Here is a 221,162-nt window from a genome sequence, read left to right as displayed (position 1 = left end):
CGTCCTGCTCCTCCGGCGCGACCAGCTCGCGGTCCAGGAGGCGCTGGCGACGTGGGAGTGGTGGGCGGCGGACCCGCCCGGCACGCTCCGGCCGTGGCGGCGCGGCGAGCTGCTGCCGCCCGGCGTCGACGACATCTGGTGCCGCCCGTCGGCGTCGGCGCCGTGGCGGATCCAGGTCATGCTCGACGAGACCGAAGGCGACTCGTGGGTCTCTCGCCGGGACCCGGCCGTGCGGCGGGCCGTCACCGAGCTGGGCGCGGTCACGGCGGACGGAATCCCCTACCTGGCAACGGAAGTCCAGCTCTTCGTCAAGGCCCGGCACCCCCGCCCCAAGGACGAGCTGGACTTCTTGGCGGCGCTGCCGGTGCTGAACCCCGCGCAACGGCAGTGGCTGGCGGATGCCCTCCGGCAGACGTTCGGCGAGCACCCCTGGCTGGATCGCCTCTAGACCGTGGCGTGCTCGACCAGGGTGTCGATGAACGCCGTGGTCAGCGGGTCCGGAGCGGCCCGCGTGTAAGCCGCCAACGTCCGGCGCACCGGCACACTCGGCCGCAAAACCCGGCCGTCGAACCGGGACGGCAGGACGTTCGCCGGGACCAGCGCCGGGCCGAGGCCCGCCGCCGCCAGGATCGGGCCGCCGCCGTCTGCTCGGTGCGGACGGCCGCGCGCGGGCGGAACCCGGCCGCCGCGCAGGCCGCGTCGACCAGCTCCGCCAGGCCGTTGCCCGGCGCGTAGTGCACCCACGCGCAGTCGGCGAGGGTCGCGAGGTCGACGACACCCGTGGGGGAAGCCTCCGAAGCGCCGTCCGCCGGGAGCACCACCACGAACTCCTCCACGCCCAGCTCGCGCACCGGCCCGGTCCAGACCGGCGGCAGCGGTCCGAGCGCGACGTCGGCCTCGCCCGCGGCCATCGCGTCGCGCAGCTCGTCGGCGTGGCGGAACTCGATCAGCCGGACGTCGACGCCGGGCCGGTCGCGCCGCCACACGCGCAGCGCCGGCGGCAGCACGCCGAGGCTCATCGAGTAGACCGTCGCGACCTGCAGCTCCCCCGCCGTCGTGCCGGACGCGAGCCGGGCCGCGCAGCGCGCTCGTTCGGCGTCGGCCAGCGCCGCCCGCGCGTGCGGCAGCATCGCCCGGCCCATCGGCGTGAGCCGGACGGTCCGGGGCAGCCGTTCGAGCAGCGGCCCGCCGAGGCCCTGTTCGAGGGCCCGCATCTGGTGCGACAACGCGGGCTGCGTCACGTGCAGCTGCTCGGCCGCGCGCGTGAACGAGCCGGTGTCGACCACCGTGACCAGGTACTCGAGCTGCCGCAGGCTTACCATGAGCAGAGTTTATCGCCATGGTGAAAACCAAGCCTTGGACTTATCACGAGCGCGTGACCAGGCTGGAGGACATGGAACGCAAGACAGCCCTGGTCGCCGGGGCGAACGGGATCATCGGCCGGAACCTCGTCGAGCACCTGCGGGCGGACGGGCGCTGGGACGTCATCGGGCTTTCCCGCCGCGGTGGTCTCGCCGTCGACCTGCTCGACGCCGCCGACACGCGGGCGAAGGTCGGCGCGCTGAGCGGCGTCACGCACCTCTTCTACGCGGCGTACCAGGATCGGCCGACGTGGGCCGAACTGGTCCCGCCGAACCTGGCGATGCTGACGAACCTCGTCGGCGCCCTGGACCCGGCCGCGCTCGAGCACGTCAGCCTGATGCAGGGCTACAAGGTCTACGGCGCGCACCTCGGCCCGTTCAAGACGCCGGCGCGCGAGACCGACGCCGGGCACATGCCACCGGAGTTCAACGTCGACCAGCAGCAGTTCCTCGAGCGGTGGGGAGGTTCCTGGTCGGCGATCCGGCCGTCGGTGGTCGGCGGCACGGCGCTGGGCAACCCGATGAACCTGGCGCTGGTGATCGCGGTGTACGCGTCGATCTCGAAGGAGCTCGGCCTGCCGCTGCGGTTCCCGGGCAAGCCCGGCGCGTACGACAGCCTGCTGGAGATGACGGACGCGGGCCTGCTGGCTTCGGCCACGGTGTGGGCGACGGGCCAGGAGGGAGCGTTCAACATCGCGAACGGCGACCTGTTCCGGTGGAGCGAGCTGTGGCCGAAGCTGGCGGCGTACTTCGGCCTCGAAGCCGCGCCCCCGCTGCGAATGTCCCTTGTGGACGTGATGACCGACAAGGATCCACTGTGGACTTCACTCGCCGCGGAACACGGCCTCACGGCGTCCTACGCGGACGTCTCGTCGTCCTGGGCCTTCGGCGACTTCGTGTTCGGCTGGGACTACGACATGTTCGCGGACACCTCGAAGTCCCGCCGCGCGGGCTTCCACGAGTACGTCGAGACGGAGCAGATGTTCTACCGGCTGTTCGACGAGTTCCGGAAGGCGCGGGTGATCCCCTAGCCGCGGCCGATGAACGGCATGGTCGTCGCGGTGACGGTGAGGAACTGGACGTTCGCGTCCAGCGGCAGCGAAGCCATGTACCGCACCGCGTCGGCCACGTGGCGGACGTCGAACGTCGGCTCGGCGATCACCCGGCCGTCGGCCTGGGGGATGCCGGCCGCCATCCGCTCGGTCATCTCGGTGGCCGCGTTGCCGATGTCGATCTGGCCGCAGGCGACGTTCCACGCGCGGCCGTCCAGCGAGATCGACCTCGTCAGCCCGGTGACGGCGTGCTTGGTCGCGGTGTAGGCGACGGTCGCGGGGCGCGGGACGTGCGCCGAGATCGAGCCGTTGTTGATGATCCGGCCGCCGCGGGGATCCTGGTCCTTCATCAGCCTGACGGCCTGCTGCGCGCAGAGGAACATCCCGGTGAGGTTGACGTCGACCGTCCGCTTCCAGTCCTCGACGGACAGGTCGGCCACGGTCCCCGCCGCGCCGATCCCGGCGTTGTTGACCAGCAGGTCGAGCCGCCCCCACTGCTCGCGGACGGCGGCGAACAACGCGGCGACGGACTGTTCGCCGGAGACGTCGGTGGGCACGACGAGCGCACCGTCGAAGCCCGCGGCGGTTTCCTCGAGAGCGGAAGCGCGCCGCCCGGCCAGCGCGACGGACCAGCCGTCCGACAGGAGGGCCCGCGCCACCGCCCGCCCGATGCCCGAACCGGCTCCGGTCACCACCGCCGTCTTCGCCATCACGCCTCCTAGACTGTCCGCATGGGACTTCGCGAGCGCTTCCAGGCCGGGCTGGCCCGGCAACTCGGCCACCCTAGCGGCCTGCGCGGACGGCTGGTCGGGTCGGCGCTCAACCGCCGGAACCGGGAGGCGGTCGTGAAGGCGGTGGCGGCACTGGAGCTGTCGGGCCGCGAAACGGCGCTGGACATCGGCTTCGGCGGCGGCCTGGGTCTTTCCCTGCTCCTGGCGAAAGCCGGCAAAGTACACGGCGTCGAGGTGTCGGCGACGATGCTCGAGCGCGCCCGCGCGACGTTCCGCGAGGAGCTCACCACGGGCCGGCTGGTGCTGAGCGAAGGACCGATGACGGCGTTGCCCCTCGACGACGGCTCGGCCGACGCGATCGTCACGACGAACACGGTCTACTTCGTCGACGACCTCGGCGCCGCTTTCGCCGAGGTCGCCCGGGTGCTGGCCCCGGGTGGGCGCTTCGTGCTGGGCGTCGGCGACCCGGACCTGATGGGCCGCGCCCGGATGCTGACCGAGAACGGCTTCCGCATCCGCCCGATCCCCGCGCTCGAAGCCGAACTGGCCGGCGCCGGGCTGACGGTGCTCCGGCACGAGAAGTTCGCCCACAGCGGGCTCGGCTTCCACCTGCTGGTCACCGGGAAATGACCCAGCGGGGCCCGGCTCACCACCGGACCCCGCTGCGAACCTACTTGGGCTGGACGCCCAGCGCGGCGAGCGCCGGGCCGGCCATGATCACGCCGTTGCCCGTCACCGTGTCGAACCCGGGCGTGCCCAGGTCGATCGCCGACGACACCAGCGCGCCGCGGATCTCGGCGGGGGTCGCCGTCGGCTTGCCCGACAGCAGCAGCGCCGCGATCGCCGCCGCGTGCGGGGCCGCCGCCGAGGTCCCGTAGAACGGCTGGAAGCCCGTCACCGACGTCGCCACGCCGTCGGCCGCCGTGATGTCCGGCTTGCTGCGGGTGGTGCCACCCGTCGAAGACACGTTGCCCGGCGTGATCGCCGTGCCGTCCGCGTTGTAGAACAGGTGACGCTTGCCGTCGGAGGAGAAGCGCTCCCACTTGCTCGACGCGCTGAACAGGCCCGGGTACGGGCCCGCCGGGTTGGCCGGGTCACCGGTCTCCAGCGGCCGCGTGAACGCACCCGCCGCCGGGGCCGCCGCCACGCTGAACGCGCTCGCCGCCGACGAGTGGCCGTTCGTGACACCGTTGGTGCTGAACACCTTCAGCGAACCCGACGCCACGAACCGACCGCGGATCACGTTGAGCGCGATGAACCGGTCGGCGCCGCTGTACTTGACCACCGCGACCTTGTAGCCGGAGCCGGTGGTGGGCACGCTCGCGATCTCGTACGGGTTCTGCGAGCCGGACTGGCCGTTCTCGCTCGAGGCGACGACGCTGCCCGCCGAGTTCAGGATGAACAGGTCGTAGTCGTTGGCGGACTTGCCCCACGGGTCGGACCAGAACAGCGTCACGGGCTTGCCGAGCGAGCCGGCCGAAAGCGCGTCGAAGTTCTGCGTCGTGGTGCTCGGGTCGAAGTCGTGCGGGGTGCCGGTGACGCCGCTGATCTTCGACGACGACGCGCGGAAGTCGCCTTCGTAGTAGCCGCTGGTGCCGTCGGTCGCGTTGCCCGAGTTGCCGGCCGAGGAGAAGTACAGGACGCCGGCCGCGGTGACCTCGTTGACCGCCTGCGCGACCTGCGTGTCCTGGAACGGCGACTCGTCGAAGTAGGCGACGTCGTCGACGATGATCGTGCAGTGGCCGGTGGTGCGCAGCGCGCGGATGTTCGCGGCGAAACTGGCCTCACTGGTGAACGCGGTCGCGAAGCCGAGGGCGGCGTTCGGCGCGAGGTCGTGGACGATCTCGAGCATCGCGGTGCCCTCGTCGCCGCTGCCCTTCTGTCCGGACAGGACGTCGACGGTGGGCAGTTCACCGGCGCTCTGCGACTTCGCGAGCGAGTCGACGCCGTCGGAGAGCACGCAGACCTTCACGCCGGAACCGCTGACGCCGTAGGTGGTGCGGGCGGCGTCGGCACCGTGCGCCTTGTCGCCTTCGGACACCTGGGTCGCGGCGGCTTGTGCGGCCGCGACCCGGAAGTCCCGGTTGCCCTCCTCGCGCCAGGTCGTGGCCTGCGCGGCCGGCTTGACCTCGGCGACATCGGCGCGGCCCGCGATGGCGTCGACGGCGGACAGCGGGAGGTCGGCACGAACGCCGCCGGGCGAGGCGAAGCGGACGGTGCCCCCGGCCGCCTCGACGGCGTTCGCGACGGCCTGGTCACGGGTGGCGGTGATCTCGACCGAGACGGTGCCGGAGGCGCTGACGCCGACGCCCGAGCGGTAGTCGGGCAGCTTCGCGGCGAGGGTCCGATCGCCCCGCAACCGCTTCTCGACGACGAGCTGGCTCGATTGCTTGCGCTCGGCCGGGGTGAGGCTCTTCTTGATGCTCTGGAGCGCGCTGATGCCGGCTTCGGTGCGCGCGGCGGCCGCGTCCACCGTGGACGGCTGCGCCACCGAAACCCCCGTGGTCAGCAGCAACGCACCGACCGTCAGCGGAACCGCGTGCGCGGCGACCCGGCTGAATCTCACCATCGATTTCTCCCTGCGCTACTCGGTCACTCGACCGAATGACACCCGACCGGGTGTAATGGGGAGAATCTAAGGAGTGACCGCACGCCGGACCAGCGACCAAAGTCGGGAACGTAGCGCCGCCCACATGCTGGAACGCCCCTGGGGAACATGAGAAAGATTCGTCCCCCGCCGCGCGAGCGGTCCAACCCAGGGGCAGTCGCCCATACCCCGACCGCCCCGATACGAAGCCGCAGTCCGTGGTGACAATCAAGCTTCGGGGCGAAGCCGCCGCGATCACATATTGATCATGTGTCCGGTCCCGATTGCGCGGCGGGCCGAAGCGGCGTCACCGAGAACGACATGCGCAGGCTGACGCGACGCGGCCGCTAGGGTCGACGGATGATTGACTTCTCCAAGAACACGGTCTTCAAGCTCGCCCCGTGCAATCCCCAGGACATCGCGCCGACGGTGCAGCCGATCATCATCCACGGCGAACAGGTGATGGCCTGTTTCAAAGCCGTTCGCGACTTCGTGGTGTTCACCGACAAGCGCCTGATCGCGGTGAACGTCCAAGGCGTCACGGGCAAGAAGAAGGACTTCACTTCGCTGCCCTACAGCAAGATCCAAGCGTTCTCGATCGAAACGGCGGGCACCTTCGACCTGGACGCCGAGCTCGATCTCTGGTTCAGCGGCCTCGGCAAGGTCCGCTTGGAGTTCAAGGGCAGCGCGGACATCCGCCAACTGGGCCACCTGATCGCATCCCACGTGCTCTGACAACCTGCCCTGACCGGCGAACCCGCCGGCCAGGGCCGATCAATCACATATTGATCATGTGCCCGGCCAGCCCGTGCAGAGCTTCCTTGACCGCCTCACCCAGCGTCGGATGCGCGTGCACGTTCCGAGCCGCCTCGTGCACGGTCAAATCCCACTGCTGAGCCAAAGTGAGCTCCGGCAGCAACTCGGTGACGTCCGGCCCGATGAGATGCCCCCCGATCAGCTCCCCGTGCGTGCGATCACTGATCAGCTTGACGAACCCCCCGGCATCCCCCAGCCCCTGAGCCTTCCCGTTGGCCGTGAACGGGAACTTCGCCACCTGAACGTCGAACCCCTTCTCCCGAGCCTGTTCCTCGGTCCACCCGAAGCTCGCGATCTGGGGCTGGCAGTAAGTAGCCCGCGGGATCATCGGAAAATCGAGCTCCATGGTCTCCGCACCGGCGATCGTCTCCGCCGCGACGACACCCATGGACTCGGAAGCATGAGCCAGCATCAACTTCGCCGTCACATCGCCGATCGCGAAGATGTGCGGAACGTTGGTCCGCCCCCGCCCGTCGATGGCGATAGCGCCACGCTCGGTCAACGCGACACCCGTCTTCTCCAGCCCGTAGCCCTCGACCCGGGGCTGGAACCCGATGGCCTGCAACACCTTGTCGGCGGAAAGAACCTGCTGCCCGTTCTTCTCCGAGGACACAGTCACCTGCACGGAAGAACCGGAGTCGTCGATCGACTCGACGCGCGTCGAGGTCAGCACCTTGATGCCCAGCTTGCGGTAACGCCGGAAGAGCTCGGCCGAAACCTCGGCGTCCTCCAGCGGAACCATCCGGTCGAGGAACTCGACGATCGTGACGTCGACGCCGTAGTTGTGCAGCACGTAAGCGAACTCGACACCGATGGCGCCCGCACCGGCGATCACGATGCTCGACGGCAGCTCGCTCGAGAGGATCTGCTCCTCGTAGGTGACCACCCGAGAACTCCGAGAGGTCCCCGGCAGCAGCCGCGTCGTCGCACCGGTGGCGATGATGCAGTGGTCGAAGGTCACCTGCGAACCGTTCACCTCGAGGGTGTGGTCGTCGACGAACGTGCCGTGCCCGTCGAACTCGGTGATCTTGTTCTTCTTCATCAGGAAGTGCACGCCCTTGACGCGCCCGTCGGCGACTTTCCGGCTCCGCTCGTAGGCGGCCGTGTAGTCGACCCGGATCGGGCTGTCGGACGAAATGCCGAACGCCGCGGCCTCCTGCGTCACGACGTGCGCCAGTTCGGCGTTGCGCAGCAGCGCCTTCGACGGGATGCACCCGACGTTCAGGCAGACCCCGCCCCAGTACTTCTCCTCGACCACCGCGGCGCTCAGCCCCAGCTGGGACGCGCGGATCGCCGCGACGTAACCGCCGACTCCGGCCCCCAGCACGACGACATCAAAGTGTTGTGCACTCATACGCCCGAAACTACCCCTTTCGGCAGGTCCGGGCGGGGTGACGCGGGCCTCAAGCGGCGACCGGCGGCCGCTCCCCGCGAAGCTCGACCAGCAGCTCGGTGATCGCGGCCATGATGCGGGCCGTGGCCTCTTCCAGCACCGCGCGGGTCAGCTCGCGGCCGACCAGGTCCGAGAGGTCGACCGGCGGCCCGGCCAGCAGGTCGACCGTCTTGCGCGGGATCCCGCGGGGGAACCACGCCGTCGACGGCAGCAGGTGGTGGGTGCCCCAGTTGGCCACCGGGATCACCGGCGCGCCGGTCTCCAGGGCCGCGCGCACGATGCCGGTCTTGCCGCGCATCGGCCAGCCGGCCGGGTCGTTCGAGAACGTGCCTTCGGGGAAGACCGCGACGCACTCGCCGTCCCGCACCGAAGCGACCAGGTCGCGGTAGGCCTCGGCCGCCGTCGCCGCGCCGCGGTACACCGGGATGTGGCGCCCCGAGCGCATCACGCGGCCCAGGACCGGCAGCTTCCACAGCGAGGCCTTCGCCAGGTACCGCGGCACGCGGCCGGCGGCCAGGCAGAACGCCGTCAGCGTCGCCGGGTCGGCGAAGGACAGGTGGTTGGACGCCACCAGCACGCCCCCGGACTTCGGGATGTGGTGCGAGCCGCGCACCCGGAACCGGGTCGTCTGGACGAGGAACTGCCAGACGACCTCGATCGCGAAGCTGTACCAGGCGCCCCGGCCGGCGCGGGCGAAGCGCCGGCCGTAGGCGATCATCCGGCGTCGGGTGAGCAGCTCACCCTCGGTGTCCAGGGCGGTCCAGCGGTCCATGACTGTCATTCGTAGCCGACGACCGGCCGGATCGGCCCTCGCGCGCGCGGAACGCGGCGCAGATCACAGTCGCTCGAGAACCACCACAGGAATCTCGCGGTCCGTCTTCTTCGCGTAGTTGTCGTAGTCCGGCCAGACGGCGGCGAGCTTCTCCCACAGCTTCGCGCGCTCCTCGCCCTCGGCCGTGCGGGCGGTGGCCTTGAACTTGTCCGCCTTCACCTGCACGCCGACCTCGGGGGTCTCGAGGAGGTTGAAGTACCAGCCGGGGTGGTTCGGGGCGCCGCCCTTGGAGGCCACGATCACCGGGTTTCCGTCGACTTCCTGGTAGATCAGGGCGAACTTGCGCTCCTGCCCGGTCTTGCGGCCCTTGGTGGTCAGCACCAGCGTCGGGACGCCTTCCTTCCACTCGTGACCGACCTCGCCGTCGGTCTCCTCGTAGCGGCGGACGTGCTCGTCACCGAACAGCATGCGTGGTTCCTTTCGCGATGGGCAAAGCAGTGGCGTACTCACTGCTTGAAGGTTCTCCTTGTTTGCAACGCACACGCCACCGCCGATCTTCCCCGCGTAATTCACTCGAACGGGTCAGGTCCCCCGGCCAGCGGCTTCTCGCGGCCCACCCCCCTCCCAGTAGATTGCACCGACCGAGCACGCGGAGACACCGAAACCGATCTTGGAGGAGCCAGCCATGAAGGCCCGGCCGCACGTGACACTGGAAGACGTGGCACGCAGCGCCAACGTCTCGCTCGCGACCGCGTCGCGGGTGCTCAACGGCACCGCGTCCGTCCGCGCCGACCTGCGGGAGCGGGTTTCCGCCGCCGCGGCCGAGCTGGCCTACGCCCCGAACGCGCACGCGCAGGCACTCGCCGGCGGCACGCACCGCACGGTCGGCGTGATCTGCCACGACGTCAGCGACCCGTACTTCGCCGCGATCGCCGGCGGGGTGATGCGGGTGGCCACCGACAACGGGCTGCTCGTGATGCTGGCCGGCACCTTCCGCGACCCGGACCGCGAGGTCGCCTACGTCTCGACGCTGCGCGCGCAGCGGGCCGCGGCGATCCTGCTGATCGGCTCGGCGTTCGAAGACCGCGCGTGGGAACGCGCGATGGCGGCCGAGCTGGAGCCGTACCGCCGCGGCGGCGGGCAGGTCGCGGCGGTCAGCCGCCACCGCGGGCTCAAGATCGACACCGTCCAGCCGGACAACAAGGGCGGCGCCGCGGCGCTGGCGAAGGAACTGGTCGGGCTCGGCCACAAGCGGTTCGCCGTGCTCGCCGGGCCGCGCAAGCTGAGCACGGTCGTCGACCGGCTGGCCGGGTTCACCGACGCGCTCGCCGAACACGGCATCAGCCTGCACGAAGACGACGTCGTCGAGGCCGCCTTCACCCGTGACGGCGGCTACGAAGCGACGAAACGGCTGCTCGCCGGCCGCAAGCGCAAGCTCCCGACCTGCGTCTTCGCCGTCACCGACGTGATGGCGATCGGCGCGCTGACGGCGTTGCGCGAGGAGGGCCTGTCCGTGCCCGGGGACATTTCGGTCGCCGGCTTCGACGACATCCCGGTCGTCCGCGACCTCGCCCCGGCGCTGACCACGGTCCGGCTGCCGCTGGAGGAGCTGGGCGAACGGGCGATGGACCTGGCCATAAAGGGGGCCGGCGGCACCCGGCCGCGCACCGTCCGGCTCTCCGGCGAGGTCGTCCTGCGGGAGAGCACCTCGCGCCCCAAGCGCTGACCCGCGGCGCACCCGGTCGGGCCTTGTCGCACTCCGGCACAGGCCCTACCGTGGAACTGAGAAAGCGCTTTCTGACTTGCGGAGGTCGTCCGATGCTCCTGCTCCCGGTTCCCGGCGGCGGGCTCGTGAACTGGTCACCGTCCGGTCCGGCGCTCCCCGGGCCACCGGGCACGCCGCCGTCGTCGCGGATCGCCTACGCCGCGGTGCACGTCGTCGCGGACGCGCTCGCCGACGAGCCCGGTGCCGTCGACTGGGACACCACCCTGGCCTTCCGCGAGCACCTCTGGGCGTGCGGGCTCGGCGTCGCCGAAGCCATGGACACCGCGCAACGCGGGATGGGCCTCGACTGGGCCACGACGAAGGAGCTGGTCACCCGCACCGGCGCGATCGCGGCCGGCCGCCGGTGGTGCGCCGGCGTCGGCACCGACCAGCTGCCCGCCGGTCCGGCCACTCCGGCGTCCATTGTGGACGCCTGGCGCGAGCAGCTGGACCTGGTCGGCGGCGCGGGCGCGGTCCCGGTCGTCATGGCGAGCCGGGCGCTGGCCGCGGCGGCGCAGGGCCCGGACGACTACCACGCGGCCTACGGGAAGCTGCTGTCCGAGGCGAGCGGGCCGGTCCTGCTGCACTGGCTCGGCGAGCAGTTCGACCCCGCGCTGGCCGGGTACTGGGGCCACCACGACGTCCGCGCCGCGGCCCACGAGCTGGCGGCCCTGTGCGCCGAGCACGCGGGCACCATCGCCGGGGTGAAGGTGTCGGTGCTCGACGCCGACGTCGAGACCGACTTCCGACGCGCCTTGCCCGCGGGCGTCGCCTGCTACACCGGCGACGACTTCCACTACCCCCAGCTCATCGCCGGCGACGACCAGGGCCACAGTGAAGCCCTGCTCGGCATCTTCGACCCGATCGCGCCGGTCGCCGCGGCGGGGCTGCGCCGTCTGGACGACGGCGACCGCGCCGGGTTCCACGCCCTGCTCGACCCGACCGTGCCGCTGGCGCGCGAGATCTTCCGCGCCCCGACCCGGCACTACAAGACCGGCGTCGTCTTCCTGGCCTACTTGAACGGCCATCAAGAGCACTTCCGGATGCTGGCCGGGAACGAGTCCGCGCGCACGATCACCCACCTCGCGACGCTGCTGCGGCTGGCCGACGAAGCCGGCGTGCTCGCCGACCCCGAGCGGGCGGTCGCCCGGATGCGGCCGCTGCTGCAGGTCGCGGGGGTCGCGTGATGGACCCGCGGTTCAGCCTCAACCAGATCACCACCAAGGCGTGGTCGCTGCCCGAGGCGGTGGCGGGGTGCGCCGAGGCCGGCGTCGGCTGGATCGGGCTGTGGCGGGACAAAGTGGCCGAAACCGGCGTCGACGAAGCCGCGCGCCTGCTCGAGGCGCACGGTGTCCGGGTTTCGTCGTTGTGCCGCGGTGGGTTCTTCACCGGCGTGACCCCGGACGGGTCCCCTGTGGACGGTGTGGCGCAGACCCGGGAGGCCGTCGACGAAGCCGCCGCGCTCGGCGCCGGCGTGCTCGTGCTCGTCGTGGGCGGGATCGCGGGCAACGACCTCGCCGCGTCGCGGCAGCGGGTCGCGGACGCCGTGGGCGAGCTGGCGCCGTACGCCGGGGAACGCGGTGTCCGGCTCGGCCTGGAGCCGCTGCACCCGATGCAGTGCGCGGACCGGTCCGTCCTGTCCACTGTGGATCAAGCGCTGGCGATCGCGGCCGAGCACCCGGCGGCGCAGGTCGGGGTGATCGTCGACGAGTTCCACGTCTGGTGGGACCCGCGGATCGAGGAGTCGATCGCCGCGGCCGCCGGCCGGATCGCCGGGTTCCACGTGTGCGACGTCCTCGTGCCGCTGCCCGACCCGCTGCTGGGCCGCGCGCTGCCGGGCGACGGCCCGATCGACCACCGCCACCTGCGGGCGGCCGTCGAGGCGGCCGGGTACACCGGCCCGATCGAGGTCGAGGTGTTCAACGCCGGGCTGTGGGCCCGGCCGGGGGCGGAGGTGCTCGCCGAGACCGTCGCGGCGTTCGAGCGTCACGTGGCCTGACCCGCCGGTACGCTGGGGTCAAGCGGACGGGGGTCGCTCGGTGATGGCGGAAGACGACGGAGCGGTCCGGAGCGTGCTGCGCGCCTTCGACCTGCTGGCCCTCTTCACCGAACGCCGCCGGACGTGGGCGGTCAAGGACCTCACCGCCGCGAGCGGCCTCGCGAAGACGACGGTGCTGCGGCTGGTCGCCACCTGCGAACAGCGCGGCCTGCTCTGGACGCGTCCCGACGGCCGGGTCACCGTGGGCCCGGGGATGCTGCGCTGGGCCCAGCTGGCGAACGCCGCGTGGCAGCTGCCCGAGCCGGTCCGCCAGGTCCTGCGCGAGCTCGCCCGGGACTGCGGCGAAACGGTCAACCTGTACGTCCGCAGCACCGAAGTGCTCGTCTGCGTGGCCCAGCAGGAAGGCTCGCGGACCGTCCGGCACGTCGGCCGCACCGGCGACGAGCTGCCGCTCGGGTGCGGGGCCGCCGGGCAGGTGCTCGCCGGCGCCGGGGGCACCGCGGTCAGCCACGGCGAGCCGGAGCCGGGCGCGTCGAGCGTCGCCGGCCCGGTGTTCGACGCCGACGGGCGGCTGCTGGCCGCACTGGCGGTCACCGGCCCGACCACGCGCTTCACCACCGAGGCGGTGGCACGGTTCGGAGCGGACGTGACGGACGCCTCACGACGCATTTCGCGGATCGGTTTCGGTGCGCGGCCGGAGTAGAACGTAGGCTCCCCGCATGCCGAACCTGCTGGTGGTGGAAGACGACGCCGCGATCGGCAGCGTGCTCGAATCGACCCTGCGACTGCACGGTTACCAGGTGTGCTGGCGCCGCGACGGCCGCACCGCCCTGGAGGCCGCCGGCACCGGCGACTTCGACCTCGTGCTGCTCGACCTCGGCCTGCCGGACCTGGACGGCGTCGAGGTCTGCCGCCGCCTGCGGTCCGCGCTGCCCGCGGCCGTGCTCGTCATCCTCACCGCCCGGCAGGAGGAGATGGACGTCGTCGTCGGCCTCGACGCCGGCGCCGACGACTACCTCACCAAGCCGATCCGGCTGGGCGAGCTGCTGGCCCGGGTGCGCGCGCACCTGCGCCGCGGCGCGCCGGCCGCGGCCCGGCCCCCGGTGACCGTCGGCGGGCTGACCGTCGACATCGCCGGGCGCCGCGCCACCCTGGACGGACGCGAGGTCGTGCTGCGGGCCAAGGAGTTCGACCTGCTGGCGCGGCTGGCCGAGCAGCCGGGGGTCGCCGTCAGCCGCGAGACGCTGATGTCCGAGGTCTGGGACGCGCACTGGTACGGCTCGACGAAGACCCTGGACGTGCACATCGCGGCGGTGCGCCGCAAGCTCTCGTCGGCGGCCGGGCCCGACGCCGAGGTACCCCGGATCGCCACCCTGCGCGGCCACGGGTACCGGCTGGAGGACCCCGCCCGGACCGTCGCCGAAGGCTGACCGTGCGCCGCCGGATCATCTCGCTGACGGTGCTGGCCGCCCTGGTCGCGACCGTGCTCTTCGCGCTGCCGCTGGGCATCGCGGTGCTGAAGTACTACCACGACGACGCCACCGCCGACCTGGAGCGGGCCGCCGACGCCGCCGCGCTCGCGGTGTCGGACGCGCTCGCCACCGGGCGGACGCCGATCGTGCCGCCGCCCGAGGACGACGACGAAGCCGAGGGCGTGGTCGGGGTCTACGCCCCGGACGGTCGGCTGCTCGCGGGGCACGGGCCCGCGACCGGCGGCGCGCTCGAGCGGCAGGCGGCGAGCGCCACGCTGGACGTCGTCACCGGGCACGAAGGCGACGACCGGGTGCTGGCCGTCCCGGTGATCAGCGGGTCCCGCGTGACCGGGGTCGTCCGCGCCGCGCTGCCCGAGTCCGCGCTGACCCTGCGGATCGCGCTCACCTGGCACGGCATGGCCGGGCTGGCGATCGTGGCGATCGGCGCGAGCTGGCTGATGGCCCGGCGGTTCACTACGCGGCTGGTCCGGCCCCTGGAGGAGCTGGCCACGGCCGCCGGGCGGCTCGGCGATGGCGACTTCACCGTCCGCGGCCCGCGCGCCGGGATCGCCGAGATCGACCGGGTCGGCGAGGCGCTGGACACCACCGCGGCCCGGATCGGCTCGACGCTGGAGCGCGAGCGCGCGTTCTCCGCGGAGGCGTCCCACCAGCTGCGGACCCCGCTGACCGGGCTGCGCCTGCAGCTGGAGGCCGCGCTCGAGACCCCGGGCGCGGACCCCCTGGCGGCGATCCGCGCCGGGATCGCGTCCGCCGACCGGCTGGAACGCACCATCGAGGACCTCCTCGCGCTGGGCCGCGAACGCCGGGCGCCGCGGGCCGAGCTGGATCTCGACGCCCTCCTCGAGGAGGTCCGGGAGGCTGGCGAGGCGCTGCTTTCGCCGCACGGGCGCACGCTGCGGATCATCCGCCAGGAGCCGCCGCCGGCGCGGGTGGCGGCCGCGGCGGTCCGCCAGGTGCTCGGGGTGCTGCTGGACAACGCGGCGACGCACGGGCGCGGCACGGTGACGCTGGTCGCCCGCGACGCCGGCGACACGCTGGCCATCGACGTCGCCGACGAGGGCCCGGACCTGGGCGAAACGAACCCGTTCGCGACGGCGGCGTCCGGGCACGGCATCGGCCTGCGGCTGGCCCGCAGCCTCGCCGAGGCCGAAGGCGGCCGACTCCGCCTGAGCCGTCCCGACCCGCCGACGTTCACGCTCCTGCTCCCGGCCACCGAGGTGTGACGAACCGGGCATCACGCGTGTCCGGAGAGGCATCACGCGTGTCTGGAGGGGCATCGCGGCTGATGCCCCTCTGATCACGCGTGATGCCCCGCTGGACACGCGTGATGCCCCTCACCGCACACGGAACGATTCGCCAGGATTCGTGCGGCTTGTGCAATGAATCACCTGTGATTCATCTGTACGCGCAATGTTCTCCTGTTTTGTCCGCCGGAGACGGCCGATACCGTCGTCGGCATGACTTTGCGGGCCGCGACGGTGCGGCGGAAACCGGTCGCCGATCTGGTCGCCGAAAGTGATCATGGCACGTTGAAGCGATCGCTCGGGCTCGGGCAGCTGACGATGCTGAGCATCGGCGCGACGCTGGGCAGCGGGATCTTCGTCGTCCTCGGCGAAGCCGTCCCGGTGGCCGGGCCGGCCGTGGTCCTGTCGTTCGTGCTGGCCGGGGTCACCGCGCTCTTCTCCGCCCTCTCCTACGCCGAGCTGGCCGGCATGATCCCGCTGTCCGGTTCGTCGTACTCCTACGCCTACGCGACGCTCGGCGAACTGGTCGCCTGGGTCTGCGGCTGGTGCCTGGTCCTCGAATACGGCGTCTCGGTGGCATCGGTCGCCGTCGGCTGGGGGCAGTACCTCAACGAACTGCTGCGGCTCGCGTTCGGCTTCGCCATCCCGGACGCGCTCAGCCAGCCGCCCGGGTCCGGCGGGATCGTCAACGTTCCCGCGATCGTCGTCGTGGTCCTCGCGATGCTCCTGCTGCTTTCCGGCGCGAAGGAGAGCGCGCGGGCCAACGCCGTCATGGTCGCGGTGAAGATCGTGACCCTGGTGCTGTTCTGCGCGATCGCCTTCACCGCGGTCAAGGCGCGGAACTTCACGCCGTTCCTGCCGCTCGGGCTGGCCGGGATGAGTGCCGGCGCCGCGAAGCTGTTCTTCTCCTACATCGGGTTCGACGCCGCGTCGACCGCCGGCGAGGAGGCGAAGAACCCGCAGCGCGACCTGCCGCGCGCGATCCTGCTCTCGCTCGGGATCGTCACCGTGCTGTACTGCCTGGTCGCCGTGGCCGCCGTCGGCGCGCTGCCGTGGCAGGAGTTCGACGGCCAAGAGGCGGCGCTGTCGCACGTGCTGAGCGTCGTGTCGGGCAACCCGTTCTGGGCCGGCCTGCTCGCCGTCGGCGCGATCGTGGCCATCTCCAGCGTCGTGCTGACCGTCCTCTACGGACAGACGCGCATCCTGTTCGCGATGTCCCGCGACGGCCTGGTGCCTCCCGCGTTGTCCAAAGTGGATGAGAAGTCGGGCTCGCCGCGGATCAACACGCTGGTGGTCTCGGGCTTCGTCGCCGTGCTGGCCGCGTTCATCCCGCTCGGCAAGCTCGCCGACGCCACCAGCATCGGGACACTGTTCGCGTTCCTGCTGGTCAACATCGCCGTCCTGCTGCTGCGGCGGCGCCAGCCCGAGCGGCCACGCACGTTCCGCGTCCCGCTCTCGCCGGTGACGCCGCTCCTGGGCGTGCTGTGCTGCGGCTACATGATGTTCAGCCTCGACGGCGCCACCTGGGTCGTCTTCGGCGCCTGGATGGCGCTGGGCCTGCTGATCTACTTCGGGTACGGGATCCGGCGGTCGAGGCTCGCATGAGGGTCGCGATCCACCAAGGTCCGTTCGACGCGCTGCCGGACGCGGTCCGGGCGTCCGGCGCCGACCTCGTCGTCACGGCGGAGATGAGCACGACCGGCTACCACATCGGCGCCCGGACGCACGAACTCGCCGAACCGGCCGACGGCCCGACCGCGGCACGGATGTCCGCGCTGGCCAGGGAAACCGGCGTCGCGCTGGCGTACGGCTACCCGGAGGCGGACGCTGGGACCGTCCACAACAGCGTCCAGCTCGTCGACGCGGCCGGGCGGCGCCGGGCGAACTACCGCAAGACGCACCTGTTCGGCGACCTCGACAAGGCGTGGTTCACCCCGGGTGACGAGCCGGTCGTGCAGGCCGACGTCGCCGGGATCCGGGTCGGGCTGCTGATCTGCTACGACGTCGAGTTCCCCGAGCTGGTCCGGGCGCACGCGCTGGCCGGCACGGAACTGCTGGTCGTGCCGACGGCCTTGATGAGCCCGTACGAGCTGGTCGCCGACACGCTGGTGCCGGCGCGGGCCTACGAGAGCCAGCTGTTCGTTGCCTACGCCAACCGTTGTGACGTCGAACAGGAGCTGACCTACTGCGGACGCTCCTGCGTGGTCGCCCCGACCGGCGAGGTACTGGCCCGCGCCGGAGCGGGACCCGCGCTGATCACCGCTGAAGTCACCCGGGACGCGCTCGCCGCGTCCCGGCTGGAGAACACCCACCTGGCCGACCGGCGGCCCGAACTGTACCGAGGAACCACCGCATGACCTCCGCTGTCCCGACCGCGATCCATCACGACGAACCCGCGGGCCGCCCGATCACGATGTTCGGCCCCGACTTCCCGTTCGCCTACGACGACTACCTCGCCCACCCCGCCGGGCTGGGCTCGGTGCCCGCTCACCGGCACGGCACCGAGGTGGCGGTGATCGGCGGCGGCCTCTCCGGCATCGTCACCGCGTACGAGCTGATGAAGCTCGGCTTGCGGCCGGTGGTGTACGAGATCGCCGAAATCGGCGGACGGCTGCGCACCGTGCGGTTCCCCGGCTGCCCGGACGACGTCGTCGCCGAGATGGGCGCGATGCGCTTCCCGCCCGCGTCGACCGCGTTGTTCCACTACATCGACAAGGTCGGGCTCGAGACGGCGCCGTTCCCGAACCCGCTGGCCCCGGAGACGCCGAGCACGGTCGTCGACCTCAAGGGACAGAGCCACTACGCGCGGACGCCGGCCGAGCTGCCCGCGGTGTTCGCCGACGTCGCCGCCGCGTGGGACCGGACCCTGGCCGAGCACGCGTCGTTCGCCGAGATGCAGACGGCGATCCGCGACCGCGACGCGAAGACGATCAAGCGGCTGTGGAACGAGCTCGTCCCGAAGCTGGACAACCAGACGTTCTACGGGTTCCTGTGCGACTCCCCCGCGTTCGCCTCCTTCCGCCACCGCGAGATCTTCGGGCAGGTCGGCTTCGGCACCGGTGGCTGGGACACCGACTTCCCCAACTCCATCCTCGAAATCCTGCGCGTGGTCTACACCGGAGCCGACGACGAGCACCGCAGCATCGTCGGCGGCAGCCGCCAGCTCCCGCTGCGGCTGTGGGAGCACGCGCCGTCGGACGTCGCTTTCTGGCCCGCCGGAACGTCGCTGGCTTCGCTGCACGAGGGCGGACCGCGTCCGGGCGTCACGCGGCTGCACCGCACGGCGCCGAACAACATCACGGTGACCGACGCGTCCGGGCACATCCGGACGTACCCGGCGGCGGTGTTCACCGCGCAGAGCTGGATGCTGCTGTCCAAGATCGAATGCGACGAAGCGCTGTTCCCGATCGACCACTGGACGGCGATCGAGCGCACGCACTACATGGAGTCGTCGAAGGTGTTCGTCCCCGTCGACCGCCCGTTCTGGCTCGACCCCGACCCGGCGACCGGCCGCGACACGATGAGCATGACGCTGACCGACCGGATGCCGCGCGGCACGTACCTGCTGGGGTCCACTCCCGACTCGCCCGCGGTGATCTGCCTGTCGTACACGTGGGCCGACGACTCGCTGAAGTGGCTGCCGCTGTCGGTGACCGAGCGCGTCGAAGTGATGCTGCAATCGTTGCGCGAGATCTACCCGGGCGTCGACGTCCGGCGGCACATCATCGGCGACCCGGTGACGGTCTCGTGGGAGGCGGAGCCGCACTTCATGGGCGCGTTCAAGGCGAACCTGCCCGGGCACTACCGCTACCAGCACCGGCTGTTCACGCATTTCATGCAGGACGTCTTGGCGGAGCGTCACCGAGGCTTGTTCCTGGCGGGTGACGACGTCTCGTGGACGGCGGGCTGGGCGGAGGGCGCGGTGCAGACGGCGCTGAACGCGGTTTGGGGCGTGCTGCACCACTTCGGTGGTGAGACGGACCCCGCGAACCCGGGTCCCGGGGACTGTTTCGAGGACCTCGCGCCGATCACGCTCCCGGACTGAGCGTGACCCGATCGTGGTACCCGGCAGACTGAGCTGCCCTGCTCAGCGGGCCATGCGACGATGGGACCATGAACACCGAGCCGGCGCCGAGATGGCGAAGACTGGAACCGGACGAACGGAAGGAACAGATCTTCGCTTGCGCGGCGCGGCTGTTCGGTGAACGTCCCTACTCCGAAGTGTCCACTTCGGACATCGCCGCGGCGGCCGGTGTCGCGCGGGGGTTGATCAACCACTACTTCGGCACCAAACGCGAGCTGTACCTGGAAATCATCCGCCGCGCGCTGACCGTGCCGCGCCTCGCTGTCGAAATCCTGCCGGAGGGGCCGCTCGATCTGCGGGCCGACGTCGCCATCGAGTGGTTCCTCGACATGGTCACCAGCCAGGAACGGATGTGGCTGGCCGCGATCGCGCCGGAGGGCATCGGGCGCGATCTCGAGGTCGAGCGCATTCTCGAAGAGGCCGACCGCGAGTCCGCCGATCGCGTGCTCGAAGCCGTCGGGCTGTCCAGCGAAAGCGAACACGGCCCCGAACTGAACGCGCTCGTGCGCGCGTTCGGCGGGATGGTGAAGTCCGCCGGCCGGGAATGGCTCGTGCGCGGGTCGCTGACCCGCGCCCAGGTGCACCTGCTGCTGTCCAAGTCGCTCGTCACGCTGGTCGGCGAGATCTTCCCGGCGATCCAGGCGGAACCGGGCGATCCCGCGTAGACCGAAGCCCCCGGCGCCACGAGGGGGAGGAGGGCGCCAGGGGCTCCGGGTCAGCGGACGAACCGCCGACGCACGCTCACGGTACGCCGGAGCGCTGTCAAGTCGCTGTCAACCCTTCGCCGCCCGATTCGCGAAGTTCTTCCAGCCGGTGGGCGAGCCCGTCGAGACAGCGCCGGACCGCGTAGTCGTACACCTGGGCGTAGTATCCGGCGGCGAGGTCGGGATCGCCCATCAGGTCGTGCATCGCGGCACCCAGCTCGGCCATCCCCGGCAGGTCCGCCCGCTCGCGGTAGGTGGCGTACTCCTCGGTGTTGTCGATCCGGATCGCGAGCGCGCCGTCGCGGTCGTCCTCCATCGCGACGAACTGGCACGCGGTCATCAGCAGCAGGTTGTAGGCCATCGGGCTCTCGCGGCCGAAGCCGGCCTTCAGCAAAACCCCGATGCCGGCGTCGATGCTGCGCGTGGCCGCCTTGACGGACGGGCCGAACAGCGCGAGCCGTCTCGCACAGCCCGGGTAGGACCGCAGGACCGCGCGCAGGCTCGCCAGCAGCTCGGTGAACCAGTCCTGCCACGGCAGTTCCGGGTCGGGCAGCTCCAGCAGGCCGACCACCCGGTCGACGACGGCGTTCACCACCGCGTCCCGGTCACCGACGTGGTGGTAGATCACCGCCGGATAGGCCTCGACCGCGCGGGCGAGCTCCCGCAGCGTCCAGTTGTCGAGGCCGCGTTCGCCGGTCAGCGTCGTCGCCGCGGTGATGATCCGGTCGGCCGTGAGCGCCGGCAGTCCCGCCGCGGCTCGCGACCGGGGGCGCTGTCCGGTACCCGAGGATGAGGTCGGCATGGGGCGTAACGGTAACCGCACGGGTGGGACCGGTGCCAGCGCCGCACGGGTACGGCAGGATCGGGACATGGCACGCGCACAGGCCGGCGATATCGAGCTCGAGTACGACACCTTCGGCGATCCGGACGGTCCGCCGCTGGTCCTGGTGATGGGCCTCGGTGCCCAGATGATCACCTGGGAGGACGGGTTCTGCGAGCTGCTCGCCGGCCGCGGGTTCTTCGTCGTGCGCTACGACAACCGGGACGTCGGGCTCTCCACCTGGCTCGACGAGCTGCCCGCGCCGGACCTCGCCGCGCTGGCCGCCGGCGACCTGACGACGGCGCCGTACCGCCTTTCGGACCTGGCCGACGACGCGATCGGGCTGTTCGACGCGCTCGGCATCGTACGCGCGCACGTCGTCGGCGCGTCGATGGGCGGGATGATCGTGCAGCAGCTGGCCATCGACCACCCGGACCGGTTGCTGTCGGTCACGTCGATCATGTCGACCACCGGGGACCCGTCGGTCGGGCGGGCCGAGCCGTGGGCGCTGGCGCTGCTGGCCCGGCCACCGGCGTCGACCCGCGAGCAGGCGCTGGCCGACAGCGTCGACGGCTACCGGCGGCTCGGCTCCCCCGGCTACCCGGACGACGAGGCGTTCCTGCTGGCCAAGGCGACGCTGCACTACGACCGCGCCCGCCACCCGGTGGGCACGCTGCGCCACGCGGCGGCGGTGCTGGCGTCCGGTGATCGGACGTCGGGCCTGCGGTCCGTGCGGCTGCCGGCCCTGGTCGTGCACGGCGACGCCGACCCGCTGATCGACGTCAGCGGCGGCAAGGCGACGGCGGAGGCGATCCCGGGCGCGGAACTGCTGGTGATCCCGGGCATGGGCCACAACCTGCCGCGCGCGGTGTGGCCGGTGGTCGTCGACGCGATCGGCCGCGTGACGGGTCAATAACGCGTCAAGATCCCGGGGCCGGGGCGTAGGGAATGTGTCCTGGCTCATGCTCCTGGCGCTCTCGCGGCGTTTCCTGGACGGCATGAGTGGTGGCTTCGGGTTCCCGTTCGGCTGTGTGTCTGCGGTGGGCGCGGTGCTGGTGGCGGAGCTGTGCGGGGCGACGGGTCATCCGTGGTACGCGCTGGTCACGCTGGGCGCGGTGGTGCTGCTGACCGCGTTCTGGAGTTCGGTTGCCGCCGCGATCGGGGTCGCGGCGGTGGCGTGGGCGCTGGACTCGGGGTTCGTGCTCGGCCGGGCCGGCGAACTCACCTTTTCCGCGCCCGCCGGTCTCGCCGCCCTGGCCTTCGCCGCGCTCGTCGCCTTCGGCTCCTTCGCGCGGCTCGCGTCCCGCTCTTCCGCGCCCCGCATCCCGGCCCCGCGCGACCCCGTGTCGACGCCCCAATCACGCGAGATCGCTGTTCAATCACGCGAGTTCCGCCTTCAATCACGCGAGTCCCGCGCCTGATCAAGCGAACCGACCGTCCAGGTACGCGGACTCGCGTGATTGGGCGCGTCATTCGCGTGATTGGAGGGGCATCTCGCGTGATTGGAGGGGCAACACGTGTGATTGGAGGGGCAACACGTGTGATTGGGGGGTCGACGCGTCAGCGCGGGAGTGAGGCTCGGCGGGCCGCCAGGGCCGCGATGATGCGCGGGAGGCCGGCCGGGTGGAGCGGGTCGATGTCCGTCAGGTCGCGGACGCGGCGCAGGCGGTAGTCGACCGTGTTGGGGTGGACGTGCAAGCGGGCCGCCGTGCGGCGGCGGTTCGTGTCCAGCTCCAGGTACGTCGAGAGCGTCTCGACCAGCTCCGGGTGCGCGTCCAGCGGCGCGAGCACCGCCGCGAGCCGGTCGCGGGCCTCGCCCGGACGGGTCAGCTGGTACTCCACCAGGACGTCGTCGAGGCGGTACAGCCCCGGCGGGCGGCCGAACCACCGCAGCACGTCCAGCACCTCGCCGGTCCGCCCGGCCACCTCGCGGACCTCCGACGGCGCCGCCGTGTCGGCCGCGGCCAGGACGTCCACGCCCGCCGCGCGCCCGGCCGTGCCCAGCAGGGAACCCCACTCCGGGACCGCCGACAGCCGCCCGGCCAGCGGCAGCAGCACCAGCCCGCCCGGGCCGTCCAAGGAGGCGAGCACGCCATCACCGCAGGAATGTTCGAACGCCGCCAGGAACCGCCGCAGCTTCCGGCGGATCGCGATGTCGGCGTCGATGCCCGGGGTGGCCTCGTCGGCGTGCGGGCCGAGCTCGACGCTCAGGACCAGGTACCGCGCCGGCAGCGCGATGCCGGCGCTGCGGGCGACGGCATCGACGGGACCGCCGTCGGCCAGCACCGATAGCAGCGTCCGGCGGGCGGTGTGCTCCTGCCCGATCTTCGTGCGCAGCTCCTCCAGGTAGCCGCGCGTGACGGCGCCGGTGACGGTGCCGACGAACGCGAGCGTCCGGTCCGCGACCTCCAGCAGATCGGCGACGTCCGCACTGCCCGCGTCGGCCGAGCCGACGGCGAAGATCTCTCGCGTGCCGACGTGGTACGCGGCCAGCACCGCCTCCAGTGGGAAGCCCTCTTCGGCCCGGCGCACCGCGGACGCGCCGATCTGCCGCAGCTCGGCGGCGTTGAGGTCGCGGTCCTCGCGCAGGCACCGGGCGAAGGCCCGCACGGTCTGCTGGGTGATCCGCGCGATGTCGCCGGCCAGCTCCTCGACGGGGAGCCGCCGGTAGTCCGCGACCTCGGCTTGGATCCGCGCCAGCACCCGGGCGACCAGGTCGGGCTCCTCCCGCGTGAGCCGCTCGTGGACGCGCTGCCCGCCGAGGGTCAGGTCGCCACCCGGCTTGTGCTCCGTCACAACCGATCCCCTCGTTCTCTGCCCGGATTCCCAATCAATCCGGGCACCCTCGGTGCCGATGGTGTCACGGAGACCAACCATCGGCACAACGTCAAGGAGGACGGCGTGCGAGTGAGGACAACGGCGTTCATCACGATCTTGGTCGCGGCTCTGGCGACGACCGCGGGCACGGCCGAAGCGAGCGTCGCCGGCGAGTACGTGGCGCTCGGCGACTCGGCCGCGGCCGGCCCGCTGATCCTGCCCCCGGACCTCTCGTCCCCGGGCTGCCTCCGGTCGCTCGCGGACTACCCGCACGTCGCCGCGAAGCAGCTCGGCGTCCCGCTCGTGGACGTCACGTGCTCCGGGGCGACGACCGCGGACATGTACGCACCGCAGTCGACGGAGACCGGCGCGGTCCCGCCGCAGCTGGACGCGCTCGGCGCGACCACGAAGACGGTCACGCTGACCATCGGCGGCAACGACGTCGGCCTGGTCGGCGCGGCGACCAGCTGCATCAACCTGCTGCCCGGCATCAACCCGGACTGCGTCGACCGCTACACCGCCGGTGGCCACGACCAGCTGGCCGAGAAGATCGCCGCGTTCGAGCCGACGTGGGGAGCGCTGCTGGACGCGATCCACGCGAAGGCGCCGAACGCTGCCGTGTTCGTGGCCGGTTACGGCACTTACCTGCCGCGCAACGGGTGCTGGCCGATCGCGCCACTGACTCCCCGCGACGCGAACTACATCCAGGGCAGCGTCGACAAGACGAACGCCGCCCTGGCCCGGCAGGCCGCGGGGCACAACGCGCGGTACGTGGACGTCCGCACGGCCTCGATCGGGCACGACGTCTGCAAGCTGCCGGGAGTCAAGTGGTTCGAGAGCGTGATCCCGACCTCGGTCGCGGCGCCGCTGCACCCGAACGCCACCGGTATGCGCCACATCGGGGCGCTGGTGGCCGCGGCGATCAGCGGCTGAAGTCCCAGCGGCTCGCGCCGTGCGGCTCGGCACCGGCGACGCCGATCGCCCGGGTGAGCCGGAGCCGGTACAGGAACCACGGCGCGGGTCCGGCGCTCGGCGCCATGAACGGCGCGGTGAACCCGCCGCTTTCCACCGTCGCGGGCCAGCCGCCCTCGCGGTAGACGGCGGCGACCCGGTCGAGGGTGGCGGGATCGGCGACGTGCTCGGCCTCGCCCTCCAAGGTGAGGTCGAGTCCGTTCAGGCGTACCGAGACGCTGCACGCCGGGTTCGCCGCGAGGTTGCGGGCCCGGCGCGTGCCGGGCCCGCTCACGAAGTACAGCGCGTCGTCGACCCAGATCGCGCCGACACCGGCGGCGTGCGGCCGGCCGTCGGGACGGACGGTCCCGACGAAGAAGGTCAGGTTCTCCTTCGGGGTCTGGGTCGCGAGGAGGTCGCGCGCCCGGCTCCACGGCAGTGCCGGAAGCCCGTTCCGGTCGAGGTTCTTGGTCTTCGTCGGCTCGTTCATGCCTACGCGTCGAACGGGACGACCGCGGATCGACACGCGGCGAGAGTTTTCGCGCCGCCGGGGTCGTCGTCGCCGGTGGCGGGCACGATCGCCAGCTCGTCGATCCCGGCTTCCGCGTACTCCCGCGCCTTCGCGGCGACGTCCTCGCGCGAACCCAGCAGACCCACCGTCGCGATCGCCTCGACCGGCACCGCGGCCAGCAGCTCACGCGGGTGCGGACGGGTGCGCGCGAAGTCCACAAGGCCTCCGAACCCGGCCTCGCGGAACATTTCGCCGTATCCGGGCGCCGCCAGGTACCCGACGACACCTCGGCGCAGCTGCTCGATCTCCGCCGGACCCGGATCCACCGCGCCGACCACCCACGCAGCGACCGCCGGCGGCGCGACCTCCGCCCGCGCGGCCGCGTCCCGCAGCCCCCGCACCAGAGAAGCCGCGGCGGCGGGACTGACCAGGTTGACCACCATCCGGTCGGCGTGGCGCGCGGCGACGTCGAGGGCGCGCGGCCCGAACGCGGCGATCGTCACCGGCGACTTCGGGGCGGCCAGCCGCAACCGGTAGCCCCGGGAGCCCACCACCGAGCCGTCCACAGTGGACTTCTCGCCGGAGAGCAGCTGCCGCACGGCGATCGCCGACTCCTCCAGCGCCGTGGCGGCGCGGGCCCGGGACCGCCCGTGCCAGCCGCGCACCACGACGTCGCTGGACGTGCCGAGCGCGACGCCGGTCGGACGTCCGGTCAGCGCGGCGACCGACGCGACGCCCATCGCGATCGTCGCCGGATCCCGGACCGTCACCGCCAGCGGTCCGAACGTCAGCGACAGCGAAGACGTCGCCGCGCCGATCGCGGTCCCCAAAGCGAACGCGTCCCACGTCGCCATCTCGCCGATCCACAGCTCCCGGTAACCCGCGGCCTCGGCGGCGCGCGCGGTTTCCAGCGCCTCCTCCGGCGGGCGGTCCTGCCAGAGCCCCAGCGACACCGAAAGCCTCATGCGGTGACCACCATCGTGACGACCGTGGTGAAGGAGCCGCCGACGTTGAGCGTCAACGCCGTGCGCGCGCCCTCCACCTGCGTCTCGCCCGCCGTCCCGGTCACCTGCCGGGCGACGTCGTGCAGCATCCGGACGCCGGTCGCGCCGACCGGGTGGCCGAGCCCGAGGAGGCCGCCGCCGGGGTTGATCCCGGCTGTGTCGAGGCCGCCGTCGGCGATGAACTCGCCGCCGTCGCCGGGCGGTGCGGCGCCGAGGTGCTCCAGCGCGACGAGCCCGGTGATCGTGAAGCAGTCGTGCAGCTCGACGACGTCGAGAGCGTCCGGCCCGGCCACGCCCGCGCGCTCGTACGCGTCGACCACCGCGCCGCGCAGGTGCGGGAAGAGGTACTCGCCGTCGGACGCGAGCTTCTCCGCGAGGCCGATGTGGGAGGTGCGGTGCCCGAAGCCCGCGATGCGCGGGAAGCCGCCGCCGAGCCGCTGCGCGAACGCGGGCGAAGCCAGCAGGACCGCCGCGGCACCGTCGGTGATCCGGCCGCAGTCCTGCTTGCGCAGGCGGCCTTCGATCAGCGGGTTCAGCTCGTCGTCGGGTCCGAACGCCCCGGCCGGGAACCGCCAGTCGCGGGCCTGGGCGAGGGGATTCCTGGCCGCGCGGTCGAAAGCGTGCGACGCGAACTGCCCGAGGTGCTCGGGGTCGAGTCCGTACCTCTCGTCGTACGCGGAAGCGACGTCGGCGAAGAGCGCGGGCCACGGGAACTTCGCGGCGACGGCTTCGTGCCCGGCCCACGCGGCGGAGCCGAGGTGCTCGGCGGCCCGCTGCCCGTCGACGTTGCGCATCAGCTCGACCCCGACGACCAGCGCCAGGTCGTAGCGACCCGCTTCGATGTCCGCGCACGCGGCGAGGACCGCGGTGCTGCCGGACGCGCACGCGGCTTCGTGCCGGGTCGACGGCACCCCGTCCAGCTCCGGCACCGCCGCGACGAGCAGCCCGCCGAGCTGGGCCTGGCCGGTGAACAGCTCCGCGGCGAGGTTGCCGACGTGCGCGACCTCGACGTCCTCGGCCGAAACCCCGGCGTCCGCGAGGGCGGCGGGCACGACCTCGGCGAACAGCTCGAGGATCCCGCGCCCCTCCTTCGCGTAGTTGCGCGCGAAGTCGGTCTGCGCCCCGCCCAGCACGAACACGGTCATGGCCTCACTCCAGACTTTCCCGCAGCTGCCGCTTCAGGATCTTCCCCACGGGGTTCCGGGGCAAGGCGTCGGCGTACTCGAGCCGTTCCGGCAGCTTGAACGCAGCCACCTTCTTCTCGCGCAGGTACGCGACCAGCTCGTCGAGCGACGGCTTCCGCGCGCCCGGCACGACGACCGCGCACACCCGCTCGCCCATGACCTCGTCGACCACGCCGACCACGCCGACGTCGGCGACGTCCGGGTGCCCGGCCAGCAGGCCCTCGACCTCGGCGGGCGAGATGTTCATGCCGCCGCGGATGACCAGGTCCTTCATCCGGTCGACGTACTTCAGGAACTCCCCGCGTTCGCCGGCGATCTCGAAGACGTCACCGGTGCGGAAGTGCCCGTCCTCGTCGAACGACGAAGTGTCCAGGGGTTCCCCCATCGACGTCAGGTAGCCGGCGAACACCGTCGGCCCGGCGATGTGCAGCTCGCCGGGGCGCCCCGGTTCGGTCACGTGCTCGCCGGTGACCGGGTCGTGCAGCCGCACCGACGTCCAGCCGGCGACGGGCGTCGACCAGGTGACCGCGGAGGCGTAGTTCGGGAAGTAGCTCGCGCGCTGGTCCGGGTCCGGGATGTCGGCCGGGCCGGACAGCAGCGCGGTGCCTTCGTTGGAGCCGAAGAAGTTGATGATGTCGATGCCGTACCGCTCGGCCCAGGTGCGCACGAGCCACGGCGAGAGCGGCGCCGAGCCGGACCCGATCTTCCGCAGGGCGGAGATGTCCACTCCGGACAGGATCTTTTCGTTGTGCAGCAGCATGGTCAGCAACGCCGGTGGCGCGAGCGTGTACGTCACGCGTTCGGCCGCCAGCTGCCCCAGGAACACCGGCAGGTCGAACGGGTGGTGCGGGACGAACACCGCGCCGGTCAGCAGCCACGGCAGGAACATCCCGCCGATGCCGGCCATGTTCGTCATGGGGAACGGCGAGAGCAGGACGTCGGCGCGGGTCATCCCCGCGGCCTGGGCGCAGCCGCCCGCCGTGGCGAGCCAGTCACCGTGGCAGCGCGGGACCGCCTTCGGCTCGGCTTCGGTGCCGGACGTCCAGCAGATCGTCACGCAGTCATTGACGTCGGTGTCGAGTTCGGACAGATAGGCGTCCAGAGTGGTTCGCTCCGCAGTGGACAGTGGATCTTCGGGCCAGGCCAGGGCGCCGGCCGGTTCGTCGTCCCCCCGGGCGACGACGAACCGGACCGACGGCGCCGAAGCGCCGGATAGCCCAAGGGCCGCCCCGGCGAGCTCGTGCTCGCCGTATCTGGATGCGGTCACCACCGCGACAGCCCCGGTGCGCCGGCACATCGGACCCATCTCGTGCTCCCGGTAGGACACCGGGAACGGGGTGACCACGGCACCGATCCGGACGATCGCGAGGAACGCCTGCACCAGGGCCGAGCAGTTCGGCAGCTGCACGGCCACGACGTCACCTGCTCGCACCCCTCTGGCGAGCAGGAACGCGGCCAGGACGTCGACGCGTTCGTCGAGCCGGTTCCAGGTCCACCGCACCGGGTCGCGTCCGACCAGTGCGGTGGTGTTCGGTGGATCGACCAGCGCGAGACCCTCCGGGTCGGCACTGACCCGCTCCTTCACGAGCCGGTCGATCGTCTCCGCACTCCACCATCCCCGCGCCCGGAAGTCCCGGGCGCGACCCTCTCGATGGCTTTTCATGAACGGAGGTTTTCCAGCTGGTCCGCCCGGACCCAGGTCGCGTGAAAACCGAGCGGGACCCGCTGGGGCAACAGGACCCTGGCCACGGGTCCGGCAGCGAGATCGGCGGCGTCGAAGATGTCCAGTTCCGAGCGTCCCTCACGCTCGTCCTGCACGAACGTCACCAGGTAACCGTCCGCCGAATCGACGGATGCGCCATCGCGGGGTGCGAAGGGCGCCTCACTGCCCCACCGACCGGGACCGAACCGGTATTCGGTCTTGGAGCCGGCAAGATTGTCGTAGCGCACGAGCCCGTCGAACTTCAGCGTCGACTCGGGCGAGATGTGCACCGCGTAGGAGAACCGGTTCGCACGACCGACGCCTCGGGAGTCGACGGTCGGGAACTCGGTGTTGGCGTCGTCGAGGGGCGCCTCGTGGCACGCGCCGGTCCGCAGGTTGAAGCGGTAACGGTGGAGCTGGGCGTCGAGCCGCAGGTAGGAGAGCATCTTCGCGAGCGGCGTGTGCGCGTCCGGCCGGGGAGCCGGCTTCTGCACGCGGCAGACGTCGAGGATGACTTCGTCGCCCTCTTCCCAGGCGTTGACGACGTGGTAGATGTAGCACGGGCTCGCTTCGAACCACTTGATCTGGCTACCGTCTCCGTAGCGTGGCATTACGCCGAAGCGGCTCGGCATCGAGCGGTCGAAGTGCAGCTTGTGGCGGCCCTGCTTCGCCGCCTGCAGGTCCTGGACCAGCGGCAGGTCCATCAGCACCGCGTAGCGATCGGTGATGGCCATGTCGTGCGGCAGGCGCGGGCCCGGCAGCTCGATCTCGGTGGTGGTGACGACCCGGCCGTCCGCGCTGATGACGCCGTAGCGCAGGTAGGGCGGGCGCGGGCCGTAGTCGAACCAGAACAGCTCGCCCGTGGCCTCGTCGACCTTGGGGTGGGCCATCATGTCGCCGACCAGCGTGCCGAGGAAGTCTTCGGCGCCGAGCGTCTCGAGCGAGAGCGGGTCGACGCTGTACGGCGAGCCGCACAGGTACCAGGTCGCGAGGACGCGGCCGCGGTGGAAGATGACGTCGGTGTTGGCGTTGTCCTTGAGCCCGAGGCCGTGGTGGTTGCCGAACGGGTTGTCCGCCGGGTTCTCCATGACGCCGGTCCAGAGGCCCTTGCCGGCCGCGGACTCGGCCTCGAAGGCCTTCGTGCGGACCCAGCGGTTGCGGTAGCGCGCCTTGCCGTTCTCCAGGTGGACGGCGTGGATCATGCCGTCGCCGTCGAACCAGTGGTAGCGGCCTTCCGGGGCGAACCGCGGGTTGGGGCCGTTGCGCAGGTAGACGCCGTTGAGGTCCGTCGGGATTTCGCCGATGACCTGCAGGTCTTCCGCGTCGATCTCTTCTCCGACGGGGGCGTACACGCCGAGCAGGTAGGGGTTGGCCTCGCCGGTGTCCGCCGTCCGGGCCACCATCAGCGGCTGTTCGGAGGTGCTGGTCATCGGGCTTCTCCCTGGCTGTCGGGCTCACCGCGCTGGCTGATGGGGATGAGACTATGATTTGTGTAGTCAGGTGTCAATAGGCTTCTTTAGGTGTAGTCAGGTGCTACTCTGAGGCCGCTAGTAACAAGGGGGATGGTTTGGTCGAGGCGACTGCACAGCGCGTCCGGCCGGCGGGGGATCCGCTCCGCCGGGCGCTCGAGCTGGTCGGCGACCAGTGGACGTTGCTGATCCTGCAGAGCCTGTTCCTGCGCTTCCGGCGGTACGAAGAGCTGCGGCTGCGGCTGGGCATCTCGCCGACGGCGTTGTCCGGGCGCCTGCGGGACATGGTGGACGCGGGCATGCTCACGCGCGTGCCGTACCGCGACGCGCGCCGCACGCGGCACGAGTACCGGCTCACCGAGCGCGGCCTGGAGCTGTGGCCGCTGCTGATCTCGATCTGGGCGTGGGAGCGCGAGTGGGTCGAAGGCCGCCGGGAGGTGCTGCCGACGCTGATCCACCTCGACTGCGAGCTGGCTACATCAGCGCCCCTCGGGTGCGGGGCGTGCGGGCGTCGCGTCGACGCGCGGGACGTGCGGGCGTCGCGGCTGGACAGCACCGGTGTCGCGGCCGCGACGGCGTCCAAGCGCTTCCGCCGCAAGGACGCGGAGTCCCTGGCCAACGACCCGATGATGTTCTTCCCCGACACGATGGAGCTGCTGGGCGACCGCTGGTCGACCGGGCTCCTGGTGTCGGCGCTGCTCGGCTGCCGGCACTTCTCGGAGTTCGAGCGCGAGCTGGGGATCGGGCCGAGCGTGCTGTCGGCCCGGCTGAGCAAGCTGGTGGAGGTCGGCGTCCTGCGCACGGGCACGGCGGCCACGCGCACGGACGCGCGCGACTACCGGATGACGGCGAAGGGGCTGGCGTTCTTCCCGGCGCTGGCGTTCATCGCGGAGTGGTCGCGCGGCTTCGAGGTGGCGGGCCAGGAGCCGGACATCACGCTCCACCACGTCGAATGCGGCAACCGGCTGCGGCCGATCCTGCTGTGCGACCACTGCGGCCGCCCGCTGACCCGCAAGTCGGTGCAGTTCGGCGGGGTGCCGTCCCCCAAACGCTGATGACGTGACGTAATCGACTCGCCAAGTGGTTTGTCTGATGCCAGGCTGGAGCGGTCACACGTCGTCAGTTCCGGAGGTAAGCATGAGTGAACCGAATCCGTCGCCCAGCGGCGAGGAGGACGACGTCAAGCGCAAGTTCCGGGAAGCGCTGGAGCGCAAGCAGGCCCACGCCCGCTCGGGCGCGTCCCACGAGAACGGCGGCGGCAAGAACCAGCACGCCCACGGGCCCGCGGCCAACAAGCGGACTTTCCGCCGCAAGAGCGGCTGAGATCTGTTGTCGGCGAAGGCCCCCACTGCTCGCGGTGGGGGCCTTCGGCGTTCCGGGGGCCGGACAGCTCCCCCGCCCTTCCCTTGGGGGGCGTCCCCGGTCCCAGTCTATCGGCGGTCAACGACGAAACCGCCCGGCGAGCCGCCGGGCGGTTTCGTTGTCCACAACGCAGTGGGGCTGTGGACAAGCCGCTATGGCACAAATGAACCCAGGTGGTCCAGCACCACGAACTCGCTCCCCGGCGAAGCCGCCGCCACCACCTTCCGCAGTACCTCCAACCCCCCGTTGGGGTCCTGGGCCTGGCCCAGCGGCAGATCGAAGTCGTCCCAGTGGGTCGCTGCCACCATCCGCGGGTTGCCCAGCGTGCGCAGCAGCCTCGGCACGTACTGCGTCACCTTCGCTCCGCCCACCGGCAGGAGCACCACGTCCGGGCGCAAACCGGCCAGCTCGGACTCGACGTAGTTCGAGCCGCCGAAGTTCACCACGCTCGCTCCGCCGCCGGTGACGCAGTACGCCAGCGTGCCGCCTTCGAGCAGGTCCGAGATCACCCGGGGACGGTCCCGGCGGGACAGCGGCCGCGAGCCCGGGAACGGCACCTGGGCTCGCGCGCCCACCGCCGAGTGCAAGGACCGCAAGATCCGGATCGAGTAGCCGTCGAACGTCAGGTCCTCGCCGCCGGACGCGATCGCCAGCTGGTCCTCCGGTGCGCCCAGCGCCGCCATGAGACTCAAATGGGTCTCGGTGCCGATCACCGTCGCTCCCGTGCGTTGGGCCAGGTAGGGAACGTCGGTGAGGTGGTCGTAGTGGCCGTGGGTCACCAAGATGTGGTCGGCGTGGAGGAAGCCGCGGTCCAGGTAGCCGTCGATCAGCTCCTTGTTCACCGACAGCGGCGTGCGCGGGTCGGCGCCCGCGGGGGTGTACGTGCCCGTCTTGAACCTCGTCAACCACGGGTCGATGAGGATCGTCTTCGTCCCGACGCGGATCTCCCAGCCGTTGTTCCCCCACCACCGCAGCGTCATCTGCGACGTCCCCCGTGGCGCCGCCGACGCCGAAGCCGCCGGCACCCCGGCGAGGATCGTGGCCGCCGCCGCGCCCGCGCCGAACAGCCCGCGTCTGCTGAATCCTTCGCTCATGACGGGCACTCGACCACGAGCACGGCCGCGCTGTCCAAGATCGAGACGTCGGCATGTCGATATGCGGACGGGTATCGTCGCAGCGTGGACCACCTCCGCTCGCTGCGCTACTTCCTCGTCGTCGCCGAGGAACTGCACTTCGGCCACGCCGCCGACCGGCTCGGCATCGCCCAGCCGCCGTTGAGCCAGCGCGTGAAACGGCTCGAAGCCGAGCTGGGCGCGAAGCTGTTCGACCGCGGCCGCCGCGTCACGCTCACCGAGGCCGGCGAAGTGCTCCGCGCCGAAGCCCGTGACCTCCTGAGCCGCTGGGACCGCATGACGGCGCTCGTCGCGAAAGCCGACCGCGGCGAGATGGACGCCCTGCGCGCGGGCGTGCCGCCGGAGCTGCCGGGACGGGTGCTCGCCGCGATCCTCACGGAGTTCGCGGCGCAGCACCCCGCCGTCCGGCTCGACCTGCAGGAGCTGACCACCGCCGAGCAGACCCGGCTGCTCGCCGACCGGTCGCTGGACGCCGGGCTCCTCCAGCTGCCGGTCGACGTCGTCGGGCTCGACCTCGGGCCCGCGATCGACACGCCGCTCGGCGTGCTCCTCCCCCGCGACTCGCCGCTGGCCCGCCACGCCGTCCTGACCTTGGCCGACCTCGCGGGCGAAGGCCTGGTGCACGCCCCGCGCGCGGCGGCGCCCGGCAGCTACGACGCCCTGCTGCGCACCTGCTGGGAGCACGGCTTCCGGCCGGCGGCCGTCCGGCACGCGCGCAACCCGGAGTTCGCGCTCGGCCTGGTCCTGGCCGGCCACGGCGTCGCGTTCGAGCCCGCGGCCCGCAAGGAACCGCGGGTGGTCTGGCGGCCGCTCGACGGCGAGGTCCTGCGCGCGCGGATGGCGTTCGCCTGGCCGTCGTCGAGCCCGCACCCGCAGGCGGCGAAGCTGGCGGAGATCGCGGCGGGCGTGCTGCGGGACGACGGCGTCTCGCGGCTGGTGCCGCCGGACCCGGGCGGCGCGCGGCCGTGGGACGTGTTCTACGAGCGCAGCTGAGGTGGTGGGGGCATCACGCGTGACGGGACAGGCATCAAGCGTGATCAGAGGGGCATCACGCGTGTTCGGACGGGCATCACGAGCGCAGCTGATCTACCGCCGCGCGGGCCGCGTCGCCGATCGCACGGTCGATGTCCGGGCGGCGCAACGTCTCCGCGCCGCCCACCGTGAACACCGCCACCGCGTACGCCGTCCCGTCCGGGTACGTCACGACGCCGATCTCGTTGCGGATGCCCGGCATCGTCCCCGTCTTGGCCGCCACCGTCACCTCCGGGGGAAACCCCGCGGTCAGCCGGTGCCAGCTGACCTGGGCCGACATCCACGCCAAGACCTGCGCACCCGGCCCGGGATCGCTCCACAGAGCCGAAAGCAGAGCCGTCATCTCACGCGGCGTCGAAGCCGAGGTCCGCAAGGGATCCAAGGCACGCAACGGAAGCCCGGCCGCGGTGTCGTCGATGATCGTGCGCAGCAGATCCCGGGGCGCGCCGATGACGGAAGTCCGCGTCAGCCCCAGCTCCGCCAGCAGAGACCGGACGTTCGCCACGCCCACGCGGTCGAACAGCAGGTCCGCGGCCGTGTTGTCCGACACCGACAACGCCAGCAGCGCCGCGTCCCGCAGGCTGTACGAGACGTCGTCCGCGAAGCCCGCCGAGCCGCTACCGCCGAGCCGGTCGGCCGCGGTCGCGTGCACGCGGTCCGTCGGGTCGAGCTGGCCCGCCGCCACCTGACGGGCGAATTCGTACGCCAGCGCCACCTTCACCACGGACGCCAGCACGACCGGCGAGTCCGCGTCGACATCGACGGATACCGGAGAACCGAGACTGCGGGCGTGCAGGAACCCCCGCACGCCCGCAGCTTCGAAGATGTCCGAAAGGGTCACCCGGTCATGATGGACCGCAGCCGCCCGACCTCCGCCATCCGGCGCTCCGCGAGCCGGTCGGCCGCCGTCGCCGGGGGGACGCCATCGGCGTCGGCCAGCGCGAACACGGCCTTCGTCGTGTCGTAGATCGCCGTCGTCTTGCGCTTGGCGCGCTCGAAGGTGAAGCCGTGCCGCTCGTCGTCCACCTGGATCACGCCACCGGCGTTGACCAGGTAGTCAGGCGCGTACAGGACTCCGCGGTCGGCCAGCTGCTTGTCGATGCCGGCGTGCGCGAGCTGGTTGTTCGCCGCTCCGCACACGATGCGAGCGCCTAGCACCGGCACCGACGCGTCGTTCAGCACCCCACCCAAGGCACACGGGGCGAAGACGTCCAGCTCGGCCCGCAGCAGGGTGTCCACATCGGACACGACCTGCACGCTCGGGTAGATCTCGAGCGTGCGCGAAATCGCCGGCGCGTAGACGTCGGTGATCGTCACCTGCGCGCCGGCGTCGACGAGGTGCCCGACGAGGATGTGCCCGACCTTGCCGACGCCGGCCACGCCGACGCGCTTGCCGGCCAGGTCCGGGCTGCCCCAGAGGTGCTCGGCCGAGGCGCGCATGCCCTGGAACACGCCGAACGCCGTCAGCACGGACGAGTCGCCGGCGCCGCCGTCCTCGGGTGAGCGGCCGGTGACGAAGTCGGATTCGCGGGCGACGACGTCCATGTCCTGCACGTACGTGCCGACATCGCACGCCGTGATGTAGCGGCCGCCCAGGGACTGCACGAAGCGCCCGAACGCGCGCAGCAGCGCTTCGGACTTGAGCGTCTTCGGGTCGCCGAGGATGACGGCCTTGCCGCCGCCGAGGTCGAGCCCGGCCAGCGCGTTCTTGTACGCCATGCCCTTGGACAGCGCGAGCACGTCGTCGAGCGCGTCCGCTTCGGTGGCGTAGGGGTGGAAGCGCGTCCCGCCCAAAGCGGGTCCGAGCGCCGTGGAGTAGATGCCGATGATGGCCTTGAGGCCACTGGCCTGGTCGTGGCAGTACACGACCTGTTCGTGCCCGGTGCCCCGGGCGAACACTCCTTCGGTCACGGTGGTGACTCCTTTGTCTCCCGCGCCCGGTTCGTGGCCGGGACGCGCTTCACGTGGTCGGTGGGAGCCCGGCGCGCGGAGGTCGTCCGCCCGCGGGGTGCCCGGCACCAACCTAGATCCCCCTTGATCGCCGGACCAGTGGCGGTCCCGCGATACGGACCGGTAATCAGCCGCGGGCCACCTTGCCGAGAGCGTTCATCGCCGTCTCGAGCTGGGTGTCGGAGAGGTACGGCGCGGGACCGAAGCGCAGGTACGGGCCCCGGCTGTCGGTGCGGACGCCCTGGGCGGCCAGTGCCGCCTGGAGCCCGGCCGCGTCGGCGCAGCGCAGCGAGAGGAACCCGCCGAGCCGGTCGAGCGGCGTCTCGCGGTCCCGCGTCACGACGTCGCCGGGCAAGCCGAGCGAGTCGAACACCGACGCGAGCAGGCCCACCTGGTGCTGCGACACCTCGCGCAGGAACTCCGGCGTCAGGCCCTGCTCGGCGAAGAACCGCTGGACCCGGGCGCCGCGGTAGTGGCTGGCCGGGTCGTAGGTGGCGCCGGCGAACCGGTCGCCACCGGTGGCGTAGGCGACCTGGCCCGGGTTGCGCTCGTCGGCAAGCGCGCCGAACTCGGCGTACCAGCCGGTGATCACCGGGCGCAGCTCCTGGGCGTGCGCGGGCAGCCGCAGGAAGCAGTTGCCCTCGCCGAGCTGCAGGTACTTGTAGCCGCCGCCGAGCACCCAGGCGTTGGTGAGCCCGAGGTCGTGCAGCGGGAACGGGACGACGCCGAGCGCGTGGTAGGCGTCGACGACCAGCTCGATCGACCGGTCACGGCACGAGTCGGCCAGGTGCGCGAGCCCCGGGACCAGCCGCGACGTCTCGAACAGCACGGCCGAGACGAGCACCGCGGCGGTGTTGTCGTCCACTTCGGCGGCGACGCGCTCGGCGAGCGTCGTCACCGGCTCCAGGGGCACCCGGACGACTTCGACGCCCTCCTCCTCGAGGCGGGCGAGCTGACGGCGCAGGGTGTGGAACTCGCCGTCCGTGGTGACCAGGCGCGGTCTTCGCGGCAGCTCCATCGCCGAGAGGAACCGCAGCACCAGGTCGTGCGTGCTCGCGCCGAGCGCGTACTCGCCGTGCGGGTCGCCGAGCAGCAGGCGGAACCCCGCGCGCAGCTCGTCGGCCTTCGCGAACGCGCGCCCCCACTTCTCGTCGACGTCGCGGGCGGCGTCCGCGAAGGACTCCCGCAGGCCCTCCTCCGCGACGTCCGGCCACGCCTGGTGCGAGTGCCCGGACAGCAGCAGGCGCTCGGCGACGCCGAAGCGGGAGTAGTGCGGGGCGAGCGCGTTGTGGTCCGCGCGCAGGTCGTCCAAAGTGGTCACAGTCGGCTCCGTACGGCCCAGAGATCCGGGAACATCGGCTGGAAGAGCGTGGTACGCAGGTAGGTCGCGCCGGAAGATCCCCCCGTCCCGGTCTTGTCGCCGATGGTGCGTTCGACCATCTTCACGTGCCGGTAGCGCCACTCCTGCATCCCTTCATCGAGATCCACCAGACATTCCGCGACGACCGACGGGCCGCCGTCGTCGCTGTACACGTCCAGCAATATCGCCTGCAGGGCCGGGGACGGCTCCACCGGTCGAGTGACGTCTCGGTCACACTCGACCGCGTATCCAGAAACCTTGAGATACGTGAGAAAAGAGTCGAACAACGACGGCCGCGCCATCGCCTCGGCGATGCCTTTCCGCTGCTCGCCGCCTTCGGGGTAGTGGGCGAACACGCGCTCGTCGCGCCGCCCGAGCACGGCTTCCAGCTCCCGGAACTGGGCCGACTGGAAGCCGCTCGAAGCGTCCAAACGGGCGCGGAAGCTCGTGAACTGGCTGGGGGTCATGGTTTCCAGGACGTCGATCTGCGCGACGGCGACCTTGAGGATCGTCAGGATCCGGCGCAGGACCCGGATCGAGTGCGCGGTGTTCCCCTTTTCGAGGTTGCGCTGGAGGAACTCCGCCTCGTGGAGGATCTGCTTGAACCACAGCTCGTACACCTGGTGGATCACGATGAACAGCAGCTCGTCGTGCTCGTCGGACCGCGGGCGCTGGGCGTTCAGCACGTCGTCCAACGCCAGGTACGAGGTGTAGCTCAGGGCTTCCTGGGTCGCTTGGCTGGTTTCGGTCATCCCTTGGTCACCTCGTCGAAATGGCGCTGAGCGGCCGGAGCCAGCGCGGTGTACAGATCGTGGAACAACTCGACCGCCGCCGCTCGCCGATCCGGTGCGGGCACCAGGTCGGCGGGCAGTTCGGGGTCGAGCGACGGGAACGCCCGGAACGTGTGCACCAGGCGCGTGTGGACGGCGAAGGCTTCGACGTCCGGGGGATCGGCCCCGGCGTAGCCGCCGAACTGCTCGACGAACGCCGTGTAGCGGGCGGTGAGGTCGTCGAGGTCCCAGGCCCGGCCGGCGAAGCGGCGGACGTCGAGCGCGGCCGACGGCCGCCCGAGCAGCAGCCCGGCGTGCTCGGTGACGTCCAGCTCGCCGAGCAGGGCGACGACCTCGGCCTCGCGGTCGTGCGGGGCGATCCAGGTGCCGTCCTGATAGGGGCCGAACCCGAGGAACCGCAACCGCCGCACCAGGCGTTCGCGGGCCTGGCGGCGGCTCTCCGGGATGCTCTGCCAGAGTACGGTCCACTCGCCGGCGGCGCGCTCGCGGCGGCCGAGGGAGAAGATCCGGTGGTCGCCGTCGGCGAGCAGGGCGATGGTGCGGCGGGTCAGCGAGTAGTGCACGGTGCGGCCCTCGCGGTGGCGCTGGAGGAGGCCGCGGCGCACCACGCGGGTGAGCGCGATCCGGGCCGCGCCGTCGGAGAAGCCCAGCTCGGCGAGCGCCGCGACCAGGCCGCCCGACCACACCCGGCGGGTTTCGCGCGGGTGCACGTAGCTGCCCAGCAACGTCACGACCAGCTCCTGCGGGCTGGCGTCGAAGGCATCTCCGGGCATGCGGCAACTCTATACACCTCAGGCCGCTGCGGTGTAGCTTGATTTGCGTGACGTACTTCGCGGACCTCAGCTCGCGGCAGGTCGCCTCGTTGCCGGACGACGGCCGCGTGCCGGTGCTGCTGCTCCCGCTGGGCGCGATCGAGCCGCACGGGCCGCACGCGCCGCTGGGCACCGACCCGCTGATCTCGCGCGGGATGTGCGAGCGCGCGGCTTCGCGCCTGGCCGCCGACGAGGACGTCCACGTGCTGGTGCTGCCCGAGGTGCCCTACGGCGTGACGCGGTTCGCGGCCGGGTTCGCCGGGGGCGTCCACATCGGCGAGGAGACGCTGCACTCGCTGCTCGTCGACATCGGGTCCGCGCTGATCGGGCAGCGGTTCAAGCGGATCCTGCTGGTCAACAACCACTTCGAGCCCGCGCACCTGGTCACGCTGCGGCGCGCGGTGGAGACGTTGAACTTCGCCTACGAAGGCCGCGTCGCGCTGCTCGACCTGGTCCGGCGGCGGCACGCGCAGCGGCTGACCGACGAGTTCCGCTCCGGCGAGTGCCACGCGGGCCGCTACGAGACCTCGCTCGTGCTGGCCGACCGGCCCGAACTGGTCGACCAGCCGCTGATGCGGACGTTGCCGCACGTGCCCGTGAGCCTGGCCGCCGCGCCGGAAGACGGCGGCTTCGCCGAGATGGGGATGACCGAGGCGTACTGCGGTTCGCCGGCCGAGGCGACCGCCTCCGAAGGCGAAGAGACCTTCTCGACGTTGACCGACCTGCTGGTGGAAGCGATCCGGGAGCTGGCCCGTGAGTGAGCCGTTCAACCTCGCCACGCACTTCCTCGACCGGCACGTCGCCGCGGGCCGGGGCTCGCGGACCGCGCTGGTCGTCGGCGACCGGTCGGTGAGCTACGACGAGCTGGCGCGGCTGGCCGACCGGGTCGGGAACGTGCTGCTCGACGCCGGTGTCCGAAGAGGACAGCGGGTGCTGCTCGCGCTGAGCGACGGCGACGAGTTCGTCGCGACCTGGTACGGCGCGCAGAAGATCGGCGCGGTGACCGCCGAGGTCTACCCGTTCCTGCAGCCCAAGGACTACGCGTACTACCTCGGCTACACCGAGGCCGTCGCGGTGATCGCCGACGCCGTCACGCTGCCGGCCCTGCGCGAAGCGGGCGCCACCGGGCTTCTGGTCACCGGGGTGCCCGAAGACGAGCTGCTGCCGGGCGAGCGGCCGTTCCGGTCCCTGGTGGACGCGGCGCCGGATGTCCTGGAAGCCGCACCGACCACTGTGGACGACATCGGGATCTGGAAGTTCACCACCGGCAGCACCGGCGCGCCCAAGGCGTGCGTACATCCCTTGCGCAGTGCGAAAGAGAGCTTCGAGCGGTACGCCGTCCAGGTGCTCGGGCTGCGCGAGGACGACCGCGTGCTCGCCGTGCCCAAGCTGTTCTTCGGCTACGCGCGCGACCTGGTGGCGCTGTTCCCGTTCGGCGTCGGCGCGGCCGGGATCGCGTTCCCCGAGCGCAGCACGGCGGACCTGGTGTTCGAGCTGATCGCGCGGCACCGTCCGACGGTGCTGGTCAACGTCCCGACGATGATGAGCGCGATGGTCGCGCACCCGGACGCGGCGTCGCAGGACCTGAGCTGCCTGCGGATGACGACGTCCGCCGGCGAGGCATTGCCCCCGGAGCTGCACCGGAAGTGGGACGCGATGTTCGGGGTGCCGGTGGTGGACGGGATCGGCTCGTCCGAGGCCTACCACATCTACCTGTCGAACCGGCCGGGCTCGGCCCGGCTCGGCACCCTCGGGACGCCTGTTCCCGGGTACACGGCCGAAGTCGTCGACGAACTCGGAAACCTGTTGCCGGACGGGGAAATCGGGCCGCTGCGGGTCACCGGGCCGACGATCGCGCTGGAGTACCACGGCGATGCCGAGAAGTCCGCGCGGACGTTCGACGGCGACACGCTGACGTCCGGCGACCTCTTCAGCCGGTCCGACGGGTTCTTCCGCCACCACGGGCGGGCCGACGCGCTGCTCAAGGTCGGCGGGGTGTTCGTCGCGCCCGGCGAGATCGAAGACTGCCTGCTCGGGCACCCTTCGGTGGTGGACTGCGCGGTGGTCGGCCAGGAGGTCGACGGCCTGGTCCTACCGCGCGCCTACGTCGTGACGCGGGCCTCGGTGACCGCCGACGAGCTGAAGGACCACGTGAAAGCCCGGCTGGCCAAGCACAAGTACCCCCGCGAAGTGGTGTTCATGACCGAACTTCCCCGCACGGCCAACGGAAAGCTCGACCGGCGCGCACTGGCGGGCCGCTCGTGAGCCGCCTGGTCGTGGTCACCGGCGGCACCCGCGGCATCGGCGCCGCGATCGCCGCGCGGTTCTCTTCCCTCGGTGACACCGTGCTCGCGCCGGGGCGCGCCGAATGCGACGTCACGGACGAGGACGCCGTCGCCGCCTACTTCGCGGCGGCCGGGCCGGTGGACGTGCTGGTGAACAACGCCGGGATCTCCGCCAGCGCGCCCCTGGCGAAGACTTCGCTCGACGACTGGCGGTCGCAGCTCGAGGTCAACGCGACCGGCGCGTTCCTGTGCACGCGCGCGGTGCTGCCGGGGATGCGCTCCCGGGACAGCGGCCGCATCGTGACGGTGGCGTCGACCGCGTCGCACGTCGGCTACCGCTACACGGCCGGGTACACGGCGTCGAAGCACGCGGCGGCCGGCCTGATGCGGGCGGTCGCGGCGGAGCTGGCCGGCACCGGCGTCACGGCGAACGCGGTCTGCCCGGCCTTCGTCCGCACCGACATGACGGCGACCTCGGTGGCCCGGATCCAGGAGCGCACGGGGCGCTCCGTGGATGACGCCGAGTCAGCGCTGGCGGCGGCGTCCCCACTCGGCAGGCTGCTGGAACCGGACGAGGTGGCGTTCGCCGTCGCCTTCCTGGCGGCGCCCGAAGCCGCCGCGATCAACGGTCAGACCCTGGTACTCGACGGCGGAGGAATCCAGTCATGAGCCCGTTCCGCGCGACCGCACCGCTGACGAAGGAGTGGGAGCACTTCGAGTTCACGGTGGACGACGGCGTCGCGACCGTGACGTTCACCCGGCCGGAGAAGCTGAACGCCTTGACGTTCGACGTCTACGCCGACCTGCGGGACCTGGTCGTCGAGCTGCCGCAGCACGAAGACGTGCGGGTGCTGGTGATCACCGGGCAGGGCCGCGGGTTCTGCTCCGGCGGCGACGTCGAGGAGATCATCGGCGAGCTGCAGAAGTTCGAGACGGCGGAGCTGCTGGAGTTCACGCGCATGACGGGCGCGGTGGTCAAGGCGCTGCGCGAGTGCCCGCTCCCGGTGATCGCGGCGGTCAACGGCGTGGCGGCGGGCGCGGGTTCGGTGATCGCGCTGGCGAGCGACTTCCGGCTGCTGGCGGAGTCGGCGAAGTTCGCGTTCCTGTTCACGAAGGTGGGCTTGGCGGGGGCGGACATGGGTTCGGCGTATCTGCTGCCGAGGCTGGTGGGCCTGGGCCGCGCGACCGAACTGCTGATCCTGGGCGACAAGGTGTCCGCGTCCCGGGCTTCGGAGATCGGGCTGGCCACTCAGGTGGTGCCGGACGCCGACCTGGCGTCGACGGCGTCGGCGCTGGCTCGCCGGCTCGCGGACGGGCCCGCTTTGGCGTACGCGACGACGAAGGTGCTGCTGACCCGCGAGCTGGACATGGACCTGGGGAGCGCGATCGAGCTGGAGGCGATGACCCAGGCGCTGCTGATGACGGCGAAGGACCACAAGGAGTTCTACGCGGCGTGGACCGCGGGACGCGAACCCCGGTGGACCGGCCGCTAGGGCACGATCTGGCCGAGCCCGATCAGGTTGCCTTCGCTGTCGCGGAACCACGCCGCGCGCTCACCGCTGCCCTTGCTCGGGTAGTTCCCCCGGACCTCGACGATGCCGTCGTCCCCGTAGTCCTCGAAGACCACCCCGCGCTCACGCAGGCCCGCGACGGTCGCTTCGAGGTCGTCGACGTAGAACCCGGCTTGGGTGAAGGACCCGTCGGACACCCCGGCCGAGGCGTACAGGCAGAAGACTCCTGACGGGCTTTCGTAGCGAAGCCCGCCTTCGCGCTCTTCGGACGGTTCGAGACCCAGCTTTTCGCGGTACCAGCGCCGGGCGCGGTCGAGGTCCTGGGTCGGGAGACGCGCTTCGAACCGGAGGTTGGTCAGCATCACCCGAGGGTAGCCGCCGTCACCGCGATCGCGTCCTCCTCCAGCGACCCGAAGTACAGCTTCCCCCGCCACTCGCGCACGCCCACCAGCATGTGGAACCCCGGGATCTCGCCGCGGAACTCCCGTTCCACCTTGCCGTCCTCCGCGACGCCGATGACTCCGACCTCGCGACCGGGGCTGGGCTGCAGCGACGTCGGCAACGCCCGGACCCCCGCCCGCAGGAACGACGGCAGGCGGCGGACCACGTCCAGCGCCGGCACGCGCGGGGACGCCTGGGTGATCCAGATCAGCCCGTCCGAGCCCGTCGAGATGTTGTCCGGGAAGCCCCACAGGTCCTCGATCAGCGCGTCCCGGTGACCGTCCGAGAGCCGGACGCGGGACACGCTGAACGCGCCCGTCTCCGCCACCGCCACGAACGACTCGTCCGGGGCCAGCGCCACGCCGTTCGCGAACTGCAAGCCGTCGAGCAGCAGGTCGATCGAACCGTCCGGGGACCTGCGCAGCAGCCGGCCGCCGGCCGTCTGCTCGATCAGGTCGTCGCGCCAGTTGTCGATGCCGAAGCGGCGCGACGAGTCCGTGAAGTAGATCGTCCCGTCGGCCGCCACCGCCGCGTTGTTGCAGAACACGAAGTCCAAGCCCAACGCCGAAGTGGCCAAGGTCGACACCGCGCCGCCGGCCAGCGGCACCACCAGCAGACCTGCCCGCGCGTCGCAGATCAGCAGCTCGTCGTCGCCGTACAGCTCCAGCCCCAGCGGCCGCCCGCCCGTGTCGGCGATGACGTCGACGCGCCGGCCGTCCGGGGACACGCGCAGGATGCGCCCGTCGTCGACGCCGGCGTAGATCCGGCCTTCGCCGTCCACCACGACGTCCTCCGGACCGTGCCCGTTCACCGGGATGACCGTGACCTCGCCGAACCGCATCGAACGTCTCCTACCGGTAGGTGAGCAGCGAAGCCGCGTCGGCCTCGAAGTGCGGGTGTTCGTTGAAGGACAGCATCGTGACGCCGCCGCGGCCGGACACCAGCTTCGTGATCCCGCCGTTGACCGTGACGCGGTTGAGCTTGAGCAGTCCCACCTCGGGCGTCCCGAGCAGCAGCCCGCAGATCGTCGCGATCACGCCGCCGGAGGTGAACACGACCGCGTGCTCGCCCTTGCCGAGCGCCGCCACCAGGTCCGCCAGCGCGCCGCGGCAGCGTTCGAGGAACGCCGGCCACGTCTCCGCGCACGGCCCGTCGGCGCCCGCCGTGGTCCACGCCGTCAGCGCCGCGTCCAGGACCCCTTGGTATGCACGGGAATCCTCCTGCGGCGCGCCTCCGGCGTGGTGCCGCGCGATGTCGACGTGGTCGTACTCGTTCCAGCGCGGGTCCTCGACGACCGGGACGTCGGAGCCGAGCACCTTCAGCGCCGTCGCCGCCGTGTCCCGCTGCCGCGCGAGCGTTCCCGACCGAACCTGGCCGAAGGAGACGGTGCGCCGCAGCAGTTCCGCACCGACCACAGTGGACTGCTCGAACCCGCGCGGCGACAGCGCGTCGTAGTCCTCGGCGCCGAACGACGCCTGTCCGTGCCGGACCAGGTAGATCGCGCCCACTCAGACACTCCCCTTCGCGATGATCTCGCGGCAGCGCCAGTCGAGGTACCCGACGAACTGCCAGAAGTCCTTGAACGCCGGGTTGCGGGTGGCGCCGTCGTGGTAGCGGCGGTACAGCTGCTGCAGCACCGCGGCGAGCCGGAACAGGCCGTAGACCTCGTAGAACCGCCAGTCGCCGATGGCCAGCCCGGTCTTCTCCTCGTACCGCGCGACGAACTCCTCGCGCGTGAACGTCCCGGGCAGGTGCGTCGGCTGGCGGCGGCTGGCCTGCATGACGTCGTCGTCGCCGGCCTGGACCCAGTAGGCGAGCATGCTGCCCAGCTCCATCAGCGGGTCGCCGAGCGTGGCCATCTCCCAGTCGAGGACGCCGGTGATGTTCAGCGTCGACGGGCCGTCGAGGACCAGGTTGTCGAGCCGGTAGTCGTTGTGGATCAGGCAGATCTTGACCTCGGCGGGCTGGTTCGAAGCCAGCCACTCGCGCACCTCCGCGAAGTCGCCGACGTTGTCCGTGCGCGCCGCGGTGTAGCGGTCCGACCAGCCGCGGATCTGCCGCTCGACGTACCCGGCGCCCTTGCCGAGGTCGGCCAGCCCGGCCTTCTCGACGTCGACGGCGTGCAGGTCCACCAGCCGGTCGACGACCTTGCCGGACAGCTCGCGCGCCTGCTCCGGCGTCAGCGTCATGCCCTCGGGCAGGTCGCCGCGCAGGATCAGGCCGTCCAGCTTCTCCATGACGTAGAAGTCGCCGCCGAGCACGGCGGGGTCGTCGCCGAACGCCAGCATCCGCGGCACGTACGGGAACACCGGCCGCAGCGCGTGCTGCACGCGGTATTCGCGCCGCATGTCGTGCGCCGACGCCGCCTTGTGCCCGGCGGGCGGGCGGCGCAGGATCAGCTCGCGGTCCGGGTAGGTCAGCAGGTACGTCAGGTTCGACGCGCCGCCGGGGAACTGCCGGACGCCCGGCGGCTCGTCGCCGAGGCCCTCGACCCGCGCGGCCAGCCAGGCGTGCACCGCGGCCGCGTCGAAGGCGTCTTCCTCGCGCACCTCGACGGTGGTCACGCGAACCTCCGCAGGACCGCGGCCGGCGCCAGGCGCATCACGAGGCTCATCGGCACCCAGGGCCACGCCGGGACGTAAGCCCGCGCCCGCTCGGCCTCGACCGCCTTGACCAGCGCCCGCGCGCCGCTCTCGGCCCTGGTCAGCAACGGGTTCCGGCCGATCCGGTCGTTCATCTCCGACTCGATGTAGCCCGGCCGGATGTCGGTGACCGTGATGCCCTTCGGCTTGAGCTCCAGGCGCGTGCCGTCGACGAACGCCGAGATCCCCGCCTTCGAAGCGGCGTACGCGGTGAGGTTGCGCGGCAGGCCGCGGATCGCGCTGAACGACGAGACGACGGCGAGGTGCCCGGCGCCCTGCTCGCGGAAGATCCCGGCGGCGGCCTCGATCTGGGCGGCGGCCGCGACGAAGTTGACCTCGAGGGTCTGCCGGTTGGCGTCGAACCGCCCCTTCCCGACCGGCTGCCCCTTCCCGAGCCCGGCGTTCACGATCACCCGGTCGAGGGACCCCAGCTCGGCGCGGAACTCCTCGAAGACGGTGAAGACGCTGTCGTGGTCGGTGACGTCGAGCTTGCGCGTGACGACCTTGATCCCGGGGTGGGCCGCGGTCAGCTCGGCGGCCAGTTTTTCGAGCCGGTCGGTGCGTCGCGCGCAGAGGGCGAGATTGCGGCCCTTGGCCGCGAACTGCCGGGCCATGCCTTCGCCCAAACCGCTGCTCGCGCCGGTGATCAGGATGTTCTTGCGGACGGCCATGCGGGGGATGCTACCCGGAAGTAATAAGACCGGTGGCCCGGCGCTGGGGGCGTCGCCGGGCCACCGGTCATCGCGCGGCTGCCCGGCCGGTCGCACAACGCGGCCGGGTGAGCCGGAGCCGTTGTCCACGGCCGTCGCCCGCACCCGGGTGGGCCGTGAGGGGGAGGCGGAGCCACCGGCGCGGGCAAGTCATACAAGCGCGTCCGCCCAGGCCGGGGCAATGGTTCACAGTTGCCAGTACTAGCCCGTTCGCCTGAGCGGACGTCGTGGGCCACCCCGGCGAGGGGGTCGCGGCTCCTGTCGCGGCGCCGTCCGGCAGCGGCGACGGCGGAAACCGGCGCCCGGGGGCAAATCGGTCGCGGACCGTGTCCGCTCACCTCCGGTCGGATTGGTAACGTGCACCGTGTCGGGGATCGTCGGGGGACGTTACGGGGCGGGTCGGCACATGGCGGGCAGCACGGCGGGCGGTCAGCAGGGTGAGCGCACCGCGTTCGCCACCCACCTGCGCGCGGCCATCGCCACCAGCGGGCTCTCCCTCGACCGGATCCAGGCGCGGCTGCGTGCCCGCGGCGTCGTCGTCAGCGTCACCGCCCTCAGCTATTGGCAGTCCGGCAAGCGCCAGCCGGAGCGGCAGAGCTCGCTCTCCGCGGTGCGCACGCTGGAAGAGATCCTCGACGTCCCCGCCGGCTCGCTGCTCGGGCTGCTGCCGCCGCCGAGGCCCCGTGGCGGCGCCGGGAAGCGCCATGTGGGCGGCGAGCCCATGACGTTTCCCCGCGAGACGCTCCAGCCGTTGCTGGACAAGGTCGGCGCGCCGGACGCGCTCGAGCGCCAGCACCCGCTGAAGCTGGTCGGGCTGCACGACCTGTGCGAGATCGCCGCGGACGGCGGCCAGCGCGCGGTCACCGCGCGGGCGGTGTTCCAGGCGGGCGCGGACGGGCAGGACCGCTGGCTGCTCGTCTACACCCAGGACGACCCGGCCGCCGGCGCGCCGGAGCTGCACGCGGTGCGCAACTGCCGGGTCGGCCGCGCCGAGACCGACGAGGCCCACGGCCTGATCGTCGCCGAGCTGATCTTCGACCAGCCGATCGACCGCGGCGAGACGCACCTCATCGAGTACACGCTGACCAACGGCGGGCCGCCGTACCCGGAGTGCCGCAACACCTACTACCGCGAGTTCCGGCGCCCGGTCCGGGAGTACCTGCTGGAGGTCCGGTTCGCCTTGGGCACGGCACCCGAGCGTTGCTGGCAGTACGCCCGCAACGGCGCGGGCGGCACGGGGACCCGGCGCCCGCTCAAGCTCGACGGCGGCGACGGCGTCCACGCGGTGGCCCTGGACTTCGGCCCGGGAGTGTTCGGCATCGACTGGGACTGACGTACCCGTACTCCGAAGGTACGTCACTCGCGGTGGGCGGCCGCCGCGGTGGCCAGCTCCGTGCGGTTCGCGATGCCCAGCTTGGCGTAGACGTGGGCGAGGTGCGTCTTCACCGTGCCGCGGCTCATGAACAGCCGGGCCCCGATCTCCGGGTTCGTGCAGCCCTCGGCCGCGAGCTTCACCACCTCCCGCTCGGTCGGCGTCAGGCTCCCCCAGCCACTCGACGGGCGGCCGCGCGCACCCCGGGTCCGGCGGACGAACGCGACCACGTCGTCGAGGCTCATCGGCGGTTCGTCCGTCGCCAGTCCGAGCGCGTCCAGCGACTCCTGCTCCGCCGGGCGACGCGGAAAGCCCAGGTCGGCGCGGACGCGGGAAGCCGAGACGAGCACCCGGGCGGCGTCGGCGTCGCGTCCGGTGCGGGCGAAGAGCGTCGTCAGCGCGTCCAGGCTGCCCAGGACGCCCAGGCGGAGGCCGTGGTCGAGGCGCAGCGCCAGCGCCTCGTGGTGCAGCTCGGCGGCCTGCTCCGGCCCGGCGAGGTACCCCTGCTGGTCCAGTGCGTCGGCCAGCGCCGACCGCAGGCCCCAGCGCCGGGTCAGCTCGACGGCGGTGGCCAGCACCTCCGCCGCCTCGTCGGTCCGGCCGAGCGCGCGCAGCAAGGCGCCGCGTTCGGCGAGCCCCTGCGACGCCATGTACGTCCCGGGAACGGCTTCGCGCTCGAACCAGCGCGCCGCCTCGTCGAACTCGCCGCGACGCCGGTGCAGCTCGCCCATCACCCCGGCCATGCCGGGCACGAAGACGTCCCCCGCGGTTTCGAGGAGCCGCAAGAACGGTTCCATCACACGGAACCCGGCATCGACGTCACCGGCCAGGCAGTGCACCATCGCCAGCCGGCACAGCGTCGTGTTGACGCGGTGGAAGTCCCCGAGCGGCGCGGCGACCTCGACCGCGCGCTCGGCGAGTTCACGCGCCCGCGGCAGGTCCGCGGACGCGAGCGCGATCGCCGACCGCGTACTGAGGACGGTCGACGCGAGTCCGCGGTCGCCTCGGCGAAGGAGTCCTTCGGCCGCTTCGGCGAGCAGTGGGTCGGCTTCGTCGTGACGGTCGCGGGCGTGCGCCACGATTCCGCGCAGCATCAACGCACTGTCGCGCGCGAAGCCGTCGGTTCCCGCGGCCTTCTCGGCTTCGAGCGCGACGTCCCAGGCGGCGTCGAAGTCCGTGTAGAGGTGCCCGAGGGCGGTCAGCGAGAGGCACCGCGCGCGCAGTCCCGCTTCGCCGGCTTCGGTGGCGATTTCGAGGCCCAGGCGGGCGGCTTCGACGTCGAACGGCGCCGTCGTGTCCGCGACGAGCCCCATCCCGGTGAGCAGCCGGGCCTGCAGCGGCGAGCGCTCGTCCGGGCAGCGGGCCACCGCGCGCTTCAGGTACGCCAGGCCCTCGTGACCGCGGCCGCGCAGGTTCCACAGCCACGCGACGGCGGCCGCGAGCCGACGGCCCCGGGTGGGATCTTCCCGCGCCAGCCCCCATTCCAGGGCCGCGCGGAAGTTGTCGCACTCCGGTTCGACCCGCGCGCGCCAGGCGTCCTTGTCCCGGTCGAGGTCCGGTTCGGCGGCTTCGGCGAGAGCGAGGAAGTGGTCGAGGTGGCGGTCGCGGACGGCGTCGGTCTCGCCCGCCTCGGCCAGCCGGGCCGCCGCGTACTCGCGCAGGGTCTCCAAAAGCCGGTAGCGGCCGTTTTCCGCCAGCACCAAGGACTTGTCGACCAGCCGGCCCAGCGCGGCCGGGCCGCCCGCCGCGTCGAGCGTGAACCCACCGGCGAACACCGAAAGCCGGCGGAAGACCACGCGGTCTTCGTCGTCGAGCTGGTCGTGGCTCCACGCGATCGACGCGGCCAGGGTCCGCTGCCGCGCCGGCACGCCGCGCGGGCCGCGGGTGAGCAGGGCGAACCGGTCGTCGAGGCCGGCGTCGATCTGGTGCGGGGTAAGGGTTCCGAGCCACGCGGCGGCGAGCTCGACGGCCAGCGGGATGCCGTCGAGCCGGGTGCAGACCGACCGGACGGCGACCGCGCTCGAGGTGTCCAAAGTGAACAGTGGCCGGACCGCGCCCGCGCGTTCGACGAACAGCGCGACAGCCTCCTCGACGGCCAGCGGCGGCACCCGCCACACCGTCTCCCCCGGCACGCCGAGGGGTTCCCGGCTGGTCGTCAGCAGCGCGACCTCGGGGCAGGACCGCAGCAGTTCGACGGCGAGGTCCGCGACGCCGTCGAGGACCTGTTCGCAGTTGTCGAGGCAGAGCAGGACGCGGCGGTCGCGCAGGGCCGTCGCGACCGAGCGCGCGGCGCCCGCGTGGGGCTCCACCGGCACGCCGAGCACCGCGGCGACCAGCTCGCCGACCTCGGCGCGGCCGGTGACGGCGTCGAGTTCGACCCACCAGACGCCATCGGGCCACCGCCCGGCCGCGGCGGCCGCGACCTGGGCGGCCAGCCGGGTCTTGCCGCTGCCGCCGGGCCCGGCGAGCGTGACGAGCCTGCCGCCGGCAAGCCGTCCCCCGACCGCGGCGGCCTCGGTCTCGCGGCCGACGAACCCGGTGAGCTGCACCGGCAGGTTGTTCGGGACGGCGTCGAGCGACCGGAGCGGAGCGGGGGTCCCGCCGAGCTGGAAGATCCGCTCCGGCGCGGTGAGGTCGGGCAGCCGGTGGACGCCGAGGTCGTGCAGCGTGAGGCCGGTGAGGGCCGCGGCCGGTGCCCGGCTGTGGTGCGGCAGCGGCCCGGTCGGGGTGGTCGCGGTGTAGGTCGGCGAGCCGCCGGTGGCCGAAGGCGAGACCAACGCATCCCCCGCGCCCAGCCCCGCCGGTGCCCGGCCGTGGTCCAACAGCGGCCCGGTCGGGCCGCTCTCGGTGTAGGCCGGCGCCGAGACCAGCGCATCGCCCAGCGCTGCGGCGGCGGACGCCGAGACGAGTGTCCGGCCGTCGGTGGCCAGCTCTCGCAGCCACGCGCAGCGCCGGACGGCGGGTCCGGTGGGCGTGCCGTCGTCGCGGACCAGCGCTTCGCCGGTGTGGAGGGCGGCCGGACCGCCGGTCAGGGTCGCGAGCGCGTCTTCCGGCGTCGCGAAGACGGCTGGGGGCGCATCCCCGGCGCACAGGATCGTGACCGTGCCGGCGGGGCGGAGGTTCGTCTCGGTCATGGCCCGGCCAGTCTGCCAGCGGATCTCGGCCAGGTGGCAGATGTCCCGGCGCGCGGCGGCTGCGACCTTCGACGGTGTGGAGACGTTCGAGGAGCTGCTGACCCGCTGGCGGGACGCCGAGTCCCGCGGCGCCGGCACCGCGGCCTTCCTGGCCGGTGACTTCCGCGGCGACGGCCCGGACGGGCGCGTGCTCGACCGGGACGCCTGGCCCGGCCGGGCCCCCGCGGGCGCGTTCCGGTGGACGGACCTGCGGGTGACGCCGTCGGTCGGCGTCGCCACGGGTCACCGCGACGGGGCCGGCTGCACGGTGGTGGCCGCGCGGCGCGGCGGACGCTGGCAGATCGTCAACGTCCAGCGCGGCTCATGACTCGCTTTTCGGGGGGTCCGGGTGGCGAAGCCCCCGGCCCGAGGCGAAGCCTCGGTTGTCACTGCAACTTGGTCCGGAGCACCTTCCCGGTCGCGTTGCGGGGCAGCTCGTCCAGGAACTCGACGTCGCGGGGCACCTTGTAGCGCGCCAGGTTCGCCTTGACGTAGTCGCGGACGCCCTCGACGTCGAGCTTCGCGCCGTCGGCCAGCACGACGAACGCCTTGAGGCGCTGGCCGAACTCCGGATCCTCGACGCCGATCACCGCCGCTTCCAGCACGTCCTCCCGCTCGACCAGGAGATTCTCCACCTCGATCGGGAACACGTTCTCGCCGCCGGAGACGATCATCTCGTCGTCGCGGCCGTCGATGAAGAGCAAGCCGTCTTCGTCGAAGTGGCCGACGTCGCCGCTGGAGAGGAGGCCGTCGATGATCTCCTTGTGGCGGCCGTCGGTGTAGCCGCCGAAGCTGAGGCCGCTGCCGACGAACACCCGGCCGGTCACGTGCGGCTCGGTGATGCGACCGCCGTTCGCGTCGTAGAGCGCCACCTTGCAGCCGACCGGCGCGCGGCCGACCGTGCCCGGCGCCTTCGCCCAGTCTTCCGGCGTCGCGACCGTCGCCACGGCGACCTCGGTCGAGCCGTAGAGGTTGTGCACGACCGGGCCGAACGCCTCGTTCGCGCGGTTGCCGAGGTCCGGCGACAGCGCCGAGCCGGCGACGAAGATGATCCGCAGCGCCGACGTGTCGTACTTCTCGCGGACGTCCTTCGGCAGGTCGACGATGCGCTGCAGCATGGTCGGCACCAGCACGAGCGCGGTGCACTTGTGCTCGGCGACGCCGCGCAGCGCTTCCTCCGGCGTGAACTTGCGGCGCATCACGACCTTCGAGCCGAGCGCGAAGGAGAGGATGAACTGCGAGAGCCCGGTGCCGTGGAACAGCGGCGCGCCCATGTAGGTGGCTTCGTTGGACCGCAACGGGATCCGGTCGAGGAACTGCGCCGACGCCAGCGCCGACGTGTGCGGCCGCGGCGCGCCCTTCGGCGTTCCGGTGGTGCCGCTGGTCAGCAGCACGAACCCGCCCGGCTTGGCGGGCGCGGGCCACGGCCGGTCGTCGGTGCTGGCGATGATCTCGGCCAGCACCGGCACGTCCCGGTCGCTCAGGTCGCTGTCCGGGTCGACCCAGGCCAGGTAGCGCTCGACGCCGTCGGGGATCGCGTCGAGCAGGCCGGTGAACTCCTGGTCGTACACGATCGCGGTGACGCCCTCTCGCTTGGCGACGTCGGCCAGCTGCGGCTTGGCGAAGCCGGTGTTCATGAGCAGCAGGCGGACGCCGAGCTTGCCGGCCGCGGCCATCGTGATGACCAGGCCGCGGTGGTCGCGGCACAGCGCGGCGACGACCTGGCCCGGCTTGATCCCCCGCTCCGACCAGGCCCTGGCCAGCGCGTTCGACTGGTCGTCCAGCTGCTTGTAGGTCAGCGGCCCGAGCTCGTCGACGATGCCGACGGCGGTCGGGTCGCGGCGCGCGGAGATGTGGTTCGCGCCGGCGAACGGGCCGAACTTGCGCAGCGCGACCAGCGACCGGACCCCTTCGTCGAGCCGGGGGAAGGGGACGAGACCGGCCCGGCGCATCACGTCCACGCTGCGCGCTGTCTCCGCCACCTTGTCCGCCACCTGCGTGGCGAGCTCGACCAGGCTCATCCGGGCACCTCCGTTGCTGCGGGGAAGAGAGTCCACGCCGACGGCGGGCGTACCGGCGGTATGGGAGCTACTGGAGAGTAAACCAACCGTACGCCGAGCGCACCAGCCCGCGACCGCGCGAAAACTGTCGGTGGTGGGCGTCATGATGTCTTCGTGCAGGTGATCGCCGGGCGGGAGGAGGACGGGAGCTTCACCGTGCAGTCACCGTCGTCGACGGCGAACGGCCTGGACGACGCGGGTTTCGCGGCGCTGGCCCGGGAGCTGGAGGCGTCGCTGCGGCCGCGCTGGGTGTTCCCGTCGGTGGAGCTGCTGTACCCGGTGCTCGTCGCGGCCGGGGTGCGGGTCGAACGCTGCTACGACCTCGCGCTGGCCGAGGGGCTGCTGCTGGCGCACGAGGGTCAGGAGGGGCAGTCGCGGAGCCTGCGCGCGGCCTGGGCCAGGGCGAACGGCGAGGAAGCGCCACCCGACTCCGCGGACGTCGAGCTGGCGCAGCCGACGCTGTTCGAGACCAGGGTGCCGACGCTGCCCGAGGGCGTGACGGTCGTCACGGCGGTCCGGCGCGTGCTCGCGGAGCAGGAGCGGCGGGTCGCCGCGGCTGAGCACCCGGACCGGATGCGGCTGCTGCTCGCGGCGGAGTCGGCGAGCGCGCTGGCCGCCGCGGAGATGTCGGCCGACGGCCTGCCGTGGCGCGCCGACCTGCACGAGGAGCTGCTGGTGTCCCGGCTCGGCCCGCGGGTGCGCGCCGGGGAGCGGCCGAAGGTGCTGGTGGAGCTGGCGGCGAAGATCAGCGAGGCGTTCGGCGGGCGGCCGGTCAACCCGGACTCGCCGCCGAGTGTGGTCAAGGCGCTGGCCTGGGCCGGGATCGAGGTGCCGGCCGCGCGGAAGTACCTGCTGAAGGGGATCGACCATCCCGCCGTCGGGCCGTTGCTGGAGTACAAGGAGCTGTCCCGGCTCTACGCGGCGAACGGCTGGGCGTGGCTCGAGGAGTGGGTCGCCGACGGCCGGTTCCGGCCGCACTACGTCGTCGGCGGGGTGGTGTCCGGGCGCTGGGCCAGCCGCGGCGGCGGGGCGCTGCAGATCCCGAAGGTGCTGCGCACGTGCGTGCGCGCGGACCCGGGCTGGAAGCTGGTGGTGGCCGACGCGGCCCAGCTCGAACCACGGGTGCTGACGGCGTTGTCGGGCGACCGCCGGCTGGCCGACGTCGCGGCGGCGACGGACCTGTACGCGCGGCTGGGCGAGGCGCTGTTTTCGGGCGCCCGCTGGGTCCCGGCCGCGGGCGACGACCGCGACGACCGGGCGCGCGCGAAGATCGCGATGCTCTCGGCGATGTACGGCGGCACGTCCGGCGAAGCGGGACCGCTGCTGGCCTTGCTGCGCCAGCGTTTCCCGGACGCGGTGTCCTATGTGGAGCACGCCGCGCAGGCGGGCGAGCGCGGCGAGCGCGTCCGCTCCCGGCTGGGCCGGACGTCTCCCGCGCCGTCGGCGGCTTGGCGGGCGCTGACCGGCGGTCTGGCTTCGGACGAGGCCGGGGAGCTGAAGGCCCGCCGGGCTTCACGCGGCTGGGGCCGGTTCACGCGCAACTTCGTCGTCCAGGCCAGCGCGGCCGACATGACGGCGGTGATGCTGGCAACGCTCCGCCAACGCCTCCCGGCCCCGGCCCACCTGGTGTTCTTCCAGCACGACGAAGTCATCGTCCACACCCCGGCCGAGCTGGCGGAGGAGGTGTCTTCCGCGATCACGGACTCGATCGCGGAGGCGGCCCGCATGCTGTTCGGCCCGGCCTGCCCGGTCCGTTTCCCGATGCAGGTCGCGGTGGTCGACACCTACGCCGACGCGAAGTAGCCGTACCCGGACGGACGACACGCGCACGCAGGCGGACGACACGCGTACCCAGCTGGACGACACGGCCGCTCAGTCGTGTCGTCCGGCCAGGTACGCGAGTCGTCCGGCCAGGTACGCGTGTCGTCCGGCCAGGTACGCGTGTCGTCCGGCCGGGTACGTGTCAGCCGAACATCGAGAGCGTCTGCGTGCCGACGTCCTGGTTCGGCAGGGTCTTGCCCGGGTTGCCGCGGAAGTCGGTCCAGACCGGGTGCAGGCGGAAGTCGGTGCCGACCGCCGCCGCGGTGTAGTCGCCGATGAACACGCCCTGCAGCTCCTTGCCGGTCTCCGCGCCCGTCGACACGAACTGGACCTGCGGGTTCGCCGTCTGCGTCGTGATCCGGCGGATCGGGGACGAACGGTCGCCCCAGCCGGTGGCGTAGGCGTAGTCGAGGCCGATGCCGTGCGGGTCGTACGCCCGGGTGTAGAACGTGACCGCGACCCGTCCGGCCAGCGCCGCGACCGCCGGGAACACCTCGTCGGCGCCCGTGCCGATCTTCACGGGCTTCGACCAGCCGTGGCGGCCGTCGGACCCGCTCAGGAACGCGTCGCCGTTCGTCTTGACCGACTCGCCGTCGCGGTAGCCGCCGTTGCGGTCGTCGGCCCAGGTCACCCACAGGTGATCGGTCACGCGGTCGTAGGTCAGCTGCGGGAAGCTGTTGACGCGGAAGTTCTCCCCGGTCAGCGCGTTGTTGGCGACGTCTTCGTCGACCGGGAAGTCGAAGTCGAGCGCCACCTCCGTGTTCCGGAACGTGCGTCCGCCGTCCCGCGAGGTCGCCACGACGACGGCGTCGTGATCGGCCGGCTGGTCGCACGCCGCGGTCGCGCACACCGACGTCTCGTAGGCGATCTGGAGCGTCTTGTCACGGGTGACGACCGGGTTCGAGCCGCTGCCGTAGGGCGTGATCCCCCCGTGGAAACCGGACAGTGACGGCGAAACCCGGCGCATCGGCGACCACGTCCGGCCGAAGTCGGCCGACTTCGACAGCACGATCGGCGACTCGGTGAACCCGCCGTCGGCGTCGTAGGTGAACTGCGTCCAGGTCACGTAGACGTCGCCGGACACGGGGTCGGCGGCGATCCACTCCTTGTCGTTGAAGATGTTCGTGGGGGTCGGCGTGCCGGCCGGCGTGAGGCCGTCGAGGTGCAGGATCGCCGGGTCGCCGAAGCTGCGCCCGCCGTCGTGGGACACCGACACGGCGATGCCGCTGGCGAGCTGCTGGTCGTCGGGGACCGCCGCCCGGCTGAACAGGAGCGTGGCGTAGTAGACGGTGTTGTGCGGCCCGAACGCGACCGCCGGGTCACCCGCGGCGTCCATGTAGGACAGTGGAGCCGGCGCCCCGGTCGGGAAGTTCAGGTGCGGCAGCTGGACGTTCGCCCAGGTCCGGCCGCCGTCGAACGACGTGTAGGCGAAGCCGCCGGAGTCGTTGCGCGCCTCGCGGGTGTTGTAGAGCCGGTAGTCGTTCGAACCGGCGACGATGTTGCGCGGGTTCTCGGGGTTGACGGCGACGGTCGTCTCGTTCTGGGCGGTGCTGCAGCCGGTCTGGCTGCCGGTGGGCACGATCGTGTCGCCCGCGATGACGTCGTTGTTGGGGGCGAGCGGCCGGTAGGGGTTCGGCTTGCCGATGTAGGTCTGGCAGAGCGCGGACAGCGCCGGGTCGTCGCCGTCTTCCTCTTCCTCCTCGGCGAACTGCTCCTTCAGCAGCGGGTTCGGCACATCGTGCCGAGCCTCCGCCGCGATCTTGTGCTTGCTGTGCAGCGGATCCACCGGCAGCGGCGAACCCCCGCCCTCGGCGGCGTGCGCGGCCGGCGCGAGGACGACGGCGAGCGGCAGGACGAGCGCGGTGAGCGTGGCGAAGATTCTGCGCTTGGCGGACGAAACACCTGAGGACATCGGAAGATCCTTTCCCAGGAGGTCTTCAGCCGTCCCAGGCTTGACGCCCATCCGCGCGCGGTCAACCGACGGAAGTTGCGAGCCCGACATTCCACCCAGGAGCCCACCGGGCACCACACGGACCAGCAGTGACACCACCGACGGTGACGGCGCTCAGGCCAGCGCGTCGTCGATGGCCTTCGTGATCCGTTTCAGCGACACCGGATGAGCCGTCCCCAACGTCTGCGCGAAGAACGAAACCCGCAGCTCCTCGATCATCCACCGCACCTCGTCCAGCGCCGGTGACGAAGTCCCCGGTGGCAGTGAAGCCAGCGCGTCGCGGTACTCCGCGGTGATCCACGCGATGTCCGCCGTGCGCTGCAGGTCGCGGGTCGGCTCCGCAGCCAGCTTCTCCAGCCGCCGCAGGATTCCCTGCAGGTAGCGGACCACGTTGCGCAGCCGCGAAGCGCCCGTCGCCGTCACGAAACCCGGGTACACCAGGCCCGACAGCTGGGCCCGGATGTCGGCCAGCGACTCCGCCGGACCTCGCGCCGACGGCAGCGCCACCTCGACGTCGTTCGCCGCGCGGAGGATCTTCTCCACGTCCGTCAGCACGTCCAGCACCACCGGGTGCAGGCCCGCGCGGACCTTCTCCAGCAGCACCTTGAAGCCGGTCTCGTCGAACACCGGGCCGCCGCCCGCCGTCATCAGCGCGTCCACCGCGCAGTCGACGCAGTCCTCCAACAGCGCCGCCACGCTTCCGTGCGGGTTCCGGTTCAGCACCAGCTTCGACGAGTTCGACAGCGACCTCGTGATGAACTTCATCGGCGAGTTCAGGTTCAGCCGCAGCATCCGCCGCGTGCCCGCCCACATCGCGTGCCGCTGCTCGGCCGGCGTGTCCAGCAGCCGCACCGCCACCGACGCGCCCTCGTCCACCAACGCCGGGTACGCCTTGACGTCGTGGCCGCGCTGCGTCGACTCGAACACCTTCGGCAGCGAGCCGAACGCCGGCTTGGTCAGCCCGGCCTTTTCGAGCGTGTTGGCCGCCTTCGAGATCGTCTCCCGGACCTTCGGCGCCAGCTTCCGTTGCAGCGCCTCGATGTCCTTGCCTTCGGCGACGCGCTTGCCGCGCTCGTCGACCACCCGGAACGTCATCTTCAGGTGCTCCGGCACCGACGAAAGGTCCCAGTCCGCGTAGGGCACCAGCACCCCGCGCAACGCACGCAGCTCGCGGCCGAGCACCTCCAGCAGCGGACCGTCCGAAGGGGACACTCGCGAAAGGACGTCCCGGGCCGTGTCCGGCGCCGGGACGAAGTTGCGCCGCAACGCCTTCGGCAAGGACTTGATCAGCTGGGTGACCAGCTCCGAGCGGAGGCCCGGCACCTGCCAGTCGAACCCGTCCGGCGTCACCTGGTTCAGCACCGGCAGCGGGATGTGCACGGTGACGCCGTCCGCGTCCGCGCCCGGCTCGAACTGGTAGGTCAGCGCGAAGACCTGCGTGCCCTGCGTCCACGAGTCCGGGTAGTCACCCTCGCGGACGCCACCCGCGGTTTCGTTGATGAGCATGGACTTCTCGAACGAGAGCAGGTCCGGCTGCTCGTGGCGCGTCTTCTTCCACCAGGTGTCGAAGTGGCGCACCGAGACGACGTCCGCCGGGACGCGGGCGTCGTAGAACTCGTAGAGCGTCTGGTCGTCGACCAGGATGTCGCGCCGGCGGGCCCGGTTCTCGAGGTCCTCGACCTCGTCCAGCAGCGCCCGGTTCTCGGCGAAGAAGTGGTGGCGCGTCTGCCAGTCGCCCTCGACGAGCGCGTGCCGGATGAACAGCGCCCGCGACATCTCCGGGTCGATCCGGCCGTAGTTGACGCGGCGGTCGGCGACCAGCGGGACGCCGTACAGCGTCACCCGTTCCGTTGCCATCACCGCGCCCTGCTTGCGTTCCCAGTGCGGCTCGGAGTAGGTGCGCTTGACGACGTGCCCGGCCAGCGGCTCGACCCACTCGGGCTCGATCCGGGCGTTCACCCGCGCCCACAGCCGCGACGTCTCGACCAGCTCGGCCGACATCACGAGCCGCGGCTGCTTCTTGAACAGCGCCGACCCCGGGAAGATGCCGAAGCGGGCACCGCGCGCGCCCAGGTAGTCGCCCTTGGCCGGGTCCTTCAGCCCGATGTGCGAGAGCAGCCCGGCGATCAGCGACGTGTGCACGCGCTGCGGGTCGACCGGGGTCGTGTTCGTGTTCAGCGAGATGCCGAGCGGCTTCGCCAGCTGCCGCAGCTGGCTGAAGATGTCCTGCCACTCGCGCAGGCGCAGGTAGTTCAGGTACTCGGTGCGGCACATGCGGCGGAACTGGTTGCCGGACAACGCCTTCTGCTGCTCGGCGACGTACTCCCACAGGTTGAGGTAGGCGAGGAAGTCCGACGTCGGGTCGGCGAACCGCGCGTGCTGCTGGTCGGCCGCCTGCTGCTTCTCCGCCGGCCGCTCCCGCGGGTCCTGGATGGACAGTGCCGCGGCGATGATCATGACCTCGCGGACGCAGCCGTTCTTCGCCGCCTCCAGCACCATCCGGCCCATCCGCGGGTCGACCGGCAGCTGCGCGAGCTTGCGGCCGATGTCGGTGAGCCGCCGGTCGCTGTTCCCGGCGGCCGCGCTGTCGAACGCGCCCAGCTCCTGCAGCAGCCCGACACCGTCGGTGACCTGGCGGCGGTCCGGCGGCTCGACGAACGGGAACGCCGCGATGTCGCCGAGCCCCAGCGACGTCATCTGCAGGATGACCGACGCGAGGTTGGTCCGCAGGATCTCCGGGTCGGTGAACTCGGGCCGCGCCTCGAAGTCGTCCTCGGAGTAGAGCCGGATGCAGATGCCGTCCGACGTCCGGCCGCACCGGCCCTTGCGCTGGTTCGCCGACGCCTGCGACACCGGTTCGATCGGCAGCCGCTGCACCTTGGTGCGGTGGCTGTAGCGCGAGATGCGCGCGGTGCCCGGGTCGACGACGTACTTGATGCCCGGCACGGTCAGCGACGTCTCGGCGACGTTCGTCGCGAGCACCACCCGGCGTCCGGTGTGCTGCTGGAACACGCGGTGCTGGTCGGCCGCCGAGAGCCGCGCGTACAGCGGGAGGACCTCGGTGTTGCGGAGGTCCGCCCGGTTGAGCACGTCCGCGGTGTCGCGGATCTCGCGCTCGCCGGAAAGGAAGACCAGGACGTCGCCCGGGCCTTCGGCGCACAGCTCCTCGACGGCTTCGAGGATGCCCTGGGTCTGGTCGCGCTCGTCGTCGCCTTCGGGGTCGTCCGGGTCGACCAGCGGGCGGTAGCGCACCTCGACCGGGTACGTCCGGCCGGAGACCTCGACGATCGGCGCGTTGTCGAAGTGCTTCGAGAACCGCTCCGGGTCGATCGTCGCCGAGGTGATGATCACCTTGAGGTCGGGACGCCGCGGCAGCAGCTGCTTGAGGTAGCCGAGGATGAAGTCGATGTTGAGGCTGCGCTCGTGGGCCTCGTCGATGATCAGCGTGTCGTACTGGCGCAGCGAGCGGTCGGTCTGGATCTCGGCGAGCAGGATGCCGTCGGTCATCAGCTTGACCAGCGTGTCCTGCCCGGACTGGTCGGTGAACCGGACCTTGTAGCCGACGGTGTCGCCCAGCTCGGTCTTCAGCTCGCTGGCGATCCGGTCGGCGACCGTGCGGGCGGCCAGCCGCCGCGGCTGGGTGTGGCCGATCTGGCCGCGGATGCCGCGGCCGAGCTCGAGGCAGATCTTCGGCAGCTGGGTGGTCTTGCCCGAACCGGTCTCCCCCGCGACGATCACGACCTGGTGCTTCGCGATCGCCGCGCCGATCTCGTCCTTGAGCTTGCTGACCGGCAGCTCTTCGGGGTACTCGATCTTGGGCACGCTCTCGCGGCGCGACGCGATGCGGAGCTCGGCCCGGTCGATGTCGGCGGAGATCTGCGCGAGGGCGGCGTCGCGGTCACGGGCTTTGCGGGCACCGTCGAGCCGCCGGCGCAGCCGCTGCTCGTCGCGCGGCATCAGCTCGGGCAGGCGCGCACGCAGCGCTTCGAAGGGGGATGACGTGGACATGCTTGGACCGAGGATAGCCGTGCGTGACGAGACCGGCCTCCCAATATCCCCGCCGCGTGACCGGGCGCACGCGAAAGGCCTCCGCACCGGGAGGTGCGGAGGCCTTCGGAGCCGGACTCAGCCCTGCTGGCCGGGCTGCTGCGGGTACTGCTGCTGGGGCTGCGGCTGGCCCTGGAACTGCTGGGGCTGACCCTGGTACGGCTGCTGCTGACCCGGGAACTGGCCCGGCGCCGGCGGCTGCTGGGCGAACTGCTGCTGCGGCTGCGGCGCGGACTTGGCGCGGTTCATCGCCACCGAACCGCCGATCAGCGCGACGCCGACCAGGCCGAGCACGATGCCGAAGCCGGGCTGCATGTCGGTGGCCCAGGACAGCAGCCGGAACTCGTAGTCGAACTGCTCCAGCACGAGCGAGCCGAAGCCGAGGACGGCGAACAGGATGCCGATCCGCATCATGATCGAAGACATGGAAAACCCCCAACAGGAAAGGAAAACTTGAGCCGGCCGCCCCGACGGCCCGCAATGGGACTCGAACAGTAGCCGCCGCTTCCCGAGCTGTCCCCGGTTTTCCCGTTTTGTTATCTCACGTCCGCCGGAGCGAGTCCGGGCCCAGGTCGGCGAGGGTGCGGTGGCCGGAAAGTCCCATGGTCAGGTCGAAGTCGGCCAGCAGGCTCCGCAGCACGTGGCGGACGCCGTCCTCGCCCGCGTGCGCCAGCCCGTACACCCACGGCCGGCCCACCAGCACCGCCCGCGCGCCCAGCGCGATCGCCTTCAGCACGTCCGCGCCGGTGCGGACGCCCGAGTCGAAGAGCACCTCCATGCGGTCGCCGACCGCCGCGACGATCCCGGGCAGCGCTTCCAGCGCCCCGATCGCGCCGTCGACCTGGCGGCCCCCGTGGTTCGAGACGACGATGCCGTCCATCCCGGCCTCGGCCGCGCGGCGCGCGTCGGCGACGTGCTGGATGCCCTTCAGCACGATCGGGCCGTCCCAGTGCTCGCGCAGGAACGGCAGCTGGTCCCACGTCCGGTCGGTGCCGGTGATCATGCCGATCCAGGTCAGGATGGCCGTGCCGCGGTCCTCCTCCGGCGTCTTCTCCAGCCGGGACAGGAACACGGGGTCGGTGAACGGGACCGCGAGCCCCTCACCCTGCAGGAACGGCAGGTAGGACTGGTCCAGGTCGGACGGCCGCCAGGCCAGCGTCCACGTGTCGAGCGTGACGACCAGCGCCGTGTAGCCGGCCGCCTTCGCCCGGGCCAGCAGGCTCGCGCAGACGTCCGGGTCGCCGGGCCAGTACAGCTGGAACCAGCGCGGGCCGTCGCCGTTGGCCGCGGCGACGTCCTCGATACCGGTCGACGACGCCGTGGACAGGATGAACGGGAGGCCGGTCGAGGCGGCGGCGCGGGCGGTCGCGGACTCGGCGTCCGGGTGGACGATCGACTGGACGCCGACGGGCGCGACGGCCACCGGCGCGGCCAGCCGGGTGCCGAGCACCGTGGTCGAGAGGTCGCGGTCGGTGGCGCCGGTCAGCATCCGCGGCACGACGCGCCAGCGGTCGAACGCCTCACGGTTGGCGCGCGCGGTCGCGCCGGAGCCGGCCGAGCCGGCGACGTAGGAGAACGGGCCGGGCGCCATGACCTCACGGGCCGACGCTTCGAGCTTCGTCGCGTCGGTCGAGCACGGCGGCAGCACCCCACCGAGTCCCTGCAGGTAGAGCTCGTTCTGGTAGCTGCCGAAGCGTTCGGTCACGGTTTCCTCCTCGCGTTCGAACGCGCACTGTACTCGCCGGTAACGGCTCAGGCCGGAGGACGCCGCATCGGCTGCATCGGCGGTCCGCCGGGTGGCCGGAACGCGGGCCCGTGGTCGCGGAAGCCGAGCCGCCGGTAGAGCCGCGTGCTGTCCGGCGAGCTGGCCTCCAGGTAGGTGGGCACGCCCTCGGCGTCCGCGCGGTCGAGGCCGTGGCGCAGCAGCCGCCCGCCGATGCCCCGGCCCTGGTGTCCGGGCCGGACGCCGACGAACTGCGCGTGCCAGAGCGGTCCGGCCGGCTCGACGGCCGCCATCAGCCCGAGCAGGACGCCGAGCCGATCCGCTTCGGCCGCGTCGAGCCCCTCGATCGGCTCGTCGTCCCCGCCCGCGGGCAGCCAGATCACCGCGGCCGTGTGGTCGCCGGTCACGTCGACGTGGCCGGCCGCGAACCCGGCTTCGAGGAGCGCGCCGAAGAACGCCGGGTGCGAGACGGCACGGCGGCGTCCGGCGTCCGGGAAAACCCAGCGGCTCATCGGGTCGTCCTGGAACGCCTCGACGAGGACCTCGACCACGGTGTCCACTTCGGACGGATCCGCGGCGCGGACGTCGCTCACCGCGTCTCCGCGAGTTCGTCTTCGCGCAGCGGACCGCCGATCCCCGCGTAGACGTCCGGACGCCGGGTGCGCAGCGCCTCGGCCCGCAGGAAGCCGGCCAGGCCGGCCAGCGCCAGCAGCCCCGGCAGGCCCCAGCGCAGCGACGGGATCGAGCCCGCCGGACCGAGCAGGACGTCGAAGTGGACGATGATCAGCACGAGGATCGCGGTCAGCGTCACCGCCGCGATCGCGGGCGCGCCCGCGCGCCGCCACCACGTCTCGCTGCCCGGGCGACGGCGGAAGAACCCGATGACCGACAGCGAAACGGCGATCATGATGATCGTGACACCCGTCGAGGCGGTGACGCCGGTCCAGGTGAACAGGTCGGTGAACGGGTCGCGCCCGGCCAGCGCGAAGACCGAGACGACGACGATCCCGATCGAGGTCTGGACCAGCGAGCCGCCGATCGGCGCGCCGGTGCGCTTGCTGGTGCGGCTGAAGCCCTCCGGCAGGAGCCCTTCCCGGCCCAGCGCGAAGAAGTAGCGCGCCACGGCGTTGTGGAGGCTCAGCAGCGCGGCGCACTGGCTGGTCAGGAAGAGCAGGTACGCGGTGTCGGCGAAGGCCGTGCCGACGTACTGCCCGCCGAGCCCGAACAGCAGGCCCGGCCCCTCCGCGGTGGCGCGCTCGACGATGTGGTCCGGCCCGGTCGCGACCGCCATCCCGAGCGAAGTGACGATGTAGAGGACCGCGGTCAGGCCGATCGCGATGAAGGTCGCGCGGCCCACCGTCCGGCGCGGGTCGCGGCACTCCTCGCCGTAGGTGGCGGCCCCTTCGAAACCGACGAAAACCGCGATGGAGAAAGCGAAAACCGCGCCGACGCCCGCCGTGAAAAGACTCGACGGCTCCAGGGGGACGACCGAAACGGACCCGCCGGCCGGGTGGCCGAACATGGCGACGTTCAGCACGACGAGCACCGCGACCTCGAGGCCCAGCGCCACGCCGAGCACCTTCGCGTTGAGGTCGATCCGCAGCACGCCGGCGGCGCCGACGGCGAGCACCGTCAGCAGCGCGATCGGCCACCACGGCAGGTTCCAGCCGAACGTCGTGTTCAGCCAGGTGGAGACGGAAAGGCCGAACAGGCCGAAGACGCCGGTCTGGATGGAGCTGTAGGCGAGCACCGTCACGTAGGCGACGGCGGTGCCCGCGGAGCGCCCGATCCCGTGCGCCACATAGGGGTAGAACGCGCCGGCGTTCGTGATGTACCGGCTCATCGCGGCGTACCCGACGCCGAACAGCGCGAGCACCGGGGCGAGCAGGACGAACGACAGCGGCACGCCGACGCTGCCGGTCACCGCGTAGGTCGCCGAGACCCCGCCGGCGATCGCGTACAGCGGACCGGCCGCCGCGACGACGAAGAAGACGATCTGGGCGGCGCCGAGCCGCCTCCGCCCGAGGCCGGGCCCCGGTGATTGGGTACGCATGAACCTTCCCCCGCGCCGTAGGTGATCTTGGGCGCGGCGCCCCAGAGTAGGGGGTCCGCACCGGAGGGCGGTACGTCCGTTCGGGGTAAACCGTGATGGCGCCGAAACCGCGCGAAGCCGGACCGCTATCTTCGGCATCCTCACCGCGACCGCCCAGGGGGCCTTTTTCCGTCATGCGCCGGCTCACCTTGGTCGATTCCTTCTTCTTCCTCGGACACGACGAGTTCACCGGCCGCCCGACGCTCAGCCGGACGTCGCTGGGCATCGGCCTCGCCGGCGCGGCGTTGTGCGACCTGCTCTTCACCGACCGGATCACGGTCGAGAACCGGAAGGTCCGCGCGATCGCGGGACGGCCGCCGGGTATTCCGACGGCCGATCACGTGTTTTCCGAAATCGTTTCGGAAACGGGGACGCACAGCGTGCGCGAGTGGGTGGACCACCTGCGCGGGGAACTGCCGTCGATCGCGGCGGACAACCTGGTCGCGCTCGGCCTCGTCCGGCGGACGCCCGAGCGGGTGTTCCTCCGCCGCCACCGCTACCCACCGGCGGACTTGCTGGTGTCGACGGCGGCCCGCAGCAAGGCCCGGGCGGCGGTGTTCGGCGTCGACCGGCCCGACCCGCACGCGGCGTGCTTGGCGCTGCTGGCGTGGACGGCGGGGGTGGACGACCTGTGCGAGCCGGAACTCGGGCGGGCGCAGGTCCGGGGGTGGATGGAGGACACGCATCAGGGGCTGCCACGGCGGATCGCGGATGTGGTCGCCGGGGTGGCCGCGGTCGCGGCGGCGGTGGTTTACACCGGGGACCGGAAGTGACCGGCGGGGTGGTGGGAAGTGTCTTGCGGTCGCGGCGGCCCGGAGTTCCCGGTCACGGCTGCCGACTCCAGCGGCCGTTGGCAACCTGCGGGGGCAGCGGTCAACCGGGCGGGAGCGCGACCGGCCGCTGGGTCAGCGACCCGAAGTGACCCGCGGGTAACCTGAGCGCGTCCGCCGTCGACGTCCCCTGGAGGAGACATGCGCGCGTACGACGTGGTCCTGTTCGGCGCCACCGGGTTCACCGGGGGCCTCACCGCCGAATACCTGGCGCGCCACGCGCCCGCGGATCTGCGGTGGGCTCTGGCCGGGCGCAACCTCGGCAAGCTCGAAGCCGTCCGGGCGCGGCTCGCCGGGATCGACGACCGCTTCGGTTCGCTCGACCTGCTCGTCGCCGACTCCGGCGATCCCGCGTCGCTCGCGGCCGTCGCCGGGGCCGCCAAGGTCGTCATCACCACCGTCGGCCCCTACCTCACCCAGGGCGAGCCGCTGGTGGCCGCGTGCGCCGCGGCCGGGACCGACTACGTCGACCTGACCGGCGAGCCCGAGTTCGTCGACCGGATGTACCTGGCGCACGACCGCCGGGCCCGCGAGACCGGCGCGCGGCTGGTGCACGCCTGCGGCTTCGACTCGATCCCGCACGACCTCGGCGCGTACTTCACCGTCAAGCAGCTGCCCGCAGGCGTACCGCTGAAGATCGACGGTTACGTCCGGGCCAGCGGGATGCCCTCGGGCGGCACGTTCCTCAGCGCGCTGACCATCATGTCCCGGCTGCCGGCCGGGGCGCGGATCGCGAAAGAACGCGCGGCCGCCGAGCCGCGGCCGGCCGGGCGGTTCACCCACGCGCCGCTCGGACGGCCGCACCGCGTCGCCGATCCCGGCTGGTGGGCCGTGCCGCTGCCGACGATCGATCCCGAGGTCGTCCGCCGGTCGGCCGCCGCGTCCGAGCGCTACGGGCCGGACTTCACCTACCGGCACTTCGCCGCGGTCAAGCACCTGCCGGTGCTGGCGGGCGGCGCGCTCGGGGTCGGCGCACTGTTCGCCGCCGCCCAGGTGCCGCCCGCGCGGCGCGGACTCTCGCGCCTGCTGGCCCCCGGAAACGGTCCGAGCCCCGAACGCCGGGCCCGGTCGTGGTTTTCCGTGCGGTTCATCGGCGAAGGCGGCGGCGAGAGGGTCGTCACGGAGGTCTCCGGCGGCGATCCCGGCTACGACGAAACGGCGAAGATGCTCGCGGAATCGGCGTTGTGCCTCGCAACCGACGACCTCCCGGAAACGGCGGGCCAGGTGACCACGGCGACCGCGATGGGCGACGCGCTGATCGACCGGCTCACCAAAGCGGGGATGCGATTCGCGACGTTGTGACGCTTTCCCGGCGCCGAGCGTGAAACGCCCCGGACCTCACTCGCCGGATGCCGCGTGGACCCGCCCGATCTCGTAGTCCGCCTCGTCGAACGAGCCCACCGCCGACCGCAGCCGGCCCGTCGAAAACGGCCAGCTGAAACTGTTGCGCCCGTTGACATCCGTGTAGTAGCTCGAACAACCGCCCGACTGGTACACCGTTCCCGGCAGCGCCGCCTGGACCTCCGCGTTGAACGCGTCCTGGACCGACGGCCGCACCGACAGCGACGTCCAGCCCGAGCTCAGCGTCCGGGTCACCGCCGCCACCGTGTGGCGCAGCTGGGCCTCCATGATCATGAACGCCGACGAATGCCCGGTCCCCAGGCTCGGCCCCAGCAGCAGGTACAGGTTCGGGAACCCGGCCACCGTCGTCCCCGCGTACGCCTGTGGGCTGCCCTTCCAGTGGTCGTCGAGACTGCGGCCGTCGGCGTCGAAGAGCCGCGACGACACCGGCATGTCGAGGATGTGGAAGCCCGTGCCGAAGATGATCGCGTCGACCTCGGCCGACGATCCGTCCGCACCCAGGACGCGGTCGCCGACGACCGAACGCACCGCCGTCGGGTGAACGTCCACATGGGACAGTGTCAGTGCACGATAGTACGTGTTCGACATCAGGAGCCGCTTGCAACCGAGCGTGTAGTCCGGCGTCAACGCCTTGCGCAGCACCGGATCCCGCACCGACAGCCGCAGGTGGGCGAGCCCGATCTTCTGCACCTGCCGCAGCAGCCACGGGTGCCGGAACCCGAAGCCGAGCGTCTCCATCGCCGCGTACTCGGCGCTGCGCAACGCCCGCCGCAGCGCCGGGAACCGCCGCAGCAGGAACCGCTCGACGCCCGGGACGTGGTGGTCCGGCTTCGGCAGCACCCACTGCGCCGTGCGCTGGAACAGGTGCAGCCGGCCGACCTCCCCCGCGATGCGCGGGACGAACTGGACCGCCGACGCGCCGGTGCCGATCACCGCGACCCGCTTGCCCGCCAGGTCGTAACCGTGGTTCCAGCGCGCGGAGTGGAAGACCTCGCCCGGGAAGTCCGCGAGCCCCGGCAGGTCCGGGATCAGCGGCTCGTGCCACGGCCCGGTGCCCGCCACCAGGATCCGCGCGGTGTACGGACCCCGGGACGTCTCCAGTTCCCAGAGGGAGCCGGTCCACTGCGCGCGCGTCACCTCGACGCCGTAGCGGATCTTGTCCGTGACCCCGAACCGCGACGCGGTGTCCGCCAGGTACGCCCGGATCTCGGCCTGCCCGGCGAACGCCCGCGTCCACCCCGGGTTGGGCGCGAACGAGTAGGAGTACAGCGCGGACGGGACGTCGCAGGCGCAGCCGGGATAAGTGTTGTCGCGCCAGGTCCCGCCGAGCGAACCGGCCTTCTCCAGCACGGCGAGGTCGTCGACGCCGGCCTGGCCGAGCCGGATGGCCGCCCCCAGCCCGGACGCCCCGGCACCGACGACGAGGACAGCGAAGTGGCGTTGGTCCATTTTCGGAGACTAGCAGTATTCGAATACTGATGGTACCCCGATTCCCGGGCTGGCTAGAGTGGACGCATGGCCCGACTCACCCGCGCGGAAAGCCAGGCACGCACCCGCGAGCAGCTGATCGAGACCGCCAAGCTGCTCTTCCTGCGCGACGGGTACTCCGTGACGTCGCTGGAGAAGGTCGCGGACGAGGCCGGGTACTCGAAGGGCGCGGTGTACTCGAACTTCCGCAACAAGGACGAGCTGTGCCTCGCGGTGCTCGACCGGATCCACGACGAGCAGGTCACCCTGGTCGCCGAGGCGCTGGTCGGCGCCGACGGCGTGGACGGGCTGCTCGCCGCGTTCCAGACCTGGGCCGAGCGCAGCATCGGCGACGAGGCGTGGACCGCCCTCGAGGTCGAGTTCGCCACGAACGCCCGGCGCAACCCGCACGTGCGTGCCGAGCTGGCCGCGCGGGACAAGGCCATCCGCGACACCATCGCGGACCTGCTCGCCGGCTACGCCGAGCGGTTCGGGATCACGCTCCCGATGCCGGCCGCCGACGCCGCGACGGCGTTGCTCAGCCTCGGCATCGGCCTCGGCGTCCAGCGGGCGATCGACCCGACGATCCCGGTGAACGTGCTGCCGGACGTCATCCGCCTCTTCGCCGGCGCGCGCTGATGCCGCCGAAATAGCCTCTTTTCCGTTCGCGGATTTACCTATTTGCCGAATCCGAGTCCACTGAGGACGGAAACGCGCTGTTCAGGAACGTGAACATCTTCCGCCTCTTGTGAAGCCGTTCACCCTTCGCTACCGTGGCGCTACGCCGCAGCACCACCCGATGCCCCGAAGGCGACGGCTACGCAGGCCGCCGAATTCCGGGCTTCGTCCGCCATGCCCGAAAAAGCCGTGCTCCCCCACGGCAAGTTCCGCGGAAAGGGTTTTCCCCATGAGCAAGAAGTTGCGGCCGGTCTTCATCGGCGCGCTCGGCGCGGCCTCCGTCGCCGCCCTCGTGATCACCACCCCCGCCCTCTCCACGGCGGCCCCCGCCCCACTGGCCGCGACCAGCGCGACCGCCCTCGCCACCGGCGACCTCTCCGCGCCGGCGAAGAAGGAGATCGCGATGAAGCTGGTCTCCAGCGCGGAAAACTCCTCGCTGGACTGGAAGGCGCAGTACAAGTACATCGAGGACATCGGTGACGGCCGCGGCTACACCGCGGGCATCATCGGGTTCTGCTCCGGCACCGGCGACATGCTCGAGCTCGTCGAGGCCTACACGGACGCCGTCCCGAACAACCCGCTCGCCAAGTACCTCCCCGCGCTGCGGAAGGTGAACGGCACCGACTCGCACAGCGGGCTCGGCTCGGCGTTCGAGAGCGCGTGGAAGCAGGCCGCGGCCACCACCGCGTTCCAGGACGCGCAGAACAGCGAACGCGACCGCGTGTACTTCAACCCGGCGGTGAGCCAGGGCAAGTCGGACGGCCTCAGCAACCTCGGCCAGTTCGCCTACTACGACGCCATCGTCATGCACGGCCCCGGCGACAGCTCCGACAGCTTCGGCGGCATCCGCAAGACCGCGATGAAGAAGGCGAAGACGCCGGCCCAGGGCGGCAACGAGACGACCTACCTCAAGGCCTTCTTCGACGCCCGCAAGGTCATCATGAAGCAGGAAGAAGCGCACGCCGACACCTCCCGCGTCGACACCGAGCAGCTGGTGTTCCTCAACGCGGGCAACTTCGACCTGCACACCCCGCTGAAGTGGAAGGTCTACGGGGACAGCTACACCATCAACTGACACCCGGCGCGGCCGGCGTGGCACCGGTACCCTCTCCCGCATGCGCAGGAGATCCCTCGGTGCCACGCTGGCCGCGGCCGCGCTGCTGACCGGTGCCGCCACACCCGCGACCGCCGCCGCGCCGCCCGCGGACGCGGGCCAGCTCATCACTGTCCGAGCCCGCTCGGCGGGCGACGCCACCGCCGTCCTCACGGCGTGGCAGCGCACCGGCGGCGAGTGGACTAAGGCGTACGGCCCGATCCCCGCCCACGTCGGGAAGAACGGCGTCGGGCAGGCGAGCGAGTCGACCTCCCACACCCCCGCCGGCGTCTGGCCGCTCACCGAAGCATTCGGCATCGAACCGGCGCGGACCCGGCTGCCCTACCGCGAGGTCACCACCTCGGACTGGTGGGTTTCCGACGTGGCTTCCCCTTACTACAACACGCATTTCACGTGCGCCCCCGGCAGCTGCCCCTTCGACGAGGCTGCCGGCGAGAACCTCGGAGAGGCCGGCCCGGTCTACGCCCAGGCCGTCGTCATCGACTACAACCGAGCGCCGGTCGTGCCCGGCGCGGGCTCGGCGTTCTTCCTGCACGTCACCGACGGGAAGCCGACCGCGGGCTGCGTCGCGATCCCCAAGCCCGACCTCGAAGCCCTCCTGCGCTGGCTCGATCCGGCGAAGCACCCCGTCATCGAGATCAGCTGAGCAGGTCCGCCGCCGTCCGGGTGTTGATGATCCGCTCCGGCCCGATGCCCACCTGGATCGCACGCTCGCAGCCGTAGCCCAGCCAGTCGAGCTGGCCCGGCGCGTGCGCGTCGCTGTCGATGGCGAACTCGCAGCCGATCTCGGCGGCCAGGCGCAGCAGCTTCATCGGCGGGTCGAGGCGTTCCGGGCGCGAGTTGATCTCCACCGCGACGCCGTTCTCGCGGCACGCGGTGAACACCGCCTTCGCGTCGAACTCCGACTCCGGACGCCCGCGGCCGGCGACCAGCCGTCCGGTGCAGTGCCCCAGCACCCGGGTGTGCGGGTTCCGGACCGCGGCGAGCATCCGCCGCGTCATGTCCTTCGCCGGCATCCGCAGCTTCGAGTGCACGCTCGCGACGACGAAGTCCAGCTGCCCCAGCAGATCCTCTTCCTGGTCGAGGGCGCCGTCGTCGAGGATGTCGACCTCGATGCCGTGCAGCAGCCGGAACGGCGCCATCAGCTCGTTGGCCTTCGCGACGATCTGCATCTGCGTCCGCAGCCGGTCCGGCGAGAGCCCGTTCGCGACGGTCAGCCGCGGCGAGTGGTCGGTCAGCACCATCCACTCGTGGCCCAGGTCCCGGCCCGCGACGGCCATCTCGCCGATCGAGCTGCCGCCGTCCGACCAGTCGGAGTGCGTGTGGCAGTCACCGCGCAACGCCGAGCGCAGCGGCTCGCCGTCCGGCAGCTTCTTCTCGACGATCTTCTCCCGGTAGGCCGGGTCGCGGCCGGCCAGCGCGTCCTCGATGACGCCGGCGGTGGCCTTGCCGATGCCGGGCAGCGAGGTGAGCGTGCCGTTCCCGGCCATCTGAGCCAGCTGCTCGGCGCCGATCTTGTCGGCGGTCGCGGCCGCGCTCCGGAACGCGCGGACGCGGTAGGTCGGTTCTCCCGCGCGTTCGAGCTGGAACGCGATCTCCCGCAACGCCCATGCCGGATCCATGGGACCTGTCTACCCTTTCCGGGGCAGTTCGTGCAGCTCGACGTCCGTCAGGGTGCCGCGCTCGATGCGGCAGGTCTGGTAGGTGCAGAACGGCTGACGGCGGCGATCCGTCGGTGAACCGGGGTTGAGCAGCCGCAGGCCCGCCGGGGTCGTCGTGTCCCAGGGGATGTGGCTGTGCCCGAAGACCAACACGTCGGTGTCCGGGAACTGCGCGTCGCACCGCTGCTCGCGGCCCTGCTTCGCGCCGGTCTCGTGGATCACGGCCAGGCGCACGCCGCCGAGGTCCGCCCGCGCGATCTCCGGGAGCCGCGCCCGCAGGCCGGCGCCGTCGTTGTTGCCGTAGACACCGATCAGGCGCTTGCTGCGGGCTTCCAGCTCGTCGAGCAGGTCCGCCTCGACCCAGTCGCCGGCGTGCACGACGACGTCGGCCGCCGTCACCTCGGCCCACACCTGCTCCGGCAGGGGGCGGGCGTGGGTGTCCGAGATGAGCAGCAGCTTCATCCGATGGCCTTGAGGACCCGTTCGAGGAAGCCGCCGATGTGGTCCTTGAGGAGCGCCGCGGCCCCTTCGGCGTCACCCTTCTTGGCCGCGGCGAGGACCGCCTTGTGCTCGGTCCACTCCTTCTTCCAGCTCGGGTTGGCTTCCCAGCCGACGACGCTGATCAGGGCCGCGCGGTCCTTGAGGTCGTCGAGGATCGAGACCAGCAGCGGGTTGCCGCAGCCGCGGTAGAGGGCGCGGTGGAAGCGGCGGTTGAGCAGGCTCAGCGCGGCCTGGTCCTTGTCGGCGATGGCCGTCGAGGCTTCCTTCAGCGCCTCCGCCGCGTCGTCGAGCAACGCGGCGTCACGCTGTTCGACGGTCCGGCGGACGGCTTCCGGTTCCAGGACCATCCGCACGTCGTAGACGGACTTCGCGAGCTCGGCGTCGACCGTGACCACCGACGCGCCCTTGTACGGGCTGAACGTCACCAAGCCCGAGTTGGAGAGCACCTTGAGCGCCTCGCGCACGGGCGTCTTCGACACGCCGAGCCGCGCGGCCAGCTCCGCTTCGACGAGCGGCTGGCCGGGCACCAGCTCGCGGGTGAGGATGCCGCGGCGGATCTCCTCCAGGACCACTTCGGTCCGGGAGGCGGGCAGGCTGAACGTCCCGGTCATGGCGCTCCCTCGGTCGTGTCGAAGCCCATTCAACCAGGCCCCCAGGATCATATATCAGATGCCATACTGGATCGCATGAAAGCACCCGAGGAGCTCCGCAGCCACCGGTGGTTCGGCGGCGACGAGCTGCGCAACTTCAGCCACCGCGCCCGCGGCCGTCAGCTCGGCTACAACCCGGAAGAGCACCTCGGGAAACCGGTGATCGGCATCCTCAACACGTGGTCGGACATCAACCCCTGCCACATGCACCTGCGTGAACGCGCCGAGCAGGTCAAGCGCGGCGTCTGGCAGGCGGGCGGCTTCCCGCTGGAGTTCCCGGTGGCCACGCTCTCGGAGACGTACCAGAAGCCGACGCCGATGCTCTACCGCAACCTGCTCGCGATGGAGACCGAGGAGATCCTGCGGTCCTACCCGATCGACGGCGCCGTCCTGATGGGCGGCTGCGACAAGACCACGCCGGCACTGCTGATGGGCGCGGCGAGCGCCGGGCTGCCCGCGATCTTCGTGCCGGCCGGGCCGATGCTGCGCGGGCACTGGCGCAACGAGGTCCTCGGCAGCGGCACCGACATGTGGAAGTACTGGGACGACAAGCGCGCCGGGCTGATCGGCGACGCCGAGATGTCCGAACTGGAGCGCGGGCTCGCGCGGTCGCCCGGGCACTGCATGACGATGGGGACGGCGTCCACGATGACGTCAGCCGCCGAGGTGCTCGGCATGACCCTGCCGGGCGCGGCGTCGATCCCCGCCGTCGACTCGGCGCACCACCGGATGGCCGCGGCGAGCGGCGCGCGGATCGTCGACATGGTGTGGGAGGACCTGACGATCACGCGGATCCTGGACAAGCGGGCCTACGCGGACGCGATCACCACCGTGCTGGCGCTCGGCGGGTCGACCAACGCCGTGATCCACCTGATCGCGATGGCCGGGCGCAGCGGGATCCCGCTGTCGCTGGCCGACTTCGACGCCATCGCGCGGCGCGTGCCGGTGCTGGCGAACATCCGGCCGGGCGGTGACTGGCTGATGGAGGACTTCTACTACGCGGGCGGCCTGCCCGGGCTGCTTTCGCGGCTGACCGACCTGCTGCACACCGACCGGGTGACGGTCACCGGCCGCACGCTCGAGGCCGACCTGGCGGCCGCGCGGGTGCACAACGACGACGTCATCCGCCCCCGGGACAACCCGGTGGCGGCCGAGGGCGGGGTGGCGGTGCTGCACGGCAACCTGGCGCCGTCGGGGGCGGTGATCAAGCACATCGCCGCCGAACCGCACCTGCTCACCCACACCGGGCCGGCCGTGGTCTTCGAGAACTACACCGACCTCAAGAAGCGCATCGAGGATCCGTCGATCACCGCGGACTCGGTGCTGGTGCTGCGCGGCTCCGGCCCGCTCGGCGGTCCGGGCATGCCCGAGTACGGGATGCTGCCGATCCCCGCGCACCTGCTCGCCGCCGGGGTGCGCGACATGGTCCGGCTCTCCGACGCGCGGATGAGCGGCACGAGCTACGGCGCGTGCGTCCTGCACGTGGCACCCGAATCCCACGTCGGCGGGCCGCTGGCGCTGGTCCGCGACGGCGACCTGATCACCCTGGACGTCCCCGCGCGGACGTTGCACCTGGACGTGTCCGACGAGGAGCTGGAGCGCCGGCGTGCCGAGTGGACCGCGCCCGCGCCCCGGTTCGAGCGCGGGTACGGCGCGCTCTACAGCGAACACATCACGCAGGCCGACGAAGGCTGCGACTTCGACTTCCTGGCGCGGGCGGGCCACAATCCGGAGCCCGACGCCGGCTGAGTTCGCGCCGATCGACCGTTCCGTGACCGGTTCATCCCCCGTTAGGGCGAGTCGTACGGCTTGTCCGGGTGCCCCGTACGCTGATCCCGTCACCGGCGCGATCCGGTGCCGCGTTGAAGGGGTGGAGAGTTGCCGTACGAACCGCGCTGGCCCGAGTCACACGGTGAGCAGACGGACGTCCTGCCGGTCGTCCGGCCCGAACCGGACCCGGCACCCTCTCCGGTGCAGAAGCTCGCCCAGCGGATCAACCTGCGCAAGACCGGCCTGATCGCCGGCGGCGCCTTCGCCGTGCTCGTCGCGATCTACGGCATCGACCTGCTGGTCAGCCAGGGCAGCGTCCCGCGCGGGGTGACCGTGGCCGGCGTCGACGTCGGCGGGATGGACCGCCAGGCCGCCGAGCAGGAGCTGCGCGGGCAGATCGAGCCGCGGCTGACGCGCCCCCTCGCCGTGACCGCGGGCGACGTCAAGGGTGAGCTGTCGCCGACGCTCGCCGGGCTGAAGCTCGACTGGCCGCAGACCCTCGACCAGGCCGGCGAGCAGCCGCTGAACCCGTTCACGCGCCTGGCGTCGCTGTTCTCCAGCCGCGAGGTCGGCGTCGTCAGCCACGCCGACGAAACCAAGCTCGCCGCCGCCCTCGACAGCCTCCGCGGCCAGGTCGACCGCGAGCCGGTCGAAGGCACCGTGAAGTTCGAGGGCACGAACCCGGTCGCCGTCGCGCCGAAGCCCGGGCAGAAGCTCGACGTCGAGGCCGCGAAGGCCGCCGTCGTCGAGAAGTGGGCGCGCGGGGAGACCCTGGCGCTGCCGGTCACCGGCACGCCGGTGCGCACCACGCCCGAAGGCGTCCAGGCCGCGCTGGAGCAGTTCGCGCGCCCCGCCGTCTCGGGCCCGCTGGTCGTCAAGGGCGACGGCAAGAACGCCACTGTCAAGCCGGACGCGATCGCCGCGGCGCTGAGCTTCGAGCCCGCCGAAGGCGGCGGGCTGAACCCCAAGATCGACAACGCCAAGATCGCCGAAGCCGCCGGGCCGCAGCTGAAGTCCACCGAGAAGGAGGGCAAGGAGGCGACCATCGTCTTCGAGGGCGGCAAGCCCACGGTCGACCCGTCCACCGACGGCCGGACCATCGACTGGGACCCGAGCCTCAAGCCGCTGCCCGACGTCCTCAAGAAGACCGACGGCCGCGAGGTCGCCGCGGTCTACAAGGACAGCCCGGCGAAGGTGACGACCGAGCAGGCGAACCAGCTGGGCGTCAAGGAGGTCGTCGGCGAATTCACCACCGGCGGCTTCGCGGCCGACTCCGGCACGAACATCCGCGTCGTCGCGCAGAAGGTCAACGGCGCGATCGTCAAGCCAGGGGAAACCTTCAGCCTCAACGGGTTCACCGGCCCGCGCGGCAAGCCGCAGGGTTACGTCGAGGCCGGCGTCATCGAGAACGGCGCCCCGGCGCGCGAAGTCGGCGGCGGCATCTCGCAGTTCGCGACGACGCTGTACAACGCGTCGTACTTCGCTGGCATGAAGGACGCGGGGCACAAGGAGCACAGCTACTACATCAGCCGCTACCCCGCCGCGCGCGAGGCGACGGTGTTCCAGAACCCCAACGGTGCCAGCGTCATCGACATCAAGTTCACGAACGACTCGGCCACCGGCATCGCGATCCAGACGATCTGGACGCCGTCGTCGATCACCGTGAAGCTGTGGGGCACCAAGCGCTACACCGTCGAGTCGATCCAGGGCGGCCGCTCCAACCCGACCGACCCGCCGACCAAGCCGGGGCCGGCGGAGAACTGCCACGCCTCCAACGGCGCGCCGGGCTTCACCACGAGCGACACCCGCGTGCTCAAGGACGCGGCGTCCGGTCGTGAGGTCAGCCGCTCGACCCGCAACGTCCGCTACAACCCGCAGCCGAAAATCACGTGCGGCGAAGGGCAGTGACCTCCTAACGGCCGTTCACGCACCGCGTCCGCGGCGGTACCGTGGGTGTCCATGGCGACGCGTGCGGTGGGATTCCGGGACGTCCTCGCGGTGGCCGAGTTCCGGGCGTTGTTCTCGGCGCAGCTGGTCTCGGTCACCGGTGACCAGCTCGCGCGGGTCGCGTTGTCGATCCTGGTCTACGACCGGACGAAGTCGCCCGGCTGGGCGGCGCTGGCGTACGCGCTGACGTTCCTGCCGGACCTCGTCGGCGGGCCGCTGCTGTCCGGGCTGGCCGACCGCCACCCGCCGCGCGCGGTGATGGTTCTGTCCGACGTGGTGCGAGCGCTGGCGGTCGCGGTGATGGCGTGGCCGGGGCTCCCGCTGCCGGCCGTCGCGGCCCTGCTGATCGGCGTCCAGCTGGTCAACCCGGTCTGGAACTCCGCGCGCGCCGCGCTGCTGCCGCAAGTGCTGCCTGGCGAGCGGTTCGTGCCCGGGATGGGCCTGCTGATGATGCTCGTGCAGGCGGGCCAGGTCGCCGGGTTCGCCCTCGGTGGGCTCCTGGTCGCGGCCGTCGGCACCGGCGGCGCACTCTTGGCGGACGCGGTGAGCTTCGCCGCGTCGGCACTGTTCTTGGTGACCGGCGTCCGGTCCCGGCCGCCGCGGGAGTCGTCCGGGGTCCGCTGGTGGCGGCACGTGCGCGCGGGCTGGACGGTGGTGGTCGGCGACCGGCGGCGGCTCGCGCTGGTCGCGCTCGGGTGCGTGTCGGGCATCTACATCGCGGGCGAGGCGATCGCGGCGCCGTACGCGGCCGAACTCGGCGGCGGCGCGGTGGTGGTCGGGCTGCTGCTCGGGGCGTACGCGCTGGGCAACGTCATCGGGATGGCCGCGTTGTCGCGGATCCCGGCTTCCCGGCGGAGCCGCTTGCTGGGGCCGTTGGCCGTCTTGGCGTGCGCGGCGTTGCTGGGGTGCGCGCTGCGGCCGGACCTCGAGGCGACGCTGGCGCTGCTGACGCTGTCCGGAGTGGCCAGTTCCTACAACCTCATCGCGAACACGACGTTCGTCCAGCTGACCCCGGACGCCCAGCGCGCGCAGGCGTTCGGGTTCGCGCTCACGGCGTTGCGGGTGTCGCAGGGCCTCGGCGTGGTGCTGGCCGGGCTGGCGGCCGAACGCGCGGCACCGCACGGGGTCGTCGCCGGAGCCGGGGCGATCGGTGTGGTGGCCGCCTGCGGGGCGGCGTCGCTGTGGCGGCGCGCGCAACCGGAACCCCGGTGACCGGCGGGGCCCGCCGGTCACCGGGCAGGAGTCAGGACCGGGTCCAGTCGGTCGGGATCTGCCGCGGGGTCCAGTCGGTCGGGCACTGCGGCAGCGGTGACGAGACGCCGGGGCGGGTCCAGTCCGTCGGCAGCTCGCGGACGGTCCAGTCGGTGGGCAGTTCGCGCGCGGTCCAGTCGGTCGGGATCTGCCGCGGGGTCCAGTCCGTCGGGATCGAGCGGGTCCAGTCGGTGGGGAGCTGCCGCGTCCAGTCGGTGGGCCGCTGCGCGCGTCGGCGGGACGGGACGATGTTGGCGTTGGGCAGGAAGTGCGACATGATTTCTCCTGTTCGGATCGGATATTGCACGGTGCGTGACCGGACGGTAGCCCGACCAGCCTAGTGACACACCGCGTTCATTCGATTACAGTGACGATTTCCGCGACGAAGTTCCGTCCTGAATAGAAGGGCGTTTCGTGGGATTGTCCGGGTCCCCAGGGCGAAAGCCCAGCTCAGAACGTCCACGATCAGGTATCCGTACGTGGGCGATGTGGAAGCTGGCCACTCCGGTGTTCGGCTACGTCCTCGTCGTCGACGCGCTGGCGCTGGTCGCGGTCCTCGCCACGGCCGCGCTCGTGCCGATCACCACCCAATCCCTGCTCTGGTGCGGCCTGATCCTGGCCGGCGAAATCGTGCACCTCGAAGCGGCGCAACGCATCGAGCGCATCCGCGAGCTCGCCGCCGACGGACGGCCGCACATGCACCTGCAGTCGATCTGGATCTTCGCCGGGCTGCTCCTGCTGCCGCCGCCGTTGGCCACGCTCGTCATCGTGGTCAGCTACGCCCATTCCTGGGTCCGCGTTTACCAACGCCGTGGCGTAATTCACCGGAAAGTGTTTTCCGGGGCGACCGTCATCCTCGCTTGTTTCGCCGCGGGCGCCGTTCTGTCGGCCGGCACCGGGCACCTGGCACCGTACGTGCCGTACCTGGACGGGTTCGGCGGGATGACCGCGCTGCTGCTGTCCGGGATCGTCTACTTCGGGCTCAACTACGTGCTGGTGATCCTCGCGATCGTGATGAGCAACCCGGGCAAGCCGCCGCGGCAGGCGTTCGGCAACCCGTCGGACGTGCTGATCGTGCTGGCCGCCGTCGGCGTCGGCTGCGGGATCGCGCTGGTGATGACGGTCCGGCCGTGGCTGCTGCCGGTGCTGATGGTGACGCCGGTGGCGCTGCACATCGGCCTGCTGCTGCCGCAGTTCCAGGCCGCCGCGCGCACGGACTCCAAGACCGCGCTGCTGGCGCCGGAGTTCTGGGTCCAGCTGGCGCGCGCCGAGCTGGTCCGCGCCGCGGAGCTGTCGTCGACCGCGGGCGTGCTGATGATCGACCTCGACCACTTCAAGGCCATCGACGACGGCAACGGCCACCTGGCGGGCGACGAGGTCCTGCGCGCGATCGCGGTGGCGATCCAGGGGTCGGTGCGCAGCGGCGACTACGTCGGCCGGTTCGGCGGCGACGAGTTCGTGGTGCTGCTCCCGGGCGCGACGAGCGCGGAGATCGTGTCCATCGCGGACCGCATCCGCGCGGCGATCGCCCGGATCGAGGTGCCGGTGCCGGTGATCCGCCCGGGCAAGCCGGAGGTGATCGACGGCCTGACGGCCTCGATCGGCGCGGCGGTGTACCCGGAAACGGCCACGGAGTACACGATCCTGCTCCAGGCCGCGGACGACGCGGTGTTCGCGGCGAAGGCGGCGGGCCGCGACCGCGTGGTCCTCGCGACGCCCCACACCGCACTCATCCGCCCCGAAGTCCCCGACGTCCTCTGAAGGTCCGTGAAATGGCCCGTTGAAGGACTCCGAGTCCTTCAACGGGCCATCTCACGGTTTACGGCAGGGTCGCGAGGGACGCTTCGAGAGCGGCCACGGACAGCTCGTCGTCCACCATGTCCCCGGCCAGGTAGGCGCCGTAGGCCGGCAGGTCCAGGTGCGCGTGGCCGCACAGTGCCGTGAGGATCACCTTCTCCTCGCCCGTTTCCTTGCACCGCAACGCTTCCTGGACGCACGCCGCCAGCGCGTGCGTCGGCTCCGGAGCCGGGATGATCCCTTCGGACCGCGCGAACCGCACGCCCGCCGCGAAGCACTCCTGCTGGCCGATCGCGATCGCCTCGATCAGGCCGAGCTCGTAGATGTGCGAGATCAGCGGCGACATCCCGTGGTAGCGCAGGCCGCCCGCGTGGATCGGGTCCGGGATGAAGTCGTGGCCGAGCGTGTGCATCTTCAGCAACGGCGTCAGCCCCGCGGTGTCGCCGAAGTCGTAGGCGTACTTGCCGCGTGTCAGCGACGGGCACGCGGCCGGCTCGACCGCGCGGATCACCGGGTCCATCCGGCCCGCCAGCTTCTCGCGCAGGAACGGGAAAGCGAGCCCGCCGAAGTTCGAGCCGCCGCCGGTGCAGCCGACCAGGAGGTCGGGGGTGTCGCCGGCCAGTTCGAACTGCTTCAGCGCCTCTTCGCCGATGATCGTCTGGTGCAGCAGCACGTGGTTGAGCACGCTGCCCAGCGCGTACCGCGCGTCCGGGTCCTGCGCCGCCTGCTCGACGGCCTCGCTGATCGCGATGCCGAGGCTGCCCGTCGAATCCGGGTGGTCCTTGAGGATCGCGCGGCCGGACTCGGTCAGCTCGGACGGGCTCGGGTGGACGGTCGCGCCGAACGTCTCCATCATCAGCTTGCGGTAGGGCTTCTGGTCGTAGGACGCGCGGACCTGCCAGACCTCGCACTCCAGGCCGTACTGGGCGCAAGCGAACGCGAGCGCGCTCCCCCACTGGCCGGCGCCGGTCTCGGTCGTCAGCCGGCTGACGCCTTCCTGCGCGTTGTAGAACGCCTGCGGCACAGCGGTGTTCGGCTTGTGCGACCCGACCGGGCTGACGCCTTCGTACTTGTAGTAGATCCGCGCGGGGGTGCCGAGCGCCTTCTCCAGCCGGCGCGCGCGGTACAGCGGCGACGGCCGCCACAGCCGGTAGACGTCCCGGACCTCCTCCGGGATGTCGACATAGCGATCAGTCGTCACTTCCTGGGCGATGAGCGCCTGCGGGAAGAGCGGTGCCAGGTCGTCCGGGCCGACGGGCTCGCGGGTGCCGGGGTGCAGCGGAGGCGGGGGCGGCTCGGGCAGGTCGGGGATGACGTTGTACCACCGGGTCGGCAGATCGTCTTCGTCCAGGATGAACTTCGTCTTCTCACCCATCGAGCCTCCTTGGTCGGCATCTCAACTTAGGACGCCTCCCGCCGCGGAGCCAGTACGGTGTGGACATCGACCTCCGGAAGGGGCATCGCGGTGGACGGCGTGCTGACGGACCTCCCGACGTGGTTGCCACCATCGGGCCGGGGCCCGGGCCTGGTGCTGGTCCAGGAGATCTTCGGGCTCGACGACTACCTGCGCTCGGTGGCGGCGGAGCTGGCCGCCGAGGGGTACGTGGTGGCGGTCCCCGAGCTGTTCCACCGGACGGCGCCCGGCTGGTCGTCTTCCCACGACGAAGCGGGCGTGGCGGCGTCGATGAAGGTGGCGTCCGCTTTCGACCCGGCGCTGGGGCTTTCGGACGTCCTGGCGACGGTGGCCCACCTCCGCGCCCAGCCGGCGGTTTCGGGCGGCGTCGGAGTGCTGGGGTTCTGCCTGGGCGGGTCGCTGGCCTTCGCGGCGGCCGCCGCGGGCGACCCGGACGTGGCGGTGTCGTTCTACGGCTCGACGGTGGCCGGGCAGATCGCGGACCTGGCGAAGATCACGTGCCCGATCCAGTTCCACTTCGGCGGGCAGGACCCGTACATCCCGCGCGCGGACGTCGCGGTGGTGGAGGCGGCGGTCGCCGCCCACCCGGGCGCGGAGATCCACGTCCAGGAGGACGCGGGACACGCGTTCCACAACAACGTGGCCCCGATGTTCCACCACCCGGCCGCGGCGGCCAGGGCGTGGGCGCTGACGACCGCCTTCCTGCGGCGCACCCTGCCGGCGTAACGGCTTCCGGCCCTCAGGCGGGATTCTTGCGCTGGTTGGCGTTGAAGCGCGCCTTCTTCTGCCGGTTCCCGCACGTGTTCATGTCGCACCACCGGCGGGTGCGGCTCTGGCTGGTGTCGAAGAAAGCGGCTCGGCAGGTCGGCGACGCGCACAAGGCCAGCCTTCCGTCCCGTTCGCCGGCGAGGATGCCGATCGCGTCGGCCGCGATCACGCCCAGCGCGTCTTCGACGCAGGAAGGCGAGCTGAGCCGCCATCGCCGAGCACCCTCGGCCGTCAGGACGGCCGCGGCGCGGCCCTGAACACTGCGGTCGTTGACGACCCGGACGGCGGACGCGGGGAGCGCGTCCTGGGTCGCGGCCGCCGTCGCGGCGGCGTGGATCGACTCCCGCAGTTCCCGGGCGAGATCGAGCTGGGCATCGGTGCACGAGTCCACGGCGAGGCCGCTCACCACCAGCCAGTCGACGAGCCGCCGCGGCGTGGGAATGCGCTCCACGGCGTCGCCACGGCGCTCCGTCAAGGTCGCCGTGAAGCTGGTCGCCAGCACGGTGCCGAGGCGGAAGTCGGGGAACTCAGCGGGCATGGAACCACCTTAGCCGGTTGCGTGTCGTCGCGACGCCGTGTTAGAACCAGCTAAGCCGGTTCCACGATGGCCAGGAGGTCTCATGCCCCGTCCCACCAGCGACGTCCGGGTGTTCGAAGCCCGCGCGACCGACGCCGACCTCGACGACCTGCGCGCGCGACTGGCCGCGGCGCGGCTGCCGGAAGCCGAGACGGTGCCTCCCGCCCGCCGGTGGGACCAGGGCGTTCCGCTCGCCGACCTCGTCGAGCTCGTGGACTACTGGCGCACCGGGTACGACTGGCGGTCGTTCGAAGAGCGCCTCGACCGCATCGGCCAGTTCCGCACGACCATCGACGACCTGGGCATCCACTTCCTGCACCGCCGGTCCCCGCGCGCGGACGCCACTCCGCTGCTCCTGACGCACGGCTGGCCGGGCAGCGTCGCCGAGTTCGTCGACGTCGTGGACGAGCTGGCGGATCCGGAAGACGCGGACGCGCCGGCGTTCCACGTCGTGGCCCCGTCGCTGCCCGGCTTCGGTCACAGCGACAAGCCGGCCACCACCGGGTGGGGAACCGAGAAGATCGCGGCCGCCTGGGTGGAATTGATGGGCCGGCTCGGCTACGACGAATTCGCGGCCCACGGCGGCGACTGGGGAGGCAACATCACCACGGTCCTCGGCGGCCGCTTCCCGGCGCACGTCCTCGGCATCCACACGACGTTCGCGGAGGGACCGCCCGGGCTGACGACGGACGGGCTGACGCCGGCCGAGCGCGAGTGGACCGAGGAAACCCGCGAGTTCTGGCACCACCGTGCGGCGTACGCGAAGCAGCAGGCGACCCGGCCGCAGACCATCGGCTACTCGCTCGTCGACTCGCCGGTCGGGCTGCTCGCCTGGATCCTCGACAAGTTCGCCGAATGGTCGGACACCGAAGACAGCCCGTTCGAGACGATTTCCCGCGACCGCGTTCTCGACGACGTGACCCTGTATTGGCTGACGCGAACCGGCGCGTCGGCGGCCCGCATCTACTACGAAAGCCACAATTCGCTCGACCCCGAACTCCGGGTCGACGTCCCGGCGGCGATCACCATGTATCCCCGCGACATCGAGAAGTGCCCGCGCCCCTGGGCCCAGGAACGCTACCGGCAGATCGTCCGGTGGCGGTCACCGGAAACCGGGGGACATTTCCCCTCGCTGGAGGTGCCGGGGTATTTCGTCCGGGATCTGCGGGAAGGCCTCGCGGCGGTATTGGCCGCCGGCCGGTGAACCCCGGCCCGCCGCCGGGTATCGGGGTTCAGGACGACTGGCGAGCCTGCTCCAGGTTCGCCTTGTGCGGCCCGGCGAGCCAGTCCTGCTCGAGGCGCGCGTCGACCGGTTCCTCTCCCCGTCGCAGCGCGTCGAGGTAGGCACGGTCGGCCGCGATGCGGGCCGCCACCTCCGGGCCCTCCGCGACGGCGCCGTGACCGGGGATCACGACCTCCACGGTCCGGGCCGCCTCGGCCAGCCGGGCGAGGGCCGCCTCGTACGCGTCCACCTGGCCGGGGCGGCGGGGGTCGAGGAGCGGGATCAGGACGTCGGAGAGCATGTCGCCGGCGATCAGGACGCCGCGGTCCGCGAGCAGGATCGCCGCGTGGCCGATGGCGTGCGCCTCGTGCTCGATGAGCTCGCCCGGCACCGGACCGCCGTCCGCGGGCAGCGGGGTGACGAGCCCGATCAGCTCGAGGGGAATGCCCGTCGCGCTCTCCGCCGCCATGGCTTGTGCCCGCTCCCGGACCGCGCCCGCGGCCTCGGCGCAGGCAGTGGTGGCGTAGCGCGGCACGTCGCCGAAGCGGGAATGCCAGAGCAGGTGGTCCCAGTGGAGGTGGGTGCAGAACCCGGCGACCACCGGGACACCGAGCCCGTCCACCTCGTCGGCGAGCTCGTCGAGATCGGCCCCGCTGATGCCGGGGTCGACCAGGACCACTCCGTCGTCTCCGCGCACCACGACGGCATTGCTCCGGACCCACTCGCTCTGCCGGACCCAGACCCCGTCGGCCACCTGCTTCAGCATCGGCCCACTCTGTCAGGTGTCTCCGTCCGACGCGAGCAGCGACACCGGATTCGGCGTGGTCGGCTAGGGTGGCCGCGTGAATCCGCCGCCGGACGGCCTCGCGCGCACCTGGGCACGGGCGCTCTTCCGGGGTATCGGCGGGCGACCCGCCGTGCTCGTCGAGCTGGTCTTCCTGCTGCTGTGGTTCCTGCTCTTCATCCGGATCGACGCCGCGGTGGGCACGGATCTCGCGGCCGCCGATGCGAACGCGCTGGCCCTGCGGTCCGCGGAACACGCGGTGCACATCGACATCGAGCGCAGCGTGAACGCCTGGCTGACCGGGAACCCGGTCCTCGCGCACGCGGCGGTGTACCTGTACCGGCTGTACTACGTGGTCGTCGCCGGGACCCTGCTGTGGGTGTTCGTCCGGCACGCCGAGGTCTACCGCAAGGTCCGCCGGACGATGGTCGCGATGACGGCCCTCGTCCTGCCGGTCTACTGGGCGGTGCCGATGGCGCCCCCGCGCACGGCTCTGCCGGGCGCGGTCGACATCGTTGCCCGGTACGACATCCTGGGTCAGGCCGGCCGCGAGAGCTGGACGCATCCCGGCCACTACACGGCCATGCCCAGCATGCACGTGGGCTGGTCGCTGTGGTGCGCGTACGCCGCGTGGACCGCGCTCCGGGGCACGCATCCACGCCTGGCACTCGCGTCGTGGTCGTTCCCGCTGCTGATGGCGGCCGACGTGCTCGCCACCGGAAACCACTACGTTCTCGACATCGCGGGCAGCGTCGCGCTGCTGGCCGTCTCCGTCGTCGTCGCCTCGCTGTGGGGCCGCCGCGACGGTTCGGGCAAGCTGCCGGAATGGACATGGACGACGTCGGTGCGCGGTTGGTCGCCCGGTTCGGACCGGCGGCCGAGGGGTGGCTCGCGGAGGTTCCGCGCGTCGCCGGACGGCTCGCCGCCCGATGGGGTCTCGCGCTCGGCGAGCTGTTCGAGAGCGGCGCCTCGTCCGTCGTCCTGCGGTGCCGGTGGCCGGACGGGACGCCCGCGGTTCTCAAGCTGAGTCCGGATCGGACACTGCTGACCGAGCAACGGGGAATGCTGAGCGTGTTCGCGCCGTCGGGCCGGGTGCCCGCCGTGCTGGCCGTCGACGCGGAAGCCGGGGCGATGGTGCTGGAAGAGGTCCGGCCCGGCACCGAAGCCGGCGACCTGCCGGCCGCGAAGTTGCCGCGGCAGTGGGGAGAGTTGCTGGCCGCACTGCACGCCGTGGAGCCGCCCGCGCACTGGCCGCGGGACCTGCGAGGCCGGTGCGACGAGGCCTTCCTGCGGATCGGACGGCGGTTGGCCGAACCGGCCATCCGGGCCCGGATCGGCCCCGGCACCTGGCAGCGCGCGATCCGCCGGTGCGACGCGCTGCTGGACACGCAGGCCGAAGTGGTGCTGCTGCACGGCGATCTGCACCTCGGCAACGTCCTCGACGGCGGCCCGTCGCGGGGCCTGGTCGCGATCGACCCGAAGGCGTGCGTCGGCGACCCGTGCTTCGACGCCGTCGACTTCGTGCTGGAGGGTGCCGGGCACGAGGGCGTCGAGACCCGGTGCCACCGGGTGGCCACCGCCTGCGGGCTCGACGGCGACCGGCTGTTCGCCTGGAGCCGGGTGATCGCCCCGATGTTCGCCATCGCGCACCTCAGCAACGGCGGGCCGGAGCCGGTGATCGGCGAGCTGCTCGCGATGAGCTCGAATACTTGACTGACTGAGTCAGTCAGGAAAGACTGCCCCCATGGCAGGACGAGCGCCCACCCGGTCACTGGCGGACATCGCCGAGGCCGCCGCGCAGGTGTTCACCGAGCACGGCTATCGGGAAACCGGCATCTCCGACGTGGCGAAAGCGCTCGGGCTCAGTCACGGCGCGCTCTACACCTACGTCCAGAGCAAGGAAGCACTGCTCTACGTCGCGCTGGCCTGGTCGATCGGGCCGGACCTGCTGGACGGCCTGGAAACTCCGGTGCGGCTGTCGTCCGAGGAGGAGATCGTCGCGCTGGCCCGCCGGTGGACCGACGCCGAGGGGTTCCCGAAACTGGCCGCCGCGCTGACCCGGCGGCGTGTCCCGTCGGGCCGCGAGGAGTTCGGCGAGATCGTCGACGAGCTCTACACGTTCATCGAGACCAACCGGGACGTCCTCGCGCTCGTCGCGCAGTGCGCCCGTGAGCTGCCGGAGATGTTCCAGTTCTGGTTCGTGCAGCGCCGCCGGGGTCATTTCGAGGCGCTGAGCGGCTACCTCACCAAGCGCATCCGGTCCGGTCACCTGCGGGAGGTGCCCGACGTCGCCACGGCCGCCCGCTTCATCGCCGAAACCGTGGCCTGGTTCGCGTGGCACCGGCTGGGTGACCCCGATTCCGCGATGCTGACCGACGAGCACTGCCGGACGACCGTCCACCACCTGCTGACCAGCGCGTTCCTGGGGGAATCGTGAGCGAGACCGAGGCACCGGCCACGACGTCGGATCCGGCCGAGCGGCGACCGGAACTCGCCTGGAGACCCGTGCTGGCCATCACCGCCGTGGCGATCGTGGTGCACCTCGCGGTCGCCACCCGGTACGGCTGGCACCGCGACGAGTTCTACTACGTGATCACCGGCCGGCACCCGGCCTGGGGCTACGTCGACCAGCCGCCCCTGACGCCGTTGCTGGCCCGGTGGGCCGCCGAGCTGCCCGGCGGCGTGCTGCCGCTGCGGGTGCTCGCGATCGCGTGCCAGGCCGGCTGCGTCGTGCTCGGCGCCAAGCTGGCCGCCGAGTTCGGCGGCGGCTCCCGCGCCCAGGCCATCGCGGCCGGCGCGACGGCGGCCAGCGTCGCGTTCGTCTCCGCGTCGGTGCTGTTCGGCACGACCGTGACCGACCAGCTGGTCTGGGCGGCGATGTTCGTGGCCGTCGCCCGGGCGCTGCGGCTGCGCACCACGTCGGCGTGGCTGGTGGCCGGCGTGATCGGTGGCATCGGCCTGGAGAACAAGGACACCGTGGTCGTCCTGCTGCTGGGCGTCGCGATCGGCCTGGCGGCGTGGCACCGGGACGCGCTGCGCACGCCCGGCCCGTGGCTCGCCGGCGCCGTAGCCGTGCTCATCGCCGTCCCGAACGTGGTGTGGGACGCGCGAAACGGCTGGCCGAACCTGGCGATGGCGCACGTGCTCGGCGACCGGACCGGCGGCCCGCTCGGCGCGCTGGCGCAGCTGCCCTTGCTGCCGTTGCTGGCCGGCCCGCCGCTCATCGTGCTGTGCGTGCTCGGGGTCCGCCGGCTGGGCTGGGGCCCGGGCCGCGACCTCCGGTGGGCGCTGGCGATCGCGGTCACCGCGGTCGTCGTGTTCACCCTCGGCGGCGGCAAGCCCTACTACCCCGCGCCCGCGCTGATCGCGGTGTTCGCGGCCGGCGCGGTGCGCGCCGAGGCGCTCGGCGGTTCGCGGCGCCGGTGGCCCGCCGTCATCGTCCTGTCCGGACTGATCGCGGTCCTGATCGGCTACCCGATCCTGCCGGCGCGCGCACAGAACGCGCTGCGGGCGCTCAACCCCACGGTCATCGAAACCTACGGCTGGCCCGCGTTCGCCGACCAGGTCAAGGCCGCGGCGGCCCGGCTGCCGCCCGGCACCCCGATCTTCACCAGCAACTACGGCGAAGCCGGCGCGCTCACCATCGTCGGCGGGCTGACCGGACCGGTCCTCAGTGGACAGAACAGCTACAGCGACTGGGGACCGCCGGCCGGTAGCCCGGACACCGTGCTGTGCGTCGGCGAGTTCAAAGTCCCCTACCTGCACCGGTTCTGGTCGGACGTGCGCGAGATCGCGCCGATCTCCTTCCCGGACGGCATCCGGAACCAGGAGACCGACCAGCACGCCGCGATCTACGAGTGCGGCCACCCGCACGGGACCTGGGCCCAGCTCTGGCCGTCCCTACGGCACTACGACTGAAGGCCCGAGGCGGCCGGTGGACGCGCCGACCGGCCGTGAGTTCCGCGGTCGTCTACAGTCGCCACCAGCGCATACGCCGACCTCGGAGGGACTCGCCATGTCGTACGCCGTGGACTTCACCACCGTCTCGACGACCGGGCTGGAGTCGTCGCCGGTCGCGGACGCCCTCGCCGGCCTGCGAGCGAACGAGGCCCGGTACTTCAAGAACAAGTACGACCACGTCTTCACGGTCGAGCCCGCGAGCGACGCCGCGGCGACCGTCGGCTGGGTGAGCCGCATCCTCGAGGAGGAACGCGGCATCGTCATCTCCGCTCCCGCGCTGGAAGCCACCGAGTTCGAGGTCGAGGGCATCCGGATGGCGTACGTGTTCTACGAGAGCGGCCTGTCGATCAACGTGATGTACGCCCTCGACGAGGCCGGCAAGCGGGCGGTCGGGTTCAAGCTCTCCGACGGGATGGACGTCCCCGAGGAGCTCGGGGCGTTCAAGTTCGCCCGGCAGAAGTCGAAGCTGGCCGGCACCATCCGCGGCTCCTACTTCGTGATCAAGAACGAGTACTGATCAGGAATCGAGAAGCGCTGGTCATCGCCTCGCACCTAGCGTTACCGGCATGACGAACATCGACTCCATCACCCTCGAAGTGGCCGACACCACCGCCGCCGAGCGCTTCTACTCGGCCGCCTTCGGCCTGACCACCCAGCTCCGGTTCCGGACCGCCGAGAGCCCGTCCACCGGCTTCCGCGGCTACACGCTCTCCCTCACCGTTCAGCAGCCCGCCGACGTCGACTCGCTGCTCGGGACCGCGGTCGAAGCCGGAGCCACCACGCTCAAGCCCGCCACGAAGTCCATGTGGGGCTACGGCGGCGTCGTCCAAGCGCCCGACGGCGCCATCTGGAAGGTCGCCACGTCCGCGAAGAAGAACACCGGCCCGGCGACCCGCGCGTTCGACGCCGTCGTGCTCCTCCTCGGCGTCAAGGACATAGCCGCCAGTAAGAAGTTCTACACCGAGCACGGCCTCACCGTCGGCAAGGCGTTCGGCCGCATGTACGTCGAGTTCGACGCCGGGTCGAACCCCGTCAAGCTCGCGCTGTACCGGCACAAGGCCCTCGCCAAGGACGCCGGCGTCGCTCCCGAAGGCACCGGTGCGCACCGGATCGCCGTCAACGCCACCGCGCCGTTCACCGACCCGGACGGGTTCGCCTGGGAAGTCGCCGCGACGCGGTCACTCGACGCCTGACAAGAGGTCCCCGACGGCGGCGATCCCCGCTTCGATCGAGCGTTGCGGCGTGTCGCCGAACCCCAGGACGAGCCGCGGGGCCGTCGCGCGCTCCGTGCTGTGCATCCGGGCGAGGCCGTAAAGCCCGACGCCACGCTCGGCCGCCCGGGCGATCACCTGCTCCTCGTCGGCCCCCGGGGGCAGGTGCAGGATCGCGTGGAACCCGGCCGCCAGCCCGGTGACGCGGAGGCCGGGCGCGTGGGCGGCCAGCGCCGCGACGAGCGTCTCGCGCCGGGCCGCGTACTCGGTGCGGGCGCGGCGCAGGTGCCGGTCGTAGCGCCCGGACTCGATGAGCAGGGCCAGGGCCAGCTGGTCGAGGCCCGGGCTCCCGCGGTCGGTGACGTGCTTGCCGCGCGCCAGCGCGGCGAGCAGCCGGGCGGGCGCGACCAGCCAGCCCAGGCGCAACGCCGGCGCCAGCGACTTGCTGACCGTGCCGAGGGACACGACGCGGTCGGGGTCGAGTCCCTGCAGCGAGCCGACCGGGTCGCGGTCGTAGCGGAACTCCGCGTCGTAGTCGTCCTCGATGACGACGCCGTCGCACCGCCGCGCCCACTCCAGCAGCTCCTGACGGCGGTGCCCGGCGAGCACCACGCCGGTCGGCCACTGGTGGGCCGGGGTCACCAGCACAGCCCGCGCGCCGCTGCGTTCGAGCGCGGCGACGTCCACGCCGTCGTCGTCGACCGGGACGGGCACGGCGGCCAGCCCGGCGGCGTTCGCCTGCTCGGTCGTCGACCGCACGATGCCGGGGTCCTCGACGGCGATCGTGGCGACGCCGTCGGCGGCGAGCGCCCGCAGCACCAGCCCGAGCGCCTGGGCCATGCCGCTGCAGACGACGACCTGGTCGGCGGTCGCCGCGACCGCCCGCACGCGGCGCAGGTAGGCCGCAAGTACCTCTCGCAGCCGCCGGTCGCCGATCGGGTCGCCGTAGTCGAACGCGCTGTTCGGCGCGGTGCGGCAGACCTCGCGCACGGCCCACGCCCAGTCTTCGCGCGGCGCGAGGCGCAGGTCGGGGACGCCGTGGCGGAAGTCGGCGACCTCGTACCGGGGCCGCTCCGGCGGGCGCGCCTCGGGTGTCTCGGCCGGCCGGGCGACCGACGCCACGCGCGTCGCCGAGCCCGGTCGGCTGGTCAGGTAGCCCTCGGCCTGCAGCTGGGCGTAGCAGTCCTGCACCAGCCCCCGTGACAGGCCGAGGGCGCGCCCCAGCTCGCGGGACGACGGCAGCCGCTCCCCGCCGGCCAGACGGCCGCCGCGGATCGCGTCGCGCAGCTGGTCCTCGAGCTGCGAACGGAGGCCCGCACCGCTCTCGCGGTCGATCGTGAACAACAGCTCCGGTCCCAAACCGGCCCACTCCACAGCCATGGAACTGGACCTTACCGGTGACCCAGTTCGGTTCTAACGTTCTTGTCATGACCGCTGACCTGCAAATCCGGCCGAGGCTGGTATCCCGCGCCCTGCTCATCCGCTTCGTCTCGATCTTCGGGTCGTCGATCGGCTTCTACCTGCCGCTTTCGGTGGTGCCGCTGTTCGCGAAGCAGACCGGCTCGGACAGCGGTGCGGGGCTCGCGACGGTCGCGCTGCTGCTCGCCACCGTGGCCGCCGAGCTGGTGACGCCGCGGCTGGTCACCCGGGTCGGCTACCGGTGGGCGCTGGCCACCGGCCTGGTGCTGCTCGGCGCGCCGACGCTGCTGCTCACGGTCAGCTCCAACGTGTGGGTGATCATCGGGGTCAGCATCATTCGCGGGATCGGGTTCGCGATCGCCGTCGTGGCCGGTGGCGCGGTGACCGCGCTGCTGATCCCGGCGGACCGGCGCGGCGAAGGCCTCGCGCTCGTCGGGATCGTCGGCGGGATCCCGGGCCTGCTGGCGCTGCCGGCCGGTGTGTGGGCGGCGGCGCACTGGGGCTTCACCCCGGTGTTCGTGGCGACGACCGTGGCCACCCTGCTCGCGCTGCTGTCGGTGCCCGGGCTGCCGCGCTACGACGCGACCCCGAAGGAAGACGGCGGCCACGGCGTTCTGGCCGGCCTGCGCAACCCCGTGCTGACCCGCCCGGCGACGGTCTTCGCGGTCTCGGCCGCCGCGGTCGGCGTCCTGGTCACCTTCCTCCCGCTCGCCGCGTCGGACCAGCCGGCCTGGGTCGCCGCGAGCGCCTTGCTCGCCCAGCCCGCGGCGGCGACCGCGGCCCGCTGGGTCGCCGGCCGGGTCGGCGACCGCCACGGCCCGGGCCTGCTGCTGGTGCCCGGTGTGGTGCTGTCGGCGGTGGGCATGGCGGCCATCGCGTTCACCGGCACGCCGTCGCTGGTGATCGGCGGGGCGGTCGTGCTGGGCGCCGGGTTCGGCGCGCTGCAGAACGCGACGCTCACGCTGATGTACGCCCGGGTGCCGGCCGGCGGCGAGAGCGCGGTGAGCGCGATCTGGAACGCGGCGTACGACCTCGGCATGGCCGCGGGCGCGCTGGGCGCCGGACTGCTCATCGGCTCGGTGGGCTACCCGGTGACGTTCGTCCTCGCCGCCGTGGTGATCGTCCCGGCGCTGGCCCTGGTCCGCCGCGACCGGCGCCCCTGACCGGCGGCCGCCGCGCCGGTCCCACCACGTCGCGGCGGCCGTCCTCCACCCGCTTGATCGGCGGTCCGGCACCGGAACCGCCAGACTGGTTCCCGTGCCGGAACTGCCCGAGGTCGAGCTCGCCCGCCAGGTCCTCGCCGACGCGCTCGGCCGCGAGATCCAGGACGTCGACGACCACGACGACTGGGTCTGCCGGCCGCACGCGCCCGGCGAAATCGCCGCCGCGTTGCGGGGCGGGCGGCTCACGCGAGCGCACCGGCGGGGCAAGACACTCTGGTGCGAAACGGAAAACGGCGACGGGAAGCCCGGCCCGAACCTCGGCCTGCACCTCGGGATGGCCGGGCAGCTGCGGTTCGGCGGCCGGAGCGGGCCGCCCGGGTACTCGCGAAACCGCGTCGAGAAGCCCGAGTGGTTCCGGTTCGGGATCACCTTCGCCGACGGCGAACAGCTGCGGTTGTTCGACACGCGCCGGCTCGGCCGGGTGCGGCTCGACCCGGACCTCGACGCGCTCGGCCCGGACGCGGGCGAGGTGTCGCGCAAGGACTTCCGCTCGCGCGTCGGGCGGGGGCGGGCGCCGGTGAAGGCGCGCCTGCTGGACCAGTCCGTGCTGGCCGGGATCGGGAACCTGCTGGCCGACGAAACGCTGTGGCAGGCGGCGGTGAGCCCGGCCCGCCCGGTGGACGAACTGGGCGACGACGACCTCACGAACCTCCACAAGGCACTCCGGAAGGCGTTGCGCGCGGCGATCGAGCACGGCGGCGTCCACACGGGCGAGATCATCGGCCACCGCCGCGCGGGCGGGCACTGCCCCCGCTGCGGCGCGGAGATGGCGCACGGCACCGTCGGCGGCCGGTCGACCTGGTGGTGCGCGAAGGAACAGGCCTAGCGCGGCCCGAGCCCGGTGCGCCCGTCGATCAGTTCGCGGGCGGCGTCCAGGTGGCCGGCGTGCCGGGCCGTCTCCTCGATCATGTGCAGGACCACGCCGCGCAGGTCGGCGATCTCGTCCGCGAGCGCCGTGGGGTGGCGCCCCGCCGGCACCGCGGACAACGGCGTCGCAGCGAAGATCTCGTCGGACCGGCGGCACTGTTCGCGGTAGAAGGCGAAGACGACGTCCGGAGACCGGGGCGTGGTCAGCGGCTCGTGGTCGTCCGGCCACGCGACCGGGTCCGCGGTTCCCGTGACGATCTCCTGGAACCAGTGCCGTTCGGCGTACCCGAGGTGCTCGACCATGCCGAGCGGGGTCCAGCCGGACGGCAGGACCGGGGTCGCCAGCGCGTCCTCGCCGAGTCCGTCGAGGATCGCCAAGACGCTTTCGCGCTGGGCTCGCAGGAACGACAGCAAGGTGAGCTTCTCGTCGCCGGCCACGATCGCGCACCTTAGCGGGCGGTTTTTGTCGGTGGTGTTCGGTAGCGTCGGAGACATGGCAACACTGGTCACCTTCCACGCCCACCCGGACGACGAATGCCTGCGCACCGCCGGGGTGATGGCCAAGGCCGTCGCCGAGGGGCACCGCGTCGTGCTCGTCGTCGCCACCCGGGGCGAGGTCGGCGAGGTCCCCGAAGGCTTTCTCGCCGAGGGCGAACAACTGTGGGAGCGGCGCGTGCAGGAGTCCCGCGCGGCCGCGGAGATCCTCGGGGTCGCCCGCGTCGAGTTCCTCGGCTACCGCGACTCCGGGATGATGGGCGAGTCCACGAACGACGACCCGGAGTGCTTCTGGCAGGCGGACGTCGAGAAGGCGGCCGAGCAGCTGGCGGCGATCCTGCGCGACGAGTCGGCGGACGTCCTGACGGTCTACGACGACAACGGCGACTACGGCCACCCGGACCACATCCAGGTCCACCGCGTCGGCCTGCGCGCGGCCGAGCTGGCCGGCACGGCCCGCGTGTTCCAGGCGACGTTCAACCGCGAGTTCATGCAGCGCGGCTTCGAATCGGCGGTGGAGCAGGGACTGATGCCCCCGGAGGCGGCCCCGAAGCCCCCGGAGAACGTCGAGTTCGGCAAACCGGAGGCCGAGATCACGGCGGCGGTCGACGTGTCGAAGTACGTGGGCGTCAAGCGCGCGGCGATGCGGGCGCATCCGAGTCAGATCAGCGAGGACATGTTCATGCTGGCCATGCCGGACGACGCTTTCGCTTTCGCGTTCGGGACGGAGTGGTTCATCCGGGCGGGACAGGGGCCGGGGATCACGGAGACGGATTTGCTGGCTGGGTTGTAGGGGGCCGGGGCCTGGAGCCGGGGGGCCGGGGGGCCGGGGGGCCGGGAAGAGGTTGGCGGCGTGGGCCGGGGCCGGGGCCGGGGCCGGGGCCGGGGCCGGGGCCGGGGCCGGGGCCGGGGCCGGGGCCGGGAAGAGGTTGGCGGCCTGGGCGAGCTGGGCGGCCTGGGCGAGCTGGGCGGCCTGGGCGGATACGGGCTCGCGGTGGCGGCGTGGGCGAGCTGGGTGGATGCGGGCTCGCGGTGGCGGCCTGGGTGAGCCGGGCGCTGCCCGTCGCGGGCCGTGTTCTGCCCGGCCGAGCGCGGTTCTGGCCGGGCATGCCCGGCCGATCTTCCCGCCCTCAGTCGAGCGCCGCTGTCACGTCCAGTTCCACCAGCTGGCGCGGGTACCCCAGCTGGGCCACCCCCAGCAACGTGCTCGCCGACGCGAACGCCGCCCCGATCTCCGATTCCGTCAACCGGTCCCACACCGCCGACAGCTCCTCGCGGTCCGAAGTCACCACGTAGATCACCGTCCGGACCACCTCCGCCGGCGTCGCGCCCGCGAAGGTCAGCGCTGCCGCAGTGTTGGCCACCACCTGGTCCACCTGCGGCAACAGCCCGTCGACCACCGATCCGTCCGGCGTCAGCGGGCACTGGCCGGCCAGGTACACCGTGCGGCTCGACACGGCCACCGTCACGTGGTGGTAGCCCGGCGGGGTGTGCAAGCCGGGCGGGTTCTGGCGTTCAATGGTCACCGTCGCATCATCACCGGGCACGCAACCGAAAAACGCGGGGAGGGCACGTGCGCAGGACCATCGACTGGGCCGACGGCTCGATCGTCGTCATCGACCAGACCGCGCTGCCCGCCGAATACCGGCTGCTGCACCTGCGGACCGTCGGCGAGCTCGTCGACGCCATCAAGCGGCTCGCCGTCCGCGGGGCGCCCGCTCTCGGGGCCGCCGGGGCTCTCGGGGTCGCCCTCGCCGCCCGGACCAGCGACGACGTCCACGCCGACGCCGAGCTCATCGCCACCGCCCGCCCCACCGCCGTGAACCTCGCCTGGGGCGTCGAGCGCGCCATGAAGAAACTCCGTCAAGGCGCGGACGCCGTCCTCGACGAAGCCCTCGCGCTGCTCGCCGAAGACGAAGAGCTCAACAAAACCGCGTCGAAGCACGCCGCCGGCATCGTGCTCGAAGAATGCGGGACACGGCCGCTGCGGCTGCTCAGCCACTGCAACGCCGGGCAACTCGCGACGGTCGGCTGGGGCAGCGCCCTCGGCGTCGTCTGGCACCTGCACGCACGCGGGCTCGTCGAAGAAGTCCTCGTCGACGAGACGCGCCCGCTCCTCCAAGGTGCCCGGCTGACGGCGTGGGAGCTCGCGCAGGCGAACGTCCCCTACCGCGTCCAGCCCGATTCGGCGGCCGCCGCCGCGATGGCGCGCGGGATGGTCGACTGCGTGCTCGTCGGCGCCGACCGGATCGCCGCCAACGGCGACGTCGCCAACAAGATCGGCACCTACGCCCTGGCGATCGCCGCGAAGCACCACGGCGTGCCGTTCGTCGTCGTCGCGCCTTCGTCCACTGTGGACTCGACGCTCGCCGATGGTGCGGGCGTCGCCATCGAGGAGCGCGACGCCCGCGAACTCACCGCGTTCGCCGGGGTGCCGATCACGCCGCCGGACGCGACGGTCTTCAACCCCGCGTTCGACGTGACACCCCACGACCTCATCACGGCCGTGGTCACCGAGCACGGCCGCTTCGAGCCCTAGGGACGCGGGCCGATCTCGCGACCGCCGTCGGTCACGGTGATCGCCATCGCCGGGCACGAGTCCGCCGCGTCCAGCACCGTTTCGTCGCCGTCCACGTCCGAAACCACCGTCTCCGCGACCGCGCCGTCCAGCTTGAACACCTCCGGCATCAGCGCGGCGCACATCCCCGAACCGATGCAGGTGTGTTCATCGACTTCCACGTGCCAGCTCATGGCCACCTTCCGAGTCACCAGGCGATCGGCATCGACCGCGGTCCGCGGACGAGCATCTGCGTCTTCCACACGATATCGCCGGCCAGGTGCAGCCCCGGCAGCTCGGTGACCAACGCGCGCAGCGCCTCCTGCAGCTCGAGCCGGGCGAGCGGCGCGCCCAGGCAGTGGTGGACGCCGTGGCCGAAGCCGAGGTGGTGCTGGTCCTCGCGGTCGAACCGCAGGCCCTCCGCGTCGTCGAACTGCAGGCGGTCGCGGTTGGCCGCCCCGATGGCCACCAGCACCGGCTCCCCCGCTCGCACGAGCACGCCGCCGACCTCGACGTCTTCGGTGGCGTAGCGCGCGAACCCGGCGCCCGCGCCCAGCGGCACGAACCGCAGCAGCTCCTCGACGGCCGCCGGGATCAGGTCCGGGTCGTCGACCAGCCGCTGCCACTGCCCGGGCTGGTCGAGCAGCGCGTAGACGAAGTTGGGGATCTGGCTCGCGGTGGTCTCGTGGCCGGCGACGAGGATGCCGACGCACAGGTCGACCAGCTCCAGCTCGGTCAGCCGGTCGCGGGTGTCGCGCGCCTCGATCAGCGCCGTCATCAGGTCGTCCTGGGGCCGCGCCCGGTGCTCCGCGATCAGCCCGCGCATGTAGTCGCGCAGCTCTTCGCGGTTGCGCTCGAACTCCTCGGGCGTCAGGCCACTGGTGGACAGCGCGGCGTCGCTCCAGACGCGGAACTTCGGCCGGTCGCCGACCGGGACGCCGAGCAGCTCGCAGATCACCGCGACCGGGATCGGCAGTGCGTACCGGTCGACGAGGTCGGCGGGCGGGCCCGCCGCCTTCATCTCCGCGATCAGCCCGGTCGCCAGCGAGACGACCCGGGGACGCAGCAGCTCGACGCGCCGCATGGTGAACGCCTTCGCCACCAGCGTCCGCAGCCGGGTGTGGTCCGGCGGGTCCATCTGCAGGATGCCGCCGTCACGCTGCACCGGCGAGCGGCGCGGCGCGTCCTTCCCCTTCTCCATCGCCCGCGAGAAGCGGCGGTCGCCCAGCACCAGCCGGGCGTCGGCGTAGCGGGTGGCCAGCCACGCGGGCTCCCCGTAGGTCATCTTGACGCGGACCATGCCCTCGGCTTCGCGGGCGGCCGCGTAGGCCTCGTTGAGGTCGAGTCCCGCCTCCTCGTTGAAGGGGTACGAGAGCGGCTCGGTGTGGGTGGCGGTCATGCGGAAACCCCTCGCTCCGGTTGTAAGCGGCTGCTTACAAAGCTACACAGTTTCTTCCCACCTGTCACGGTCCGCCATTGCTCGGTCACGGTCTACTAGGTTACGGTGACCTAGGTGTGGATCGAGATCCTCTTGCTGTCGAAGCTGGCCCGCGAGCCGATGCACGGCTACGAACTGCGCAAAGCCGTGGAGGCGTCGACGGGCCACACCTTGTCGAACAACTCGCTCTACCCGACGCTGCGGCGCTTCGTCGACGCCGCCGCGGTGAGCCGCAGCGCGGAGGAGCAGGAGACGAAACCGCCGCGGCACGTCTACACGATCACCGACGTCGGACGCGAACTGCTGCACGACATGCTCGCGGACTTCCCGGCCGAGCTAGCGCTCAGCGAGGAGGAGTTCCTCGCGCGCGTCGGCAGCTTCAGCCGGCTGGACCGGGACGAACGCGCCCGCGTGCTCGACGTGCGGAAACAGGCGCTGACCGCCGAGCACGCCCGGCTCACCGGGCTCGCCGCCGGCCAGGCCGACCCGTGGGGCCGCGCGGCGCTGCGCCACGTGCTCGGGAAGTTCGACGCCGAGCTGCGCTGGCTCGCCGACCTCGAAACCGAACTGAGGAGAGACGCATGACCACCACCGAACAGACGCCTCGCCTCCCCTTCACGCGGGCTAACGCGCTCGCCATCGCGCCGGACTACGAAGCCCTCCGCCGTCAGTCGCCGATCAGCCGGGTGCTCACCCCGGCCGGCGACCCGGCGTGGCTCGTGACGTCGTACGAAGAGGCCAAGGAAGTCTTCCGCGACAAGCGTTTCGGCCGTTCGCACCCCGCGCCGGAGCAGGCGTCGCGGATCTCGAACGCCGCGATCCAGGACGGCCCGAGCGGCGACTTCGAGACCGAGGAAGCCGAGCACAAGCGGATGCGCCGGATGCTCGCGCCCGCGTTCTCCGCGCCGCGCATGCGCGCCCTCGGCGACCGGATCGCCGAGCTGACCGACCGCTGCCTCGACGACCTGCAGGCCGCGCACGACGCCGCCCCGGGTGAGCCGGTCGACCTGACCGACTTCCTCGCGTTCCCCTTGCCGGTGCTGGTGATCTGCGAGCTGCTCGGCGTGCCGTACGCCGACCGCGAGAAGTTCCGCGGCCTGTCCGAGCGCATCGCGAGGATGGACGGCGGCGCAGACGCGCAGGCGGCCATGACCGAGTTCAAGGCCTACATGACGGAATTGGCCGACGCGAAGCGCGCGGACCCGCGGCCCGACGTCATCTCCGACATGGTCGCGGTCCAGGCCGACGACCCCACGTTCACCGACGACGACCTCGCCCGGATGGGCGCCGGCCTGCTGTTCGCCGGCCACGAGACGACGTCGACCCGGATCGCGATGGGCACGCTGTTCCTGCTCAGCGACACCGCCCGCCGCGACCGCTTCGCCGCCGACCCCGATGGCGAGGTGAACCAGACGATCGAGGAGATCCTGCGGCTGACCGCGACCAGCGGCACCGGCCTGCTGCGCTACGCCCACGAAGACGTCGAGGTCGCCGGGACGCGCATCATGCGCGGCGACGCCGTGCTCATCTCGAGCGACGCGGCCAACCGCGACGCGGCGGTGTTCGCCGACCCGGACGAGTTCGACCCCACCCGCACGCCGAACGTCCACCTCGCCTTCGGCACCGGCGCGCACGTCTGCATCGGCGCCAACCTCGCGCGCACCGAGCTGCGCACGGTGTTCCCCAAGCTGTTCTCGCGCTTCCCCGGCCTGCGGCTCGCGGCCGGGATCGACGAGATCCCGGTGCGCGTCAACCGCGTCGCCGGCGGGGTCGACGCCGTTCCCGTGACGTGGTGAGCCCGGTGAAGATCACGGTGGACACCGACAGCTGCGTCTCCTCCGGACAGTGCGTCCTGCTGGCGCCGGGGACGTTCGACCAGGACGAGGAGTCCGGCACCGTCGTCGTCCTGTCGGAGGAACCGGCGGACGGCGAGGAGGAGGCGGTCCGGCAGGCGGAGCTGACCTGCCCGGCCGCCGCGATCCGGCTCACCGGGTAGGAGCGCGCGCGTCCGGTTTGCCGGTTAACCTGCTCCCGTGACGGAACAGGCCGGCCGGCGCCGGGACTCGGCCGCGACGCAGCGCGCGTTGCTGGACGCCGCCGCCAAGCTGTTCGCCGAGCGTGGCTTCGACCGGACCACCGTGCGCGAGATCGCCGGCGAGGCCGGGGTCAACCAGGCGCTGCTGTTCCGCTACTTCGGCAGCAAGGAAGCGCTTTTCGAGGCGGTGGTGGCCCGCAACGGCCGTGAGCAGCTGGCCACCACCCCGCCCGAACGGCTCTTCAGCGCCTCTCTGCGCAGCATGCTGGCGCCCGAGGGCCCGCGGAACCGGACGCTGGAGACGTACCTGCGCTCGTCGGGCAGCGACGGCGTCGCGGCCGCGATCCGGCAGGAAATCGGCGAGGAGTACGCGCAGGTGCTCGCCACGCTGACCGACGAGCCGGACGCCGGACTGCGCGCCGATCTGGCACTCGCCTGGCTCATGGGCATCGCGCTGGTCCGCGAGGTCTCCCGCAAGGAACCGCTGGCCAGCGCCGATCCCGACGACATCTGCCGGCTCGTCCTCACCGCGACGAAGACACTTCTGGAGCGCACGGAATAACCGCTCGACACCCGCCCTACGGTCGGGAGCATGGCGACCTTCCCGTCCGCGACGACCGAGGCGGAGTTTCGCACGCTCACCCGCGCGGCGCTGCTCCCCGCGGTCACGACGCTGCTGGGGCGGTCGGACGTCGTCCCGTTCGCCGAGGGTTCGCTGCCGGTGTACGCCGTCGGCGACGACCTCGTGCTCAAGCTGTACCCGCCGGTGTACCTCGCCGAGAGCACTACTGAGCGCACCGTCCTCGAAGCACTGCGTGGCACCCTGCCGACGCCGGCGGTGAAGGACGCGGGCGAGCGCGACGGCTGGGGCTGGCTGCTCATGGAACGCCTGCCCGGGCGGACACTCGCCGAGGCGTGGCCGGCACTGTCCACGGAGGACAGGCAGCGGCTGGTGCGCGAGCTGGGCGAGCTGCTGGCCACTCTGCACGCGGTCGACGACTCGAGGCTGGCCGCCCTGGCGCCCGCGGACTGGGCGGAGTTCGTGGCGGCACAACGCGAGAAGGTCGTCGAGCACCACCGGAAGACCGGATTGGACGAGACGTGGATCGAGCAGGTCCCGGCGTTCCTCGACGCCGTCGACTTCGGGACACCTTCGGTCGTGCCGCTGCACACGGAGTTCATGCGCGAGCACGTCATGGTCACCGAAGGCCGCATCACGGGCTTGTTCGACTTCGAGCCCGCGATGCGCGGCGCGGCGGAATACGACTTCGTCGCGGTGGGCCTGTTCGTGTCGAAAGGCGACGGCGACCTGCTGCGCCACTTCCTCGACGGTTACGGGCAGCCGATCGACCCGCGCCGGTGCCTGGCGTACGCGTTGCTGCACGTCTACAGCAACTTCACCTGGTACTTCGAGGAACTGCCGGCGCCGCCGGAGCCGACCCTCGACGCGCTCGCGGCCGCCTGGTGGGGCTCAGGGCAACGCGCGACGCAGTAGTTCCGCCAGGTGCACCGGGCGGCGGCCGGACTCCTGCTCGATCTGCGTGCGGCAGCTGAACCCGTCCGACACCACCACCGTCTCGTCCGAAGCCGCGCGGATCGCCGGCAGCATCCGGTCCTCCGCGACCGCCTTCGACACCTCGTAGTGCCCGCGCTCGAAGCCGAAGTTGCCCGCGAGGCCGCAGCAGCCCGAGTCGAGCGTCGTGTTGCGGACCCCGGCCGCGGCGAGCGCCGACTCGTCGGCGCCGAAGCCGAGTACCGCGTGCTGGTGGCAGTGCACCTGCGTGATCGCGTCGACGTCCAGCGCCGCGAACGGGATCGGGGCCCGCTCCAGCAGTTCCGCGAACGTGAACGTCCGGGACGCCAGCAGCGACGCCCGCGGGTCGCCCGGCAGCAGCGCCGGCAGGTCGCCGCGGAACAGGGCCGTGCAGCTCGGTTCCAGCCCGGCCACCTCGTAGCCGTCTTCGAGGTACGGCGCGAGCACCGAAAGCGTCCGGTCCAGGACGCGGCGCGCGACGCCGAGCTGGCCCGTCGAGACCCACGTCAGTCCACAACAGACTCCACGGTCCGGCAGGACGACATCGTAGCCCGCCGCGGTCAGGACCTCCCAAGCCGCGTCGAGCACCGAGGGCGTCAGGTAGTTGTTGAACGAATCCGGCCACAGGACGACCCGGCGCTCCCCCGACGCCCGCCGCCGCAGGTCCGCCCGCGACTTCGTGAACGGCGCGGGAGCGAACGACGGCAGATCTCGTTCCGGTGCGATCCCGCCGAGCCGTTTCACCAGACCCGCCACCCGGGAGCGTCCCACGGAGTTGGCGAGACGAGGCATCCGGGCACTGAGCCGCAGCCACAGCGGCAGCCAGCCCATCGAATAGTGCGACGCCGGCCGCAGCCGCCGCCGGTAGTGCTGGTGGAGGAACTCCGCCTTGTACGTCGCCATGTCGACGTCCACCGGGCAGTCCGACAGGCATCCCTTGCAGGACAGGCACAAGTCGAGAGCATCGTGGACCTCCGGCGATCGCCAGCCGTCCGTGATCACCTCGCCGTTGATCATCTCGGCGAGCAGGTGCGCCCGCCCGCGCGTCGAGTGCCGCTCCTCGCGGGTGGCCCGGTAGCTCGGGCACATCACGCCGCCGCCGCTGGTGTTGCGGCACTTGCCCACGCCGACGCAGCGCCGCATCGCCTGCCCGAAACTCCCCCGGTCTTCCGGGTAGCCGAGGAACACACTGCCCTCGAAGGCGGCTGACGTGGGCCGCACGCGCAGGTTCGCGTCGACCGGCCGCGGCGCCACCAGGATGCCGGGGTTCATCCGCCCGGCCGGGTCGAAGATCGCCTTGAAGCGCCCGAAGAGGTCCATCATCTCCGGGCTGTACATCCGGGACAGCAGCTCGGACCGCGCCTGGCCGTCACCGTGCTCGCCGGACAGCGAACCGCCGTGCGCGGCCACGAGGTCCGCGGCCTCCTCCAGGAACCGCCGGAAGCCCGCGACGCCGGAAGCCGACAGCAGGTCGAAGTCCAGCCGCAGGTGCAGGCAGCCCTCGCCGTAGTGCCCGTAGACGACGCTGCGCCGCCCGTGCGCCCGCATCAGCTCCTTGAACTCGCGCAGGTACGCGCCGAGCCGCTCGGGCGGGACGGCCGCGTCCTCCCAGCCCGGCCAGGCCTCCGAGCCGTCCGCGAGCCGCGTCGCGAGCCCCGCGCCCTCCTCGCGGATGCGCCAGAGCCCGCGTTGCGCGGCCGGGTCGTCCACGATCGCGAACCCGGTGAGGTCGAGCGACGCCGCCAACGCGCGGGCCCGCGAAACCGGGTCGTCGCCCGCCAGCTCGACGAACAGCCACGCGCCGCCCGGCGGCAGGTCGCCGGCCCGGCCCGGCAGCATCGCGACCAGCTCGGCGTCGACGCCTTCGACGGTCAGCGGCGACCACGGCAGGATCGCCGGAACCGCGTCCGCCGCCGCGATGTCGGACGGGAACCCCAGCACCGCCAGCACCTTCCGGTCCGGCAGCCGGGCGAGGGAGACGGTCGCCTCCAGGATCGTCACGCAGGTGCCTTCGCTACCGACTAGCGCCTTCGCGACGTCGAAGCCGTTCTCCGGCAACAGGTGTTCGAGCCCGTAGCCGGACACGCGCCGCGGCCACGTCGAAAGTTCCTTGCGCAGCAACGCCAGGTTGTCCCGCACCAGCGCCCGCAGCTCGTCGAAGATCCGGCCCTCGGTGGGTTCGTCCGGCCCGACCCGCAGCCGCGTGCCGTCGTAGAGCAGGACGTCGAGCGAGCGGACGACGTCGACCGTGCGCCCCCACGCCACCGAGTGCGAGCCGCACGCGTTGTTGCCGATCATCCCGCCGAGCGTGCAGCGGCTGTGCGTGGACGGGTCCGGCCCGAACCGCAGCCCGTGCGGCGCGGCGGCCGCCTGCAGGTCGTCGAGCACCGTGCCGGGCAGCACCCGCGCGAGCCGGGTCTCCGGGTCCAGCGAGAGCACCCCGCCGACGTGGCGCGAGGTGTCGATGACCAGGCCCGGGCCGCACGCGTTCCCCGCGACGCTCGTACCACCCCCGCGGGCGATCACCGGCAGGTCACGTTCGCGGGCGGCGGCCACCGCGGCGACGACGTCGTCGACCGTCTCCGGCAGGACCACCCCCCGCGGGACGTGGCGGTAGTTGGACGCGTCGGTGGTGTACAGCGCGAGCGTGGCGGCGTCGGTGAGGATCTCCACGCCCCCATTCAAGTCGACCGGCGGCGTCCGTACCTCTCCAGCCGGGTATGTCCGAAACCACAGTCCGTGTGCCATCGTGATCGCGTGACGGCAAAGGAGCACGTCGCCGAGTACAGCGCGGTGCTGGGCGAGCTGCTGCGCGAGCGCGAAAAGCTGCTCGGCACCCTCGACCGCGTCGCCGCGCTGCACGGGACCGCGCGCCTGGTCCGGGAGACGGTCGGCGCGAAGGCCGGGTTCGTCGCCGAGCTCGACCGGCCCGGGCTCGCCGTGATCCGCTGGATGTCCGGCACCCGGACGGACTCGCTGCAGGACCTCGAAGTGCCCGTCGGCCAGGGCATCGGCGGGCGCGTGCTGGCGCTGGGGCGCCCGGTCCGGGTCGCCGACTACGTCAGCTCGCCCGCGATCACCCACCAGTTCGACGCCCAGGTGCGCGGCGAAGGCCTGGCCGCGATGCTCGCCGTCCCGGTCGTCGCGCGCGGCGAGACCGTCGCCATCGCCTACGCCGCCATGCGCGAGCCCGCCGACTTCGGCGACGACGCCGTCCGGCGGATGGAAGAGGTCGCCCGCCAGGCCGGGACGGCCCTGCAGCTGGCGAAGGTCGCCGAAACCGACCGCACGGCCGCGGTGGCCGGCGAACGCCTGCGGATGCAAAGCGCGCTGCACGACTCGGTCGGCGCGCTGCTGTTCTCCATCGGCGTCCAGGTGCGCGACCTGCACGACGACGTCCGCGAACACCCCGGCCTGGAAGCGCGGCTGCGCCGGCTGGAAGGCGACGTCTCGGCGGCGGCCGGGGCACTGCGGGAGTCGCTGCTGGCGCTTTCGGAGTCGAGCCCGGAGCGAGCGCTGCCGGTCGAGCTGGCCGAGCACTGCCGCTCGTTCCAGGCGCGCTGCGGCGTCCCGGCCCGGTTCGTGCAGCTCGCGGCGGTGCCGCCGCTGGACGCCGAACGGACCGCGCTGCTCGTGGCCGCGGTCCGCGAAGGCCTGCTGAACGTCGAGAAGCACGCCAAGGCGTCGTCGGTGATCGTCAGCCTGCTGCCCAGCGACGACGGCGTCCAGGTGGTCGTCGCGGACGACGGCACCGGCGCGGCGGCCGTCCCCGGCACGGGCGTCGGCCTGCGGACGCTCAGCGGACGCGCCTTGCGGCTGGGCGGCCGGGTCAGCCTGGTCCGCGACGAGGACGACGGCTGCACGCTGCGCGCGTGGGTGCCGCTGGTGCGGCCGTGACCCCCGCCGGCGTCTTCGTCGTCGACGACCACCCGGTGGTCCGCGACGGCGTGACACTGCTGCTGCGCTCGGACCCGTGCCTGACCGTGATCGGCTCGGCGGAGTCCGGGCGGCTGGCGATCGAGCGGGTGGCATCGCTGGCCCCCGATCTGATCCTGCTCGACCTGCGGCTGCCGGACATGCTCGCGCCGGAGGTCGTCACCGAGCTGCGCCGGGTGCATCCCGAGGGCAAGATCGTGGTGTTCACCGCGCACGGCGACCACCAGGGCGTGCTGGCCGCGCTGGAGTCGGGCGCGCACGGCTGCCTGCTCAAGGACGCCGCGGGCGCACAGCTGGTCACCGAGCTGCGGCGGGTACTGCGCGGCGAACGCGTCGTCGACCCGCGGATCCTCCCGGACGCCGGGCAGCGCTCGGACGCACTGGCCCGCAGCGGCCTGACTCGCCGCGAGTACGAGGTGCTGCGACTGGCCGCCCAGGGCCAGACGAACCCGGAGATCGCGGAGTCGACGGGCCTGGCGCGGAACACGGTGAAGACGTACCTGCAGTCGGCGCTGCACAAGCTGGGCGCCCGCAACCGCGTCGAGGCCATCGGCAAGGCCAGCGAGGCCGGCTTGCTCTGACTGTCCACTGAGGACGGACACCTCTCCCCGCATGCGAAACGCACCTCCGGCACGTGCGCCATCGACTGGTGGCCGGGTGCGCGCCCGCAGGACGATGCCAGTTCGGGATCGGTCCGGCGAGGGAGGGCGTTCTGAGATGACGACGCAGGAAGACCTTTCCGCCGGGGAGATCATGGCGTGGGGACGGGACCTGGTGACGCCGGCGCTGCGCGTCGCCGTGAAGCGCTTGCCGACGGAGATGGCCGACCTGGCCGCGCACCACTTCGGCTGGAGCACCGGCGGGGACGGCGGCAAGGCGGTCCGGGCGACCCTGGCGCTGCTGGCCGCGGAAGCGGTCGGCGCGCGGCCGGCCGACGCGCTGGACGCGGCCGTCGCCGTCGAGCTCGTGCACAACTTTTCCCTGCTGCACGACGACATCATGGACGGCGACCGGACGCGGCGGCACCGGCCCACCGCCTGGGTGGCCTTCGGGGTCCCGGCGGCGATCCTCGCCGGGGACGCGCTGCTGGCGCTGGCCGGGCAGGTGCTCGCCGAAAGCGACGGCCCGCTGGCCGGGCCCGGGCCCGGGTGGCTGGCCGAAGCGCTGCTCGCCCTCGTCGAGGGGCAGAACGCGGACCTGAACCTGGCCGGGCGTGAACGGGCGGGGCTGGCGGAGTGCGTCGAAATGGCCGCGGGCAAGACCGCGGCGCTGCTGGCCGCCTCCTGCGCGCTCGGCGCCTGCGCGGGCGGCGCCGACCCCGCGCGTACCGCCGCGCTGAAGGAGTTCGGCGGTCACCTGGGGCTCGCCTTCCAGCTGGTCGACGACCTGCTCGGGATCTGGGGCGACCCGGCGGTCACCGGGAAGCCGGTCCGCGCCGACCTCGCGGCCCGCAAGAAGTCCCTGCCGGTGGTGGCCGCGTTGAACGCCGGCGGGCCGGCCGCGCGCGAGCTGGCCGAGCGCTACGCCTCCCCGGAGCCGTTCGGCGAAGCGGAGGAGATCGCGGTGGCCGCGCTCGTCGAGCGGGCGGGTGGCCGGGAGTGGGCCCGAGCCGAGTCCCGGCGCCGCCTCGCGGCCGCACTGGCGGCGCTGGCCGAAGCCCGCCCGGTGCCCCGCGCCGCCGACCGGCTGACCCGCATCGCGCGGCTCGTCGTCGACCGGGACCGCTGAGACCGTGCGAGGAGAGAGCATGTCCCCGGTCCACGAACTGCTCGACAGCCTGCTCACCGAGCCGGCGGGCCAGGTCTCGCCCTCGGTGTACGCGACCGGGCGGCTGGTGACCTCGGCGCCCTGGCTCACCGGCCACCACGACCGCCGGGAGTACCTGCTGGCCACGCAACGTCCCGACGGCACCTGGGGTGAGGTCGACGGCTACCGGCTGGTCCCCACGCTCAGCGCCACCGAGGCACTGCTGACCGCGCTGCGCCGGGACCGGCTCGATCCGGGTCCGCGCGCGCGGCTGCTCGGCGCCACCGAATCCGGCCTGGCCGCCCTGGTCCGGCTGCTGGGGACCGGCGAGCCCGTCGCCTTGCCCGACACCGTCGCCGTCGAGCTGCTCGTGCCCGACCTGATCGAGCAGGTGAACGCGCACGGGTTCGCCCGGCTGCCCGTCCCGCGCAACGTCGACGCCGCCAAGCCGGCGCAGATCCGGGCCGCCGTGGCCGCCGGGGTGCCGGTCCCGACGAAGCTCGCGCATTCGCTCGAACTGGCCGGCCCCGCCGCCGCGGGCGCGGCGACCGTGACCGCGTACGCCGGGGCGGTCGGCTGCTCACCGCCGTCCACGGCCGTGTGGCTGGCCGACGCCGGCTTCCGCGAGCGCCGGGGAGACAGCGTGCGCTTCCTGGAAGGCCTGGTCGCGCGGCACCGCGGGCCGGTGCCCGCCGTGGTGCCCATCACCGAATTCGAACGGGCGTGGGTCGTCGCCGACGTCGTGCGCGGGTTCCCCGGGACCGGGGTGCCCGCGGAGCTCGTGCGCGCCCTGGGCTCCGCGGTGGCCGCGGGGCCGGCCGGGGGCGGCCCCGGGCTGCCGCCCGACGCGGACACGACCAGCGCCACGTTCTTCGCCCTGTCCCGGCTGGGCAGGCACCGCGCTCCCGAGTGCCTCTTCGAGTTCGAGCTGGCCGACCACTTCTGCTGCTGGCACGGCGAACGGACGGCGTCGCCGACCGCCAACGCCCACGTCCTGGAGGCCTTCGACGCGCACTTGGCGCACCGCCCGGCCGACGCCGCCCGGTACCGCGCGGCGAGCGCGAAGATCGTCCGGTTCCTCGGCGAGACGCAGGAAGCGGACGGCAGCTGGGCCGACAAGTGGCACGCCTCCCCGTACTACGCGACCGCCTGCTGCGTGCAGGGCCTGACCGTGCCGGCGGCGGCCGGCCCCGGCGCGGCCGCGGCGATCCGGCACGCGGTGGCCTGGGTGCTCGCCACCCAGCGCCCGGACGGCTCCTGGGGCCGGTGGGCCGCCACCGCCGAGGAGACCGCGTACGCCCTGCGCGTCCTGCTCGCCGCCGAGTCCCCCGAAGCCGGCCGGGCGATCGCGGCGGGCGAGGCGTGGCTGCGTGGCCTCGGCGGCCGGTACGACCTGGTCCCCCTGTGGCACGACAAGGACCTCTACACCCCGGTCGCGGTGGTCCGTGCGGCGATCCTCGCCACCGGCAACCAGCTGCGGTACCGCTCAGCGGTCCGCGGGATCGCGAGCTGAGGCCGGCCATGACCACGGAAGACCTCACCACCGCCACCGCGCTGGACAAGAGCTACGTCGACGATCTGTTCGGGGTGTCGGCGCGGCTGCGGGCCGCCGGTCCGGTGCACCGGGTCGTCACCCCGGAGGGGGAACCCGCCTGGCTCGTCACGCGGTACGCCGACGTCCGGGCGGCGCTCACCGACCCCGCCCTGTCCCTGGACAACGCGAACGCCCGGGCCGGCTACCGCGGCTCGGCGCTGCCCCCGGCGCTGGCGCGGCACCTGCTCAACACCGACCCGCCCGACCACACGCGGCTGCGCCGGCTCGTGGGCCAGGCCTTCACCGCGCGCCGGGTCGACGGTCTGGCCGGCGGGATCCGAACCGCCGCCGACGCGCTGCTCGACGGGCTCGCCGGGCAGGCGGGCGCGGACCTGGTGACCGCCTACGCCGCCCCGTTGCCGATGACCGTCATCTGTGACCTGCTCGGCGTCCCCGCGGCGGACCAGGGCCAGTTCCGCGAGTGGACGCACATCCTGGTCGACTCGGCGCCGGACCGCGGACGGCGGCTGCGGGCCGCGGTGACGGGCATCGACGGCTACACCCGCGACCTGATCCGGCGCAAGCGCGCGGAGCCCGGCGACGACCTGCTCTCGGCCCTCATCGAGGCCCGTGACGTCGGCGACCGGCTGTCCGAGGACGAGCTGACGTCGTTCACGTTCGTCCTGTTCGCCGCCGGCTACGAGACGTCGATGGGGCTGATCTCCGTCGGCCTGCTCGAACTGCTGCGCCGGCCGGCGCTGTGCGCGGCCGTCCGCGCCGACCCGGCCCGGCTGCCCGGGCTCGTGGAGGAACTGCTGCGGTTCTGCGTGCCCGCCGCGCTGGCCACCCGGCGGTTCGCGCTCGGCCGGGTCGAGATCGGCGGTGTCCGGATCCCACCCGGTGACCTGGTGCTGCTGTCGCTGGCCTCGGCCAACCGGGACCCGGAACGGTTCGACCACGCCGATGAGCTCCGGCCGTCCCGCGGGCCCGGGCACCTCGCCTTCGGCCACGGGATCCACCACTGCCTCGGCGCGCCGCTGGCCCGGCTCGAAGCCCGCATCGCCCTCGACCGGCTGCTGGCCCGCTTCCCCGGCCTCGCGCCGGCCGACCCGGCCGCACCGCCGCGGTGGCGGCCCTCCACCCGCACGCACGGGCTGCTGGAGCTGCCCGTCACCTTCGGAAAGGACCCCGGATCGTGAGCGAAGAAACCCGCGGCGACGTCGCGGAACAGACCCGGGCGCTGGCCGGCCGCTACGAACGCAACGCGGCCCTGCTGGGCGCCGGCGACGTCGTGGTCGCCACGGTGCCCGGCTCGGGCTCGTCCCTCTTCGGCACGCTGATCCTGGAGCTCGGCTTCCAGCACCTGGACCAGTACTTCAACATCCTGCACGAGGACGGCTCGATCGACACGGACCCGGCCTTCGCGGCGATCCGGACCCGCATGTCGGGGTACGCCGCGCTCGACGACGGCACGAGGTCCGCGCCGGACGACGGCCGCGCCCGGTTCTACCGCTGCCAGGTCCCGCCGGCGGGCTTCGACCTCGGCGCCCTGCACGGCGCGGTCGTGCTGGTGCGCGACCCGCGCGACGCCGTGCACTCGCTCTACCAGTTCCTCGGCAAGTACGCCGCCCGCCAGGGACTCGCCGAACCGGGCACCTTCCGGGACTTCCTGGCGAGCACCGGGTTCAACGGCTCGCCGCCGGTACGCGCGTGGACCGACGTCTACGCCGGCTGGCTCGCCGCGCGGCCGGAGCTGAAGCGGTTCGCCGTCGTGCACTTCGCCGATCTCAAGCGGCGGCCGGTCGAAGCCGTCACCGAGCTGCTCGCCACGCTCGAACTGGACGTGGCGCCCGAGGTCGTCGCGCGGGCGGTGGAGCGTTCGTCGTTCGAGTCCATGCGCAAGCACGAGGACAAGGCCGTCACCACACTGTCCGAAAAGGACGCTCCGGACCTGCGCATGATGCGGCGCGGCAAGGTCGACGAGTGGCAGGAGTGGTTCACGCCGGAAATGGCACCGTATTTCGCCGACCCCGGGCTGCGGGCCGTCGCCGCCGAGCTCGGGTACCGCTGGGAAGGAACCGATCGATGACTCAGGTCGAGTACGAATACGCCGACTTCACCGCCTACGCCTCGACGTACGAACAGCGCCCGGACTACGCGCCGCGAGCGATCGAGGCGGCGCTGCGCACCACCGGCGTCCGCCCGGGCGACCCGGTCTGCGACGTCGGCTCGGGTTCGGCGCACCTGGCGATTCCCCTGCTGGAGTACGGGCTCCGCGTCGACGCCGTGGAACCGACGGCCGCCATGCGGGAGATCGGGCAGCGCCGCACCGCGGGCTTCGACACCGTCTCGTGGTCCGAGGGCGTCGGCGAACGCACCGGGCGCCCGGACCACGCCTACGAGCTGGTGACCTTCGGCAGCTCGTTCGACCGGACCGACCAGCCGGCCGCGCTGCGCGAGACCGCGCGGCTGCTGCGGCCCGGCGGGCACTTCCTGTGCTGCTGGAACCACCGCGACTTCGACGACCCGCTGCAGGCGGCGATCCAGGAGCTGATCGCGAGCGAGGTCCCCGGCTTCCGCTACGGCCTGCGCCGCGAGGACCCGACGCGGGTGATCGTGGACAGCGGCCGGTTCACCGAGCCGGTGCACATCGCGAGCACGGTCGTGCACGAGCTCGACAGCGCGGCCTGGTGCGCGGCCTGGAGCTCGCACATGACGCTCGGCGACCAGGCGGGCGAGCGGTTCGAAGCGGTCTTGGACGGCATCTCCGCGCTGGTCCGCGAACGCGCCGGCGACCGGATCCGCGTCCCGTACACGACCCGGATGTGGGTCGCGAAGCTGCGGGAGGACGCCGGGGATGCGCGGTGACCCGATCCCCCTCGGTACGAAGGCCCGCACGCTGGCCCGGCTGACCGGCCGGATCCGGACGGCCGGGATCCTCCCGCTCGACTTCGTCGACCACGCCACCTGGCAGGCGTCCCGCCGGGACGCCCTGCGCCGGCTGTACGCGCACCCGTGGGCCGGCGGCGCGCTGATCGTGCGCAGCAGCGCGCTGGGCGAGGACTCCGCGACGGCGTCCGGGGCCGGCCAGTACCTCACGCTCACCCGGGTGCACGGCGCGCACGAGCTGGAAGTCGCGGTGGAGAAGGTGTTCGCGTCCTACGGTGACCCGCGGCCGGGCGACGAGGTGCTGATCCAGCCGGAGCTGCTCGACGTCGTCCGGTCCGGGGTCGCGTGCACGCACGAGACGACCAGTGGCGCGCCCTACACCGTGATCAGCTGGAGCGAGGAAGCCGACACCGACGTCGTGACCGGCGGGCGGGAAGGCGACGTGCGAACGTGGTACGGCGCGGCGTACTCGGGCGCGACCGGCCCCGGCCCGGTGCCGGAAGTGCTGGCGCTGCTGGCGGAACTGCGCGGGCTCACCGGGCAGCGGCGGCTGGACGTCGAGTTCGCCGTCGCCACCGGCGGCCGCTTGGTCCTGCTCCAGGTGCGCCCGCTCGCCTGCGTGTCCGACGCGGTCCCCGAGCCGGCGCACGACGCCCTGCTGACCCGGGTCGAGCGCGCGGTCGCGGCGGCGACCGCCACCCCGGGCGCCGGTCTCGGCGACCGGACCGCGTACGGGATCATGCCGGACTGGAACCCGGCCGAGATGATCGGCCTGCGGCCACGGCCGCTGGCCCTGTCGCTCTACCGCCGCCTGATCACCGACACCGTGTGGGCCCGCGCCCGGCACCGCTACGGCTACCGCGACCTGCGCGAGACCCCGCTCTTGGCGAGTTTCTGCGGCCTGCCCTACATCGACGTCCGGGCGAGCGTCACCTCCCTGATCCCGCGCGGGGTGCCGGACGAGCTCGCCGCGCGGCTCACCGAGGCGTGGGTGGCGCGGCTGCTGGAGCGGCCGGAGCTGCACGACAAGCTCGAGTCGCGCATCGTGGTCTCGTCGCTGGGCCTGCGCGCGCCCGGGCGCACAGCCGGGTTGCGCGGCTTCGCGCCCGAAGAAGTCCGGCTCCTGGAAACCGTGCTGCGGCGGCACACCGACGACCTGCTCAAAAGTCCCTTGTGGACAGACGATCTGCGAAGGGTCGCCGGCCTGCGCTCCGGCGGGCCGGCCGGGCTGCTCGCCCGTCTCGGTCACTGCGCGGAGCACGGCACCCTGCCGTTCGCCGGGCTGGCCAGGGCGGCGTTCATCGGCAACGAGCTGCTCGACGACCTCGTGGCCGAAGGCGTGTTCACCGAGGACGAGAAGGCGCGGTTCATCGGCGGCCTCGGCCTGGTGACCGGCGAACTGAACCGGGACTTCGCGGCCCTCGCCCCCGCGGACTTCCTCGCCCGCTACGGACACCTGCGGCCGGGCACCTACGACATCCGTTCGCTGCGCTACGACGAGGATCCGGCGCACTACTTCGACTGGTCGGCGCGCCGTGCCGAGGAGCCGCCCGCGGCGTTCACCCCGAGCCGGGCCCAGCTCGGCCGGATCGGCGCGCTGCTCGACCGGGCCGGCCTCACCGCGGGGCCGCGGCGGCTGCTGGAGTTCATCGGCAGCGGCATCCGCGGCCGGGAGCTGGCCAAGTTCGAGTTCAGCCGCGTGCTGTCCGACGTGCTGAGCGACCTGCGCCGGTTGGGCGAGCGGCACGGCTTTTCCGCCGACGACCTGTCCTTCGCCGAGATCGGGGTACTCGGCGAGCTGACCGGGGACGCCGGGCGCGACCGCGCGGCACTGGCGGCCGCGACCGACCAGGGCCGGCAGCGGTACGAGGTGACCCGCCGCGTGACGCTGCCCCCGCTCCTGGCCGGCCCGGCCGACGTCCGCAGCTTCACGCTTTCCTCGGTGCAGCCGACCTACGTGACGCAGGCCCGGGTGCGGGCGAAGGTCGCCGACGTCGACGCGGGCGACCGGCCGGACGGCGCGATCGCCCTGGTCAGCAGCGCCGACCCGGGCTACGACTGGCTGTTCGCGCGCGGGATCGCCGGCCTCGTCACGGCCTACGGCGGGGTCAACTCGCACATGGCGATCCGGGCGATCGAGCTCGGCGTCCCCGCCGTGATCGGCGTCGGCGAGCAGCTGTTCCGGCGCTGGTCGGCCGCGACCGCGCTCGACCTCGACGCCGCGAACCGGCACGTGGCGGTGATCCCGTGACGGCCGCGGTCCCCGTCGGGATCAGCCAGCGCAGCCTGCCCCCGACGGAGTTCGGGGAACGCCGCTTCGGGCTGGACCGCCGGTGGTTCCCGTTCCTCGAGGTGTGCGGCCTGGTCCCGGTCCCGCTGCCGAACCTCGCCGAAGTCGCCGTCCGCACCGCCGAAGCGCTGGGCCTGCGCGGCCTGGTGCTGACCGGCGGCGACGACCTCGGGCGCTACGGCGGCCCGACCCCCGACCGCGACGAGACCGAGCGGGCCCTGCTGGGCTGGGCGAGCGCCGCGGGGCTGCCGGTTCTCGGGGTCTGCCGGGGTGCGCAGCTGCTGCTGGACGCGCACGGCGCGGAGCTCGTGGCGGTCGGTGGCCACGTCGCCGTGCGGCACGTGCTGTCCGACGGCCGGCCGGTCAACAGCTACCACCGGCGCGCGGCCTTGTCCGTGTCTCCGCCGCTGCGGGTCACCGCGACCTGCGGTCCGGTCGTGGAAGCCTTCGAGCACGAGCGGGCGGCGATCACCGGCGTCATGTGGCACCCGGAACGCGAAGAGCCGCCCTCGCCCGAGGACGTGCGGCTGGTGCGGCGGTTGTTCGGGAGCACGCCGTGCGCGCGGTGATCCTGGCCGCCGGACGCGGCAAGCGGCTGGGCACCGCCACCGACGACCGGCCCAAGTGCCTGGTCGAGCTCGCCGGCCGGAGCCTGCTCGACCGGCAGCTCACCGCCCTGCGCGCCGGCGGCGCACCGGAGGTCGCGGTCGTCGCGGGCTGGCACGCCGAGCGGTTCGCCACCCACCGCCTGACGGTGTTCCGCAACGACCGCTGGGCGGAGACGACGCAGGTGGAGTCCTTGCTGGCCGCGGATCCGTGGCTGCGCGCGGGCCCGGTCGTCGTGAGCTACGGCGACATCGTGTACTCGGCGGAGACGGTCCGCGCGCTGATCGCCTGCCCGCACGAGCTCGCCATCGCCTACGACCCCGGCTGGCGGGCGGTGTGGGAACGCCGGTTCGCCGAGCCGCTCGACGACGCCGAGACGTTCCGGCTCGGCGAGGCGGGCCTGCTGACCGAAATCGGCGGCCGCCCGCGGTCCGTGGCCGAGGTCGAAGGCCAGTACGTCGGGCTGCTCAAGTTCACCCCACCGGCCTGGGCCCTGGTCCGTGCGGTCGTCCGCACCGAGGCCGCGGTGCACGGCGCCGACCTCACCGGCTTGCTGCGGTTCCTGCTGCGCGAGCGCGGCACGGCGATCGGGACGACGCCGGTGAGCGGGCCGTGGTGGGAGTTCGACCAGCCGTCCGACATCGCGGCCGGGCTCGGGGTGCTCGCCGAGCTGGATCGCCGGGAGGGGACGTGAGCGGCCCCGGTGTCGTCTGGCTGACCGGGCTGTCCGGGGCGGGCAAGAGCACCGTCGCCGAGCTGCTCGACGCGCGGCTGCGGGCGGACGGGATCGTCCCGGTGCGGCTCGACGGCGACGAGATGCGGGCGATGCTGCCGTTCCGGCCCGGCTACACCCGGGCGGACCGGCTGCGGCTGGCCCGGTTCTACGCCCGGTTGGCCGCCGGCTTCGCCGCGCGGGGGCACCTGGTGATCTGTGCGACGATTTCGCTGTTCCACGAGGTCCACGCGTGGAACCGGGCCCACGTGCCCGGCTACTTCGAGGTGTGGCTGCGGGTGCCCGTGCCCGAGCTGCGCACGCGGGCCGGGCGCGCGGCGCTCTACCGCGGCGCCGACGAGGTCGTCGGCGCCGGGATCGAGCCCGAGCTGCCGCGGTGGCCGGACCTCGTGATCGACAACCGCCCGCCGGTGACCGCCGAGCAGGCCGCCGAACTGGTCCACACCGCCTGGCGGCGGAGGATCGGGAGGGAAGCCGCATGACGATCGACCTGCACGCGCACAGCACCGCCTCGGACGGGACGACCCCGCCCGCGGAGATCCCGCTGCTGGCGGCGAAAGCCGGTCTCGAGGTGGTCGCCCTCACCGACCACGACACCTTCGCCGGACTGGCCGAGGCCGGCCGCGCCGCCGCGGACGCCGGGATCGAGCTGGTGCCCGGCGTCGAGATCTCCTGCCGCCTCGACGACGCCGAGGTCCACCTGCTCGGCTACTTCCCCGACCCCGGCTCCGCGCCCCTCGCCGCCGAGCTGGAGCTGATCCGCACCGACCGGGCCCGCCGCGCGGTCCGGATGGTCGAGCGCTGCCGGGAGCTGGGCGCGCCGATCACCCTCGACCAGGTCGAGGCGATCGCGGCGGGCGCACCGCTCGGCCGTCCGCACGTCGCGGCGGCCCTCGTCGCGGCGGGCGTGGTCGCCGAGACCCGCGCGGCCTTCACCGACGACTGGCTCGGCGACGGCGGCCGCGCCGACGTCCCGAAGCACGTACTGTCCACTGTGGATGCGATCGCGCTGGTCCGCGCGGCCGGGGGCGCGACGGTGCTGGCCCACCCGCGGTCGGAGAAGCGCCGCGCCGAGGTGTCCGACGCGCAGCTGGCCGTGCTGGCCGGGGCAGGCCTCGCCGGGATCGAAGCCGATCACCCGGAACAGCCGCCCGAGGTCGCGCGGCGGCTCCGGGAGGTCGCCGCCGGGCTCGGCCTGCTCACCACCGGCTCCAGCGACTTCCACGGCGACCGCAAGCCGGTCCGCCTCGGCGAGTTCACCACCCCGCCGGACGTTCTGGCGGCCCTGCGCGAGGCCGCGCGATGACGGCGGCCGCGATCGACCTCGCCGGGGCACCGTCACCGGAGGTCTACGTCGGGCTGGTCGCGCGGTTCCTGCGAACGCACGGCGAACTGCGGAAGTGGGCGGCAGGCTACGGCGACCTGCTGCCCGACTCGCTGCTCGAACCGCTCTGCCTGATGCACGTCTTCCACGCGCCCTGGCAAAGCGCCGATGACCTGCGGCTGCACAACCGCATGGCGGCTTGGCTGTTCGCACTCGACAACCACGCGGAGGGCGCGGCGACGCAGGCCGCCCTCGACGAGCTCGTCGACCGCTGCCGGCGCGTGCTCGACGGCCGGGAGCCCGAAGACGCCTTCGGCCGCTGCCTGCGGGACATCCGGGCCGAGCTGCGCGGGTCGCCGCTGTGGCCGCGGCTGGGTTCGCGCTGGCGGGACCTGCTGCTGGAGACGCTGGCGGCCATGCGCGCCGAACGGCTCCTCCGGCAGCGGGTGGACGACGGCGGTCCGGCCCCCACGGTCGCGGAATACCTCGCGAACTGCGACAACGCCGAGGTCCGGATCGCCTACTTCACGTACTGGCTGTCGATGGGCGGCACCGCCCTGCTCGACCACCCCGACGTCCTCATGCCCGCACTGTGGGAGGCCCAGGTAGCGACGCGGTGGGCGAACGACTTCCGCAGCGCCCAGCGCGAGACCGCGGAGCCGACCGCGCTCGACTTCCGGCTGCTGGGGATCGCGCCGGACGAGGCGCTCCGGCTGGCCCACGCGGCCGCCGGCCGGTGTCAGCGGCTCCTCGCGCCCCTGGTCGCGGCTTCGGTGCCGGAGGCGCTGGTGCTCGACCGGATGGCCCGCGCCGTGGTCGGCTTCTACGGCGTCAGTGACTACCGCCCCGAGGGCCGGGCCTGACCTCACCTTGACCGTTTCGTAGCCGCTTACCTCTCCACGTGGGGGTATCGGCCGGCCCGGCCCCACCGCAGGATGACCGCCACCGACAGTGACTCACGTCACACGAGCGGAGGAGGCGTCTTGCGCCCAGGAGTGAGTCCGTGCTGACCGTGCGTGGCCTTCGGGTGCGGTACGGCCGGTCGACGGCCGCCCTGCACGGGGTCGACCTCGACGTCTCCGCCGACGGCGTCCTCGCCGTGCTCGGCAGCAACGGTGCCGGGAAGTCGACCCTGCTCAGAGCCGTCTCCGGCACCCTCCGCATGCACCGCGGCGCGATCGAGGACGGCGAGATCCGCTACGACGGCCACGTGCTCGGCAAGCTCGACCCGGCCCGGATCGTCGGGCTCGGCGTCGTCGGCGTGCCGGAAGGACGGCAGATCTTCGCGCGGATGACCGTCGAGGAGAACCTGCGCGCCGGCGGCATCGGGGCGCGCGGCGCGGCCGAACGGGACGCCGCCCGCGAGCGCGTCGACGAGCTGTTCCCCGTGCTCCGGGAGCGCGCCAAGCAGCGCGCCGGGCTGCTGTCCGGCGGTGAGCAGCAGATGCTGGCGATCGGCCGGGCGCTCATGTCCGCGCCGAAGCTGCTGCTGCTCGACGAGCCGTCGCTGGGGCTGGCGCCGAAGGTCGTCCAGCAGATCGCCCGGACCATCCGCGAGATCCACTCCCGCGGCACCGCCGTGGTGCTGGTCGAGCAGAACGCCGTGATGGCGCTCGGCGTCGCCGACCACGCCGTCGTGCTGGAGGTCGGCCGGGTGGCGCTGGCCGGGACGGCCGCCGAGCTGGCCGCCAGCCAGGACGTCCGGCGGCTCTACCTCGGCGGGCACGCCGAATCGCAGGAAGCCGCCGACGCCGAAGCGGAGACCGCGCGCGAACGCCTGGCCGGCCGGACTTTGTCGAGGTGGGCCGGATGACGCCGCCGGAACTGCGAGTCGAAGGCGTTTCCCTGCGGTTCGGCGGGATCCGCGCCCTCGACGAAGTGAGCTTCACCGTCACCCCCGGCTCGCTGCACGCGCTGATCGGGCCGAACGGCGCCGGGAAGTCCAGCTGCTTCAACGTGATCAGCGGCCTCTACCGGTCCGACGCCGGCCGCGTGCGGCTCGGCGACACCGACCTCACCGGGCTCGCGCCGCACAAGCTCGCCGGGCTCGGCGTCGGCCGGTCGTTCCAGAACGCCGCGCTGTCGCCCGGCTCGACGGTGCTGGACAACGTGCTGCTCAGCCGCCACGCGCTGACCCGAGGCGGCTTCCTCGAGGTCGGGCTGCGGCTGCCGTGGACGGTCCGCTCCGAACGCCGCCACGCCGAACGCGCGCGGGAGATCTGCGCGTACCTCGGCCTCGAGGCGGTCGTCGACGCCCCGGTCGGCGCGCTGCCCTACGGCGTCGTCAAGCGGGTCGACCTGGCCCGCGCGCTGGCCGTCGAGCCGGTGCTGCTCCTGCTCGACGAGCCCGCGGCCGGGATGAACGCGGCGGAGACCGCGGAGCTGGCCGGCACGATCACCGGGATCCGCGCCGAGCTGGGCATCTCGATCCTGCTCGTCGAGCACGACATGAGCCTGGTGATGGGCATCGCCGACCGGGTCACGGTGCTCGACTTCGGCCGCCGGATCGCCGACGGCACCCCGGCGCAGGTCCAGTCGGACCCCGACGTCATCAAGGCCTACCTCGGCACGGAGGCGGCGTGAACACGTTCCTGCAGCTCACGGTGAACGGCCTCGGCAAGGGCGCGGTGTTCGCGCTGCTCGCGCTGGGGTTCGTCATCATCTTCAAGGCCACCGAGGTGGTCAACTTCGCGCACGGCTCGCTGGTGCTCTTCGGCGGCTACCTCGTCGTGGTGACGCGGGACGCGCTCGGCTGGGTGGGCGCGTCGCTGGTCGGCATCGTCTCGGCCGGGCTGCTCGGCCTGGTCTTGGAGCGGTTGCTGCTCTCGCGCTCCCGCCACGCCGACGCGAACAGCCTGGCCCTGCTCACCATCGGCGTCGACGTGATCGTCACCGAGGAGATCGTGCGCCGGCTCGGCGTCACGCTGCCCTTCCTCGGCGACGCCTGGGACGCGAAGCCGTTCCAGGTCGGCGGGATCACGCTGTTCCGCACGCACCTGGTCGCGCTCGGCGTGGCCGCGGTGCTGATCACGGCGTTCTGGCTGGCCTTCAAGTACTCGAACTGGGGCGTGGCCATGCGGGCGCAGGCGGAGAACCGCGAAGCCGCCGCGCTGATGGGCATCCGCAGCTCGCGCGTCACCGCGACCGCGTGGCTGGTCGCCGGGCTGCTGGCCGGGGTGGCCGTGCTGTTCATCGCGACGCAGGACTTCTCCGGCGCCGGCCTTTCCCGCGGGACGCACTCGATCGCGCTGGCCGCCTTCCCGGCGGCGATCCTCGGCGGCCTCGACTCGACGGCGGGCGCGGTGGTCGGCGGCTTGGTCGTGGGCATCGTGGAAGCGCTGTCCGCGCAGTACGTGTCGTTCGACTTCTCGAAGAGCGCGGTGTTCCTGGTGATGCTGGTGGTCCTGGTGGTGCGGCCCTCGGGGCTGTTCGGCACGAGGGAGCGAACCCGTGTCTGACAGTGCCGTGTCCGAAGTGGACAGCCCGCCCGCCGCCGAAGCCGCGGCGCCGCCGCGCCGCGATCTCGCGAAGCTGGTGCGCCGGGCCGCGTGGCTCGTGGTGCTGGTCGTCCTGCTCGCCCTGCCGCTCTACCTCGACGCGGCCTGGCTCAAGGCCGGCCAGTACATGATGATCGGCGGGGTCGGCGCGATCGGGCTGACGCTGGTGGTCGGGCAGGCCGGGCAGCTTTCCCTGGCCCACGCGTTCTTCCTGCTCGCCGGCGGCACGGCGTACACCGTCCTTTCCGGACCGACCGGTGACGACCGCGTCGTCGGCTTCGGCCTGGACCCCGGCCTGTCCCTCGTCGGCGCGGTCGTCGTCTCCGCGCTGCTGGGCCTGGCCTTCGCGCCGGTGGCCGGGCGGCTGCGCGGGATCTACCTCGGCGTCGCCTCCCTGGCCCTGGTCTTCCTCGGCCTCTACTTCGGGCAGTCGGCGGAAGAGCTCACCGGCGGGACGTCGACCGGACGCGCACCGGCGCCGTTCTCGCTGTTCGGCTTCCCCTTCACCAACGACGGCCCCGAAATCACCGTGCTCGGCGTCCCGATCCGGCAGGCCGAGCGCATGTGGTACCTCTTCCTGCTGCTCACCGTCCTGGCTTTCGTGGTCGCCCGCGGCGCCGTCCGGGGGCGGCCCGGCCGGTCGTGGCGGGCGGTGCGCGACAACGAGGCCGCGGCCGCGGTGATGGGCGTCAGCGTGCTGCGCGCCAAGGCGGGCGCGTTCGCCGTCTCTTCGGCCTACGGCGGTCTCGCCGGCGCGATGACCGTGCTGTGGTTCGACATCCTCAAGCCGGACGAGAGCGAGTTCGGCACCTACGGCATCAACGTGTCCATCGCCTACCTCGCGATGGTCATCATCGGCGGGCTCGGCTCGGTCCCCGGCGCGCTGGTCGGCGCGCTGATCGTCAACGGGCTGCCGCAGGTGCTCTCCCTGTACTCCGCCGACCTGGGCTGGTTCGCCGGCACCGGCGACGGCGCGCTGACCCCGATCCTGGTCAGCTCGTTCGTCTACGGCGCCGCGATCATCGTCGTCGTCCTGTTCGAGCCGGGCGGGCTCGCCGCGATCGGCCGCCGGCTCACGCAGCGACGTTTTCGCCGTCAATCCGGTCAACCCGCGGAGGAACCATGAAACGCACACACCTGGCGGCGGCGCTGGCGGCCGTCCTCGTCCTCTCGGCGTGCAGCACGAAAGCGGGCGACGCGGGCTCGTCGGGCCCGGACAGCTCGGGCGTCAAGACCGGCAAGGGGGTGACGGCGACCGAGGTGACGCTCGGCGTGATGACCGACAAGTCCGGCGTCTTCAAGAACCTCGGCCTCGGGGTCACGCAGGGCAACGAGCTGTGGGCCAAGGACTTCAACGCCGCCGGCGGCGTCTGCGGCCGCCAGGTGAAGCTCGAAGAGGTCGACCACGGCTACAAGGCCGACACGGCGAAGACGCTGTACCCGCAGATCGAGCCGAAGGTGCTCGGGTTCGTGCAGCTGCTCGGCTCGCCGGTGGTGGCCGCGCTGAAGCAGAACCTGGCGTCCGACAAGGCCGTCGCCGCGCCCGCGTCGTGGTCGTCGGAGCTGCTGGACAACCCGTACGTGATGATCGTCGGCACCACCTACGACGTGGAGATGATCGACGGCCTGGCGTACCTGCAGGAGCAGGGGATGCTCAAGGACGGCGACACGATCGGGCACGTCTACATCGACGGCGAGTACGGCAAGAACGGCCTGCGCGGTTCGCAGTTCTACGCGAAGAAGCACAACCTGACGGTCAAGCAAGTCAAGATCACCTCGACCGACAGCGACCTCACGAACGTCGTCACCGGGCTCAAGGGCGCCGGGGTGAAGCTGATCGCGCTGACCACCACGCCCGCCCAGACCGGCTCGGCGGTCGCGGCGAACAAGGCGCTCGGGCTGAACGTGCCGGTGCTGGGCAACAACCCGACGTTCGACCCGGTGCTGCTGAAGAGCCCGGCGGCGAACGCGCTGGACAAGCTGACGGTGGTCGCCAGCAGCGTGCCGTTCTCGGCCGACCTGCCGAAGGCGAAGGACGTCGCGGCGAAGTACAAGGCCGCGTACAAGGAGACGCCGAACGGCGGTGTCCCCTACGGCTACGCGGTCGGCGAGGTGTGGGGCGCGGTGCTGAAGAAGGCATGCGACAACAAGGACCTCACCCGCGACGGCATCGCCGCGGCGCTGAAGCAGACGACGTCGGCGAACACCGACGACCTGGTCGCGGCGCTCGACTTCTCCAAGCCGGGGACGCCGGCGACGCGCCAGGTCTACGCCGCGACGCCGGACGCCTCCGCCGAGGGCGGCGTCCGGTACGTCAAGCCGCTGTTCGAGGCGCCGGAGGCCAAGGAGTACGTGGCTCCGCACCAGAAGTGAGCCGTCGCGCGGCCAGCGCGGCCGCCGCGCGCAGCGGGGTGGTCGCGTTGGCCTTCGCGGCGTTCAGGAGGTCGGTGACGGTCTTCCCGATCGTCTCGACGCGGGCGAGCGCGGCCTCGTGGTCCAGGCCCTCCGCTTCCCGCGAGAGCGTGTACAGGATCCCGCCGGCGCTCGCGACGTAGTCCGGGACCCACAGGACGCCGTGGGCGGCCAGGTCGTCCGCGACGGCGTCCTCGGTGAGCTGGTTGTTGGCCGGGCCGACGACCAACGGGGTGTCGAGCCGGGCCACCGTCTCGGGGCTCAGCACCCCGCCGACCGCCGCCGGGACGACGACATCGGCGGTCAGGGTGAGCGCCTTCTCGGGCTCGACCCAGGTCAGCCCGCCGCTTTCGGCGTCGGCGCGCTTCGCCGGGTCGATGTCGGAGACGACGACGTCGGCACCGCTCGCGTGCAGGCTCGCCGCGAGGTGGGCACCCACGGAGCCGTAGCCGCTGATCACCACCCGGCGGCCCGTCATGTCGGCGGAGCCGAACACCGCGGTGGCGGCGGCCCGGAGGGCGGCCAGCACGCCGACGGCGGTCGGGCCGCTGGAGGAGCCGGTGCCGCCCGCGGACTCGGGCACGCAGAACGCGAACGCCGAGACCTCGCGCAGCACGAGCATGTCGGCCGGGCCGGTGCCGACGTCCGGGCCGGCCAGGTAGGTGCCGCCGAACTCGGCGACGAGGTCGGCGTGGTCGAGGAGGACGTCCCGGCGTTCCGCCGGCGCGAGGACGCGTCCGGGCTCCAGCGCGATGACGCTCTTGCCACCGCCGAACGCGAGCCCCGCCACGGCGCACTTCGCCGTCATGGCCGCCGAAAGGCGCAGGACGTCGTCGACCGCCTGGGTGAGGCCGTCGTACTGCTTCAGGCGGCAGCCGCCGACGGCCGGGCCGAGGGCGGTCGAATGGATCGCGATCATCGTAGTGACGCCGGAACGACGGCCACGCCGGGCGACGAGCTGTTCATGTGCGGTCATGTCGACCGAAGTTAGAGTGATCGTCGGTGTTGTCGACAAGTCTCCGAACGAAATTCGGTAATGACGAGGAGGTCGCGGTGCTCGACGAACTTGATTCGGCGATCGTCCGGCATTTGCAGGAAGACGCCCGGCAGACCAACCGGGACATCGCCCGGAAGGTCGGCGTCGCGCCCTCGACGTGCCTCGAACGCATCCGGCTCCTGCGGGAGCGCGGCGTCATCCGCGGGTACCACGCCGACATCGACCTGGCGAGCCTCAACCGCGGCGTCCGCGCGCTCGTCGCGGCGCAGGTGCGGCCGCTGAGCCGGGCCGTCATCGACGAGTTCCAGCGCTCGATCTCCGAACTGCCGGAAGTGCTCTCAGTGTACGTAACCGCGGGGAGTGACGATTTCCTGATCGAAGTCACCACGCCGGACATCGACGCGCTGCACGCTTTCCTGGCCGACCGGCTGGCGCTGCGCCGGGAGATCGTCGGCTTCCGGACGTCGATCGTTTTCCGTCACCTGCGGAAGACGACGCTTGAACCACTTCCACCGGGGTAACCCCGGAGAGTGCGACACGCCACCCCTAAGTGTTCCCCTGAAATACCCGGGTTCGCACCCTCAAAGGCGGAAAATGTCGGTGGTGAGCGGTCTAATGAGCACGACGGGAAGGAGGCACCGCCATGACAACGGAACTGAACCACCGTGAGCGGGCCACATTGAGAGCCGTGGCCGGAGGCCGCGCCGAGATCAGCTGCAGCTGCGAGCCCGACCTGTTCATCGACGGCCTGAGCTGCTGCGACCAGTCCACCGTGCACCGGCTCGCCCGGCTCGGCCTGATCGCACCCGCCAGCCCCGGCAAGTGCGGCACCCGCGTTCCCGCGGTGCTGACCGAAGCCGGCTCGCGCGCGCTGGGCGAGGTCTTCGCCGCCGCCGCGTAATCGCATTGCCACGCACTGGGGTCACTGACAGCATTACCCGATGCACGTATTCCTCGAAACCGAGCGGCTGATCTTCCGCCGGTTCACCGAGAACGACGCCGACTCGCTCTTCGCGCTCTACGACGACCCGGCCGTGATGAAGTACCTCAATGGGGGACAGCCGGCGGACCGCACCGAGATCGTCACGCTGGATCTCCCCGCGTTCCTCGGTTACTACGAGCGTTTCCCCGGTTACGGGTTCTGGGCGGCGATCGAGAAGAGCACCGGCGATTTCCTGGGATGGTTCCATTTCCGCCCGCGCCCGCAGGACCCGCCGGACGAGCCGGAGCTGGGGTACCGGCTGCACCGCAACGCCTGGGGCAAGGGCTACGGCACCGAAGGCTCGGCGGCGCTGCTCGCGCAGGGCTTCACGGACCTGGGGGTCCGGCGCGTCACGGCGACCACCATGGTGGTGAACAAAGCGTCGCGCCGGGTCATGGAGAAACTGGGGATGACGGTGGTTCGCACGTACTTCGAGGAGTTCCCGGAGCACGAGCGGGCACCGGGCAGCGAACACGGCGAGATCGAGTACGCGATCACCCGCGAGCAGTGGCTGGCCGGTCGTGAGTGAGAAACCGGGTTAGAACCCTGTTTCTCACTCACGACCGGTGGGTCAGCGGTAGACCTCGAACTCGTAGATCCGGGCCGCGCCGTTGCCGTCGTTGGCCGGGGTGGTGAGGTTCAGCTTCACGTACCGCGCCGACCTCGTCGTGATCGGGCTGTACGTGCGGCTGGCCCGCGAACCGGTCACGGACGCGACCGTCGTCCAGTTCGAGCCGTCGGTCGACGTCTGGATCGTGAAAGCGCCGGTGTTCCAGCCGGTCGTCTCCCCGCCGAGGCCGGCGTGCTTGACGACGAACGACGACACGTTCTGCGCCGACCCGAGGTCCACCTGGAGGAACTTCGTGGCGGCGGTGGAGCAGAACTTGCTGTTGTTCGCCAGGCTGCCGTCGACGGCCTTGTCCGCGGTCTCGGCCGAGTTGCACGTGGCCGAGCCCGTCGCCGCCTTGCCCTGGGCCAGGTTCGTGCCGAGGTCCGGCGCGGTGGCCGGCGGCGTGAACCCGTCGTTGTACGACGGCGGGACGTCGGAGGCGTTCGTGCCCCACGCACTCGGCGACGAGCCCATCGTGTAGTTCAGCGTCGACGCACCCGCGATGTCGCCGTAGCGGATCCACGACTTCGTCGTCGAGACGCCGTTGACGCTGAGGCTCTGCACGTACTGCGCGCCCTGGCCGGCACCACTTCCGTTGATCTGGATCGTCCCGCTCGGGCGGATGATCGAGACCGCCGGGAACAGCGGGCCGTGCAGGGCCAGGACGTCCGCCCCCGGGGTCGCCGGGTACATCCCGAGCGCGGCGAAGACGTACCACGCCGACGTCGCGCCGAGGTCGTCGTTGCCGGGCTCGCCGCCCGCGCCGGTGGTGAACGACTCGTTCATCACGCGCCGCACCGCCGAGCTGGTGCCCTGCGGGTGGGCGGCGTAGTTGTACGCCCACGGCACGCCGTGCTCGGGCTCGTTGCCGATGTAGAAGTACGGCTGGGTCAGGCCGCCGTTGAGCTGGGTGAAGTGGTGGTCCAGCCGTTGGACGGCCGTCTTGGCGCCGCCCATCAGGTTGATCAGGCCCTGGTAGTTGTAGGGCACCATCCACGTGTACTGCGACGGGTTGCCTTCGGTGTAGCCGCTGTTGCTCGACGGCACGACCGGCCACGCCCACGTGCCGTCGCTGCCCCGCGGCTGGATGTAGCCGGAGTCGGTGCCGAACACGTTCTGCCACCACTGGGCGCGCTGCATGTAGGTGGTGTACTTCGTCGTGTCACCGACGGCCTTCGCGAACTGCGCCACCGCGAAGTCCGACGCCGAGTACTCGAGCGAGTCCGACGGGTCCTCGGTGACGTAGTGGCGGCTGACGTACCCGGACTGGCGCCCGCGGATCGCGCCGCCCTGCGCGGTGCCGCCGTTGGAGCTCTTGTCCATCAGCGTCAGCGCGGCCGCGGTGTCGAAGCCGCGGACGCCGAACGCGTACATGCTGCCGACGACGATCGGCCCGGGGTCACCGGTCATCACGAAGTGCTCGTTGTTGTTGTGCGACCACTTGGGCAGCAACCCGCCCTGCTGGCCGTCGAGCACCATGGACTTGGCTATGTCACTCGCTTCCGCCGGGGCGACGAGCCCGATCAGCGCGGCCCACGACCGGTAGATGTCCCAGCCGGAGTAGTTCTGGTAGACGGTGTGCGACGCGGTGTGGATCGCCTGGTCGAACCCGCGGTACTGGCCGTTGGTGTCGCTGGCGATGTTCGGGTTCTGGAACACGTGGTACAGCGCCGTGTAGAACTTCTGCAGGTCCGCCGCCGCGCCGCCGGTCACCTGGACGCGGTTGAGGATCGTGTTCCAACTCGTGTCGGCCGCGGCGCGGATCCCGGCGAAGTCGAACCCGGGGTTCTCGGCGGCGAGGTTCGCCTGCGCGTTGGCCAGGCTGACGAACGAGATGCCGACCTTCGCCTGCACGGTGGTGTTCGACGAGGTGTCGAAGGTGACGTAGCCGCCGGCGTTCGTGCCGCTGGTGCTCGCGGACCCGTTCGAGACCGTGCCGCCGAGCCAGGTGCCGAATCCGCTGGGCGCGCGGTCGAACTGGATGACGTAGAAGATCTGGTAGGTCTTGGACGAGCCGCAGAAGCCGCCGCCCGTCGCCGAGCCGGTGAGCTGGCTGCCGCTGATGCTGATGGATCCGTTGCGGTTGCCGGTCGCGCTGCGGCCGGGGTTGACGAGCAGCCGCGCGGACGTCGTGTTCGGGTAGGTCAGCTTCATGAAGCCGGACCGCTGGGTGGCCGACAGCTCGACGGTCGTGTTGTAGTTGTCGAGCTTGTTCTTGTAGTAGCCGGGCGCGGCCGACTCGTTCGCCTTCGTGTAGCGGCCCGCGTATCCCGTCCAGCCGGTGCCCGGCGACGTGCCGATGGCGCCGGTGATCGGCAGCAGGCCGAGGTCCTCGTTGTTGGGACACCCCGCGCCGTTGAAGTGGGTGAGGCTGAACTCTTCGATGCTGGTGTCGCTGTAGCGGTAGCCGGACGGCGACCCGGTCGGGGTGTCCGGGCTGAACTGCGTCATCCCGAACGGCACGGCCGCGCCGGGGTACGTGCTGCCGCCGGCGCCGCCGGGCACGGGGTTCGGGGAGTTGCTGTTGTCCGTGCCGATGAAGGGATTCACGTACTGCGTAAGGGCGAGCGTCGCGGCGCCGGCGGTTGCGGCGGGCAGTGCGACGAGCCCTCCGGCCGCGATGACCGCGGCGAGCGCGGCCCCGCGCAGCCGTCTGGCGAGTGGTCCGGACATGGAACCTTCCCTCCTTGTCGCACCTTCCGCCGGGCGACAACGTTGTCGGGCAAGCGTTTCTGACAACGTTGTCAGCGTGGAACGAGCCGCGTCGACGACGTTGTGGCGATCGAAGTGGTACCGGAACTCGGTGGGACGACATGGTGCCACGGCGGGACCCTGTCGCGGAAGCACCGAAAGTCCGTTGTGCGCCAACCGGTTCCGCGACCGGACCACTCAGCGCCGGTGGACCACCCAGTGGTCGCCGAGTTCGGTCGCGGTGGCTTCGCCGTTCGTCAGGTTCGCGAGCCAACCTTCGAAAGCCGGGACCTCGTCCGGCGCCAGGCCGATCTCGAAGCGAGCCGACGCGTCGAAGTGAGTCGCGTGGACCAAGTACGAAGACGCTCTCAAGTCGTTCTCCAGCCGGCCCGCGCGGTCGTAACTCACCGCCACCTCCACGAGCCTGAGACGCCGGTGTTCTAGTACACCAACCACTTCCAGTGCGTCCGAAACGGACTGACCGTACGCGCGGATCAAGCCGCCCGCCCCCAGCAGCACTCCCCCGAAGTAGCGCGTCACCACCGCGACGGTGTCCGTGATCGACCGGCGCCGCAGCACCTCCAGCATCGGCGTGCCCGCGGTCCCCGCCGGCTCACCGTCGTCACTGGACCGCCGAGTCCGCCCATCCGGCCCCAAAACGAACGCGTGACAGTGGTGCCGCGCCCCGGGTTCGGCGCGCCGGCGGGCCGCGATGAACTCGCGCGCGGCCTCTTCCGACGTCACCGGAGCCAGCGCGCAGAGGAAGCGGGAGCGCTTGATCTCGATCTCGTGCACCCCGGAACGAGCCACGGAGAGATAACGATCAGTCATCGGCCGAGTCCGTCATGCACTCAGCTTGCCACCCCGCACGGGTGCCGCGACACGTGCCCCAGACCACTTGAGACAGACGTTTCCGCAGGTCAGGGCCGCTATTTTCCGATACTCGGGAGGAACAGCCCGGCATATGGGACTACCCTGGGGCCCGTCAACGTAAGCGTGGCATTTCCCACCCTGGGACAACGACGTATGTCGATAACAGCGAATTCACACTATCGTCATAAGACCCGGCGAACCCGGGAGTAACACCGCGCGCTCGAGCCGACCCCCACCACCGTGGTCTGCCCGTGCGCGCACGCAGGACCGACACGTTCGGCTGCCCAGTGTTGTGCGGCCTCCCAGATGACCCGCGTCCGGTTTCCGGCGTCACTAAATGAGCACTGCGGCGCCCGGCCCGCGCTCGCGGCATCTTGCACTTCAGACAACGCCGACAACAGCAACTGTTCTCGACTGACCATCGCGGTACCGGACCACTTCGTTAACCGGTTCAGCTCGAACCACACGATGGAGTGAGTACCGGTCGCGCCAACGCCTTGGGAGGCGGCCAGCCGTGACCCACCGTGCCCGTTCCCTGCCCCGCGCGGGGCAGCAGCTCAGCAACGCCGAGGCCGAGGGCCTCTACCGGAGCGACTACGAACACGACGCCTGCGGTGTCGCCTTCGTCGCCGACCTGACCGGACGACGCGATCATGCGATCGTCGCCAAGGCCCTGGTCGCGTTGCGCAACCTGGAACATCGCGGGGCGCGGGGCGCCGAACCGGACACCGGCGACGGCGCCGGACTGCTGATCCAGATCCCGGACGAGTTCTACCGCGAGGTCGTGGACTTCGAGCTCCCCGAGCCGGGCACCTACGCCGTCGGCACGGCTTTCCTGCCGCAGGACGAAAAGCGCCGCGGCCGGGCCATGACGACCATCGAGCGCATCGCCGCCGAGGAGGACATGCGCGTCCTCGGCTGGCGCGAGCTGCCCGTGCACACCGAGCACTGCGGGCCGACCGCGGCCGAGACCATGCCGCACTTCACGCAGCTGTTCCTCGCCGCGCGCCGCCCGAAGCCGGAGCACTCGGACCCGCTGCACATCGAGCGCAGCGCGTTCTGCGTCCGCAAGCGCGCCGAGCACGAGCTGGCCGAGGAAGACGTCTACTTCCCGAGCCTCTCCTCGCGCACGATCGTCTACAAAGGAATGCTCACCGAGCCCCAGGTCGAGCGCTTCTTCGCCGACCTGACAGACGAGCGCGTCACCAGCGCCATCGGCCTCGTGCACTCCCGCTTCTCCACCAACACCTTCCCGTCGTGGCCGCTGGCGCACCCGTACCGCTACGTGGCGCACAACGGCGAGATCAACACCTTGCGCGGCAACCGCAACTGGATGGACGCCCGCGAGGCCCTCCTCGAAACCGACCTGGTCCCGGGCGACCTCAAGCGGATCTACCCGGTGATCACGCGCGGCGCCAGCGACTCGGCGTCGTTCGACGAAGTCCTGGAGCTGCTCCACCTGGGCGGCCGCTCGCTGCCGCACGCGGTTCTCATGATGATCCCGGAAGCCTGGGAGAACCACCAGGAAATGGACCCGGCGCGACGCGCCTTCTACGAGTTCCACTCGACCCTGATGGAGCCGTGGGACGGCCCGGCGCTCGTCGCCTTCACCGACGGCAGCCAGATCGGGGCGGTGCTCGACCGCAACGGCCTGCGCCCCGGGCGGTACTGGGTGACCGACGACGGCCTCGTCGTGCTCGCCTCCGAGGTCGGCGTGCTCGACATCGACCCGGCGACGATCGTCCGGAAGGGACGCCTCGAGCCCGGCCGGATGTTCCTCGTCGACACCGTCGAAGGCCGCATCGTCGAGGACGACGAGGTCAAGACCGAGCTGGCCACCGCGCACCCGTACGACGAGTGGGTCGAGGCCGGCCTGCTGCAGCTCGAAGACCTGCCCGAGCGCGACCGCGAGGTGCCGCTGCACGCCGCGCTCGTCCGCCGCCAGCAGGCGTTCGGCTACACCGAGGAAGAGCTCGAAGCCATCCTCGAGCCGATGGCCCGCACCGGCGCGGAGCCGATCGGCTCGATGGGCAACGACTCGCCGATCGCGACGCTGTCGAGCCGGCCGCGGCTGATCTTCGACTACTTCATCCAGCTGTTCGCCCAGGTCACGAACCCGCCGCTGGACGCCATCCGCGAGGAGCTCGTCACCGCGCTCGGCACGCAGATCGGCGCCGAGCCGAACCTGCTGGCCGGCAACGCCGCGTCGTGCCGCCGGATCGCACTGCCGTTCCCGGTGCTCGACAACGACCAGCTCGCCAAGCTGGTCCACGTCAACGACGACGGCACGCTGCCGGAGTTCCAGGCGGTCACCGTGCTCGGCCGCTACAACGTCCACGGCGGCGGCGAAGCGCTGGTCCAGCGGCTCGACGAGATCCGCGCCGAGGTGTCGGAGGCGATCGAGGACGGCGCACGGCTGATCGTGCTGTCCGACCGCGGCGTCGACGAGCACCACGCGCCGATCCCCTCGCTGCTGCTCACCGGCGCGGTGCACCACCACCTCGTCCGCGAGAAGACGCGCACGCAGGTCGGCCTCATCGTCGAGGCCGGCGACGCGCGCGAGGTGCACCACATCGCCCTGCTCATCGGCTACGGCGTCGCCGCGGTGAACCCGTACCTGGCGATGGCGACCGTCGAGGAGATGGCCCACCAGGGCCTGATCCCGGGCGTGACGCCGAAGCAGGCGACGCAGAACCTGATCAAGGCGCTGGGCAAGGGCGTCCGCAAGACGATGTCCAAGATGGGTGTCTCGACCGTCGCGTCCTACACCGGCGCGCAGATCTTCGAAGCGGTCGGGCTCGGCGAGGAGGTCGTCGACAACTGCTTCACCGGCACGACGTCCCGCCTCGGCGGCGTCGGCTTCGAGACGCTGGCCGACGAGGTCGCGAAGCGGCACGCCTACGCCTTCCCGGCCGACGGCGTCCGCCCCGCCCACCGCGAGCTGGAGACCGGCGCGGACTACCAGTGGCGCCGCGAAGGCGAGCCGCACCTGTTCAACCCGCAGACGGTGTTCAAGCTGCAGCACTCCACGCGGGCCGGGAAGTACGACGTCTTCAAGGAGTACACGAAGGCCGTCGACGACCAGTCCGAGAAGCTGCTGACGCTGCGCGGGCTGTTCGACTTCAAGTACGGCAAGCGCGCGCCGGTGCCGATCGAGGAGGTCGAACCGGTCTCCGAGATCGTCAAGCGGTTCGCCACCGGCGCCATCTCCTACGGCTCGATCTCGATGGAGATGCACCAGACCCTCGCCATCGCGATGAACCGCCTCGGCGGGAAGTCCAACACCGGCGAGGGCGGCGAAGACGCGGAGCGCCTCTACGACCCGGAGCGCCGCTCAGCGGTCAAGCAGGTCGCGTCGGGCCGCTTCGGCGTCACGAGCGAGTACCTCGTCAACGCCGACGACATCCAGATCAAGATGGCGCAGGGCGCGAAGCCCGGCGAAGGCGGGCAGCTGCCCGGCGCGAAGGTGTACCCGTGGATCGCGAAGACGCGGTTCTCGACGCCGGGCGTGGGCTTGATTTCGCCGCCGCCGCACCACGACATCTACTCGATCGAGGACCTCGCCCAGCTGATCCACGACCTGAAGAACGCCAACCCGAAGGCCCGCATCCACGTGAAGCTGGTCTCCGAGGTCGGCGTCGGCACGGTCGCGGCGGGCGTCTCGAAGGCGCACGCCGACGTCGTGCTCATCTCGGGCCACGACGGCGGAACCGGCGCGTCGCCGCTGTCGTCCATCAAGCACGCGGGCGGCCCGTGGGAGCTCGGCCTGGCCGAGACGCAGCAGACGCTGCTGGCCAACCGGCTGCGCGACCGGATCGTGGTGCAGACCGACGGCCAGCTCAAGACCGGCCGTGACGTCATCGTCGCGGCGCTGCTCGGCGCCGAGGAGTTCGGCTTCGCGACCGCGCCGCTGGTCGTTTCGGGCTGCATCATGATGCGCGTCTGCCACCTCGACACGTGCCCGGTCGGCGTCGCGACGCAGAACCCGAAGCTGCGTGAGAAGTTCAGCGGCAAGGCCGAGTACGTCGTCAACTTCTTCGAGTTCATCGCCCAGGAAGTGCGCGAGTACCTGGCGGAGCTCGGCTTCCGGTCGATCGCCGAGGCCGTCGGCCACGCCGAGTTCCTCGACAAGCGCAAGGCCGTCGACCACTGGAAGGCGGCCGGGCTCGACCTGTCGCCGATCTTCCACGTGCCCGAGATGGCCCCGGCGGGCCTGCGCCTGCAGCAGACCCAGCAGGACCACGGGCTCGAGAAGGCGCTGGACAACACGCTGATCCAGCTCGCCGAAGGCGCGTTGAACTCGGGTGACAAGGTGCGGCTGGAGCTGCCCGTCCGCAACGTGAACCGGACCGTCGGCACGATGCTCGGCTCGGAGCTGACCCGGCGGTGGGGCGGCGAAGGCCTGCCCGACGACACCATCGACGTCACCTTCACCGGGACCGCCGGCCAGTCGTTCGGCGCGTTCGTGCCGAAGGGCATCACGCTGCGGCTCTACGGCGACGGCAACGACTACGTCGGCAAGGGACTCTCCGGCGGCCGGCTGATCGTGCGGCCGTCGCAGGACGCGCGGATCGCCGCCGAGGACCACATCATCGCCGGCAACGTGATCGCCTACGGCGCGACCAGCGGCGAGATCTTCATCCGCGGCAAGGTCGGCGAGCGGTTCTGCGTGCGCAACTCGGGCGCGCTGGCCGTCGTCGAAGGCGTCGGCGACCACGGCGGCGAGTACATGACCGGCGGCCGGATGGTCGTGCTGGGGCAGATCGGCCGCAACTTCGCGGCCGGCATGTCCGGTGGCATCGCGTACGTGCTGGACCTGCCCGCGCACCGCGTCAACCCGGAGATGGTCGACATCGACCCGCTCGACTCCGAGGACGCGGACTTCCTGCGCGAGACGCTGGAGAAGCACTACGACGAAACGGAATCCGCCGTCGCGCGGGAGCTGCTGGCCGACTGGGACGCGGGCGTCGACCGCTTCGGGAAGGTCATGCCGAAGGACTACAAGCGCGTGCTCGCGGCCCAGGTTCAGGCCGAGCGGGACGGGCGCGACGTGAACGAGGCGATCATGGAGGCCGCACATGGCTGACCCCAAGGGCTTTCTGACCACCACCCGCGAAGAGCCGAAGCGCCGTCCGGTCGACCTGCGGCTGATGGACTGGCGAGAGGTCTACGAGGACTTCGCGTCGACGAAGCTGGAGAAGCAGGCCGGCCGCTGCATGGACTGCGGCATCCCGTTCTGCCACCAGGGCTGCCCGCTCGGGAACCTCATCCCCGAGTGGAACACCCTGGTGTGGCGGGAAGACTGGCAGCAGGCCATCGAACGGCTGCACGCGACCAACAACTTCCCGGAGTTCACCGGCACCCTGTGCCCGGCGCCGTGCGAAACCGCGTGCGTGCTCGGGATCAACGACGACCCGGTGACGATCAAGCGCGTCGAGATCTCCATCGTCGACCGCGCTTTCGAAGAGGGCTGGGTGACGCCGCAGCCGCCCACCGTCCGCACGGGCAAGAAGGTCGCGGTCGTGGGCTCCGGCCCGTCGGGACTCGCCGCGGCGCAGCAGCTCACGCGCGCGGGCCACAGCGTCGTGGTCCTCGAGCGGGCCGACAAGATCGGCGGGCTGCTGCGCTACGGCATCCCCGAGTTCAAGATGGAGAAGCACCGCCTCGACCGCCGTCTCGCGCAGATGGAGGCCGAGGGCACGGAGTTCCGCACGTCGGTGAACGTCGGGGTGGATCTTTCCGCCGACGAGCTGCGGTCGTCGTACGACGCGGTCGTGCTCGCGGGCGGGGCCACCGACTGGCGCGACCTGCCGATCCCCGGCCGGGAGCTGGACGGCATCCACCAGGCGATGGAGTTCCTGCCGCCGGCCAACCGGGTCGCGTCCGGTGACCTCGCCGAGTCCCCGTATTCGGCCGAGGGCCTGGACGTCGTCGTCATCGGCGGCGGCGACACGGGCGCGGACTGCGTCGGGACGTCGCACCGCCAGGGCGCGCGTTCGGTGACGCAGCTCGAGATCATGCCCAAGCCGCCGGAGGCCCGGTCCGACGCCCACCCGTGGCCGACGTACCCGATGATCTACCGGGTGTCCTCGGCGCACGAAGAGGGCGGCGAGCGGCTGTACGCGGTGAACACGCAGGAGTTCCTGGGTGACGCGGATGGCCGCGTGCGGGCGCTGAAGCTGGTCGAGGTGCGCAACGAGGGCGGCAAGTTCGTCCCGGTCGACGGGTCCGAGCGCGAGCTGCCCGCCCAGCTCGTCCTGCTGGCGATGGGCTTCCTCGGGCCGCAGAAGAAGGGCCTGATCGAGGACCTGGGCGTCGAGCTGGACCCGCGCGGCAACGTGGCCCGCGACAAGGCGTTCAAGACGAGCCTGGACAACGTGTTCGTGGCCGGTGACATGGGCCGCGGCCAGTCCCTGATCGTCTGGGCGATCGCGGAGGGCCGCAGCGCCGCGGCCGGCGTCGACGCCTACCTGACCGGGCGCGAGGTCCTGCCCCGGCCGATCGCGCCGACGGACCGGCCGATCGCGTAAGACCCGGCGCCGGCGGAGGTGTCACTGTCGCCACCTCCGCCGGCGCTGTACCACTATCAGTCGTAGTAACCGTTTTCGAGGTCGTCGAGCAGTCCCGGGTGTTCCGGCCGCCAGCCGAGCAGCTCCCGGGTCCCGTCCGCGGACGCCGGCTGGTCGATCGCCAGCAGCGCGCCGAGGAAGCCGAGTTCGTCGGCCTCGACGGACGTGACGGGGAGGCCGAGCCGGCGGCCGACCACGTCCGCGACGTCCCGGATGGCCACGCCCTCGTCGCCCACCGCGTGCAGCATCGAGCCCGCGGGCGCCTGCTCCAGCGCCAGGCGGAACAGGTGGGCCGCGTCGAGGACGTGCACCGCCGGCCAGCGAGCCGTCCCGTCGCCGACGTAGGCCGCGACGCCCTTCTGCTTCCCCGCGGCGATGAGCCGCGTGATGAGCCCGTGGGCGTCCCCTTCCCCGTGCACCGACCGCGGCAGCCGGACGACCGACGCGCGGACGCCGTTCTCCGCCGTCTTCACGACGGCACGGGCGTTGTCCATCCGGCCCGCCACCAGGCCGAAGCCGGCGGGGTCGTCCCGCTCGGTCGCCACGCCCCCTGGCACCGACGGCGTCCCCGAGGCGGCCACCAGCACCTTGCCTTCGAGCACGGCGGCCATGGCTTCGACGGCGGCCGCGTCGGCCCGGATCGCGGCGTCCATCCGGCTGAAGTCGTGCCCGAAGGCGAGGTGGACGACGGCATCGGCGTCCGCGGCGCCCTTCGCGAGCGTCTCGAGGTCGTCCAGGTCACCCCGGAGCACCTCGGCACCCCTTTCTTCGACGGCCGCCGCGGAGGCGTCCGACCGGGCGAGGCCGACGACCTGGTGGCCGGCCTCGAGCAATTCGGGCACGAGGGCCGAGCCGATCCAGCCGCTGGCCCCGGTGACGAAGACACGCATGAGAACCTCCTTGTGATGACACCTGGTGCCATCAAACGTAGCACGTATGACGACACCGGGTGTCATCGCTTAAACTGGGGGCATGAGCCGCTGGGAGCCGAACGCACGCGAGCGGCTGGTGCGCGCCGCGGTCGAGTCGTTCCTCGAGCGCGGCTACGACGAGGTGACGGTCGCGGAGATCACCGAACGCGCCGGGCTGACGAAACGGACGTTCTTCCGGCACTTCGCCGACAAGCGCGAAGTGCTGTTCGCGGGCCAGGACATCCTGAGCCGCACGTTCGCGGAGGCGATCGCCGCGGCACCGGCATCGGCCACCCCGCTCGAGGCGATCTCGGCGGCCCTGACGGCCACGGAGACGACGTTCGGCCCGGACCACCGCGAGTTCGCGCGCAAGGTCCAGGCGGTGGTCGCGGACCAGAGCGACCTGAGGGAGCGCGAGCTGCTCAAGCGGGCCAAGCTGAGGGCCGCCATGGCGGACGCGCTGCGAGCGCGTGGCGTCCCCGACCCGGCGGCGAGCCTGGCCGCGGAGATCGGCGGCCTGGCGTTCACGACGGGCTTCGCGCGCTGGGTGGCGCCGGCGAACGAGCGCGGGTTCGGCGAAGTGGCCCGGGAGGCGTTGTCGGAACTCGTCGAGGCGACGACCAAGCTCGGCTGAGCTTCCCCGCGGGTGTCCCGGTGGCCGCTCGCCACCCGGCATCGCCGCGTCCAGCTTGGTGCACGAGCCTCAGGTGTCCAGGAGAGCGCTTCCCAGGGGTGTGAGCGAGTGCAGGACCGTGTTCCGCTCCCGGTGCGTGATGATCAGCCCGGCGCGCCGCAGCACCGTGGTGTGCTTGCTGACCGCCGACGGCGTCACCCCCAGCCGCGCCGCCAGCTCGGACGTCGAGCACCCCACCGCCAGGACCGCCAGCGCCGCCGCGCGGGTCGGCCCCAGCAGGTCCGCCAGCGCCTTGCCCGACGCCCGGTGCGCCGCGTGCCCCAAGCCCGCGGGCGGCGCGGCCTGGCGGACGCACGGGTAGTGCAGCCGCGGCGTGCCGCCCGGGGCCGCGGGGACCAGCGCCGGGCACACCGAGAAGTACGTCGGCACCAGCAGGAGCCCCGTGCCCTCCGACGGGACCGTGCCGGCAATGCGGTCGTCGGTCTCCAGGGCCGGCGCTTCCCAGCGCACCAGCGGCCGGAGGCCGGTCAGCAGCGCGTCGACGCCGCCGTGGAGCAGCAGCTGCGTGCGCATCCCGAGGTCGGCGTCCACCTGTCCGGACACCGTGTCCCACGCCGGGGCGAGCGCGAGCTCGTGGTAGTCGCGCATGGCCTGGACCAATCGCGGCAGGCCCGCCGTGTCGCCGTCCGCGAGCGCGGCGGCCCACGCCGGCAGGTCACGGTCGGCCGGCGCCGTGCGCAACGCGGTCTTCAGGCTCACCGGTTCCGTCTTCAGCACCGCCGTGAGCCCGGACTCCAGCTCGTAGCGCCCCGCCGCGGGCAGCAGGAACTCCGGGATCGGCGCGTCCGGCCGGCACAGCCACATCAGCACCGCGGCCGAGTCGGGCAGGCTCTGCCACACCCGGTAGCGCCACCGGTTGAACGCCGCCGAAGCCGCCGCGCGGCCGCCGTCGCGCCGCTGCAGGACCTGCAGGCTCGCGGCGAGCTCGCCCATCGGGTCGGCCGCGGCCGCGAGCCCGACGCGGACGAGGTCGGCCAAGGTCAGCTCGATGCGCAAGTGCTCCCCCCGGTGTCTGCCCCTGTATCGGCGCCGGTTCCGTTCCGTTACACGTCTGACGTGCGTTCTGTCCCCTCGCGGAAATGACCTCGACGGGGGCCGGAGCGCACTGAATGATGGTTTCGGAGACCGCTTTCGGGGGTTTGACGGTCTCCGCGAGGGGGATTCGCCGGCACGTCCACGCGCCGGGTCCGCAGTGGCCCGGGGCCGGTTCGTGCCCGCCTTCTTCCCCGCGAGCACAGGTGAATCGACGAAAAGGGGAACGATGACGAAGATGAAGCGGCTGATGGTGACGGTCGCCGCGGCGGCGGGCCTGTTCGGCCTGGTGGCCGTTCCGCAGGCCGGCGCGGCCCCGGCCGACGGCAAGGGGACCGCGGTCTCGACGCTCGCCGGCGGGATCAAGCTGCGGCCCGCGAAGGTGGGTGCCGCTCACCGGTCCACCCCCGGGGTCGCCGGCGCGCAGGTCGCCGAGGCCGACGCCTACCTGATCGAGTCCGCCAAGTTCGGCCGGTGCTGGGACGCCGACCTGGGCACGATCGGTGCCAACGGCACGAAGATGCAGCTGTGGGACTGCGACGTGTACGCCGCGAACCAGGCGTTCTACGTCACCCGCAACCCGGAGGGCTACCTGCGCTTCCAGAACGTGCAGAGCGGCCGCTACCTCGACGCCGACCTCGGGACGATCGGCAAGAACGGCACCAAGGTCCAGCTGTGGGACTACGTCGCCGGCGGCAAGAACCAGTGGTGGGCCGACACCCTGATCCCGGAGGGCTACCTGCGTTTCCAGAGCCCCTCGAACAACCGCTACCTGACCGGCGAGGGTTCGGTCGGCGCCAACGGCACGCGGCTGCAGCTGTGGGACTTCATCTCGGGCGGCCAGACGCAGTGGTGGTACTGATCCGCTGACCCACTGATCCGCTGAACGGAAAACGCGGGCCCCGTGCGGGGCCCGCGTTTTTCGTTGCCGGCGAACGGTTCGGCGTTCAACTTAATCTTTCGTGTGAATGCCCTGGTTTCGGTGGCACGCCGCATCGTGGCGACGGCAACCTGGTTCCAGGGGGCACGGCCGGCGAAGGGGGGAACTTCGGCCGGTCGTGCGCCTGCGATCGTCCACACGGGAGGGGAGCCCGCCATGAGTGTCGACCTGTCCACCACGCTGTCCTGGACCACTGCCACCGGGGACGCCGGGGTGATGCTCGGCGAACTGCAGCCGAACATCCTCAAGGCCCACGTCCGCGACCACCTTTCCGCACTGCTGCTGACTTTCGGCGACGCCGCGGAAGCGCGGGCGTTCCTGGTCTCGGTCACCGGGAAGATGAAATCCGCCAAAGCCCACCTCGACGAGGTCGGCGCGTTCAAGGACGGCGGCCCGGCGGGCACGCCGTACGTCGGCGTCGGGCTCACGGCAGCCGGCTACCGCGCTCTCGGCGTCGAGAACTTCCCGCAGGAGGAAGCGTTCCTGCGCGGGATGGCGGCGCCGGCGACCCGGCGGAAGCTGAACGACCCGCCGCGGTCGACGTTCGATCCGGGCTACCACGGGGAAATCCACGCCGTCGTGCTCGTCGGCGACGCCAAGGACAAGGCGATGACCGCGCGGCGCAACGAAATCCTGGGCCTGCTGCCCGATTCCGTCACCGTGCTCGCGGAAGAAACCGGCCTCGGGCGCGTCAACGCGCGCGGTGAGGGCATCGAGCACTTCGGGTACGTCGACGGCCGGAGCCAGCCGCTGTTCCTCACCGAGGACGTCGACGCGGAGAAGAACAACACCGACGGCATCAACGTCTGGAACCCGGCGGCGCCGCTGTCCCAGGTGCTGGTGCCGGACACCGCGGCCCCCGATCCGGCCGTGCACTTCGGCAGCTACTTCGTCTTCCGCAAGCTGGAGCAGAACGTCCGGCGGTTCAAGCGGGCCGAGGCGGACCTGGCCGACACGCTCGGCCTCACCGGCGAAGACCGGGAGCGCGCGGGCGCGATGATCATCGGCCGCTTCGAGGACGGCACGCCGTTGACCACCCAGCGCGAAGACGGCGCGGAAAGCCCGGTGTCGAACAACTTCACCTACGAAAGCGACCGCGCGGCGGTGAAGTGCCCGTTCCAGGCGCACATCCGCAAGACGAACCCGCGCGGGTCCGGCGGCGCCGAGGAACCGCCCGGCGAGCGCCTGCACCTGATGGCGCGCCGAGGGGTCACCTACGGCGAACGGCCGGACGACCCGAACGCCGACGTCCCGCCCGCGGCGCGGCCGAGCGGCGGGGTGGGGCTGCTGTTCATGGCGTTCAACTCGATGCTGGGCAACCAGTTCGAGTTCACGCAGGCGGTCTGGGCGGACAACCCGGGCTTCCCGATCGTCGACGGTGTCACGCCGGGGCTGGACCCGGTGATCGGGCAGGGCGAGCGCGCGGCGTCGGACTACACCGTCGAGTGGGGCGGATCGGACCGGCGCACGGCGGATCCGGTGCCGCAGGCGGTGACCTTGCGGGGTGGTGAGTACTTCTTCATGCCGTCGCTGGCTTTCCTGCGGGCACTCTGACTACCGTTGTCGTCGGGGAGGGCGGCGAAGGAGGCTGGCTTGGACCGGCACGAACGGCTCAGCGCACTGCTGGACATGGTGGGGCAGCGGGAAAAGATCGACGTCGAGGCGTCCGCGGAGGAGCTCGACGTCTCCGCCGCCACGATCCGGCGCGACCTGGACCACCTGGCCGGCCGCCGGCTGCTGACCCGCACGCGGGGCGGCGCGGTGGCGAGCAACGTGGCGTACGACCTGCCGTTGCGGCACAAGGCCGCGCGCAAGGCGCCGGAGAAGCAGCGCATCAGCGCGGCCGCCGCGCGGCTGGTCGAACGCGGCATGGTGCTCGGGCTCAACGGCGGAACGACGAGCACGGAGGTCGCCCGCGCCCTGGTGCTGCGCCCGGAGCTGGCGCAGCAGCGCGACAGCTCGCCGGCGCTGACGGTGGTGACGAACGCGCTCAACATCGCCCACGAGCTGGCGGTCCGCCCGAACATCAAGATCGTGGTGACGGGCGGCGTGGCCCGGCAGCACTCGTTCGAGCTGACCGGGCCGCTGGCCAGCCTGTTCCTGGACCAGATCACCCTCGACCTGGTGTTCCTGGGCGTGGACGCGTTCGACGCGGAGCGAGGGGCGTTCGCCCACCACGAAGGGGAAGCGAGCATCAACCGCCTGCTGGCGTCCCGAGCACGCCAGGTAACGGTGATCGCGGACGGCGGCAAGCTGGGCGGCCACGCGTTCGCCCGCATCTGCGACACAACGGCGGTGGACCAGCTGATCACGGACGCGGGCGCGGCCCCGGACCAGGTAACCGCCTTCGAAGCAGCGGGGGTCGAGGTCCTCCTGGCCTGAGGGGCCGCGTCACAGCTCCGCGAGCCGATCCATGGCGAGCAACCCCGCCCCCAACCGACCGGCCTCATCCCCCAGCTTCGCGATCCGCAACTCCGGCATCCGCTGAAAAGTCAGGTGCGAAGCCAGCCACTCCCGCACCGGCTCCAGCACGTAGTCCGCCGCCGTGAACAGGCCGCCGCCGAGGATGATCACCTCCGGCCCCAGCAGCGTCAGCAACGTCCGGATTCCGTGCCCCAAGCCGTCCAGCGCGTCCTGGACCACCGCCACCGCGACCTCGTCGCCGTGGCGGGCCAGGTCGACCACCTCGCGAGCGCCGTCGGCCGCGCGGCCCGTGCGTTCCGTGTACCTCCGGGCGATCGCCGCCGCCGAAGAAATCGCCTCCAGGCAGCCGATCGCGCCGCAGCCGCACTTGCCGGGGTGGCCCACGTCGATGTGCCCGACCTCGCCCGCCTGCCCGTGCGCGCGGTGGATCCGGCCGTCGAGCAGCAGCGCGGCCGCGATCCCGGTGCCGACCGGGATGAACGCCGCGTTCGTCGCGCCCTGCCCGGCGCCCACCCGGAACTCGGCGATGCCGCCCGCGGTGACGTCGTGCCCGAACGCCACCGGCAGCCCGAGCCGCTCCTCCAGCAGCTCGCCGAAGTGGACCTCGCGCCAGTCGAGGTTGGCCGAGAAGTGGCAGACGCGCGTCTCCTCGTCGACGATCCCGGGCACGACCACCCCGGCCGCCGCCGGCGTTCCGGTGCCGGCCTGCTCCGCCAGCGCGGCGACGATGTCCACCACCTGCGCGGCCAGCGCCGTGCCGTCCGCGCTGCGCGCCGTCTCCGCGCGCAGCGTCGCCCTGGGCTGGAGCTGCTCGTCCAGCAGTGCCGCCTTGATCGTCGTCCCGCCCACATCGAGGGCCGCCACCATTCGAGTCACCGCGGCATTGTCACATTGACGCGGCCCAAACGGCGGACCTACGCTCAACCGGCCAGACGAGGAGATTCCGGAACGCGGTGCAAGTCCGCGCGGTCGCGCCACTGTGACCCCCGCCAGGGGGAAGCCAGACCCGGATCCCTTCGTGCAGTCCCCGATGAGGCCGCGAAAGCCCGAGGAGGCCACGCTCATGTCCCACACGGCAGTTCCCGCCGTCCCGCTCCCGATCCGCATCCCGATCCGTGAGATCGTGCCGTGGGCGGTGTTCGTGGTGCTCCTCGCCCTGATCGCGCTGTACTTCGTGAGCGCCGAACAGGGCGCCACCTCGGTGTTCGCGAACAACTACGTCCACGAGTTCGTGCACGACGGCCGGCACCTGCTGGCCTTCCCCTGCCACTGATCGGCGGCACGACCTCCCATGATGAAGACCTTGCTGGTCCGCGGCATGCTCGCGGGCCTGATCGCCGGCGTGCTCGCGTTCGGGTTCGCCTACGCCTTCGGTGAGCCGTCCGTCACCACCGCCATCGGGCTCGAGGAGTCCGGCGGCCACGCTCATTCCCACGAAGCGGGCGCCGCCCCCGCCGAAGAACACGAGGAAGAGCTGGTCCCCCGGGACATCCAGAGCACCGTCGGGCTGCTCACCGGCGTCGTGGTCTACGGCGTCGCGATCGGCGGCCTGCTTTCGCTCGCCTTCGCGTTCGCCCAGGGCCGCCTCGGCAACCTCCGCCCCCGGGTGACGGCGTTGCTGCTCACCGGCGGCGCGTTCGCCGTGGTGTTCCTCGTCCCGTTCCTGAAGTACCCGGCCAACCCGCCGGCGGTGGGTCAGCCGGGCACGATCGGCTCGCGCACCGAGCTGTACTTCGGGTTCGTCGCGGTGTCGCTGCTGGCGGGCATCCTCGCAACGGTGTTCGGCCGCAAGCTCGCGGACCGCTTCGGCGCGTGGAACGGCTTCCTGCTGGCCGCGGCGGGCTACCTCGTCGTGATCGGCGTGGTGGCCTGGCTGATGCCGGTGGTCGACGAGGTCCCGGCGGAGTTCCCGGCCTCGACGCTGTGGAGCTTCCGCACGGCTTCGGTCGGCACCCAGGTGACGCTGTGGCTGGCGCTGGGCCTGGCGTTCGGCTCTTTCGCGGAGAAGGCGCTGAAGCCGAAGAAAGCCGCGGCCGTCGCCGCGTCGTGATCTTCGGGTCGGCCTGATCCCTTAGGATTTCCCCGCCGGGTCGGGGGATTCCGGAGGGGGACCCTTGTTCGACGAAACGCGCTCGACGCTGTCCAGCCACGACCAGACGACGGTCCGCGGACCCCTCGAGTCCCCCGGGACCGACGGGTTCGCGATCGCGACGTTCGTCCTGGGGCTGCTCGGACTGGTCCCGCTCGCCCTCGGATTCGGGACCCGCGCCCTGATCCGGCTCAGTCGCAACGGCCGGGACGGCACCGGCCTGGCGGTCGCCGGGCTGGTGCTCAGCGTGCTCTGGATCGGCGTCGGCTGGGTGGCGCTCACGCCGCAGCACGCCACGCGGGCGGCCGCCCCGGACTCGATCGACGCCATGGCGATCGGCGACTGCCTGGACTCCGACGCGGACGCCGCGCAGGTGATCCGGATCGCCTGCGACCTGCCGCACGACGAGCAGATCGCCGCGCGGGTCGACGCCGGCAACGGGTATGAGACCTACCCGGGGCTCACCAAGCTGCAGGAGCCGGCGCAGGCCTTGTGCCGGATCGCGGCGGCCGCGTTCTTCACCGAGGGCACCCCGCCGCCCAGCATCGAGTTCGTCGCGCACGTCCCGACCGAGTCGTCCTGGAACGCCGGGGCCCGGGAGGCGGTCTGCACCTTGCGGCAGGTCAGCGGGAAGCTCACCGCGTCCGTGCCCCGCTAGGGCGCGCCGGGTGGGACGAACGGAAGGTCCTTCGGCGCGCCCAGGTCCAGCAGGGTGCGCAGCGCCGCCGTGTCCAGGTGCTCGTCGACGGCGTCGGCCAGCTTCTCGAGCATCTCCTCACGCAGGTCGGCGAAGCCGGGAGCGTCCGGCACCGGGGTCCAGCCGGCCCCGGCCTGGGCCGCCGCTTCCGTGAGCCACGCGCGGCGGAAGGCGTCGTTCTCGAAGGCGCCGTGCCACATCGTGCCCCAGACCGCACCCTGGCGCACGCCGTCCAAAAAGGACTCCTGCGCGATCTCCACGGTCACTGAACCGTGGTGGATCTCGTACGCGTCGACGTGAGTGCCCCGCCAGTCCCCCGCCGGACGGGCGAGCACCTTCTCTTCGGCGAACGTGACCCGCGCCGGCAGCAAGCCGAGGCCCGGCACCTCGCCGGCACCGGACTCGACGTCGTCCACAATGGACTCGGCGAGCATCTGGTAGCCGCCGCAGATGCCGAGCACCGGCCGGCCCGCCGTGGCGCGGGCCGTCAACGCGGTGTCGAGGCCGCGGTCGCGCAGCCAGGCGAGGTCGTCCACGGTGGCGCGCGAGCCGGGCAGCACGACGACGTCCGCCGCCGCGACGGTGTCGGGGTCGGCGGTGAGCGTCACGGTGACGCCGGGTTCGGCGGCGAGGGCGTCGACGTCGGTGGCGTTGGAGGCGCGCGGGAACCGGATGACGGCGACGTGCAGCCCGCCGCCGTGGGTCTCGCGGCGCCAGCCCGCGGCGGCCAGGGCGTCCTCCGAGTCGATCCAGACGCGGTCGAGCCACGGGAGCACGCCCAGCACGGGCCGTCCGGTCACCTTCTCGAGGCTGTCCAGGCCGGGGCGCAGCAGGCCGACGTCGCCGCGGAACTTGTTGACGACCCAGCCCGCGACGAGTGCCTGGTCCTCGGCGGAGAGCAGGGCGAGGGTGCCGAACATGGCGGCCAGGACGCCCCCGCGGTCGATGTCGCCGACGACGAGGACGGGCAGCCCGAACCGCCGAGCGAGCCCCAGGTTGACGTAGTCGCCGCCGCGCAGGTTGATTTCGGCGGGGCTGCCGGCGCCTTCGCAGACGACGACGTCGTAGCGCGAGCTGAGGTCTTCGTAGGCCGCGAAGGCGATTTCGGCGAGCCCGGCGCGGCCGGTGGCGTACTCCCCGGCTTCGAGGGTCCCGAAGGGCTTCCCGAGCGCGACGACGTGACTGCGCCGATCGCTGCCGGGCTTGAGCAGAACGGGATTCATGGCGGCCTCGGGCTCGACCCGAGCGGCGCGCGCCTGCAGCCACTGCGCGCGCCCGATTTCGGCACCGTCGGCGCAGACCATGGAGTTGTTGGACATGTTCTGCGCTTTGAAGGGGGCGACGCGGACGCCTTGGCGAGCCAGCCACCGGCAGATCCCGGAGGTGACGAGACTCTTGCCGGCATCGGAAGTCGTCCCGGCGACGAGGAGGCCGCTCACCGGAGGTTGTCCACAGCCGGGCGCGAGCGGGCGGAGTTGTCCACAGATCGCCGAACGGCCCTTCCAACGGGGGTGGCACCGATAGACTGGACAGGGGACGCCCCCCAGGGAGTGGCGGGGGCTGCGGTCGCGGCGATTACGGCCGCGGCCAGGCCCACCAGGCGCGACAAGCGCACCGCCCTTCGCAGGTCGACCGGCTCCGGGTCGCGTCCGTCACCGAGTCTCGACCGGCTCTCCACCTCGCCGCCGTAGCTGTTCGTTCCGCCGAGCCGGATGTCCAGCGCCCCCGCGAACGCCGCCTCGACCTGGCCCGCGTTCGGGCTCGGGTGCTGCCCGCCGTCGCGGCGCCAGACTCGCCACGCCCCTCGCGGATGGCCTCCCGCCAGCGGCGCGCACAACGCCGTGAGCGCTGCTCCGATCCTCGACGGCAGCAGGTTGACCGCGTCGTCCGCGCGCGCGGCGGCCCAGCCGAAGTTCCGATATCTCGGCGATCGGTAGCCGACCATCGCGTCGAGCGTGTTCAGCGCGCGGTAGCCCAGCAGCCCCGGCATCCCGGCGACCGCGCCCCAGAACAACGGCGCGACCACCGCGTCCGAGGTGTTCTCGGCGATCGACTCGGTCGCCGCGCGGGTCAGTTCGGCTGAGTCGAGCGTCGTCGCGTCGCGTGCGCAGAGGTGCGACAGCCGCGTACGCGCCGAAGGCACTTCACCTGCTTCGAGCAGGCGGGCCATTTCGGCGCCTTCGGCGGCGAGGCCGCGTCCGCCGAGCACCACCCACGTACACGCGGCGGTGAGCGTGAAGCGTGCGAAGGGGCTTCGCCGCGTCGCCGTCTGGAGCGCGGCGCCGAGTCCGACGGCTCCGAAGGCGCACAACCCCGCGTACGCCACTCCGCGCGGCTTCGAGTCCGCCCACACGGCGCGTTCGAAGCGCGCGGCGGCCGAACCGAAGATCGCCACCGGGTGCCCCCGTCGGGGGTCGCCGAACAGGGTGTCGACGACATATCCGGTAACGAGTCCGGCAGCGGTTGTCCCTAGACGGAGTGGCACGTGGCGCACGGTAGCGCGTGCACCACAATGCCGGGTATGACTGTGCCCAACGCCGCCTCCGCGGGGAAGAAAACGTCGGCGGGGCTGACCCACCGGCTCGCCGGGTATTTCGAAACCCTGGCACGCGCCCTTCGCCGGTACGGACGCGACGAAGGCAAGGTGCTGGTCCTCGGTGGCGTCCGCTCGGGGAAGTCGCGGCACGCCGAGCGGCTCGTCGCCCACCATTCGCACCTCGTCTACGTCGCGCCCGGCCTTCCTGCCAGTGACGACGACCCCGAATGGGCCGCGCGGGTGGCCGCGCACCAGGCGCGGCGGCCGGCGCACTGGAAGACCGTCGAGACCACCGACCTGGCGGGCACCCTCCGCAAGGCGACCGAGCCGCTGCTGATCGACTGCCTCGGCACCTGGCTGTCCCGCGTGCTGGACGACGTCGGCGCGTGGCGGCAGAAGCCGGGCTGGGAGCACCGGCTGGACGACCGGCTCGAGGACTTCCTCGCCGCCTGGGCCGCCGCGCGGGTGCCGGTGGTCGCGGTCAGCAACGAGGTCGGCAGCGGTGTGGTGCCCGCAACGTCGTCCGGACGGCTGTTCCGTGATGTGCTGGGCGCACTGAACAACCGGGTGTCCGCCGACGCCGACCGGGTCGTGCTGGTCGTCGCGGGCCGGGCACTCGACCTGTAGCCAGGAGGCGCCCGTGTTCGACGTTCCCGTGCCCGACCCCGCCGCCCGCGCCGCCGCGCAGGAGCGGCTCGACGGCCTGGTCAAGCCGCTCGGCGCGCTCGGCAGGCTCGAAGAGATCGCCGCCTGGCTGGCGGCGGCGCACGGGAGCGTGCCGCCGCGCCCGCTGGACGACGTCCGGGTGGTCGTCTTCGCGGGCGACCACGGCGTGTCGGCGCTCTCGGCGTACCCGCGCGAGGTGACCGCGGCGATGGTGCGGGTGTTCCTGGCCGGCAAGAGCGGCGTGAACGTCCTGGCGGCGCAGGTCGGCGCGCGGGTCCGGGTGGCCGACCTGGGCGTCGACTGGGACGGCGCGGACGTGCCGGAGTCCGTCACGGCGCACAAGATCCGCCGTGGCTCGGGCTCGATCGACGTCGAGGACGCCTTGGAGCCGGGTGAGGCGCGGGCGGCGTTCGAGGCGGGCCGCGCGATCGCCCGCGAGGAAGCGGACGCGGACGTGCTGATCCCAGGCGACATGGGGATCGGCAACACGGCGATGTGCGCGGCGCTGGTGGCGGCCTCGCTGGGCCTGCCGGCGGCCGAAGTGGTCGGCACGGGGACGGGCGTGGACGAGTCCGGTCTGGAGCGCAAGACGGCGGCGGTCGCGGCGGCCTTGGCGCGGACCGAGGGCCGGGTGGAGGACCCGTTCGAGCGGCTGACGGCACTGGGCAGCGCGTGCGTGGCGGCGACGGCGGGGTTCCTGGTCGAGGCGGCGCTACGGCGGATCCCGGTGCTGCTGGACGGCGTGTTCTCGGGCGCGGCGGCGCTGGTCGCGCGGGACATCGCGCCGGGGGTCGAGCAGTGGTGGCTGGCCGGGCATCGGTCGACGGAGCCTTCGCAAGCGTTCGCGCTGAAGGCGCTGGGGTTGGAGCCGATCTTGGACTTCGGGCTGCGGCTGGGCGAAGGGAGCGGGGCGGTGCAGGCGGTCCCGACGCTGCGGGCGGCGCGGGCGATCATCGCCGACATGGGCCTGCTGGCGGACCTGGCATGAGGGCGGGCCCCGCTGCTTCCCGGCAGGGGCCCGGCGAAGCCGGTCGGTCGTCGATGCGCGGGGCAGGGCGTCCCGACGTGGCGCTGGGTGCATTCCCCTCGCCGCTGTTGGCCTTGACTCCGGCCCGCGCACATGAGCCTGGTGCGGGCGCAGCTCCCGCCACTCCCTGGGGGGCGTCCCCGGTCCAGTCTACCGGCTCCTACCAGGCAAAACTCGCCGCTCGGCGATCAGTGGACAACTCCGCTCGCACCGGGTTGCCTGTGGACTACCCGGCATGAGCCGCTGGGCCGACTCCGCGCGGATGGCCGTCGGGACGCTGACCACCGTCTCCGTCCCGGCGCCCCGCGTCATCGATCGGCGGGTCGCCGGGGGCGCCATGGTGCTCGCTCCCCTCGCCGCCCTTCCGCTCGCCGCGGCCGCGGGACTCGTCGTCGCCTGCGGGAACGCCCTCGGCCTCCCGAAGATCGCCGTTGCCGCGCTTGCCCTTGGGGCCGTCGCTCTTGGGAGCCGGGGGCTGCACCTCGACGGGCTCGCCGACACCGCCGACGGCCTCGGTGCCTCCTACGACCGTGCCAAGGCTCTCGACGTCATGCGGCGCGGGGACTCCGGGCCCACCGGTGTCGCCACGCTCGTCTTCGTCCTGCTCGTCCAGGTCGGTGCGCTCGCCGGGGCGGACCGGCCGCTCGAAGCCGTCGTCGTGAGCGTGCTCGTCGGACGCTGCACGCTCTCGATGTCCTGCGCGCGCGGGGTGCCGTCCGCGCGGCCCGAAGGACTGGGTGCTACCGTCGCCGGCTCGGTGCCGAGAACGGCCGCGATCGTGATCGGCGTGGCCGCCGCCGGCGCGAGCGCCCTGCTTCCGGGGATGGCCTGGTGGCGGGGCCCGTTGGCCGTGGTGCTCGCCTACGCCGTGACCGCGGTTCTGCTGGCCAGGTGCACCAAGCGGCTCGGTGGCGTCACGGGCGACGTCCTCGGTGCCGGGGTCGAGGTCGCCGTCGCCGCCTCGCTGCTCGCGCTCGCCTGAAAACGTCGTACCCCACGCCTAAAGTGCGGACCGTGAACCGGACCGACCGTCTCTACGCCCTCGTCGAAGAACTTCGCGCCGTCGCGCCGCGGCCGCGCAGTGCGCGCTGGCTCGCGAGCCGGTTCGAAGTCAGCACCCGCACCGTCGAGCGCGACATCAGCGCGCTGCAGCAGTCGGGCACGCCGATCTACGCCGAACCCGGCCGCACCGGCGGGTACTGCCTCGACAAGGCGCGCACCCTGCCGCCGGTCAACCTGACCCCCGGCGAGGCTGTCGCGATGGCCATGGCGCTCAAGCGGCTGGCGGGCACGCCGTTCCGCACCGAAGCGAGCTCGGCGCTGCGCAAGCTCGTCGCCGCGATGCAGGAGGACGACGCCGCCGCGGCCGAAGCCCTGGCCGGCCGGGTCCACTTCCTCGAAGACCCGCGCGACCTCCCGCCGATCCCCCGCGTGCTGTCCGACGCGCTCGTCACCCGCCGCGTCCTGCGCATCGGCTACGGCGACCGCGGAGGCGCCGAGACGCGGCGGGACATCGAGCCGCTGGGGTTCGTCGGCAAGCCCGAGCACTGGTACCTGGTGGCCTGGTGCCGGCTGCGCGAAGAGATCCGCGCCTTCCGCGCCGACCGGATCACCTCGGTCTCGGTCACCGCCGAGGTACCCCCGCCCCGCCCGCTGCGGCGCGAGGACCTCGACATCCCGTACGGCGTGGTCGAGCAGCTCAGCTTGGCGGAGTGAACACCGAGAAGTGGTTGCCCGCCGGGTCCAGCACGTGCGCGAACGTCACGCCGACCGGGTTGACCGTCGGCGGCCGCTGCACCTTCCCGCCGGCCGCCTCGACCCGGCGGCACGCGGCTTCGACGTCCTCGACGAGCACGGTGAACACCGCGTAGTCGGGCATTTCACCCTTGGTCGCGAAGAGCCCGCCGCGCGAACCGCCGGTGTCGATCACCCGGTAGGCGGCATCGGTACTGGCCGAGTCGTCCTGCGCGACGCTCCAGCCGAAGACCTCGCCGTAGAACCGTTCGGCGGCCGCCGGGTCGGCGGCGCCGATCTCGAACCAGGCGACGTCGTTGAATCGGGGCATGTCGTTCCTTCCACTGCCACGCCAGGCCTTTCCCGGCGGCGACACCCACTCTCGGCGGTGGTGGCGACAGCCCCCTGTCGGTGTTTACAAGATTTTTCCGAGCGCGCTCAAGAACGCATCCGTCGTCGCGCGGTCGCGGACCGCCAGGCGCAGGTGATCGGGTCCGAGACCCGGGAACGTGTCGCCGCGACGCACCGCGAAGCCCGCTTCCCGCAGCCGGGCCCGCACCGAAGCGCCGTCCGGAACCCGCACCAGCACGAACGGGCCGCGCGGGTCGCCCAGGACCGGGACTCCGGTGGACGCCAGGCCCGACACCAGGTACTCGCGGTCGGCTTCCGCCGCGATCGCCAGCTTTTCCGCTTCCTCCAAGGCGGCCGGACGGCAGCACGCCACCGTCGCCACTCCGGCCAAAGTGGACACCGACCACGGCACCTGCACCGCTCGCAGCCGTTCGACGACGTCCGACGGCGCGAGTAAGTACCCCGCCCGCAGCCCGGCCAGGCCCCACGTCTTCGTCAGGCTGCGTAGCACGACGACGCCCGGGACACCCAGAGCGAGGCTTTCGCTTTCGCCGGGCACCGCGTCCAGGAACGCCTCGTCGACCACGAGCAACCGCCCGGGACGCGCCAGCGCGAGCAGTGCCGCCGCCGGGTGCAGGACCGACGTCGGGTTCGTCGGGTTGCCGACGAACACCAGGTCCGCGTCGGACGGGACCAGCGCGGGGTCGAGCACGAAGCCGTCCGCTTCGGACAAGATCACGCGTGAGACGGCGTGGCCAGCGGCGCGAAGAGCCGCTTCCGGCTCGGTGAACTGCGGGTGCACGACCACCGCGTGCCGCGGCCGGAGAGCCGAAGCCAGCAGCGTGAACGCCTCCGCGGCACCCGCGGTGACCAGGACCTCCGAAGCGGGACGACCGTGCCGGAGAGCCACCGCGTCGACAGCGTCCACAGTGGACGGATAGGCCGCCAGCGAGTCCACCGCGGACACCAGCTCCTGCCGCAGCCACGCGGGCGGCCGCGGCAGCCGGACGTTCACGGCGAGGTCGACCAGCCCCGGCCCGACCTCGCGATCGCCGTGGTGGTGCAGGTCGTAGCCCGCCGACGTACTCCCTCCCGCGGAGGCGGAATCAGACAGAGCCATGAGCCCGGACCCGCTCCGCGAACCGCTGGGCCAGCTCGGGATACCCGGCCCAGTGAACGTGCAGGTAGGACGCGTGCAGCGTCGGCGACGCGAAGCCGTCCAGCTGCCGATCCCAGCCCCAGGCGGCCGTCGCGCCGTGCGCCGGCGTGACCTCGGTGCGGTGGAATTCGTGCCCGGTGACGCGCTGACCGGCCGTGGCCAGGACGTTGTCCTCGACGGCGACCGCACGCCGGTAACCGAGCTTGCCGCGGGCCGTCATCTTCGCGTCCGCGGGCACGGCGCCGACCATGGGCACGTCGTCCAGGGACTGGCACAGGTACAGCAGCCCCGCGCATTCCGCGCTGACCGGCATGCCCCGGGAAATCGCCGAAGCCACCTCGGCGCGCAACGCCGTGTTGGCCGACAGCTCCGCCGCGTGCACCTCGGGGAACCCGCCGCCGAAGTACAACCCGGCGCACCCGTCCGGCAACGTCTTGTCCCGCAACGGATCGACGTCGACCACGTCGACCCCGCACGCCGCCAGCAGCTCGATGTTCTCGGTGTAGCGGAAGGTGAACGCGGGACCACCGGCAGCCGCGACGGTCACTCGCCGTCCGTCCACCACGGGCGGTTCCCAGGCCGGAGCGGAAAGCCGTGAGGCCCCGGACGCGATCCGGACGATCGCTTCGAGGTCGACGCCGTCCCGCACCCACGCGGCCAGCGACGGCAGCACGCGCTGGGCGTCGTCGGCGCGTTCGGCCGCCGGGACGAGCCCGAGGTGCCGGCTCGGCGCGTGGATCTCTTCGTTGCGGTACAACGCTCCCAGCAGCGGGACGCCGGTGGCCTCCAGCGCGGACGCGATCTCGTCGAGGTGCCGCTGCGAGCCCAGCTTGTTGAGGATGACCCCGGCCAGCCGCACCCGCGTGTCGTAGGAGGCGAACCCGAGGACCGTCGCCGCGACGCTGCGCGACGCCGCCGACGCGTCCACCACCAGCACCACCGGCGCGTCGAGGAGCCGGGCGACGTGCGCGGTCGAGGCGTAGCCCTCGGTGCCCAAAGCGCCGTCGAACAGGCCCATCACGCCTTCGATGACGGCGATGTCGGCACCGGCGGAACCATGCCGCAGCAACGGGATCAGCCGGTCCTCACCCTGCAGGAACGGGTCCAGGTTGCGCGCGGGACGCCCGGTGGCGAGCGCGTGGTAGCTCGGGTCGATGAAGTCGGGGCCGACCTTGTGCCCGGAGACGCGGTGCCCGGCCTCGCGCAGCGCCGCCATCAGCCCGGCGGCGATGGTGGTCTTGCCGTGCCCCGAACCGGGCGCGGCGACGACCACCCGCGCTACCACTCGATCCCCCGCTGGCCCTTCTGGCCGGCGTCCATCGGGTGCTTGACCTTGGTCATCTCGGCGACGAGGTCGGCGGCTTCGACCAGCTCCGGCGGCGCGTACCGGCCGGTGATGACGACGTGCTGGTGGCCGGGCCGGTCGACCAAAGTGGACACGACGTCGTCGACTTCGAGCCAGCCCCACTTGAGCAGGTAGGAAAACTCGTCGAGGACGTAGAAGTCGTGCGTCTCGGCGGCGAGCCGGCGCTTGATCTCCGCCCAGCCTTCCCGGGCGTTCGCGGCGTGGTCCTCGTCGGAGCCGGACTTGCGCGCCCAGCTCCAGCCCTCGCCCATCTTGTGCCACTCGACCGGCCCGCCCTCGCCGGTGTCGTCGTGCAGCTTGCCCAGCGCGCGGAACGCGGCTTCCTCGCCGACGCGCCACTTCGCCGACTTGACGAACTGGAACACCCCGATCGACCAGCCCTGGTTCCACGCGCGCAACGCCATCCCGAACGCCGCGGTCGACTTGCCCTTCATCTCGCCGGTGTGCACGGCGAGCAGCGGCCGGTTGCGACGCTGGCGCGTGGTCAGCCCGTCGGCCGGGACGACGTCCGGTTTCCCCTGCGGCATCAGGCGGCCTTCCCGGTCCGGGCGCGGACGGCGTCGGCCAGTGACTCGGCGGCGACGTCGGCCAGGGGCACGTGCTCCGCGCCGAGGTGGGTGGCGAGGTCGGCGGCCAGGCCCAGACGCATTTTGCCGCTCTCGCAGTCCATGACGATCGTGGTTACGCCGGTGAGCAGCCCGGCCGCGGCCTGGGCGCGCGCGACGGCGTCGGGTCCGCTGGTGGCACGGCCGTCGGTGACGACGACCAGCAGCGGACGGCGCCGCGGGTCGCGGATCTCCTCGACCCGCAGCACCCGCGCGGCCTCCAGCAGGCCTTCGGCCAGGGGGGTCCGGCCGCCGGTCGGCAGGCCTTCGAGGCGGGACGCGGCCGCGTCGACGCTGATCGTCGGCGGCAGCGCCAGCTCGGCGGCGTTGCCGCGGAACGTGACGAGCCCGACCTTGTCGCGGCGCTGGTAGGCGTCGAGCAGCAGGGACAGCACCGCGGACTTGACCTCGCGCATCCGCGCTTTCGCGCCCATCGAGCCGGACGCGTCGACGCAGAACAGGACCAGGTTTCCTTCGCGTCCTTCGCGCAGCGCGAAGCGGAGGTCCTGACGGCGCAGCTTCAGCCCGGCGCCGTCGCGGCCGCGGGCCTTCTGGTGCGGCGCCGCGGCTTTCACGGTCGCGACCAGGTGCGGCCGGCCGTCCCGGACGCTCGGGGGCTGGACGCCGATGGTGCGGCCGCTGTCGGTGATCGCGCGCGAACGGCGTCCTCGCTCGCCTTCGCCCGTGCCTTTGACGCGGAACACGCGGGCCTTGAAAGTCTCGCCCGCGCCGACGGTCTTCTGCTGCCCGCCGTTCTGCTTCTGTTGAGGCTCGCCTTGTGGCGCGTCCCCTTGCGGCACTTCGGATGGCGCTTCGTCCGGCGTCGAGCCCGAGCCGGGGCCGTCGTCCTCGGGGCCCGGCTCCGGGGGCTGGGCGTCCTGCAACGCCTGCTCCAGCTGCTCTTCCGAGATTCCGGGCGCGTCGAACGGGTTCCGGCGGCGCCGGTGCGGCAGCGCGAGCCGCGCGGCGACGCGGACGTCGTCGGTGGTCACCTCGTCACGACCGGCCCAGGCCGCGTGCGCGACCGCGGCGCGCGCCGTGACGATGTCCGCGCGCATGCCGTCGACCTCGAAGGACGCGCAGATCTCGGCGATCTGGCGCAGGGCGTCGTCGGGGAGTTTCACGGCCGGCAACAGCTTCTGCGCCGACTCGATCTCTTCGGCCAGCCGGGCGTCTTCATCGGCGTAGCGGGCGGCGAAACCGTCCGGATCGGCTTCGTAGGCGAGGCGGCGCCGGACGACCTCGACGCGCTGCTCGGGGTCACGGCTGGAGGCGACCTCGACGGTCAGCCCGAACCGGTCGAGCAGCTGCGGCCGCAGCTCGCCTTCCTCGGGGTTCATGGTGCCGATCAGCACGAACCGCGCGGCGTGCGACACGGAGACGCCCTCGCGCTCGACGGTCGCGCGGCCCATCGCGGCGGCGTCGAGCAGGGTGTCGACGAGGTGGTCGTGGAGCAGGTTGACCTCGTCGACGTAGAGCAGCCCGCGGTGCGCGGCGGCCAGGAGGCCCGGCTGGTAGTCCGTGACGCCTTCACCCAGCGCGCGTTCGAGGTTCAGCGAGCCGACGACGCGGTCCTCGGCCGCGCCGACCGGCAGCTCGACCAGCTTCGCCGGCCGGCGGTGGCTCCGCGCCGCGTCGTGCGGGCCGTCCGGGCAGACCGGGTCGGGCGCCGCGGGGTCGCAGGAGAACCGGCAGCTGTCCACGACGTCCACGCTCGGCAGCAGGCCCGCCAGCGCGCGGACCATGGTCGACTTCGCGGTGCCCTTTTCGCCGCGCACCAGCACCCCGCCGACGGCGGGCGAGATCGAGGAGAGGACGAGCGCGAGGCGCAGGTCCGGCATCCCGACGACGGCGGTGAACGGGTACGGCTTCAACAGCACTCCTCCAGCTCGGCGACCGGCCGATCATCGCACAGCGCCGGCCTCGCTTAGGGTGGGAAATCGTGCGCGAAGAATCACTCCGACCTGCGACTGGACCCGCGGCCGCCCGCCAGGGCGACGGCGTTCCCGAGGGGTGGGAGCCCCGGGAACGCCGGACACGCCTGACGGTGGTCGGGATCGGGGCCGACGGGTGGCCGGGCCTGTCCGAGCAGGCCCAGGCCCTGGTGCTCGGCGCCGACGTCGTGCTGGGCGCGCCGCGGCAGCTGGCTTACCTGCCCGCCGACGTCCCGAGCCAGCCGTGGCCATCGCCGCTGCTGCCGGGGCTCGACGCCGTCATCGCGGAGCACGTCGGGGAACGCATCTGCGTCCTGGCCAGCGGAGATCCGTTCTTGTCGGGGGTCGGCACTACCTTGGTGGCCCATGGATACGAGGTCGAGGCGCTGCCCGCGCTCTCGTCGGTGACACTGGCCCGCGCCCGGCTGGGCTGGTCCGCCGAGGAGACCGAGGTGGTGACGCTCGTCGGCCGGTCGTCGGCCCGCGTCGCCCGGGTGCTGGCGCCGGGGCGGCGGGTGCTCGTCCTGGGGGCCGACGCGGCGTCGTTGCGCTCCCTGCTGACGGTGCGCGGGTACGGCGAGACCGAGCTGTTCGCGCTGGAAAACCTCGGCGGGCCGGACGAGCGCATCTCCGACGGCTGGGAGGGCGAACCCGGGCCGTTGACGGTGTTCGCGCTGACGTGCGAGGGGCTGGCATTGCCCCTGATCGGCATCCCGGACGACGTCTACTCCCACGACGGCCAGCTGACGAAGCGCGACCTGCGGGTGTCGGCGCTGGCGCGGCTCGCGCCGAGCCCCGGCGAGCTGCTGTGGGACGTCGGTGCGGGCGCGGGCAGCGTCGGGATCGAGTGGTCGCGGCTGCACGAGCTGAACCGCGCCATCGCGATCGAGCAGGACCCGGACCGCGCCGAGCGGATCGGCCGGAACGCACTGGACCTGGGGGTGCCGGAGCTGGAGGTGGTGACGGGCCCGGCCCCGGCGTCGTTGAGCGCGCTCCCGGCACCGGACGCGATCTTCATCGGCGGCGGCCTGACGACTCCGGGCCTGCTGGACACGTGCCTGTCCACGGGCGCGCGGCTGGTGGCGCACGGGGTGACGCTGGAGGCCGAGCGGATCCTCGGTGACCTGTACGCCGAGCGGGGTGGTGAGCTGCTGCGGATCGCCGTCGAACGCGCGGCGCCGCTCGGGGGGTTCACCGGGTGGACGCCGGCTCGGACCGTGACGCAGTGGAGCAGCCGATGACCGCCGGAGGGGTCGTGAGTGAGAAACAGTGTTCTAACCCTGTTTCTCACTCACGACCAGCCGCGGCAGACCGCTCGGCCGCGACCGGTGGTGGCCGTCGATGACCGTGCACTTCGTCGGGGCCGGGCCGGGGGCCGCGGACCTCATCACCGTCCGCGGCCGGGACTTGCTCGCCCGCTGCGATGTCTGCCTTTACCCGGGCAGCATGACCCCGCCCGACCTGCTCGCGTACTGCCCGCCCGAGGCCACGCTGATCGACACCGCGAACCTCAGCCTCGAAGAGATCGTCGGGAAGCTCGTCGAAGCGCACGAAAACGGGCACGAAGTGGTCCGGCTCTGTTCCGGCGACCCGTCGCTCTACAGCGCCGTCGCCGAGCAGGCCCGGCGGCTCGACGCGAAGAACGTCCCGTACGACGTCGTACCCGGCGTACCCGCCTTCGCCGCTTCGGCCGCCGTCCTGAAGCGTGAGCTCACTGTGCCCGAAATCGGGCAGAGCCTGGTGATCACCCGCGTCCAGGCGCGCTCCACGAAGATGCCGCCGAAGGAAACCCTCGCCGCTTTCGCCGCCACCGAGGCGACGCTCGCGCTGCACCTCGCGATCAACCACGTCGAGCGCGTGACCGGGGAACTCGTTCCCCACTACGGTGCCGACTGCCCCATCGCCGTCGTCGCGCTGGCGACCCAGCCCGGCGAGACCGTCGTGCGGGGTGTGCTCGGCGAACTGCCGGACCTCGTCCGCGAGGCCGGGATGACGCGGGCCGCCACCATCTTCGTCGGCCGGGTGCTCGCCGCCGCGGGCTTCCCGGACAGCTTCCTCTATTCCAGTGCCCGCGACCGGGCGAACCAACCGGAGTCGTTGTGACGGAATTGCGTTGGGGCCTGCTGGCCGCCGGGACCATCGCCGGGCACTTCGCCGCGGGCGTCGACGAGAGCAAGCACGGCACGCTCACCGCGGTCGCGGCGCGGAACGGCGACCGCGCCCGCGACTTCGCCACCCGCTTCGAGATCCCCAAGGCCTACGGCAGCTACGAAGACCTCCTCGCCGACCCGGACGTCGACGCCGTGTACGTCTCGACGCCGCACGCGCTGCACAAGGAATGGGCCATCGCCGCGGCCGAAGCGGGCAAGCACGTCCTCTGCGAGAAGCCTCTGACGCTCACCGCGGCCGACGCCGAGGAGGTGATCGACGCGGCGCGCCGGAACGACGTCTTCCTCATGGAGGCGTTCATGTACCGCCTGCACCCGCAGACCCGGCGGCTGGTCGAGCTGATCGCCGGCGGCGCGATCGGCGAGGTCCGCGCGGTCGACACGACGTTCTCCTTCGACAGCAACCCGGAGGAGACCGAGCGCTTGTCCGACCCGGCGCTCGGCGGCGGCGGGATCCTCGACGTCGGCTGCTACTGCACGTCGCTGGCCCGGCTGGTCGCCCAGGCCGCGACCGGGCAGGACGTCGTCGAGCCGACCGAGGTCAGCGGGATGGCGAAGCTCTCCCCGCGGGGCGTCGACGAATACGCGACCGGCCTGCTGCGGCTGCCCGGCGACATCCTCGCGACGATCTCCTGCGGCATCCGGCTGACCCGCGAAGACGGCATCCGCGTGTTCGGGACGAGCGGGCAGCTCCACATCCCGCGGCCGGCGTGGATCCACCCGCTGCGCAAGCCCGGCGTCTCGCAGATCATCCTGACCCCGGCCGGCGGCGAGCCGGAGGTCATCGAGGTCGAAGCGACCCAGGGCGTCTTCGCGCGCGAAGCCGACCACGTCGCCGCGCACATCGACGACCGGCAGGCACCCGAGCTGACCTGGGCCGAGACGCTCGCCAACCTGCGCACCCTGGACCGGTGGCGCGAGGCCGTCGGATACGGAAAGCCGTGATCCTCGTCCTGGGCGGCACGGGCGAAGCACGAAGCCTCGCCGAAGCACTCGTGAGAAGCGACATCCGCGTGGTGTCTTCGCTGGCAGGACGCGTAGCACGGCCAAGGCTGCCGGTCGGCGAAGTGCGCGTAGGCGGCTTCGGTGGCCCGGAAGGTCTCGCGGCCTGGCTGCGCGAGAACGACGTGAAGGCCGTCGTGGACGCGACGCACCCCTTCGCCGAGCGCATCGGCGCGAACGCGGCGAAAGCGGCAGCACACACGGGTACTCCCCTGCTGAGGCTGGCCCGGCCCGGCTGGGAACCCGGCGAAGACGACATCTGGCACTGGGCCGACGACCTCGAAGACGCCGCGAAAATGCTCCCCGAACTGGGCGAACGCGTCTTCCTGACGAGTGGCCGCCAAGGCCTGCCCGCCTTCGCGCACCTGGACGACCTGTGGTTCCTGATCCGCTGCGTCGACCCGCCCGAGCCGCCGCTGCCGCGCCACCACGAGCTGATCCTCGCCCGCGGGCCGTACGAGGTGGCCGCCGAGCGCGAGCTGCTCGACCGGGTCGACGTCCTGGTCACCAAGGACTCCGGCGGTGCTCAGACCAGCGCGAAGCTGACCGCGGCGCGCGAACTCCGCAAACCCGTCCTGCTGGTCCGGCGACCACCGAGACCGGAAACCGAAACCGCCGGAACCGTGGCCGAAGCCGTCGAATGGGTCCTGAACCGATGATCGAAGAGTTCTACGAAGTCCTGCGCAAACGCCGGGACGTCCGCGGCGAGTTCACCGGCGAGCCGATCCCCGGCGCCACCCTGCTGCGGATCCTCGAGGCCGCGCACGCCGCACCCAGTGTCGGGCTCACCCAGCCCTGGGACTTCGTGCTGGTCGACGACCACGCGACGCGCGAGACGTTCGCGAAGCACGTCCACGAGGAACGTGAGGTCTTCGCGGAGCAGCTCACCGAAGACCGCGCGAGCACCTTCGCGAACATCAAGATCGAAGGCATCCTCGAGTCGAGCCTCGGCATCGTCGTCACCTACGACCCGGCCCGCGGCGCGCCCGACGTCCTCGGCCGGCACGCCATCGCCGACGCCGGCCTCTACTCGGTCTGCCTGGCGATCCAGAACCTCTGGCTGGCCGCCACCGCCGAAGGCCTCGGCGTCGGCTGGGTCAGCTTCTACCGCGAGCCGTTCCTCGGCGAGCTGCTCGGCGTCCCGGCCGGCATCCGGCCGGTCGCGTGGCTCTGCGTCGGGCCCGTCAGCAAGCTGGAGACCGTGCCCGACCTGGAGCGCCACGGCTGGCGCAGCCGCCGTCCCCTGACCGAGGCGCTCCACCACGGGCGCTTCACGCCGCGTGACCCGGGGTCTGCGTAAAGCGCCTCGGTCTGACCCGTTAGCGTTGCGCCGATGCGTCTGATTGCCGTAGCGCTGGGGCTGCTCTCGGCCTTGTGCGCGCTGGCTTTCCCCTTCCTGCCGGTGGTGCAGGACACGGCGGAGGTCGTCTGGCCGACCGGCAGCGACACCCGCTCCGTCAACGCGCCCTTGACCGGGTACTGGGCCCAGGACCTGCGCGCCGAGCTGCCGTGCGCGGCCATCCGCTCGGTGGACGCCCGCACCGGCGGTCCCGGCCTGCTCTTCGCCACCGTGCCGGACGGCCGCACCGACCCGAAGTCCGGCAAGGGCGTCGGCCTGCAGCTGCGCGTCGACAACGGCGTGCTGCTCGCTTCCAGCCAGGGCCAGCAGATCGCCCAGCAGCCGCTGCCCGCCGAGAAGTGCGACGTCGAGCTGGACGTCGACGCGACGCAGATGACCCTCGCCGTGGCCGGGACGCCGATCTTCCACGCCGGCGGCGACGTCCGGCCCCGCGTGGTCGGCATCTACTCCTCGATCAACTCGAGCAAGGACCCGATCGCCGGCCTGCACGTCTCGGTCGTGCCGGACACGCGCTACCAGACGTCGCCGACCGCGCTGAAGATCGGCGTCGGCGTACTCGCGATCCTGTCGCTGATCGGCTGCATGATCGCGGTCTGGCGCCGCGACTCCGGCTCCGCGAGACGCGCGCCGCGCTGGGCGCCGGTCGGCTGGTGGCGGCTGACGATGCGGGACGCCACGGTGATCATCGCGCTCGGCGCGTGGGTCTTCATCGGGCCGGTGACCTCGGACGACGGCTACATCCTGACGATGGCCCGGGTCACCGAGCAGACCGGGTTCCTCACGAACTACCACCGCTGGTTCGGCGTCGCCGAGGCGCCGTTCGGCTGGTTCTACCACGTGTTCGAGCTGATGGCGCACGTCAGCGTGGTGCCGCCGTGGATCCGGCTGCCGTCGTTCCTGCTCGGCGTGCTCAGCTGGCTGCTGATCAGCCGCGAGGTGATGCCGCGCCTCGGCACCCAGATCCGCACCAGCCGCCCGGCCAGCTGGGCCGCGGCGACGGTGTTCCTGATCTGGTGGATGCCCTACAACAACGGCGTCCGCCCGGAACCGGTGGCCGCGCTCGGCTCGCTGCTGGCGATCTGCGCGGTGGAGCGCACGCTGGTGACGCGGCGGCTGCTGCCCCTGTGCCTCGGCCTGACCGCGGCCGGGTTCACCCTGGCCGCGACGCCGACCGGGCTGATCGCGGTGGCGCCGTTCCTGGTCGCCGCGCGCCCGCTGTTCAAGCTGATCCGCCAGCGCGCCAACGAAAACGGCTGGCTGCCGGTGCTCGCGCCGGTCGCCGCGGCCGGGCTGCTGGTGCTGGTCGTGGTGTTCGCCGACCAGACGTTCGCGACCGTGCAGGAGGCGACCCGGATCCGGACCCAGGTGGGCCCGAACCTGTCGTGGTTCCAAGAGCTCGCGCGCTACCAGCTGCTCTTCGCGGACCTGCCGGACGGCTCGGCGCCGCGCCGGTTCCCGGTGCTGCTGGTCGTGCTGTGCACCGCCACCTGCCTGGTGATGCTGCTGCGCCGCGGCCGCATCCCCGGCGCGTCGCTCGGCCCGGCCCGCCGCCTGATCGGCACGACGGCGGTGTTCTTCCTGCTCCTGGCCCTGACGCCGACGAAGTGGACGCACCACTTCGGCGCGTTCGCCGCGGTCGGCGCGTCGATGGCGGCGCTGGCCGCGCTCGCGACCAGCTCGACGGTGCTGCGGTCGAAACGCAACCGCGCGGCCTTCCTCGCCGCGTTGCTGGTGGTCGCCGCGCTCGCCGCGACCGGGCCGAACACGTACTGGTTCGTTTCGCGCCTCGGCGTCCAGTGGACGAACGTGGCGCCGTCGGTCGGTGGCATCCCGCTGTCGACGATCCTGCTGGTGGCGGCGGCCGTCGCGGGGATCTACGCGTTCGTGGAGAACGTCCGCGCGCACCGGCCGGGGCTGCCGGCCCAGCCCCAGGAAGGCAGGCTGCGCGCGCTGCGGCTCGGGTCGCTGTCCCTGGTGGTGGTCTGCGGCCTGGTGGCGGCGGGCGAGTTCGTCACGATGGCCTGGGCGATCCACAACCAGGCCGGCAGCTACAGCCTGGGCGCGGCCAACGTCGGGCACCTGTTCGGCAAGAGCTGCAACCTCTCCGACCACGTCATGGTGGAGCGCGACGCGGCGACGAGCATCCTGCACCCGCAGTCCGAGCAGCGGACGGTCGCGGAGAAGCCCAAGGAGCCGGAGTCCCCGCTGCCGAACCCCGACCAGGACAACGGCCGCGTCCAGACCGGCTTCCACATGCGCGCCGTCGACGACAAGGACCCGCTGGCCGAACCGCCGCACGGGTTCACCCCGGAGACCGTGCCGATGTGGTCGAGCTACCTCGACCAGGAGACGCGCGCGGGACGCCTGCGCAGCGACTGGTACGCGCTGACGGAGAAGCCGGCGGACGGCCAGATCGTGGTGGCCACGGCCGGCGAGGCCCGCCGCCCGACGTCGGTGAGCCTCGACTACGGCGTCAACACGCCGGAGGGCGTGAAGGTGCTGCGCAGCCAGTTCGTGCTCCCGCCGGGCTCGGGCACGGGCGGCTGGAACGACACCCGCATCAACCTGCGCGACCTCCCGGCGGAGACGAACGCGGTCCGCATCAACATCGTCGACAACGACCTGACGGAGGACGGCTGGATCGCGGCATCGGCCCCGCGTGTCCCGACGTTCACGACGCTGACGGACAAGATCGGCTCGAAGCCGGTGTACATCGACTGGCCGGCGTCGTTCGTCTACCCGTGCGCGCAGCCGGTGACGTCCCACGACGGGATCTCGCAGGTCCCGGAGTACCGCATCACGGCCGGCGGCCTGGCGGACGAGGCGGAGTGGGCGTCGTCGACCAACGGCGGGCCGATCGGGTGGCTGGAGGAGCTGGCCGAGGAGCCCGAGGTGCCGAGCTACCTGATCGGGCAGCCGAGCCAGTCGTGGGGCCAGCTGCTGCAGATCGAGCCGTTCACCGAAGGCATCGCGCCGACGGTGGTGCACGGGGAGAAGACCGTGCCGGGGTGGTGGTCCCCGGGCCCGGGCCCGAGCCAGCCCAACGGCAAGGACCCGACCCGCTGACCCGTCGTGAGTGAGAAACAGTGTTCTAACCCGGTTTCTCACTCACGACCAGCCGCGGCAGCCTCGCTAAGGCTTGGTCCACGCCGTCCGGCGGTGGAGGCGGAACCCCGCCCGCTCCAGGTTGGCCACGCTCGGCGAGCCCGGGCGGGCCGTCGCGACCGCCAGGGTGCAGCCCTCCGCGGCCGCCGCTTCGAGCCTGCGGCGCAGCAACTTCGGCTGCGCGCCCCGGCCGCGGTGCTCCGGCAACGTCGACGCCGCCCCCAGGATCGCGACCCCGGCGTCGATCGTCATGCCCGCGGCCGCGATCGGTGTCTCCCCTTCCCGCAGCAGAAAGCGCCGCATGATCGGGAGGCGGTGTTCCGCGGCCATGTACTCCGCGATCGGCCCGCTCACCTCGAACCCGGCCAGCAGGACGCGCAGGAAGACCTCCGCGTCGACCGTTTCCGGCGGCGGAGCCGACCCGGGCTCGAGCCGGCGGACGGCCAGGAACCGGTCGCCCGCCGGGGCCAGGCCAGGAACCGGCAGCCCCGCCGGGGCGACGACGGCCGGGCGTATGCCGTCCCACTCCGGCGAACGCAGCAAACCGGCGACCTCGGGCAGCGTCTCCGGCGTCACCCCGGTCACCGTCGACAGGTACGCGAGCGCGGGGTCGGTCGCCAGCACCGCCAGCAAACCCGTGCGCTCCCACGCCCGGAAGCGGCCGGGTACCTTCGCGGCCGACGCCGCCTCGCCCGCCAGGACCGCCCGGCGGTGCAAGGCGGACTCGGCCGTCAATAGCTGCGCGGAGTCCACACCACGCCGTTCTCGGCGCGGGTCTTCGACGAACCCACGATCAGCAGGCAGCGCATGTCCACTGTGGACGGATCGAGATCGCCCAGCGTCGTGACGCGGATGTCCTCCTCCGGGCCGCCGACGTCCCGCGCGACGACCACCGGCGTCGATGGCGCGCGATGGCGGAGCAGCACGTTCCGAGCGTCGGCCAGCTGAGTCGTCCGGGACCGCGACGCCGGGTTGTACAGCGCCAGCACCAGGTCCGCCGCGCCCGCCGCGTCCAGGCGCTTCTCGATGATCTCCCACGGCTTCAGGCGATCCGACAGCGACAGCACGCAGTAGTCGTGCCCGAGCGGCGCGCCGACGCGGGACGCCGCCGCCTGCGCGGCCGTCACCCCCGGGACGATCCGCACCCGGACACCCGTGCCGTGCCCCGACGACACCTGCTCCAGCACCGCCGACGCCATCGCGAACACCCCCGGGTCACCCGAGGAAACGACCGCCACCCGGGCGCCCGAAGCGGCCAGGGACAACGCATCCCGAGCCCGGTCCGCCTCGACGCGGTTTCCCGACGCGTGCCGCTGCTGCCCCGCTTTCTGCGGCACGCGCGCGACATACGGCCCGTACCCGACGACGTGCTCGGCGGCCGAAAGCTCCGCCGCGGCCTCCGGCGTCAGCCACTCCGGACCGGCCGGGCCGAGCCCGACCACGACGACCTCGCCCGCACCCTCGGCAACCAGGGCAGGAACGGGCGCAGGCGAAACCCGGGACGCATAAGCCGGCGAAGGCAGCAAAGCCAGCGAAAAGTAAGGCACCGTCGAAGGATCGACCGAAGCGAGGGGCTCGATCCGCTGCTGTCCCCAGGTCGCGCGCTCGACGAAGACGGCGTCGTCCAGCTTCCCGGCCTCTTCGAACGCCTCCCGCACCGAGCCGAACGTGCGGCCGAGCTTCAGCACCGCCGCCGCGTCGGTGTCCGCGAGCCGCCGGGCCAGCTCCGGCGCCGGCAACGTGCCCGGCAGCACGGTCAGCACCTCGTCGCGCTGCACCAGCGGCCGGCCGAGCACCGCCGACGCCGCGCTCACCGACGTCACACCGGGCACGACGACCGCCTCGAACCGGCCGGAAAGCCGTTCGTGCATGTACATGTACGAGCCATAGAAGAACGGGTCGCCTTCGCAGAGCAGGACGACGTCGCGTCCCGCGTCGAGGTGCTCGGCGAGCCGCTTCGCGCTCAGCTCGTAGAAGTCCGCGATCGCGCCCTCGTAACCGCCGGGGTGGTCGGTCGTCTCGGTCGTGACCGGGTAGACGAGTTTCTCCTCGACCTGCCCCTCGCGCAGGTACGGCTCGGCCACCGACCGCGCGATGCTGCGCCCGTGCCGTGCGCAGTGGTAGGCGATCACCGACGCTTCGGAGATCAGCCGGGCCGCCTTGACCGTCATCAGTTCCGGGTCGCCGGGGCCGAGCCCGACGCCGTAGAGCGTCCCGGTCATTCTTCGGCGCTCGCGAGAGCGTTGATCGCGGCGACGGCCATCGCGCTGCCGCCGCGCCGGCCGTGCACCACGAGGTACGGCGCCGGTGCCCGCTTGGCCAGCTCCACTTTGGACTCGACCGCGCCGACGAACCCGACCGGCACGCCGATGATCGCCGCGGGCGCGCCGACACCTTCGTCGAGGATCTCCAGCAGCCGGAACAGCGCGGTCGGCGCGTTGCCGATCGCGACGACCGAGCCGGGCAGCTTGTCACGCCACAGTTCCAGCGCCGCCGCCGAGCGCGTGGTACCCATCCGCTCGGCGAGCCCCGGCACCGAAGGGTCCGAGAGCGTGCAGACGACTTCGTTGCCCGCGGGCAGGCGCCGCCGGGTGACGCCGCTGGCGATCATCTGCGCGTCGCACAGGATCGGCGCGCCGGCTTCGAGCGCGGCGCGGCCGGACTCGATGACGTCGAGCGTGTAGCGCAGGTCGTCGACCAGATCGACCATGCCGCAGGCGTGGATCATCCGGACCGCCAGGCCCGCCACGTCGTCGGGCAGGATCGCCAGGTCCGCCTCCTCGCGGATCGTGGCGAACGAGTGCCGGTAGATCTCGGCACCGTCCCGCAGGTAGTCGATCACAGCTTCCCTTCCATCTCGTCGAACGGCACCCACCGGCCGTCGACCCGATATCCATCCGCTTCGGCGACAACGTCCACATGGGACTGCGACGGCTTCCCGCACCGCCGTTCACAGCCCGAGAAGTGCGCGCGCAGGCCCGGCCGGAAGACGGCGTCGGCCCGCACGTCGGCGCGCGACTTCGCGCAGCCGGGCCGTCCGATGCACGCGCTCGTGCCGAGCGGCACGCCCCCGAAGCCCAGCCGCTCGAAGACGTCGGCGGGCACGTCCGGCAGGACCAGCGACTTCCACGGCGTGACCAGCGCGGGACCGAACTCCGCCAGGGCGCGGGCCTGCTCGGCGGAGAGCTGCCCGAAACGCGGCACGACCCCCGCCGCGACCCCGGCGATCATCCCGACGGGCACCGGGACGTCACCCCGCGGCACCGGCGTCCCCCGCCAGGCGGGGTCGTCGAGTTCGGCGACGCGCCAGGCGGATCCGCGCACCCGGCCGAACTCCAGCGCGACCTCGATCAGCGCGGAAACGGCGTCGGCGAGACGCACCCGACGTCCGGTATCGCCCCCGGCGAGCAGCAGGGTTCCTTCGTCCGCGGCGAGCGCGCGCCAGCAGACGTCGGCACCTTCCCCGGCGACGTCACCGCGGCCGTCGTCGAAGGCGAAGAGGAACCGGCCGGGCAGCGAGGCCAGCTCCGGCGTCGAACACAGCACGGCATCGAGCGACGCGGCCAGCCCCCGGACGTCGGCGAGGCCACCGTGCAGCCCGCTCAACGGCGAGGCCAGCACGTTCCGGACCCGCTCGTGGGACGGCGAAGGCAGCAAGCCGGCGTCGGTCAGCCGCGCCGCGAGGCCGGGCCGGGTGACGCCGCGCAGCTGGACGTTGCCGCGCGAGGTGAGGTGGAGGTCGCCGTCGCCGCACTCTTCGGCGGCATCCGCCAGCGCGCGCAGCTGCGCTGCGGAAACCGCACCTCCGGGCAGCCGGACGCGGGCCAATGGGCCGTCGGCGGCGTCGTGGGGTGCGAAAACACCCGGGCACGCGTCGGCTCGCACACGCGCTGGGGTCGGCATGGGAGTCACTGTAGCTGGCGGTTTTCCGGCTCCGGCGGGTCCGCGCGCGGCCGGATCCTGGCGATTCCGGCGTCCAGGTCCACGTCACGCCACGGAGGCGCGCCTTCGGCGTCCTGCTCGACGAGCATCGACATGGTTTCCCGGTGTTCCAGCTCACGCCGCTTGGTGCCGTAGAGGAACGCGGTCGTCTCCTCGATGTAGGTCGCGGAGAGCCGCGCCTTGAAGCGGGAGCCGTTCTTGCGCGGCCGCAGCTCGATCGCGGCCATGACCAGCAGGATCACGACGCCGCCCGGCAGAGCCAGCCCCAGCCAAGTACCCATGTCCGGCGAACCGGATGACCGCGGGTCAAGTTCCCGGCACAGCAGAAGTCTGATCGAATGTAGTAGGTATGCTACATTCGATCGCACCAGTTCGATGGGGGTTCGAGATGAGAGATCCAGCTGTCCCCGTGGTCCGCGTGCGCGGGCTCCGGATGCGCTACGGCGCGAACGACGTGCTCCACGGCGTCGAGTTCGAGGCCCACCGAGGCGAGGTCGTCTGCCTGCTCGGGCCGAACGGCGCGGGCAAGACGACAACGATCGAGATCCTCGAAGGTTTCCGCATGCGGTCGGCCGGCGAGGTCAGCGTGCTCGGGATCGACCCGGCCCACGGCGGTGAAGACTGGCGGGCGCGGCTGGGGGTCGTGCTCCAGTCGTGGCGCGACCACGGGAAGTGGCGCGTCCGGGAGCTGCTCGCGCACCTCGGCCGGTACTACGCGCCGTACTCGACGGCGTCGCACCAGCGGCCGTGGGACGCCGACGAGCTGATCGCGGCCGTCGGGCTCACCGAGCACGCGCAGAAGAAGATCAAGAACCTCTCCGGCGGCCAGCGCCGGCGGCTCGACGTCGCGATCGGCATCGTCGGGCGCCCCGAGCTGCTGTTCCTCGACGAGCCGACCGCGGGCTTCGACCCGGAGGCGCGCCGCGAGTTCCACGACCTCGTGCACCGGCTCTCCGACGAGCTCGACACCACGATCCTGCTCACCACGCACGACCTCGACGAGGCCGAGAAGCTGGCCGACCGGATCCTCATCCTCAACGGCGGGCGCATCATCGCCGACGGCTCGGCCGACGCGCTGTCCCGCCGGATCTCCGGCGAGGCCGAGGTCCGCTGGACGATCGACGGCCAGCGCTTCGTGCACTCGACGACTGAAGCGACGAAGTACGTGTACGACCTGTTCAAGCAGCACGGCGAAGCCGTCTCGGACCTCGAGGTCCGGCGGGCGTCGCTGGAGGACACCTACATGACGCTGGTGCACCGCGCGGAAGCCGGCGGCGAAACCGAGATCGGCCTCCAGGAAGCGGGTGCGCGATGAACGCCAGGACCGCCGCCCTGCGAGCCGGGCTGGACCGCGGCTGGATCGAGTTCAAGCAGACGTGGACCAACCGGGACGACGTCATCGGCCAGTTCGTCTTCGTCGCGCTCTTCCTCGGCACGCTGTTCTTCATGCGGAACGCGACCCTGCCCGGCACCGGCTTCTCGCTCGGCGCGGCGACCGTGCCCGGCGTGCTCGGCGCCGGGATCGTGTTCAACGGCTTGAACAGCACGGCGGGCTACCTCGCCATCGACCGCGAGGACGGCACGCTGCTGCGCGCGAAAGCGACGCCGAACGGCATGCTCGGCTACCTGGTCGGGAAGACGACGGCGGTGGCGATGGCGCAGGTCACCGGGATCCTGCTGGTGCTGGTCCCGTGCCTGTTCCTGTTCGATTCCCTGGCTCCGGACGGCGTCTGGTCGTACGTGCACCTGCTGTGGGTGCTGGCGCTCGGACTGGTCGCGACCCTGCCGCTCGGGGCCGCGCTGGGGTCGCTCACCAACAGCCCGCGGTCCATCGCGCTGATCACGCTGCCGATCATGGGCCTGGGCGCGATCTCGGGGATCTTCTACCCGATCACGGCGCTGCCGAGCTGGGTGCAGGGCATCGCGCAGGCGTTCCCGATGTACTGGCTGGGCCTCGGGATGCGCTCGGCGCTGCTGCCCGACAGCGCGGTGGTCGTCGAGATCGGCCAGTCGTGGCGGCCGTTGCCGACCCTGGCCGTGCTCGTCGCGTGGTCCGTGATCGGATTGGCACTGGCCCCGGTCCTGCTCCGCCGAATGGCGCGGCGGGAAGCGGGTTCGTCGGTGGCCGAACGGCGGGAGAAGGCCATGCAGCGTGTGGGGTGAATCATGAGCGAGGTCGTCTACAACCGGATCGCGATGCTGCGCGCGGAGCGGTCGATCTCGCGGCGCCAGCTGGCGGAGGCCTTGGGCGTGCACTACCAGACGATCGGCTACCTGGAGCGCGGCGAGTACAGCCCGAGCTTGTTCGTGGCGCTGCGGATCGCGGAGTTCTTCGAGGTCCCGCTGGAGGTCTTGTTCTCGACGAAGCCGTTCCCGCGGCTGGGAGAGCAGTCCGCCTAGGGCTTGCGCAGGTCGGCCTCGACGAGCGCGCGGACGACGTCGTCGCGCCGGGTCTCCCGGACCGTCCGGCTGAGCTCGACGTGCAGGAACGGCGTGCCGCCGGCGGCCTGGCTCTGGACGTTCGTCGTCCCGGCCAGGCCCCGGCACGGCTCGGCCCAGGCGCGGCAGACCCGGAACCCGGCGTCGGCGAGGCGGTCGGCCGCGCGGCGGGCGGCGTCCCCGGTTTCGGCGGCCCCGGCGGAGACCACGACGTCCGCCGAGATCAGCGTGGTGTCGTTGAAGCCGTGCAGCTGGACCTGGGGCAGGCCGCGCCGGGCCAGCAGCGTGGTGACGACGTGGAAGACGGTCCCGGTGTCGTGCGCGGGGTCTTCCCGGCGCCGGTGGGCGCCGCCGACCGCGAGGATCGCGCCCGGGGTGCGCCGGAACAGCTCGAGGCCGATCAGCTCGGTGCGCAGGTCGGATGAAGCGTGCGGCGCCTCGACCACCAGTGACGGCGGCGCGGACCGGTCGAGCGCGTACAGGCCCCAGGCCCGTTCGGAGTCCGGCTCCTGGCGGACGAGACTGCCGTCTTCGACGGAAAAGCCCAGCTCATCGAGGTCGTGCGGGGCCTGGTCGAGGAGCGCGGCGAACCCGGCTTCGGCGGCCGCCAGCTCGGCCGCGGTCGCCCGGCGGTAGGGCCCGCGGCTCGACTGGGCCGCGGTGAAGTCACGGAGGAAGGCTTCCAAGCCGCCAGGCTACCGAGGGCCGGTCAACGTCACCTTGACGCACCTCGACCGGCACCGGAGAGTGGAGCCGATACCCACGCGTCGGCAGGTGGAGGAACCCGGTGAGAGTCCGGGGCGGTCCCGCCACTGTCATCGGAGAGCGATCTCCGGGAGCCAGGAACTCCGGCCGGCGCGACCGTCGACCCGGGGCGCGGACCCCGAGGAGGAACCTCGTGATCCTGCTTCTGTCCACTTCGGACACCGACCTGCTCAGCGCGCGCTCGGCCGAGGGCGAGTACCGGCTGGCGAACCCCTCGCGGATCGACGTCGCCGAGCTGCCGGCCCTGCTCGACGGCGTGCGCATCGTGGTCGTCCGCATCCTCGGCACCCCGCGGACCTGGCAGGAAGGCCTGGACACGCTGCGCGCGTCGGGCGCGCACGTCGTCGTCCTGGGCGGGGAGCAGACGCCGGACGCCGAGCTGATGAAGCTCTCGACGGTCCCGGCCGGCATCGCCGCCGAGGCCCACGCCTACCTCGCGCAGGGCGGCCCGGCGAACCTCACCCAGCTGCACCGGTTCCTCTCCGACACGCTCCTGCTCACCGGCGACGGCTTCGAGCCGCCCGCCCGGCAGCCCGAATGGGGCATCCTGGAGCGGTCTTCGCAGGCCACGGGCCCGGTCATCGGGATCCTGTACTACCGGGCGCACCACCTGTCCGGGAACACGAACTTCGTCCACGTCCTCGCCGACGAGATCGAAGCCGCGGGCGGGCGGGCGTTGCCGATCTACTGTGCTTCGCTGCGTACGCGCGAGCCGGAGATGATGGCCGAGCTGGCTTCCGTGGACGCCTTGCTGGTCACGGTGCTCGCGGCGGGCGGCACGCGGCCGTCCGAGGTGGGGGCCGGAGGCGACGACGAGGCGTGGGACGTCGCCGAGATGGCCGCGCTCGACGTCCCGATCCTGCAGGCGATGTGCCTGACGAGCGACCGTGAGACGTGGACGGCGAGCGACGAAGGCCTTTCGCCACTCGACGCCGGGAACCAGATGGCCGTCCCGGAGTTCGACGGGCGCCTGATCACCGTGCCGTTCTCGTTCAAGGAGCTGGACGAAGACGGCCTCCCCCGGTACGTCCCGGACGCCGAACGCGCGTCCCGCGTCGCTCGCATCGCGCTGGCGCACGCTCGCCTCCGTCACACACCGCCTGCTTCCCGGCGTATCGCGCTGATGTTGTCCGCGTACCCGACGAAGCACTCTCGCGTCGGCAATGCGGTCGGGCTGGACACGCCCGCGTCGGCGATCGAACTGCTGCGGCGGATGCGCGAACAGGGCTACGACCTGGGCGCGGACGCGTTCCCGGGCGTCGACCCGACCGGAACCGATCAGCCCGACGGTGACGCGCTGATCCACGCGCTGATCGCGGCGGGCGGGCAGGACCCGGAGTGGCTGACCGAGGAGCAGCTTTCCGGTAACCCGATCCGGGTGCCCGCCGCGCGCTACCAGGCGTGGTTCGACGCGCTGCCCGCGGAGCTGCGTTCGGGGGTGGAGGAGCACTGGGGCCCGGCGCCGGGCGAGCTGTACGTCGACAACGGCGACATCGTGCTGGCCTCGCTGCAGAGCGGCAACGTCATCATCATGATCCAGCCGCCGCGCGGGTTCGGCGAAAACCCCGTCGCGATCTACCACAACCCGGACCTGCCGCCGAGCCACCACTACCTGGCCGCGTACCGGTGGCTGGAGGAGGAGTTCGGGGCGCACGCCGTCGTGCACCTGGGCAAGCACGGGTCCCTGGAATGGCTGCCGGGCAAGACGGCCGGGCTCTCGGCGTCGTGCGCGCCGGATGCCGTGCTCGGGAACCTGCCGCTGGTGTACCCGTTCCTGATCAACGACCCGGGCGAGGGCGCGCAGGCGAAGCGGCGGGCGCACGCGACGATCGTCGACCACCTGATCCCGCCGATGGCGCGGGCGGAGTCGTACGGCGACCTGGCGCGGCTGGAGCAGCTGCTCGACGAGCACGCGAACATCGCGGCGATGGACCCGGCGAAGCTGCCGGCGATCCGCGCCCAGATCTGGACGCTGATCCAGGCGGCGAAGCTGGACCACGACCTCGGCGTCGGCGAGCGGCCGCACGACGCGGAGTTCGACGACTTCCTGCTGCACATCGACGGCTGGCTGTGCGAGGTCAAGGACGCGCAGATCCGCGACGGTCTGCACATCCTCGGCGCGGCGCCGGTCGGCGAGGCGCGCGTCAACCTCGTGCTGGCGATGCTGCGGGCGTCGCAGATGTGGGGCGGCCGCGAAGGTGCGGTGCCGGGGTTGCGGTCGGCGCTGGGGCTGAAGGAAGACGCGTCGACGTCCGAAGTGGACGCGGTCGAGAAGACGGCGCGGGAACTCGTCCAGACGATGGAGATGCGCGGCTGGGACGCCACGGCGGTCGAGTCGGTGGCGCCGGATCCCGAGGTCGCGCGGGTACTCTCCTTCGCGGCCACCGAGATCGTCCCGCGGCTGGCGGGGACGTCCGCCGAGCTGGACGCGGTGCTGCACGCGCTGGACGGCGGGTACATCCCGGCCGGGCCGAGCGGGTCGCCGTTGCGCGGGCTGGTGAACGTGCTGCCGACCGGGCGCAACTTCTACACGGTCGACCCGAAGGCGATCCCGAGCCGGCTGGCCTGGGAAACGGGCCAGGCGCTGGCGGACTCGCTCCTTCGCCGCTATCGCGAGGACAACGGCGACTGGCCGAAGTCGGTCGGGCTGTCGGTGTGGGGCACGTCGGCGATGCGGACGTCCGGCGACGACGCGGCGGAAGTCCTGGCGCTGCTGGGCGTCCAGCCGGTGTGGGACGAGGCATCGCGGCGGGTCACGGGCATCGAGGCGATCCCGCTCACGGAGTTGGGCCGGCCCCGCATCGACGTGACGATCCGGATCAGCGGCTTCTTCCGCGACGCGTTCCCGCACGTGATCGCCATGATGGACGACGCGGTGCGGCTGGTGGCGTCCTTGGACGAGCCTTCGTCGGAGAACTTCGTCCGAGCCCACGTTTCTTCCGACCTGGCCGCCCACGGCGACACCCGCCGGGCCACGACGCGGATCTTCGGTTCGAAGCCGGGAGCGTACGGCGCGGGGTTGTTGCCGTTGATGGACAGCGGAAACTGGCGCGACGACAAGGACCTGGCGGAGGTGTACGCGGTCTGGGGCGGCTTCGCCTACGGCCGCGATCTCGACGGACGCCCGGCGCGCGAGGACATGGAGAGCGCGTACAAGCGCATCGTGGTGGCGGCGAAGAACACGGACACGCGCGAGCACGACATCGCGGATTCGGACGACTACTTCCAGTACCACGGCGGGATGATCGCGACGGTCCGCGCGTTGACCGGAACGGCCCCGACGTCCTACGTGGGCGACAGCACGTCGCCGGACGCGGTCCGTACGCGGACTCTCGGTGAAGAGACGGCACGGGTGTTCCGCGCCCGGGTGGTGAACCCCCGCTGGCTGGCGGCGATGCGCCGTCACGGGTACAAGGGCGCGTTCGAGCTGGCGGCCACAGTGGACTACCTGTTCGGCTTCGACGCCACGGCAGGCGTGGTCGGCGACTGGATGTACGAGAAGCTGACCGAGTCGTACGTGCTGGACGAGGTGAACCAGGAGTTCCTGCGCCAGGCCAATCCGTGGGCGCTGCGGGGAATCGTGGAGCGGTTGAACGAGGCCGCGGACCGTGGGCTGTGGGCGGAGCCGGACCCGGAGCTGCTGGCTCGCATGCGTGAGGTCTACTTGTCCTTGGAAGGTGACCTCGAGGCGGAGTAGCCAGGAAACGCCCGGGAAACGCGGGCCGGAGTTGGGTGGCGGCCATGATCACCGCCGCCCCTCCGAAGACCCGCCCCTGGGCGCTTCCGCTCATCTGCCTCGGCGCCGCCGTGCTGTACGCCTGGAAGATCGGCGACGGCCAGCTCGGCAACACCTACTACTCCGCCGCCGTCAAGTCGATGACCGGCGGCTTCACGAACTTCCTCTTCGGCTCCTTCGACCCCTACGGCGTCGTCACGGTCGACAAACCGCCGATGGTCCTGTGGCCGCAGGCGCTCTCCGTGCTGATCTTCGGCTTCCACGGCTGGGCGCTGCTGCTGCCGCAGGTCCTCGAAGGCGTCGCGACCGTCTTCCTGCTCCACCGCACCGTCCGGCGGTGGGCGGGCGAGAACGTCGCTCTCTTGGCCGCGACGATCCTCGCCCTGACGCCGGTCACCGTGATCATGGACCGCGACAACAACCCCGACACGCTGCTCGTCCTGTTCCTGGTCGCCGCCGCTTACGCGCTCACCCGCGCGCTCGAAGACGGCCGGAAATGGTTGTGGTGGTGCGCTTTCTTCGTCGGCTGCGGGTTCCTGACGAAGATGCTGCAGGCGTGGATCATCGTGCCCGCCCTCGCCGCCGCCTACCTCGCCGGGACGAGCGGGCCGCTCAAGCGCCGCCTCCTGGACCTCCTCGGCGCCGGCGCGGTGCTGGCCGTCTCGTCGTTCTGGTGGATCGCGCTCCACGACTGGTGGCCCGGCGCCAAGCCGTACACCGGCGGCAGCGAAGACGGCTCCGCGTGGGACCTCGTCTTCGGCTACAACGGCTTCGGCCGCCTCTCCGGCGACGGCGAAAGCGGCGGCATGATGATCATGCGCAACGGGGTCCAGACCATGTCGTCGTTCGGCGGCGATCCCGGGCCGGGCCGGATGTTCAACGACCTCGTCGGCGGGCAGATCTCCTGGCTGCTGCCGCTCGCGCTGCTCGTCCTGATCGTCCTCGGCCGCCGGTGGCGCGACGCCGGCTGGCTGCTCTGGGGCGGCTGGCTGCTCGTGACGACCGCCGTCTTCAGCTTCGCCGGCGGCATCTGGCACCCGTACTACACGACGGCGATGGCCCCCGCGATCGCCGCGATCTCGGCCGCCGGGCTCGCGCTGCTGTGGCGGCACCACCGGCGGACCCTGCTCCCGGTCGCCATCGCGGGCAGCGCGGCCTGGGCGTTCGTCCTGACTTCGCGCGACACGACCTTCTACGGCTGGACGCGGTGGGCCGTGATCGGCACGGCGGCGGTCGCCGTCGCCTGGCTGGTGGTGGCGCCGCATCGACGCGCGCTCGTCGCCGCGCTGGTTCCGCTGCTGCTCACCCCTGCCGCGTGGTCGTTCGACGCCGCGCAGAGCACGTCCGCCGGGACGCTCCCCGCCGCCGGACCGGCCACCGGCCCCGGCGCGCCGCCACCGACGACGTCACCCGGTGGACCGCAACCGCGGCTGACGCTCTCCGGCGGTGACGGCACGGCCACGCTGTCCGACGAGCAACGCCGCATCCTCGACTACGCCCGCCGGAACGGCACCGAGATCACCCTGGCGGTGAACGCCGAAGCGGGCGCGGTCGCGCCGTTCCTCATCGACTCGGACGCGACCGTCATCGGCATGGGCGGCTTCGGCGGCCGCGACGACGCGCCGTCGGTCGCGCAGCTCGACCAGTGGCTCGCCGAGGGCAAGCTCCGGTTCGTGCTGAGCGGCGCGGGAACACCGCCCGGGCCGGCGCGGAGCCCGGTCCAGGCCGAACGCCGACGCTGGATCGAGCGGCACTGCGCGATCGTCGACCCCGCCGCGTACGGCGGCCGTCCCGCGCCCGGCCCCGGCGACGGCCCGGTCCGCCTCGGCGGCGCGGACACGCTCTACCGGTGCCGCTAACGGCGAGGAAACACCGGCGCGGCAATCATGGCGGCATGCGGGTCCTGGTGGTGGAGGACGAGCCGATGCTCGCGGACGCGATCGCGGAGTGGCTGCGCGACGAGGCGCACGCCGTCGACGTCGCCCACGACGGCGGCGCCGCGCTCGAGCGGATCGCCGTGCACGACTACGACGTCGTCGTGCTCGACCGGGACCTGCCGGTCGTGCACGGCGACGACGTCTGCCGCCGGGTGGTGGCGTCCGAGGCGGCGACGCGGGTGCTGATGCTCACGGCGGCCGTCGAGGTCACCGACCGCGTCGACGGGTTGTCGCTCGGTGCCGACGACTACCTCACCAAGCCGTTCGCCTTTCCGGAGCTGGCCGCGCGCATCCAGTCGCTGGGGCGGCGCTGCCGGCCGGCCGCGCCGCCGGTCCTGCGCCGCTCCGGCGTGACGCTCGATCCGGCGCGGCACGAGGTGTTCCGCGACGGCCGGTACCTCCCCCTGTCCAAAAAGGAGTTCGCCGTGCTCGCCGAGCTGCTGCGCGCCGACGGCGCCGCCGTGTCCGCGGAACACCTGCTGGAGAAGGCGTGGGACGAGCACGCGGACCCGTTCACCGGCGCGGTCCGGCTCACGATCCTCAAACTGCGCCGCAAGCTCGGTGACCCGCCGCTGGTGGAGACGGTCACCGGGGTCGGCTACCGGCTCCGGTGAGCCTCCGGCTGCGGCTGACCGTGCTCTACGGCGGCCTGTTCCTGCTGGCGGGCGGCGCACTGCTGGGCGTCACGTACCTGCTGTTCACGCGGCAGGTCGGGCAGCGGGTCACGTTCCTCGCGGGCACCGGGCCACCCGGCTTGCCGTCGCTGCCTTCACCGGAGACGTTCGACGAGCAGGCGCGTCAGGTGCGCGAAGCGGCGGCGACGTCGCTGCTGACGCAGGGGGCGATCGCACTCGGCGCGGTGGCGGTGCTGGCGGCGGGGCTGGGCTGGCTGGTCGCGGGCCGGGCGCTGGCCCCGTTGCGGCAGGTGACGGACACCGCGCGCCGCATCGCGGCGGCCGCCGACCCGGGCGGCCAGCCGCGGATCGCGGTGCGCGGGCCCGACGACGAGGTGAAGACGCTCGCCGACGCGTTCGACGTGATGGTCGAGCGGCTCGACCGGTCGTTCGACGCGCAACGCCGGTTCGTCGCGAACGCGTCGCACGAGCTGCGCACCCCGCTGACGCTCAACCGCTCGCTGGTCGAGGTGGCGATGCACCGCCGCACGGCTTCCGACGACGTCCGGCAGCTCGGCGGCAAGCTGCTGCGGATCAACGCGCGGCACGAGAAGCTGATCAGCGGGTTGCTGCTGCTGGCCCGGTCGGAGAGCGCGCTGACCGAGCGGTGCCCGGTGGATCTGGCCGCGGTGGTGGCGCACGTGGTGCCGCCGGAGGTTTCGGCGGACCTCGGCGAGGCGACGGCACTGGGCGACGCGCTGATGCTGGAGCGGCTGGCGCACAACCTGGTGGAGAACGGCCTCCGCCACAACATCGAGGGCGGCTGGGTGCGGGTGACGACCCGGGCGTCGCCGGGCCGGGTGGAGCTGGAGGTGGCCAACAGCGGCCCCGTGATCCCCCCGGCCGAGGTGCCGGCCCTGTTCGACCCGTTCCACCGGCGCGCCCGGGTGGCCGCGGAGGGCGCCGGACTGGGGTTGTCGATCGTGCGGTCGGTGGCGCGCGCGCACGGCGGGGAGGTGACGGCGACAGCGCGGCCGGAAGGCGGGCTGGTGGTCGTCGTTTCGCTGCCGCGGGCTTGAAGAGCGCTTGCCCGTTTCTCCGCCCCTTCTTACCCGGCTACGCCATCGAAGCCCGCCTCAGCGCGCGCCGATACGGTCGTCGCCTTACTCTCCGGCGCTCTCCGTCGTTCGCTTCGCCCGATCCTCACCCGCGCGGCGCCATTCTCGGACGAATATCGGACACCGCGGCGCTTTTCACCCGTCGATTCCCCCTATCCGACCTTCGCGTCTTGACTTCATCAATGGTCTAGTCCAATAGTTTGTCCACCCTCGATCCCCACCGGGAGGACAGATCATGCGCAGAAGCAGACTGGCCGCCGTCGGGCTCGCCGCCGCCACCTTCATCGGTACAGCTGTGAGTCTCGTGATCGGCGCACCCTCCGCGACAGCGGCGCTGAGCAACAACTGGTACGCCGCGGCGCCGTACCTGATGCCGGTGAGCAACAATCCGCCGGACCCGATCACCGTGATGAACGCGACCGGGCTCAAGGCCTTCCAGCTCGCGTTCATCCTGGCGCCCAACGGCGGCGGCTGCAGCCCGACCTGGGACGGCACCAACGCGGTCTCCTCCGACACCACCGTCGCGAACGTGATCTCCCGGGTCCGCGCCAACGGTGGCGACGTCTCGGTGTCCGTCGGCGGCTACGGCGGCACGAAGCTCGGCCAGACCTGCGGGAACGTGGCCGCGACCGCCGCCGCGTACTAGCAGGTCATCAGCAAGTACTCGCTCAAGGCGATCGACTTCGACCTCGAAGAGCCCGAGTACGAAAACACCGCGGCCATCGCGAACGAGCTCGGCGCCGCGAAGACGTTGCAGGCCAACAACCCCGGCCTGTTCGTGTCGGTGACCATGCCGGGCACCGCGGCCGGCACCGGCTGGTTCGGCACGCAGCTGCTCGACCAGGCCAAGTCGATCGGCTTCACGCCCAACAACTTCTCGATCATGCCGTTCGACGGCGGCTTCAACGGCGGTTCGTCGCAGGTGTCCGCGCTCGAGGCCCTGCACGGCCTGCTGATGTCGCACATGGGCTGGGACAGTGCGACCGCGTACTCGCACGAAGGCTTCTCCGGCATGAACGGCAAGTCGGACGCCTCCGAGATGTTCTACACGGCGGACTTCCAGACGGTCTACGACTACGCGACCAGCCACGGCCTCGGCCGCTTCACGTTCTGGTCGGTCAACCGCGACCGCGCGTGCGTCGGGACGACCGACAACGGCGTCTGCAGCAACGTCCCGCAGAACGACTGGGACTTCACGAAGTTCAGCGTCCGGTTCGCCGGCGCGACCCCGCCGCAGACGACGCCGACCCAGCCGACCACGACTCCGACCACCCCGGGCGGCGGCTCCTGCACCGCGGCGGAATGGGACCGCACCAAGGTCTACGTGAAGGACGACGTGGTCAAGCACAACAGCCACAAGTTCACCGCGAAGTGGTGGACCCAGGGCGAAGAGCCGGGCACGACCGGCGAATGGGGCGTCTGGGTCGACAACGGCGCCTGCTAGATCGTTTCGAAGCGAGCCGGGCAGGCCACCTCGCGGTGGCCTGCCCGGCTTTCGGTTTCAGAAGGCGAGGTGGGTGTTCTCGCGCTGGACCTCCGGGGTCAGCGCGGGCACCTCGACGACGTGCCGCCCGGCGTCCCGCAGCAGCTCGGTGCCGCGGGCGTCCACGAAGACGGGCGGCTCGCGCCACGCGAAGACGACCCGCGGGATTCCGGCGTCGAGGATGAGCTCGGTGCAGCTGCGCGGGTGGGAGCTGCGGTGGCTGCACGGCTCCAGCGAGCTGTACATCGTCGCCCCGGCCAGGCGCGGGTCGCCGGCGCACTTGGCGAGCGCGGCTTCCTCGGCGTGGTTCAGGGGGTCGCCTTCACCGGAATGCCCGGTCGCGACGACTTCGCCGTCGGCGTCGGTGATGACGGCCCCGACCCGGAAGGTGTGGCTCGGCGGGCACTCGGCGGCGAGCGCGATGGCTTCCCGCAGCCGACGGACGTCCCGGCCGGTCGGCTCGGCCGCGGCCCGGTAGCGGAGGATCGCCATGCCCTGGAGCTCTTCCACGCCGACGAGCGTCAGCGGACGCGGGTAGAGCCCGGGCCCGACGAACCGCGGCGCGTCCGGCTGCCCGACGAAGAACGGCGCGATCGCGAGCCGCAGCTCGTCGGCGAGCCCCTCGGTGAGGAACCGGGTGTGGATCCCGCCTCCGCCCTCGACCAGCAGGTTCCCGATGCCGCGCGCGCCGAGGTCGTCGAGGACGCGCGAGAAGTCGGCCGGATTTCCGGCGTCGACGACGGTGGCGACGTGCTTCAGCGCGTCCGCGGCTCCGGGCGGCGCGTAGACGATCTTTTCGGTGTCCCCGACGGTGAAGAACCGCGCGTCCGGGTCGAGGCCGCGGGTGGTGACGGTGATCTTGACGGGCTGTTCGGGCTTCCCCTGCTCCAGCCGCCATTTCCGCAGTTCCGGGGACCGCACGAGCAGCCGCGGGTTGTCGGCCCGCACCGTCCCGGCCCCGACGAGGATGGCGTCGGCCTCGGCCCGCAACCGGTCCACGACCGCGAAATCGTCCTCAGTGGACAGTACGAGCCGCTCGGGCGAGGTGTCGTCGAGGAAGCCGTCGAGCGACTGCGCGGCGGACAGCAGGACGTGCGGCCGGGTGATCACCCGGCCCAGTATGCCGTAACACCTCGCGCGGTCCGGGCGTCTCACGACGTATCCCTGTCGAGTCCCTCCCCCCTTCGGAGTTTTCTGACCATGACGATGCGAGGCTGGTACAAGGAGCGGACGCTCACCACGGTCGACACCGTCGGCCGGGAGGTGTCGGTGACGACCGGACTCACCCGCGACCCGGAGGGCCGCCTGGTGGCGGCGATCGCGATCAGCGACGGCCCGACGGCGATCTACCGCTACGCGGGCGACGGCGGAGAAGGCACCGAGCTGGTGACGAACACGGCGGACACGGTGAAGGAGCTGCGCCGGCTCGCGAGCATGGGGCCGACGATCTAGCCGGGCCCCCGGCCACCCGACGTGCGGGCGATTTCGCAGCGACGGCCTGTTCGCCCGAGTCTTGACCCTGCCCGCACGTCACGCCGGGCGGTGGCCGGTCGCTTCGCCCGGCCCGTCCGCGGCGCGGAACCGGGCGAGCAGGTCCTGACCGGCCGGCGAATCCGCGTCGAACCCGTCGAGCCGGCTCCGGCCGCGCCCCGGGACGATGACGAGCGCGTTGTGACAGCGGAAGCAGAAGGCGATCTCGCACAGCAGGCCCGCGGACCCGTGCACTCTGAGGGCGTACGACGGGATGAAGCACCGCATCATCTCGCCGTCCGGGAGGTCCGCGACCAGCGCCGTGAGCGCGCTCGCGGCCGCGCCGGTCACCGACACGAGCGTTTCGCCGGGCACGGTCACCCAGCCGCCCCAGCCGGAGCTGTTCACGACGCGGACGAGATCGACGCGGCGGACGTCCGTCGCGTCCCCGGGCACGAGCATGGGTCTTCCGCTCAGGCGGGCAAAACGGCGTACTGGCGGACGTAGAGGTCCGTGTATGTCACCGGGCCGCGGGGGCCGGGGACCTTGTCCAGGTTGATGCCGGTTTCCGGGACCGCGAGCAGCTTGAAGCCGTCGAGGAGGCGGGTCGGGGCGTTCCAGAAGACGCCCGTGCCGGTGTAGCCGTCGAAGAAGGCGTCGGCGGCCGACGTGTCCTCGGTGGCGATGCCCGCCGCCAGGCCCGACGTCTTCTCGTTGGCGATCTCGACGGCGTCGGCGAGATCGCCGACCTTGGCGACCGTGACGGTGGCCTCGCGGTCGGAGTCCAGGGCCCATTCGTAGCCGATGGCGTGCTCATGCGGCGCCAGCGAGGGCGTGACGCCCCGCTCGGCCAGCGCGTCGGCGATGCCCGGCCAGACGTCGTCGTGGATGCCCTCGTGGATGAGGAGCAGGTTCAGCCGGTTGCAGACGCCCAGGCGGTCGAGGCTCGCGAAGACGAGGTCACGCGCCTTCGTGACGTCCGCCCCGCGGTCGATGTACAGGACGCCGCCGCCGTCGGCGTGGGCCAGCGTGCGCACGCCGTGGACGGCCGCCTCGGTGGCCAGCGCCCGGGTGCTGTCGCCGCTGCCGCGCAGGATCACCAGCGGTACCAGGTTCGGCAGCCGCACCAGCGCGGACGCCGCCTCGCGCTCCACCCGCGGCACCAGCTGGACGCAGTCGGCGTCGATGCCGGCCTCGGTCAGCGCCGGGGCGATGACGACCTCGCGCAGCCGCTGGGCCGACCCGAGCGCGGCCGAACCGGTGCGCAGCACGCCGCCGTTGCGCGATTTGACCAGCTGCGAAGCGACGTCGACGGTCACGTTCGGCCGTGCCTCGTAGTTCGCGCCGATCACGCCGACCGGACGTCGCCGCTCGACCAGCTTCAGCCCGCCGTCCAGGGTCGACACGTCGACCGAGCGCTCCTGGTGCGGGGCGCCGGCGAGCAGCCGCAGCTGCTCGGCCATGCCGGTCAGCCGCTCCGGGGTGATGGTGAGCCGGTCGAGCAGACCGGCGCTCATCCCCTCGGCCTTCGCGCGCTCGACGTCGGCCTGGTTCGCCTCCAGGATCTCGTCGCGGTGCGCGAGCAGCCGCTCGGCCATCCCGGTCAGCGCGGCATCGACGGCGTCGGCGGAAGCGGCGGCGAGCGACGGCGCGGCCAGCTTCGCCGCCCGTGCGCACTCCTCCACGGCCTTGGCGACCTCGTCCATCGTTCGTCTCCCTCCGCGCGGACCAGCGAGAGACCAGTTTGCCGCATGGGCGTGGTCACGAGGTCCACCGGCCCCGGCGTCGCCACCAGGGCCGTCACCCGCCCGGCTGCCGCGCGGTCAGGCGGCCACGGGCTCCAGCAGCCACAGCCCGCCGGCGATGAGGCAGCTGACCGTCGCCACGGCGAAGACCAGCACCCACAGCACCGGCGGCACCGCGGTGAGGCGACCAAGCTGGTCGGCGTCGGAGTCGCGGGCGCGGCCCCGCCGCCGCTTCACCTGCAGCTCGACCACCGGCCGCACGCCACCGAACAGCAGGAACCACGTCACGAGGTAGCCGAACGGAGCCTGCACCTCGACCGGCGCGACGAACGCGACCAGCGCCAGTACCGAGGCGCTCGCGACGACGGTGAACACCCCGTAGGCGTTGCGGACCATCACCAGCACGCCGAGCAGCAGCAGCGCGATCAGCACGAGGACCGTGCCGACCAGGTCGGCATCCAGCAGGCTGGCGAACAGCAGCCCGAGCACCGACGGCGCCAGGTAACCGGCCATCGCGGTGAAGGCCATGCCCGGCCCCTCGGGCTTGCCGCGCGAGACGGTGACGCCCGAGGTGTCCGAGTGCAGCTTGATCCCCTGTAGCCGCCGCCCGACCAGCACGGCGGCCAGGGCGTGCCCGGCCTCGTGCACGATGGTGACGCCGTTGCGCGCCAGCCGCCACGGGCTGCCCCCGACCAGCACGACCAGCAGCGCCACCCCACCGGCGACCAGGGTGATCACGGCCAGGGTCTGGGCCTGTTCGAGCAGCGACGGAGTGGCGGCAGCCGCGCGGAGGGCAGCACCGGTTCCGGTACCGGCCGGGTCGCCGAGCGCGAGTTGAACGGGCGAGCTCACCCGGACACCTCACCACAGGCGATATCTGGCTACGGTGAGTCCCCAGTGCTGTGGCTTTCGGCGGCTCCGGTATTGGGTCGATGCGGTCTCTTTTCTCGGCGAGTGTGGTCGCGGGGGTGGGTGCGGGTGGGGCATCGGCGGCGCCGGGCCCGGGACAGGCGGCTCGCGCTGCTTGTTCGCGCTCGTCCGCCGCGGAGTGGCGCACCGGCTTCGAGCGAGGACGCCGGCGCCGGGCTCGCACGATCGGTGCGGCTGCAGCCGCACCGACGCAGACCGCGACATCGAGGCCTGAGCGCTTGGCCCGAGTTCCAGTTCCGGGCCACCGCTCGGCGCTGGCCAAGCAGGGCGGACGAGCTGAGCCGCAGCAGGCAAAGCTCTGACGGCTCGACACTCGCGCGGTCGGCTCGCGAGCAGCTACACCCCGCGCGGGCCGGTCGAGCGACCCGCCCACGAGCACCCCACCCGAAGCGGCCGCCGCCGACGCTGCTCGCCGGAAATCGAGCCGGTGAGGGACCTCCGACCCGCGCTGCCCGAGGACACCGCGGCGAGCGAGTTCGGGCTGCACCCGGGTCTGCTGAACTCGGCGCTGCGCGCGACGGACTTCTCTCGCCGGTGCCTGAACCGCGCGATCGACACCGCTGCGGGTTTCGGCGGCTCCGCGATATTGGGTCGATATGTTCTCCTTTCGTCGTGGTGTGGGCGGGACACCGCTTCCGGGCTCACGGTGAACGGACTGACGTGGCGCTCGGCACGGGCGACCGGCTGGCCACACCGCCGCGGAACTCGGCTTCCGACGAGGTGAGCCGGAACGACCCCTGCCGCAGCGGCGAGGCCGCAGCCCGCGCAACGGCCCGCCGACGCGGGCCGGCATGGCCGGCGGCGCGGCGTCCGTGCGGAACCTGCTGGTGCGGCTGAAGCCGGAACTCACGTGAGCGGGGCCGGAACTCGCGTGCGTGAAACCGGAACTCGCGTGATCGGGGCCGGAACTCGCGTGCTTGAAACCGGAACTCGCGTGATCGGGGCCGGAACCGGTGAGCGGGCGAGCGAGAACACGGCTGGTCAGGTCATCGGGACTCCCTCATCCGGGCCTCGCCTTCCACTCGGAACAGGAACGACACCCAGCTCCGGAACGGGGCCCACGCCTCGGCGATCTCCGTCAGCTCCTCCACTCCCGCCTCCGGGAGGTGGTACGCGTCGCGCATGATCTCGTGGAGGCGGGTCTCCGCTCGGGGGAACACGTCCGGGTGGCCGGCGCCGCGGATCAGGATCAGCTCCGCGCTGAAGCGGCCTATCCCCGGCAACAGCTGCAGCTGTTTCAGCGCTTCGTCCGCCGGCATCGCCCGCAACGTCGCCGCGTCGAGCAGGCCGTCCGCCGCCGCCTCGGCTATTGCTCGCAGGCGCTGCATCTTCGGGCCCGACAAGCCCGGCAGGTACTCCAGCTTCGCCAGCACCGCCGGCGCCGGGAACGTCGTCAGCACGGTACCGCCGACGTCGACCTCCGTTCCGTGGCGCTCGGCGAGGCGGCGGCGCAGCCGGACCGCCTGGGTCATCCAGATCCGGTGGCTCAGCACCGCCCAGCACGCCGCCTCGTACGGGGACGCGAACAAGACCGGCCGCAATCCCGGATGCATCCCCTGCGCCAGGGAGACCACCGGGTCGCGGGCGCCGACCTCCTCGAACCCGGCGCCGTCGACGTCCAGCGAACACATCCTCCGCACCTGCGCCAGCACCGCGTCCGCCTGTGCGGGCGGGCCGTGGACCTCCACCGCGACCTCGCCGGGCGATCTCTGGCGCAGGACCGCTCCCACCGGTGTCCACTCGCCGTCGAGCGGGAACGCCACCCGGAGTGCGCCGGGCTCCGCTTCCGGCCGGCCGGCGGGCGCGAACCCGGTCAGGAACCGGGCCGCCGCCGCCAGGTCGAACTCGCCGTGCACCGTGATCTCACTGCCCAGCAGGGAAATCGTCATCTGTCCTCCTCGGATCGGGGTCTTGCCTGCGACGCTAGGCAGCGGCACCGACAATTCCGGGCTCGAACGCCTGAGCCCGCGGATTCTTCACTCGTTCGAGTGGCCCAGATTTGACATACTGCCGGTATCCGAGAGGAGAGCAATGCGCACGAAGACCGCCACCGAACGCCTCGAAGACCTGCTCGAGACGCCCGCGAAGACCGAAGACGGCTACCTCGACCTGCTGGGCGCCGTCCGCCAGGCGGGCCCGCCGACCGGTCTCACCCAGCGCCTGATGCGCACCACCCTCCTCCCGCGGGTCTACGAGCGGTACTGGCGCCCCGCGCTCGGCCGCGCGCTCAAAGGACCCCTCGGACCGAGCATGGCGGGCGAAATCAAGCTCGCGACCAAGCTCCTCGACCTGAAACCCGGTGACACCGCGCTCGACGTCGCCTGCGGCACCGGCCGGTTCACGCGCGCGTTCGGCGCGGCCGTCGGCCCGGGCGGGCTCGCCATCGGCCTCGACGGCGCGCGCACCATGCTCGCCAAAGCCGTCGCCGAGGGCGGACCGACCTCCGTCGCCTACCTGCGCGCGGACGCTGTGCACCTCCCACTGAAAGCGTCCACTGTGGACGGTATCTGCTGCTTCGCCGCCCTCCACATGTTCGCCGAGCCCGAAACCGCGTTGGACTCCTTCGCGCGCGTACTGCGGCCCGGCGGCCGGATCGTGCTGCTCACGAGCGCCCGGCGTGGCTGGCAACCCGCGCGAGTCGCGGAGTCCGTCGGCGGGATCCTGAGCGGGCAGCGGATGTTCGACCGCGGCGAGATCGCCGCGAGCCTGCGCGCCCGCGGCTTCGCCGGGATCACCGAGCGGTACGCCGGCGTCACGCAGATCGTGGCGGGCCGGCTGAGCTGAGCACCGCGGATTGTCGGAGTCTGCGGTTAGCATCGCCCCATGACCCACCACGAGCCCGTCCCGCCCGACGACAGCTACCTGCGTTCCCTGGTCGAGGCGACCGCCGACGCCGTCGCGGCCGCCGAACCGCTGTCCTCGCCGCACCCCGGCGCGGACGAGGCGACGCGGGCCGAGGTGACCGCCGCCGTCGAGCGCAGTTCACCCGATCTGGTGGCGTTGAGCCAAGATCTGCACGCCCACCCCGAGGAGGGGTTCGCCGAGCACCGTTCGGTGCGGGCCCTGGCGGACCTCCTGAACCGCCACGGCCACGAGGCGACCGTCGGAGTCGGCGGCCTCGACACCGCGTTGCGCGTCAGCACGCCCGAACAGGATGGCCCGCACATCGCCGTCCTCGCCGAGTACGACGCGCTCCCCGGTCTCGGCCACGCGTGCGGTCACAACGTCATCTGCACGACCGCCGCGGGCGGCTTCCTCGGCGCCGCGACCGTCGCCGAGCGGCTCGGCGGCCGGGTCAGCCTGATCGGCACCCCGGCCGAGGAAGGCGGTGGCGGCAAGGAGATCCTCGCCCGCGCCGGCGTGTTCGACGACGTCGACGCGGTGATCATGCTGCACCCGTTCAGCCACGACATCGCGCTGCACCCGTTCCTCGGGCGGCGTCAGCTGGAGATGGTCTTCCACGGCGTCGGCGCCCACGCGAGCGCCCAGCCGTTCATGGGCCGCAACGCGCTCGACGCCGCCGTCGCGGCCTACCAGGGCGTCTCGGCGCTGCGCCAGCAACTCCCGCAGAGCGACCGCGTCCACGGCATCTTCACCGACGGCGGCGCCCGGCCGAACGTCATCCCGGAACGGGCCGCACTGCTGTTCTACCTCCGTTCCCAGTCCCCCGACACGCTGCGCGACCTCGCCGCGCGCATGACGTCGATCGCGGAAGGCGCGGCGGCGATGACCGGCTGCGGTGTCGAGCTGACCTGGGACGCCCAGGCCGCCTACCTGCCGATCCGGTTCAACACCGCGCTCGCCGGCCGGTGGACGGCCAACCAGGTGGGCACCGGCCGCAAGCCGCTGCCGCCGGGCATCGTCCCCGAGTCGCTCACGGGATCGACGGACCTGGGCAACCTGTCGTACCGGATGCCCGCGCTGCACCCCATGCTCGCGGTCTCGGGCCCGACGGTCGCCTTGCACACCAAGGAGTTCGCGGCCGCGGCCGGTTCGGAGACGGGCGACGCGGGTGTCCGCGACGGCGCACTGGGCCTGGCCCTGACCGCCGCCGACTACCTGGGGGACGCCGAGCTGCGGAAAGCCGTCCACGACGAGTTCGAGGTCGCGGGAGGCGCACTGGACGTGCCGTCGTTCTTCGCCTGACGCCTGAGGATTTGCTGAGTTTTCTCAGCTGATTCTTCTCAGCAAAGCCTGAGGTATTTCCACAGGTTGTTCACAAGCACAGGCGCGAATCTGGTCCCATGACCGAGAACGAGAGTCGGCCCGGCCCCGCCTCACCCGGTGGGCACCAGCCGCACCACAGCACCCAGCAGTACGGGCCGTACGCGCAGCAGCAGCCGCAGTACGGCTACCAGCACCAGGCCGCGCCGAACCCTCTGTTCACCCAGCAGCAGGCGCCGACGGCGGTGAAGACCAAGCCGCGCAAGGGCGGCCGCGTCGCGATGATCGTCAGCGCGACCGCCCTCGGTGCCGCGCTGGTCGGCGGCGTCGGCGGCGCCGCGATCGTCGGGCTCACCACGAACTCGGCGGACGGCGCGACGACGTCGGTGACCACGCCGGCCGCGAACGGGCAGACGGTCTCGAACTCGACCTCCGGCGACGTCAGCGGCGTCGCGGCGAAGGTCACGCCGAGCGTGGTCCAGATCAACGTCACCACCGGGCAGGGCGAGGCCATCGGCTCCGGCGTCATCCTCACCTCGGACGGCCGGATCCTGACCAACGCGCACGTCGTCGACGGCGCCCAGAACGTCGTGATCACGACGTCCGACGGCAAGAAGTACCAGGCGAACGTGGTCGGCGCGGACACCAAGGCGGACATCGCGGTGGTCCAGGCGCAGAACGCCAGCGGGTTGACGGCGGCGTCGCTGGGCGACTCGAGCAAGCTCGTCGTCGGCCAGGAGGTCGTGGCGATCGGCTCACCGGGCGGGCTGCAGAACACCGTCACGACCGGCATCGTCAGCGCGCTCAACCGGAACCTGTCCGACATCGGCCAGGGCCAGCAGCAACAGCAGTCGCCCTTCAGCCGGACCTCGAACCAGTCCGAGAACGCGCCGAGCTACACCGCGATCCAGACGGACGCCTCGATCAACCAGGGCAACTCCGGCGGCGCGCTGGTCGACGCCCAGGGCAACGTCATCGGCATCAACTCGGCCCTCTACAGCCCGACGGCCTCGGCCAACGGCTCGGCCGGCAGCGTCGGGATCGGCTTCGCCATCCCGATCAACGACGCCAAGAAGATCGTCGACCAGATCGTGAACAACTAGGACGCGGACGGGCCGTGGTCGGGGCGGTCCGTCCCACCCGCTTTCGGGGAGCGGGGAACGGCGAAGGCCGTTTCGAGAGTCAATCGGGGGCTCTCGAAACGGCCTTCGCGCTGTCTACAGCTCGTAGGTGAGCGTGAAGGTGTGGTTCCGCTCGGCGTCCATCTCGATGTCCGCCGTGCCGGAGATCCCGGTCAGCTCACCCGAGCCCGAGCCGGTGACGATCTTCAGCGTCAGGCCGGACTCGTCCGCCGAGTGGTGCAGGACGAAGGCGCCCTTGCGGCCGTCGACCGAGACGGTGAGACGCTCGAAGCCGACGTACGCGCGCGAAGTCGCGTTGGACGCCGTCAGCATTTCGACGGTGCTGGTCCCTTCGACCGCTCCGGTGAACGTCTTGGCGATCGCCACCCGGGCGAACTCCGTGCCCGCGGCCTCGTCGGTCGCCTGCGGCGCCCACTCATCGAGGACGAACGACGCGGTGGCAGTGCTGGTCATGGCTGGTTTCCCCTGTCTCGAAGGTGAGCCGAGCATCGCAGCCATACCTGACAGAACGCGTCAGGTATTCCTCATCGCTTCCGGTTGCCGAACAGTCCGCGCGTGATCTCCCGGCCCAGCGCGCTCGCGGCGGACCGCATGAATGACTTCACGGCCGGGTTCTTCATCGCCGACGCGATGAGGCCGGGCTCGTCCTTCTCTTTTTCCGGAGCAGGAGCCGGCGGAGGCGCATCGGTCTCCGGCGCGGGGGCGGCTGGAGGGATCTTCGCGGCCAGCTTCTCGTACGCCGACTCACGGTCGATCGTCTCGGCGTACTTCGCGTGCAGGTCCGACGAAGCGACCGCGGCGGCGACGGCTTCCGGACCGATCGAACCCATCTTCGACCGCGGCGCCCGCAGCCGCGTCCACGCCACCGGCGTCGGCGCGCCCCGCTCCGACAGCACCGTGACGATCGCCTCGCCGATGCCCAGCGACGTCAACGCCGTGTCGAGCTCGTAGAACTTCGTCTTCGGGTAGGTCTTGACCGTCTTGGCCAGCGCCGCCTGGTCGTCCGGCGTGAACGCCCGCAGCGCGTGCTGGATCCGCGCGCCCAGCTGCGAAAGGACGTTGTTCGGGATGTCGGTGGGCAGCTGCGTGCAGAAGAACACGCCGACGCCCTTCGACCGGATCAGCTTCACGGTCTGCTCGATGCGCTCGAGGAACGCCTTCGACGCGTCGTTGAAGAGCAGGTGCGCCTCGTCGAAGAAGAACACGAGCTTCGGCTGGTCGAGATCGCCCTCTTCGGGCAGCTCCTCGAACAGCTCGGCCAGCAGCCACATGAGGAACGTCGAGAACAGCGCCGGCTTCGCCTGGAGGTTGTCCAGCTCCAGCAGCGTGACGACGCCCTTGCCGTCGCGGTCGCGCATCAGGTCGTGGACGTCCAGCTCCGGCTCGCCGAAGAAGTCCTCGCCGCCCTGGGCCTCCAGGTTCGACAGCGCGCGCAGGATCACCCCGGCTGTCGCGGCCGACACCCCGCCGATGCCCTTGAGGTCCGCCTTGCCCTCGTCGCTGGTCAGGTGCGTGATCACCGACCGGAGGTCCTTGGTGTCCAGCAGCGCCAGGCCGCGCTGGTCGGCCCAGTGGAAGATCAGCCCGAGCGTGGACTCCTGCGTCTCGTTGAGCCCGAGCACCTTCGACAGCAGCACCGGCCCGAAGCTCGTGATCGTCGCCCGGATCGGCGAGCCCTTCCCGCCCGTGCCCAGCGACAGGAACTGCACCGGGTAGGCCGTGCCCGCCCAGTCGTCACCCAGCTCCTGCGAGCGCTTGCCGACCTTGTCGTTCGCCTCGCCGGCCGCGGCCAGCCCGGACAGGTCGCCCTTCACGTCCGCGAGCACCACCGGCACCCCGGCCGCCGACAGTTGCTCCGCGATCAGCTGCAGCGTCTTCGTCTTGCCCGTCCCCGTCGCCCCCGCGACCAGGCCGTGCCGGTTCAGCGTCGCCAGCGGCAGGCGCACCGCGGCCGCGGCGTCCGTCTTGCCGTCGATCACCACCGCGCCCAGCTCCAGCGCGGCACCCTCACTCGCATAACCGGCGGCGATCTCGCTCGCCGGCGACCCCTGCTCCGTCACTCGCTGCTCCCCGATCGTGTGTCCTGCACCACACCGCGAGCGTAACGCGCCGTACGCGCAGGTAACGCCCCTCTCATCCCCGTGTCGGGTTAGGGTCACCAGGTGACCGACCGCCTAGTCTGGATCGACTGCGAAATGACGGGGCTCGACCTCGGCAAGGAAGCGTTGATCGAAATCGCCGCACTCGTCACCGACGCGGAGCTGAACGTGCTCGGCGACGGAGTCGACATCGTCATTCACGCCGACGAGGAAAAACTCGCCGGGATGCCCGACGTCGTCCGCGAGATGCACGCCCACTCCGGCCTCACCGAAGAGGTCCGCGCCTCCACCGTCACGCTCGAAGAGGCCGAAAGCCGCGTCCTCGAGTACATCCGCGAGCACGTCCCCGAAGCGGGCACCGCGCCGCTCGCCGGCAACTCGATCGCCACCGACCGCGGCTTCATCTCGCGCGACATGCCGGAGCTCGACGCCTACCTCCACTACCGCCTGGTCGACGTGTCCTCCGTCAAGGAGCTCGTCCGCCGCTGGTACCCGCGGATCTACTACGCCAAGCCGGAGAAGGGTCTCGCGCACCGGGCGCTCGCCGACATCAAGGAATCCATCGGCGAACTCGACTACTACCGGCGCGTGGCCTTCGTCCCCCAACCGGGCCCGACCAGCGACGAAGCCAAAGCGGCCGCCGCCGAGGTGCAGCAGAGGTAACCCCCTGCAACACCCGCAAGGGCACCCGCTACGATTACTCCCATCAAGGTGATCGCACGCGGTTCCCTTGCTGATGGTGGGCGTAGCTCAGCTGGTAGAGCACCTGGTTGTGGTCCAGGAGGTCGCGGGTTCGAAACCCGTCGCTCACCCCATCACCCCGGCATGGTCAGGGCCTTGCAGCCCTTCCCCCTGTCGGGGTTTCGCCTTTTTGTGGGGGTCGAACCCCCACGCCCCCGCCGGGGGATACCCCCGGACCCCCGTCGCCGGAGCCGGTTGCGCTATTGGTGGCAACCCTCACGACCGGATGGCCCAGCGTGCGCGCGGCCGGTCGGCGGTGCACCGTGGAGTGGTGGCACGTTCAGGACCGAAGATCAGGCGGAAGAAGAAGCTGCGGTACGAGGACATCACCGTCGTCGATCGATCGCTGCTCAAACGGGCGGTGGGGGCGGCCGCCCTCGGCAACGCGATGGAGTGGTTCGACTTCGGCGTCTACGCCTACATCGCCGACACCATCGCCGAGGTCTTCTTCCCGCCGACGGTCTCCCCCGGCGTCCGGCTGATCGGGACCTTCGGGGCCTTCACCGCCGCCTTCCTCATGCGGCCGCTCGGCGGGCTCGTCTTCGGGCCCCTCGGCGACCGGATCGGACGGCAGAAGGTCCTCGCCGTCACCATGATCATGATGGCCATCGGGACCCTGTGCATCGGGCTGATCCCGTCCTACTCCTCCATCGGTGTCTGGTCGCCGATCCTGCTCGTGGTCGCCCGGATGGTGCAGGGGTTCTCCACCGGCGGGGAGTACGGCGGCGCGACGACCTTCATCGCCGAGTACTCGCCCGACAAACGCCGTGGCTTCATGGGCTCCTGGCTGGAGTTCGGGACGCTGTCCGGGTACGTGCTCGGCGCGTCCGTCGTCACCGGCATGAAGGCCTGGGTCCCGCACGAGACACTGCTCGACTGGGGCTGGCGCGTCCCGTTCCTGGTCGCCGGCCCGCTCGGCATCATCGGCCTCTACATGCGCCTCAAGCTCGAAGAGACGCCGGCGTTCCAGAAGCACGCCGAAGAGGCCGAGAAGCGCGGCCGCTCCGGCGAGCCGTTCTGGAAGATGTTCACCGAATACTGGCCCGCGCTGCTCATCTGCGTCGGCCTGGTGCTCGTGTTCAACGTCACCGACTACATGTTGCTGTCGTACATGCCGACGTACCTGTCCGAGCAGCTGCACCTCGACGCCACCCACGGCCTGCTGCTGATCATCGTCGTCATGGTCGTGATGATGCTGATCATCCTGGTCGGCGGCCGGATCACCGACAAGGTCGGCCGCAAGCCCGTGATGATGGCCGGTTGCGTCGGCTTCTTCGTGCTCTCCTGGCCGTTGATGCTGCTGGTGCACGACGGCGGCCTGGTGCTGACGTTCCTCGGGCTCATGGGCCTCGGCCTGCTGCTGCTCTGCTTCGAGGTCTCGATGCCCGCGGCGCTGCCGGCACTGTTCCCGACCGCGATCCGCTACGGCGCGCTGTCCATCGCGTTCAACATCTCCGTGTCGCTCTTCGGCGGAACGACACCGCTGGTGATGCAGGCGCTGATCTCGTCCACCGGCTACGACTTCTGGCCCGCGTGGTACCTCATGGCCGCCGGTGCGGTCGGCGCCGTCGCCGTCTACTTCAGCCGGGAGACGGCGAACAAGCCGCTCTGGGGCTCGGGGCCCGCGGTGGCGACCGAAGAGGAGGCGCGGGAACTGGTGCGCAGGTCGACGGCCTAAGCCGTCTCGAGCAGCAGTTCGGTCAGCTCGGCGGGCATGGTGATCATGCAGTCATGGCCGGTCGGCAGCTCCCGCACCGGCTCGCCCGCCGGAACGGGACGCCGGGTGATGCCCGTCGGCTCCCCGCCGACGCAGTGGATGTGCGTGCGCGGGATCGCCTTCGCCGCCGGGTTGCCCAGGTGCACGGGCTCGGTCAGGCACCGCACCGGCTGGTCGGACAGCATCGAGCGCAGCCAGGCGACGTCGTCGGGGTCGGTGACGCCGAACAGGCCCATCGGCGGCACCCGCCAGCCGTCGACCGCGTCGTCGATCAGCTGCTTGGTGAGGGGGATGACGTCGGCCGCGGTCTCGCCGTCTTCGGGGACCATCGCGTCGAGGAACACCAGACGCGCGATCCGGTCGGGGAGCCGGTCGGCGGCTCCGGAGATGACCATCCCGGCGTAACTGTGCCCGACGAGCACGACGTCACGCTCGTCCTGGAGGAGGCTGACGACGTCGTCGATGTGCGTGCCGAGCCCGACCTCCGGGCTCAGCAGGTGGGCCTGGTCGCCGTAGCCGGTCAGCGACGGCGCGAGCACGCGGTGGCCGGCGGATTCCAGGCGCGGGACCACGCGGTCCCAGCTCCGGCCGCTGTGCCAAGCGCCGTGGACCAGCAGGAATGTTGACATGCGTGCCTCGGTTCTCGATAGTTCCTCGGTACCATTCGGTAACCGGAACCATCGTGATCCACTCGACGCGCACCGGGCAATACGGCACTTTTCCGTGCCCCGGTTCCCAGGAGGTAACCATGGAGGACCCGTGCGAGGCCCGCGGAGTGCTCGGGATCGTCGGCGACAAGTGGGCGCTGCTGGTCGTGCGGATGCTCAAGGACGGGCCGCGGCGCTTCACCGAGCTCAAGCGCTCGATCGACGGCATCAGCCAGCGCATGCTCACGGTGACCCTGCGCGACCTCGAGCGTGACGGGATCCTGACCCGCACGGTCCACGCCGTCATGCCGCCGCACGTCAGCTACGAGCTGACGTCGATGGGCCGGACGCTGCGCGAAGCCACCGCGCCGCTGCTCGAGTGGAGCATCGAGCACCTCCCGCTCATCGCGGCGGCCCGCGCGGAGTACGACGACCGCTAGTTCGCGGCCGTCTTCCACTCGTCCCAGGACAGCTGCCAGACGCTCCAGCCGTCGGTCGGCTCGAGCTTCGGGCCACCGCTGTTCCGCACGGTGACGACGTCGCCCTTCCTGGACGTGTCCATCAGCCACTTCGTGTTCTCGGTGGACAGGTTGAGGCAGCCGTGGCTGACGTTGCTGTGGCCCTGCTGCCGCACCGACCACGGTGCGGAGTGGTAGAAGATGCCGCTGTAGGACAGGCGGATCGCGTACTGGACGAAGGTGCTGTAGCCGCCGGGAGCGTCCTCGGGGACGCCGTAGGTGGCGGAGTTCATCGTGTAGCCGGTGTGCTCGCTCATGACGGTGTAGGTGCCGGCCGGGGTGTTGTGGCCCGGCTTGCCCATGGAGGTCGGCATGGTCTTGACCTCCTTGTCGTTGATCGAGACGGTCATCTGGTGCGTCTGGCCGTCGGCGACCGCGACGAGCTTGTCGCCGATGGTGCCGGTGATCTTCTTGTCCTCGCGGCCGTAGCTGCCCTTGCCGAGCGCCTTGCCGTAGACGGCGGCGTCGACCGTGATCTTGGTGCCGCTCTTCCAGTAGTCCTTCGGCCGCCAGGTCACCTGCTTGTCGCCGGACCAGCGGAAGGCGCCCTCGGTGGCCGGCTCGGCGGTGACCTTCAGCGCCTTCTCGGCGGCGGCCTTGTCGGCGACGTTCCCGCTGAAGGTGAAGATCAGCGGCATTCCGACGCCGACGGTCTCGCCCTGGTCGAGGTTCACCGAGACGCCGAGCTGCCGCGCGGGCTTGACGGTGCTGAAGCTCGACTCGGCGCTGACGGGCTTGCCGTCGGAGCCGGTCGCGGTGGCGGTCAGCTTGTAGGCCTTGTTGTAGCCGAGCGGCTCGGCGGAGTCCCACCCCGAGCCGTCGGCGCGCGCCTTCCCGGCGACGACCTTGCCGTCGGCCCCGGTCAGCCGCACATCGCCGACCTTCCCGTCGGCAACGGCGACGCTCACGGGTTCGCCGGGCGCGACGTCCTTGGCATCCTTCGCAGGGCTCAACGTGAGCACGGCGGCCTTCAGCGCGGGCGTGGGCGCACTCGAGGACGGCGTCTCCTTCGGAGATTCACCCGAAGGACTACTGCTGCAGCCGGCCACCGTGATGCCGACCACCCCCGCGGCCACCAGCAGCCGCACCCCCACACGCGTCATGTCCACCTGCCTGTTTCGCCGTCGATGTCCGACTACAGTGTGCCCGACCAGCCCCGACACCGGGGCGGCAACGCCGGAACTCGCCAACGGGACCCCCCTGAAACAGGCCTCGGAACCGGGTGCTAATGTTTTCCACGTCGCCGAGGGAAACCTCCGGCAGACACCGGCGCCATTAGCTCAATTGGCAGAGCAGCTGGCTCTTAACCAGCGGGTTCGGGGTTCGAGTCCCTGATGGCGCACCCCCACCACCCCAGGTCTGATTCTCTTCGGCCTGGGGTTTTGTGGTATCCGGAACTTCCTCGTCCGCTTGCGCACAGTCCACTGTGGTCGTTCGGGAGCCCGAGAGTGTCGGCGAGCGGCTTTCGCGGGATCGCACCCGCCAACTTGCCGGCCGCATCGTCCAGGACTTCCTTCCCGACGTTCGGGTAAAGGTCCATCGTGACCTTGATCGACGAGTGCCGGAGCATGTGCTGGATCACCTTGATGCCGACCCCCGCCGCCAGCGCCAACGTCGCCTCGCCGTGACGAAGGCCATGCAAAGTGACCGAGGGCACCCGCAGCGACCACCGAAACCGGCAGCATCGACCGCCCAGCGGTGTGTCGCCGGCACCGGGCCTCTGATTGATGGTGGTGACTCGGCCCGTCCCGGGGCCAGCCGCCGGACGGCTGAGCGGTGAGCGCCACGGGTGCTGAACATGGGCATGGGTGCACGACCGATGTGCCGGGTTCCCCGCTGCACGGTGAGCGCTCTCCCCGCTCATCGGAGCGCGCGACGCGGCCGAGCAGCTCGCCGCTTTCATCGCCCGGGAAGGCTGGCAGTCCGAAGACGCCGAGCGCGTCCGGCGCCGGTCATCTCGCGGCTGCCCTCCTCGGTCGTCCCGGTGGTCGACGAATCAGCTCAAGCGGCTTCGAACAGTCCACTGTGGAGGCTCGCCCGCACCCTCATTGCCTGCCGTCGTCTCCTGCCTGACGCACCACTTGCCCGGGATAGTCCCGGAAGTAGCTGAGAAAATACTCGACGTCCGGCTCGAACCGGATTCCGTGCCTGTCCGCCAGCAGCTCCCGGCCCTCGGCGGAGATGGCGACGTCACCGCCCTGGTACTCGCCGGGATCGCCGCCGAGCAGACGCGCCAGCTCGTCCTCGCCGAGCCCGGCGAGATCCTGTTCGAACACCAGGCTTTCATCTCGGCCGTAACCGGTGACCGCCCACATCTGCTTCTCCACTCGCCTGGTCGGATCGCCGTCCTTCGTCTGTTCCCCGGTGTCGGGGTCGAGCTCGCCGAGATGGTTCCTGCCGTTCTTCGAGTACTTCTCGACAGCACCGTGCTGGGAGTCCCATTCAAGGATGCACCCCGAGAGCGGGTCGACCGTGAGGAACAACGCGGTGGCCGGGTCGTAGTAGCGCGACCGCAGGTGCACGAACCCGGTTTCCGCGTCGGTGTTCCGCCGATCTTCCTGGGCACCCTGTTCTCGCTGATGATCAGCAACCGCTCGCTCCTTGCGCACGAGACCGATCAACGCTTCCACGACATCGGCACCCTCGAGCGCCTGGCGCCGTTCGCGAATGAAGTCAGCGAACCTTCAAGACATCCCGGACGTCGGCGCGATCCAGCTGCGCCATGCACCAGGAAAAATGACCGTCAGAGCCGTCCGATGTGAAGGAGTTGCTGGTGGCTATCGCGTACGCGGCTTGATAAAGGATCAAGACCTCGATCGGATAGCCCAGTTCTTCCACGATCCGGGCGGTCAGCGCCTGCGTTGCCGCCGAGGCGTAGGGCCCGTACATGTCCATGATCATCGCCGTGACGGCGGCGTCGAACCGCGGGTCTCCGGCGGTCGAGATGAAGCCGAAGTCAAGCACCGCGGACGGGTCCCCGGCCTTGTCGACGAGGATGTTCTCACCGAAGAGGTCACCATGAATCAACGCGGAAGGGACCGGTTCCAGCCCTGGCAGCATCTCCAGGACGCGGGCGAACAACCGGTCGAATCCTTCGACTTCGCTGCTGATGAGACTCCCGAATCGGTCGACCCGGCGAACCAGCAGCGCGCTCAGCGCCTCCGTGAAGCTCCCGTCCGACCAGAACGGATCCTGCTCGCCCAGGACCGGAAGCGCTGTCATGGCGGCGGTCGCCGACACCTCCGCCAGCGCACGCAGGATTCCGATCACAGCCGTGGCCGATCGGTGGTCGATACCATCGGCAGTGGTGGACAGTCTTTCCCGCAGCGGCTTCCCGAACAGCTCTCGCTCGAAGGTCACGGCCGACGCGTCGATTTCTTCCACGCCGAGAATCACCGGGGTGTCGAACGGCAGACCACCTGCGGCGACATCGGCGTAGAACTTCTGCATCCGGACCAGCTCCGAGACACCACGACGGGCCCACACTTTCGCGACCGTTCCGTCACCGAGGCGGTAGATCGCGCCCTCGACGCCTGCGCCAAGAGGCTTCACGTCCGGGTATCCGTGCCGCCCGAAGTACTCCAGCCATTCGACCGTGTGTTCCTGCAGAAAGTCGGACAATTTACGAAGACCTCTCCGTTGACGCTTCGCCCGAGGCCGCGCTCAGGTGGAGAACTCGTTGACTCCCAAGGAGAAGTCTCCGTGGCCGATCCCGTTGCTCGCGAGGCCCACCGTCACGACGCCCATTCCTTCCAGCCAGTGCGCCATTTTCAGGCCGCCGACGTCCAGCGGTCGTAGCCCGAGGCTCCTGACGAACGCCGCCACGTCCGCCTTGGCCTGTGCGTCGTCGGCCGCCATGAAGACCGTGGGCCTGCCCTTCTCCAGGACGTTGCGGAAGATCGTGTTGAAAGCCTTCACCACCTTGGCGCCTGGCGGGGCGACCTTGGCGGCTTCCTGGGCGATCGACGTCTCCTCGCGGTGGGCCAGTCCGTCGAACGTCGCGTTGAAGGGGTTGCTGATGTCGATGATGACCTTGCCCGCGAGGGCGTCTCCGAACTCCGTGACGACCGGAACGACACCGTCGTACAACAGGGCCGTGATGACGATGTCCCCGGTCGGGACCGCGCCCCACTTGCCCGGCGTCGCGGCGCCGCCCAGAGACTTGGCCAGGTCGTCGGCCTTGGACTGGTCTCGCCCCATGACCTCGACCGTGTTGCCGCCCGCCACCGCGCGCGTGCCGATCGTGCGGGCCATGTTTCCCGTACCGATGAGGGTGATTGCGCTCATGTTCTCGTCCTGTCGTGAGGTTGCGTGGTTCAGAGTGCGGTGACGCCGCCGTCGGCGACCAGCTCCAGGCCGTTGACGTAGCCGGAGTCGTCGGAGGCGAGGAACAGCGCGACGGCGGCGATCTCCTCGGGGCGGCCCATCTTTCCCCGCGGGATCAGGGATTCGAACGCCGCCCGGGTTGCCTCGTCGAACAGTTCTTCCTGCTTGGCGGTGGAAACCTGGCCGGGGGTCAGGACGTTCACCCGGATCTTGCGGTCCTTCAGCTCGTTGAGCCACACGCGGGCCCAGGCCTGCTGCACGGCCTTGCTTCCCGCATACAGGCTCCAGCCGGGGAAACCCCCGAGTGAGGCGTTCGAGCCGGTCATGAAGACCGACGCGCCGTCGTTGAGCAGCGGCAAGGCCTTCTGCACGGTGAACAGGGTGCCGCGGGCGTTGAGCCCGAACGCGCGGTGGAACTGTTCCTCGGTGATCTCGCCGAGTGCGGCGGGTTCGCCCATCCCGGCGCTGGCCCACAGCACGTCGATCGAACCCTTTTCCCGCTTGACCGTGTCGTACAAGCGGTCCAGGTCGGCCAGTTCGGCCGCGTCGCCCTGGACGGCGGTGACATTGCGGCCGATCAGCCTGACGGCCTCGTCCAGCGCGTCCTGCCGCCGGGCCTGGATGAAGACGTGCGCCCCTTCCTCCACGAACAGCTTCGCGCCGGCCAGCGCCATGCCGGTCGATCCGCCGGTGATCACCGCGACCTTGCCGTCGAGCTTTCCCACGTTCGCTCCTTCGAGTCGCCAGTCGGCACGTTATGTGTACCGATCTGTTTGGTTAACGTAGCGGACGGTCGACTCGGGGGCAAGTTATGTACACCGGTCGGTACTCGACCCGGTTATGCTGGAGACATGACGGAGTTGGAGAAGGGGCCCCAAGGCCGCCGCCGGGGCCGGGGCGCGCGCGAGCGGATCCTCGGCGCGTCGCAGCAGCTGTTCCGCGACCAGGGCATCAACCGCACGGGCATGGACCAGCTCAGCGCGGCGGCCCAGGTCTCGAAGCACACGGTCTACCAGCACTTCGCCGGCAAGGACGAACTCGTCGCCGAATACCTGCGCCGGTTCGATCCCGACGTCATGCCCGAAGTGTTCGACCGCCCCGACCTCACACCCCGCGAACGGCTCCTCGCCGCCTTCGACATACCCGCGTCCACGCCCCTGTGCCCGTACATCGCGGCGGCCGTCGAACTCCACGACCCCCGGCACCCCGCATCCCAGTACGCACGGGACTACAAGAAAGCCATCGCCGCGCGGCTCGCCGACACCGCCCGCGAAGCCGGCGCCACCGACCCCGAACAGCTCGGCGAGCAACTGGCGCTGCTCATCGACGGCGCCTCGGCCCGCACCCGCGTCCTCGACAGCGCGTCCTTCCCCACCGCCGCCGCCATCGCCGCCGTCCTCATCGACAACGCCATTCCCGCTCCGACGGGAGACCGATGACGGGAAGGCGGCGAATCAGGACGGGTCGCCCACGAGAGCGAGCGCGCGCGTCTCGGGAACTCCCAGCATCAGCAAGCTCGTGATCGTCGCCGCTCGGGCGCCGGAGGTTCCGTTCGACAGTTCGCTGTCCGCGATGGCGAACACGACGCCGTAAGCAACCTGGCTCAGAACGCCCGCCGGCAGGTGCCGGGCGAACACACCGCTGTCCTGGCCCCGTTCCACGAGGTCGGCGAGGAGCTCGTCGACCGGCCCGAGCAGGCCGTGGATCGCCTCGCCGTACTCGCCACGGCGCAGTGCCAGCAGCACTCGGTACCGGTGCGCCACCGGCCAGAGGCGGGCGATGAATTCGACCCACGTCGCGTCCGCTTCCGCGGCGGAGGCGTTGGCTTCGGTGAGCACGGCTGTCATCTCGGCGACGGCCCGTTCCGTGAGTGTCCGGACCAGGTCGAGGCGCGAGGGGAAGTGCCCGTAGACGGTGCGGCGGACGACGCCGGCAGCGGCGGCGATGTCGCCCATTCCGGCGTCGGGGTTCTCTCCCAGCACATCGAGGGCGACGTCGAGGATGCGATCGCGTGTCTCGTTCATCGAGCGCGCACGGGAGGACTCGGTGGGCACGGCAGCATTCTTGCACACCGGTGTGCAATGAAGTAGGTTGCACACCAGTGTGCAACGAAAAGTTGCTTCGGAGCCCCTGGAGAAGACCATGACCGCCTCGGCCCTCCTCCGCCCGTTCACCGTCTCGATCCCGGATTCGGAGATCGACGACGTGAAGCAGCGACTGGCCAGAACGCGCTGGCCGGATCCGGAAACGGTGGACGACTGGTCGCAAGGGGTCCGCGTGGAGAACGCCCGATCTCTGGTCGGCTACTGGGAACGCGGCTACGACTGGCGGCGCTTCGAGTCCGAGCTCAATCGCTTCCCCCAGTTCCTGACCGAGATCGACGGGCTGGACATCCACTTCGTCCACGTCAGGTCCGGGAACCCCCACGCGATGCCGCTGCTCCTCACGCACGGGTGGCCGGGCTCGATCGTCGAGTTCCTGAAGCTGATCGGCCCGCTGACCGATCCGGTTTCGTTCGGCGGAGACGCCGCCGATTCGTTCGACGTCGTCATCCCGTCGCTGCCCGGGTTCGGGTTCTCCCAGAAGCCCACGGAGACCGGGTGGACGGTGTCGCGCATCGCCGGCGCGTGGGTGGAGCTGATGAAGCGTCTCGGCTACCCGAGATGGGCCGCGCAAGGCGGCGATTGGGGTGCCGTCGTCACCACCGCCCTCGGCGCCATGCAACCGGACGGGCTCCTCGGAATTCACCTGAACACCCAGTACGCTTTTCCCGCCCGGATACCCGAAACCTTGTCGCCCGAACAGCGCCACGCTGTGGAGACCCTCGCCCTCTACGCCGGCGATCTCGGTGGGTCGAACCACCTTCAGGGCACGAAGCCGGAGACTGTCGGGTTCGCTCTGGCGGACTCTCCCGCCGGTCAGGCGGCGTGGATCTACGAGAAGTTCCAGTCCAAGACCGACAACCAGGGGCTCGCCGAGGACGTCCTCGGCCTCGACGACATGCTCGACGCGATATCCCTTTACTGGTTCACCAACAGCGCGGCGTCGTCCGGCCGCATCTACTGGGAGAACAAATCGCTCACTTTCGCCGGCCCGAAGCTGACGCTTCCGGTCGCGGTGACCGTCTTCCCGGGGGACATCCCGCGCCTGCCGCGAAGCTGGATCGAAGACACCTACCGCAATCTGATCCACTACGGCGAGGCAAGCAAGGGCGGGCACTTCGCGGCCTTGGAACAACCCGAGATCTTGGTCAGCGAGATCCGCACCGGCCTGCGCCCGCTTCGTTCCTGACGCCCACACTCTCCGTGCGGTTGCCCCGTCCTCAGTTCGCGCGGAAGTAGTGGCCGTTGTCCAGACCGTCGAGCAGGCCGGGCTGGGTGGGTTCCCACCCGAGGGTCCGGCGGGTGATGAGGTTGGACGCCGGGTAGCTCTGCGTCACGATGTTCGCCAGGAACCCGAAGTAGCCCGGCACCATCAGGACGTCGGCGGGGATGCTCACGGCGGGCAGGCCGAGCCGGCTGCCGATGGCCTCGGCGATGGCGCGGAGCGGGATGGCGCCGTCCGCGACCGCGTGCCAGTAGCTGCCGGCCGGGCCCTTTTCCCAGGCCAGGCGGAACACCGAGGCGGCGTCGCGGACGTGCACGGCGTTCCACTGGTTGGCTCCTTCTCCGGGGTAGCCGACGACACCCTTCTCCTTCGCGAGCGCGATCAGCACCTGGAGGAAACCGGCTTGATCGGTCGTGCTGTGCGCGATGTTGGCGATGCGCACGATCGACGACCGCACTCCCCGCTCGGCCAGGCCGATGACGGTGGTCTCCACGATGTTGCGGGCCCGCAGGGTGCCCGCGTGCTCCTCGCCCGCGGGCAGGGCCGGTCCTGCTCGGTGGACGGCCGGCCCAGGTTGCCCGGCGAGCCGATGCTGCCGGCCGCGACCAGCGGCTTGCCGGTGCCCGCGAGCGCTTCGCCGTAGGCGAGCATGATCGGGACCTCCGCGGCGGCCACGGCGTCGATTCCGCCGGTGGGGAGCAGGTCTTGCCGGTGCGCGACGTGGATGACGCCGTCGGAGTCCGCGGCTGCCTCCTTGAGCCCGTCGAGATCCTCGAGGCTGCCGCGACGCACCGTCGCGCCGAGCGCGGACAGCGCGGTCGCGGCCGGGTCCGAGCGGGCCAAGCCGGTGACCTCGTGCCCGGCGGCGATGAGCTCGGGGATGATGTGGGAACCGAGATGGCCGGTCCCGCCGGTGACGAAAACTCGCACGATGTTTCCCGCTCAATCCTTGATGGTGACGCCGAGGCTGATGTCGAACCCCGCGCCGTGGTTCGCCAGGCCCATCAGCAGCGGACCCACCGCCTCCAGCCACCGCGCCGCCGCGAGATCGCCGGCATCCAGCGGACGCAGCCCGAGGCTCTCGATGAAGGCCGACACACGTGTCTTGGCGTCCATGTCGTCGCCGGCGATGAGCACGTCCAACCGGCCGCCCTGGGCCAGAACGTGGCCGAAGACGGTGTTGAACGCCTTCACGACGTGCGCGCTCGCCGGAAGGGTCTTGGCGATCTCCTGTGCACCGGAGGTGCCGGCGGGGGTGACGACCCCGGTGGCGTCGGCGTTGAAGGTGTTGGAGATGTCGATGACGATCTTGCCGGCCAGCGCGTCGCCGAACTGGGCGAGGACCTGCGCGGCGCTGGAATAAGGCACTGCGGAGACCACGATGTCGCCGGCCGGGGCGGCGCCGAACGTTCCGGCCGTCGCGCTGCCGCCCAGCTCGGCGGCCAGGTCCTTGGCCTTGGCCGCGTCGCGGCCGATGACCTCGACGGTGTGGCCGCCCTCGACCGCGCGGGTGGCGATGGCGCGGGCCATGCCCCCGAGGCCGATGATGCTGATGGTGCTCATGGTGTGCTGCTTTCTGGAGTCGGAAGTGTCTGCGGGGCGCCCGACATCCATGGTTGCCGCCGGTCCGAGTTGATGTCCAAGACCTCTTTCGGCCGCGGCGATACCCTGGTGGCATCGCCGGACCCGGGGAGGCCCTTGATGGATCTGGACCTGCGCAAGCTGCGCTACTTCGTCGCGGTGGCCGGCACGCTGCACTTCGGCCGCGCCGCCGAACAGCTGCACATCGCGCAGCCGGTGCTGAGCCGGCAGATCCGCGCGCTCGAACAGGATCTCGGCACGGCGCTGTTCACCAGGGACAGCCACGGGGTGACGCTGACCGGCGCCGGCGCGCAACTGCTGACCGACGCCGCCCCGTTGCTGGCCTCCGCCGACGCGGCCCGCCGCCGGGTGACCGCGGCCGCGCGGGGCGACCAGCGGATGATGGTCGGCTTCCGGGCGGGCATCGCGGTCGCCCCGGCGATCCAGCAGTTCGCCGTCCGGCACCCGGATGTGCGGGTCGACGTGCAACGCATCGAGGCCGACGAGCAAGCCGCGATGCTGCTCGACGGCCGCCTCGACGTCGGCTATGTGCGGCTGCCCATCGACGAGACCGGCCTGCGGGTCGTTCCGCTCTACACCGAGCCGCGGGTGGCGGTCCTGCCCGCCGGGCATCGCCTGGCCGGCAAGGAAGAAGTCACCGAGGCCGACCTGGCCGGCGAGCCGCTGCTCTGGCACGCCGACGCGAGCACGCAGCCCACCCGGCGCCCGCACCTCAACGCCGGATACCTGGTTCGCGGCGTGGACGAAACGCTCGAGCACGTCGCCTCCGGCCGGGGCATCTCGTTCCTGGCGCGCTCGGCGACCGTTTTCTACACGCATCCGGAGGTCGTCTACGTGCCCGTCCCGGATCTGGCGCCGGACCAGGTGTGCCTCGCCGTGGCGGCCGCACATCTCACCCCGGTGGTCGACGACTTCGTCGCCGCGGCTCAGGCGGCGGCCGAGATCACCGCGGAATGCGGCAATTACGAAATGTGGCAGCTCGGCGGCGATGCCACGGCGAAGCATCGCTGAGCGGTAGCTCGAACCGGCTCGCGTTTCTGTCCGTGTAGCAAGCAAATCCCCGGCAGGACCGCTGGACGGCGCGGCCCCGACTTCGATTGCTACGGTGAAACAGTGACGGCGACCCGGCTCGGCAAGGTGCAGCAGGTCATCCTGCTGTGCGCCGTCGCCATGGGCGTCATCGCGATGCACCACGTGAGCCTGTCCCACCGCATGGGCGACGCGGCATCGACCGCCGTCGCGCACGTCGCACCCGGCTTCGAGCCGGACATGACCGGCTCCGCCCCGGACGGGGCATCCGGTGAGCACCATCCGGGCATGCCGAACGGCCTGCACGACCTGCTCCACCTCTGCCTGGCCGTGCTGTTCGCGGCCGGGGCTCTCCTGCTCGCGCTGGTCGGGTTCCTGGGGATTTCGTGGCTGACCACGACCTTCCCCCGTTTCGCCGGCCTTCGCGGCTCGCCACGCCGCGGACGTCCACCCGACCGAGGCGGCCGCGAAATCCTGACGTCCCTCTGCGTCTTGCGCACGTGATCGACCCGGCCCCTTAACGGTCCGTCGAATTCACCCACGCACCACAGAGAAGGATTTGTCATGCGCAAAACCGTCATCATCGGCGGCATCGCCGTCGTCTCCGCCCTGCTCCTCGGCGCCTGCAGCGGCAACGACTCCATGTCCGGAATGGACCACGGCCCGTCGGCGCCGTCTTCCTCCGCGCCGGCGGCCGCCGACCACAACGCCGACGACGTGACCTTCGCCCAGCAGATGGTCCCGCACCACAGCCAGGCGCTGGACATGGCGAAGCTGGTCCCGTCGCGGAGCACCGACCCGAAGGTGGTCGACCTCGCGAGCCGCATCGCGAAGGCGCAGGACCCGGAAATCCAGCAGATGCAGAGCTGGCTGACCAGCTGGGGCGCGGGCATGTCGGGCATGCCCGGCATGACCCACGAGTCGATGCCGGGGATGAGCGGATCGATGCCTGGGATGATGTCCGAAGAGGACATGAAGAAGCTCGAAGCCGCCAAGGGCGCGGAGTTCGACAAGATGTGGCTGGACATGATGATCAAGCACCACCAGGGCGCGGTCGACATGGCCGAGACCGAGCTCTCGAAGGGCAGCAACGCCGACGCGAAGGCGCTGGCCCAGAAGATCATCGACGCCCAGCAGGCGGAGATCACCGAGATGCGGGGATTGCTCACCCAGAGCTGATCATGGGCTCGCCGGGGCGGTGTGTCGCCGCCCCGGCGACCTCAGGTGCGTAGATGAGCGAGCGCGGTGATGATCCGTTCGGCGATGTCCGGCGGCCACGGAAACGCGACGGTCGCCGCGCGCTGGTGAGCGAGACCGTGGATCCCCAGCCACAACGCGATCGCGTCGGCCGAGGGGTCGGTGCTCGTCGCCTCTCCCGCCGCCACGCAGTCGGCCAGCGCGCCGGTGATCAGTTCCAGGCACCCCTGGCCCAGTGCGAGCATGTCGCTTTCGGTCAGTGATCCCTGGGCGAGGTCGGGCATCCACAGGCCACCGAACATGGTCCGGTAGCGGCCCGGGCGGTGCTGTGCGAAGCCGAGATAGGCGTTGCACACCGCGAACAGCCGGGGCCGGGGGTCTTTCGCCGTGTCGAGCGCGGCCCGCAATCGCGCTTCCAGCTCGTCGAACGCCTGCTGGACGACGGCCAGCATGATGGCAGGCTGGTCCGGGAAGTGCCGGTAGATCGACGGGGCCGCGATCCCGACGCGGCGGGCGACGGACCGCAGCGTGACGGCGCTTTCGTCGCCGGTCTCGTCGAGCAGTTCGACCGCCGCGTCGACGATGTCCTCACGCAGGCGGCCGCCTTCTCCGCGCCGGTTGCGGGTGCGCGTGGCGGCGCTCGGGGTGTCGGCCATGGGCGTCACCTTACACCTGAAAACTTATCGGCGTTAGCTCTTGCGCGCACCAGAGTTACGGCCGTAAGGTTACGACCGTAATCAGCCCAGCCGAAACGGAGCCAGCCATGATCGACACCATCACCGCCACCACGATCGTCCTGCCGGGCAAGGTCGGGACGGACGGTCTGCAGGTCGGCACCACCGCCCTCGCGGCCCCCGCCGCCGGCCAGGTCATCCTGGAAATGGAGGCGACCGGCGTCTCCTTCGCCGAACAGCAGATGCGCCGCGGCAAGTACTACGACCAGCCCCCGTTCCCCTTCGTCCCCGGCTACGACGTGGTCGGCACGGTGACCGCCACCGGCCCGGACGTCGACCGGGCCATGATCGGCCGCCGGTTCGCCGCGGTCACCAAGATCGGCGGCTGGGCCAGCTCCCTGCTCGTCGACGCCGCGGACCTGGTGCCCGTGCCCGACGGCGTCGACGCCGCCGCGGCCGAGACCGTGCTGGTCAACGGCATCACCGCCTGGCAGATGCTGCACCGCACGGCCAAGGTGCGGGCCGGCTCGACGATCGTCGTGCTGGGCGCCAACGGCGGCGTCGGCTCCACGCTCGTGCAGCTGGCCCGCCACGCCGGCATCAAGGTCATCGGCACCGCCTCGACCCGCCACCACGACGCCGTGCGCGCCTGGGGCGCCACCCCGGTCGACTACCGCGACCCGAAGATGTACGAGCGCATCCGCGAGCTCGCGCCGGACGGCGTGGACGCGGTGTTCGACCACGTCGGCGGCGCCGGGCTGACCGAGTCGTGGCGGCTGCTGCGTCGCGGCGGAACCCTGGTGTCCTACGGAACCGCGGCCACCAAGGACGACGAGGGCAGCTCCCGCCTGCCGGTGCTGAAGTCGTTCGGCCGGCTGCTCGCATGGAACTTCCTGCCCAACGGCAAGGGCGCGCACTTCTACAACTTCTGGGCCGGTCGCCGCCGCCTCGCCACCTTCCGCACCCGGCTCGCCGACGACCTCACGCAGGTGCTGCGGCTCCTCGCCGACGGCGTCCTGGTCCCGCAGATCGCCGCACGGTTCCCGCTGGCCGACGCCGGTGCGGCGCTGGCGCTCGCCGAGTCGCGCACGGTCGCCGGCAAAGTCGTCATCGTCCCGTAAGCGCGGCCATGACGACCCGCACGCCGAACCCCCGCGGGCACGGCGGCCGGCTCCGCGCCGAGATCCTCGCCGCGGCAACCGCCCTGCTCGACGCCGGCGGTGACGAACGAGCCGTCACGCTCCGCGCCGTCGCCCGCCGGGCCGGCGTCGCGACTCCCTCGATCTACCACCACTTCCGCGGCCCGCAGGCGATCATGCTCGCCCTCGTGCGGGAGGCCTTCGCCGAGCTCACCGCCCGGCTGCGGGCCGCCGCCGACGAGACCGGACCCGGCCCACGGCGGCAGCTGCTCGCCATCTGCCAGGCCTACGTCACCTTCGCCCACGACCACCCCGAGCGGTACCGCACGATGTTCGGCGGGCTCTGGAACCCGGTCGTCACCGGCGGCGAAGTCACCGCCGAAGACCTGTCCGGTCTCGGCGCGGACGCCATGGCCGTGGTGGTGGACGGCCTGACCGCCTGCGTCGCGACCGGCGACTGCACCAGCACCGACCCGGCCGCCGACGCGATCGCGCTGTGGCTGGGCCTGCACGGGCTCGCCCACCAGCGCGCCACCGCCCGGATCTTCCCGTGGCCCGCCGACCTCACCCGGCGGCTCGTCGTCCCGCTGGCCCACCTCGTCGACTGAGCAAGCCGGCTTCGCCTCGCGCACCCACCTGTCTCGGAGGTATCAGCCATGACCACCGCCGTCCTCACCGCCCCGGCCCCCGCCACCGCTCCCGACCGCCGGATCGGCGTCGTCGACAGCCGTGCCGCCTACCTCAGCTTCGGCCTCGCGTACGTGCTCGGGCACGGCGCTTCCGCCCTCGACCGAAGCGGCGCCGGCCTGCCCTCCTGGCTGCCGACGACGGTGCTCGCCCTCGGCCTCGCCGCCGGCACCTTGTTCAGCGTCCTCGCCGTCGCTCGTTCCCGACGCGGCGCCGGAAAGCCCGAGCTCCTCGCCGGCAAGCTGCTCGGCCTTTCCTGGGCCGGCGGGTTCGCCGCGTTGTTCCTCGCCATCACCGCGTTGACGTCCACTTCGGGCAATCCGGAGCTGGCGACCGTGCTGTGGCCGGCCGGTTCCGGGCTCGTCGTCGGCCTGCTGTACCTGGGCGAAGGGGCCGTGCGCCGCAACGTGCTGCACTACTGCCTCGGCACGTGGCTCGCCCTGGTCTCCGCGGCCGCGCTCTTCTTCGGCACTCCGGGCGTGTTCTGGGTTCTCGCCGTCGCCGGCGGTGGCGGCTACGCCGTCGCGGCCCACTTCGAACGCGGCCGCCTCGCCGGCCTCCGTTGATCCCCCCATCCTCCCACCGAGAAAGGTCCCTTCCGATGAACCGCTCCCTGCGCCTCGCCGTCCCCGCCCTCACGCTCGCCCTCGCCGCCACCACGGCGGGCACGATCGCCCACGCACAACCGGAGACTACAGTCCACATCGGACAATCGACCGGCAGCCGAACATCGGTCCCCCGCGTCGCCCGGGACTGGATCGCCGGCTGGAACTCGCCGAACCCCGACCGGCTGGCCCGGCTCTTCACGACCGACGCGACCTACACCGACAACGCCGTCGGCGTCGTCTGGCACGGGCGGACCGGGGTCGCGGACTGGAAACGCCGCACCGACCAGTTCATCCCCGGCGTCCAGCTGCGCCTGGTCAACGCCTTCCGCGACGGCGACGACGTCGCGATCCAGGCGGTCTACTCCGGACAGATCACCGGCGCTCCCCGGCCGTTCTCGGTCCCGGCGACGGCCATCCTGAAGCTGCGCCACAGCCTGATCGCCACCGACACGGACTACTACAACCTCGCCGCGGTCCTGGCCCAGTCCGGCCTTCCCGCGGACTGGACTCCGCCGGGTTCCTGAGGGAGAACCTCGTGGCCCCGCTCGCGACGGCGAGCGGGGCCCAGGCCGACGTCACGGAAGGGCCACCACGCAGCGACAGGACCCGGCCACGTGACTGATCCGGATCCGGTCGGCCGTCGTGAACGCCGCCTGGCCGGCCGCGCCGAAGTCCACCTCGATGCTTTCGGGGCCGGCTCCCGTCACCGTGCCGCGGCGGACGGCCGACCATCCGGTCGCCGGGTCCGGCTCGTCGAACACGAGCACCCGGTCACCGGTGGCGAAGTGGTGCCAGCGGCCGCCGCCGGGGATTTCCCTTGTGCGAGGGGCCATGGGGAGTTCTGCCGCTTCCGGGGTGAGCCGTGCCCGCGGGTACAGCGCGGCGGCCGGGGATGGAGGGAGCATTCTCGTTCCTGGGTCCGGGCAACGATGCGGAGGACGACGTCAGGCCGGCAAGGCGACCGGCGTGGTCGGCTGCAGGACCGACTCCACCAACGCCTCACTGCGGAAATGGGACACCGCCTGGTATTCCGGGTCACCGATCATGTCGGCGAACGCCTGCCGGCTCGGGTAGCGGACCAAGACCACCATGTCCCAAGCCTGGCCGTCCTCGGCGACCAGGGCGCGCCCGGCGTCGCCGAGGTACTCCACCCGCACGCCGTATCGCGCGTTGACCGCCGGGCCGAGTGCCTCGGCGTAGCGCTGGTAGCTCTCGCGACCACCGTCCGGGCGGAACCGCAGCAGGTTCAGCATCACCACGGGACCGCCCGGATCCTCGGTCAGCAAGGCATCCACCGCGTGCTCGTCAATCTCGATCATCGAAATCCTCCGTTCGCGCAACACGGCCAGACTGACACACTTGTTGGTCGGCTGGCAAGTATGTTGTAGGATCCTCCCCATGACCACTACCCGTCGCACCCAGCAGGAGCGCCGCGACCAGGCCGAAGCCGCGTTGCTGGGCGCCGCCGCCGAACTCGTCGTCGAACAGGGCGTCCGCTCGCTGACGCTGGCGCGCGTCGGTGAACGCGCCGGGTACAGCCGTGGCCTGGTCACTCATCACTTCGGGTCGAAGCAGGTACTCCTCGAACGCCTGGCGCGCGCGACGCAGACCGGATTCGTGCCCGGCCTCGGTGACCTGTCACCCGGTCTGGACCGTCTCCTGCGGCTGATCGAGGGGTACGTCGGAGCGCTCGGCGGGGTGGGCGTGCTGAACCGGGCGTTCCTGCTGCTGTGGGCCGAGGCGGCCACCGCGTCGGAACTGGCCCCGATCTTCCGCGAGCGGGACGAGGCGTTTCGCGCCGACCTGCGCGAAGACGTCACCGCGGGGATCGACGACGGCACCATCCGGCCCGACGTCGAAGCCGGCGAGGTCGCGGTCGCCGTCGTCGGGCAACTCCGCGGGATCGGGCTGCAACGACTTCTCGACGCGGAAGCCGTCGACACAGAACGGTTGCGGCACTCGGTCACCGAGTACTGGCGTCGGACGCTGGCCTTGCACGTCGACGACGGCGTTACGGCGCAGCCACCACGTCGACCGCAGCGTCGCGCAGCTGACGCCGCGAGCTGATCCCGAGCTTGCCGAAGACCTTCCGCAGATGCCATTCCACGGTGCGCGGACTGAGGAAGAGCCTGGTGCCGATTTCCGGATTGGACAGTCCTTCGCGAGCGAGCCGCACGATCTGGAACTCCTGGGCCGTCAGCTCCTCGGCGGTCCCGGTGGTGCGTTTGCGCGCGGTCTCCCCCGTGGCCAGCAGCTCACGGCGAGCGCGGTCGGCGAAGGCTTCGAGCCCCATCGCGGAGGTCATCGCGTGGGCGGTGCGCAGGTGCTTCCGGGCGTCGGTCCGGCGGCCCTCGCGCCGGAGCCATTCGCCGAACAGCAAGTGGCCACGGGCCAGGTCGATCCGCAGCGGCGTCCCGGTGAGCAGGGCGATCGATTCGGCGTAGCACTCGCCGGGGCGGTCGCCGGCCAACGCTCGGAGCCGGGCTTCGAGCGCCCGGGTCCAGGCGGTCGGGGTCGCTGTCCGAGCCCGTTCGGACATCCGGTTCAGCGCGGCGGCGACGAGGTCGTCGTCCCCGGTGCGCGACGCGGCCTCCGCCAATTCGGCCGTCGCCAAGGCCTGGTGGCCGACGGTGTCGTGCTCGAACACCCGCCGGGCCGCGTCCCGGGCGACGTCGTGGCGGCCGAGTCCGTTGGCGAGCACCGCGTTCGCGTAGCCGGCGAACCGCACGACCCGGCCCTGGCCCCGCTCGGCCGCCTGCGCCGCCGCGGTCGCGATCTCCGCGGTGGCAACGGCTTCCCGGCCGCGCAGCGCGGCGAGCAGGATCGCGCTGTACCCGACCGGACGGCCCCCGGTGACGTCGGCGAGCAGGCGGTCCTCTTCGACGAGCGCCTGTGCCGCGGTCAGCTCGCCGGCCAGCAGCTCGTGGTTGGCGAGGAAGTTGAGCGCGAACTGCAGCTGGACGAGCGCACCGGTCTCGCGCGCCAGCCGGACCTGACGCTCGGCGAACGCGCGGCCGGCCGCGTGGTCCAGCATCTCGGTCGCCAGGGTTCCGCCGGCCCGGTTGCCCAGCAGCCACAGCACGCGCTCGGTGTTCTCGCCGCCGGTGTCCAGTGTCCGGACGGCCTCCGTCGCCTGGGTCATCAAAGGGGCCGCGGCCGCGTAGCCGTCGGTGAGCCGGGTGGCGAGAGCGTCGAGCACGAGATCGACGGCGGTCGGTGGCACCTGGGCCGCCGGCGCCGCCCGCGTTCGCCGCGCCGCCTCGACGACGTCGCTCTCGGCCCACACGGCGGCACCGAGCGCTTCCAAGTACGTTTCGCGGGCATCGCCGCCCTCGAGGGATCCGGCGGCGTGCAGGAGCAGCTCCACGGCGTCGCCGCCGCGCCGCTGGTCGAACGCGATCTGTCCGCGCAGCCGTTCGATCTCGGCGTCCCGCGCGGGATCCGGTGGCCCGGCCTCGGCCGCGCCCAGCAAGCCCAGTGCCGCTCCGAGCGCGCCCGCGCCGCGTTTCGCCCGGGCCGCCGCGAGCTCCCGCCGGGCGCGCAGCGCCGGATCGGGGGTGAGCGTGGCCGCTTGTTCGAGCAGCGCCGCGGCGGCGGCGAGTCCCCCTCGCGCCTGGGCGCGGCCGGCCGAGCGCTCCAGTTCGGCCGCGACGTCTTCGTCCGGGGTGACGGTCGCCTGGGCGCGGTGCCAGGCGCGCCGGTCCGGGTCGACGCCCGCGTCGGTGACCGCCGCGAGCACCCGGTGCACTTCCTGCCGCTCCCGCGCCGACGCGGACCGGTAGACGGCCGAGCGCACGAGCGGGTGCCGGAACCGGATCCGCGACCCGAACTCGATCAGCCCGGTCGTCTCGGCGGCGGCCGCCGGGTCGGCGCCCAGTCCGAGCTCACCGGCCGCGCGCCAGAGCAGGGTCGCGTCCCCCAGTGGCTCCGCGGCCGCGGCCAGCAGCAGCTTCCGGGTGTCGGGTGGCAGCGGATCCAGCTGCTGCAGGAAGCAGCGCTCGAGGCGCTCGGCCAGCGCGTCGCCATCCGGGCTGAGAAGCCCGTCGGCCCGCTCGGCGGCCGTCCAGAACCGGGGCAGCTCGACCAGGGCGAGCGCGTTGCCGTGCGTTTCGGCGATGATCCGGTCGCGCACCCGCGGGTCGAGCGGGCCCTTGATGACCGACTCGAGCAGGGCGTGGGCCTCCGCTTCGCCGAGGCCGCGGACCACGAGGTCCGGCAGGCCGGCCAGGTCGAGGTCGCCGGCCGGTTCGCGCACCGCGATCAGCAGCGCGATCGGCTCGGCCAGCAGCCGCCGCCCGACGAAGGCGAGGGTCTGCGCCGACGCCCGGTCGAGCCACTGCGCGTCGTCGACCAGGCACAGCAGGGGCCGGTCCTCGGCGACTTCGCCGAGCAGGGTCAGCACCGCCAGCCCGACGAGGAACCGGTCCGGCGGGGTGCCCGAGGTCAAGCCGAACGCCGTGCCGAGCGCGGTCCGCTGCGGCGCCGGCAGGTGCTCGAGCCGATCCAGGAAGGGGGCGCAAAGCTGCTGCAGTCCGGCGTAGGGCAGCTCGCGCTCGGACTCGACGCCGGCCGTCCGCGCGACCCGGCAGCCCGCCGCTCGCGCCGCGACGTGGTCCAGCAGCGCGGTCTTGCCGATCCCGGCCTCGCCGCGCAGCACCAGCACCCGGCTCCGCCCCGCCCGCGCCGCGGCGAGCACGTCATCGAGCAGGGCGAGCTCGTCGCCGCGGCCGACCAGCCGCGGCTCTTGACCGGACATGACCCGGAACCCTAGCGCGCTCCCCGGGGCCCGGGCCCGTGCCGGACCAGGGTGTCTCCCTGGGGCCAACGGGCCCCGTGCCGGGCGACAGTGGTTTCAGACGGCACCGGGCCGTCTGCCTCCACCGAAGGAGCTCCGATCATGGACATGAAACTCGAAGTCGTCGTCCTGCCCGTCACCGACGTCGACCGGACCAAGCACTTCTACAAGGCCCTCGGCTGGCGCGAAGACGCCGACATCGTCTTCGGCGACACCCGGGTCGTGCAGCTGACCCCGCCGGGATCGGCGGCGTCGGTCCAGTTCGGCAGCGGGATCACCGACGCCGCCCCGGGTTCGGTCCGCGGGACTTACCTCGTCGTCGACGACATCGAGGCGGCCCGCAAAGAGCTCGCCGCCCACGGCGCCGACGTCAGCGAGGTCTTCCACCGCGACGCGACCGGCGCGTTCGCCCCGGGCATCCACCCCGACCGCGGCACCTACTCCTCGTTCGCGTCGTTCAGCGACCCGGACGGCAACACCTGGCTGCTGCAGGAGATCACGACCCGCCTTCCCGGGCGCGTCGACGGCGTGACCTACAGCTCGACGCAGAAGCTCGAGCAGGGGCTGCGCGAGGCAGCGGCCGCGCACGGCGAGCACGAGAAGGAAACCGGGAAGTACGACGAGGAATGGCCGAACTGGTACGCCCAGTACATGGCGCAGCACCAGGACGCCTGAGCCCATCCGGCGGTGCGCGGGGCGACCCGTGCACCGGATCCTCGAAGGACCCCCTGAAAGAAGGAACCATGGCTCACCACGATTTCGACGCCATCGTCCTCGGCAGTGGCGCACCGGGCGAACACACCGCGGCCGCCATCGCGGCAGGCGGTCTGCGAGTCGCCATCGTCGAGCGGGAGCTGCTCGGCGGCGAATGCTCCTACTGGGCGTGCATCCCGTCCAAAACCCTGCTGCGGCCCGGTGAAGCGCTCGCGGCGGCCCGCGACGTCCCCGGGGCCCGCGAGGCGGTCACCGGCCGCGCGGACGCCGCCGCGGCGCTCGCCTGGCGCGACTTCATGGTCTCGTCCTACGACGACGCGAACGCCGAGAAGTGGGCTCGCGACACCGGCATCGAGGTGTTGCGCGGCGACGGCAGGCTCGCCGGTCCGCACACCGTCGCCGTCGGCGGGAAGGAGTACACCGCCGACCACATCGTCGTCGCGACCGGCTCCGCCCCCGTCATCCCGCCCGTGCCGGGCCTCCGCGAGCTGCCCGGCCTGTGGACGAACCGGGAAGCGACGGGCGCGAAGGAAATCCCGCGCCGGCTGCTCGTCCTCGGCGCCGGCCCGACCGGGGTCGAGCTGGCCCAGGCGTTCACGCGGCTCGGTGCTGACGTCGCGCTCGTCGACGGCGCCGACCACGTCCTCCCCCGCGAACCCCGGGCGCTCGGCGAGGCCGTCGGAGAAGCTCTGCGCGCCGACGGCGTCGCACTGCACCTCGGGCAGCACGCGAGCGCGGCCCGGCTCGACGGCGACGAGTACGTGCTCGACCTGCCCGACGGCACGCAGCTGCGCGCCGAACGGCTGCTCGTCGCCACCGGACGACGGCCGCGCGTCGAGGGCATCGGCCTGGAGACCGTCGGCGTCGAGGCGAACCCGCACGGCATTCCGGTCGACGACCGGATGGCGGCCGGCGAAGGCCTGTGGGCCGTCGGCGACGTCACCGGGCAGTGGAACCTGACCCACGTCGGCGAGTACCAGGGCCGGGTCGTGGCCGCGAACATCCTCGGCCGGCCCGCGAAAGTGAACTACGACGCCATCCCCCGCGTGGTCTTCACCGACCCGCAGGCCGCGGCCGTCGGCGCCGCCGAAGGCGCGTTCACCGCGACGGTCCGGCTTTCCGGGGTGGCCCGCACGGCCACCTACACCCGTGCCTACGACACGCGGCCCGGGTTCCTCACCGTCTTCTCCGACGGCGAACGGCTCACCGGCGCCTACGCCGCCGGTCCCGAGGCCGGCGAATGGCTCCAGCAGGCGACGCTCGCGATCCGCGCCCGGGTCCCGCTGGCCGTGCTACTCGACGTCGTCCAGCCGTTCCCGACCTTCTCCGAAGCGTTCCTCCACGTCCTGCGCGATCTCGACCGCCAGGTCCACCCTTCGTCAGGAGCACAGTGATGTCCTACCGAGCGTTCGAAGTGACCGGGACGCGCCGGTTCACCCTGGTCGAGCGCGAACTCCGCGACCCGCTGCCGGGCGAAGTGCGCCTGCGGGTCGACGCCTGCGGGGTCTGCCACAGCGACACCCTCGCCGTCGAAGGGCTGCGCGCCGACCCGGCGGTTCCGGTCGTGCCCGGCCACGAGCTCGTCGGCGTGGTCGACGCGGTCGGGCCGGGCGTGACCGCGTGGGCGGCCGGCGACCGGGTCGGCGTCGGCTACCTCAACGGCCACTGCGGCCAGTGCGAAAACTGCCGCCGCGGCGACTTCGTCAACTGCACCGACCAGGCCTGGACCGGCACCACGACCGACGGCGGCTACGCCGAAGTCGCCTACGCCCGCGCCACCGGGATCGTCCGCATCCCCGACGGCACGCAGGCCCTGGACGTCGCGCCGCTGCTGTGCGCGGGACTCACGGTGTACCGGGCGCTGCTGACCGCCGACGCGCGGCCGGGTGCGCTGGTCGCCGTCCAGGGCATCGGCGGTCTCGGCCACCTCGGCGTCCAGTACGCCAAGACGCTCGGCTACCGCGTCGCGGCCATCGCCCGCGGCGCCGGGAAGGCCGAGCTGGCCGCGGAACTGGGCGCCGACGAGTACATCGACAGCACGGCCGCCGACCCGGGCGAGGCGTTGACGCGACTCGGCGGAGCGGCGGCGATCATCGCGACGGCGGCGAGCGGCGCGTCGATGTCCCCGCTCGTGGCCGGGCTCGGCACCCGCGGCCGGCTGCTCGTCGTCGGCGCGGCCCCCGACCCGATCGAGGTCCGGACGCCCGCGCTGATCTTCGGCACGCGCTCGGTGACCGGTGCCCTCACCGGCACGTCGATCGAGAACGAGGACAGCCTCCGGCTCGCCCACGACCGCGGGATCCGCAGCCGCAACGAGATCATGCCGCTGTCGGAGGCACCGAAGGCGTACGAGCGCATGATGTCCGGCGACGCGCGGTTCCGCGTCGTCCTCGACACCCACGCATGAGGCGTCGGCCGGCGGAACCGCGGATCCGGTTCAGCGGCAGGGTTCCTGGTGGGCCAGGGCGCAGGAAACCGTGGCCCACACGGTCTTCCCGGCTGACGGCAGGTCGTCGTGCGAACCCCAGGCCGTCGTCAGCCGGTCGACGAGGTACAGGCCGCGGCCGCCGAAGCCGGTGCCCGCGGACGCCCGGAGCCTCGGCGGGGTCGGGGAGCCGTCCTCGACCCCGATCGTCACCTCGCACGGGCCCGCGTGGCGCGTCAACTCGAGCCGGCGGGCGCCCCCGGCGTGCTCGTAGGCGTTCTGGACGATCTCGTTCAGCACCAGCAGCACGTCTTCGCGGTGCGGCTCGTCCAGGTCGCCCAGCTGCCGGGCCGCCCAGCGGCGGACCCTCGCGAGGTCGGCCGAGCCCGTGCCGCGGAGGTCGAACCGCGCGGGGTCGCCGCCGGCGGGATGGCCGGTCATTCGGCGGGCAGCGCTTCGGCCAGGTCGGCGACGACGGGGATGAGCTCGTCGAGGCCGGTGATGTTCAGCGCCCGCCTGACGGCGTACTGGCGGGTGACGACCTTGACGCTCACGCCGCGTTCCCGGCCGCGGCGGTGCAGCCCGGCGAGGATGGTCAGCCCCGCGGAGTCGATGAACCCGACCTCGCTCAGGTCGACGACGACGAGCCGGGCCGCCGTCGTGTCCACCTTCTCCTGGGCGAGCTCCCGGCGGAGCGCGGGAGCCGTGCCCGCGTCGATCTCGCCCGCGACCTCGATCACGTGGGCCGCGCCGGTCCGCCGGTGGGAGATGCGCAGGACGGCCGCGTCGCCCTCGTCCACTGCTCGGCCCCTTTCCCTGGCACGACCGCCGATCCCGCCCAGCGTACGGGCCGGTTCGTTCCGCCGCGCAGGGGACCGGCGGACCGCCAGGCTAAAGTTCGCGGACGGACCGAAGGCGAGGGGACTCTGGATGACTGCGGGTCAGGAGCGACTGTCGGATTTGCTGCGCGAACACGGCGACAGCCTGATCACGCGCTGGGCCGAGCTGGCCGGCGCCGGCCTGCGCGGGCGCATGACGACCACGGAACTGCAGCGTGACCTGGGCGAGCTGTTCGCCACCCTGCTCCCGGTCGCGGACGAGCCCGCCACCGGTCTCGACAGTGACCAGCACCGCGAGCTCAAGGCGTTCCTGGCCGACCTGTCCCGGAACCGCGCGCGCCAGGGGTTCAGCCCCGCCGAAACGGCGTCCAGCGTCTTCGCGCTGAAGCAGGCCGTGTTCGAGCTCACCGAAGGCAACGACGACCCGGCGGTGTTCCGCCGGCTCATGGCCTTCTCCGGGCTCCTCGACGGGCTGGGTCTGTGGACGTTCGAGACGTACGCGGCCGCGCGCGAAGAGATCATCAGGGAGCAGTCCGAGCAGCTGCTCGAGCTGACCACCCCGGTCGTGAAGCTGTGGGAAGGCGTCCTCGCCGTGCCGCTGGTCGGCACGCTGGACTCGGCGCGCACGCAGGTCGTGATGGAGAAGCTGCTCGAGAGCCTGGTCGAGACCAGCTCCCAGCACGCGATCATCGACATCACCGGCGTCCTCGCCGTCGACACGCAGGTGGCGCAGCACCTGCTCAAGACCGTCGTCGCCGCGCGGCTGATGGGCGCCGAGTGCACCATCTCGGGCATCCGTCCCCAGATCGCCCAGACGATCGTCGCGCTCGGGATCGAGTTCGGCGACATCACGACCAAGGCGACCCTCGCCGACGCCCTGCGCCACGCCCTCCGCTTCGAAGGCGTGGAGCTGGTGCACGGCGGGAAGGGGCCCGCCTGATGGAGCGGATCCCGATCCTCGAGATCGGCGACATCCTGCTGGTCTCGATCCAGGTCGACCTGGAGGACCAGAGCGTCCTCACCCTGCAGGAAGACCTCGCGGAGAAGATCAGCTCGACCGGCGCGTCCGGCGTAGTGATCGACATCTCCGCGGTGGAGATCGTCGACTCCTTCATCGGCCGGATGTTCGCGACGATCGCGTCGCTGTCGCGGCTGTTCGACGCCGACACCGTGGTGGTCGGCATGCGCCCGGCCGTCGCGATCACGCTCGTCGAGCTCGGCCTGACGCTCGGCGACGTCCGCACCGCCCTGAACCTGGACAAGGGCATGACGATCCTGCGGGGTCTCCGGGCGGCGCGGAGATGACCCCAGCCGGCGTGGTGGACGAGATTCCCATCGTCACGGACTCCGACGTGGTCCGTGTCCGCCAGTCGGTCCGATCCCTCGCCCAGCAGATCAAGCTCTCGCTCGTCGACCAGACGAAGCTCGTCACCGCGACCAGCGAACTGGCTCGCAACACCCTCGTCTACGGCCGGGGCGGCCACGCCCGGATCGAGGTCGTCACCGACGGCCGCCGCACCGGCGTCAAGGCCCTCTTCCACGACGAGGGCCCCGGCATCCCCGACACCGACCTCGCGCTGGCCGACGGCTGGAGCAGCGGCAAGGGCCTCGGCCTCGGCCTGAGCGGGGCGCGCCGGCTCGTCGACGAGTTCGTCCTGGACACCGAGGTGGGCCGCGGCACCGAGGTCACCGTGGTCAAGTGGTCACGGTGACCGTCTCGGACTGCCTGCCGGTGACCGAGGACGTCGCCTGGGTGCCCGTCGACGACCCGACGGCGGCCGGCCGGGCGCGGCGGATCGCCACCGCACTGGCCGATCGGCTGGGCTTCACCGAGCAGCGGACCGCCGAGATCGGCATCGTCGTCACGGAGCTGGCCACGAACCTGGACCGCCACGCGCGGCACGGCACGCTCGTCGTCCGGTCGGTCCGCGCGACCACCCACGCCGCGGTGGAGGTCGTCGCCGCCGACCTCGGCCCCGGCATCGGCGACCCGGCCGCGGCGATCGCGGACGGCCACTCCACCGCGGGCACCCTCGGGGTCGGGCTCGGCGCGGTGCACCGGCTCTCCGACACCGTCACGGTGTTCTCGGAGCCGGGCAGCGGCACGGTCGTCACCGCCCGGTTCCAGCCGGCCGGAGCGGACCTGGCCGGCGACGACGCGGCCGGGATGACCCGGCCGATCACCGGCGAAGAGGTCTGTGGCGACGCCTACGCCGTGATGCGCGCGAACGGCCGGCTGCGGCTGATGATGTGCGACGGGTCCGGCCACGGACCGCTGGCGGCCAGCGCGGCGCAGGAAGCCGTCCGGGTCTTCTGCGAACGGCCGGCCGACGAACCCCCGGAGCAGGTGCTCGCCGCGATCCACGCCGCGTTGCGCAGCAGCCGGGGCGGGGCCGTCGCCGTCGCCGACCTGGCCCCGGCCGAGGGGCGGGTCCGCTTCGCCGGCCTGGGCAACATCGCCGCGTCCGTCGTCCTCGGCGACCGGAAGCAGGGCATGATCTCGGTGCCCGGGATCGCGGGCTACCAGGCCCGGACGATCCGCGCCTTCGACCACGAGCTGCCCGCCGGCGCCGCGGTCGTGCTGCACAGCGACGGGCTCACCGAGAAGTGGCGCCCCGCCCAGTGGACCGCCCTGTTCGACAGCACGCCGCTCGTGATCGCCGCCGCGCTGGTGCGCGACGCCGGCGTCCGCAACGACGACGCGGGCGTCCTCGTCGGCAAGCCGCGGCCATGACGTCCCCGCGCCGCGCGAACGAGCTCCTGCGGATGACGCTCTCCGCCGAATCCGGCGTGTTCGCGATGCGGCAGTACGGCCGGGAGGCGGCCCAGGCGATCGGCCTCGAACCGCAGGACCAGATCCGCGTGGCGACCGCCCTCAGCGACGTCGGCCGGGACCTGGTGCGGAGCGGGACGGAGGCGTCGGTCGCCTTCTTGCTCATCCCGGCGCCGTTGCCCGGCCTGGCGATCGAGATCACCTGGCAGGGCCCGCCCGCCGTCGACGTCCTCGACGTCAGCCGGGCCACCACGGCCCGGCTGATGGACGAGGTCACCACCACCCACGAGGCCGCTCGCGGCACCATGACCATGACGAAGGGCACGACGGCAGGTTCAGCGCCCATGGACTTTTCTCTCGACGCCTTGCGCGAACGGCTCGCCGCCGGCAGAGCCGCCGGCCCGCTCGACGAGCTGCGCGCCCAGAACCAGGAACTGCTCACCGCGCTCGACGACCTCGAAAGCAAGCGGCGGGAGCTGCTGCGGCTCAACGAGGAGCTCGAAGAGACCAACCAGGGTGTCGTCGCGCTGTACAAGGAACTCTCCGAAGAGCTCGAAGAGACCAACCGCGGTGTGGTGGCTCTCTACGCCGAGATCAACGAGAAGACGACGCAGCTGGCCGCCGTCAACGAGGCGAAGACCCGCTTCTGGTCGAACATCAGCCACGAGCTGCGCTCGCCGGTGAACTCGATCGTCGGCCTCGCGCGCATGCTCGGCGCCGCGGGGTCCGAACCGCTCACCGGCGACCAGCAGCGCCAGGTCCGGCTGATCAACGACTCCGGGGAGACCCTGCTCGCCCTGGTCAACGAGCTGCTCGACACCGCCAAGGCCGAATCGGGCCGGCTGGTCCCCCACCCGACCCCCATCGACGTCCGTGCGGTGCTCCTCCACCTGCAGGGCGTCCTGCGGTCGACCGTCCCGGACGGCGTCGAGCTCCGCATCGGCGACACCGAGGCCGGCACGCTCGTCACCGACGAGACCATGCTCGTGCGCATCCTGCGCAACCTGCTGTCCAACGCCATCAAGTTCACCGAGCGCGGCTCGGTGGGCGTGGCCGCCACCGCCGACGGCGA

Annotated in this window: 214 protein-coding genes, 2 tRNA genes, 2 pseudogenes and 1 riboswitch (2 of these 219 cut by a window edge); of the genes and pseudogenes, 129 read left to right on the top strand and 89 right to left on the bottom strand. The window is 71.9% G+C overall.

Annotation, left to right across the window (positions count from 1 at the left end):
• Positions 1–448: the 3' portion of a nucleotidyltransferase domain-containing protein gene (locus AA23TX_RS07590; protein ID WP_155541853.1), read on the top strand. 134 nt of this gene lie to the left of the window's left edge; only the last 448 of its 582 coding nucleotides appear in the window; its start codon lies beyond the left edge, outside the window; its stop codon occupies positions 446–448.
• Here the strand turns inward: AA23TX_RS07590 and AA23TX_RS07585 are convergent.
• A pseudogene (locus AA23TX_RS07585) lies at positions 445–1,322 on the bottom strand (LysR family transcriptional regulator). The gene AA23TX_RS07590 and the pseudogene AA23TX_RS07585 overlap by 4 nt on opposite strands.
• A 71-nt stretch (positions 1,323–1,393) precedes the next feature.
• Here AA23TX_RS07585 and AA23TX_RS07580 point away from each other — a divergent pair.
• The gene (locus tag AA23TX_RS07580) at positions 1,394–2,392 is read left to right on the top strand and encodes an SDR family oxidoreductase (protein ID WP_155541852.1); all 999 of its coding nucleotides are present in this window, start codon (positions 1,394–1,396) and stop codon (positions 2,390–2,392) included.
• On the opposite strand, the gene AA23TX_RS07575 is transcribed toward AA23TX_RS07580, so the two are convergent.
• Positions 2,389–3,123 (bottom strand): SDR family oxidoreductase, encoded by a 735-nt coding sequence (locus tag AA23TX_RS07575; protein ID WP_155541851.1) that lies wholly within the window; start codon positions 3,121–3,123, stop codon positions 2,389–2,391. The two genes, AA23TX_RS07580 and AA23TX_RS07575, sit on opposite strands and share 4 nt — an antisense overlap.
• Before the next feature lie 21 nt (positions 3,124–3,144).
• Between AA23TX_RS07575 and AA23TX_RS07570 the strand changes: the two genes are divergently transcribed.
• Positions 3,145–3,774: a class I SAM-dependent methyltransferase gene (locus AA23TX_RS07570; protein ID WP_155541850.1), complete on the top strand. Its 630-nt coding sequence runs from the start codon at positions 3,145–3,147 to the stop codon at positions 3,772–3,774.
• Positions 3,775–3,814: 40 nt separating this feature from the next.
• Here the strand turns inward: AA23TX_RS07570 and AA23TX_RS07565 are convergent, their stop codons facing one another.
• Positions 3,815–5,713, bottom strand: coding sequence for a S8 family serine peptidase (locus AA23TX_RS07565; RefSeq protein ID WP_155541849.1), 1,899 nt, complete (start codon positions 5,711–5,713; stop codon positions 3,815–3,817).
• A gap of 378 nt (positions 5,714–6,091) precedes the next feature.
• On the opposite strand from AA23TX_RS07565, the gene AA23TX_RS07560 reads away from it, so the two are divergent.
• Complete coding sequence (locus tag AA23TX_RS07560) at positions 6,092–6,466, top strand: PH domain-containing protein (RefSeq protein WP_155541848.1); 375 nt, start codon at positions 6,092–6,094, stop codon at positions 6,464–6,466.
• A gap of 43 nt (positions 6,467–6,509) precedes the next feature.
• On the opposite strand, the gene lpdA is transcribed toward AA23TX_RS07560, so the two are convergent.
• The 3 genes from lpdA to AA23TX_RS07545 all read right to left on the bottom strand — a co-directional run bounded on the left by lpdA (position 6,510) and on the right by AA23TX_RS07545 (position 9,180).
• On the bottom strand, positions 6,510–7,901 hold the full coding sequence (lpdA, locus tag AA23TX_RS07555; RefSeq protein WP_155541847.1) for a dihydrolipoyl dehydrogenase: 1,392 nt from the start codon (positions 7,899–7,901) through the stop codon (positions 6,510–6,512).
• A 49-nt stretch (positions 7,902–7,950) separates the two neighbouring features.
• Positions 7,951–8,712, bottom strand: coding sequence for a lysophospholipid acyltransferase family protein (locus AA23TX_RS07550; RefSeq protein ID WP_439328751.1), 762 nt, complete (start codon positions 8,710–8,712; stop codon positions 7,951–7,953).
• A 63-nt stretch (positions 8,713–8,775) separates the two neighbouring features.
• Positions 8,776–9,180, bottom strand: coding sequence for a nitroreductase family deazaflavin-dependent oxidoreductase (locus tag AA23TX_RS07545; protein ID WP_155541845.1), 405 nt, complete (start codon positions 9,178–9,180; stop codon positions 8,776–8,778).
• Positions 9,181–9,397: 217 nt separating this feature from the next.
• Here AA23TX_RS07545 and AA23TX_RS07540 point away from each other — a divergent pair, with 217 nt between their 5' ends.
• The 10 genes from AA23TX_RS07540 (at position 9,398) to AA23TX_RS07495 (ending at position 19,962) form a co-directional block, all read left to right on the top strand.
• Positions 9,398–10,438: a LacI family DNA-binding transcriptional regulator gene (locus AA23TX_RS07540; RefSeq protein ID WP_155541844.1), complete on the top strand. Its 1,041-nt coding sequence runs from the start codon at positions 9,398–9,400 to the stop codon at positions 10,436–10,438.
• A 92-nt stretch (positions 10,439–10,530) separates the two neighbouring features.
• Positions 10,531–11,664 carry a dihydrodipicolinate synthase family protein gene (locus tag AA23TX_RS07535; protein WP_155541843.1) on the top strand — a complete coding sequence of 378 codons (1,134 nt, stop codon included), beginning with the start codon at positions 10,531–10,533 and terminating at the stop codon, positions 11,662–11,664.
• Positions 11,664–12,476, top strand: a complete 813-nt coding sequence (locus AA23TX_RS07530) for a sugar phosphate isomerase/epimerase family protein (protein ID WP_155541842.1) — start codon at positions 11,664–11,666, stop codon at positions 12,474–12,476. Before AA23TX_RS07535 ends, AA23TX_RS07530 begins: the two co-directional genes overlap by 1 nt.
• Positions 12,477–12,519: 43 nt before the next feature.
• Entirely contained in the window at positions 12,520–13,179 is a 660-nt protein-coding gene (locus tag AA23TX_RS07525) for an IclR family transcriptional regulator (RefSeq protein ID WP_230862391.1), read from the top strand.
• 16 nt (positions 13,180–13,195) lie between these two features.
• The gene (locus tag AA23TX_RS07520) at positions 13,196–13,906 is read left to right on the top strand and encodes a response regulator transcription factor (RefSeq protein WP_155541840.1); all 711 of its coding nucleotides are present in this window, start codon (positions 13,196–13,198) and stop codon (positions 13,904–13,906) included.
• Between the two features lie 2 nt (positions 13,907–13,908).
• Positions 13,909–15,192 (top strand): sensor histidine kinase, encoded by a 1,284-nt coding sequence (locus AA23TX_RS07515; RefSeq protein WP_155541839.1) that lies wholly within the window; start codon positions 13,909–13,911, stop codon positions 15,190–15,192.
• Between the two features lie 234 nt (positions 15,193–15,426).
• Complete coding sequence (locus tag AA23TX_RS07510) at positions 15,427–16,818, top strand: amino acid permease (RefSeq protein ID WP_155541838.1); 1,392 nt, start codon at positions 15,427–15,429, stop codon at positions 16,816–16,818.
• A complete protein-coding gene (locus tag AA23TX_RS07505; RefSeq protein WP_155541837.1) occupies positions 16,815–17,570 on the top strand; it encodes a carbon-nitrogen hydrolase family protein in 756 nt (251 codons plus the stop codon). Before AA23TX_RS07510 ends, AA23TX_RS07505 begins: the two co-directional genes overlap by 4 nt.
• The gene (locus AA23TX_RS07500) at positions 17,567–19,258 is read left to right on the top strand and encodes a flavin monoamine oxidase family protein (RefSeq protein ID WP_155541836.1); all 1,692 of its coding nucleotides are present in this window, start codon (positions 17,567–17,569) and stop codon (positions 19,256–19,258) included. The genes AA23TX_RS07505 and AA23TX_RS07500 overlap by 4 nt, the downstream gene beginning before the upstream one ends.
• Before the next feature lie 68 nt (positions 19,259–19,326).
• Positions 19,327–19,962 carry a TetR/AcrR family transcriptional regulator gene (locus AA23TX_RS07495; RefSeq protein ID WP_155541835.1) on the top strand — a complete coding sequence of 212 codons (636 nt, stop codon included), beginning with the start codon at positions 19,327–19,329 and terminating at the stop codon, positions 19,960–19,962.
• A 97-nt stretch (positions 19,963–20,059) separates the two neighbouring features.
• On the opposite strand, the gene AA23TX_RS07490 is transcribed toward AA23TX_RS07495, so the two are convergent.
• On the bottom strand, positions 20,060–20,803 hold the full coding sequence (locus AA23TX_RS07490) for a TetR/AcrR family transcriptional regulator (RefSeq protein ID WP_155541834.1): 744 nt from the start codon (positions 20,801–20,803) through the stop codon (positions 20,060–20,062).
• Between the two features lie 67 nt (positions 20,804–20,870).
• Between AA23TX_RS07490 and AA23TX_RS07485 the strand changes: the two genes are divergently transcribed.
• Both AA23TX_RS07485 and AA23TX_RS07480 read left to right on the top strand, forming a co-directional pair.
• On the top strand, positions 20,871–21,737 hold the full coding sequence (locus AA23TX_RS07485) for an alpha/beta fold hydrolase (protein WP_155541833.1): 867 nt from the start codon (positions 20,871–20,873) through the stop codon (positions 21,735–21,737).
• 82 nt (positions 21,738–21,819) lie between these two features.
• Positions 21,820–22,242 carry a hypothetical protein gene (locus tag AA23TX_RS07480; protein WP_155541832.1) on the top strand — a complete coding sequence of 141 codons (423 nt, stop codon included), beginning with the start codon at positions 21,820–21,822 and terminating at the stop codon, positions 22,240–22,242.
• A gap of 139 nt (positions 22,243–22,381) precedes the next feature.
• Here AA23TX_RS07480 and AA23TX_RS07475 read toward each other — a convergent pair whose 3' ends face one another.
• Positions 22,382–23,617 carry a PucR family transcriptional regulator gene (locus AA23TX_RS07475; RefSeq protein ID WP_155541831.1) on the bottom strand — a complete coding sequence of 412 codons (1,236 nt, stop codon included), beginning with the start codon at positions 23,615–23,617 and terminating at the stop codon, positions 22,382–22,384.
• Positions 23,618–23,728: 111 nt separating this feature from the next.
• On the opposite strand from AA23TX_RS07475, the gene AA23TX_RS07470 reads away from it, so the two are divergent.
• The gene (locus AA23TX_RS07470; RefSeq protein ID WP_155544313.1) at positions 23,729–24,571 is read left to right on the top strand and encodes an SGNH/GDSL hydrolase family protein; all 843 of its coding nucleotides are present in this window, start codon (positions 23,729–23,731) and stop codon (positions 24,569–24,571) included.
• Here the strand turns inward: AA23TX_RS07470 and AA23TX_RS07465 are convergent.
• The 5 genes from AA23TX_RS07465 to AA23TX_RS07445 are packed head-to-tail and all read right to left on the bottom strand — an operon-like array spanning position 24,561 to position 30,420.
• The gene (locus tag AA23TX_RS07465; RefSeq protein WP_155541830.1) at positions 24,561–25,079 is read right to left on the bottom strand and encodes a pyridoxamine 5'-phosphate oxidase family protein; all 519 of its coding nucleotides are present in this window, start codon (positions 25,077–25,079) and stop codon (positions 24,561–24,563) included. The genes AA23TX_RS07470 and AA23TX_RS07465 overlap by 11 nt on opposite strands.
• A 2-nt stretch (positions 25,080–25,081) precedes the next feature.
• A complete protein-coding gene (locus AA23TX_RS07460; RefSeq protein ID WP_155541829.1) occupies positions 25,082–26,065 on the bottom strand; it encodes an LLM class F420-dependent oxidoreductase in 984 nt (327 codons plus the stop codon).
• Positions 26,062–27,249, bottom strand: coding sequence for an acetyl-CoA acetyltransferase (locus AA23TX_RS07455; RefSeq protein ID WP_155541828.1), 1,188 nt, complete (start codon positions 27,247–27,249; stop codon positions 26,062–26,064). Before AA23TX_RS07455 ends, AA23TX_RS07460 begins: the two co-directional genes overlap by 4 nt.
• 4 nt (positions 27,250–27,253) lie before the next feature.
• Positions 27,254–28,951, bottom strand: a complete 1,698-nt coding sequence (locus AA23TX_RS07450) for a class I adenylate-forming enzyme family protein (protein ID WP_155541827.1) — start codon at positions 28,949–28,951, stop codon at positions 27,254–27,256.
• Positions 28,948–30,420, bottom strand: coding sequence for a carotenoid oxygenase family protein (locus tag AA23TX_RS07445; RefSeq protein WP_155541826.1), 1,473 nt, complete (start codon positions 30,418–30,420; stop codon positions 28,948–28,950). The genes AA23TX_RS07450 and AA23TX_RS07445 overlap by 4 nt, the downstream gene beginning before the upstream one ends.
• A gap of 137 nt (positions 30,421–30,557) precedes the next feature.
• On the opposite strand from AA23TX_RS07445, the gene AA23TX_RS07440 reads away from it, so the two are divergent.
• Together AA23TX_RS07440 and AA23TX_RS07435 are read left to right on the top strand one after the other, a co-directional pair.
• The gene (locus AA23TX_RS07440; protein WP_155541825.1) at positions 30,558–31,514 is read left to right on the top strand and encodes a winged helix-turn-helix transcriptional regulator; all 957 of its coding nucleotides are present in this window, start codon (positions 30,558–30,560) and stop codon (positions 31,512–31,514) included.
• Between the two features lie 82 nt (positions 31,515–31,596).
• Positions 31,597–31,782, top strand: coding sequence for a DUF5302 domain-containing protein (locus AA23TX_RS07435; RefSeq protein ID WP_004559232.1), 186 nt, complete (start codon positions 31,597–31,599; stop codon positions 31,780–31,782).
• A gap of 191 nt (positions 31,783–31,973) precedes the next feature.
• On the opposite strand, the gene AA23TX_RS07430 is transcribed toward AA23TX_RS07435, so the two are convergent.
• Positions 31,974–32,915: an MBL fold metallo-hydrolase gene (locus AA23TX_RS07430; RefSeq protein ID WP_155541824.1), complete on the bottom strand. Its 942-nt coding sequence runs from the start codon at positions 32,913–32,915 to the stop codon at positions 31,974–31,976.
• Between the two features lie 84 nt (positions 32,916–32,999).
• On the opposite strand from AA23TX_RS07430, the gene AA23TX_RS07425 reads away from it, so the two are divergent.
• On the top strand, positions 33,000–33,947 hold the full coding sequence (locus tag AA23TX_RS07425; RefSeq protein WP_155541823.1) for a LysR substrate-binding domain-containing protein: 948 nt from the start codon (positions 33,000–33,002) through the stop codon (positions 33,945–33,947).
• A gap of 76 nt (positions 33,948–34,023) precedes the next feature.
• On the opposite strand, the gene AA23TX_RS07420 is transcribed toward AA23TX_RS07425, so the two are convergent.
• The 5 genes from AA23TX_RS07420 to AA23TX_RS07400 all read right to left on the bottom strand — a co-directional run bounded on the left by AA23TX_RS07420 (position 34,024) and on the right by AA23TX_RS07400 (position 38,860).
• A complete protein-coding gene (locus AA23TX_RS07420) occupies positions 34,024–34,827 on the bottom strand; it encodes a serine hydrolase (RefSeq protein ID WP_155541822.1) in 804 nt (267 codons plus the stop codon).
• Positions 34,824–35,897, bottom strand: a complete 1,074-nt coding sequence (locus AA23TX_RS07415) for a Glu/Leu/Phe/Val dehydrogenase dimerization domain-containing protein (RefSeq protein WP_155541821.1) — start codon at positions 35,895–35,897, stop codon at positions 34,824–34,826. The genes AA23TX_RS07420 and AA23TX_RS07415 overlap by 4 nt, the downstream gene beginning before the upstream one ends.
• A 166-nt stretch (positions 35,898–36,063) precedes the next feature.
• Entirely contained in the window at positions 36,064–37,257 is a 1,194-nt protein-coding gene (locus AA23TX_RS07410) for a kynureninase/PvdN C-terminal domain-containing protein (protein WP_155541820.1), read from the bottom strand.
• A complete protein-coding gene (locus tag AA23TX_RS07405; RefSeq protein WP_155541819.1) occupies positions 37,254–38,048 on the bottom strand; it encodes a tryptophan 2,3-dioxygenase in 795 nt (264 codons plus the stop codon). Before AA23TX_RS07405 ends, AA23TX_RS07410 begins: the two co-directional genes overlap by 4 nt.
• Complete coding sequence (locus AA23TX_RS07400) at positions 38,045–38,860, bottom strand: PaaX family transcriptional regulator (protein WP_155541818.1); 816 nt, start codon at positions 38,858–38,860, stop codon at positions 38,045–38,047. The genes AA23TX_RS07405 and AA23TX_RS07400 overlap by 4 nt, the downstream gene beginning before the upstream one ends.
• A 47-nt stretch (positions 38,861–38,907) precedes the next feature.
• Here AA23TX_RS07400 and AA23TX_RS07395 point away from each other — a divergent pair, with 47 nt between their 5' ends.
• From AA23TX_RS07395 to AA23TX_RS07380, 4 genes are read left to right on the top strand one after another with little or no spacing between them, the layout of a single operon-like run.
• Complete coding sequence (locus tag AA23TX_RS07395; RefSeq protein ID WP_155541817.1) at positions 38,908–39,660, top strand: creatininase family protein; 753 nt, start codon at positions 38,908–38,910, stop codon at positions 39,658–39,660.
• Complete coding sequence (locus AA23TX_RS07390; protein WP_155541816.1) at positions 39,653–41,164, top strand: benzoate-CoA ligase family protein; 1,512 nt, start codon at positions 39,653–39,655, stop codon at positions 41,162–41,164. Before AA23TX_RS07395 ends, AA23TX_RS07390 begins: the two co-directional genes overlap by 8 nt.
• Positions 41,161–41,853: an SDR family NAD(P)-dependent oxidoreductase gene (locus tag AA23TX_RS07385; protein WP_155541815.1), complete on the top strand. Its 693-nt coding sequence runs from the start codon at positions 41,161–41,163 to the stop codon at positions 41,851–41,853. Before AA23TX_RS07390 ends, AA23TX_RS07385 begins: the two co-directional genes overlap by 4 nt.
• Positions 41,850–42,677, top strand: a complete 828-nt coding sequence (locus AA23TX_RS07380; protein ID WP_155541814.1) for an enoyl-CoA hydratase family protein — start codon at positions 41,850–41,852, stop codon at positions 42,675–42,677. Before AA23TX_RS07385 ends, AA23TX_RS07380 begins: the two co-directional genes overlap by 4 nt.
• On the opposite strand, the gene AA23TX_RS07375 is transcribed toward AA23TX_RS07380, so the two are convergent.
• Genes AA23TX_RS07375 through AA23TX_RS07355 form a run of 5 tightly spaced genes read right to left on the bottom strand, consistent with a single transcriptional unit; the run spans position 42,674 to position 46,449 of the window.
• Complete coding sequence (locus tag AA23TX_RS07375; protein WP_196425212.1) at positions 42,674–43,057, bottom strand: VOC family protein; 384 nt, start codon at positions 43,055–43,057, stop codon at positions 42,674–42,676. The genes AA23TX_RS07380 and AA23TX_RS07375 overlap by 4 nt on opposite strands.
• The gene (locus AA23TX_RS07370; RefSeq protein WP_155541812.1) at positions 43,057–43,977 is read right to left on the bottom strand and encodes an SMP-30/gluconolactonase/LRE family protein; all 921 of its coding nucleotides are present in this window, start codon (positions 43,975–43,977) and stop codon (positions 43,057–43,059) included. Before AA23TX_RS07370 ends, AA23TX_RS07375 begins: the two co-directional genes overlap by 1 nt.
• Positions 43,978–43,987: 10 nt before the next feature.
• On the bottom strand, positions 43,988–44,644 hold the full coding sequence (locus AA23TX_RS07365) for a histidine phosphatase family protein (RefSeq protein WP_155541811.1): 657 nt from the start codon (positions 44,642–44,644) through the stop codon (positions 43,988–43,990).
• Positions 44,645–45,700, bottom strand: coding sequence for a phosphotransferase family protein (locus AA23TX_RS07360; RefSeq protein WP_155541810.1), 1,056 nt, complete (start codon positions 45,698–45,700; stop codon positions 44,645–44,647).
• Entirely contained in the window at positions 45,697–46,449 is a 753-nt protein-coding gene (locus AA23TX_RS07355; RefSeq protein WP_155541809.1) for an SDR family oxidoreductase, read from the bottom strand. Before AA23TX_RS07355 ends, AA23TX_RS07360 begins: the two co-directional genes overlap by 4 nt.
• A 445-nt stretch (positions 46,450–46,894) precedes the next feature.
• Here AA23TX_RS07355 and AA23TX_RS07350 point away from each other — a divergent pair, with 445 nt between their 5' ends.
• Positions 46,895–47,821, top strand: coding sequence for a hypothetical protein (locus tag AA23TX_RS07350; protein WP_155541808.1), 927 nt, complete (start codon positions 46,895–46,897; stop codon positions 47,819–47,821).
• A 23-nt stretch (positions 47,822–47,844) separates the two neighbouring features.
• On the opposite strand, the gene AA23TX_RS07345 is transcribed toward AA23TX_RS07350, so the two are convergent.
• On the bottom strand, positions 47,845–50,994 hold the full coding sequence (locus tag AA23TX_RS07345) for a helix-turn-helix transcriptional regulator (protein ID WP_155541807.1): 3,150 nt from the start codon (positions 50,992–50,994) through the stop codon (positions 47,845–47,847).
• Here AA23TX_RS07345 and AA23TX_RS07340 point away from each other — a divergent pair.
• On the top strand, positions 50,993–51,361 hold the full coding sequence (locus AA23TX_RS07340) for a nuclear transport factor 2 family protein (protein ID WP_230862390.1): 369 nt from the start codon (positions 50,993–50,995) through the stop codon (positions 51,359–51,361). The genes AA23TX_RS07345 and AA23TX_RS07340 overlap by 2 nt on opposite strands.
• 58 nt (positions 51,362–51,419) lie before the next feature.
• On the opposite strand, the gene AA23TX_RS07335 is transcribed toward AA23TX_RS07340, so the two are convergent.
• Positions 51,420–53,054 carry an acyl-CoA synthetase gene (locus tag AA23TX_RS07335; RefSeq protein ID WP_155541806.1) on the bottom strand — a complete coding sequence of 545 codons (1,635 nt, stop codon included), beginning with the start codon at positions 53,052–53,054 and terminating at the stop codon, positions 51,420–51,422.
• 153 nt (positions 53,055–53,207) lie between these two features.
• Between AA23TX_RS07335 and AA23TX_RS07330 the strand changes: the two genes are divergently transcribed.
• Entirely contained in the window at positions 53,208–54,896 is a 1,689-nt protein-coding gene (locus tag AA23TX_RS07330) for a bifunctional 3'-5' exonuclease/DNA polymerase (protein ID WP_155541805.1), read from the top strand.
• A 160-nt stretch (positions 54,897–55,056) separates the two neighbouring features.
• On the opposite strand, the gene AA23TX_RS07325 is transcribed toward AA23TX_RS07330, so the two are convergent.
• From AA23TX_RS07325 to AA23TX_RS07295, 6 genes are all read right to left on the bottom strand, one after another.
• A complete protein-coding gene (locus AA23TX_RS07325) occupies positions 55,057–56,826 on the bottom strand; it encodes a sialidase family protein (protein ID WP_155541804.1) in 1,770 nt (589 codons plus the stop codon).
• A gap of 153 nt (positions 56,827–56,979) precedes the next feature.
• Positions 56,980–60,873 (bottom strand): ATP-dependent RNA helicase HrpA, encoded by a 3,894-nt coding sequence (hrpA, locus tag AA23TX_RS07320; protein ID WP_155541803.1) that lies wholly within the window; start codon positions 60,871–60,873, stop codon positions 56,980–56,982.
• A gap of 117 nt (positions 60,874–60,990) precedes the next feature.
• On the bottom strand, positions 60,991–61,338 hold the full coding sequence (locus AA23TX_RS49995; protein WP_230862389.1) for a hypothetical protein: 348 nt from the start codon (positions 61,336–61,338) through the stop codon (positions 60,991–60,993).
• A gap of 115 nt (positions 61,339–61,453) precedes the next feature.
• Positions 61,454–62,617, bottom strand: a complete 1,164-nt coding sequence (locus AA23TX_RS07305; RefSeq protein ID WP_155541802.1) for a lactate 2-monooxygenase — start codon at positions 62,615–62,617, stop codon at positions 61,454–61,456.
• Positions 62,618–62,664: 47 nt separating this feature from the next.
• Positions 62,665–63,228: a GNAT family N-acetyltransferase gene (locus AA23TX_RS07300; RefSeq protein WP_230862388.1), complete on the bottom strand. Its 564-nt coding sequence runs from the start codon at positions 63,226–63,228 to the stop codon at positions 62,665–62,667.
• Complete coding sequence (locus AA23TX_RS07295) at positions 63,225–64,688, bottom strand: APC family permease (protein ID WP_155541801.1); 1,464 nt, start codon at positions 64,686–64,688, stop codon at positions 63,225–63,227. The genes AA23TX_RS07300 and AA23TX_RS07295 overlap by 4 nt, the downstream gene beginning before the upstream one ends.
• A gap of 173 nt (positions 64,689–64,861) precedes the next feature.
• Here AA23TX_RS07295 and AA23TX_RS07290 point away from each other — a divergent pair, with 173 nt between their 5' ends.
• Together AA23TX_RS07290 and AA23TX_RS07285 are read left to right on the top strand one after the other, a co-directional pair.
• Positions 64,862–65,500: a GOLPH3/VPS74 family protein gene (locus AA23TX_RS07290; protein ID WP_155541800.1), complete on the top strand. Its 639-nt coding sequence runs from the start codon at positions 64,862–64,864 to the stop codon at positions 65,498–65,500.
• A 198-nt stretch (positions 65,501–65,698) separates the two neighbouring features.
• A complete protein-coding gene (locus AA23TX_RS07285; protein WP_155541799.1) occupies positions 65,699–66,859 on the top strand; it encodes a saccharopine dehydrogenase family protein in 1,161 nt (386 codons plus the stop codon).
• A 36-nt stretch (positions 66,860–66,895) separates the two neighbouring features.
• On the opposite strand, the gene AA23TX_RS07280 is transcribed toward AA23TX_RS07285, so the two are convergent.
• A complete protein-coding gene (locus AA23TX_RS07280) occupies positions 66,896–68,368 on the bottom strand; it encodes a flavin-containing monooxygenase (protein WP_155541798.1) in 1,473 nt (490 codons plus the stop codon).
• A gap of 66 nt (positions 68,369–68,434) precedes the next feature.
• On the opposite strand from AA23TX_RS07280, the gene AA23TX_RS07275 reads away from it, so the two are divergent.
• The 3 genes from AA23TX_RS07275 (at position 68,435) to AA23TX_RS07265 (ending at position 70,824) form a co-directional block, all read left to right on the top strand.
• Positions 68,435–69,025, top strand: a complete 591-nt coding sequence (locus AA23TX_RS07275; protein ID WP_155541797.1) for a TetR/AcrR family transcriptional regulator — start codon at positions 68,435–68,437, stop codon at positions 69,023–69,025.
• Between the two features lie 268 nt (positions 69,026–69,293).
• Positions 69,294–70,139: a chitosanase gene (locus tag AA23TX_RS07270; protein ID WP_155541796.1), complete on the top strand. Its 846-nt coding sequence runs from the start codon at positions 69,294–69,296 to the stop codon at positions 70,137–70,139.
• A gap of 40 nt (positions 70,140–70,179) precedes the next feature.
• Positions 70,180–70,824 carry a L,D-transpeptidase family protein gene (locus tag AA23TX_RS07265; protein WP_155541795.1) on the top strand — a complete coding sequence of 215 codons (645 nt, stop codon included), beginning with the start codon at positions 70,180–70,182 and terminating at the stop codon, positions 70,822–70,824.
• Here the strand turns inward: AA23TX_RS07265 and AA23TX_RS07260 are convergent.
• Genes AA23TX_RS07260 through AA23TX_RS07250 form a run of 3 tightly spaced genes read right to left on the bottom strand, consistent with a single transcriptional unit; the run spans position 70,817 to position 72,951 of the window.
• Positions 70,817–71,800 (bottom strand): PHP domain-containing protein, encoded by a 984-nt coding sequence (locus AA23TX_RS07260; protein ID WP_155541794.1) that lies wholly within the window; start codon positions 71,798–71,800, stop codon positions 70,817–70,819. The genes AA23TX_RS07265 and AA23TX_RS07260 overlap by 8 nt on opposite strands.
• A 9-nt stretch (positions 71,801–71,809) precedes the next feature.
• The gene (locus AA23TX_RS07255) at positions 71,810–72,301 is read right to left on the bottom strand and encodes a metallophosphoesterase family protein (protein ID WP_155541793.1); all 492 of its coding nucleotides are present in this window, start codon (positions 72,299–72,301) and stop codon (positions 71,810–71,812) included.
• On the bottom strand, positions 72,298–72,951 hold the full coding sequence (locus AA23TX_RS07250) for a GntR family transcriptional regulator (RefSeq protein ID WP_155541792.1): 654 nt from the start codon (positions 72,949–72,951) through the stop codon (positions 72,298–72,300). Before AA23TX_RS07250 ends, AA23TX_RS07255 begins: the two co-directional genes overlap by 4 nt.
• A gap of 75 nt (positions 72,952–73,026) precedes the next feature.
• Here AA23TX_RS07250 and araD point away from each other — a divergent pair, with 75 nt between their 5' ends.
• The 3 genes from araD to AA23TX_RS07235 all read left to right on the top strand — a co-directional run bounded on the left by araD (position 73,027) and on the right by AA23TX_RS07235 (position 77,919).
• Positions 73,027–74,739: an L-arabinonate dehydratase gene (araD, locus tag AA23TX_RS07245; protein WP_155541791.1), complete on the top strand. Its 1,713-nt coding sequence runs from the start codon at positions 73,027–73,029 to the stop codon at positions 74,737–74,739.
• A 129-nt stretch (positions 74,740–74,868) separates the two neighbouring features.
• Positions 74,869–76,668 carry a VanW family protein gene (locus AA23TX_RS07240; RefSeq protein WP_155541790.1) on the top strand — a complete coding sequence of 600 codons (1,800 nt, stop codon included), beginning with the start codon at positions 74,869–74,871 and terminating at the stop codon, positions 76,666–76,668.
• Between the two features lie 51 nt (positions 76,669–76,719).
• Positions 76,720–77,919 carry an MFS transporter gene (locus AA23TX_RS07235; RefSeq protein ID WP_155541789.1) on the top strand — a complete coding sequence of 400 codons (1,200 nt, stop codon included), beginning with the start codon at positions 76,720–76,722 and terminating at the stop codon, positions 77,917–77,919.
• Positions 77,920–77,950: 31 nt separating this feature from the next.
• Here the strand turns inward: AA23TX_RS07235 and AA23TX_RS07230 are convergent, their stop codons facing one another.
• Complete coding sequence (locus AA23TX_RS07230; protein ID WP_155541788.1) at positions 77,951–78,235, bottom strand: hypothetical protein; 285 nt, start codon at positions 78,233–78,235, stop codon at positions 77,951–77,953.
• 209 nt (positions 78,236–78,444) lie between these two features.
• Between AA23TX_RS07230 and AA23TX_RS07225 the strand changes: the two genes are divergently transcribed.
• A complete protein-coding gene (locus AA23TX_RS07225) occupies positions 78,445–79,719 on the top strand; it encodes a diguanylate cyclase (protein WP_155541787.1) in 1,275 nt (424 codons plus the stop codon).
• Between the two features lie 58 nt (positions 79,720–79,777).
• Here the strand turns inward: AA23TX_RS07225 and AA23TX_RS07220 are convergent, their stop codons facing one another.
• Positions 79,778–81,130: a TrpB-like pyridoxal phosphate-dependent enzyme gene (locus AA23TX_RS07220; protein WP_155541786.1), complete on the bottom strand. Its 1,353-nt coding sequence runs from the start codon at positions 81,128–81,130 to the stop codon at positions 79,778–79,780.
• 90 nt (positions 81,131–81,220) lie between these two features.
• Here AA23TX_RS07220 and AA23TX_RS07215 point away from each other — a divergent pair, with 90 nt between their 5' ends.
• On the top strand, positions 81,221–81,895 hold the full coding sequence (locus AA23TX_RS07215) for a dienelactone hydrolase family protein (protein WP_155541785.1): 675 nt from the start codon (positions 81,221–81,223) through the stop codon (positions 81,893–81,895).
• A 13-nt stretch (positions 81,896–81,908) separates the two neighbouring features.
• On the opposite strand, the gene AA23TX_RS07210 is transcribed toward AA23TX_RS07215, so the two are convergent.
• Positions 81,909–82,475 (bottom strand): CGNR zinc finger domain-containing protein, encoded by a 567-nt coding sequence (locus AA23TX_RS07210; RefSeq protein WP_155541784.1) that lies wholly within the window; start codon positions 82,473–82,475, stop codon positions 81,909–81,911.
• 82 nt (positions 82,476–82,557) lie between these two features.
• On the opposite strand from AA23TX_RS07210, the gene AA23TX_RS07205 reads away from it, so the two are divergent.
• A complete protein-coding gene (locus AA23TX_RS07205) occupies positions 82,558–83,718 on the top strand; it encodes an epoxide hydrolase family protein (RefSeq protein WP_155541783.1) in 1,161 nt (386 codons plus the stop codon).
• 28 nt (positions 83,719–83,746) lie between these two features.
• Here the strand turns inward: AA23TX_RS07205 and AA23TX_RS07200 are convergent, their stop codons facing one another.
• Positions 83,747–84,502 (bottom strand): MBL fold metallo-hydrolase, encoded by a 756-nt coding sequence (locus tag AA23TX_RS07200; protein ID WP_155541782.1) that lies wholly within the window; start codon positions 84,500–84,502, stop codon positions 83,747–83,749.
• A 76-nt stretch (positions 84,503–84,578) separates the two neighbouring features.
• Here AA23TX_RS07200 and AA23TX_RS07195 point away from each other — a divergent pair.
• From AA23TX_RS07195 to AA23TX_RS07170, 6 genes and pseudogenes are all read left to right on the top strand, one after another.
• Positions 84,579–85,286 (top strand): annotated as a pseudogene (locus AA23TX_RS07195) (phosphatase PAP2 family protein); the annotation flags it as partial.
• A gap of 59 nt (positions 85,287–85,345) precedes the next feature.
• Complete coding sequence (locus AA23TX_RS07190) at positions 85,346–86,233, top strand: aminoglycoside phosphotransferase family protein (RefSeq protein WP_439328750.1); 888 nt, start codon at positions 85,346–85,348, stop codon at positions 86,231–86,233.
• Positions 86,234–86,264: 31 nt separating this feature from the next.
• Positions 86,265–86,957: a TetR/AcrR family transcriptional regulator gene (locus AA23TX_RS07185; protein ID WP_155541780.1), complete on the top strand. Its 693-nt coding sequence runs from the start codon at positions 86,265–86,267 to the stop codon at positions 86,955–86,957.
• Positions 86,954–88,438, top strand: a complete 1,485-nt coding sequence (locus AA23TX_RS07180; RefSeq protein ID WP_230862386.1) for a glycosyltransferase family 39 protein — start codon at positions 86,954–86,956, stop codon at positions 88,436–88,438. Before AA23TX_RS07185 ends, AA23TX_RS07180 begins: the two co-directional genes overlap by 4 nt.
• A gap of 97 nt (positions 88,439–88,535) precedes the next feature.
• Positions 88,536–88,997: a DUF8821 family protein gene (locus AA23TX_RS07175; protein WP_155541779.1), complete on the top strand. Its 462-nt coding sequence runs from the start codon at positions 88,536–88,538 to the stop codon at positions 88,995–88,997.
• Between the two features lie 49 nt (positions 88,998–89,046).
• Complete coding sequence (locus AA23TX_RS07170) at positions 89,047–89,673, top strand: VOC family protein (RefSeq protein ID WP_155541778.1); 627 nt, start codon at positions 89,047–89,049, stop codon at positions 89,671–89,673.
• Here AA23TX_RS07170 and pdxR read toward each other — a convergent pair.
• Complete coding sequence (gene pdxR, locus AA23TX_RS07165; RefSeq protein WP_196425211.1) at positions 89,659–91,071, bottom strand: MocR-like pyridoxine biosynthesis transcription factor PdxR; 1,413 nt, start codon at positions 91,069–91,071, stop codon at positions 89,659–89,661. The genes AA23TX_RS07170 and pdxR overlap by 15 nt on opposite strands.
• Positions 91,072–91,118: 47 nt before the next feature.
• On the opposite strand from pdxR, the gene AA23TX_RS07160 reads away from it, so the two are divergent.
• Positions 91,119–92,273 (top strand): MFS transporter, encoded by a 1,155-nt coding sequence (locus AA23TX_RS07160; protein ID WP_155541777.1) that lies wholly within the window; start codon positions 91,119–91,121, stop codon positions 92,271–92,273.
• 94 nt (positions 92,274–92,367) lie between these two features.
• Entirely contained in the window at positions 92,368–93,159 is a 792-nt protein-coding gene (locus AA23TX_RS07155) for an Fpg/Nei family DNA glycosylase (RefSeq protein WP_196425210.1), read from the top strand.
• Here the strand turns inward: AA23TX_RS07155 and AA23TX_RS07150 are convergent.
• The gene (locus tag AA23TX_RS07150) at positions 93,156–93,638 is read right to left on the bottom strand and encodes a DinB family protein (RefSeq protein WP_230862385.1); all 483 of its coding nucleotides are present in this window, start codon (positions 93,636–93,638) and stop codon (positions 93,156–93,158) included. The two genes, AA23TX_RS07155 and AA23TX_RS07150, sit on opposite strands and share 4 nt — an antisense overlap.
• 55 nt (positions 93,639–93,693) lie before the next feature.
• On the opposite strand from AA23TX_RS07150, the gene AA23TX_RS07145 reads away from it, so the two are divergent.
• Positions 93,694–94,488: a PIG-L family deacetylase gene (locus AA23TX_RS07145; protein WP_155541775.1), complete on the top strand. Its 795-nt coding sequence runs from the start codon at positions 93,694–93,696 to the stop codon at positions 94,486–94,488.
• A 337-nt stretch (positions 94,489–94,825) separates the two neighbouring features.
• Here AA23TX_RS07145 and AA23TX_RS07140 read toward each other — a convergent pair whose 3' ends face one another.
• Positions 94,826–95,221, bottom strand: coding sequence for a RidA family protein (locus AA23TX_RS07140; protein WP_155541774.1), 396 nt, complete (start codon positions 95,219–95,221; stop codon positions 94,826–94,828).
• Positions 95,222–95,268: 47 nt separating this feature from the next.
• Between AA23TX_RS07140 and mtnA the strand changes: the two genes are divergently transcribed.
• The gene (gene mtnA, locus AA23TX_RS07135; RefSeq protein WP_155541773.1) at positions 95,269–96,234 is read left to right on the top strand and encodes an S-methyl-5-thioribose-1-phosphate isomerase; all 966 of its coding nucleotides are present in this window, start codon (positions 95,269–95,271) and stop codon (positions 96,232–96,234) included.
• Here mtnA and AA23TX_RS07130 read toward each other — a convergent pair.
• Both AA23TX_RS07130 and AA23TX_RS07125 read right to left on the bottom strand, forming a co-directional pair.
• Positions 96,231–96,446 (bottom strand): ferredoxin, encoded by a 216-nt coding sequence (locus tag AA23TX_RS07130; RefSeq protein ID WP_155541772.1) that lies wholly within the window; start codon positions 96,444–96,446, stop codon positions 96,231–96,233. The genes mtnA and AA23TX_RS07130 overlap by 4 nt on opposite strands.
• A 14-nt stretch (positions 96,447–96,460) precedes the next feature.
• Positions 96,461–97,651, bottom strand: coding sequence for a cytochrome P450 (locus AA23TX_RS07125; protein WP_155541771.1), 1,191 nt, complete (start codon positions 97,649–97,651; stop codon positions 96,461–96,463).
• A gap of 114 nt (positions 97,652–97,765) precedes the next feature.
• Between AA23TX_RS07125 and AA23TX_RS07120 the strand changes: the two genes are divergently transcribed.
• Genes AA23TX_RS07120 through AA23TX_RS07100 form a run of 5 tightly spaced genes read left to right on the top strand, consistent with a single transcriptional unit; the run spans position 97,766 to position 101,220 of the window.
• A complete protein-coding gene (locus AA23TX_RS07120; protein ID WP_155541770.1) occupies positions 97,766–98,275 on the top strand; it encodes a PadR family transcriptional regulator in 510 nt (169 codons plus the stop codon).
• Positions 98,272–99,486 carry a cytochrome P450 gene (locus AA23TX_RS07115; RefSeq protein WP_155541769.1) on the top strand — a complete coding sequence of 405 codons (1,215 nt, stop codon included), beginning with the start codon at positions 98,272–98,274 and terminating at the stop codon, positions 99,484–99,486. Before AA23TX_RS07120 ends, AA23TX_RS07115 begins: the two co-directional genes overlap by 4 nt.
• 5 nt (positions 99,487–99,491) lie before the next feature.
• Positions 99,492–99,686 carry a ferredoxin gene (locus AA23TX_RS07110; protein WP_155541768.1) on the top strand — a complete coding sequence of 65 codons (195 nt, stop codon included), beginning with the start codon at positions 99,492–99,494 and terminating at the stop codon, positions 99,684–99,686.
• Positions 99,687–99,723: 37 nt separating this feature from the next.
• Positions 99,724–100,287 (top strand): TetR/AcrR family transcriptional regulator, encoded by a 564-nt coding sequence (locus tag AA23TX_RS07105; RefSeq protein ID WP_155541767.1) that lies wholly within the window; start codon positions 99,724–99,726, stop codon positions 100,285–100,287.
• Between the two features lie 30 nt (positions 100,288–100,317).
• Positions 100,318–101,220, top strand: coding sequence for a phosphotransferase family protein (locus AA23TX_RS07100; protein WP_155541766.1), 903 nt, complete (start codon positions 100,318–100,320; stop codon positions 101,218–101,220).
• Here AA23TX_RS07100 and AA23TX_RS07095 read toward each other — a convergent pair.
• Positions 101,197–103,932, bottom strand: coding sequence for an FAD-binding and (Fe-S)-binding domain-containing protein (locus AA23TX_RS07095; RefSeq protein WP_155541765.1), 2,736 nt, complete (start codon positions 103,930–103,932; stop codon positions 101,197–101,199). The two genes, AA23TX_RS07100 and AA23TX_RS07095, sit on opposite strands and share 24 nt — an antisense overlap.
• 84 nt (positions 103,933–104,016) lie before the next feature.
• Between AA23TX_RS07095 and AA23TX_RS07090 the strand changes: the two genes are divergently transcribed.
• The 18 genes from AA23TX_RS07090 to AA23TX_RS07005 all read left to right on the top strand — a co-directional run bounded on the left by AA23TX_RS07090 (position 104,017) and on the right by AA23TX_RS07005 (position 122,187).
• The gene (locus AA23TX_RS07090; protein WP_155541764.1) at positions 104,017–105,156 is read left to right on the top strand and encodes a GAF domain-containing sensor histidine kinase; all 1,140 of its coding nucleotides are present in this window, start codon (positions 104,017–104,019) and stop codon (positions 105,154–105,156) included.
• Positions 105,132–105,776 carry a response regulator gene (locus AA23TX_RS07085; RefSeq protein ID WP_196425209.1) on the top strand — a complete coding sequence of 215 codons (645 nt, stop codon included), beginning with the start codon at positions 105,132–105,134 and terminating at the stop codon, positions 105,774–105,776. The genes AA23TX_RS07090 and AA23TX_RS07085 overlap by 25 nt, the downstream gene beginning before the upstream one ends.
• Positions 105,777–105,912: 136 nt before the next feature.
• Complete coding sequence (locus AA23TX_RS07080; RefSeq protein WP_155541763.1) at positions 105,913–106,923, top strand: polyprenyl synthetase family protein; 1,011 nt, start codon at positions 105,913–105,915, stop codon at positions 106,921–106,923.
• A 19-nt stretch (positions 106,924–106,942) separates the two neighbouring features.
• On the top strand, positions 106,943–108,454 hold the full coding sequence (locus tag AA23TX_RS07075; protein ID WP_155541762.1) for a prenyltransferase/squalene oxidase repeat-containing protein: 1,512 nt from the start codon (positions 106,943–106,945) through the stop codon (positions 108,452–108,454).
• Between the two features lie 8 nt (positions 108,455–108,462).
• Positions 108,463–109,674: a cytochrome P450 family protein gene (locus AA23TX_RS07070; RefSeq protein ID WP_155541761.1), complete on the top strand. Its 1,212-nt coding sequence runs from the start codon at positions 108,463–108,465 to the stop codon at positions 109,672–109,674.
• Complete coding sequence (locus AA23TX_RS07065) at positions 109,671–110,564, top strand: sulfotransferase domain-containing protein (RefSeq protein ID WP_155541760.1); 894 nt, start codon at positions 109,671–109,673, stop codon at positions 110,562–110,564. Before AA23TX_RS07070 ends, AA23TX_RS07065 begins: the two co-directional genes overlap by 4 nt.
• The gene (locus AA23TX_RS07060; RefSeq protein WP_155541759.1) at positions 110,561–111,343 is read left to right on the top strand and encodes a class I SAM-dependent methyltransferase; all 783 of its coding nucleotides are present in this window, start codon (positions 110,561–110,563) and stop codon (positions 111,341–111,343) included. Before AA23TX_RS07065 ends, AA23TX_RS07060 begins: the two co-directional genes overlap by 4 nt.
• Positions 111,333–113,615: a PEP/pyruvate-binding domain-containing protein gene (locus AA23TX_RS07055; protein WP_155541758.1), complete on the top strand. Its 2,283-nt coding sequence runs from the start codon at positions 111,333–111,335 to the stop codon at positions 113,613–113,615. Before AA23TX_RS07060 ends, AA23TX_RS07055 begins: the two co-directional genes overlap by 11 nt.
• On the top strand, positions 113,612–114,223 hold the full coding sequence (locus tag AA23TX_RS07050) for a gamma-glutamyl-gamma-aminobutyrate hydrolase family protein (protein ID WP_230862384.1): 612 nt from the start codon (positions 113,612–113,614) through the stop codon (positions 114,221–114,223). The genes AA23TX_RS07055 and AA23TX_RS07050 overlap by 4 nt, the downstream gene beginning before the upstream one ends.
• On the top strand, positions 114,211–114,954 hold the full coding sequence (locus tag AA23TX_RS07045; protein ID WP_155541757.1) for a phosphocholine cytidylyltransferase family protein: 744 nt from the start codon (positions 114,211–114,213) through the stop codon (positions 114,952–114,954). Before AA23TX_RS07050 ends, AA23TX_RS07045 begins: the two co-directional genes overlap by 13 nt.
• On the top strand, positions 114,951–115,475 hold the full coding sequence (locus tag AA23TX_RS07040) for an adenylyl-sulfate kinase (RefSeq protein WP_155541756.1): 525 nt from the start codon (positions 114,951–114,953) through the stop codon (positions 115,473–115,475). The genes AA23TX_RS07045 and AA23TX_RS07040 overlap by 4 nt, the downstream gene beginning before the upstream one ends.
• Complete coding sequence (locus tag AA23TX_RS07035; RefSeq protein ID WP_155541755.1) at positions 115,472–116,299, top strand: PHP domain-containing protein; 828 nt, start codon at positions 115,472–115,474, stop codon at positions 116,297–116,299. Before AA23TX_RS07040 ends, AA23TX_RS07035 begins: the two co-directional genes overlap by 4 nt.
• On the top strand, positions 116,296–117,180 hold the full coding sequence (locus tag AA23TX_RS07030) for a terpene synthase family protein (RefSeq protein ID WP_155541754.1): 885 nt from the start codon (positions 116,296–116,298) through the stop codon (positions 117,178–117,180). Before AA23TX_RS07035 ends, AA23TX_RS07030 begins: the two co-directional genes overlap by 4 nt.
• 140 nt (positions 117,181–117,320) lie before the next feature.
• Positions 117,321–118,130: an ABC transporter ATP-binding protein gene (locus AA23TX_RS07025; RefSeq protein WP_155541753.1), complete on the top strand. Its 810-nt coding sequence runs from the start codon at positions 117,321–117,323 to the stop codon at positions 118,128–118,130.
• Positions 118,127–118,900 carry an ABC transporter ATP-binding protein gene (locus tag AA23TX_RS07020; RefSeq protein WP_196425208.1) on the top strand — a complete coding sequence of 258 codons (774 nt, stop codon included), beginning with the start codon at positions 118,127–118,129 and terminating at the stop codon, positions 118,898–118,900. Before AA23TX_RS07025 ends, AA23TX_RS07020 begins: the two co-directional genes overlap by 4 nt.
• The gene (locus AA23TX_RS07015) at positions 118,897–119,775 is read left to right on the top strand and encodes a branched-chain amino acid ABC transporter permease (RefSeq protein WP_155541751.1); all 879 of its coding nucleotides are present in this window, start codon (positions 118,897–118,899) and stop codon (positions 119,773–119,775) included. Before AA23TX_RS07020 ends, AA23TX_RS07015 begins: the two co-directional genes overlap by 4 nt.
• Positions 119,768–120,940 (top strand): branched-chain amino acid ABC transporter permease, encoded by a 1,173-nt coding sequence (locus AA23TX_RS07010; protein ID WP_230862383.1) that lies wholly within the window; start codon positions 119,768–119,770, stop codon positions 120,938–120,940. The genes AA23TX_RS07015 and AA23TX_RS07010 overlap by 8 nt, the downstream gene beginning before the upstream one ends.
• Positions 120,937–122,187 (top strand): ABC transporter substrate-binding protein, encoded by a 1,251-nt coding sequence (locus tag AA23TX_RS07005; RefSeq protein WP_155541750.1) that lies wholly within the window; start codon positions 120,937–120,939, stop codon positions 122,185–122,187. Before AA23TX_RS07010 ends, AA23TX_RS07005 begins: the two co-directional genes overlap by 4 nt.
• On the opposite strand, the gene AA23TX_RS07000 is transcribed toward AA23TX_RS07005, so the two are convergent.
• Entirely contained in the window at positions 122,129–123,202 is a 1,074-nt protein-coding gene (locus AA23TX_RS07000; RefSeq protein WP_155541749.1) for a Glu/Leu/Phe/Val dehydrogenase dimerization domain-containing protein, read from the bottom strand. The genes AA23TX_RS07005 and AA23TX_RS07000 overlap by 59 nt on opposite strands.
• Positions 123,203–123,279: 77 nt before the next feature.
• Here AA23TX_RS07000 and AA23TX_RS06995 point away from each other — a divergent pair, with 77 nt between their 5' ends.
• From AA23TX_RS06995 to AA23TX_RS06985, 3 genes are all read left to right on the top strand, one after another.
• Positions 123,280–123,744, top strand: coding sequence for an Lrp/AsnC family transcriptional regulator (locus AA23TX_RS06995; protein ID WP_155544304.1), 465 nt, complete (start codon positions 123,280–123,282; stop codon positions 123,742–123,744).
• Positions 123,745–123,866: 122 nt separating this feature from the next.
• A complete protein-coding gene (locus tag AA23TX_RS06990; RefSeq protein ID WP_196425207.1) occupies positions 123,867–124,124 on the top strand; it encodes a hypothetical protein in 258 nt (85 codons plus the stop codon).
• Between the two features lie 40 nt (positions 124,125–124,164).
• A complete protein-coding gene (locus AA23TX_RS06985; RefSeq protein WP_155541748.1) occupies positions 124,165–124,734 on the top strand; it encodes a GNAT family N-acetyltransferase in 570 nt (189 codons plus the stop codon).
• 42 nt (positions 124,735–124,776) lie between these two features.
• Here the strand turns inward: AA23TX_RS06985 and AA23TX_RS06980 are convergent, their stop codons facing one another.
• The gene (locus AA23TX_RS06980; RefSeq protein WP_155541747.1) at positions 124,777–127,488 is read right to left on the bottom strand and encodes a GH92 family glycosyl hydrolase; all 2,712 of its coding nucleotides are present in this window, start codon (positions 127,486–127,488) and stop codon (positions 124,777–124,779) included.
• 216 nt (positions 127,489–127,704) lie between these two features.
• Positions 127,705–128,337, bottom strand: a complete 633-nt coding sequence (locus AA23TX_RS06975) for a YigZ family protein (RefSeq protein WP_155541746.1) — start codon at positions 128,335–128,337, stop codon at positions 127,705–127,707.
• Positions 128,338–128,893: 556 nt separating this feature from the next.
• On the opposite strand from AA23TX_RS06975, the gene gltB reads away from it, so the two are divergent.
• Positions 128,894–133,465, top strand: a complete 4,572-nt coding sequence (gltB, locus tag AA23TX_RS06970) for a glutamate synthase large subunit (RefSeq protein ID WP_155541745.1) — start codon at positions 128,894–128,896, stop codon at positions 133,463–133,465.
• The gene (locus tag AA23TX_RS06965; protein WP_155541744.1) at positions 133,458–134,909 is read left to right on the top strand and encodes a glutamate synthase subunit beta; all 1,452 of its coding nucleotides are present in this window, start codon (positions 133,458–133,460) and stop codon (positions 134,907–134,909) included. Before gltB ends, AA23TX_RS06965 begins: the two co-directional genes overlap by 8 nt.
• 56 nt (positions 134,910–134,965) lie before the next feature.
• Here AA23TX_RS06965 and AA23TX_RS06960 read toward each other — a convergent pair whose 3' ends face one another.
• A complete protein-coding gene (locus AA23TX_RS06960; protein ID WP_155541743.1) occupies positions 134,966–135,838 on the bottom strand; it encodes an SDR family oxidoreductase in 873 nt (290 codons plus the stop codon).
• A gap of 82 nt (positions 135,839–135,920) precedes the next feature.
• On the opposite strand from AA23TX_RS06960, the gene AA23TX_RS06955 reads away from it, so the two are divergent.
• Complete coding sequence (locus tag AA23TX_RS06955; protein WP_155541742.1) at positions 135,921–136,493, top strand: TetR/AcrR family transcriptional regulator; 573 nt, start codon at positions 135,921–135,923, stop codon at positions 136,491–136,493.
• A 69-nt stretch (positions 136,494–136,562) separates the two neighbouring features.
• On the opposite strand, the gene AA23TX_RS06950 is transcribed toward AA23TX_RS06955, so the two are convergent.
• Positions 136,563–137,549 (bottom strand): ArsR/SmtB family transcription factor, encoded by a 987-nt coding sequence (locus AA23TX_RS06950; protein ID WP_155541741.1) that lies wholly within the window; start codon positions 137,547–137,549, stop codon positions 136,563–136,565.
• A gap of 265 nt (positions 137,550–137,814) precedes the next feature.
• On the opposite strand from AA23TX_RS06950, the gene AA23TX_RS06945 reads away from it, so the two are divergent.
• The 3 genes from AA23TX_RS06945 (at position 137,815) to AA23TX_RS06935 (ending at position 140,907) form a co-directional block, all read left to right on the top strand.
• Positions 137,815–138,447 (top strand): RICIN domain-containing protein, encoded by a 633-nt coding sequence (locus tag AA23TX_RS06945; RefSeq protein WP_155541740.1) that lies wholly within the window; start codon positions 137,815–137,817, stop codon positions 138,445–138,447.
• A 234-nt stretch (positions 138,448–138,681) separates the two neighbouring features.
• Positions 138,682–140,079, top strand: coding sequence for a Dyp-type peroxidase (locus AA23TX_RS06940; protein ID WP_155541739.1), 1,398 nt, complete (start codon positions 138,682–138,684; stop codon positions 140,077–140,079).
• Positions 140,080–140,118: 39 nt separating this feature from the next.
• Positions 140,119–140,907 (top strand): DeoR/GlpR family DNA-binding transcription regulator, encoded by a 789-nt coding sequence (locus AA23TX_RS06935; protein WP_155541738.1) that lies wholly within the window; start codon positions 140,119–140,121, stop codon positions 140,905–140,907.
• A 9-nt stretch (positions 140,908–140,916) separates the two neighbouring features.
• On the opposite strand, the gene AA23TX_RS06930 is transcribed toward AA23TX_RS06935, so the two are convergent.
• Positions 140,917–141,816: an ROK family protein gene (locus tag AA23TX_RS06930; protein WP_155544302.1), complete on the bottom strand. Its 900-nt coding sequence runs from the start codon at positions 141,814–141,816 to the stop codon at positions 140,917–140,919.
• 196 nt (positions 141,817–142,012) lie between these two features.
• Here AA23TX_RS06930 and AA23TX_RS06925 point away from each other — a divergent pair, with 196 nt between their 5' ends.
• The 3 genes from AA23TX_RS06925 to AA23TX_RS06915 all read left to right on the top strand — a co-directional run bounded on the left by AA23TX_RS06925 (position 142,013) and on the right by AA23TX_RS06915 (position 143,696).
• Positions 142,013–142,222, top strand: coding sequence for a CbtB domain-containing protein (locus AA23TX_RS06925; RefSeq protein WP_155541737.1), 210 nt, complete (start codon positions 142,013–142,015; stop codon positions 142,220–142,222).
• Between the two features lie 18 nt (positions 142,223–142,240).
• Positions 142,241–142,999, top strand: coding sequence for a CbtA family protein (locus tag AA23TX_RS06920; RefSeq protein WP_155541736.1), 759 nt, complete (start codon positions 142,241–142,243; stop codon positions 142,997–142,999).
• Positions 143,000–143,063: 64 nt separating this feature from the next.
• The gene (locus AA23TX_RS06915; RefSeq protein WP_155541735.1) at positions 143,064–143,696 is read left to right on the top strand and encodes a DUF4190 domain-containing protein; all 633 of its coding nucleotides are present in this window, start codon (positions 143,064–143,066) and stop codon (positions 143,694–143,696) included.
• Here the strand turns inward: AA23TX_RS06915 and AA23TX_RS06910 are convergent.
• Both AA23TX_RS06910 and AA23TX_RS06905 read right to left on the bottom strand, forming a co-directional pair.
• Positions 143,693–145,174, bottom strand: a complete 1,482-nt coding sequence (locus AA23TX_RS06910) for a cobyric acid synthase (protein ID WP_155541734.1) — start codon at positions 145,172–145,174, stop codon at positions 143,693–143,695. The genes AA23TX_RS06915 and AA23TX_RS06910 overlap by 4 nt on opposite strands.
• Positions 145,171–146,220 carry a cobalamin biosynthesis protein gene (locus AA23TX_RS06905; protein WP_155541733.1) on the bottom strand — a complete coding sequence of 350 codons (1,050 nt, stop codon included), beginning with the start codon at positions 146,218–146,220 and terminating at the stop codon, positions 145,171–145,173. The genes AA23TX_RS06910 and AA23TX_RS06905 overlap by 4 nt, the downstream gene beginning before the upstream one ends.
• Before the next feature lie 36 nt (positions 146,221–146,256).
• Between AA23TX_RS06905 and AA23TX_RS06900 the strand changes: the two genes are divergently transcribed.
• The 4 genes from AA23TX_RS06900 (at position 146,257) to AA23TX_RS06880 (ending at position 149,680) form a co-directional block, all read left to right on the top strand.
• Entirely contained in the window at positions 146,257–146,898 is a 642-nt protein-coding gene (locus AA23TX_RS06900; RefSeq protein ID WP_155541732.1) for a bifunctional adenosylcobinamide kinase/adenosylcobinamide-phosphate guanylyltransferase, read from the top strand.
• A 13-nt stretch (positions 146,899–146,911) separates the two neighbouring features.
• On the top strand, positions 146,912–147,925 hold the full coding sequence (cobT, locus tag AA23TX_RS06895) for a nicotinate-nucleotide--dimethylbenzimidazole phosphoribosyltransferase (protein ID WP_155541731.1): 1,014 nt from the start codon (positions 146,912–146,914) through the stop codon (positions 147,923–147,925).
• A 274-nt stretch (positions 147,926–148,199) separates the two neighbouring features.
• Complete coding sequence (locus tag AA23TX_RS06885) at positions 148,200–148,946, top strand: adenosylcobinamide-GDP ribazoletransferase (protein ID WP_230862382.1); 747 nt, start codon at positions 148,200–148,202, stop codon at positions 148,944–148,946.
• Between the two features lie 32 nt (positions 148,947–148,978).
• Complete coding sequence (locus AA23TX_RS06880) at positions 148,979–149,680, top strand: helix-turn-helix transcriptional regulator (RefSeq protein WP_230862381.1); 702 nt, start codon at positions 148,979–148,981, stop codon at positions 149,678–149,680.
• On the opposite strand, the gene AA23TX_RS06875 is transcribed toward AA23TX_RS06880, so the two are convergent.
• The 5 genes from AA23TX_RS06875 to AA23TX_RS06855 all read right to left on the bottom strand — a co-directional run bounded on the left by AA23TX_RS06875 (position 149,664) and on the right by AA23TX_RS06855 (position 155,053).
• Positions 149,664–150,029: a VOC family protein gene (locus AA23TX_RS06875; RefSeq protein WP_155541729.1), complete on the bottom strand. Its 366-nt coding sequence runs from the start codon at positions 150,027–150,029 to the stop codon at positions 149,664–149,666. The two genes, AA23TX_RS06880 and AA23TX_RS06875, sit on opposite strands and share 17 nt — an antisense overlap.
• Before the next feature lie 84 nt (positions 150,030–150,113).
• Positions 150,114–151,169, bottom strand: a complete 1,056-nt coding sequence (cobC, locus tag AA23TX_RS06870) for an Rv2231c family histidinol phosphate aminotransferase CobC (RefSeq protein WP_155541728.1) — start codon at positions 151,167–151,169, stop codon at positions 150,114–150,116.
• Positions 151,156–152,493, bottom strand: a complete 1,338-nt coding sequence (locus AA23TX_RS06865; RefSeq protein ID WP_155541727.1) for a cobyrinic acid a,c-diamide synthase CobB — start codon at positions 152,491–152,493, stop codon at positions 151,156–151,158. Before AA23TX_RS06865 ends, cobC begins: the two co-directional genes overlap by 14 nt.
• Positions 152,487–153,101, bottom strand: a complete 615-nt coding sequence (gene cobO / locus AA23TX_RS06860) for a cob(I)yrinic acid a,c-diamide adenosyltransferase (RefSeq protein ID WP_155541726.1) — start codon at positions 153,099–153,101, stop codon at positions 152,487–152,489. Before cobO ends, AA23TX_RS06865 begins: the two co-directional genes overlap by 7 nt.
• Complete coding sequence (locus AA23TX_RS06855; protein ID WP_155541725.1) at positions 153,101–155,053, bottom strand: putative cobaltochelatase; 1,953 nt, start codon at positions 155,051–155,053, stop codon at positions 153,101–153,103. The genes cobO and AA23TX_RS06855 overlap by 1 nt, the downstream gene beginning before the upstream one ends.
• 173 nt (positions 155,054–155,226) lie before the next feature.
• On the opposite strand from AA23TX_RS06855, the gene cbiE reads away from it, so the two are divergent.
• From cbiE to AA23TX_RS06825, 6 genes are all read left to right on the top strand, one after another.
• Positions 155,227–156,354 (top strand): precorrin-6y C5,15-methyltransferase (decarboxylating) subunit CbiE, encoded by a 1,128-nt coding sequence (gene cbiE, locus AA23TX_RS06850; protein ID WP_196425206.1) that lies wholly within the window; start codon positions 155,227–155,229, stop codon positions 156,352–156,354.
• A 100-nt stretch (positions 156,355–156,454) separates the two neighbouring features.
• On the top strand, positions 156,455–157,216 hold the full coding sequence (gene cobM / locus AA23TX_RS06845; protein ID WP_155541723.1) for a precorrin-4 C(11)-methyltransferase: 762 nt from the start codon (positions 156,455–156,457) through the stop codon (positions 157,214–157,216).
• Complete coding sequence (locus tag AA23TX_RS06840; RefSeq protein ID WP_155541722.1) at positions 157,213–158,226, top strand: Gfo/Idh/MocA family protein; 1,014 nt, start codon at positions 157,213–157,215, stop codon at positions 158,224–158,226. The genes cobM and AA23TX_RS06840 overlap by 4 nt, the downstream gene beginning before the upstream one ends.
• Positions 158,223–158,942: a cobalt-precorrin-6A reductase gene (locus AA23TX_RS06835; RefSeq protein ID WP_155541721.1), complete on the top strand. Its 720-nt coding sequence runs from the start codon at positions 158,223–158,225 to the stop codon at positions 158,940–158,942. The genes AA23TX_RS06840 and AA23TX_RS06835 overlap by 4 nt, the downstream gene beginning before the upstream one ends.
• Positions 158,939–159,583 carry a 5,6-dimethylbenzimidazole synthase gene (bluB, locus tag AA23TX_RS06830; protein ID WP_155541720.1) on the top strand — a complete coding sequence of 215 codons (645 nt, stop codon included), beginning with the start codon at positions 158,939–158,941 and terminating at the stop codon, positions 159,581–159,583. The genes AA23TX_RS06835 and bluB overlap by 4 nt, the downstream gene beginning before the upstream one ends.
• Positions 159,584–159,616: 33 nt before the next feature.
• Positions 159,617–162,709, top strand: a complete 3,093-nt coding sequence (locus AA23TX_RS06825; RefSeq protein WP_155541719.1) for an arabinosyltransferase domain-containing protein — start codon at positions 159,617–159,619, stop codon at positions 162,707–162,709.
• A gap of 66 nt (positions 162,710–162,775) precedes the next feature.
• Here AA23TX_RS06825 and AA23TX_RS49990 read toward each other — a convergent pair whose 3' ends face one another.
• From AA23TX_RS49990 to AA23TX_RS06800, 5 genes are read right to left on the bottom strand one after another with little or no spacing between them, the layout of a single operon-like run.
• A complete protein-coding gene (locus AA23TX_RS49990; protein WP_230862380.1) occupies positions 162,776–163,501 on the bottom strand; it encodes a GNAT family N-acetyltransferase in 726 nt (241 codons plus the stop codon).
• Positions 163,480–164,970 (bottom strand): precorrin-2 C(20)-methyltransferase, encoded by a 1,491-nt coding sequence (locus AA23TX_RS06815; protein WP_155541718.1) that lies wholly within the window; start codon positions 164,968–164,970, stop codon positions 163,480–163,482. The genes AA23TX_RS49990 and AA23TX_RS06815 overlap by 22 nt, the downstream gene beginning before the upstream one ends.
• Positions 164,967–165,590, bottom strand: a complete 624-nt coding sequence (locus tag AA23TX_RS06810; RefSeq protein WP_155541717.1) for a precorrin-8X methylmutase — start codon at positions 165,588–165,590, stop codon at positions 164,967–164,969. Before AA23TX_RS06810 ends, AA23TX_RS06815 begins: the two co-directional genes overlap by 4 nt.
• Positions 165,587–166,651: a ferredoxin-like domain-containing protein gene (locus AA23TX_RS06805; protein ID WP_155541716.1), complete on the bottom strand. Its 1,065-nt coding sequence runs from the start codon at positions 166,649–166,651 to the stop codon at positions 165,587–165,589. Before AA23TX_RS06805 ends, AA23TX_RS06810 begins: the two co-directional genes overlap by 4 nt.
• Before the next feature lie 5 nt (positions 166,652–166,656).
• Positions 166,657–166,971, bottom strand: coding sequence for a DUF6191 domain-containing protein (locus tag AA23TX_RS06800; protein ID WP_155541715.1), 315 nt, complete (start codon positions 166,969–166,971; stop codon positions 166,657–166,659).
• A gap of 107 nt (positions 166,972–167,078) precedes the next feature.
• Between AA23TX_RS06800 and AA23TX_RS06795 the strand changes: the two genes are divergently transcribed.
• The 3 genes from AA23TX_RS06795 to AA23TX_RS06785 are packed head-to-tail and all read left to right on the top strand — an operon-like array spanning position 167,079 to position 169,090.
• Positions 167,079–168,005 (top strand): ABC transporter ATP-binding protein, encoded by a 927-nt coding sequence (locus AA23TX_RS06795; protein ID WP_155541714.1) that lies wholly within the window; start codon positions 167,079–167,081, stop codon positions 168,003–168,005.
• The gene (locus AA23TX_RS06790; RefSeq protein WP_155541713.1) at positions 168,002–168,853 is read left to right on the top strand and encodes an ABC transporter permease; all 852 of its coding nucleotides are present in this window, start codon (positions 168,002–168,004) and stop codon (positions 168,851–168,853) included. Before AA23TX_RS06795 ends, AA23TX_RS06790 begins: the two co-directional genes overlap by 4 nt.
• A gap of 3 nt (positions 168,854–168,856) precedes the next feature.
• A complete protein-coding gene (locus tag AA23TX_RS06785; RefSeq protein ID WP_155541712.1) occupies positions 168,857–169,090 on the top strand; it encodes a helix-turn-helix transcriptional regulator in 234 nt (77 codons plus the stop codon).
• On the opposite strand, the gene AA23TX_RS06780 is transcribed toward AA23TX_RS06785, so the two are convergent.
• Positions 169,087–169,815, bottom strand: coding sequence for a hypothetical protein (locus AA23TX_RS06780; protein ID WP_155541711.1), 729 nt, complete (start codon positions 169,813–169,815; stop codon positions 169,087–169,089). The genes AA23TX_RS06785 and AA23TX_RS06780 overlap by 4 nt on opposite strands.
• Positions 169,816–169,884: 69 nt before the next feature.
• Positions 169,885–169,996, top strand: a riboswitch (cobalamin riboswitch).
• A 31-nt stretch (positions 169,997–170,027) separates the two neighbouring features.
• Here AA23TX_RS06780 and cobN point away from each other — a divergent pair.
• The 5 genes from cobN (at position 170,028) to AA23TX_RS49985 (ending at position 177,945) form a co-directional block, all read left to right on the top strand.
• A complete protein-coding gene (gene cobN / locus AA23TX_RS06775) occupies positions 170,028–173,591 on the top strand; it encodes a cobaltochelatase subunit CobN (RefSeq protein ID WP_155541710.1) in 3,564 nt (1,187 codons plus the stop codon).
• Positions 173,592–173,635: 44 nt separating this feature from the next.
• Positions 173,636–175,489, top strand: a complete 1,854-nt coding sequence (locus AA23TX_RS06770; RefSeq protein WP_155541709.1) for an ArnT family glycosyltransferase — start codon at positions 173,636–173,638, stop codon at positions 175,487–175,489.
• 35 nt (positions 175,490–175,524) lie between these two features.
• Positions 175,525–176,181 (top strand): response regulator transcription factor, encoded by a 657-nt coding sequence (locus AA23TX_RS06765; protein WP_155541708.1) that lies wholly within the window; start codon positions 175,525–175,527, stop codon positions 176,179–176,181.
• Complete coding sequence (locus AA23TX_RS06760; RefSeq protein WP_155541707.1) at positions 176,178–177,260, top strand: sensor histidine kinase; 1,083 nt, start codon at positions 176,178–176,180, stop codon at positions 177,258–177,260. Before AA23TX_RS06765 ends, AA23TX_RS06760 begins: the two co-directional genes overlap by 4 nt.
• Positions 177,261–177,534: 274 nt before the next feature.
• Entirely contained in the window at positions 177,535–177,945 is a 411-nt protein-coding gene (locus AA23TX_RS49985) for a glycoside hydrolase family 18 protein (RefSeq protein WP_230862379.1), read from the top strand.
• Here AA23TX_RS49985 and AA23TX_RS49980 read toward each other — a convergent pair.
• Positions 177,942–178,091, bottom strand: coding sequence for a hypothetical protein (locus tag AA23TX_RS49980; protein ID WP_230862378.1), 150 nt, complete (start codon positions 178,089–178,091; stop codon positions 177,942–177,944). The genes AA23TX_RS49985 and AA23TX_RS49980 overlap by 4 nt on opposite strands.
• Between AA23TX_RS49980 and AA23TX_RS49975 the strand changes: the two genes are divergently transcribed.
• Complete coding sequence (locus tag AA23TX_RS49975; RefSeq protein WP_230862377.1) at positions 178,090–178,743, top strand: carbohydrate-binding protein; 654 nt, start codon at positions 178,090–178,092, stop codon at positions 178,741–178,743. The genes AA23TX_RS49980 and AA23TX_RS49975 overlap by 2 nt on opposite strands.
• 57 nt (positions 178,744–178,800) lie before the next feature.
• Here the strand turns inward: AA23TX_RS49975 and AA23TX_RS06750 are convergent, their stop codons facing one another.
• Complete coding sequence (locus AA23TX_RS06750; RefSeq protein WP_155541706.1) at positions 178,801–179,892, bottom strand: dihydrofolate reductase family protein; 1,092 nt, start codon at positions 179,890–179,892, stop codon at positions 178,801–178,803.
• Positions 179,893–179,982: 90 nt separating this feature from the next.
• On the opposite strand from AA23TX_RS06750, the gene AA23TX_RS06745 reads away from it, so the two are divergent.
• Complete coding sequence (locus AA23TX_RS06745; RefSeq protein ID WP_155541705.1) at positions 179,983–180,234, top strand: hypothetical protein; 252 nt, start codon at positions 179,983–179,985, stop codon at positions 180,232–180,234.
• 78 nt (positions 180,235–180,312) lie between these two features.
• Here the strand turns inward: AA23TX_RS06745 and AA23TX_RS06740 are convergent, their stop codons facing one another.
• The 4 genes from AA23TX_RS06740 to AA23TX_RS06725 form a co-directional block, all read right to left on the bottom strand.
• The gene (locus tag AA23TX_RS06740; RefSeq protein ID WP_155541704.1) at positions 180,313–180,714 is read right to left on the bottom strand and encodes a hypothetical protein; all 402 of its coding nucleotides are present in this window, start codon (positions 180,712–180,714) and stop codon (positions 180,313–180,315) included.
• Positions 180,715–180,725: 11 nt separating this feature from the next.
• Positions 180,726–181,958, bottom strand: coding sequence for an aldehyde dehydrogenase family protein (locus AA23TX_RS06735; RefSeq protein WP_155541703.1), 1,233 nt, complete (start codon positions 181,956–181,958; stop codon positions 180,726–180,728).
• Positions 181,959–182,075: 117 nt separating this feature from the next.
• Positions 182,076–182,849, bottom strand: a complete 774-nt coding sequence (locus AA23TX_RS06730) for a M50 family metallopeptidase (RefSeq protein WP_155541702.1) — start codon at positions 182,847–182,849, stop codon at positions 182,076–182,078.
• Positions 182,850–183,913: 1,064 nt separating this feature from the next.
• Positions 183,914–184,816 carry a DNA-3-methyladenine glycosylase family protein gene (locus AA23TX_RS06725; RefSeq protein ID WP_155541701.1) on the bottom strand — a complete coding sequence of 301 codons (903 nt, stop codon included), beginning with the start codon at positions 184,814–184,816 and terminating at the stop codon, positions 183,914–183,916.
• Between the two features lie 142 nt (positions 184,817–184,958).
• Here AA23TX_RS06725 and AA23TX_RS06720 point away from each other — a divergent pair, with 142 nt between their 5' ends.
• The 3 genes from AA23TX_RS06720 to AA23TX_RS06710 all read left to right on the top strand — a co-directional run bounded on the left by AA23TX_RS06720 (position 184,959) and on the right by AA23TX_RS06710 (position 188,194).
• A complete protein-coding gene (locus AA23TX_RS06720) occupies positions 184,959–185,711 on the top strand; it encodes a class I SAM-dependent methyltransferase (protein ID WP_155541700.1) in 753 nt (250 codons plus the stop codon).
• 39 nt (positions 185,712–185,750) lie between these two features.
• Positions 185,751–187,073, top strand: a complete 1,323-nt coding sequence (locus AA23TX_RS06715) for a M20 family metallopeptidase (protein ID WP_155541699.1) — start codon at positions 185,751–185,753, stop codon at positions 187,071–187,073.
• Positions 187,074–187,171: 98 nt separating this feature from the next.
• The gene (locus tag AA23TX_RS06710; RefSeq protein WP_155541698.1) at positions 187,172–188,194 is read left to right on the top strand and encodes a S1C family serine protease; all 1,023 of its coding nucleotides are present in this window, start codon (positions 187,172–187,174) and stop codon (positions 188,192–188,194) included.
• 114 nt (positions 188,195–188,308) lie between these two features.
• On the opposite strand, the gene AA23TX_RS06705 is transcribed toward AA23TX_RS06710, so the two are convergent.
• Positions 188,309–188,686 carry a DUF3224 domain-containing protein gene (locus tag AA23TX_RS06705; RefSeq protein WP_155541697.1) on the bottom strand — a complete coding sequence of 126 codons (378 nt, stop codon included), beginning with the start codon at positions 188,684–188,686 and terminating at the stop codon, positions 188,309–188,311.
• 71 nt (positions 188,687–188,757) lie between these two features.
• A complete protein-coding gene (locus AA23TX_RS06700) occupies positions 188,758–190,293 on the bottom strand; it encodes a helicase HerA-like domain-containing protein (RefSeq protein ID WP_155541696.1) in 1,536 nt (511 codons plus the stop codon).
• 102 nt (positions 190,294–190,395) lie between these two features.
• On the opposite strand from AA23TX_RS06700, the gene orn reads away from it, so the two are divergent.
• The 3 genes from orn (at position 190,396) to proP (ending at position 192,751) form a co-directional block, all read left to right on the top strand.
• A complete protein-coding gene (gene orn, locus AA23TX_RS06695; RefSeq protein WP_155541695.1) occupies positions 190,396–190,995 on the top strand; it encodes an oligoribonuclease in 600 nt (199 codons plus the stop codon).
• Positions 190,996–191,071: 76 nt separating this feature from the next.
• Positions 191,072–191,147, top strand: a tRNA-His gene (locus tag AA23TX_RS06690).
• Positions 191,148–191,299: 152 nt separating this feature from the next.
• Entirely contained in the window at positions 191,300–192,751 is a 1,452-nt protein-coding gene (gene proP, locus AA23TX_RS06685) for a glycine betaine/L-proline transporter ProP (RefSeq protein ID WP_155541694.1), read from the top strand.
• Here proP and AA23TX_RS06680 read toward each other — a convergent pair.
• Positions 192,748–193,419, bottom strand: a complete 672-nt coding sequence (locus AA23TX_RS06680) for an alpha/beta fold hydrolase (RefSeq protein WP_155541693.1) — start codon at positions 193,417–193,419, stop codon at positions 192,748–192,750. The two genes, proP and AA23TX_RS06680, sit on opposite strands and share 4 nt — an antisense overlap.
• Before the next feature lie 119 nt (positions 193,420–193,538).
• Here AA23TX_RS06680 and AA23TX_RS06675 point away from each other — a divergent pair, with 119 nt between their 5' ends.
• On the top strand, positions 193,539–193,877 hold the full coding sequence (locus AA23TX_RS06675) for a winged helix-turn-helix transcriptional regulator (RefSeq protein ID WP_155541692.1): 339 nt from the start codon (positions 193,539–193,541) through the stop codon (positions 193,875–193,877).
• Here AA23TX_RS06675 and AA23TX_RS06670 read toward each other — a convergent pair.
• On the bottom strand, positions 193,874–195,058 hold the full coding sequence (locus AA23TX_RS06670) for a L,D-transpeptidase (protein WP_196425205.1): 1,185 nt from the start codon (positions 195,056–195,058) through the stop codon (positions 193,874–193,876). The genes AA23TX_RS06675 and AA23TX_RS06670 overlap by 4 nt on opposite strands.
• 166 nt (positions 195,059–195,224) lie before the next feature.
• Here AA23TX_RS06670 and AA23TX_RS06665 point away from each other — a divergent pair.
• Positions 195,225–195,297: transfer RNA gene (locus AA23TX_RS06665), tRNA-Lys, on the top strand.
• A 703-nt stretch (positions 195,298–196,000) separates the two neighbouring features.
• On the opposite strand, the gene AA23TX_RS49535 is transcribed toward AA23TX_RS06665, so the two are convergent.
• Genes AA23TX_RS49535 through AA23TX_RS06640 form a run of 4 tightly spaced genes read right to left on the bottom strand, consistent with a single transcriptional unit; the run spans position 196,001 to position 199,006 of the window.
• Positions 196,001–196,585, bottom strand: a complete 585-nt coding sequence (locus AA23TX_RS49535; protein WP_230862376.1) for a colicin E3/pyocin S6 family cytotoxin — start codon at positions 196,583–196,585, stop codon at positions 196,001–196,003.
• A gap of 43 nt (positions 196,586–196,628) precedes the next feature.
• A complete protein-coding gene (locus AA23TX_RS06650; protein ID WP_155541691.1) occupies positions 196,629–197,576 on the bottom strand; it encodes a phosphotransferase family protein in 948 nt (315 codons plus the stop codon).
• 42 nt (positions 197,577–197,618) lie between these two features.
• On the bottom strand, positions 197,619–198,242 hold the full coding sequence (locus AA23TX_RS06645; RefSeq protein WP_155541690.1) for an NADPH-dependent F420 reductase: 624 nt from the start codon (positions 198,240–198,242) through the stop codon (positions 197,619–197,621).
• A 29-nt stretch (positions 198,243–198,271) separates the two neighbouring features.
• A complete protein-coding gene (locus AA23TX_RS06640) occupies positions 198,272–199,006 on the bottom strand; it encodes an SDR family NAD(P)-dependent oxidoreductase (protein WP_155541689.1) in 735 nt (244 codons plus the stop codon).
• Between the two features lie 126 nt (positions 199,007–199,132).
• Between AA23TX_RS06640 and AA23TX_RS06635 the strand changes: the two genes are divergently transcribed.
• The gene (locus AA23TX_RS06635; protein WP_155541688.1) at positions 199,133–199,720 is read left to right on the top strand and encodes a TetR/AcrR family transcriptional regulator; all 588 of its coding nucleotides are present in this window, start codon (positions 199,133–199,135) and stop codon (positions 199,718–199,720) included.
• A 15-nt stretch (positions 199,721–199,735) separates the two neighbouring features.
• On the opposite strand, the gene AA23TX_RS06630 is transcribed toward AA23TX_RS06635, so the two are convergent.
• A complete protein-coding gene (locus AA23TX_RS06630) occupies positions 199,736–200,335 on the bottom strand; it encodes a TetR/AcrR family transcriptional regulator (protein ID WP_155541687.1) in 600 nt (199 codons plus the stop codon).
• 88 nt (positions 200,336–200,423) lie between these two features.
• On the opposite strand from AA23TX_RS06630, the gene AA23TX_RS06625 reads away from it, so the two are divergent.
• Positions 200,424–201,572: an epoxide hydrolase family protein gene (locus AA23TX_RS06625; protein WP_155541686.1), complete on the top strand. Its 1,149-nt coding sequence runs from the start codon at positions 200,424–200,426 to the stop codon at positions 201,570–201,572.
• A gap of 31 nt (positions 201,573–201,603) precedes the next feature.
• On the opposite strand, the gene AA23TX_RS49970 is transcribed toward AA23TX_RS06625, so the two are convergent.
• The 3 genes from AA23TX_RS49970 to AA23TX_RS06615 are packed head-to-tail and all read right to left on the bottom strand — an operon-like array spanning position 201,604 to position 203,171.
• Positions 201,604–202,050 (bottom strand): Rossmann-fold NAD(P)-binding domain-containing protein, encoded by a 447-nt coding sequence (locus tag AA23TX_RS49970; RefSeq protein WP_230862375.1) that lies wholly within the window; start codon positions 202,048–202,050, stop codon positions 201,604–201,606.
• Positions 201,990–202,538, bottom strand: coding sequence for an NAD(P)H-binding protein (locus AA23TX_RS49965; protein ID WP_230862374.1), 549 nt, complete (start codon positions 202,536–202,538; stop codon positions 201,990–201,992). Before AA23TX_RS49965 ends, AA23TX_RS49970 begins: the two co-directional genes overlap by 61 nt.
• A 12-nt stretch (positions 202,539–202,550) precedes the next feature.
• Entirely contained in the window at positions 202,551–203,171 is a 621-nt protein-coding gene (locus AA23TX_RS06615; protein WP_155541685.1) for an NADPH-dependent F420 reductase, read from the bottom strand.
• Positions 203,172–203,309: 138 nt separating this feature from the next.
• Between AA23TX_RS06615 and AA23TX_RS06610 the strand changes: the two genes are divergently transcribed.
• From AA23TX_RS06610 to AA23TX_RS06600, 3 genes are all read left to right on the top strand, one after another.
• The gene (locus AA23TX_RS06610) at positions 203,310–204,221 is read left to right on the top strand and encodes a LysR family transcriptional regulator (RefSeq protein WP_155541684.1); all 912 of its coding nucleotides are present in this window, start codon (positions 203,310–203,312) and stop codon (positions 204,219–204,221) included.
• A gap of 102 nt (positions 204,222–204,323) precedes the next feature.
• Positions 204,324–204,743, top strand: a complete 420-nt coding sequence (locus tag AA23TX_RS06605; RefSeq protein WP_155541683.1) for a DUF6153 family protein — start codon at positions 204,324–204,326, stop codon at positions 204,741–204,743.
• Positions 204,744–204,803: 60 nt separating this feature from the next.
• Positions 204,804–205,418, top strand: coding sequence for a DUF305 domain-containing protein (locus AA23TX_RS06600; RefSeq protein ID WP_155541682.1), 615 nt, complete (start codon positions 204,804–204,806; stop codon positions 205,416–205,418).
• Between the two features lie 41 nt (positions 205,419–205,459).
• Here AA23TX_RS06600 and AA23TX_RS06595 read toward each other — a convergent pair whose 3' ends face one another.
• The gene (locus tag AA23TX_RS06595; RefSeq protein ID WP_155541681.1) at positions 205,460–206,092 is read right to left on the bottom strand and encodes a TetR/AcrR family transcriptional regulator; all 633 of its coding nucleotides are present in this window, start codon (positions 206,090–206,092) and stop codon (positions 205,460–205,462) included.
• A 107-nt stretch (positions 206,093–206,199) separates the two neighbouring features.
• On the opposite strand from AA23TX_RS06595, the gene AA23TX_RS06590 reads away from it, so the two are divergent.
• The 4 genes from AA23TX_RS06590 to AA23TX_RS06575 are packed head-to-tail and all read left to right on the top strand — an operon-like array spanning position 206,200 to position 209,068.
• Entirely contained in the window at positions 206,200–207,231 is a 1,032-nt protein-coding gene (locus AA23TX_RS06590; RefSeq protein ID WP_155541680.1) for a medium chain dehydrogenase/reductase family protein, read from the top strand.
• Positions 207,232–207,239: 8 nt separating this feature from the next.
• Positions 207,240–207,857 (top strand): TetR/AcrR family transcriptional regulator, encoded by a 618-nt coding sequence (locus AA23TX_RS06585; protein ID WP_155541679.1) that lies wholly within the window; start codon positions 207,240–207,242, stop codon positions 207,855–207,857.
• Between the two features lie 48 nt (positions 207,858–207,905).
• On the top strand, positions 207,906–208,502 hold the full coding sequence (locus tag AA23TX_RS06580) for an ABC transporter permease (RefSeq protein ID WP_155541678.1): 597 nt from the start codon (positions 207,906–207,908) through the stop codon (positions 208,500–208,502).
• A 35-nt stretch (positions 208,503–208,537) separates the two neighbouring features.
• Positions 208,538–209,068 carry a nuclear transport factor 2 family protein gene (locus tag AA23TX_RS06575; RefSeq protein ID WP_155541677.1) on the top strand — a complete coding sequence of 177 codons (531 nt, stop codon included), beginning with the start codon at positions 208,538–208,540 and terminating at the stop codon, positions 209,066–209,068.
• A 51-nt stretch (positions 209,069–209,119) separates the two neighbouring features.
• Here the strand turns inward: AA23TX_RS06575 and AA23TX_RS06570 are convergent, their stop codons facing one another.
• Together AA23TX_RS06570 and AA23TX_RS06565 are read right to left on the bottom strand one after the other, a co-directional pair.
• Entirely contained in the window at positions 209,120–209,449 is a 330-nt protein-coding gene (locus AA23TX_RS06570) for a hypothetical protein (protein WP_155541676.1), read from the bottom strand.
• 39 nt (positions 209,450–209,488) lie between these two features.
• Positions 209,489–209,863, bottom strand: coding sequence for a DUF1330 domain-containing protein (locus AA23TX_RS06565; RefSeq protein WP_155541675.1), 375 nt, complete (start codon positions 209,861–209,863; stop codon positions 209,489–209,491).
• Positions 209,864–209,942: 79 nt separating this feature from the next.
• Here AA23TX_RS06565 and AA23TX_RS06560 point away from each other — a divergent pair, with 79 nt between their 5' ends.
• Entirely contained in the window at positions 209,943–210,611 is a 669-nt protein-coding gene (locus AA23TX_RS06560) for a TetR/AcrR family transcriptional regulator (protein ID WP_230862373.1), read from the top strand.
• Here AA23TX_RS06560 and AA23TX_RS06555 read toward each other — a convergent pair.
• The gene (locus AA23TX_RS06555) at positions 210,556–213,300 is read right to left on the bottom strand and encodes an AAA family ATPase (RefSeq protein ID WP_155541674.1); all 2,745 of its coding nucleotides are present in this window, start codon (positions 213,298–213,300) and stop codon (positions 210,556–210,558) included. The two genes, AA23TX_RS06560 and AA23TX_RS06555, sit on opposite strands and share 56 nt — an antisense overlap.
• Positions 213,301–213,441: 141 nt before the next feature.
• Here AA23TX_RS06555 and AA23TX_RS06550 point away from each other — a divergent pair, with 141 nt between their 5' ends.
• From AA23TX_RS06550 to AA23TX_RS06540, 3 genes are all read left to right on the top strand, one after another.
• A complete protein-coding gene (locus tag AA23TX_RS06550) occupies positions 213,442–214,014 on the top strand; it encodes a VOC family protein (RefSeq protein WP_155541673.1) in 573 nt (190 codons plus the stop codon).
• A gap of 68 nt (positions 214,015–214,082) precedes the next feature.
• Positions 214,083–215,447, top strand: a complete 1,365-nt coding sequence (locus AA23TX_RS06545; protein ID WP_155541672.1) for a dihydrolipoyl dehydrogenase family protein — start codon at positions 214,083–214,085, stop codon at positions 215,445–215,447.
• The gene (locus AA23TX_RS06540) at positions 215,447–216,460 is read left to right on the top strand and encodes an alcohol dehydrogenase catalytic domain-containing protein (protein ID WP_155541671.1); all 1,014 of its coding nucleotides are present in this window, start codon (positions 215,447–215,449) and stop codon (positions 216,458–216,460) included. The genes AA23TX_RS06545 and AA23TX_RS06540 overlap by 1 nt, the downstream gene beginning before the upstream one ends.
• Before the next feature lie 30 nt (positions 216,461–216,490).
• On the opposite strand, the gene AA23TX_RS06535 is transcribed toward AA23TX_RS06540, so the two are convergent.
• Together AA23TX_RS06535 and AA23TX_RS06530 are read right to left on the bottom strand one after the other, a co-directional pair.
• A complete protein-coding gene (locus AA23TX_RS06535; protein ID WP_155541670.1) occupies positions 216,491–216,919 on the bottom strand; it encodes an ATP-binding protein in 429 nt (142 codons plus the stop codon).
• Complete coding sequence (locus AA23TX_RS06530; protein ID WP_196425204.1) at positions 216,916–217,278, bottom strand: STAS domain-containing protein; 363 nt, start codon at positions 217,276–217,278, stop codon at positions 216,916–216,918. The genes AA23TX_RS06535 and AA23TX_RS06530 overlap by 4 nt, the downstream gene beginning before the upstream one ends.
• A gap of 130 nt (positions 217,279–217,408) precedes the next feature.
• Here AA23TX_RS06530 and AA23TX_RS06525 point away from each other — a divergent pair, with 130 nt between their 5' ends.
• The 5 genes in view from AA23TX_RS06525 to AA23TX_RS06505 are tightly spaced (each overlapping or abutting the next) and all read left to right on the top strand, a layout consistent with a single transcriptional unit that may run on beyond the window.
• Complete coding sequence (locus tag AA23TX_RS06525) at positions 217,409–218,257, top strand: STAS domain-containing protein (RefSeq protein ID WP_155541668.1); 849 nt, start codon at positions 217,409–217,411, stop codon at positions 218,255–218,257.
• Positions 218,257–218,622 carry an STAS domain-containing protein gene (locus AA23TX_RS06520; RefSeq protein WP_196425203.1) on the top strand — a complete coding sequence of 122 codons (366 nt, stop codon included), beginning with the start codon at positions 218,257–218,259 and terminating at the stop codon, positions 218,620–218,622. Before AA23TX_RS06525 ends, AA23TX_RS06520 begins: the two co-directional genes overlap by 1 nt.
• Complete coding sequence (locus tag AA23TX_RS06515) at positions 218,619–219,029, top strand: anti-sigma regulatory factor (RefSeq protein WP_155541667.1); 411 nt, start codon at positions 218,619–218,621, stop codon at positions 219,027–219,029. Before AA23TX_RS06520 ends, AA23TX_RS06515 begins: the two co-directional genes overlap by 4 nt.
• The gene (locus tag AA23TX_RS06510; RefSeq protein WP_155541666.1) at positions 219,017–220,051 is read left to right on the top strand and encodes an ATP-binding SpoIIE family protein phosphatase; all 1,035 of its coding nucleotides are present in this window, start codon (positions 219,017–219,019) and stop codon (positions 220,049–220,051) included. Before AA23TX_RS06515 ends, AA23TX_RS06510 begins: the two co-directional genes overlap by 13 nt.
• Positions 220,048–221,162, top strand: partial view of a hybrid sensor histidine kinase/response regulator gene (locus AA23TX_RS06505; RefSeq protein ID WP_155541665.1) — the 5' portion only. Its footprint extends 631 nt past the window's final position; 1,115 of the gene's 1,746 nt are visible here — the first part of the coding sequence; it begins with the start codon at positions 220,048–220,050; its stop codon lies beyond the right edge, outside the window. The genes AA23TX_RS06510 and AA23TX_RS06505 overlap by 4 nt, the downstream gene beginning before the upstream one ends.

The sequence above is a fragment of the Amycolatopsis camponoti genome (genome assembly GCF_902497555.1).
GTDB lineage: Bacteria > Actinomycetota > Actinomycetes > Mycobacteriales > Pseudonocardiaceae > Amycolatopsis > Amycolatopsis camponoti.
The sequence above is the reverse complement of the archived record's forward strand: the minus strand, read 5'-3'. Positions and strand labels throughout refer to the sequence as shown.

What these genes read in the sequence shown, in the direction of transcription:
- AA23TX_RS07580 (WP_155541852.1), top strand. Translation starts at nt 1,394, where the DNA reads ATGGAACGCAAGACAGCCCTGGTCGCCGGGGCGAACGGGATCATCGGC.
- AA23TX_RS07575 (WP_155541851.1), bottom strand. Translation starts at nt 3,123, where the DNA reads ATGGCGAAGACGGCGGTGGTGACCGGAGCCGGTTCGGGCATCGGGCGG.
- AA23TX_RS07570 (WP_155541850.1), top strand. Translation starts at nt 3,145, where the DNA reads ATGGGACTTCGCGAGCGCTTCCAGGCCGGGCTGGCCCGGCAACTCGGC.
- AA23TX_RS07565 (WP_155541849.1), bottom strand. Translation starts at nt 5,713, where the DNA reads ATGGTGAGATTCAGCCGGGTCGCCGCGCACGCGGTTCCGCTGACGGTC.
- AA23TX_RS07560 (WP_155541848.1), top strand. Translation starts at nt 6,092, where the DNA reads ATGATTGACTTCTCCAAGAACACGGTCTTCAAGCTCGCCCCGTGCAAT.
- lpdA (WP_155541847.1), bottom strand. Translation starts at nt 7,901, where the DNA reads ATGAGTGCACAACACTTTGATGTCGTCGTGCTGGGGGCCGGAGTCGGC.
- AA23TX_RS07550 (WP_439328751.1), bottom strand. Translation starts at nt 8,712, where the DNA reads ATGGACCGCTGGACCGCCCTGGACACCGAGGGTGAGCTGCTCACCCGA.
- AA23TX_RS07545 (WP_155541845.1), bottom strand. Translation starts at nt 9,180, where the DNA reads ATGCTGTTCGGTGACGAGCACGTCCGCCGCTACGAGGAGACCGACGGC.
- AA23TX_RS07540 (WP_155541844.1), top strand. Translation starts at nt 9,398, where the DNA reads ATGAAGGCCCGGCCGCACGTGACACTGGAAGACGTGGCACGCAGCGCC.
- AA23TX_RS07535 (WP_155541843.1), top strand. Translation starts at nt 10,531, where the DNA reads ATGCTCCTGCTCCCGGTTCCCGGCGGCGGGCTCGTGAACTGGTCACCG.
- AA23TX_RS07530 (WP_155541842.1), top strand. Translation starts at nt 11,664, where the DNA reads ATGGACCCGCGGTTCAGCCTCAACCAGATCACCACCAAGGCGTGGTCG.
- AA23TX_RS07525 (WP_230862391.1), top strand. Translation starts at nt 12,520, where the DNA reads ATGGCGGAAGACGACGGAGCGGTCCGGAGCGTGCTGCGCGCCTTCGAC.
- AA23TX_RS07520 (WP_155541840.1), top strand. Translation starts at nt 13,196, where the DNA reads ATGCCGAACCTGCTGGTGGTGGAAGACGACGCCGCGATCGGCAGCGTG.
- AA23TX_RS07510 (WP_155541838.1), top strand. Translation starts at nt 15,427, where the DNA reads ATGACTTTGCGGGCCGCGACGGTGCGGCGGAAACCGGTCGCCGATCTG.
- AA23TX_RS07505 (WP_155541837.1), top strand. Translation starts at nt 16,815, where the DNA reads ATGAGGGTCGCGATCCACCAAGGTCCGTTCGACGCGCTGCCGGACGCG.
- AA23TX_RS07500 (WP_155541836.1), top strand. Translation starts at nt 17,567, where the DNA reads ATGACCTCCGCTGTCCCGACCGCGATCCATCACGACGAACCCGCGGGC.
- AA23TX_RS07495 (WP_155541835.1), top strand. Translation starts at nt 19,327, where the DNA reads ATGAACACCGAGCCGGCGCCGAGATGGCGAAGACTGGAACCGGACGAA.
- AA23TX_RS07490 (WP_155541834.1), bottom strand. Translation starts at nt 20,803, where the DNA reads ATGCCGACCTCATCCTCGGGTACCGGACAGCGCCCCCGGTCGCGAGCC.
- AA23TX_RS07485 (WP_155541833.1), top strand. Translation starts at nt 20,871, where the DNA reads ATGGCACGCGCACAGGCCGGCGATATCGAGCTCGAGTACGACACCTTC.
- AA23TX_RS07480 (WP_155541832.1), top strand. Translation starts at nt 21,820, where the DNA reads ATGAGTGGTGGCTTCGGGTTCCCGTTCGGCTGTGTGTCTGCGGTGGGC.
- AA23TX_RS07465 (WP_155541830.1), bottom strand. Translation starts at nt 25,079, where the DNA reads ATGAACGAGCCGACGAAGACCAAGAACCTCGACCGGAACGGGCTTCCG.
- AA23TX_RS07460 (WP_155541829.1), bottom strand. Translation starts at nt 26,065, where the DNA reads ATGAGGCTTTCGGTGTCGCTGGGGCTCTGGCAGGACCGCCCGCCGGAG.
- AA23TX_RS07455 (WP_155541828.1), bottom strand. Translation starts at nt 27,249, where the DNA reads ATGACCGTGTTCGTGCTGGGCGGGGCGCAGACCGACTTCGCGCGCAAC.
- AA23TX_RS07450 (WP_155541827.1), bottom strand. Translation starts at nt 28,951, where the DNA reads ATGAAAAGCCATCGAGAGGGTCGCGCCCGGGACTTCCGGGCGCGGGGA.
- AA23TX_RS07445 (WP_155541826.1), bottom strand. Translation starts at nt 30,420, where the DNA reads ATGACCAGCACCTCCGAACAGCCGCTGATGGTGGCCCGGACGGCGGAC.
- AA23TX_RS07435 (WP_004559232.1), top strand. Translation starts at nt 31,597, where the DNA reads ATGAGTGAACCGAATCCGTCGCCCAGCGGCGAGGAGGACGACGTCAAG.
- AA23TX_RS07430 (WP_155541824.1), bottom strand. Translation starts at nt 32,915, where the DNA reads ATGAGCGAAGGATTCAGCAGACGCGGGCTGTTCGGCGCGGGCGCGGCG.
- AA23TX_RS07405 (WP_155541819.1), bottom strand. Translation starts at nt 38,048, where the DNA reads ATGACCGAAACCAGCCAAGCGACCCAGGAAGCCCTGAGCTACACCTCG.
- AA23TX_RS07400 (WP_155541818.1), bottom strand. Translation starts at nt 38,860, where the DNA reads ATGCCCGGAGATGCCTTCGACGCCAGCCCGCAGGAGCTGGTCGTGACG.
- AA23TX_RS07380 (WP_155541814.1), top strand. Translation starts at nt 41,850, where the DNA reads ATGAGCCCGTTCCGCGCGACCGCACCGCTGACGAAGGAGTGGGAGCAC.
- AA23TX_RS07375 (WP_196425212.1), bottom strand. Translation starts at nt 43,057, where the DNA reads ATGCTGACCAACCTCCGGTTCGAAGCGCGTCTCCCGACCCAGGACCTC.
- AA23TX_RS07370 (WP_155541812.1), bottom strand. Translation starts at nt 43,977, where the DNA reads ATGCGGTTCGGCGAGGTCACGGTCATCCCGGTGAACGGGCACGGTCCG.
- AA23TX_RS07355 (WP_155541809.1), bottom strand. Translation starts at nt 46,449, where the DNA reads ATGGCCGTCCGCAAGAACATCCTGATCACCGGCGCGAGCAGCGGTTTG.
- AA23TX_RS07350 (WP_155541808.1), top strand. Translation starts at nt 46,895, where the DNA reads ATGGCGGGCAGCACGGCGGGCGGTCAGCAGGGTGAGCGCACCGCGTTC.
- AA23TX_RS07340 (WP_230862390.1), top strand. Translation starts at nt 50,993, where the DNA reads ATGGCCCGGCCAGTCTGCCAGCGGATCTCGGCCAGGTGGCAGATGTCC.
- AA23TX_RS07345 (WP_155541807.1), bottom strand. Translation starts at nt 50,994, where the DNA reads ATGACCGAGACGAACCTCCGCCCCGCCGGCACGGTCACGATCCTGTGC.
- AA23TX_RS07335 (WP_155541806.1), bottom strand. Translation starts at nt 53,054, where the DNA reads ATGAGCCTGGTCGAGCTCGCCACGCAGGTGGCGGACAAGGTGGCGGAG.
- AA23TX_RS07325 (WP_155541804.1), bottom strand. Translation starts at nt 56,826, where the DNA reads ATGTCCTCAGGTGTTTCGTCCGCCAAGCGCAGAATCTTCGCCACGCTC.
- hrpA (WP_155541803.1), bottom strand. Translation starts at nt 60,873, where the DNA reads ATGTCCACGTCATCCCCCTTCGAAGCGCTGCGTGCGCGCCTGCCCGAG.
- AA23TX_RS49995 (WP_230862389.1), bottom strand. Translation starts at nt 61,338, where the DNA reads ATGTCTTCGATCATGATGCGGATCGGCATCCTGTTCGCCGTCCTCGGC.
- AA23TX_RS07295 (WP_155541801.1), bottom strand. Translation starts at nt 64,688, where the DNA reads ATGCGTACCCAATCACCGGGGCCCGGCCTCGGGCGGAGGCGGCTCGGC.
- AA23TX_RS07290 (WP_155541800.1), top strand. Translation starts at nt 64,862, where the DNA reads ATGCGCCGGCTCACCTTGGTCGATTCCTTCTTCTTCCTCGGACACGAC.
- AA23TX_RS07285 (WP_155541799.1), top strand. Translation starts at nt 65,699, where the DNA reads ATGCGCGCGTACGACGTGGTCCTGTTCGGCGCCACCGGGTTCACCGGG.
- AA23TX_RS07280 (WP_155541798.1), bottom strand. Translation starts at nt 68,368, where the DNA reads ATGGACCAACGCCACTTCGCTGTCCTCGTCGTCGGTGCCGGGGCGTCC.
- AA23TX_RS07275 (WP_155541797.1), top strand. Translation starts at nt 68,435, where the DNA reads ATGGCCCGACTCACCCGCGCGGAAAGCCAGGCACGCACCCGCGAGCAG.
- AA23TX_RS07270 (WP_155541796.1), top strand. Translation starts at nt 69,294, where the DNA reads ATGAGCAAGAAGTTGCGGCCGGTCTTCATCGGCGCGCTCGGCGCGGCC.
- AA23TX_RS07265 (WP_155541795.1), top strand. Translation starts at nt 70,180, where the DNA reads ATGCGCAGGAGATCCCTCGGTGCCACGCTGGCCGCGGCCGCGCTGCTG.
- AA23TX_RS07260 (WP_155541794.1), bottom strand. Translation starts at nt 71,800, where the DNA reads ATGGATCCGGCATGGGCGTTGCGGGAGATCGCGTTCCAGCTCGAACGC.
- AA23TX_RS07255 (WP_155541793.1), bottom strand. Translation starts at nt 72,301, where the DNA reads ATGAAGCTGCTGCTCATCTCGGACACCCACGCCCGCCCCCTGCCGGAG.
- AA23TX_RS07250 (WP_155541792.1), bottom strand. Translation starts at nt 72,951, where the DNA reads ATGACCGGGACGTTCAGCCTGCCCGCCTCCCGGACCGAAGTGGTCCTG.
- araD (WP_155541791.1), top strand. Translation starts at nt 73,027, where the DNA reads ATGAAAGCACCCGAGGAGCTCCGCAGCCACCGGTGGTTCGGCGGCGAC.
- AA23TX_RS07235 (WP_155541789.1), top strand. Translation starts at nt 76,720, where the DNA reads ATGGCGACGCGTGCGGTGGGATTCCGGGACGTCCTCGCGGTGGCCGAG.
- AA23TX_RS07230 (WP_155541788.1), bottom strand. Translation starts at nt 78,235, where the DNA reads ATGTCGCACTTCCTGCCCAACGCCAACATCGTCCCGTCCCGCCGACGC.
- AA23TX_RS07225 (WP_155541787.1), top strand. Translation starts at nt 78,445, where the DNA reads ATGTGGAAGCTGGCCACTCCGGTGTTCGGCTACGTCCTCGTCGTCGAC.
- AA23TX_RS07220 (WP_155541786.1), bottom strand. Translation starts at nt 81,130, where the DNA reads ATGGGTGAGAAGACGAAGTTCATCCTGGACGAAGACGATCTGCCGACC.
- AA23TX_RS07210 (WP_155541784.1), bottom strand. Translation starts at nt 82,475, where the DNA reads ATGCCCGCTGAGTTCCCCGACTTCCGCCTCGGCACCGTGCTGGCGACC.
- AA23TX_RS07205 (WP_155541783.1), top strand. Translation starts at nt 82,558, where the DNA reads ATGCCCCGTCCCACCAGCGACGTCCGGGTGTTCGAAGCCCGCGCGACC.
- AA23TX_RS07200 (WP_155541782.1), bottom strand. Translation starts at nt 84,502, where the DNA reads ATGCTGAAGCAGGTGGCCGACGGGGTCTGGGTCCGGCAGAGCGAGTGG.
- AA23TX_RS07190 (WP_439328750.1), top strand. Translation starts at nt 85,346, where the DNA reads ATGGACATGGACGACGTCGGTGCGCGGTTGGTCGCCCGGTTCGGACCG.
- AA23TX_RS07185 (WP_155541780.1), top strand. Translation starts at nt 86,265, where the DNA reads ATGGCAGGACGAGCGCCCACCCGGTCACTGGCGGACATCGCCGAGGCC.
- AA23TX_RS07175 (WP_155541779.1), top strand. Translation starts at nt 88,536, where the DNA reads ATGTCGTACGCCGTGGACTTCACCACCGTCTCGACGACCGGGCTGGAG.
- AA23TX_RS07170 (WP_155541778.1), top strand. Translation starts at nt 89,047, where the DNA reads ATGACGAACATCGACTCCATCACCCTCGAAGTGGCCGACACCACCGCC.
- pdxR (WP_196425211.1), bottom strand. Translation starts at nt 91,071, where the DNA reads ATGGCTGTGGAGTGGGCCGGTTTGGGACCGGAGCTGTTGTTCACGATC.
- AA23TX_RS07160 (WP_155541777.1), top strand. Translation starts at nt 91,119, where the DNA reads ATGACCGCTGACCTGCAAATCCGGCCGAGGCTGGTATCCCGCGCCCTG.
- AA23TX_RS07145 (WP_155541775.1), top strand. Translation starts at nt 93,694, where the DNA reads ATGGCAACACTGGTCACCTTCCACGCCCACCCGGACGACGAATGCCTG.
- AA23TX_RS07130 (WP_155541772.1), bottom strand. Translation starts at nt 96,446, where the DNA reads ATGAGCTGGCACGTGGAAGTCGATGAACACACCTGCATCGGTTCGGGG.
- AA23TX_RS07125 (WP_155541771.1), bottom strand. Translation starts at nt 97,651, where the DNA reads ATGACCGCCACCCACACCGAGCCGCTCTCGTACCCCTTCAACGAGGAG.
- AA23TX_RS07115 (WP_155541769.1), top strand. Translation starts at nt 98,272, where the DNA reads ATGACCACCACCGAACAGACGCCTCGCCTCCCCTTCACGCGGGCTAAC.
- AA23TX_RS07100 (WP_155541766.1), top strand. Translation starts at nt 100,318, where the DNA reads ATGGCGACCTTCCCGTCCGCGACGACCGAGGCGGAGTTTCGCACGCTC.
- AA23TX_RS07080 (WP_155541763.1), top strand. Translation starts at nt 105,913, where the DNA reads ATGACGACGCAGGAAGACCTTTCCGCCGGGGAGATCATGGCGTGGGGA.
- AA23TX_RS07075 (WP_155541762.1), top strand. Translation starts at nt 106,943, where the DNA reads ATGTCCCCGGTCCACGAACTGCTCGACAGCCTGCTCACCGAGCCGGCG.
- AA23TX_RS07070 (WP_155541761.1), top strand. Translation starts at nt 108,463, where the DNA reads ATGACCACGGAAGACCTCACCACCGCCACCGCGCTGGACAAGAGCTAC.
- AA23TX_RS07060 (WP_155541759.1), top strand. Translation starts at nt 110,561, where the DNA reads ATGACTCAGGTCGAGTACGAATACGCCGACTTCACCGCCTACGCCTCG.
- AA23TX_RS07055 (WP_155541758.1), top strand. Translation starts at nt 111,333, where the DNA reads ATGCGCGGTGACCCGATCCCCCTCGGTACGAAGGCCCGCACGCTGGCC.
- AA23TX_RS07035 (WP_155541755.1), top strand. Translation starts at nt 115,472, where the DNA reads ATGACGATCGACCTGCACGCGCACAGCACCGCCTCGGACGGGACGACC.
- AA23TX_RS07030 (WP_155541754.1), top strand. Translation starts at nt 116,296, where the DNA reads ATGACGGCGGCCGCGATCGACCTCGCCGGGGCACCGTCACCGGAGGTC.
- AA23TX_RS07020 (WP_196425208.1), top strand. Translation starts at nt 118,127, where the DNA reads ATGACGCCGCCGGAACTGCGAGTCGAAGGCGTTTCCCTGCGGTTCGGC.
- AA23TX_RS07005 (WP_155541750.1), top strand. Translation starts at nt 120,937, where the DNA reads ATGAAACGCACACACCTGGCGGCGGCGCTGGCGGCCGTCCTCGTCCTC.
- AA23TX_RS07000 (WP_155541749.1), bottom strand. Translation starts at nt 123,202, where the DNA reads ATGACCGCACATGAACAGCTCGTCGCCCGGCGTGGCCGTCGTTCCGGC.
- AA23TX_RS06990 (WP_196425207.1), top strand. Translation starts at nt 123,867, where the DNA reads ATGACAACGGAACTGAACCACCGTGAGCGGGCCACATTGAGAGCCGTG.
- AA23TX_RS06985 (WP_155541748.1), top strand. Translation starts at nt 124,165, where the DNA reads ATGCACGTATTCCTCGAAACCGAGCGGCTGATCTTCCGCCGGTTCACC.
- AA23TX_RS06980 (WP_155541747.1), bottom strand. Translation starts at nt 127,488, where the DNA reads ATGTCCGGACCACTCGCCAGACGGCTGCGCGGGGCCGCGCTCGCCGCG.
- AA23TX_RS06975 (WP_155541746.1), bottom strand. Translation starts at nt 128,337, where the DNA reads ATGACTGATCGTTATCTCTCCGTGGCTCGTTCCGGGGTGCACGAGATC.
- AA23TX_RS06965 (WP_155541744.1), top strand. Translation starts at nt 133,458, where the DNA reads ATGGCTGACCCCAAGGGCTTTCTGACCACCACCCGCGAAGAGCCGAAG.
- AA23TX_RS06960 (WP_155541743.1), bottom strand. Translation starts at nt 135,838, where the DNA reads ATGCGTGTCTTCGTCACCGGGGCCAGCGGCTGGATCGGCTCGGCCCTC.
- AA23TX_RS06955 (WP_155541742.1), top strand. Translation starts at nt 135,921, where the DNA reads ATGAGCCGCTGGGAGCCGAACGCACGCGAGCGGCTGGTGCGCGCCGCG.
- AA23TX_RS06945 (WP_155541740.1), top strand. Translation starts at nt 137,815, where the DNA reads ATGACGAAGATGAAGCGGCTGATGGTGACGGTCGCCGCGGCGGCGGGC.
- AA23TX_RS06940 (WP_155541739.1), top strand. Translation starts at nt 138,682, where the DNA reads ATGAGTGTCGACCTGTCCACCACGCTGTCCTGGACCACTGCCACCGGG.
- AA23TX_RS06930 (WP_155544302.1), bottom strand. Translation starts at nt 141,816, where the DNA reads ATGGTGGCGGCCCTCGATGTGGGCGGGACGACGATCAAGGCGGCACTG.
- AA23TX_RS06925 (WP_155541737.1), top strand. Translation starts at nt 142,013, where the DNA reads ATGTCCCACACGGCAGTTCCCGCCGTCCCGCTCCCGATCCGCATCCCG.
- AA23TX_RS06920 (WP_155541736.1), top strand. Translation starts at nt 142,241, where the DNA reads ATGATGAAGACCTTGCTGGTCCGCGGCATGCTCGCGGGCCTGATCGCC.
- AA23TX_RS06900 (WP_155541732.1), top strand. Translation starts at nt 146,257, where the DNA reads ATGACTGTGCCCAACGCCGCCTCCGCGGGGAAGAAAACGTCGGCGGGG.
- AA23TX_RS06885 (WP_230862382.1), top strand. Translation starts at nt 148,200, where the DNA reads ATGAGCCGCTGGGCCGACTCCGCGCGGATGGCCGTCGGGACGCTGACC.
- AA23TX_RS06875 (WP_155541729.1), bottom strand. Translation starts at nt 150,029, where the DNA reads ATGCCCCGATTCAACGACGTCGCCTGGTTCGAGATCGGCGCCGCCGAC.
- cobC (WP_155541728.1), bottom strand. Translation starts at nt 151,169, where the DNA reads ATGGCTCTGTCTGATTCCGCCTCCGCGGGAGGGAGTACGTCGGCGGGC.
- cobO (WP_155541726.1), bottom strand. Translation starts at nt 153,101, where the DNA reads ATGCCGCAGGGGAAACCGGACGTCGTCCCGGCCGACGGGCTGACCACG.
- cobM (WP_155541723.1), top strand. Translation starts at nt 156,455, where the DNA reads ATGACCGTGCACTTCGTCGGGGCCGGGCCGGGGGCCGCGGACCTCATC.
- bluB (WP_155541720.1), top strand. Translation starts at nt 158,939, where the DNA reads ATGATCGAAGAGTTCTACGAAGTCCTGCGCAAACGCCGGGACGTCCGC.
- AA23TX_RS06825 (WP_155541719.1), top strand. Translation starts at nt 159,617, where the DNA reads ATGCGTCTGATTGCCGTAGCGCTGGGGCTGCTCTCGGCCTTGTGCGCG.
- AA23TX_RS06815 (WP_155541718.1), bottom strand. Translation starts at nt 164,970, where the DNA reads ATGACCGGGACGCTCTACGGCGTCGGGCTCGGCCCCGGCGACCCGGAA.
- AA23TX_RS06805 (WP_155541716.1), bottom strand. Translation starts at nt 166,651, where the DNA reads ATGCCGACCCCAGCGCGTGTGCGAGCCGACGCGTGCCCGGGTGTTTTC.
- AA23TX_RS06800 (WP_155541715.1), bottom strand. Translation starts at nt 166,971, where the DNA reads ATGGGTACTTGGCTGGGGCTGGCTCTGCCGGGCGGCGTCGTGATCCTG.
- AA23TX_RS06795 (WP_155541714.1), top strand. Translation starts at nt 167,079, where the DNA reads ATGAGAGATCCAGCTGTCCCCGTGGTCCGCGTGCGCGGGCTCCGGATG.
- AA23TX_RS06790 (WP_155541713.1), top strand. Translation starts at nt 168,002, where the DNA reads ATGAACGCCAGGACCGCCGCCCTGCGAGCCGGGCTGGACCGCGGCTGG.
- AA23TX_RS06785 (WP_155541712.1), top strand. Translation starts at nt 168,857, where the DNA reads ATGAGCGAGGTCGTCTACAACCGGATCGCGATGCTGCGCGCGGAGCGG.
- AA23TX_RS06770 (WP_155541709.1), top strand. Translation starts at nt 173,636, where the DNA reads ATGATCACCGCCGCCCCTCCGAAGACCCGCCCCTGGGCGCTTCCGCTC.
- AA23TX_RS06765 (WP_155541708.1), top strand. Translation starts at nt 175,525, where the DNA reads ATGCGGGTCCTGGTGGTGGAGGACGAGCCGATGCTCGCGGACGCGATC.
- AA23TX_RS49985 (WP_230862379.1), top strand. Translation starts at nt 177,535, where the DNA reads ATGCGCAGAAGCAGACTGGCCGCCGTCGGGCTCGCCGCCGCCACCTTC.
- AA23TX_RS49975 (WP_230862377.1), top strand. Translation starts at nt 178,090, where the DNA reads ATGCCGGGCACCGCGGCCGGCACCGGCTGGTTCGGCACGCAGCTGCTC.
- AA23TX_RS49980 (WP_230862378.1), bottom strand. Translation starts at nt 178,091, where the DNA reads ATGGTCACCGACACGAACAGGCCGGGGTTGTTGGCCTGCAACGTCTTC.
- AA23TX_RS06745 (WP_155541705.1), top strand. Translation starts at nt 179,983, where the DNA reads ATGACGATGCGAGGCTGGTACAAGGAGCGGACGCTCACCACGGTCGAC.
- AA23TX_RS06740 (WP_155541704.1), bottom strand. Translation starts at nt 180,714, where the DNA reads ATGCTCGTGCCCGGGGACGCGACGGACGTCCGCCGCGTCGATCTCGTC.
- AA23TX_RS06735 (WP_155541703.1), bottom strand. Translation starts at nt 181,958, where the DNA reads ATGGACGAGGTCGCCAAGGCCGTGGAGGAGTGCGCACGGGCGGCGAAG.
- AA23TX_RS06725 (WP_155541701.1), bottom strand. Translation starts at nt 184,816, where the DNA reads ATGACGATTTCCCTGCTGGGCAGTGAGATCACGGTGCACGGCGAGTTC.
- AA23TX_RS06720 (WP_155541700.1), top strand. Translation starts at nt 184,959, where the DNA reads ATGCGCACGAAGACCGCCACCGAACGCCTCGAAGACCTGCTCGAGACG.
- AA23TX_RS06715 (WP_155541699.1), top strand. Translation starts at nt 185,751, where the DNA reads ATGACCCACCACGAGCCCGTCCCGCCCGACGACAGCTACCTGCGTTCC.
- AA23TX_RS06710 (WP_155541698.1), top strand. Translation starts at nt 187,172, where the DNA reads ATGACCGAGAACGAGAGTCGGCCCGGCCCCGCCTCACCCGGTGGGCAC.
- AA23TX_RS06705 (WP_155541697.1), bottom strand. Translation starts at nt 188,686, where the DNA reads ATGACCAGCACTGCCACCGCGTCGTTCGTCCTCGATGAGTGGGCGCCG.
- proP (WP_155541694.1), top strand. Translation starts at nt 191,300, where the DNA reads ATGGCCCAGCGTGCGCGCGGCCGGTCGGCGGTGCACCGTGGAGTGGTG.
- AA23TX_RS06680 (WP_155541693.1), bottom strand. Translation starts at nt 193,419, where the DNA reads ATGTCAACATTCCTGCTGGTCCACGGCGCTTGGCACAGCGGCCGGAGC.
- AA23TX_RS06675 (WP_155541692.1), top strand. Translation starts at nt 193,539, where the DNA reads ATGGAGGACCCGTGCGAGGCCCGCGGAGTGCTCGGGATCGTCGGCGAC.
- AA23TX_RS06670 (WP_196425205.1), bottom strand. Translation starts at nt 195,058, where the DNA reads ATGACGCGTGTGGGGGTGCGGCTGCTGGTGGCCGCGGGGGTGGTCGGC.
- AA23TX_RS06645 (WP_155541690.1), bottom strand. Translation starts at nt 198,242, where the DNA reads ATGAGCGCAATCACCCTCATCGGTACGGGAAACATGGCCCGCACGATC.
- AA23TX_RS06635 (WP_155541688.1), top strand. Translation starts at nt 199,133, where the DNA reads ATGACGGAGTTGGAGAAGGGGCCCCAAGGCCGCCGCCGGGGCCGGGGC.
- AA23TX_RS06625 (WP_155541686.1), top strand. Translation starts at nt 200,424, where the DNA reads ATGACCGCCTCGGCCCTCCTCCGCCCGTTCACCGTCTCGATCCCGGAT.
- AA23TX_RS06615 (WP_155541685.1), bottom strand. Translation starts at nt 203,171, where the DNA reads ATGAGCACCATCAGCATCATCGGCCTCGGGGGCATGGCCCGCGCCATC.
- AA23TX_RS06610 (WP_155541684.1), top strand. Translation starts at nt 203,310, where the DNA reads ATGGATCTGGACCTGCGCAAGCTGCGCTACTTCGTCGCGGTGGCCGGC.
- AA23TX_RS06600 (WP_155541682.1), top strand. Translation starts at nt 204,804, where the DNA reads ATGCGCAAAACCGTCATCATCGGCGGCATCGCCGTCGTCTCCGCCCTG.
- AA23TX_RS06595 (WP_155541681.1), bottom strand. Translation starts at nt 206,092, where the DNA reads ATGGCCGACACCCCGAGCGCCGCCACGCGCACCCGCAACCGGCGCGGA.
- AA23TX_RS06590 (WP_155541680.1), top strand. Translation starts at nt 206,200, where the DNA reads ATGATCGACACCATCACCGCCACCACGATCGTCCTGCCGGGCAAGGTC.
- AA23TX_RS06585 (WP_155541679.1), top strand. Translation starts at nt 207,240, where the DNA reads ATGACGACCCGCACGCCGAACCCCCGCGGGCACGGCGGCCGGCTCCGC.
- AA23TX_RS06580 (WP_155541678.1), top strand. Translation starts at nt 207,906, where the DNA reads ATGACCACCGCCGTCCTCACCGCCCCGGCCCCCGCCACCGCTCCCGAC.
- AA23TX_RS06575 (WP_155541677.1), top strand. Translation starts at nt 208,538, where the DNA reads ATGAACCGCTCCCTGCGCCTCGCCGTCCCCGCCCTCACGCTCGCCCTC.
- AA23TX_RS06570 (WP_155541676.1), bottom strand. Translation starts at nt 209,449, where the DNA reads ATGCTCCCTCCATCCCCGGCCGCCGCGCTGTACCCGCGGGCACGGCTC.
- AA23TX_RS06565 (WP_155541675.1), bottom strand. Translation starts at nt 209,863, where the DNA reads ATGATCGAGATTGACGAGCACGCGGTGGATGCCTTGCTGACCGAGGAT.
- AA23TX_RS06560 (WP_230862373.1), top strand. Translation starts at nt 209,943, where the DNA reads ATGACCACTACCCGTCGCACCCAGCAGGAGCGCCGCGACCAGGCCGAA.
- AA23TX_RS06555 (WP_155541674.1), bottom strand. Translation starts at nt 213,300, where the DNA reads ATGTCCGGTCAAGAGCCGCGGCTGGTCGGCCGCGGCGACGAGCTCGCC.
- AA23TX_RS06550 (WP_155541673.1), top strand. Translation starts at nt 213,442, where the DNA reads ATGGACATGAAACTCGAAGTCGTCGTCCTGCCCGTCACCGACGTCGAC.
- AA23TX_RS06545 (WP_155541672.1), top strand. Translation starts at nt 214,083, where the DNA reads ATGGCTCACCACGATTTCGACGCCATCGTCCTCGGCAGTGGCGCACCG.
- AA23TX_RS06540 (WP_155541671.1), top strand. Translation starts at nt 215,447, where the DNA reads ATGTCCTACCGAGCGTTCGAAGTGACCGGGACGCGCCGGTTCACCCTG.
- AA23TX_RS06535 (WP_155541670.1), bottom strand. Translation starts at nt 216,919, where the DNA reads ATGACCGGCCATCCCGCCGGCGGCGACCCCGCGCGGTTCGACCTCCGC.
- AA23TX_RS06525 (WP_155541668.1), top strand. Translation starts at nt 217,409, where the DNA reads ATGACTGCGGGTCAGGAGCGACTGTCGGATTTGCTGCGCGAACACGGC.
- AA23TX_RS06520 (WP_196425203.1), top strand. Translation starts at nt 218,257, where the DNA reads ATGGAGCGGATCCCGATCCTCGAGATCGGCGACATCCTGCTGGTCTCG.
- AA23TX_RS06515 (WP_155541667.1), top strand. Translation starts at nt 218,619, where the DNA reads ATGACCCCAGCCGGCGTGGTGGACGAGATTCCCATCGTCACGGACTCC.